This is a genomic window from Methylorubrum thiocyanatum (assembly GCA_014138645.1).
In the GTDB taxonomy this organism is placed as follows: Bacteria; Pseudomonadota; Alphaproteobacteria; order Rhizobiales; family Beijerinckiaceae; genus Methylobacterium; species Methylobacterium thiocyanatum.
In genome coordinates, this window is the sequence record JACJIB010000002.1 from 393,825 (window position 1) to 618,147 (window position 224,323).

Annotated in this window: 216 protein-coding genes, 1 tRNA gene and 1 pseudogene (1 of these 218 running past the window's edge); 123 read left to right on the forward strand and 95 right to left on the reverse strand. The window is 68.8% G+C overall.

Features of this window, described 5'->3' with window-relative positions; genetic code table 11:
- A protein-coding gene (locus tag HNR51_RS05585; RefSeq protein ID WP_239681450.1) for an XRE family transcriptional regulator crosses the window boundary here: on the reverse strand, positions 1-680 show its 5' portion. Its footprint begins 130 nt before the window's first position; 680 of the gene's 810 nt are visible here — the first part of the coding sequence; the start codon lies at positions 678-680; its stop codon lies off the left edge, out of view.
- On the opposite strand from HNR51_RS05585, the gene HNR51_RS05590 reads away from it, so the two are divergent.
- From HNR51_RS05590 to HNR51_RS05680, 19 genes are all read left to right on the forward strand, one after another.
- Positions 670-891, forward strand: coding sequence for a hypothetical protein (locus HNR51_RS05590; protein WP_182554246.1), 222 nt, complete (start codon positions 670-672; stop codon positions 889-891). The two genes, HNR51_RS05585 and HNR51_RS05590, sit on opposite strands and share 11 nt — an antisense overlap.
- On the forward strand, positions 888-1,121 hold the full coding sequence (locus HNR51_RS05595; RefSeq protein WP_182554247.1) for a hypothetical protein: 234 nt from the start codon (positions 888-890) through the stop codon (positions 1,119-1,121). Before HNR51_RS05590 ends, HNR51_RS05595 begins: the two co-directional genes overlap by 4 nt.
- Position 1,122: 1 nt before the next feature.
- The gene (locus tag HNR51_RS05600) at positions 1,123-1,290 is read left to right on the forward strand and encodes a hypothetical protein (protein ID WP_182554248.1); all 168 of its coding nucleotides are present in this window, start codon (positions 1,123-1,125) and stop codon (positions 1,288-1,290) included.
- A gap of 1 nt (position 1,291) precedes the next feature.
- Positions 1,292-1,441 (forward strand): hypothetical protein, encoded by a 150-nt coding sequence (locus HNR51_RS05605; protein WP_182554249.1) that lies wholly within the window; start codon positions 1,292-1,294, stop codon positions 1,439-1,441.
- Positions 1,442-1,835: 394 nt separating this feature from the next.
- Positions 1,836-2,330: a hypothetical protein gene (locus HNR51_RS05610; RefSeq protein ID WP_182554250.1), complete on the forward strand. Its 495-nt coding sequence runs from the start codon at positions 1,836-1,838 to the stop codon at positions 2,328-2,330.
- Positions 2,331-2,352: 22 nt separating this feature from the next.
- Positions 2,353-2,949 (forward strand): Gp49 family protein, encoded by a 597-nt coding sequence (locus tag HNR51_RS05615; protein ID WP_239681449.1) that lies wholly within the window; start codon positions 2,353-2,355, stop codon positions 2,947-2,949.
- A 2-nt stretch (positions 2,950-2,951) separates the two neighbouring features.
- Positions 2,952-3,227: a hypothetical protein gene (locus tag HNR51_RS05620; RefSeq protein WP_182554251.1), complete on the forward strand. Its 276-nt coding sequence runs from the start codon at positions 2,952-2,954 to the stop codon at positions 3,225-3,227.
- 68 nt (positions 3,228-3,295) lie between these two features.
- Positions 3,296-3,946 carry a DUF2312 domain-containing protein gene (locus HNR51_RS05625; RefSeq protein ID WP_182554252.1) on the forward strand — a complete coding sequence of 217 codons (651 nt, stop codon included), beginning with the start codon at positions 3,296-3,298 and terminating at the stop codon, positions 3,944-3,946.
- Between the two features lie 14 nt (positions 3,947-3,960).
- Complete coding sequence (locus HNR51_RS05630; protein WP_182554253.1) at positions 3,961-4,317, forward strand: AAA family ATPase; 357 nt, start codon at positions 3,961-3,963, stop codon at positions 4,315-4,317.
- Between the two features lie 8 nt (positions 4,318-4,325).
- Positions 4,326-4,679: a hypothetical protein gene (locus HNR51_RS05635; RefSeq protein ID WP_182554254.1), complete on the forward strand. Its 354-nt coding sequence runs from the start codon at positions 4,326-4,328 to the stop codon at positions 4,677-4,679.
- Positions 4,680-4,751: 72 nt separating this feature from the next.
- Positions 4,752-6,023, forward strand: coding sequence for a phage tail protein (locus HNR51_RS05640; protein WP_182554255.1), 1,272 nt, complete (start codon positions 4,752-4,754; stop codon positions 6,021-6,023).
- Positions 6,024-6,055: 32 nt separating this feature from the next.
- A complete protein-coding gene (locus HNR51_RS05645; protein WP_182554256.1) occupies positions 6,056-6,835 on the forward strand; it encodes a hypothetical protein in 780 nt (259 codons plus the stop codon).
- Complete coding sequence (locus tag HNR51_RS05650) at positions 6,835-8,646, forward strand: pectate lyase family protein (protein WP_182554257.1); 1,812 nt, start codon at positions 6,835-6,837, stop codon at positions 8,644-8,646. Before HNR51_RS05645 ends, HNR51_RS05650 begins: the two co-directional genes overlap by 1 nt.
- Before the next feature lie 84 nt (positions 8,647-8,730).
- The gene (locus tag HNR51_RS05655; RefSeq protein WP_182554258.1) at positions 8,731-9,069 is read left to right on the forward strand and encodes a septal ring lytic transglycosylase RlpA family protein; all 339 of its coding nucleotides are present in this window, start codon (positions 8,731-8,733) and stop codon (positions 9,067-9,069) included.
- A 23-nt stretch (positions 9,070-9,092) separates the two neighbouring features.
- Positions 9,093-9,584 (forward strand): sterol desaturase family protein, encoded by a 492-nt coding sequence (locus tag HNR51_RS05660; protein ID WP_182554259.1) that lies wholly within the window; start codon positions 9,093-9,095, stop codon positions 9,582-9,584.
- Between the two features lie 48 nt (positions 9,585-9,632).
- Positions 9,633-10,289 carry a lysozyme family protein gene (locus tag HNR51_RS05665; RefSeq protein WP_239681448.1) on the forward strand — a complete coding sequence of 219 codons (657 nt, stop codon included), beginning with the start codon at positions 9,633-9,635 and terminating at the stop codon, positions 10,287-10,289.
- Positions 10,289-10,555 carry a hypothetical protein gene (locus HNR51_RS05670; protein ID WP_182554260.1) on the forward strand — a complete coding sequence of 89 codons (267 nt, stop codon included), beginning with the start codon at positions 10,289-10,291 and terminating at the stop codon, positions 10,553-10,555. Before HNR51_RS05665 ends, HNR51_RS05670 begins: the two co-directional genes overlap by 1 nt.
- Complete coding sequence (locus tag HNR51_RS05675) at positions 10,555-10,968, forward strand: hypothetical protein (protein WP_182554261.1); 414 nt, start codon at positions 10,555-10,557, stop codon at positions 10,966-10,968. The genes HNR51_RS05670 and HNR51_RS05675 overlap by 1 nt, the downstream gene beginning before the upstream one ends.
- A 21-nt stretch (positions 10,969-10,989) precedes the next feature.
- Complete coding sequence (locus tag HNR51_RS05680; protein ID WP_182554262.1) at positions 10,990-11,346, forward strand: hypothetical protein; 357 nt, start codon at positions 10,990-10,992, stop codon at positions 11,344-11,346.
- Positions 11,347-11,354: 8 nt separating this feature from the next.
- On the opposite strand, the gene HNR51_RS05685 is transcribed toward HNR51_RS05680, so the two are convergent.
- The 8 genes from HNR51_RS05685 to HNR51_RS05720 all read right to left on the reverse strand — a co-directional run bounded on the left by HNR51_RS05685 (position 11,355) and on the right by HNR51_RS05720 (position 15,255).
- Positions 11,355-11,774: a hypothetical protein gene (locus tag HNR51_RS05685; RefSeq protein WP_182554263.1), complete on the reverse strand. Its 420-nt coding sequence runs from the start codon at positions 11,772-11,774 to the stop codon at positions 11,355-11,357.
- Positions 11,771-12,037 (reverse strand): hypothetical protein, encoded by a 267-nt coding sequence (locus HNR51_RS05690; RefSeq protein WP_182554264.1) that lies wholly within the window; start codon positions 12,035-12,037, stop codon positions 11,771-11,773. Before HNR51_RS05690 ends, HNR51_RS05685 begins: the two co-directional genes overlap by 4 nt.
- Before the next feature lie 409 nt (positions 12,038-12,446).
- Positions 12,447-12,821: a DUF4440 domain-containing protein gene (locus HNR51_RS05695; protein ID WP_182554265.1), complete on the reverse strand. Its 375-nt coding sequence runs from the start codon at positions 12,819-12,821 to the stop codon at positions 12,447-12,449.
- 110 nt (positions 12,822-12,931) lie between these two features.
- Entirely contained in the window at positions 12,932-13,174 is a 243-nt protein-coding gene (locus HNR51_RS05700) for a hypothetical protein (protein WP_012456932.1), read from the reverse strand.
- A gap of 26 nt (positions 13,175-13,200) precedes the next feature.
- Positions 13,201-13,476 carry a hypothetical protein gene (locus HNR51_RS05705; RefSeq protein WP_012456933.1) on the reverse strand — a complete coding sequence of 92 codons (276 nt, stop codon included), beginning with the start codon at positions 13,474-13,476 and terminating at the stop codon, positions 13,201-13,203.
- Between the two features lie 47 nt (positions 13,477-13,523).
- On the reverse strand, positions 13,524-13,778 hold the full coding sequence (locus HNR51_RS05710; protein WP_012456934.1) for a hypothetical protein: 255 nt from the start codon (positions 13,776-13,778) through the stop codon (positions 13,524-13,526).
- 331 nt (positions 13,779-14,109) lie between these two features.
- Complete coding sequence (locus tag HNR51_RS05715) at positions 14,110-14,277, reverse strand: hypothetical protein (RefSeq protein WP_182554266.1); 168 nt, start codon at positions 14,275-14,277, stop codon at positions 14,110-14,112.
- Between the two features lie 60 nt (positions 14,278-14,337).
- Entirely contained in the window at positions 14,338-15,255 is a 918-nt protein-coding gene (locus tag HNR51_RS05720) for an NAD(P)H-hydrate dehydratase (RefSeq protein WP_182554523.1), read from the reverse strand.
- A 345-nt stretch (positions 15,256-15,600) separates the two neighbouring features.
- On the opposite strand from HNR51_RS05720, the gene HNR51_RS05725 reads away from it, so the two are divergent.
- The 4 genes from HNR51_RS05725 to HNR51_RS05740 all read left to right on the forward strand — a co-directional run bounded on the left by HNR51_RS05725 (position 15,601) and on the right by HNR51_RS05740 (position 17,376).
- Complete coding sequence (locus HNR51_RS05725; RefSeq protein WP_182554267.1) at positions 15,601-15,963, forward strand: hypothetical protein; 363 nt, start codon at positions 15,601-15,603, stop codon at positions 15,961-15,963.
- A gap of 149 nt (positions 15,964-16,112) precedes the next feature.
- The gene (locus HNR51_RS05730; protein ID WP_182554268.1) at positions 16,113-16,364 is read left to right on the forward strand and encodes a PilZ domain-containing protein; all 252 of its coding nucleotides are present in this window, start codon (positions 16,113-16,115) and stop codon (positions 16,362-16,364) included.
- Positions 16,365-16,523: 159 nt separating this feature from the next.
- Positions 16,524-16,679, forward strand: coding sequence for a hypothetical protein (locus HNR51_RS05735; RefSeq protein ID WP_182554269.1), 156 nt, complete (start codon positions 16,524-16,526; stop codon positions 16,677-16,679).
- A gap of 490 nt (positions 16,680-17,169) precedes the next feature.
- Complete coding sequence (locus tag HNR51_RS05740) at positions 17,170-17,376, forward strand: hypothetical protein (protein ID WP_012456940.1); 207 nt, start codon at positions 17,170-17,172, stop codon at positions 17,374-17,376.
- 34 nt (positions 17,377-17,410) lie between these two features.
- Here HNR51_RS05740 and HNR51_RS05745 read toward each other — a convergent pair whose 3' ends face one another.
- On the reverse strand, positions 17,411-17,686 hold the full coding sequence (locus tag HNR51_RS05745; protein WP_182554270.1) for a hypothetical protein: 276 nt from the start codon (positions 17,684-17,686) through the stop codon (positions 17,411-17,413).
- A 298-nt stretch (positions 17,687-17,984) separates the two neighbouring features.
- On the opposite strand from HNR51_RS05745, the gene pstS reads away from it, so the two are divergent.
- The 6 genes from pstS (at position 17,985) to phoB (ending at position 23,546) form a co-directional block, all read left to right on the forward strand.
- Positions 17,985-19,025 carry a phosphate ABC transporter substrate-binding protein PstS gene (gene pstS, locus HNR51_RS05750; RefSeq protein ID WP_012456942.1) on the forward strand — a complete coding sequence of 347 codons (1,041 nt, stop codon included), beginning with the start codon at positions 17,985-17,987 and terminating at the stop codon, positions 19,023-19,025.
- Between the two features lie 114 nt (positions 19,026-19,139).
- Complete coding sequence (pstC, locus tag HNR51_RS05755; protein WP_012456943.1) at positions 19,140-20,114, forward strand: phosphate ABC transporter permease subunit PstC; 975 nt, start codon at positions 19,140-19,142, stop codon at positions 20,112-20,114.
- A gap of 46 nt (positions 20,115-20,160) precedes the next feature.
- The gene (gene pstA / locus HNR51_RS05760; protein ID WP_182554271.1) at positions 20,161-21,054 is read left to right on the forward strand and encodes a phosphate ABC transporter permease PstA; all 894 of its coding nucleotides are present in this window, start codon (positions 20,161-20,163) and stop codon (positions 21,052-21,054) included.
- 40 nt (positions 21,055-21,094) lie between these two features.
- Positions 21,095-21,910, forward strand: coding sequence for a phosphate ABC transporter ATP-binding protein PstB (gene pstB / locus HNR51_RS05765; RefSeq protein ID WP_012456945.1), 816 nt, complete (start codon positions 21,095-21,097; stop codon positions 21,908-21,910).
- Positions 21,911-22,036: 126 nt separating this feature from the next.
- On the forward strand, positions 22,037-22,750 hold the full coding sequence (gene phoU, locus HNR51_RS05770; protein ID WP_012456946.1) for a phosphate signaling complex protein PhoU: 714 nt from the start codon (positions 22,037-22,039) through the stop codon (positions 22,748-22,750).
- Positions 22,751-22,841: 91 nt separating this feature from the next.
- Positions 22,842-23,546, forward strand: coding sequence for a phosphate regulon transcriptional regulator PhoB (gene phoB, locus HNR51_RS05775; protein ID WP_012456947.1), 705 nt, complete (start codon positions 22,842-22,844; stop codon positions 23,544-23,546).
- 215 nt (positions 23,547-23,761) lie between these two features.
- Here phoB and HNR51_RS05780 read toward each other — a convergent pair whose 3' ends face one another.
- The gene (locus HNR51_RS05780) at positions 23,762-24,301 is read right to left on the reverse strand and encodes a GcrA family cell cycle regulator (protein ID WP_012456948.1); all 540 of its coding nucleotides are present in this window, start codon (positions 24,299-24,301) and stop codon (positions 23,762-23,764) included.
- A gap of 513 nt (positions 24,302-24,814) precedes the next feature.
- Here HNR51_RS05780 and HNR51_RS05785 point away from each other — a divergent pair.
- Entirely contained in the window at positions 24,815-25,696 is an 882-nt protein-coding gene (locus HNR51_RS05785) for a cell envelope integrity EipB family protein (protein WP_182554272.1), read from the forward strand.
- A 21-nt stretch (positions 25,697-25,717) separates the two neighbouring features.
- Here HNR51_RS05785 and HNR51_RS05790 read toward each other — a convergent pair whose 3' ends face one another.
- Positions 25,718-26,995 (reverse strand): DNA polymerase IV, encoded by a 1,278-nt coding sequence (locus tag HNR51_RS05790; RefSeq protein WP_182554273.1) that lies wholly within the window; start codon positions 26,993-26,995, stop codon positions 25,718-25,720.
- A 56-nt stretch (positions 26,996-27,051) separates the two neighbouring features.
- Here HNR51_RS05790 and HNR51_RS05795 point away from each other — a divergent pair, with 56 nt between their 5' ends.
- Together HNR51_RS05795 and HNR51_RS05800 are read left to right on the forward strand one after the other, a co-directional pair.
- Positions 27,052-27,867 carry a cobalt-precorrin-6A reductase gene (locus HNR51_RS05795; protein ID WP_182554274.1) on the forward strand — a complete coding sequence of 272 codons (816 nt, stop codon included), beginning with the start codon at positions 27,052-27,054 and terminating at the stop codon, positions 27,865-27,867.
- Positions 27,868-27,935: 68 nt separating this feature from the next.
- Positions 27,936-29,402, forward strand: a complete 1,467-nt coding sequence (locus HNR51_RS05800) for a cobyric acid synthase (protein ID WP_182554275.1) — start codon at positions 27,936-27,938, stop codon at positions 29,400-29,402.
- A 20-nt stretch (positions 29,403-29,422) separates the two neighbouring features.
- Here HNR51_RS05800 and cbiB read toward each other — a convergent pair whose 3' ends face one another.
- A complete protein-coding gene (gene cbiB / locus HNR51_RS05805; RefSeq protein ID WP_182554276.1) occupies positions 29,423-30,424 on the reverse strand; it encodes an adenosylcobinamide-phosphate synthase CbiB in 1,002 nt (333 codons plus the stop codon).
- Between the two features lie 17 nt (positions 30,425-30,441).
- Between cbiB and cobD the strand changes: the two genes are divergently transcribed.
- A complete protein-coding gene (cobD, locus tag HNR51_RS05810; protein WP_373325202.1) occupies positions 30,442-31,467 on the forward strand; it encodes a threonine-phosphate decarboxylase CobD in 1,026 nt (341 codons plus the stop codon).
- Positions 31,468-31,474: 7 nt separating this feature from the next.
- On the opposite strand, the gene HNR51_RS05815 is transcribed toward cobD, so the two are convergent.
- Positions 31,475-32,659, reverse strand: a complete 1,185-nt coding sequence (locus HNR51_RS05815) for an MFS transporter (protein ID WP_182554278.1) — start codon at positions 32,657-32,659, stop codon at positions 31,475-31,477.
- 328 nt (positions 32,660-32,987) lie between these two features.
- On the opposite strand from HNR51_RS05815, the gene HNR51_RS05820 reads away from it, so the two are divergent.
- From HNR51_RS05820 to HNR51_RS05830, 3 genes are all read left to right on the forward strand, one after another.
- Positions 32,988-33,191 carry a hypothetical protein gene (locus tag HNR51_RS05820; RefSeq protein ID WP_012456956.1) on the forward strand — a complete coding sequence of 68 codons (204 nt, stop codon included), beginning with the start codon at positions 32,988-32,990 and terminating at the stop codon, positions 33,189-33,191.
- Positions 33,192-33,397: 206 nt separating this feature from the next.
- Positions 33,398-34,807, forward strand: coding sequence for a malonyl-CoA decarboxylase (locus tag HNR51_RS05825; protein WP_182554279.1), 1,410 nt, complete (start codon positions 33,398-33,400; stop codon positions 34,805-34,807).
- 133 nt (positions 34,808-34,940) lie between these two features.
- The gene (locus tag HNR51_RS05830; protein ID WP_152278880.1) at positions 34,941-35,297 is read left to right on the forward strand and encodes a CsbD family protein; all 357 of its coding nucleotides are present in this window, start codon (positions 34,941-34,943) and stop codon (positions 35,295-35,297) included.
- 55 nt (positions 35,298-35,352) lie between these two features.
- On the opposite strand, the gene HNR51_RS05835 is transcribed toward HNR51_RS05830, so the two are convergent.
- On the reverse strand, positions 35,353-36,138 hold the full coding sequence (locus HNR51_RS05835) for a 3-hydroxybutyrate dehydrogenase (RefSeq protein WP_141954433.1): 786 nt from the start codon (positions 36,136-36,138) through the stop codon (positions 35,353-35,355).
- A 210-nt stretch (positions 36,139-36,348) separates the two neighbouring features.
- On the opposite strand from HNR51_RS05835, the gene HNR51_RS05840 reads away from it, so the two are divergent.
- The 6 genes from HNR51_RS05840 (at position 36,349) to HNR51_RS05865 (ending at position 41,095) form a co-directional block, all read left to right on the forward strand.
- On the forward strand, positions 36,349-37,302 hold the full coding sequence (locus HNR51_RS05840; protein ID WP_182554524.1) for an acetyl-CoA carboxylase carboxyltransferase subunit alpha: 954 nt from the start codon (positions 36,349-36,351) through the stop codon (positions 37,300-37,302).
- Positions 37,299-38,024, forward strand: a complete 726-nt coding sequence (locus tag HNR51_RS05845) for a DUF1796 family putative cysteine peptidase (protein WP_182554280.1) — start codon at positions 37,299-37,301, stop codon at positions 38,022-38,024. Before HNR51_RS05840 ends, HNR51_RS05845 begins: the two co-directional genes overlap by 4 nt.
- Before the next feature lie 148 nt (positions 38,025-38,172).
- Positions 38,173-39,600: a L,D-transpeptidase family protein gene (locus HNR51_RS05850; protein ID WP_182554281.1), complete on the forward strand. Its 1,428-nt coding sequence runs from the start codon at positions 38,173-38,175 to the stop codon at positions 39,598-39,600.
- A gap of 191 nt (positions 39,601-39,791) precedes the next feature.
- Complete coding sequence (gene rplS / locus HNR51_RS05855; protein WP_012456963.1) at positions 39,792-40,184, forward strand: 50S ribosomal protein L19; 393 nt, start codon at positions 39,792-39,794, stop codon at positions 40,182-40,184.
- 129 nt (positions 40,185-40,313) lie between these two features.
- Complete coding sequence (locus HNR51_RS05860) at positions 40,314-40,703, forward strand: nucleotidyltransferase domain-containing protein (protein WP_239681447.1); 390 nt, start codon at positions 40,314-40,316, stop codon at positions 40,701-40,703.
- Positions 40,700-41,095: a HEPN domain-containing protein gene (locus HNR51_RS05865; RefSeq protein ID WP_239681446.1), complete on the forward strand. Its 396-nt coding sequence runs from the start codon at positions 40,700-40,702 to the stop codon at positions 41,093-41,095. Before HNR51_RS05860 ends, HNR51_RS05865 begins: the two co-directional genes overlap by 4 nt.
- An 87-nt stretch (positions 41,096-41,182) precedes the next feature.
- On the opposite strand, the gene HNR51_RS05870 is transcribed toward HNR51_RS05865, so the two are convergent.
- On the reverse strand, positions 41,183-42,379 hold the full coding sequence (locus HNR51_RS05870; protein ID WP_012456966.1) for a lytic murein transglycosylase: 1,197 nt from the start codon (positions 42,377-42,379) through the stop codon (positions 41,183-41,185).
- 285 nt (positions 42,380-42,664) lie between these two features.
- On the opposite strand from HNR51_RS05870, the gene rpsD reads away from it, so the two are divergent.
- A complete protein-coding gene (gene rpsD / locus HNR51_RS05875; RefSeq protein ID WP_012456967.1) occupies positions 42,665-43,282 on the forward strand; it encodes a 30S ribosomal protein S4 in 618 nt (205 codons plus the stop codon).
- A gap of 68 nt (positions 43,283-43,350) precedes the next feature.
- On the opposite strand, the gene HNR51_RS05880 is transcribed toward rpsD, so the two are convergent.
- From HNR51_RS05880 to HNR51_RS05900, 5 genes are all read right to left on the reverse strand, one after another.
- On the reverse strand, positions 43,351-44,403 hold the full coding sequence (locus HNR51_RS05880; RefSeq protein ID WP_182554282.1) for an NAD(P)H-dependent flavin oxidoreductase: 1,053 nt from the start codon (positions 44,401-44,403) through the stop codon (positions 43,351-43,353).
- A gap of 100 nt (positions 44,404-44,503) precedes the next feature.
- Positions 44,504-45,343, reverse strand: a complete 840-nt coding sequence (locus HNR51_RS05885) for a CDP-alcohol phosphatidyltransferase family protein (protein WP_012456969.1) — start codon at positions 45,341-45,343, stop codon at positions 44,504-44,506.
- A 74-nt stretch (positions 45,344-45,417) separates the two neighbouring features.
- Positions 45,418-46,128, reverse strand: coding sequence for a phosphatidylserine decarboxylase (locus HNR51_RS05890; protein WP_012456970.1), 711 nt, complete (start codon positions 46,126-46,128; stop codon positions 45,418-45,420).
- A gap of 177 nt (positions 46,129-46,305) precedes the next feature.
- Positions 46,306-48,222: an ABCB family ABC transporter ATP-binding protein/permease gene (locus HNR51_RS05895; protein WP_182554283.1), complete on the reverse strand. Its 1,917-nt coding sequence runs from the start codon at positions 48,220-48,222 to the stop codon at positions 46,306-46,308.
- A 109-nt stretch (positions 48,223-48,331) separates the two neighbouring features.
- Positions 48,332-49,987, reverse strand: a complete 1,656-nt coding sequence (locus HNR51_RS05900) for a LysM peptidoglycan-binding domain-containing protein (RefSeq protein WP_182554284.1) — start codon at positions 49,985-49,987, stop codon at positions 48,332-48,334.
- A 216-nt stretch (positions 49,988-50,203) separates the two neighbouring features.
- Between HNR51_RS05900 and HNR51_RS05905 the strand changes: the two genes are divergently transcribed.
- Together HNR51_RS05905 and HNR51_RS05910 are read left to right on the forward strand one after the other, a co-directional pair.
- Positions 50,204-50,806, forward strand: a complete 603-nt coding sequence (locus HNR51_RS05905; protein WP_012456973.1) for an LOG family protein — start codon at positions 50,204-50,206, stop codon at positions 50,804-50,806.
- Complete coding sequence (locus HNR51_RS05910; protein WP_182554285.1) at positions 50,806-51,597, forward strand: class I SAM-dependent methyltransferase; 792 nt, start codon at positions 50,806-50,808, stop codon at positions 51,595-51,597. Before HNR51_RS05905 ends, HNR51_RS05910 begins: the two co-directional genes overlap by 1 nt.
- 58 nt (positions 51,598-51,655) lie before the next feature.
- On the opposite strand, the gene cysS is transcribed toward HNR51_RS05910, so the two are convergent.
- Complete coding sequence (cysS, locus tag HNR51_RS05915; protein WP_182554286.1) at positions 51,656-53,044, reverse strand: cysteine--tRNA ligase; 1,389 nt, start codon at positions 53,042-53,044, stop codon at positions 51,656-51,658.
- 328 nt (positions 53,045-53,372) lie between these two features.
- Here cysS and HNR51_RS05920 point away from each other — a divergent pair, with 328 nt between their 5' ends.
- Positions 53,373-53,702, forward strand: a complete 330-nt coding sequence (locus tag HNR51_RS05920; RefSeq protein WP_182554287.1) for a hypothetical protein — start codon at positions 53,373-53,375, stop codon at positions 53,700-53,702.
- A 13-nt stretch (positions 53,703-53,715) separates the two neighbouring features.
- Here the strand turns inward: HNR51_RS05920 and HNR51_RS05925 are convergent, their stop codons facing one another.
- On the reverse strand, positions 53,716-54,261 hold the full coding sequence (locus HNR51_RS05925; protein WP_182554288.1) for a CreA family protein: 546 nt from the start codon (positions 54,259-54,261) through the stop codon (positions 53,716-53,718).
- Positions 54,262-54,334: 73 nt separating this feature from the next.
- Between HNR51_RS05925 and HNR51_RS05930 the strand changes: the two genes are divergently transcribed.
- The 5 genes from HNR51_RS05930 to HNR51_RS05950 all read left to right on the forward strand — a co-directional run bounded on the left by HNR51_RS05930 (position 54,335) and on the right by HNR51_RS05950 (position 60,325).
- Positions 54,335-55,435, forward strand: coding sequence for a DUF2865 domain-containing protein (locus HNR51_RS05930; RefSeq protein WP_182554289.1), 1,101 nt, complete (start codon positions 54,335-54,337; stop codon positions 55,433-55,435).
- Positions 55,436-55,592: 157 nt separating this feature from the next.
- The gene (locus HNR51_RS05935) at positions 55,593-57,680 is read left to right on the forward strand and encodes an OmpA family protein (protein ID WP_182554527.1); all 2,088 of its coding nucleotides are present in this window, start codon (positions 55,593-55,595) and stop codon (positions 57,678-57,680) included.
- Between the two features lie 77 nt (positions 57,681-57,757).
- A complete protein-coding gene (locus tag HNR51_RS05940; protein WP_182554290.1) occupies positions 57,758-58,981 on the forward strand; it encodes an MFS transporter in 1,224 nt (407 codons plus the stop codon).
- A gap of 76 nt (positions 58,982-59,057) precedes the next feature.
- Positions 59,058-59,549 (forward strand): VOC family protein, encoded by a 492-nt coding sequence (locus HNR51_RS05945; protein ID WP_182554291.1) that lies wholly within the window; start codon positions 59,058-59,060, stop codon positions 59,547-59,549.
- Complete coding sequence (locus HNR51_RS05950; protein WP_182554292.1) at positions 59,546-60,325, forward strand: class I SAM-dependent methyltransferase; 780 nt, start codon at positions 59,546-59,548, stop codon at positions 60,323-60,325. The genes HNR51_RS05945 and HNR51_RS05950 overlap by 4 nt, the downstream gene beginning before the upstream one ends.
- On the opposite strand, the gene gltX is transcribed toward HNR51_RS05950, so the two are convergent.
- The 6 genes from gltX to HNR51_RS05980 all read right to left on the reverse strand — a co-directional run bounded on the left by gltX (position 60,322) and on the right by HNR51_RS05980 (position 65,917).
- The gene (gene gltX / locus HNR51_RS05955) at positions 60,322-61,671 is read right to left on the reverse strand and encodes a glutamate--tRNA ligase (protein ID WP_182554293.1); all 1,350 of its coding nucleotides are present in this window, start codon (positions 61,669-61,671) and stop codon (positions 60,322-60,324) included. The genes HNR51_RS05950 and gltX overlap by 4 nt on opposite strands.
- A gap of 56 nt (positions 61,672-61,727) precedes the next feature.
- Positions 61,728-62,804, reverse strand: coding sequence for an efflux RND transporter periplasmic adaptor subunit (locus HNR51_RS05960; protein ID WP_182554294.1), 1,077 nt, complete (start codon positions 62,802-62,804; stop codon positions 61,728-61,730).
- Positions 62,801-62,995: a DUF1656 domain-containing protein gene (locus tag HNR51_RS05965; RefSeq protein ID WP_012456986.1), complete on the reverse strand. Its 195-nt coding sequence runs from the start codon at positions 62,993-62,995 to the stop codon at positions 62,801-62,803. The genes HNR51_RS05960 and HNR51_RS05965 overlap by 4 nt, the downstream gene beginning before the upstream one ends.
- 23 nt (positions 62,996-63,018) lie before the next feature.
- Positions 63,019-65,055, reverse strand: coding sequence for an FUSC family protein (locus HNR51_RS05970; RefSeq protein ID WP_182554295.1), 2,037 nt, complete (start codon positions 65,053-65,055; stop codon positions 63,019-63,021).
- Positions 65,052-65,492, reverse strand: coding sequence for a DUF4345 domain-containing protein (locus HNR51_RS05975; protein WP_182554296.1), 441 nt, complete (start codon positions 65,490-65,492; stop codon positions 65,052-65,054). The genes HNR51_RS05970 and HNR51_RS05975 overlap by 4 nt, the downstream gene beginning before the upstream one ends.
- A gap of 170 nt (positions 65,493-65,662) precedes the next feature.
- Positions 65,663-65,917: a hypothetical protein gene (locus tag HNR51_RS05980; RefSeq protein ID WP_012456989.1), complete on the reverse strand. Its 255-nt coding sequence runs from the start codon at positions 65,915-65,917 to the stop codon at positions 65,663-65,665.
- A gap of 200 nt (positions 65,918-66,117) precedes the next feature.
- On the opposite strand from HNR51_RS05980, the gene HNR51_RS05985 reads away from it, so the two are divergent.
- The gene (locus tag HNR51_RS05985; RefSeq protein WP_182554297.1) at positions 66,118-66,753 is read left to right on the forward strand and encodes a glutathione S-transferase N-terminal domain-containing protein; all 636 of its coding nucleotides are present in this window, start codon (positions 66,118-66,120) and stop codon (positions 66,751-66,753) included.
- Positions 66,754-67,784: 1,031 nt separating this feature from the next.
- Here the strand turns inward: HNR51_RS05985 and tolB are convergent.
- From tolB to tolQ, 4 genes are all read right to left on the reverse strand, one after another.
- Positions 67,785-69,125 carry a Tol-Pal system beta propeller repeat protein TolB gene (tolB, locus tag HNR51_RS05990; RefSeq protein ID WP_012456991.1) on the reverse strand — a complete coding sequence of 447 codons (1,341 nt, stop codon included), beginning with the start codon at positions 69,123-69,125 and terminating at the stop codon, positions 67,785-67,787.
- Positions 69,126-69,202: 77 nt separating this feature from the next.
- Positions 69,203-70,579, reverse strand: coding sequence for a cell envelope integrity protein TolA (gene tolA / locus HNR51_RS05995; protein WP_182554298.1), 1,377 nt, complete (start codon positions 70,577-70,579; stop codon positions 69,203-69,205).
- Positions 70,580-70,593: 14 nt separating this feature from the next.
- Positions 70,594-71,043, reverse strand: a complete 450-nt coding sequence (locus tag HNR51_RS06000) for an ExbD/TolR family protein (RefSeq protein ID WP_012456993.1) — start codon at positions 71,041-71,043, stop codon at positions 70,594-70,596.
- A gap of 34 nt (positions 71,044-71,077) precedes the next feature.
- Entirely contained in the window at positions 71,078-71,794 is a 717-nt protein-coding gene (tolQ, locus tag HNR51_RS06005; RefSeq protein ID WP_012456994.1) for a protein TolQ, read from the reverse strand.
- A 428-nt stretch (positions 71,795-72,222) separates the two neighbouring features.
- Between tolQ and HNR51_RS06010 the strand changes: the two genes are divergently transcribed.
- On the forward strand, positions 72,223-73,479 hold the full coding sequence (locus HNR51_RS06010; RefSeq protein ID WP_182554299.1) for a methyl-accepting chemotaxis protein: 1,257 nt from the start codon (positions 72,223-72,225) through the stop codon (positions 73,477-73,479).
- Here the strand turns inward: HNR51_RS06010 and ybgC are convergent.
- The 4 genes from ybgC to ruvB all read right to left on the reverse strand — a co-directional run bounded on the left by ybgC (position 73,466) and on the right by ruvB (position 77,089).
- Positions 73,466-73,897: a tol-pal system-associated acyl-CoA thioesterase gene (gene ybgC, locus HNR51_RS06015; protein WP_182554300.1), complete on the reverse strand. Its 432-nt coding sequence runs from the start codon at positions 73,895-73,897 to the stop codon at positions 73,466-73,468. The two genes, HNR51_RS06010 and ybgC, sit on opposite strands and share 14 nt — an antisense overlap.
- A 157-nt stretch (positions 73,898-74,054) precedes the next feature.
- Positions 74,055-74,771 carry a DUF4142 domain-containing protein gene (locus tag HNR51_RS06020; RefSeq protein WP_182554301.1) on the reverse strand — a complete coding sequence of 239 codons (717 nt, stop codon included), beginning with the start codon at positions 74,769-74,771 and terminating at the stop codon, positions 74,055-74,057.
- 286 nt (positions 74,772-75,057) lie between these two features.
- A complete protein-coding gene (locus HNR51_RS06025; protein WP_182554302.1) occupies positions 75,058-76,026 on the reverse strand; it encodes a metallophosphoesterase in 969 nt (322 codons plus the stop codon).
- Positions 76,019-77,089 (reverse strand): Holliday junction branch migration DNA helicase RuvB, encoded by a 1,071-nt coding sequence (gene ruvB, locus HNR51_RS06030; RefSeq protein WP_041372204.1) that lies wholly within the window; start codon positions 77,087-77,089, stop codon positions 76,019-76,021. The genes HNR51_RS06025 and ruvB overlap by 8 nt, the downstream gene beginning before the upstream one ends.
- A gap of 173 nt (positions 77,090-77,262) precedes the next feature.
- Here ruvB and HNR51_RS06035 point away from each other — a divergent pair, with 173 nt between their 5' ends.
- Together HNR51_RS06035 and HNR51_RS06040 are read left to right on the forward strand one after the other, a co-directional pair.
- On the forward strand, positions 77,263-79,071 hold the full coding sequence (locus HNR51_RS06035; RefSeq protein ID WP_182554303.1) for a L,D-transpeptidase family protein: 1,809 nt from the start codon (positions 77,263-77,265) through the stop codon (positions 79,069-79,071).
- A gap of 146 nt (positions 79,072-79,217) precedes the next feature.
- The gene (locus tag HNR51_RS06040; protein WP_012457001.1) at positions 79,218-79,745 is read left to right on the forward strand and encodes a Dps family protein; all 528 of its coding nucleotides are present in this window, start codon (positions 79,218-79,220) and stop codon (positions 79,743-79,745) included.
- Between the two features lie 87 nt (positions 79,746-79,832).
- On the opposite strand, the gene HNR51_RS06045 is transcribed toward HNR51_RS06040, so the two are convergent.
- Complete coding sequence (locus HNR51_RS06045; RefSeq protein WP_182554304.1) at positions 79,833-82,535, reverse strand: bifunctional acetate--CoA ligase family protein/GNAT family N-acetyltransferase; 2,703 nt, start codon at positions 82,533-82,535, stop codon at positions 79,833-79,835.
- Between the two features lie 252 nt (positions 82,536-82,787).
- On the opposite strand from HNR51_RS06045, the gene HNR51_RS06050 reads away from it, so the two are divergent.
- The 3 genes from HNR51_RS06050 (at position 82,788) to HNR51_RS06060 (ending at position 85,605) form a co-directional block, all read left to right on the forward strand.
- A complete protein-coding gene (locus tag HNR51_RS06050) occupies positions 82,788-83,435 on the forward strand; it encodes a class II aldolase/adducin family protein (RefSeq protein ID WP_141954492.1) in 648 nt (215 codons plus the stop codon).
- Positions 83,436-84,114: 679 nt separating this feature from the next.
- Positions 84,115-84,630 carry a Ros/MucR family transcriptional regulator gene (locus HNR51_RS06055; RefSeq protein WP_012457004.1) on the forward strand — a complete coding sequence of 172 codons (516 nt, stop codon included), beginning with the start codon at positions 84,115-84,117 and terminating at the stop codon, positions 84,628-84,630.
- A 192-nt stretch (positions 84,631-84,822) separates the two neighbouring features.
- Positions 84,823-85,605, forward strand: coding sequence for a restriction endonuclease (locus HNR51_RS06060; protein WP_182554305.1), 783 nt, complete (start codon positions 84,823-84,825; stop codon positions 85,603-85,605).
- Positions 85,606-85,612: 7 nt separating this feature from the next.
- On the opposite strand, the gene HNR51_RS06065 is transcribed toward HNR51_RS06060, so the two are convergent.
- The gene (locus HNR51_RS06065; RefSeq protein WP_182554306.1) at positions 85,613-86,905 is read right to left on the reverse strand and encodes a PepSY-associated TM helix domain-containing protein; all 1,293 of its coding nucleotides are present in this window, start codon (positions 86,903-86,905) and stop codon (positions 85,613-85,615) included.
- Positions 86,906-87,364: 459 nt separating this feature from the next.
- Between HNR51_RS06065 and HNR51_RS06070 the strand changes: the two genes are divergently transcribed.
- Together HNR51_RS06070 and HNR51_RS06075 are read left to right on the forward strand one after the other, a co-directional pair.
- The gene (locus HNR51_RS06070; protein WP_063986946.1) at positions 87,365-89,551 is read left to right on the forward strand and encodes a transglycosylase domain-containing protein; all 2,187 of its coding nucleotides are present in this window, start codon (positions 87,365-87,367) and stop codon (positions 89,549-89,551) included.
- 294 nt (positions 89,552-89,845) lie between these two features.
- Complete coding sequence (locus HNR51_RS06075; RefSeq protein WP_182554307.1) at positions 89,846-90,913, forward strand: adenylate/guanylate cyclase domain-containing protein; 1,068 nt, start codon at positions 89,846-89,848, stop codon at positions 90,911-90,913.
- 9 nt (positions 90,914-90,922) lie between these two features.
- Here HNR51_RS06075 and HNR51_RS06080 read toward each other — a convergent pair whose 3' ends face one another.
- Positions 90,923-91,321, reverse strand: coding sequence for an MAPEG family protein (locus HNR51_RS06080; protein ID WP_141954503.1), 399 nt, complete (start codon positions 91,319-91,321; stop codon positions 90,923-90,925).
- A gap of 275 nt (positions 91,322-91,596) precedes the next feature.
- On the opposite strand from HNR51_RS06080, the gene HNR51_RS06085 reads away from it, so the two are divergent.
- The 3 genes from HNR51_RS06085 to HNR51_RS06095 all read left to right on the forward strand — a co-directional run bounded on the left by HNR51_RS06085 (position 91,597) and on the right by HNR51_RS06095 (position 93,561).
- Positions 91,597-92,502 (forward strand): ParA family protein, encoded by a 906-nt coding sequence (locus HNR51_RS06085; RefSeq protein WP_152278912.1) that lies wholly within the window; start codon positions 91,597-91,599, stop codon positions 92,500-92,502.
- Positions 92,492-93,025 (forward strand): hypothetical protein, encoded by a 534-nt coding sequence (locus HNR51_RS06090; RefSeq protein WP_182554308.1) that lies wholly within the window; start codon positions 92,492-92,494, stop codon positions 93,023-93,025. Before HNR51_RS06085 ends, HNR51_RS06090 begins: the two co-directional genes overlap by 11 nt.
- 134 nt (positions 93,026-93,159) lie before the next feature.
- On the forward strand, positions 93,160-93,561 hold the full coding sequence (locus HNR51_RS06095) for a RidA family protein (RefSeq protein ID WP_239681465.1): 402 nt from the start codon (positions 93,160-93,162) through the stop codon (positions 93,559-93,561).
- Between the two features lie 181 nt (positions 93,562-93,742).
- Here HNR51_RS06095 and HNR51_RS26645 read toward each other — a convergent pair whose 3' ends face one another.
- The 3 genes from HNR51_RS26645 to groES all read right to left on the reverse strand — a co-directional run bounded on the left by HNR51_RS26645 (position 93,743) and on the right by groES (position 96,245).
- Positions 93,743-93,916, reverse strand: a complete 174-nt coding sequence (locus HNR51_RS26645; protein ID WP_239681445.1) for a hypothetical protein — start codon at positions 93,914-93,916, stop codon at positions 93,743-93,745.
- A gap of 310 nt (positions 93,917-94,226) precedes the next feature.
- Positions 94,227-95,867, reverse strand: coding sequence for a chaperonin GroEL (gene groL, locus HNR51_RS06105; protein ID WP_012457014.1), 1,641 nt, complete (start codon positions 95,865-95,867; stop codon positions 94,227-94,229).
- An 87-nt stretch (positions 95,868-95,954) separates the two neighbouring features.
- Entirely contained in the window at positions 95,955-96,245 is a 291-nt protein-coding gene (gene groES / locus HNR51_RS06110; RefSeq protein ID WP_012457015.1) for a co-chaperone GroES, read from the reverse strand.
- 214 nt (positions 96,246-96,459) lie between these two features.
- Here groES and HNR51_RS06115 point away from each other — a divergent pair, with 214 nt between their 5' ends.
- Positions 96,460-97,464: a magnesium transporter CorA family protein gene (locus HNR51_RS06115; RefSeq protein WP_152279123.1), complete on the forward strand. Its 1,005-nt coding sequence runs from the start codon at positions 96,460-96,462 to the stop codon at positions 97,462-97,464.
- 263 nt (positions 97,465-97,727) lie between these two features.
- On the opposite strand, the gene HNR51_RS06120 is transcribed toward HNR51_RS06115, so the two are convergent.
- Positions 97,728-98,369 (reverse strand): MarC family protein, encoded by a 642-nt coding sequence (locus tag HNR51_RS06120; protein ID WP_012457017.1) that lies wholly within the window; start codon positions 98,367-98,369, stop codon positions 97,728-97,730.
- Between the two features lie 172 nt (positions 98,370-98,541).
- Here HNR51_RS06120 and HNR51_RS06125 point away from each other — a divergent pair, with 172 nt between their 5' ends.
- Positions 98,542-100,002, forward strand: a complete 1,461-nt coding sequence (locus HNR51_RS06125; protein ID WP_182554310.1) for a lipopolysaccharide biosynthesis protein — start codon at positions 98,542-98,544, stop codon at positions 100,000-100,002.
- Between the two features lie 82 nt (positions 100,003-100,084).
- Entirely contained in the window at positions 100,085-101,275 is a 1,191-nt protein-coding gene (gene glcE / locus HNR51_RS06130; RefSeq protein ID WP_182554311.1) for a glycolate oxidase subunit GlcE, read from the forward strand.
- A gap of 9 nt (positions 101,276-101,284) precedes the next feature.
- Here the strand turns inward: glcE and HNR51_RS06135 are convergent, their stop codons facing one another.
- On the reverse strand, positions 101,285-102,940 hold the full coding sequence (locus HNR51_RS06135) for an inorganic phosphate transporter (protein WP_182554312.1): 1,656 nt from the start codon (positions 102,938-102,940) through the stop codon (positions 101,285-101,287).
- Positions 102,941-103,291: 351 nt separating this feature from the next.
- Here HNR51_RS06135 and HNR51_RS06140 point away from each other — a divergent pair, with 351 nt between their 5' ends.
- The 4 genes from HNR51_RS06140 to glpD all read left to right on the forward strand — a co-directional run bounded on the left by HNR51_RS06140 (position 103,292) and on the right by glpD (position 105,668).
- Complete coding sequence (locus tag HNR51_RS06140; RefSeq protein WP_012457021.1) at positions 103,292-103,501, forward strand: hypothetical protein; 210 nt, start codon at positions 103,292-103,294, stop codon at positions 103,499-103,501.
- Between the two features lie 165 nt (positions 103,502-103,666).
- A complete protein-coding gene (locus HNR51_RS06145) occupies positions 103,667-103,852 on the forward strand; it encodes a hypothetical protein (protein WP_182554313.1) in 186 nt (61 codons plus the stop codon).
- Between the two features lie 8 nt (positions 103,853-103,860).
- Positions 103,861-104,157, forward strand: a complete 297-nt coding sequence (locus HNR51_RS06150; protein WP_182554314.1) for a hypothetical protein — start codon at positions 103,861-103,863, stop codon at positions 104,155-104,157.
- On the forward strand, positions 104,154-105,668 hold the full coding sequence (glpD, locus tag HNR51_RS06155) for a glycerol-3-phosphate dehydrogenase (RefSeq protein ID WP_182554315.1): 1,515 nt from the start codon (positions 104,154-104,156) through the stop codon (positions 105,666-105,668). The genes HNR51_RS06150 and glpD overlap by 4 nt, the downstream gene beginning before the upstream one ends.
- On the opposite strand, the gene HNR51_RS06160 is transcribed toward glpD, so the two are convergent.
- The 3 genes from HNR51_RS06160 to HNR51_RS06170 all read right to left on the reverse strand — a co-directional run bounded on the left by HNR51_RS06160 (position 105,656) and on the right by HNR51_RS06170 (position 110,038).
- Positions 105,656-107,089: a mannose-1-phosphate guanylyltransferase/mannose-6-phosphate isomerase gene (locus tag HNR51_RS06160; RefSeq protein WP_182554316.1), complete on the reverse strand. Its 1,434-nt coding sequence runs from the start codon at positions 107,087-107,089 to the stop codon at positions 105,656-105,658. The genes glpD and HNR51_RS06160 overlap by 13 nt on opposite strands.
- Positions 107,090-107,266: 177 nt before the next feature.
- Positions 107,267-109,432 carry a methylmalonyl-CoA mutase gene (gene scpA / locus HNR51_RS06165; RefSeq protein ID WP_141954524.1) on the reverse strand — a complete coding sequence of 722 codons (2,166 nt, stop codon included), beginning with the start codon at positions 109,430-109,432 and terminating at the stop codon, positions 107,267-107,269.
- Positions 109,433-109,537: 105 nt separating this feature from the next.
- Positions 109,538-110,038, reverse strand: a complete 501-nt coding sequence (locus HNR51_RS06170; RefSeq protein WP_182554317.1) for a hypothetical protein — start codon at positions 110,036-110,038, stop codon at positions 109,538-109,540.
- A 116-nt stretch (positions 110,039-110,154) separates the two neighbouring features.
- Between HNR51_RS06170 and HNR51_RS06175 the strand changes: the two are divergent.
- A pseudogene (locus HNR51_RS06175) lies at positions 110,155-111,081 on the forward strand (DUF817 domain-containing protein).
- A 21-nt stretch (positions 111,082-111,102) separates the two neighbouring features.
- Here HNR51_RS06175 and HNR51_RS06180 read toward each other — a convergent pair.
- Positions 111,103-111,318 (reverse strand): hypothetical protein, encoded by a 216-nt coding sequence (locus tag HNR51_RS06180; protein ID WP_012457029.1) that lies wholly within the window; start codon positions 111,316-111,318, stop codon positions 111,103-111,105.
- A gap of 507 nt (positions 111,319-111,825) precedes the next feature.
- Between HNR51_RS06180 and HNR51_RS06185 the strand changes: the two genes are divergently transcribed.
- Both HNR51_RS06185 and HNR51_RS06190 read left to right on the forward strand, forming a co-directional pair.
- The gene (locus tag HNR51_RS06185; protein ID WP_012457030.1) at positions 111,826-112,971 is read left to right on the forward strand and encodes a S1C family serine protease; all 1,146 of its coding nucleotides are present in this window, start codon (positions 111,826-111,828) and stop codon (positions 112,969-112,971) included.
- A gap of 69 nt (positions 112,972-113,040) precedes the next feature.
- The gene (locus tag HNR51_RS06190) at positions 113,041-113,736 is read left to right on the forward strand and encodes a J domain-containing protein (RefSeq protein WP_182554318.1); all 696 of its coding nucleotides are present in this window, start codon (positions 113,041-113,043) and stop codon (positions 113,734-113,736) included.
- A 128-nt stretch (positions 113,737-113,864) separates the two neighbouring features.
- On the opposite strand, the gene HNR51_RS06195 is transcribed toward HNR51_RS06190, so the two are convergent.
- The gene (locus HNR51_RS06195) at positions 113,865-115,349 is read right to left on the reverse strand and encodes a serine hydrolase (RefSeq protein WP_182554319.1); all 1,485 of its coding nucleotides are present in this window, start codon (positions 115,347-115,349) and stop codon (positions 113,865-113,867) included.
- A gap of 423 nt (positions 115,350-115,772) precedes the next feature.
- Here HNR51_RS06195 and clpS point away from each other — a divergent pair, with 423 nt between their 5' ends.
- From clpS to HNR51_RS06210, 3 genes are all read left to right on the forward strand, one after another.
- A complete protein-coding gene (clpS, locus tag HNR51_RS06200; protein WP_012457033.1) occupies positions 115,773-116,168 on the forward strand; it encodes an ATP-dependent Clp protease adapter ClpS in 396 nt (131 codons plus the stop codon).
- 22 nt (positions 116,169-116,190) lie between these two features.
- A complete protein-coding gene (clpA, locus tag HNR51_RS06205) occupies positions 116,191-118,689 on the forward strand; it encodes an ATP-dependent Clp protease ATP-binding subunit ClpA (RefSeq protein ID WP_012457034.1) in 2,499 nt (832 codons plus the stop codon).
- A gap of 135 nt (positions 118,690-118,824) precedes the next feature.
- Positions 118,825-119,097: a hypothetical protein gene (locus HNR51_RS06210; RefSeq protein ID WP_012457035.1), complete on the forward strand. Its 273-nt coding sequence runs from the start codon at positions 118,825-118,827 to the stop codon at positions 119,095-119,097.
- Positions 119,098-119,133: 36 nt separating this feature from the next.
- Here the strand turns inward: HNR51_RS06210 and HNR51_RS06215 are convergent, their stop codons facing one another.
- From HNR51_RS06215 to bchF, 16 genes are read right to left on the reverse strand one after another with little or no spacing between them, the layout of a single operon-like run.
- The gene (locus HNR51_RS06215) at positions 119,134-119,463 is read right to left on the reverse strand and encodes a type II toxin-antitoxin system HicB family antitoxin (RefSeq protein ID WP_012457036.1); all 330 of its coding nucleotides are present in this window, start codon (positions 119,461-119,463) and stop codon (positions 119,134-119,136) included.
- On the reverse strand, positions 119,460-119,720 hold the full coding sequence (locus tag HNR51_RS06220; RefSeq protein WP_182554320.1) for a type II toxin-antitoxin system HicA family toxin: 261 nt from the start codon (positions 119,718-119,720) through the stop codon (positions 119,460-119,462). The genes HNR51_RS06215 and HNR51_RS06220 overlap by 4 nt, the downstream gene beginning before the upstream one ends.
- A 53-nt stretch (positions 119,721-119,773) precedes the next feature.
- Positions 119,774-120,991, reverse strand: coding sequence for a 5-aminolevulinate synthase (gene hemA / locus HNR51_RS06225; protein ID WP_182554321.1), 1,218 nt, complete (start codon positions 120,989-120,991; stop codon positions 119,774-119,776).
- A 57-nt stretch (positions 120,992-121,048) separates the two neighbouring features.
- Positions 121,049-121,852 (reverse strand): putative photosynthetic complex assembly protein PuhE, encoded by an 804-nt coding sequence (gene puhE / locus HNR51_RS06230; RefSeq protein WP_182554322.1) that lies wholly within the window; start codon positions 121,850-121,852, stop codon positions 121,049-121,051.
- A gap of 1 nt (position 121,853) precedes the next feature.
- Entirely contained in the window at positions 121,854-122,948 is a 1,095-nt protein-coding gene (gene acsF / locus HNR51_RS06235) for a magnesium-protoporphyrin IX monomethyl ester (oxidative) cyclase (RefSeq protein WP_182554323.1), read from the reverse strand.
- Positions 122,945-123,271: a hypothetical protein gene (locus tag HNR51_RS06240; protein WP_239681645.1), complete on the reverse strand. Its 327-nt coding sequence runs from the start codon at positions 123,269-123,271 to the stop codon at positions 122,945-122,947. The genes acsF and HNR51_RS06240 overlap by 4 nt, the downstream gene beginning before the upstream one ends.
- Positions 123,271-123,741: a photosynthetic complex assembly protein PuhC gene (puhC, locus tag HNR51_RS06245; protein ID WP_182554324.1), complete on the reverse strand. Its 471-nt coding sequence runs from the start codon at positions 123,739-123,741 to the stop codon at positions 123,271-123,273. The genes HNR51_RS06240 and puhC overlap by 1 nt, the downstream gene beginning before the upstream one ends.
- Positions 123,742-123,754: 13 nt before the next feature.
- Complete coding sequence (puhB, locus tag HNR51_RS06250; RefSeq protein ID WP_182554325.1) at positions 123,755-124,438, reverse strand: photosynthetic complex putative assembly protein PuhB; 684 nt, start codon at positions 124,436-124,438, stop codon at positions 123,755-123,757.
- Positions 124,439-124,449: 11 nt separating this feature from the next.
- Positions 124,450-125,223 carry a photosynthetic reaction center subunit H gene (puhA, locus tag HNR51_RS06255; protein ID WP_012457043.1) on the reverse strand — a complete coding sequence of 258 codons (774 nt, stop codon included), beginning with the start codon at positions 125,221-125,223 and terminating at the stop codon, positions 124,450-124,452.
- Between the two features lie 14 nt (positions 125,224-125,237).
- The gene (locus HNR51_RS06260) at positions 125,238-126,683 is read right to left on the reverse strand and encodes a BCD family MFS transporter (RefSeq protein WP_182554326.1); all 1,446 of its coding nucleotides are present in this window, start codon (positions 126,681-126,683) and stop codon (positions 125,238-125,240) included.
- The gene (bchM, locus tag HNR51_RS06265) at positions 126,680-127,411 is read right to left on the reverse strand and encodes a magnesium protoporphyrin IX methyltransferase (RefSeq protein ID WP_182554327.1); all 732 of its coding nucleotides are present in this window, start codon (positions 127,409-127,411) and stop codon (positions 126,680-126,682) included. Before bchM ends, HNR51_RS06260 begins: the two co-directional genes overlap by 4 nt.
- Positions 127,411-128,304: a ferredoxin:protochlorophyllide reductase (ATP-dependent) iron-sulfur ATP-binding protein gene (gene bchL, locus HNR51_RS06270; protein ID WP_012457046.1), complete on the reverse strand. Its 894-nt coding sequence runs from the start codon at positions 128,302-128,304 to the stop codon at positions 127,411-127,413. Before bchL ends, bchM begins: the two co-directional genes overlap by 1 nt.
- Complete coding sequence (locus tag HNR51_RS06275) at positions 128,301-132,029, reverse strand: magnesium chelatase subunit H (protein WP_182554328.1); 3,729 nt, start codon at positions 132,027-132,029, stop codon at positions 128,301-128,303. The genes bchL and HNR51_RS06275 overlap by 4 nt, the downstream gene beginning before the upstream one ends.
- On the reverse strand, positions 132,004-133,596 hold the full coding sequence (bchB, locus tag HNR51_RS06280; RefSeq protein WP_182554329.1) for a ferredoxin:protochlorophyllide reductase (ATP-dependent) subunit B: 1,593 nt from the start codon (positions 133,594-133,596) through the stop codon (positions 132,004-132,006). Before bchB ends, HNR51_RS06275 begins: the two co-directional genes overlap by 26 nt.
- Positions 133,597-133,600: 4 nt before the next feature.
- A complete protein-coding gene (locus HNR51_RS06285) occupies positions 133,601-134,869 on the reverse strand; it encodes a ferredoxin:protochlorophyllide reductase (ATP-dependent) subunit N (RefSeq protein ID WP_182554330.1) in 1,269 nt (422 codons plus the stop codon).
- Complete coding sequence (gene bchF, locus HNR51_RS06290; protein WP_182554331.1) at positions 134,866-135,369, reverse strand: 2-vinyl bacteriochlorophyllide hydratase; 504 nt, start codon at positions 135,367-135,369, stop codon at positions 134,866-134,868. Before bchF ends, HNR51_RS06285 begins: the two co-directional genes overlap by 4 nt.
- Positions 135,370-135,626: 257 nt before the next feature.
- On the opposite strand from bchF, the gene HNR51_RS06295 reads away from it, so the two are divergent.
- The 11 genes from HNR51_RS06295 to HNR51_RS06345 all read left to right on the forward strand — a co-directional run bounded on the left by HNR51_RS06295 (position 135,627) and on the right by HNR51_RS06345 (position 146,616).
- Positions 135,627-136,514, forward strand: coding sequence for a cobalamin B12-binding domain-containing protein (locus HNR51_RS06295; protein WP_182554332.1), 888 nt, complete (start codon positions 135,627-135,629; stop codon positions 136,512-136,514).
- Positions 136,515-136,541: 27 nt separating this feature from the next.
- A complete protein-coding gene (ppsR, locus tag HNR51_RS06300; protein ID WP_182554333.1) occupies positions 136,542-138,002 on the forward strand; it encodes a transcriptional regulator PpsR in 1,461 nt (486 codons plus the stop codon).
- A gap of 122 nt (positions 138,003-138,124) precedes the next feature.
- A complete protein-coding gene (chlG, locus tag HNR51_RS06305; RefSeq protein WP_182554334.1) occupies positions 138,125-139,012 on the forward strand; it encodes a chlorophyll synthase ChlG in 888 nt (295 codons plus the stop codon).
- The gene (locus HNR51_RS06310) at positions 139,009-140,376 is read left to right on the forward strand and encodes a BCD family MFS transporter (protein ID WP_182554335.1); all 1,368 of its coding nucleotides are present in this window, start codon (positions 139,009-139,011) and stop codon (positions 140,374-140,376) included. The genes chlG and HNR51_RS06310 overlap by 4 nt, the downstream gene beginning before the upstream one ends.
- 4 nt (positions 140,377-140,380) lie before the next feature.
- The gene (locus HNR51_RS06315; protein ID WP_182554336.1) at positions 140,381-141,574 is read left to right on the forward strand and encodes a geranylgeranyl diphosphate reductase; all 1,194 of its coding nucleotides are present in this window, start codon (positions 140,381-140,383) and stop codon (positions 141,572-141,574) included.
- Positions 141,571-142,068, forward strand: a complete 498-nt coding sequence (locus HNR51_RS06320; protein ID WP_182554337.1) for a TspO/MBR family protein — start codon at positions 141,571-141,573, stop codon at positions 142,066-142,068. Before HNR51_RS06315 ends, HNR51_RS06320 begins: the two co-directional genes overlap by 4 nt.
- Before the next feature lie 3 nt (positions 142,069-142,071).
- Positions 142,072-142,407, forward strand: coding sequence for a hypothetical protein (locus HNR51_RS06325; RefSeq protein ID WP_182554338.1), 336 nt, complete (start codon positions 142,072-142,074; stop codon positions 142,405-142,407).
- Positions 142,408-142,480: 73 nt separating this feature from the next.
- Positions 142,481-144,076: a c-type cytochrome gene (locus HNR51_RS06330; RefSeq protein WP_182554339.1), complete on the forward strand. Its 1,596-nt coding sequence runs from the start codon at positions 142,481-142,483 to the stop codon at positions 144,074-144,076.
- Positions 144,077-144,192: 116 nt separating this feature from the next.
- Positions 144,193-145,185, forward strand: coding sequence for a phosphogluconate dehydrogenase (NAD(+)-dependent, decarboxylating) (gnd, locus tag HNR51_RS06335; RefSeq protein ID WP_182554340.1), 993 nt, complete (start codon positions 144,193-144,195; stop codon positions 145,183-145,185).
- Positions 145,182-145,913, forward strand: coding sequence for a 6-phosphogluconolactonase (gene pgl, locus HNR51_RS06340; protein ID WP_182554341.1), 732 nt, complete (start codon positions 145,182-145,184; stop codon positions 145,911-145,913). The genes gnd and pgl overlap by 4 nt, the downstream gene beginning before the upstream one ends.
- Positions 145,914-146,100: 187 nt before the next feature.
- Entirely contained in the window at positions 146,101-146,616 is a 516-nt protein-coding gene (locus tag HNR51_RS06345) for a superantigen-like protein SSL4 (RefSeq protein WP_239681646.1), read from the forward strand.
- A gap of 120 nt (positions 146,617-146,736) precedes the next feature.
- On the opposite strand, the gene HNR51_RS06350 is transcribed toward HNR51_RS06345, so the two are convergent.
- Positions 146,737-148,509: a glucan ABC transporter ATP-binding protein/ permease gene (locus HNR51_RS06350; RefSeq protein ID WP_141954580.1), complete on the reverse strand. Its 1,773-nt coding sequence runs from the start codon at positions 148,507-148,509 to the stop codon at positions 146,737-146,739.
- Between the two features lie 270 nt (positions 148,510-148,779).
- On the opposite strand from HNR51_RS06350, the gene HNR51_RS06355 reads away from it, so the two are divergent.
- Complete coding sequence (locus HNR51_RS06355) at positions 148,780-149,553, forward strand: motility protein A (protein ID WP_012457063.1); 774 nt, start codon at positions 148,780-148,782, stop codon at positions 149,551-149,553.
- A gap of 14 nt (positions 149,554-149,567) precedes the next feature.
- Positions 149,568-150,401: an OmpA/MotB family protein gene (locus tag HNR51_RS06360; RefSeq protein WP_012457064.1), complete on the forward strand. Its 834-nt coding sequence runs from the start codon at positions 149,568-149,570 to the stop codon at positions 150,399-150,401.
- 19 nt (positions 150,402-150,420) lie between these two features.
- Here HNR51_RS06360 and HNR51_RS06365 read toward each other — a convergent pair whose 3' ends face one another.
- Entirely contained in the window at positions 150,421-150,927 is a 507-nt protein-coding gene (locus HNR51_RS06365; protein ID WP_182554343.1) for a CAP domain-containing protein, read from the reverse strand.
- Between the two features lie 124 nt (positions 150,928-151,051).
- Entirely contained in the window at positions 151,052-153,781 is a 2,730-nt protein-coding gene (locus HNR51_RS06370; protein WP_182554344.1) for a DUF3772 domain-containing protein, read from the reverse strand.
- Positions 153,782-154,506: 725 nt separating this feature from the next.
- On the opposite strand from HNR51_RS06370, the gene HNR51_RS06375 reads away from it, so the two are divergent.
- Entirely contained in the window at positions 154,507-155,055 is a 549-nt protein-coding gene (locus HNR51_RS06375) for an HNH endonuclease (RefSeq protein WP_012457067.1), read from the forward strand.
- 146 nt (positions 155,056-155,201) lie between these two features.
- Here the strand turns inward: HNR51_RS06375 and HNR51_RS06380 are convergent, their stop codons facing one another.
- Entirely contained in the window at positions 155,202-155,516 is a 315-nt protein-coding gene (locus tag HNR51_RS06380; protein WP_182554345.1) for a hypothetical protein, read from the reverse strand.
- Between the two features lie 851 nt (positions 155,517-156,367).
- Between HNR51_RS06380 and HNR51_RS06385 the strand changes: the two genes are divergently transcribed.
- Genes HNR51_RS06385 through HNR51_RS06400 form a run of 4 tightly spaced genes read left to right on the forward strand, consistent with a single transcriptional unit; the run spans position 156,368 to position 162,039 of the window.
- Positions 156,368-157,051 carry a hypothetical protein gene (locus HNR51_RS06385; protein ID WP_182554346.1) on the forward strand — a complete coding sequence of 228 codons (684 nt, stop codon included), beginning with the start codon at positions 156,368-156,370 and terminating at the stop codon, positions 157,049-157,051.
- A 9-nt stretch (positions 157,052-157,060) separates the two neighbouring features.
- Positions 157,061-159,361, forward strand: coding sequence for a TnsB C-terminal domain-containing protein (locus HNR51_RS06390; protein ID WP_182554347.1), 2,301 nt, complete (start codon positions 157,061-157,063; stop codon positions 159,359-159,361).
- Between the two features lie 33 nt (positions 159,362-159,394).
- Positions 159,395-160,474, forward strand: a complete 1,080-nt coding sequence (locus HNR51_RS06395; protein WP_182554348.1) for an ATP-binding protein — start codon at positions 159,395-159,397, stop codon at positions 160,472-160,474.
- Positions 160,471-162,039, forward strand: a complete 1,569-nt coding sequence (locus HNR51_RS06400) for a TniQ family protein (protein ID WP_182554349.1) — start codon at positions 160,471-160,473, stop codon at positions 162,037-162,039. Before HNR51_RS06395 ends, HNR51_RS06400 begins: the two co-directional genes overlap by 4 nt.
- Here the strand turns inward: HNR51_RS06400 and HNR51_RS06405 are convergent.
- From HNR51_RS06405 to HNR51_RS06415, 3 genes are read right to left on the reverse strand one after another with little or no spacing between them, the layout of a single operon-like run.
- Positions 162,027-162,653, reverse strand: coding sequence for a Fic family protein (locus tag HNR51_RS06405; protein WP_182554350.1), 627 nt, complete (start codon positions 162,651-162,653; stop codon positions 162,027-162,029). The two genes, HNR51_RS06400 and HNR51_RS06405, sit on opposite strands and share 13 nt — an antisense overlap.
- A complete protein-coding gene (locus HNR51_RS06410; protein ID WP_182554351.1) occupies positions 162,653-163,600 on the reverse strand; it encodes a toll/interleukin-1 receptor domain-containing protein in 948 nt (315 codons plus the stop codon). Before HNR51_RS06410 ends, HNR51_RS06405 begins: the two co-directional genes overlap by 1 nt.
- Positions 163,601-163,656: 56 nt before the next feature.
- Positions 163,657-164,010: a hypothetical protein gene (locus HNR51_RS06415; protein WP_182554352.1), complete on the reverse strand. Its 354-nt coding sequence runs from the start codon at positions 164,008-164,010 to the stop codon at positions 163,657-163,659.
- Between the two features lie 246 nt (positions 164,011-164,256).
- On the opposite strand from HNR51_RS06415, the gene HNR51_RS06420 reads away from it, so the two are divergent.
- Positions 164,257-165,387, forward strand: a complete 1,131-nt coding sequence (locus HNR51_RS06420) for a DUF8359 domain-containing protein (RefSeq protein WP_182554353.1) — start codon at positions 164,257-164,259, stop codon at positions 165,385-165,387.
- 119 nt (positions 165,388-165,506) lie between these two features.
- On the opposite strand, the gene HNR51_RS06425 is transcribed toward HNR51_RS06420, so the two are convergent.
- The 11 genes from HNR51_RS06425 to HNR51_RS06475 form a co-directional block, all read right to left on the reverse strand.
- Positions 165,507-165,800: a hypothetical protein gene (locus tag HNR51_RS06425; RefSeq protein WP_182554354.1), complete on the reverse strand. Its 294-nt coding sequence runs from the start codon at positions 165,798-165,800 to the stop codon at positions 165,507-165,509.
- Between the two features lie 26 nt (positions 165,801-165,826).
- Complete coding sequence (locus tag HNR51_RS06430) at positions 165,827-166,726, reverse strand: outer membrane protein (protein WP_012457069.1); 900 nt, start codon at positions 166,724-166,726, stop codon at positions 165,827-165,829.
- Between the two features lie 203 nt (positions 166,727-166,929).
- Complete coding sequence (locus HNR51_RS06435) at positions 166,930-167,790, reverse strand: outer membrane protein (protein ID WP_182554355.1); 861 nt, start codon at positions 167,788-167,790, stop codon at positions 166,930-166,932.
- Between the two features lie 177 nt (positions 167,791-167,967).
- Positions 167,968-168,834, reverse strand: a complete 867-nt coding sequence (locus tag HNR51_RS06440; protein ID WP_182554356.1) for an outer membrane protein — start codon at positions 168,832-168,834, stop codon at positions 167,968-167,970.
- Between the two features lie 230 nt (positions 168,835-169,064).
- Entirely contained in the window at positions 169,065-170,405 is a 1,341-nt protein-coding gene (glmM, locus tag HNR51_RS06445; protein WP_182554357.1) for a phosphoglucosamine mutase, read from the reverse strand.
- A gap of 144 nt (positions 170,406-170,549) precedes the next feature.
- A complete protein-coding gene (locus HNR51_RS06450) occupies positions 170,550-171,299 on the reverse strand; it encodes a sulfite exporter TauE/SafE family protein (protein ID WP_182554358.1) in 750 nt (249 codons plus the stop codon).
- Between the two features lie 117 nt (positions 171,300-171,416).
- Positions 171,417-173,345 (reverse strand): ATP-dependent zinc metalloprotease FtsH, encoded by a 1,929-nt coding sequence (gene ftsH / locus HNR51_RS06455; RefSeq protein WP_012457074.1) that lies wholly within the window; start codon positions 173,343-173,345, stop codon positions 171,417-171,419.
- A gap of 137 nt (positions 173,346-173,482) precedes the next feature.
- A complete protein-coding gene (gene tilS, locus HNR51_RS06460; RefSeq protein ID WP_182554359.1) occupies positions 173,483-174,511 on the reverse strand; it encodes a tRNA lysidine(34) synthetase TilS in 1,029 nt (342 codons plus the stop codon).
- Entirely contained in the window at positions 174,508-175,527 is a 1,020-nt protein-coding gene (ybgF, locus tag HNR51_RS06465; RefSeq protein WP_182554360.1) for a tol-pal system protein YbgF, read from the reverse strand. Before ybgF ends, tilS begins: the two co-directional genes overlap by 4 nt.
- A 174-nt stretch (positions 175,528-175,701) precedes the next feature.
- Positions 175,702-176,214 (reverse strand): peptidoglycan-associated lipoprotein Pal, encoded by a 513-nt coding sequence (gene pal, locus HNR51_RS06470; protein ID WP_012457077.1) that lies wholly within the window; start codon positions 176,212-176,214, stop codon positions 175,702-175,704.
- 377 nt (positions 176,215-176,591) lie between these two features.
- The gene (locus tag HNR51_RS06475; protein ID WP_012457078.1) at positions 176,592-176,951 is read right to left on the reverse strand and encodes an Hpt domain-containing protein; all 360 of its coding nucleotides are present in this window, start codon (positions 176,949-176,951) and stop codon (positions 176,592-176,594) included.
- Between the two features lie 102 nt (positions 176,952-177,053).
- Here HNR51_RS06475 and HNR51_RS06480 point away from each other — a divergent pair, with 102 nt between their 5' ends.
- Complete coding sequence (locus HNR51_RS06480) at positions 177,054-177,467, forward strand: response regulator (RefSeq protein WP_182554361.1); 414 nt, start codon at positions 177,054-177,056, stop codon at positions 177,465-177,467.
- A 21-nt stretch (positions 177,468-177,488) separates the two neighbouring features.
- Here HNR51_RS06480 and HNR51_RS06485 read toward each other — a convergent pair whose 3' ends face one another.
- The gene (locus tag HNR51_RS06485) at positions 177,489-178,514 is read right to left on the reverse strand and encodes a WcbI family polysaccharide biosynthesis putative acetyltransferase (protein WP_182554362.1); all 1,026 of its coding nucleotides are present in this window, start codon (positions 178,512-178,514) and stop codon (positions 177,489-177,491) included.
- Positions 178,515-178,559: 45 nt separating this feature from the next.
- Between HNR51_RS06485 and HNR51_RS06490 the strand changes: the two genes are divergently transcribed.
- Entirely contained in the window at positions 178,560-179,621 is a 1,062-nt protein-coding gene (locus tag HNR51_RS06490; protein ID WP_182554363.1) for a GSCFA domain-containing protein, read from the forward strand.
- Positions 179,622-179,643: 22 nt separating this feature from the next.
- On the opposite strand, the gene hemC is transcribed toward HNR51_RS06490, so the two are convergent.
- Entirely contained in the window at positions 179,644-180,573 is a 930-nt protein-coding gene (gene hemC / locus HNR51_RS06495; protein ID WP_182554364.1) for a hydroxymethylbilane synthase, read from the reverse strand.
- 210 nt (positions 180,574-180,783) lie between these two features.
- Here hemC and HNR51_RS06500 point away from each other — a divergent pair.
- The 3 genes from HNR51_RS06500 to HNR51_RS06510 all read left to right on the forward strand — a co-directional run bounded on the left by HNR51_RS06500 (position 180,784) and on the right by HNR51_RS06510 (position 184,300).
- Positions 180,784-180,859, forward strand: a tRNA-Lys gene (locus HNR51_RS06500).
- Between the two features lie 444 nt (positions 180,860-181,303).
- Positions 181,304-181,522 (forward strand): hypothetical protein, encoded by a 219-nt coding sequence (locus tag HNR51_RS06505; RefSeq protein WP_182554365.1) that lies wholly within the window; start codon positions 181,304-181,306, stop codon positions 181,520-181,522.
- A 1,716-nt stretch (positions 181,523-183,238) separates the two neighbouring features.
- On the forward strand, positions 183,239-184,300 hold the full coding sequence (locus tag HNR51_RS06510; RefSeq protein WP_239681525.1) for a Hint domain-containing protein: 1,062 nt from the start codon (positions 183,239-183,241) through the stop codon (positions 184,298-184,300).
- 698 nt (positions 184,301-184,998) lie between these two features.
- Here the strand turns inward: HNR51_RS06510 and HNR51_RS06515 are convergent.
- Both HNR51_RS06515 and HNR51_RS06520 read right to left on the reverse strand, forming a co-directional pair.
- On the reverse strand, positions 184,999-186,015 hold the full coding sequence (locus HNR51_RS06515; RefSeq protein ID WP_182554367.1) for a PAS domain-containing protein: 1,017 nt from the start codon (positions 186,013-186,015) through the stop codon (positions 184,999-185,001).
- A gap of 474 nt (positions 186,016-186,489) precedes the next feature.
- Positions 186,490-187,782, reverse strand: coding sequence for an MFS transporter (locus HNR51_RS06520; protein ID WP_182554368.1), 1,293 nt, complete (start codon positions 187,780-187,782; stop codon positions 186,490-186,492).
- A gap of 345 nt (positions 187,783-188,127) precedes the next feature.
- Here HNR51_RS06520 and HNR51_RS06525 point away from each other — a divergent pair, with 345 nt between their 5' ends.
- The 4 genes from HNR51_RS06525 (at position 188,128) to HNR51_RS06540 (ending at position 194,383) form a co-directional block, all read left to right on the forward strand.
- Positions 188,128-188,631 (forward strand): YciE/YciF ferroxidase family protein, encoded by a 504-nt coding sequence (locus HNR51_RS06525; protein ID WP_012457089.1) that lies wholly within the window; start codon positions 188,128-188,130, stop codon positions 188,629-188,631.
- A 315-nt stretch (positions 188,632-188,946) separates the two neighbouring features.
- A complete protein-coding gene (locus tag HNR51_RS06530) occupies positions 188,947-190,443 on the forward strand; it encodes a protein adenylyltransferase SelO (protein ID WP_182554369.1) in 1,497 nt (498 codons plus the stop codon).
- Between the two features lie 178 nt (positions 190,444-190,621).
- Positions 190,622-192,274 carry a methyl-accepting chemotaxis protein gene (locus tag HNR51_RS06535; RefSeq protein WP_373325207.1) on the forward strand — a complete coding sequence of 551 codons (1,653 nt, stop codon included), beginning with the start codon at positions 190,622-190,624 and terminating at the stop codon, positions 192,272-192,274.
- Positions 192,275-192,607: 333 nt separating this feature from the next.
- Complete coding sequence (locus HNR51_RS06540; protein ID WP_012457092.1) at positions 192,608-194,383, forward strand: acetolactate synthase 3 large subunit; 1,776 nt, start codon at positions 192,608-192,610, stop codon at positions 194,381-194,383.
- A gap of 59 nt (positions 194,384-194,442) precedes the next feature.
- Here HNR51_RS06540 and HNR51_RS06545 read toward each other — a convergent pair whose 3' ends face one another.
- Positions 194,443-195,354, reverse strand: a complete 912-nt coding sequence (locus HNR51_RS06545) for a methyltransferase domain-containing protein (RefSeq protein ID WP_182554370.1) — start codon at positions 195,352-195,354, stop codon at positions 194,443-194,445.
- A gap of 106 nt (positions 195,355-195,460) precedes the next feature.
- On the opposite strand from HNR51_RS06545, the gene ilvN reads away from it, so the two are divergent.
- The 6 genes from ilvN to HNR51_RS06575 all read left to right on the forward strand — a co-directional run bounded on the left by ilvN (position 195,461) and on the right by HNR51_RS06575 (position 200,266).
- Positions 195,461-196,003, forward strand: coding sequence for an acetolactate synthase small subunit (gene ilvN / locus HNR51_RS06550; RefSeq protein ID WP_012457094.1), 543 nt, complete (start codon positions 195,461-195,463; stop codon positions 196,001-196,003).
- 61 nt (positions 196,004-196,064) lie between these two features.
- Positions 196,065-196,304, forward strand: coding sequence for an AbrB/MazE/SpoVT family DNA-binding domain-containing protein (locus tag HNR51_RS06555; RefSeq protein WP_182554371.1), 240 nt, complete (start codon positions 196,065-196,067; stop codon positions 196,302-196,304).
- Entirely contained in the window at positions 196,285-196,644 is a 360-nt protein-coding gene (locus HNR51_RS06560) for a type II toxin-antitoxin system PemK/MazF family toxin (protein ID WP_182554372.1), read from the forward strand. Before HNR51_RS06555 ends, HNR51_RS06560 begins: the two co-directional genes overlap by 20 nt.
- A gap of 11 nt (positions 196,645-196,655) precedes the next feature.
- The gene (locus HNR51_RS06565; protein ID WP_182554373.1) at positions 196,656-197,300 is read left to right on the forward strand and encodes a glutathione S-transferase family protein; all 645 of its coding nucleotides are present in this window, start codon (positions 196,656-196,658) and stop codon (positions 197,298-197,300) included.
- A gap of 213 nt (positions 197,301-197,513) precedes the next feature.
- Positions 197,514-199,283: an N-acetylglutaminylglutamine amidotransferase gene (locus tag HNR51_RS06570; RefSeq protein ID WP_182554374.1), complete on the forward strand. Its 1,770-nt coding sequence runs from the start codon at positions 197,514-197,516 to the stop codon at positions 199,281-199,283.
- A 143-nt stretch (positions 199,284-199,426) separates the two neighbouring features.
- Positions 199,427-200,266: a class II glutamine amidotransferase gene (locus HNR51_RS06575; protein ID WP_012457099.1), complete on the forward strand. Its 840-nt coding sequence runs from the start codon at positions 199,427-199,429 to the stop codon at positions 200,264-200,266.
- A gap of 50 nt (positions 200,267-200,316) precedes the next feature.
- Here the strand turns inward: HNR51_RS06575 and HNR51_RS06580 are convergent, their stop codons facing one another.
- On the reverse strand, positions 200,317-201,063 hold the full coding sequence (locus HNR51_RS06580; RefSeq protein ID WP_012457100.1) for a sigma-70 family RNA polymerase sigma factor: 747 nt from the start codon (positions 201,061-201,063) through the stop codon (positions 200,317-200,319).
- Between the two features lie 503 nt (positions 201,064-201,566).
- Here HNR51_RS06580 and HNR51_RS06585 point away from each other — a divergent pair.
- Entirely contained in the window at positions 201,567-201,827 is a 261-nt protein-coding gene (locus HNR51_RS06585) for a hypothetical protein (RefSeq protein WP_182554375.1), read from the forward strand.
- Positions 201,828-202,069: 242 nt separating this feature from the next.
- Here the strand turns inward: HNR51_RS06585 and HNR51_RS06590 are convergent, their stop codons facing one another.
- The 3 genes from HNR51_RS06590 to HNR51_RS06600 are packed head-to-tail and all read right to left on the reverse strand — an operon-like array spanning position 202,070 to position 205,460.
- The gene (locus HNR51_RS06590) at positions 202,070-203,116 is read right to left on the reverse strand and encodes a response regulator (RefSeq protein ID WP_182554376.1); all 1,047 of its coding nucleotides are present in this window, start codon (positions 203,114-203,116) and stop codon (positions 202,070-202,072) included.
- Positions 203,113-203,559 carry a response regulator gene (locus HNR51_RS06595; protein ID WP_012457103.1) on the reverse strand — a complete coding sequence of 149 codons (447 nt, stop codon included), beginning with the start codon at positions 203,557-203,559 and terminating at the stop codon, positions 203,113-203,115. Before HNR51_RS06595 ends, HNR51_RS06590 begins: the two co-directional genes overlap by 4 nt.
- Before the next feature lie 2 nt (positions 203,560-203,561).
- Positions 203,562-205,460, reverse strand: a complete 1,899-nt coding sequence (locus HNR51_RS06600; protein WP_182554377.1) for a sensor histidine kinase — start codon at positions 205,458-205,460, stop codon at positions 203,562-203,564.
- Between the two features lie 316 nt (positions 205,461-205,776).
- On the opposite strand from HNR51_RS06600, the gene HNR51_RS06605 reads away from it, so the two are divergent.
- Positions 205,777-206,670, forward strand: a complete 894-nt coding sequence (locus HNR51_RS06605) for a Crp/Fnr family transcriptional regulator (RefSeq protein ID WP_182554378.1) — start codon at positions 205,777-205,779, stop codon at positions 206,668-206,670.
- A 163-nt stretch (positions 206,671-206,833) separates the two neighbouring features.
- Here HNR51_RS06605 and HNR51_RS06610 read toward each other — a convergent pair whose 3' ends face one another.
- Positions 206,834-209,158 carry a PAS domain-containing protein gene (locus HNR51_RS06610; protein ID WP_182554379.1) on the reverse strand — a complete coding sequence of 775 codons (2,325 nt, stop codon included), beginning with the start codon at positions 209,156-209,158 and terminating at the stop codon, positions 206,834-206,836.
- Positions 209,159-210,221: 1,063 nt separating this feature from the next.
- The gene (locus tag HNR51_RS06615) at positions 210,222-210,452 is read right to left on the reverse strand and encodes a hypothetical protein (protein ID WP_182554380.1); all 231 of its coding nucleotides are present in this window, start codon (positions 210,450-210,452) and stop codon (positions 210,222-210,224) included.
- Positions 210,453-210,584: 132 nt separating this feature from the next.
- On the opposite strand from HNR51_RS06615, the gene HNR51_RS06620 reads away from it, so the two are divergent.
- The 11 genes from HNR51_RS06620 (at position 210,585) to HNR51_RS06670 (ending at position 223,885) form a co-directional block, all read left to right on the forward strand.
- Entirely contained in the window at positions 210,585-211,775 is a 1,191-nt protein-coding gene (locus HNR51_RS06620) for a tyrosine-type recombinase/integrase (RefSeq protein WP_182554381.1), read from the forward strand.
- Between the two features lie 235 nt (positions 211,776-212,010).
- The gene (locus HNR51_RS06625; RefSeq protein WP_182554382.1) at positions 212,011-212,271 is read left to right on the forward strand and encodes a helix-turn-helix transcriptional regulator; all 261 of its coding nucleotides are present in this window, start codon (positions 212,011-212,013) and stop codon (positions 212,269-212,271) included.
- Positions 212,258-212,587 (forward strand): hypothetical protein, encoded by a 330-nt coding sequence (locus HNR51_RS06630; protein WP_182554383.1) that lies wholly within the window; start codon positions 212,258-212,260, stop codon positions 212,585-212,587. Before HNR51_RS06625 ends, HNR51_RS06630 begins: the two co-directional genes overlap by 14 nt.
- An 82-nt stretch (positions 212,588-212,669) precedes the next feature.
- A complete protein-coding gene (locus HNR51_RS06635) occupies positions 212,670-215,150 on the forward strand; it encodes a primase-helicase family protein (RefSeq protein ID WP_182554384.1) in 2,481 nt (826 codons plus the stop codon).
- 127 nt (positions 215,151-215,277) lie between these two features.
- Positions 215,278-215,772 carry a hypothetical protein gene (locus tag HNR51_RS06640; RefSeq protein ID WP_182554385.1) on the forward strand — a complete coding sequence of 165 codons (495 nt, stop codon included), beginning with the start codon at positions 215,278-215,280 and terminating at the stop codon, positions 215,770-215,772.
- A gap of 218 nt (positions 215,773-215,990) precedes the next feature.
- Positions 215,991-216,707, forward strand: a complete 717-nt coding sequence (locus tag HNR51_RS06645) for a recombinase family protein (protein ID WP_182554386.1) — start codon at positions 215,991-215,993, stop codon at positions 216,705-216,707.
- 69 nt (positions 216,708-216,776) lie between these two features.
- Entirely contained in the window at positions 216,777-217,466 is a 690-nt protein-coding gene (locus HNR51_RS06650) for a hypothetical protein (RefSeq protein WP_182554387.1), read from the forward strand.
- A 497-nt stretch (positions 217,467-217,963) separates the two neighbouring features.
- Positions 217,964-218,371 (forward strand): hypothetical protein, encoded by a 408-nt coding sequence (locus HNR51_RS06655; RefSeq protein ID WP_182554388.1) that lies wholly within the window; start codon positions 217,964-217,966, stop codon positions 218,369-218,371.
- A gap of 71 nt (positions 218,372-218,442) precedes the next feature.
- Positions 218,443-218,610, forward strand: coding sequence for a hypothetical protein (locus HNR51_RS06660; protein ID WP_182554389.1), 168 nt, complete (start codon positions 218,443-218,445; stop codon positions 218,608-218,610).
- On the forward strand, positions 218,603-219,010 hold the full coding sequence (locus tag HNR51_RS06665; RefSeq protein WP_182554390.1) for a hypothetical protein: 408 nt from the start codon (positions 218,603-218,605) through the stop codon (positions 219,008-219,010). The genes HNR51_RS06660 and HNR51_RS06665 overlap by 8 nt, the downstream gene beginning before the upstream one ends.
- 93 nt (positions 219,011-219,103) lie before the next feature.
- A complete protein-coding gene (locus tag HNR51_RS06670; protein WP_182554391.1) occupies positions 219,104-223,885 on the forward strand; it encodes a phage tail tape measure protein in 4,782 nt (1,593 codons plus the stop codon).
- The last annotated feature ends 438 nt before the right edge of the window (positions 223,886-224,323 follow it).

Here is a 224,323-nt window from a genome sequence, read left to right on the forward strand (position 1 = left end):
AGGCGCTTCACAAAAGCAGGACCCGGTTCCCCCTCCCGTTCACCACGCAATTCGACGACAACATAGTCGCGGGGAAGCGGTCGGCGGTGGGGATCGACGTAAATGGTCGTACCGTCCTCATAGGCGGGCTCGATGCTGTCTCCCACCAGATAGATTGCGTAGACGTCTTTGCGATTGGCGATGCCCGGCGGTCGTGGCACGTGATCGATCAACTGGCCATTGAAGCTGAAATCGCCGCCGATGCCACCCGAGCCCGTTCCGTAAACTGGAACGTTACGCGGCCCTTTGAAGGCGCTTGTGTCTACTGCGTCGTCGGCGTTGAGGAATTGGACGTTTGTCTGTGGGGCCGCAACAGGTTGAGCATCGCTCTTCGGGAAGGCTTCGGTTGGCGGCGCCTCTCCGATAATTCGGCTTGGGGGCACTCCAAACGCTTTAGCAGCTAAGCCGATGGTACGCTCAACGAGTCCGCGCTCGCCCCGCTCCAGTTTGATGAACTGTCCACGAGAGACCCCCATCGCGGCGGCCGCCTCATCGTGCGTCCAACCACGCTCCAATCGCAGTTCTCTAAGCGCATTCCCCATGAGGGGAGAAATGACCCACAATTTACGTGCGCGTCCTTCCCCTTGTAGGGGTTGACGATCTTCCCCTTTTGGGGAAAGTTCTGGGCCCATGAGGCTCATCGACTACATGCGCTCCAAAAATCTCGACGATGCGGCGATGGCAGAGCGCGTCGGCGGCATCACCGCGCACGGTATCCGCAAGCTTAAGTACGGCGAGCGCGGACCCTCGATCGAAACGGCGATCCGCATCAATGAGGCGACGAACGCTGAGGTCGGTCTCACAGACTGGGCACCACGAGCGACGCCGATCGAGTCGCGGAGCGACGCATGATGCGCGCCCTCGCCTCCCAGCCGCTCGGCTCCGCACCGTGTTCCGGCGTTGGCCCGCGCCCCGATCTCCGCGGGCGACCTGCCCGCCTGCGGGTCCGCGTCCGGTTCAAGGACGATGGCTCGACGCTGGTCGCGCTGTTCGGAGCCTGCGCCGTCATCGAGGACGAGCGGCTCGCGAGCCACCGCGGCGTGATGGCGTTGTGGCTCCTCCCTATCGTCGGGAGCGCCTGACATGGCCGCGCTCCTCCTAGACATCGGCGCGCTCGACTGCGCGGTGCTCGCGGCCGGTGTCGCCCAGCGCGCCCATGCGGTGCGGGTCCAGAGCCGGTTCACGGCGCTGATCCCGTGCGCCCTGCTCGCCATCGGCGCCGGCCTGCTCGTCCTGGCGAGGGCCGCCTGAGATGACCGGCCTCATCGCCCTCACCCTCGCCGTCTGCGCTGTCGCCGGCTTCGCTCGCGCTGCGTTGCGCGGGTCGCCCTCGGCGCTCGCTGTCGGCGTGGTCGATGCGGCGGCAGGCGCCGTGTGCTGGCTCGCGTGGTGGCTGCCATGAGCGCCGCCCTTCCCTTTCCCAGATCGCGCGGACTCACCCGCGTGATCGCCCGGCCGACCTTCCCCCTCAAGGTCACTGTTTTGGACGACAGCGCCGGGCGTCCCCATTCGTGCCGTTCCCGCGGCACGCTCGTGGTCCGCCGCTGCCCCGCGGCCGACACACCCCTCGTGGGTGTTTCTCCCAAGGACTTGGCCGCTCCCGTCCCCACGGGAGCGGTCCTTTCCTCGGGACGTCTCTTCTACCAGCACAGCCGCCTTCGCCGCCAAGCACAGAGCGGCTGTGCACTTGCGTATGCGTTCCTGTTCTTCCTGCCGAAGCACTTCGATCAACCCTCCACGAGAATTGTCTCGCACGTAGGGCTGACCGAATGCGGTCAAAATTGGAGGGCGGTCGCGTGACGATGACGGCCGAACAAGCCGCGGAATGGATCAGGCCCGATCTCGCTCGGGTGGTCGCCGCGAAGGAAGAGCGCCTCGGCTCGCGGATGCGCGCCTACGAGGCTCTCGGCTCGAAGCTCGGGCGGTCCCCGACCTGGATCCGGAAGGTGCTCGGACGCGCCCCGGACGTGACGGTCGGGCTGCACGACGCGCTGAACATCCGCGCCGCCTACGAGCGCCTCTGCAAGCACATCGCCGACGGCACCGACGCCATCGAGGCCGAAAACCAAAAACTCCGGAGTGAACTGGATGCGGCTCTTCGTGGAGATCGCCCTGCGTCTGCTCGCCTGGGCGGAGCGCCGTCGGCTGCGGAAGCGCCTGCGGTCAGTCAGCGAGACGCGCCCGCATCGGCACCTGTCGCGCCGCCTGCTGCAGCGCCTCGCCTCCGCAAGAAGGCCTCGGGTGAACTGACCGAGCTGCCCCTGTTCGGGGCGATGGAGCCGCGGCCGTAGCCGCTGAGCGAGAGGAGAGCGCATGTCCCCCTTCAACCCGACCCACGTCAGCCACAAGCAGGTTGAGGCCTATCCGATTGCGGCGGCTGAGTTCCAGGCCGACGGCTCGGGCAAAGTCGGCGTGAACCATCCGGAGCACGGCTACCTCGTCGTCCCGGTCCCTGCCGGCTTCCTGCGCCGCCCCGGTGCCGTGACCGAGGGCGACATGCTGGTGCGGTACGCGCCGACGGCAGAGGAGCCGCACGGCTACCTCTCGCACTCGCCGCGCGCGGTGTTCGAAGCGGGCTATGCAGCGATCGGCGGGCAGGCTGAGCCTGCCTCCGGCGCGAAGCGGCTGTCGATGGCGGATATCCAGTCCGTCATCGTGAGCGAGAACTATCACCGCGTTCCGGGCAGCACCTTCATGGTGTGCTTCCTGACGCTCCGGAACGGCTTCATCGTCACGGGCGAGAGCGCTTGCGCCGACCCAGATGCCTACGATCGGGCGACGGGCGAGAAGTACGCCCGCGCGAACGCCGTCGAGAAGATCTGTACCCTCGAGGGCTACCTCCTCCGTGAGCGGCTTGCCGACGAAGCGGCTGCCGCGCGCGGCCAGCACGACGCTGTGCAGGTCGCCTGACGATGAGCGCCCTCGCCGATCTGAGCGACGCCAGCCTCGCCGACCTGATCGACACCGTGCGCGACGAGATCGTGCGCCGGAACGAGCTGCTGCGGAGCAACGCGTCGCCGTCGGCGAGGAGCCTCGTGCAGTGCCGGCGGTATGCGCTGCTCGCGCTCGGGCAGGCGGAGGAGCGGCTTCGGGCCGGCGCGGCGACGGATCTGCCGGCGGTGGCTCTCCCCGCGATCGACGAGCCCCGCGTGCCGCGGCGCCTGCCGGGCGGTCGCTACCACCCCTGAAACGCGAACCGCCCGGCCTGCTGGGGAGCGGGTGCCGGGCGGTCTGAAGTCTTCCGTTGGAGAACGTCATGGGAAACACAAGTCGCCGTCGCGCGCAACCCAACTCGTCCGCCGCCGATATGCTTCGATCCTTCGCGGAGCGAATTGTTCGGCTGAAAGAAGAGATCAAAGTTTTTCAGGCGGACATCAAGGACATCAGGAACGAGGCGGGAGCGCAGGGCTACGACAAGAAGGCCCTGATGCTCGTCGTCGCTCGGATGATGGAGGATTCGGCGGATAAGGCGGCGCGTCAGGAAACGGCCGCCCTTGCCGACGTCTATCTCGCCAGCTTGGGGATGCTTGACGGAACGCCGCTCGGCGATGCTGCCCGCCGCCGCTTCGACCCGATAGACGATCCTGCCGACGGCATGGCTGAGACGGACGAGGGCGCGGACCGTGACGACGACGGTTCGCTTGGTGGGGAGCATGAGGATGCGTCCCCGCCGTCCGGAGCGATGAGCGAGGAGACGATCGCGGCAGCGCGCGAGGAAGGCTCTGCCGCGGCCGAGGCCGGCGAGCGCGTGTTCGCGAATCCCTACGTCGCCGGCGATCCGCGGCGCGCCGCCTGGGACGAGGGCTGGTGCGTCCGCAAGGGCTCCGACGGCATGGAAATCCCGGACGCCTTCCGCCGGAAGAAGAAGTCGGCGGCGGATGACGCGGGCGATGAGGCCTCGGCATGAGGCCCGTCCGCGAGATGACCCCGACCCGTATTTCGCGCGGCCGCGCTGCTGCGGAAGAGGCGAGCGCCGCCCAGCGATTGCGCACGGAACTCGGCCCCCTGGCAGATGTGCGCGAGTCGAAGGACGCGGAAGAGCCGATCCTCGGCGTTCGGGTGCGCGCCGCCATCCTCGGGTGGCTGGCTGAGATCCACGCTGCCGACGACCTAGCGGCGGTCGGTGTGAAACCGCGCAGCACGGCCCTGCTGTACGGGCCGCCCGGCTGCGGGAAGACGACGCTGGCCCACCATCTCGCTGCGCGCCTCGGCCGGGACTCTACGATCGCAGCGACGCCGGAAATGGCGGTGCGCCGGGTACGGTGGCCGACAAGGTGAACGGTCAGATGGCCGGACATCGCGCCAAGGCTTCGGCCTTCCTCGGCGGCGACGCGGCGATGACGATGCCGGCCGAGACCGCGACGGCGGCGCCGGTCGCCTCCGGTCGCTTCGGCTTCTCCGGCATCGAGCCCTCGGCCGCGCCGGCGCCGACGATGGCGACGCCCGACCCGAAGAAAGACGACGGGCTCGACGCGGCCTCCATCCTCAAGATGCTCGCGGGCGAGAAAGACCTCGGGTCGCTGGCGGCGCCGGCAGCGGGCGGCGCCACCGCCGCCCCAGCGCCGCCTCCCATGGTGCCGATCCAGCGACGAGCCGCCCCCTTCGACCGCGACGCCTTCCTCGCGCTGCTGCGCCGCTGACCTGACCCGATTCCGCTGAAGGCCTGACCGACCTGCACGCTGCCAGCGCTGCGGGAACGGACGGTCGCGCGCTTGGAGCCCGAGATGACCGGCCTTATCGACTTCTCGATCTTCGCCGCGGAGAACGAAACCGCCGCCCCGCCAGTCAACTGGAAGGAGGGCATGCCGGCGAACGCGGTCAACAACTCCGCCCGCGAGATGATGGCGGCGCTGGCGCGGTGGCGGGCCGATGACAGCGGCATCCTCGGCGCGACCATCTCCGGCAACGCGGTCTCGGTCGCGACCCTACAGGGCTTCACGGCCAAGCACTTCAATGATGCCTTTCGCCTCTCGTTCGCGCTGCCTTTGGAGAATACCGGTCCCGTCACCCTCAACGTCGACAACACCGGGCCGCGCCCCTGGGGGCGCCCGCGGGGCTTCGAGTTCGCGCCGGGCGACCTTCAGATCCTCGTCACGCACGACGTGATCTGGGTGCCGGTCATCGGCGCCTTCATCTCGCGCGCGCCCTCGATCGACACGCCGGGCCAGATCGGTATCTTCGCAACGCCCAACGCGATCCCGCCCGGCTGGGTCGAATGTGATGGCCGAGAGCTTTCGCGCGTCTCCTACGCCGCATTGTTCTCGGTAATCGGCACGGCCTACGGCGCCGGCAACGGCTCGACCACGTTCAACGTCCCGGATGCGAGCGGGCGCACGATCTTCGGCCGCGACAACGGCCGGGGACGGCTGACCGGCGCTGGCGGGCTCGGCGGCAATGTCGGCAATGCGGGCGGCTCCGAGACCGTGACGTTGAGCGAGGCGCAAATGCCCTCACACGGGCACGCCGGCTCCACGGGTGGCGCCGGCGGACACGATCACGGCGGCGGTACCGGGCTGGCCGGCCAGCACAGTCATGGCGGCGCGACGGGGAACGCGGGCGGTCACAATCACACCGGCACGACCGGCGGCGCGGGCGCGCACAGCCATGGCGGCACCACCGGCAACGCCGGCAACCACGTGCACAACCAGAACTATGAGCGGCTGAGCATCTACGGCGGCGGCGGGCAACTGTCCGCCGTGAGCCAGCTCTTCCCGCCGGGAACGAACTCAGCGGCGACCAGTGAAGCCGCGGGCGTGCATCAGCACAGCTTCACGACCGACCCGGTTGGCGACCACACCCACAACTTCACGACCGCGGGCGTCGGCGACCACGCGCACACAATCGGCGCTGACGGCAACCACGCCCACACGATCACGGGCGTTGGCGACCACACCCACGCGGTGAGCATCTCGAATGCCGGCGGCGGTCAGGCGCACCCGAACATGCCGCCCGGCCTCGTCGGCGTCATCGCCATCAAGGGCTGACCTGCCCTCCTCCTGACAATCGGACATCTCGCATGAGCGTCACCGACTGGTCCCCCCAGCCGAGCGGCAACGCCGCGGCCGATCGCACCATCCCCGCGCGCGACGGCATGGCCGGTCGTGAGTTTCCGGAGGCGATCCGCGGTCTGATGGCCAAGGCGGCCGCCCTCGCTCTCGACCAGGGCGGCGCGCTGATCTCGGGCGGCGTCGGGAATTTCTACACCGTCGCCACGAACTCCAGCTTCGGCGAGATGAAGCCGGGGGTCGCTGTGTCGTTCACAGCAAACCGCACGAACACGGCCGGCCCCGTCCTGTCCGTGGACGGGAGTGAGCCGCGGCAATGGATCGACGCCGATGGCGCCGTCTTCGCCGCGGGCGACGTCAAGCCGGGACAGATTTACTCCGTGGCCTGGATTGCTTCCGGGCCCGGCGGACTTCCGGCCTGGAAGACGTTCGGCACCGCCCCAGCATCCGTGGGCAAGGCCGTCGCGGCAGCAGTGCAGCGCGGGCACACTGTGGTTCTCGATAAGAACTATCAGGTTCTCCCGACAGACGTTCAGGTCGGCATGGCCGTGCTGACGGCACCGCGAGTCGTTTCCCTAGCTGACGTGGATACATTCCCGCTTGGCCAGGATCTCGTGATTGCGGATGAGAGCGGCGCCTGTTCCGAGACGCTGACGATAACGATCCAGCCCGGCCCCGGCACGGGCGACATCATCGGCGGCCCCGAAGGCGCCACTACGATCGTCCTTTCCTCCGCCTACCAAGCCGTTCGCTTCCGCCGCGGCGCCGCCAACCTGTGGATTCGCCTGTGATGAAGCGCTTCCTCGTCTCTCTCTTCGCCCTCGTCGCTCTGACGGCGCCTGCGCTCGCCCAGACCCGCGCCCTGCCGCCCGGCGAGATCCGCGCCAACGGCGACATCACCTTCGGCAACGCACTGAAGCTCGGTAAGCGCGACGCCGGCAAGACGATCATCACGCCCGACACGCTGCAGATCCTGGGCTCCGGCTCGACCGGCCCCGTGGATGGCATGAACGTCACCGCGCCCGGCACGGCGACGGCCCGGTCGCTCGCGGAGCGGGCCGGTGACCGCCGCAGCGCCAGGGACTTCGGCGCCAAGGGCGACGGCGTGAACGATACGTCGGCGCTGTCGAACTATTTTGTGGGGGTCTCGGACGGTCAAGCGGTGCGCTTCACGGCCGGTGTCTATCCGACTTCTGCCACGCAAACGGTCAGCAGCAAGACCTTCATCGCGACGGGCGAGGGCAGCCGCCTGACGCGCCTGCGCAAGATCGGGAACGGCGACGGACTGACCGTCGTCCTCGATGACGGCAAGCAGTCCGCAGACCTGCGCGGCGTGACAATCGACACGACCGGGTACAACTCCGGCACCGGCTACACCGCGGGCTATTACAAGCTCGGCTTCGATGATCGCGCCAGCACCCGCGCCGTGTGGGATGACGTCGAGTTCACCGGGGCCAACTCCAGGACGCAGGGCTGGGGTACGCTCGCGCACCTCCTCAACATCAACGGACTGACCTCGTCCAAGCTTCAGCTCAACGGCATCGCCCCGCAGAGCACTGGCAGCATCGACGAGGCGCAGCACAACATCACGAAGACTGGGGTTCTCTGGGACGGCACCGTCTATCCGACGGACGGCCTGTTCTCGCAGACCCGCGCTTACAGCCTCGGAACGGTGTTCAAGGTTGCGGGCGCGGCCGAGGGGATGAGCTGGCATCAGTTCACCTCGGTTTATGTCGGCACCTTCCTGGATTGGACGCCCGACTCCGGCTTCGGCGGTCGACCGCACCTCAGCCTCCAGAATGGCCATGCCGCGGTTTACGAGAGCGTCGCCAAGATCGGAGCGGTGCAGAACGTCTGGATCAAGGACATTCTCGGCTATCACATCGGCACACGCGACGGCGTACTGCTCAACCTGACCGATGTTGCCGATACCGTGATCGACGGCAACCAATTGCTCAAGTTTGCTACTGGAACGGCAAAATCAACCGGACTTGTTCTGGCTGGAACGAACACCCGCAATGTCAGGGTGTCGAAAAATCACTTCGGTGGAACGGCCAATCCGCTCGACGTTTGTGCCTACATCGCCGCAGGAACGCCGGGCGTCACCATCGCCAACGACAACTATTGGAACTGCGCGACCGACATCGACGACAGAACCAATGGTCTCGTCCAGTACGGCGGCCGACGCGATGTCTTTCAGATGGCGGCCAGCGCCGGCCAGTCCCTCCCGAACGACGTCGAGACGGTCATCAAGTACGACGCCGCGAACGGCGACAACTTCCTCGGCATGATCCGTAACGCGGACGGTTCGTTCACTGTCCCGCCGGGCAAGGGGATCCGCCGGATCACCGTCACCCCGATGACCTTCTTCGGGAACAGCGCGGTGGGCTCGCGGGCCATCCGGGTGACCAAGAACAACGGCGCCGTGCCGTGGCTGCACGACATCCGGTCGGCCAATGGCAACGATGCATCCACCCTGTCGTCCATGGTCATCCCGGTCGTTCCGGGTGACGTGATCCGCGTGACGGCCCGCCAAAACTCGGGGGGCGCGCTGCCGCTTGCGGGGCTTGGCTACACTCAGGTGACGATCACCGAAAACTGAGGCGGGGCCGGGCGTCGATCCGGCCCGTCTCCGCTCGCCGCGCCACCCGGCCAAAGCCTTCATCCCACGACAATCGGACCCGCCATGTTCCTGCAACGCCTCTCGGTGCGGGCCGCTCTCGCTTGCCTCGTGCTCAGCGTGATGCCGGCCCGCGCCGAAATCGCCTCATGGTACGGCCCCGGCTTTCACGGTCGGCTCACGGCCAACGGCGAGCGCTTCGATCAGAACGCGCTCACCGCCGCGCACCGGAGTCTGCGCTTCGGCACGCGCGTGCGGGTCACGAACACCGCCACCGGCCGCTCGGTGGTCGTGCGCATCAACGACCGCGGCCCGTTCGTCGCCGGCCGCTCCATCGACCTCGCCCGCGGCGCTGCCCGCGTCATCGGCTGCGGCACATGCCGCGTCGCGCTTCAGCCCCTCTGACCCGCACCGCGCCAGGAGCACCGATGTCCCGCCTCGCCTACTATTTCGACTTCGTGTCGATGCCGGTGCTCGCGCTGGCGCTGATCCTGTTCGGCGGCGCCACGCTGCCGGGCATCGTCGTCGGCCTCGCCGCCTGGACGTTGGCCGAGTACGCGATCCACCGCGTGCTGTTCCACCGCCTGCCGCTATTCAAGGCGGGCCACGACGAGCACCACGCCAAGCCGTCGGGGCGAACCGGCGTCACGTCCTGGCACTCGCTTCTCGTGTTCGGGGCGCTGTTCCTGCTGCTGCCGGCGGGCACGCTTGCGGGCCTCGCCCTCGGCTACCTCGCCTACATCGCGGCCCACCACGCCATCCATCACTGGCGGATCGCGCCGGGGCACGTGCTCTATGCCCTGAAGATCCGGCACGCGATGCATCACCGCGGTGACGAGGTGAACTTCGGCGTCGTCACCACCCTGTGGGACCGCACCTTCGGGACGTACCGGCCGCCCGCCGCTCGATCTGCTCAATAGCCGCGCCACCGCTGCGCCGCCGCCCCCCTCGACAATCTGGAGAACCCGATGGCCGCGAGCCTGAACCGCGCCGCCTTCTATGCGGCCGTGCGCGCATCCCTGTTCGACGGGCGCCTGAAGTCCTCGCAGGTCACCGGCATGGACGCGATCCTCGACGCTGCGCCCTCACTGCTCGGCACCACGTCCCTCGGTTACTCGCTGGCGACCACGTTCCACGAGACGGCGCGCACCATGCAGCCGATTGAGGAATACGGCCGGGGCAAGGGCCGCGCCTACGGTCCCACCGGCTTCTGGGGCCGCGGCTTCGTGCAACTCACCTGGGAGGTGAACTACGCCAAGGCGACCGCGCGACTGCGGCAGCTTGGCATCCTGCGAGCGGACGAGGATCTGGTGACGACGCCTAAGCTCGCGATGCGGCTCGATGTGGCGGCGGCCATCCTCTTCTACGGCATGGTCGAGGGCTGGTTCACCGGCAAGAAGCTTGCCGACTATTTCGGGGGCGGTCGCTACGAGCCGGTCGGAGCCCGCCGCATCATCAACGGCACCGACAAGGACGACCTGATCGCCGGCCAGTGCGGTCACATGGTCGATGCGCTGCGCGCCGCCGGGCATTCGGTGATCCCGACCGTAGTGAGCCCGCCCGCCACCCCCAAGCCGGGCTTCCTCGCGCGGCTCGCTGCCACCTTCACCGGAAAGGCCGCCTGATGTTCCCCGCCCTTCGCCGCCGGGCTCGGCGCTGCATGGCCGCGATGCGCGGCTACAAGGTCTATGCGGCGTCGGCCGCGCTCGCCTCCATCGATCTCGTGCCCGACCTGCTCAACGCGACGGCCGGCGTGGATTGGACGCCGCTGCTGCCGGAGGGATGGGGCGTGCGCGCGGCCGGCTGGCTGGCTGTCGCGCGCCTCGTCGCGCCCATCGTGAAGGCGCGCCTGCGGAAGCCGCCGGCCGATTCGATGGGCGGGCCCCGCTGATGTGGTCCCTCATCCTCTCGGTTCTGCCGGGGCTGGCCAGCAAGCTGCTCGATTTCGCGAACAAGCGGGCCGACTCGGATCTCGCGCGGCATCAGGCGGACGTGGGCGCCGACGTCGCGACCAACACGCAGACGTTTCAGGCCTGGATCGTCGCCCAGCAGCAGGTCGCCGCCGCCCGCAATGCGGACCGCGCTTCCCTCCTCACGGCGTGGATGATGCCGCTCGCGTTCGGGATCGCCATCACCCACTTCGGCGCCGTCACCTTCGACTGCTTCCCGTGGCCGGGGCACGAGGTCGGCTCCTGGCGGATCGCGGCGATGCCGGGGCCGTACCTCGAAATCCAGAAGACGATCATCTGGGCCGGCGTCGGGCTGGTCGGGCTGCTCGGTGTGAAGAAGACGTTCGCGCGGTAGCGCCGCGCCAAGGATACCGCCATGGACACCTCGTTCCTCGCCACCGGCCCGATCGCATGGGTGCAGGTGTTCGCGCTCGCGATCTTCCTCGTCAGCCTGGGGAAGCTCGCCGATTGGGTTGTCGGAAAGGTGAAGGGCGGGACCGCTGCCGCCGTCTCGCCGCTCACGATCGACATGGCGGCGGTGAAGATCCAGGTCGCGGCGCAGAACGAGGCCCTGCACAACTTCAAGGTCGAGGTCGCCCGAACCTACGTCACCGGCGACGTCATCACCCGGATGGAGCGCCGCATCGACGACCTCGTGACCTCGATGCGCGAGGAAATGGCCGCGACACGCCGGGAGATGCTTCAGGCCATCACAGGGCGCCGGCCCGACTGACCTCCCCGCTATCCACATCCGTCCACACACCGCCCCGGGGCTTCGGCCTCGGGGCTTTTTTCGTGCGTGCTGCCGGCCGGGCGCTCGTATCCCTCCCACGCGACCATGGCGACCCAATACGTCATGCCGCCATTGTCGTGGGCGGTGAGCTTGCGCATCTCCGCGCGCCAGTCCCGCTCCAGTGCCCAGGCCGCGCGCAGCGCCTCGATCGCCTCCTCCTTCGTGTGGCAGAAGCCCGAATCCGTCTTGCTCGGCTTCAGCATGCCGACGAACTGGCGAACGCAGGTGATCGTCCAGTACCAGCGCGGCGGAGCAGGGATGCTGTCGTTGCGGTAGATCCGGCCGACCACGATGCTGCGGACCTCGAGCGTGAAGTCGGGGCCGGGCTCGAAGGTGTGGCTCCAGACCTCGGCGTCGGGATCGCTCACGCCTTCTCCGCCCGGGCGAGCAGGATCGCAGTGCGGACCGCCGCGCGCTTCAGGTTCTCGCTCGACTCGGTGTTGGCGACGACCTGGCTCGCCCAGGCGTGCCCGGCGACGGCCGCGCCGAGGTCGAGGCTGTAGCCGTCGGCGATCGGGTGGGCGGTGGTGCCAGGATCGGCGTGGTAAGCATCAACGGCCGCGTTCACCTGCTCGTCGGTGACAGCCTTGGCCTTAAACAACTCGCCGACGGTGGGGTTTGGATCAGCCATCCCGCGAGCCTATCCCGCCGCTCAAGCGCAGGCGAGGCGGCCGGTCACCGCGAGGAGGTGTTCACCGGAGCGAAACACCCTCCCCGCGGTAACGACATCGAATAAAATCAATGACATCACCCCGACTGTTAATCGCTTTGTCGCAGGTTCGAGTCCTGCTCGGGGAGCCAAATCTTTCCAACATCCTGAAAAGTCTGCGGTTTCCGCGGCCGTAGCTGCGTGGCGCCGGATGCCGTGCCCGGCGTCCGAGACACGTCATCGGCAGGATCGGCCGGACGCGCATCGTCAACCGTCGACGGCTTCGGCCTTCGGGCGGCCGAGGCCGCCGGAAGGCTTACATCGCGGGGGCGGAGCCGCCCTGTTTCGCCGGATGAGGCGGCGGATCCCCCCTGCGCGAGAGAAAAACCCGTCAGTGGGCGTCGTCGACGGAGGGGGCCAGGATGCGCGGCGTCTGCTGGTGCTGCACCACCCGCCATTCCTCGTGCGACAGACGGCGATAGGTCGAGGTGCAGTGCGCCTCGTAGGTTTCGTCGCCGCGCGTCGCCTTCACGGTGTAGGCGATGACGATCAGGCCCTCCTGAGGGCGCGCGATCCGGCCGTCCTCGAACGCGACGTCGGACCAGCGCGGCGTGTCGGCCACCGCCTCGATCGCCTGCGCACCGCCGAAGACGTAGGGTGGTTGCGGGAGCGCCATCAGGCACTCGTCATCGACCAGTTCGCGGTAATGATCCGCGTCGCCGGTCCAAAGGCTTTTCTCGAACGACCAGACCCGATCATCGTCCACGCGGTCCTCCTCAGGCTCTCGAAGTGCCGGGACAAGCGCCACGCGGGACGATCGTTCCGGCGCCCCTTCGACCACCGGCGGACGCACCTCGTTCCGCCCGACGCGTTGCCTTAGAACGGCCAAGGCTCGCTCTCCTCCTCGACCGGCAACCGTTCGCCCGGCGAGATCAGCGGCACGATCTCGTCGAGGGGCTGCGGCACGCGGATCGTACGGCCGGCGGCGGTGATGAAGGTCTCGTTGCGCATCAGATCGGTGTCGCTCACCGCCTGAACGCTGGAGACGCGCAGCAAATGGCGGCAGCCGTCGCCGTCCTGCACCTGCAGATAGGCGCCGACTCGGCGCACGGCTTCCATGCGAGCGGCTCCGCGCTGATGCGGTCTCAGGCGTCGGCGACCGTGAATTCCATGCCGCGCCCCGGTCCCTGGTCGGCGTAATCGACGAGGGTCAGCCCGCGCTCGGTCAGCGTTTCCTCAAGGATGTCGCGGTGCTTGCGTACCATCTGCCCGATCGCCAGCGGCGTCAGGCGCGGGCTCGCTCGCCGCAGGGCGTCCACGCCGACATGGGCCGGCATGCCCTCGCTCTCGGCGAGCCGGGCGAGCGCCAGGCCCAGATCGCGCGCCTTCGTCTCCGCGGCTGATTTCGGCTTGAAAGCCATGGGATCCCTCTCGATTCCTCTTCTCGCGATGTCGCGTGATGCGTGCCTCAGGCGGCCTGCAGGCTGTCGGCGAAATCCTCGGGCACCTCGCCGAAGCGGCCGAGGATCGTCGCGCTCTCCAGTTCGCCGGTCTCGTCGTCGGCGACGATCTGGAGGGCGGCCGTGCCCGGCAGCCGCGTCGCCATCGCCTCGGCCCGTTTCAGGGCGCCGCTCACCGTCGGCGAGACCTGCTGATCGCCCGGGCACAGGCGTTTGCGTTTCAGCACGAAGGTTTGCACGAGGTAGGTGGTTCGCATCGTCACCGTCGTTCTCCCGCATCAGGGCCGGCTGGCCGTCATCCGCGCCGTCGGCAGGGTGCCTTGGACGTTGGTGCCGAACGGGGCGGTGCCTGCATGTTCTTTTTTCGTTCTAGCACGGATCGGCGCGTTCGGTGAGCCTGATTCGACGCGGTGCGTTGAGGAGAAGCAGGCCGTTCCGTTCCAGGTCTGCGCCGGCCGTGCCGGCGCTCCCTCTGGTCGGATCGCACGATGCTGGAGCGCGTGCGTGGTGCGCGCCGCATGGCGAAAGACCGCCGGCCGGGGCCGGCAGCCTTGAACCTCTCTGTCTTGCCGAGTGACGGCGCGGTGGTCGTGGTCAGCCGCCGCCGATGCCGGAGATGACCTTGCCGGTGCCGTTGCAGTCGGGGCAGCTCTTTGCCTCGATCTGACCGCTTCCCCCGCAGCGGGGGCACAGGTTCTCGCCGGTTCCGGGCGTTCCGGGCGGCGCTTCATCGCCGGGTTTCGCGGGCTCCGATGACGTCATGACGGCCCTCTCTTCTGTGAGGTAGAGCAGAACCCTCGCGCTTTCGGCCGTGTTCCCGGCCTATCCGGACGCGCCGGACCCTGTCCCGGCCGCGCGCAGGATGGCGGGGATCACATCGGCGATCTCGCGGGCGAGAAACCCGACCGGCCCGACGCGGTCGGCCAGCGTCCGCCCGGCCTGCCCGTGCAGATAGACGCCCCACGCTGCCGCGGTCGCCGCCTCGGCGCCTCGTGCGAGAAGGCCCGCGACGATCCCCGCCAGGACATCGCCGGAGCCGGACGTGGCGAGCCCGACCCCACCACCGCCGTAGAGCCACGGCTCCCCGGCGGGATCGACGATCCAGCTCCGTGCGCCCTTCATGATCACGACGCATCCGAGCCGATCCGCGGCACGGCGCGCCGCAGCGAGCGGATCCGCCTCGACCGCGCTTCGCTCGATGTCCAGGAGCCGGGCCATCTCGCCGGCATGCGGCGTGATCACCGCGCGCCCGCCGCAGGATCGGACCGCATCGGCATGCGCGCCGAGACCGGCGATCACGCCGGCATCGAGCACCAGGGCAGGTGTTTCCCGAGCCGCTGCCCCCGGTCCCGGCAAGAGCGCGCGTGACACGGCCTCGGCGGTTTCGCCGGCACTCAGGCCTGGACCGATCAGCGCCGCCTTGCAGCGTTCGGCCAGCGCCGGCAGGCGCGCCTCGGCCGCGTCCGGGGCGATGTCGCCCTCATCGGTCTCGGCGAGTCCGACGACCCGTGCCTCGGGCACCGCGAGCGCCATGGCCGACGCAGCGCTGGCGACGGTCGCGATCCTGAGACGCCCCGCACCGGCTCGGAGAGTGGCGATGCCGGCCAGGAAGGCGGCGCCCGGAACCTCGGCGGATCCGCCGACCACGAGGACCGTTCCGCGCTGCTCCTTGCTGCCCTCCTCCGGTATCGGAAGCGGCCGGTCTCGCAGGCGATCGAGCGTGAGGCGGTTCTCGGTCATGGGCGGCTGCATGCGCGTCCGGGCGGGTCGGGAGCGGAACGTCCGGCGCGGATCCCGGACGACGCTGGAGCGTAAAGCCTCCGGGTGAGCGGCCGTATCCCGGCACGCGGTCGAAGAAGGCGTGAGGGGACAGGATACAACGTGTCGATCCCGGGTTTCCCGGAAGGACATTCCCGGACGCGCCATCAAGACCCATCGCACGCGGCACGACCGGGGCTCGCACGATCGACCGAAATTTCGCGGCCGGCGGCAGCGCGAGCGGCGGTGCCGGCGCCCAGTAATGCCCGCCTCGTCGCGAAGGGCGACGGGTGCGGCTGTGGTCGATGCGAAGGAGACATGTGATCGATGGCCCTCCGTTCCGAGACCCCGCCGCCTCCCGCCGACCGTGTGCCCGACGCGCCCGCCGCTTCGGCGCGGCCGACCAGCGCGCAGCTGAAGGCCGAGATCGATTCCGGGCGTACCGGCGACAAGATGCCCGCCCACGATCCCGGCCTGTCGCCCCTCGGCACCGATGACGAGGCGGCGGGCTCTCCCGCCGACGCCTCCCGCGTCGCGCTGGCACGGGACGAAGAGACCCGTCCTCGCCGCCAGAGAGCGGCTCGGATGGCAACGGGTCACGGCGCCAACCGGTGGGTGATGCCGGCCTATTACGGGCTCGTCGTGGCCGCAGCCGTGGCGGTCGGGCTCATCGTGTGGCTGCTGCGCTGATCCGGCGACTCCGTCGGCATGAACGAGCCCGATTCGTCTTCCTCCGAACGGCCGTCCGTCTCCCGGGTGCGATGGATCCAACTTTAGGAAATCACGCAACGGCCTCTTATCGCCTCGCTGCCACGCTTCGAGTGCGAGTGAGGACATCGATGTCCAGTGATGCGGAATGCCGGTTCGACACGACCTCTGCGGCTGGTGAGGCCGGGCTGATCGCCGTCGACGAACACACCTCGATCGGATGCTGGGTGCGCGGCATCTCTGCGCAGGATGTCGAGATCATCGTTCTGGATACGTCGGTCGTCCCGGACGTGTTCATGCTGACATCCTCGCCCCTGGAGACCGTCGCGGTCTGCCGCACCCTGTGGCGGACCGACGAGGTGATCGGGGCGCGGTATCGCTGAAGCCGCGTCGCAGGGACGGGCGCCGGCGCCGGCGGGCGGCTCGGGTCTCTCCCGTAATAAAGCCTTCGCGACTTCTCGCGACGATCCTGCTGCGATGATCCGTCCGCGATGACCGAACCCGGCCACGGCCCGCCGGGTTGATCGTGTCGGAGGTGCCTCATGGCAGAGACGAAGAAGACAGCCGACGTCGAAGCGCCGGACCGGCCCCGCCTGACGCCTCAAGGCCACAGCAGCGGGACGTCGTCCGAGGAGGACAGCACCGATCCGCGCGGCGGCGCGAAAGAGGGCCAGAGCGACAAAGCCGAAGGCGAGTGACCGGTCGCAGAGCGCCGATACGCGTGTCCTGACCACCGCGCGTGGAACGCAATGGCGGCCTCGTGGCGGGCCGGCTTCTCTGGAGAAAGCCGACCCGCCTGTCGCCTGCGTACCGCATGGGGGCGGGCAGCCCAACGACATGGAAGCAAACGCGGCCCCCTGGGCCGTTCATCCCAGGCGCGGCACACCACCGAGCCGGCCTCGGACGGCTCAAAGTGCTGTCAAAGTTGACGTTTCCTGCGCCACTGGCGCCCGGAAGGGTGAAATTTTCTTTTGCACGATGTGTGGCAGCGCACACTATTCGTCTCTTTAAGCAGAGTGACGCAGAAGAATCTGCCCGCGCGGCCTCCGGGGAAGACACCTTGCGATATCGAGGCGGATCGGCCCCGCAACGGTAAGTCTTCGTTAACCATCTTCATGCAATCTAGGCCACCATCGCTCCGTGTTGCCGGGTGCGATAGGGTTCCTTCAGTTTCGGCCTGGTCGATTGATGGCACATCTCGCGACGGACTACCCCGGTGGATCGCTCGTCGAAGCCGCCGTGCCGGCCCTAAGCGGCGAGAGCCGCCACAGGATCGGGCAGGGCCTGCGTGACGCTTACGTCGAGCGCTGCGACGCGCAGCCGATCACCGATGCGCAGGTCGAACTGCTGCTGCGTCTGCGGCAGAAGGAGCGTGACCGCCGCCGCCGCGCCTGACGGGCGCCGATACCGCGGCCCGCCGGCCCTCACCCTACTGCCAGCGCCGGGCCTTCGGCTGCTGGCGCCGGACCTCGGCCGCGCGGATCAGGGTCAGGACGCGATCGAGATCCTTGAGGAGCGAGGCTTCGGCGGCATGAGCCGAGGCGATTTCCTGCTCATCGTTGCCGAAGCGCTGGCGCTGCTGCTGCAGCGTCAGTTCTTCCTCCAGAGACGCGCGCTCCGCATGAAGGGCGAGATAGGCCGCCTCCTGCGGGTCCGTCGGATCGAGGCGAGGATTCTCCTCGCGGGATGGATGCGGCTCCGTCACGCCGACGGCCTCCTTGGGATGTCAACGCTCCGGCTCTCTCGTTCCAAGATCTCACGGGACGAGTCTCGTGACCGGATCTCACGGAACAAGGCGTCCGAGCACCTCCGATAACGCCGGAGGCGGTCAAGCAGTGCCATCCGCAGCGAAATTCCGCTCCCGTAAGCGCTGTCACGTCACCGTCATGTGGGCGTCATAGAGCCGGCGCGTCGGTGCACTAGATGGCAGCAGCGTCGCAGCGAGACCGGATCTAGAACAGGCCCGGCCCCGACAATGCGCCCGACACCTTACGGAGATGCTCGTGAAACCTTTCACTTACGCTCTGGCCGTCGGCCTTGCGGCCGCCCAGCTTGCGACCTCGGCCCTGGCCGCCGACATCACCGGCGCCGGCGCCACCTTCCCCTTCCCGGTCTATTCGAAGTGGGCGGAAGCCTATCGCAAGGAAACCGGCACGGGCCTGAACTACCAGTCCATCGGCTCGGGCGGCGGCATCAAGCAGATCCAGGCCAAGACCGTTGATTTCGGCGCCACCGACGCGCCGCTGAAGCCCGCCCAGCTCGAGAAGGACGGCCTCGTCCAGTTCCCGACCGTCATGGGCGGCGTGGTCCCGGTGATCAACGTCGCGGGCGTCGAAGCCGGCAAGGTCAAGCTGACCGGAGAACTCCTGGCCGACATCTACGCCGGCAAGATCCTGAAGTGGTCCGACCCGAAGATCGCGGCACTGAACGAGGGCGTGAAGCTCCCCGACGCCAACATCACGCCGGTCTACCGCTCGGATGCCTCCGGCACGACCAACATCTTCACCACCTATCTCTCCTCGGTCTCCGAGCCGTGGAAGAAGGAATTCGGCGCCGCCACCACGGTGAGCTGGCCGGTCGGCCAGGGCGGCAAGGGCAACGAGGGCGTGACCGCCACCGTCAAGCAGGTTCCGAACTCGATCGGCTACGTCGAGTCGGCCTACGCCAAGCAGAACAAGCTTGCCTACGCGCTGATCCAGAACAAGGCCGGCAAGTACCCGCAGCCCGACGACAAGGCGTTCCAGGCCGCTGCCGCCAGCGCCGATTGGAAGTCGACCCCCGGCTTCGGCATCACGCTGACCAACCAGGCCGGCGAGGACGCTTGGCCGATCACGGCCGCCACCTTCATCCTGGTCCACAAGGAAGCGGCTGACGCGGCCAAGGCCGGCGACGTGCTGAAGTTCTTCGACTGGGCCTACAAGAACGGCGACAAGCTCGCGACCGAACTCGACTACGTCCCGCTGCCGGACAACGTCGTCGGCCTGATCCACGACGCGTGGAAGGGCATCAAGGGCAAGGACGGGAAGCCCGTTTTCGGAATGTAAGGTTTGAGTCTCCGGCCCTCTCCCGCCACGGGAGAGGGTCTTTCTCCGACCGTCCGGCTCGCCTCGCGCGCCACGGCGCGCTAAACGCCCCCCGTTCGAAGAGCCCTTCCGCGGATGACCGCCTTGACCCAGTCCATCGCCCTGGCCCGCGAGAGCGATACGGCTCGCACGGCCCCGAGCAAGACCGCCGACCGCCTGTTCCAGGGCGCGGCCTACGCCTCGGCCCTGCTCGTGCTGGCGGTGCTCGCCGGCATCCTCGGCTCGATCATCTACGGCGCGGTGCCGGCCTTCTCCGAGTTCGGCTTCGGCTTCATCACCTCGACGGCCTGGAACATCGGCACCGAGCAGTTCGGTGCGCTCCCGGCCGTCGTCGGCACCGTCGCCGCCGCGCTCCTGGCGCTGATCATCGGCGTCCCGGTCTCCCTCGGCATCGCGATCTACCTGACGCAGCTCTGCCCCGGCTGGGCGCGCAAGCCCGTCGCCATGACGATCGAGCTGCTCGCCTCGGTCCCGAGCATCATCTACGGCATGTGGGGCCTGTTCGTCTTCGCGCCGCTCTTCGCCCGCTTCGTGCAGGTGCCGGTCTCGAACCTCGTCGAGGGCATGCCGGTGCTCGGCACCATCCTCTACGCCCGCATCCCCTCGGGCGTCGGCGTGCTCACCGCCGGCATCATCCTCGCGATCATGATCGTGCCCTTCGTCGCCTCGATCACCCGCGACATGCTCGACCAGATCCCGACCGTCCTGCGCGAGAGCGCCTACGGCATCGGATGCACCACCTGGGAGGTCGTGCGCCACGTCCTCGTCCCGCAGGCCTCGGTCTCGATCATCGGCGCGATCATGCTCGGCCTGGGCCGGGCGCTCGGCGAGACCATGGCGGTCACCTTCGTGATCGGCAACGCCAACCGTCTCTCCGCCTCGATCTTCGATCCGGGTTCGACCATCGCCTCGCGCATCGCCAACGAGTTCAACGAGGCCGACGGCCTCCAGCTTTCCTCGCTGATGGCGCTCGGCTGCCTGCTCTTCATCATCACCTTCTTCGTGCTGATCATCGCGCGCCTGCTGGTGCGGCGCGCCAAGGTCGCCTGAAGCCGTCGCCTGAGACGACCGTCGCCAGCCTCGGAAAGATCGAGCCATGGACGCCACAAACCCTCTCGCGACGACCGCTCCGCCTCTCGCCGCAAGCCGCGTGCGCCCTGGCCGCCGGATCGCCGACCGGGTCCTGATCCTGGCCAGCACCCTGGCGACGCTTCTCGGCATCGTCGTGCTCGGCTCGATCCTGCTGATGCTGATCGTCGAGGGCGTGAAGGGCTTCACCCCTGCCCTGTTCACGGCCCCGACCCCGGGGCCGGGCTCCGAGGGCGGCGGCATCGCCAACGCCATCCTCGGCAGCCTCTTGATGACCTTCATCGGCATCGTGATCGCCACGCCGATCGGGCTGATGGCCGGCACCTTCCTCGCCGAGTACGGCCGCACCTCGAAGATCGCGGACGTGATCCGCTTCCTCAACGACGTGCTGCTCTCCGCGCCCTCGATCCTGATCGGCCTGTTCGTCTACACGCTGATGGTCCGGCCGATGGGCACCTATTCCGGCTGGGCCGGCGCGGTGGCGCTGGCCATCATCGCCACCCCCGTGATCGTGCGCACCACCGAGGATATGCTGCGCCTCGTCCCCGGCCCGATGCGCGAGGCCGGGGCGGCGCTGGGCGCCCCCCGTTCCCTCGTCATCCGCGCGATCACGTGGCGGGCGGCGAGCGCGGGCGTCGTCACCGGCATCATCCTGGCGCTCGCGCGCATCGCCGGCGAGACCGCCCCGCTGCTGTTCACCGCGCTGAACAACAACAGCTGGTTCAACGCCAACCTGCTCGGCGGCGTGCCGAACCTGCCGGTGATGATCTACCAGTTCGCGCTCTCGCCCTACCCGAACTGGCAGAGCCTCGCCTGGGCCGGCGCCCTGCTCATTACCGTCACCATCCTCGCTCTGTCGGTGGTGGCCCGCCTCGTCATCAAGGACCAGCGGGCGCGCTGAGGCCGCCCCCGGACAGACCTCCTACCTGCGAGAACATCCGATGAGCGCCTCCCCCGCGATCCGCAGCCAGTTCGAAGGCCGCAGCCCGGCCGACGTCAAGGCGCCGGTGCGCATCGCCTGCAAGGACCTCAACTTCTATTACGGCAGCTTCCACGGCCTGAAGGACATCAACCTCGATTTCCGCGACCGGCAGGTCACGGCGCTGATCGGGCCGTCGGGCTGCGGGAAGTCGACGCTGCTGCGCACCTTCAACCGCATCTACAGCCTCTATCCGGAGCAGCGCGCCGAGGGAGAGATCCTGCTCGACGGACGCAACATCCTCGATCCGCGGATCGATCTGAACGAGCTGCGCTCGCGGGTCGGCATGGTGTTCCAGAAGCCGACGCCCTTCCCGATGTCGATCTACGACAACGTCGCCTTCGGCCTGCGCCTCTACGAGAAGCTGCCGAAGGCCGAACTCGACGTGCGGGTGGAGGAATCCCTGCGCAAGGCCGCCCTGTGGGACGAGGTGAAGGACAAGCTCAAGCAGTCCGGCACCGGCCTCTCGGGCGGCCAGCAGCAGCGCCTGTGCATCGCCCGGACGGTGGCCCAGCGCCCGGAGGTGATCCTGTTCGACGAGCCGACCTCGGCCCTCGACCCGATCTCCACCGGCCGGATCGAGGAGCTGATCGAGCAGCTGCGCGCCGACTTCACGATCGTCATCGTGACCCACAACATGCAGCAGGCCGCGCGCATCTCGCAATTCACCGCGTTCATGTATCTCGGCGAACTGATCGAGTTCGACGCGACGACGAAGATCTTCATGAACCCGGCCAAGCGGCAGACCCAGGACTACATCACCGGCCGCTTCGGCTAAGATTGGTGGCCCGCGGCAGCCGCGGGCCACCCCGCGCCTTCGTTTCGAGGCGCCCTCCCGCTGAGCCGGCAACCCCGTCAGCCCGAGGGCGCCCATGTCCGACCGCCTGATCGGGAAATCCGCGACATGGCCCAGCACATCGTCTCCTCCTACGACACCGACCTCGAGAACCTGCGCCGCTCGATCGCCGAGATGGGCGGCGTGGCCGAGAAGATGATGACGGATGCCACCGACGCCCTCGTGCGCCGTGACACCACGCTCGCCCAGGCGGTGATCGTGGCCGACAAGCGCCTCGACCTGCTGCAGCGGGAGATCGAGGAGCGCTCCGTCCTTCTCATCGCCCGGCGCCAGCCGCTCGCCATCGACCTGCGCGAGACGATCTCCGGCATCCGCGTCTCGGGCGATCTGGAGCGGATCGGCGATCTGGCCAAGAACATCGCCAAGCGGGTCGTGGCGATCAGCGATCAGGCGCAGCCGCAGAAGATCGTGCTCGGCGTCCAGCACATGAGCGACCTCGTGCAGGAACAGCTCAAGGACGTGCTCGACGCCTATGCCAGCCGCGACATCACCGCCGCCCGCGAGGTGTGGGAGCGCGACAGCGCGATCGACGCGCTCTACAATTCACTGTTCCGCGAACTCCTGACCTACATGATGGAGGATCCGCGCAACATCTCGTTCTGTACGCATCTGTTGTTCTGCGCCAAGAACGTGGAACGCATCGGCGATCACACCACCAATGTCGCCGAGACGATCGAGTACCTCGTCACCGGCGAGACGCCGACCGGCGAGCGGCCGAAGAACGATGCGTCGAACTACGCGACGGTGACGCCGGGCGCCTGACGTCGAAGGTCGGGACGCGAGGCGTTGAAGAGGCGTCTCCGGCCTGCCCTCCGACGGATCCGGCCGGGCGCATGGGATGGAAAGACGGGTGATGACGAGTGCGCGCATCCTGATCGTCGAGGACGAGGAATCGCTGACGACGCTTCTGCGCTACAACCTCGAAGCGGAGGGCTTCCTGGTCGACGTGGCGATCCGCGGCGAGGAGGCGGACCTGCGCCTGCATGAGACGACGCCCGATCTCGTGCTGCTCGACTGGATGGTGCCGGGGCTCTCGGGCATCGAGCTATGCCGCCGCATCCGGGCGCGGCGCGAGACCGAGCGGCTGCCCGTCATCATGCTGACCGCCCGCGGCGAGGAGGCCGACCGGGTGCGCGGCCTCTCGACGGGGGCCGACGATTACGTGGTCAAGCCGTTCTCGGTGCCGGAGCTGCTGGCCCGGGTCCGGGCGCTCCTGCGCCGGGCCAAGCCCGCCCATGTCGCCGACCTGCTGGTGGCCGGCGATATCGAACTCGACCGCGTCAGCCACCGCATCCGCCGCCAGGGCCGCGAGATCCATCTCGGACCGACGGAATTCAAGCTGCTCGAATATCTGATGCAGAGCCCCGGCCGCGTCTTCTCGCGCGAGCAGCTCCTCGACGGCGTGTGGGGGCACGACGTCTACATCGACGAGCGCACCGTCGACGTCCATGTCGGCCGCCTTCGCAAGGCGATCAACCGCCCGCGCCAGAGCGACCCGATCCGCACGGTGCGCGGCTCCGGCTACTCGTTCGACGAAATGTTCGCAGGCGCGGAGTAACTGACACTTGGCGCTGCCGGCGCCCTCTGACCCGACGCGATCGGCGGAATGCCGGGCGCGCGACGGACGGGTGTCGCGCCGTCGAACGGCATCGCCCTTCGAGGGCAGCGCGGATCGGCCCGACCCGTCACAGCGCGCGCCGGGATGACGTCCGAACGTGCGGGTGTGATTCAGGCTGGCGGCGACCGGAGTCACCGCGCCACTGTTCCAAAGAATCAGCGAAAGCCGGCGACGCGGCGGTCGCGCTTGCGCTCGGCGGCCGGCTGGTAGGCGACCTGCGCGTGCTGGGTGCAGTAGGGCAGACCCGTGATCGCGCGGGCACCGCAGAAGCGGAATTCCGGCGAGGTCGGATCGCCCATGGGCCAGCGGCACATGGAGTCCCGCAGGTCCATGATGGTGACCCGCTCGGAGACGGCGAGCGCCACCGGTTCCGGGGCGGGCGTCGGCGGCAGCGGGAAGTCCGGTGCGGGACGGTGCGCCACGATCGCGGGCGGTTCCGGCAAGGTCGGCTCCTCGACGATCGCCGTCTCCATCTCGATCTCGACGATCGCCCCGTCCTTGCGACGCCCTTGAGCTGCCGGTCCGATCGGCTTGACGCGTCCGGCGAGCCCGAGGCGATGCACCTTGCCGATCACCGCGTTACGCGAAACGCCACCGATCTGAAGGGCGATCTGGCTGGCGCTGAGGCCGTCGTCCCACAGGCGACGAAGCAGCTCGACGCGCTCATCCGTCCAGCTCGGGACCGCTTCCGTCATTGCCCCCTCCACGTCGAAACGTCCTTGAACGCGAGACCAGCCGACAGCACGGCGCGGCCGCCGCGCATGGCGACGACAGGCATCGCCGGGGCCCGCAATCCGGCCCCGCACATGTCGGTTAACAGACGCCAAAGATCCTTTCGGCGACGCTGTGGAGACTACAGGACAGCTCGACCGCGGAGCAAGGGTCAGCGTGTTTCACGCGCTGGTTTCCACCGACAATCGGTCTCGCCGAACGCTCGCACCGTCGCGGCTCGATGAGGGCGGGGCCGAGTGGGTCGTGATCCGTTAAGGCGTTGCGTAAAATTGCTCTTTCTCGAAAGCCGAGGGCGAACGCGGAGGGACGGCGCGCCTACTTCCGGCAGGACGTCAGATCACAGAAGCGGCGGCTGGGGTGGCCCGGACGCCCTCGAAAAAGATTGTCCGGGCCACGGGGATGACTATGTGACGGGCGGCATCCGCCGGCCCATCGCCTGTGGACAACGCTTCTCGAGCGGATCTTTGGGAGATCGCATGCGACTGCGCCTCGCGCCGGCCCTGTTCCTTCTCGCCGCGCTGCCCGGCAGCGCCGGGGCCGCGGGGCCCGCCGCACCGGTCCCGACCGAGGCCGCGACCCGCCTCGCCGGCCACCGCGCGGTCTACGACCTGTCGCTGGCCCGCTCCGAGGGCACGCGGGCCGTCGAGGGCGTGCGCGGGCGCATCGTCATCGATTTCTCGGGCGATGCCTGCCGCGGCTACACCATGCAGACGCGGCAGGTGACGATGCTCGATTCCGGCGAGTCCGGGGATCGGACCTCGGACCTGCGCAGCAGCACCTTCGAGAACGGCGACGGCAAGAGCTTTCGTTTCCGCACCACGACCATCCTCAACAACGCGCCCTCCCCGGCCGTGGACGGGACGGCGGAGGCCGCGGCCGGCGCGCTCAAGGTCAAGCTCAAGGAGCCCAAGCGGGATCAGTTTCAGGCGGACGGGGAAGTGCTGTTCCCGATCCACCACATGATCCGCTTGATCGAAGCGGCCAAGGCCGGCGAGACCACGGTATCGGCCAAGGTGTTCGACGGCTCGGACGACGGGCGCAAGGTCTACGACACGCTGGCCGTCATCGGCCGCCCGAGCGCGGCGCCCGCCGCCGACACCGAGCGCGACAAGCCGCTGCGCGAGGGCGACCACGCCGCCATGCGGCGCTGGCCCGTGACCTTGAGCTATTTCACCCCCGGCGAGGGCGAGCGCACGCCGATCTACACCCTCACCTTCGATCTCTACGAGGATGGCGTCAGCGGCCGCCTGCACCTCAACTACGGCGACTTCGCCATCGACGGCAACATGAGCCGGCTGGATCTCGCCAAGGTCGATCCGAAGGGGGACCCGAAGGCCTTGGCCGATTGCAAGAAGTGACCTCGGCCATCGATCGCGGGGTCAGGGGCGCCGCCGCTCCGGCTCCCCGGTGAAGACGAGGCCACGCTGGATCGCGCCGCTGCCGAATTTCTCCCGCAGCCGGTCGAGCGCGGCCTCTCGAGCGGCGACGCGCTCGATGCCCTGATCCGCGAGGTCGCCGCGATCCGCATGGATCGCGCCGCAGAGATCGCCGCCGCCGATGCCGATCAGCCGGAAGGCGGTGCCGTCGCAGGCGGCCCGCAGCATCGGCTCGCCCTCGTGGAAGAGCCGGTCGGCGAGCTGGGTGGGTTTGAGGCCGCCGCGGGTCCGGGTGCGCAGACGGAACTTCGCATCCTTCAGCTTCAGCGTGACGCTGCCGGCCGCCAGTTCGGCCCGCTTCAGCCGTGACGAGACCTTCTCGCACAGCCGCCACAGGATCGGCCGCAGATCCTCGAACCGGACGAGATCGGTGGCGAAGGTGGTCTCGGCCGAGACGCTCTTGGCCTCCCGGCTCGGGCGGACCGGCCGCCGGTCGCGGCCCGCGGCAAGATCGATGAGGCGCAGGGCGTCCCGGCCGAGGGAGGCTTGCAGCCGCACCGGATCGGCGCGCGACAGATCGCCGACGCGGTGGATGTTGAGGGCGGCGAGGCGGTTGCGGGCGCTCTCGCCGATGCCGGGCAGGATGCCGACGGGCCGGTCAGCAAGGAACGCGGCCGCCTCGTCGCCCGCGATGATCGAGAAGCCGCGGGGCTTGTCGAGGTCGGAGGCGATCTTGGCCAGGAACTTGTTGGCGGAAAGCCCCACCGAGACGGTGATGCCGACCTCCGTCTCGACCCGCGCAGCGAAGCGGGCGAGCGTGAGCGCCGGACTCGCCCCATGCACGCGCTCGGTACCGGAGAGATCGAGGAACGCCTCGTCGATGGAGACGGGTTCGACCAGCGGAGTCAGTGCCAGCATCATCTCTCGCACCTCGCGGCCGACGCGGGCATACTTCTCCATGTCGGGCCGCAGCACCGTGGCGTCGGGGCAGCGCTTCAGCGCCTCGAACATCGGCATGGCCGAGCGCACGCCGGAGATCCGGGCGAGGTAGCAGGCGGTGGAGACGACGCCGCGCTTGCCGCCGCCGATGATCAGCGGCTTGTCGCGGAGCGAGGGGTCGTCGCGCTTCTCGATCGCCGCGTAGAAGGCGTCGCAATCGACATGGGCGATGCTGAGGGCGTCCCGGGCCGGATGCGCGAGCAGGCGCGGCGAGCCGCATCCGCGGCACCGCAGGGCGCCCTCGGCTTGCATCGTCAGGCAATCGCGGCAGAAGGGTCTCACGTCGAAAACCTCGCCCGGCCGGTGCCGGGCTTGTCCGGGCAAGTCAGGTTGTACGAATGTCTGGAACCGTCGGCCAGGGCTCACGCGCGCGCCATCCCAAGCCGAATGCCGCGACGGATCCGATGCCGGTCCTCGTGCTCGGCGGAACCACCGAGGCCAGCGCGCTGGTTGCCCGCCTGGCGGCCGAGCCGGAGATCGCGGCGACCTTGTCGCTCGCCGGCCGCACCACCGCACCGCGGCCCGAGCCGGTCGCGACCCGCATCGGCGGGTTCGGCGGCGCCGGGGGACTGGCGCAGTGGCTTGCCGAGAACGGCATCGCCGCGGTGATCGACGCAACCCATCCCTTTGCTGCGCGGATCTCGGCCAACGCTGCCGAAGCCTGCCGACTTGGCGCCGTGCCGCTTCTGGCGGTGCGCCGCCCGGCCTGGGCGCGGCAACCCCGTGACGATTGGCGCGAGGTGCCGACCGTCGCGGCCTGCGTCACGGCGCTTGGGTTCGCGCCGCGGCGGGTGTTCCTCACCATCGGCCGGCAGGAAGTCTCCGCCTTCGCAAGCGCCCCGCAGCACGCCTATGTCGTGCGCACGATCGAGCCGGTCGGCGATGCCTTGCCGGTGCCGAACCTCGTCACCGTCAGTGCCCGCGGCCCCTTCACTCTGGAGGACGAGACCCGCTTCATGCGCGAGGCCGGGATCGAGGTCTTGGTCACAAAAAATTCGGGCGGCGCGGCGACCTACCCGAAGATCGAGGCGGCGCGTCGGCTCGGGCTTCCGGTGGTGATCGTCGCCCGCCCTGCCCTGCCGGACGTGCCCGCGGTTCCGGATGCCGCCGGCGCGCTGCTCTGGCTGAAGGCTCGCCTGACCCGTCCTCGGTGAATCGGGCTCGACGCCCGCCCTCCCCGGTGCCATGGCAGGGTCATGCCGCTTGGAAGGACACCCTGCCGATGACCCGCGCCCTGATGATCCAGGGGACCGGGTCCGATGTCGGCAAGTCGCTGCTGGTGGCGGGGCTTGCCCGCGCCTTCACCCGGCGCGGGCTGAGGGTGCGTCCGTTCAAGCCGCAGAACATGTCGAACAACGCTGCCGTCACCGCCGATGGCGGCGAGATCGGGCGCGCCCAGGCCCTCCAGGCTCGCGCCGCGCGGGTCGCGCCCTCCGTCCACATGAACCCGGTGCTGCTCAAGCCCCAGAGCGAGATCGGCGCGCAGGTGGTGGTGCAAGGGCGGATGATCGGCACGGCCCGGGCGCGGGATTATCAGGCCTGGAAGCCGCGCCTGATGGAATCCGTCCTCGATAGTTTCGAGCGCCTGCGCGCGGACTCCGACCTCGTGCTCGTGGAGGGCGCCGGCTCGCCGGCCGAGGTGAACCTGCGCAAGGGCGACATCGCCAATATGGGGTTTGCCCGCGCGACGAACACGCCCGTGGTGATCGTCGGCGACATCGACCGCGGCGGCGTCATCGCCAGCCTCGTCGGCACGCAGGCCGTGCTGGAGCCCGCCGACGCGGCGATGATCCGCGGCTTCATCGTCAACCGCTTCCGCGGCGACCCGACCCTGTTCGCCGACGGCATGGCCCTGATCGCCGAGCGGACTGGCTGGACGCCGTTCGGCCTCGTGCCGTTCTTCCCCGAGGCCGGTCGCCTGCCGCCGGAGGATGCGGTGGCGCTCGACGTAGCCGGCGCTGGCCGCGACGGATCGGTGCCGTTGATCGCGGTCCTGCGCTTCCCCCACATCGCCAATTTCGACGACCTCGACCCGCTGCGGCAGGAGCCCGGCGTCGCCGTCGCCTTCGTCCCCCCCGGCGAGCCGATCCCGGCCGAGGCCGACCTGATCGTCCTTCCGGGTTCGAAGACCACGATCGACGACCTCGATTTCCTGCGGGCGCAGGGCTGGGACATCGACATCCGCGCGCATCTGCGCCGCGGCCGGCGGGTGCTCGGCCTGTGCGGCGGCTATCAGATGCTCGGGCGCGCCATCGCCGATCCGCAGGGGATCGAGGGTGCGCCGCGCGCGCTCCCGGGCCTCGGCCTGCTCGATATCGAGACGGTGATGACGGCCGAGAAACGCCTCGTCGCCGTCACCGGCACGACGCTGGCCGATGACGAGCCCTTCTCCGGCTACGAGATGCATGTCGGCGACACGACCGGCCCGGACGCTGCCCGCCCCTTCCTGCGCTTCGCCGATGGCCGGGCTGACGGAGCGGTCTCGGCTGACGGGCTCGTGGCCGGCACCTATGTCCACGGCCTGTTCGCGAACGACCGACAGCGCGCGGCCTGGCTCGCCCGGCTCGGCGCGGCGCCGGGGCTGACCAACTACGAGGCCGGGATCGAGGCGGTGCTCGACCGATTCGCCGACCACCTCGAAGCGCATCTGGATTGCGACGGGCTGCTCCGCCTCTGCCGGCCTCTCTGAAGTCGCGCGCGAAAAGCGTTTCAACGGCCGAAGGTGAGCCAGAGCCCGGCGCCGGAGGCGCTCAGGGTGAACAGAAGCGCGCAGGCCGTGCGATAGAGCTTGAGCGCCCGCACGATGTCGTCGGGTGTGGCCTCGGCCCGCCCATCGCCCATCCAGGCGTCCTCGACGCGAGTCTCACCGTAGATGCGCGGGCCCGCGAGGCGCAGGCCCAGCGCACCCGCCATCGCCGCCTCGGGCCAGCCGGCATTGGGCGAGCGGTGGCGGCCGGCATCGCGCCGGATCGCCCGCCACGCGCCGGTGGCCGAGACGTCCCGGCTGAGCGCCGCCGACACGATCAGCAGCCCGGCGGTGAGCCGCGAGGCCGGCAGGTTGACGAGGTCGTCGAGCCGGGCCGAGGCCCAGCCATAGGCCTCGTAGCGCGGGGTGCGGTGGCCGACCATGCTGTCGGCGGTGTTGATCGCCTTGTAGAGCGCCCCGCCGGTGAGCCCGCCGGCACCGATCCAGAAGGCGGGGGCGACGATGCCGTCGGAGAAGTTTTCGGCCAAGCTCTCGATCGCCGCCCGGCAAACGGCCGCCTCGTCCAGGCTCTCCGGATTGCGGCCGACGATCATCGAGACCGCCGCCCGGCCGCCGCTCACTCCCTCCGTCCGCAGGGCGGCGGAGACGCGCCGAACATGGACGAACAGGCTGCGCTGCGCCGGCAGGCTCGCGGCGAGCAGCGCCAGGAGCACCAGACCGGCCCCGTGGCCGGCGAGCGCGGCGAGCGCGGTCAGGCCGAGGGAAAGAGCGGCGGTCACGGCAAGCAGCAGCCCCAGCCCCAGGATCCCGCCGAGCCGGCGCGCGGTGCCGCTGCCCCGGTTCAGACGCCGTTCCAGTGCGGCGATCAACCGGCCGATCCAGGTGACAGGGTGACCGAGCGCCCTGTACAGGCCGTCCGGATAGCCCGCCACGGCCTCGATCAGCAGGGCGAGCGCCAGGATGCCGAGAGCGTCGGGCGGATGGGTCAGGGCGATCCAGGGCATCGTCGGTCAGGGTCGGGATGGAAGGGCGCGGGGTGCGGGCGGACGGTTCGGAGGGCGCGATGGCCGATGGCGGGATCACCCATGACACCATCGTGCATGGAGGCGATCTCGACGCGGCCCGCCGGCTGTTTCCGGGCGCGCCCGAGCCGTGGATCGACCTCTCGACCGGCATCAACCCGGTGCCCTATCCGCTGCCGCCGCTCATAGCCAGTGCCTTGCACCGCCTGCCCTCCCCCGGCGACCTCGCCCGGCTCAAGGCTGCGGCGGCTGCGGCCTACGGCGCGCCGGGACCGGACCATGTCGCCGCCGCGCCCGGCACCCAGATCCTGATCGAAACCCTGCCGCGGCTCCTGCCGCGCTCCCGCGTCGCGGTGGTCGGTCCGACCTATGCCGAGCACGCCGCCGCCTGGACCCGCTCCGGCCACGCGGTGCGGATGGTGGCCGATCCGGCCGAGGCCGAGGGCGCCGAGGTTCTGGTCGCGGTGAGCCCCAACAATCCCGACGGGCGCGTGTTCTCGCCCGCCGCGCTGGCGCGCGCCGCCGGCGGCGGCCTCGTCGTCCTCGATCAAGCCTTCGCCGATCTGGAGCCCGTGGAGGCCGCGACACCGGGACCTGCCTTCGTGATCCTGCGCTCCTTCGGCAAGACCTACGGTCTCGCGGGGCTGCGGCTCGGTTTCGCGCTCGCCGAGCCGGCGCTGGCGCGTCGCCTCGAATCCGCGCTCGGCCCGTGGGCGGTCTCGGGTCCGGCCATCGCCGCGGGCTGCGCCGCGCTGCCCGACGCGGAATGGCGCCGCGAGGCTGCCGCCGCGCGGGGGCAGGATGCGGCGCGCCTCGACCGCATGATCGCCCGGGCCGGGGGACGGGTCGTCGGCGGCACGGCCCTGTTCCGCACGGCGGATTTCCCCGACGCACCGGGTCTCTACCGGGCGCTTGGCGAGGCCGGGATCTATGTGCGGCGCTTCCCCGGGGCGCCGGAGCGGCTGCGCTTCGGCCTGCCGCCCGACAAGGCGGCGTGGTGCCGTCTCTCGCGGGTGCTGCGGTAGGCTGCGGTCAGGCCGGCCTGGCCCTGCCGCCGAGCCAGGACACTGCGAGCGCGGCCAGCGCGAAGACGCCGCCGACGGCACAGACGCCGGGCCAGCCCGCGAGGAGGAAGGCCCGCGAGCCGAGGAAGGCGCCCGCCGCCCCGCCGATGAAGATGGCGGTGAACAGCACGGTGTTGATCCGCCCGCGGGCGCCGGGCGCGAGGGCGTAGGCGCGGGTCTGGTTGGCGATCAGCGCGCCGTTGATGCCGATATCGAGGAGCAGGACGCCGACGGCGATGGCGATGAGCGAGACCTGCCCGGCGAGCGCCAGCACCGCGAAGGCCGCCGCGACCAGGACGCTTCCGAGGATCACCACCGGGCGGGCGCCGCGCCGGTCGCTGTAGCGGCCGGAATACGGGGCGATCAGGGCGCCCGCGACCCCGATGACGCCGAACAGCCCCGCCCCCGCCGCAGTGAGGTCGAAGGGCGGAGCCTCGACGAGGAGCGCCAGGGTCGCCCAGAACGCGTTGAAGCTCGCGAACAGCAGCGCCTGCGACAGGCTGGCATTGCGTAAGATGGGCTGACTGCGCACCAGATGCAGCAGCGAGAGCATCAGGGCGCGATAGCGCAGGCGCTGCTTCGGCGCGCTGCGCGGCAGGGTGCGCCAGGCCACCCCGGCCATGGCGAGGGCGAGGCCTGCGGCGGCGAAGAACACCGCGCGCCAGCCATATTGCGCACCGACGAACCCGCTGGCGGTGCGGGCGAGCAGGATGCCGGACAGCAATCCGGTCATCACGCCGCCGACGATCCGCCCCCGGCTCGCATCGGGCGCGAGTTCGGCGGCGAAGGGCACCGCCTGCTGCGCGGCGCAGGCGAGCACGCCGATGACGAGGCTTGCGGCGGCAAGCACGGTCAGGTTGGGGCTGAGCGCCGCGGCCACCAGGGCGACGGCGAGCCCGAGCAACTGCCAGACGATCAGGTCGCGCCGCGGCAGGGCATCGCCCAGGGGCACGAGGAACAGGATGCCGAGGCCGTAGCCGACGAGGCTGGCCGTCGGTACCAGCAGCGCCGCCCGCTCGCCGAACTCTGCGACCAAGACCGCGAGCAGCGGCTGGTTGTAGTAGATGTTCGCGACCGCCCCACCTGCGATCAGCGTGAGCCCGATGCGCGTCGCCGGGGCAAGGGCGCGGTGGCCGCTGATATCGCCGCTCATGCCCGCGTAGCCCGGGGCTCGCAGGATCGGCACGGCGGGGCGCTGAGGGGCGGAATCGACGGCATGGATCGCCCCTTACGGCAGGCCGCGGCTCGGACGCCAGCCCCCGGCACGGCGGGTGCGGTCCGCAACTGTCGCGCGGCGGAGTGTCCACGGCCGTTCCCACGGCCGGCGGTAGCATGCGCGTCCAGGATCCCCATATGATGGTTTGCACGAAAAAAGGCACAGCCTTTGCAGCGGCTTGGCCGGACGGCCGTTGCGGATGCGCGTTTTCTGGCGCACATCTTCTGCGAGCGTCCGGCGGCCGCTTCAGGATAAGGAGTCGTGTATGCCGAACTACCGCGTCCAGTTTGCGAAGCAGATCCTCGGCGTTCCCTTTCCGGTTGGGTCCGTCGAAATCGCCCGCGCCCGCGATCCGGAGCGCGCCCTCCGGGCGGCGGAGATCCGATTCGCCCGGTCCCGCGGCGTGACCGATTGGCGCGAGCGGGCCGACACGGCGGATCTCGCCCCGCACGGGGAAGCGGAACTCTGAGCCCTGCCGGCCGTCGATGGCCGGCGGCCGAGGGGCACGTGGCCCGATCCGCACGTGGAAGCGTGTCGCCGGAATGCCGTGATCCCGGCTCGAGGCTGACGTGCCACGCGCCGCATCTCTGGCGCCGACGCGGCGCTGGCCCTAGGTTCGGGTAACGGCCGAGCCTCCCATGCGTCGGCCCGGTGGATCCAAGGGCTTGTTCGGTCATGGCGGCGATCTCGTTCCTCGGCGATCTCATCCAGACCATCAGCGACCGCGGCCGCGATCTCATCGGTCTCGCCCGCACCGATCTGGCGCGGACGGCAAGCGCGACGGATCTCGCTCGCCTCTGCGAGGATCTGATCTCCCGGCGCGGCGAGGCCTCCGGGGTGGCGCTGGCCCGGCTGATCCTCGATCGCTACGCCAGCTTCCCCGAGGGCGAGCGCCTCGCCTTCCTCGAACTCGTCGCGACCGAGTTCGGTGCCGACCACGACGCGGTCGATGCGGCGATCGCGGCCTACCGGGCCGAGCCGACTCGCGCCCGCCTCGGCCGGCTGCACGATGCGGCCGAGCCCCGCTCTCAGGAACTGATCCGCCGCCTCAACCTCGCCCGCGGCGGTACCCTGGCGCTGGTGCGGATGCGCGAGGACCTGTTCGCCCTGCGCAAGCACCTGAAGGACCGGGGCGCCGCCCCCGAGACGATCGACGCCGCGGTGAGCCTCGACAGCGATTTCGAGCACCTGTTCGCCTCGTGGTTCAACCGGGGCTTCTTGGTGCTGCGCCACATCGACTGGTCCACGCCGGCCCACATCCTCGAGAAGATCATCCGCTACGAGGCGGTCCACGAGATCGCCGATTGGGACGAACTGCGCCGCCGCATCGAGCCGACGGATCGGCGCTGCTTCGCCTTCTTCCACCCCGCCCTGCTCGACGAGCCGCTGATCTTCGTCGAGGTGGCGCTCACGAACGCCATCGCTCCGGCAATCCAGCCAATTCTCGCCGACGGGCGCCAGCCGGTGCCGGCACGGACCGCCACCACCGCGATCTTCTACTCGATCTCGAACTGCCAGAAGGGTCTGGCCGGCGTCACCTTCGGCAACTTCCTCATCAAGCAGGTCGTGGAGGATCTCGCCCGCGAAATCCCCTCGCTCAAGACCTTCGTCACCCTCTCGCCCGTGCCCGGCTTCCGCACCTGGCTCGACCGGGAGCGCGGCGCCGACGCGCCGCAGGGCCTGACGCGGGAGGACGTCGAGACCCTGCGCCTGCTCGAATCCGACGATTGGCGCAGCGACAAGGCCAAGTGCGAGGCCGTGCGGCGCGCCATGCTGCCGGCGGCGGCCGCCTACTTCCTGCGCGCCAAGAACGAGCGGGGCCGCCCACTCGACCCGGTCGCCCGCTTCCATCTCGGCAACGGCGCCCGGCTGGAGCGGATGAACTTCCTCGGCGACACCTCGAAGAAGGGCCTGAAGCAGTCCTACGGCCTGATGGTGAACTACCTCTACGACCTCTCGGCGATCGAGAAGAACCACGAGACCTACGTCAATCTCGGCACGGTCGCGACCTCCTCGGCGGTCAGCCGCGAGTTGCGTTCCAACCTGCCGCCGCCGCGGGCGGTGGTGCTGGCCGAGGCGGGTTGAGCCTCCGTTTCCAGCAGCTCGAATGCCGGTTTTTCGCTGCGGCGCGGGACCGATCCCGTCCTCGCACGTTCTCCTGTCCGACGCCCGCCCGAACTCTCAAGGTGGCGGGCTTGGGAAGAACAGGAGTTCCGCCATGGTTGATACGGATCGCATCGTCGGCACCGCGAAGGATCTCGGCGGACGGGCGCAGGGCACGATCGGCGATGCCGTCGGTTCTGACCGTGATTCGCTCGAAGGCCGCTACCGGGAGGCCGAGGGCCGGGCGCAGCGCCTCTACGGCCAGGCGAAGGATACCGTGCGCGATATCGCCGACGACGTCGGCGGCTACGCCGAGGACGCCTATGACCGCGTCAGCCGCCACGGCGGCACCTATCTGCGCGACGGACGCGAGCGGGTCGAGACGCAGGTCGGCGAGAACCCGTTCCTCGCCCTGCTGATCGCCGGCGCCGTCGGCTACGGCCTCGCCCTGCTGCTGCATTCGCGCCGCTGAGCGGAAGGGAGCGGAGCGCCGCGGGACCGCCGCGCTCCGCGCATCGCGGGTGGCGCTACTGCGCCGTCCAGCCGCCATCCATGGCGATGTTGGCGCCGGTGATCTGGCTGGCGCTGTCCGAGCTCAGGAACACGGCGAGCGCGGCGACCTGATCGACGGTGACGAATTCCTTGGTCGGCTGCGCCTTGAGCAGCACGTCCTCGATCACCTGCTCCTTGGTCATCCCGCGCGCCTTCATCGTGTCCGGGATCTGGTTCTCGACGAGGGGGGTCCAGACATAGCCGGGCGAGATGCAGTTCACGGTGATGCCGTGGGTGGCGAGTTCCAGCGCCGCGGTCTTGGTCAGTCCGACGATCCCGTGCTTGGCGGCGACATAGGCCGACTTGTAGGGCGAGGCGACCATCGAGTGCGCCGAGGCGGTGTTGATGACCCGGCCCCAGCCCTTCGCCTTCATGTGCGGCACGGCGGCGCGCAGGGTGTGGAAGGCCGAGGAGAGGTTCAGCGCGATGATCTGGTCCCACTTCTCGACCGGGAACTCCTCGATCGGCGCGACGTACTGCACGCCCGCATTGTTCACGAGGATGTCGACGCTGCCGAACGTCTCGACCGAGAGCGCGATCAGGCCACCGATCGCGTCGGACTTGGTGAGGTCGGCGGGCGAGTAGGCCGCCTTGACGCCGAACTCGCTCTCGATGGCGCTGCGGGTCCGCTCGATCTCCTCGGGCTTGCCGAAGCCGTTGAGGACGACGTTCGCGCCCTCCTTGGCAAAGCCCCGGGCGATGGCGAGGCCGATGCCGCTCGTCGATCCGGTGACGACGGCGGCTTTCCCTTTCAGGCTCATGAATTCCCTCCGGTTCGCGGGCCGCGCGGACCCTCTCGCCTCAGGGCTTGCCCCAACCCTGCCGCGAAGTCGATCTTGCTGCGCCGCACGCTCTGACGCAAAGCGGCGGTTGACACCCATGCCCGCTTCCCCGAACACCTCGCCCGGCCGCCGGGCCGGGCAAGGGATCGGCTGCCGAACAGGAAGTTGGACCGACGATCGATGGCGGTGATGCGCTCCTATCTCGACTTCGAGAAGCCCGTGGCGGAACTCGAAGCGAAGCTCGAGGAACTCAAGGCCCTGGGCCAGCGTGACGGCGCCGTCTCGATCAGCGAGGAGGTCGGGCGCCTCGAAGGCAAGGCCGCCCAGGCCCTCGCCGAGATCTACGCCGCCCTGACCCCGTGGCAGAAGACGCAGGTCGCCCGCCACCCGCAGCGGCCGCATTTCGTCGATTACTGCGCGGGCCTCATCGAAGAATTCACGCCGCTGGCCGGTGACCGCAGCTTCGGCGAGGACGAGGCGATCCTGGGTGGTTTCGGGCGCTTCCGCGGCCGCCCGGTCTGCGTGCTCGGCCAGGAGAAGGGGGCCACGACCGAGGCCCGGCTGCGGCACAATTTCGGGATGGCGCGGCCGGAGGGCTACCGCAAGGCCGTGCGCCTGATGGAGACCGCCGATCGCTTCGGCCTGCCGGTCCTCGCCTTCGTCGACACCGCCGGCGCCTTCCCCGGTATCGAAGCGGAGGAGCGCGGCCAGGCCGAGGCCATCGCCCGCTCGACGGAAGCCTGCCTCGCGCTCGGCGTCCCCAACGTCGCCCTCGTCATCGGCGAGGGCGGCTCGGGCGGCGCCATCGCGATCGCCACCGCCAACACCGTGCTGATGATGGAGCACGCGATCTACAGCGTGATCTCGCCGGAGGGGGCCGCCTCGATCCTGTGGCGCGACCAGGGCCGCGCCCACGACGCCGCCACCGCCATGAAGATCACCGCGCAGGATCTGCTGCGGCTCGGCATCATCGATGCCATCGTGCCGGAGGCCACCGGCGGCGCGCACCGCGACCGACAGGCGGCGCTCGACGCGGCCGGCGACGCCATCGCCCGCGCGCTGGCCGAGTTCGAGGGTCTCGGCCGCGACGAGATCCGCGACCGCCGCGCGCAAAAGTTCCTCGAGATCGGCCGGAAGCTGTGACGCGGGGCTTCGGCGCGGGCCTGCTCGACGGCCTGCGCCGCCTCGGCCGGCGCGACACCCGCGAGCCCGGCCCCGTCAATCACATCTCGCTCGGCAGCCACTGCCACACCGCGCAGATCCTGAAGGGGCTCGGCCTGCGTACGTGGTCGGCGCCCTTCGACTGGATCTTCTCCTCGCCGGGAATGGTGCGCGACTGTCTCGCCGACGATTTCTCGGCGCTGCTCGACCGGCGCCAGTACGAGAGCACGCCGCTCTCCGAGCGGCGGGTGCCCGACGAGACCCGCTGCCGCCACCTGCTCTATCGTGAACGCCACGCGATCCCGTTCGTGTTCAACCACCACGATCCGGCGACCAGCGACGAGGATTACCGCTTCCTCGCAGCCGGCGTGCGGCGGCTGCGTGCAGCGCTGGACCGGCCCGGCACCCGCAACCGCTTCTACCTGATGACGGCGCTCCCCACCGAGGCGGCGACGGTCGAGGCCATCCGCGACGCGCTGACGGCACGGGGCGCGGCGCGCGGTGCCGACAACCACCTGACGATGCTCCACCTGGATCAGAGCGAGCAGCGGGCCGCGACCGTCATCGCCCGCGAGCCGCATCTCGACTGGCTCAAGCTGGAGATTTGCTCGTCCTCGATCGGCCTGCGCTTCGCCGACCCGGCCGATGACGCCTTCGTGAAGGACCGGGTGCGGGAATGCGGACGATTTCCCGCGGAACCGTGACCGCCCTGCAACGCCTGTCCACAAAGTGGATGAATGGATTGCGGTAAGCTCCGGGTAAGCTTAGCGAGGCTATTGGGTTTGGGGAGTGACGTCCGCAAAAGGGCCGCCAGGTGCCCTGCGGGCGAGGACACGTAAGGACGGGTTCCCCATGGCTGTGCGTCCGTTTGTGGCGGCTGCTGCCGTTGCTCTGGCGATGACACTCGGTGCCTGCCAGGACAGTGCGATGCTGGGCGGCGCTTCGACCCGCAGCCTCACCCCGATTCCGCCTCAGACGCTCGCGCTCATGCAGACCAAGGGCATGAGCCAGTCGGACCCGATCCTGATCCGCGCCTTCAAGAAGGAAGCGGAGATGGAGGTGTGGAAGCGCGGCTCGAACGGCCAGTACGCGCTGCTGAAGACCTTCCCGATCTGCCGCTGGTCGGGCCAGCTCGGCCCCAAGCTCAAGCAGGGCGACCGGCAGGCGCCGGAGGGCTTCTATGCGATCACGCCGGGTCAGATGAACCCGAATTCCAGCTACTACCTGTCCTTCGACGTCGGCTACCCGAACGCGATCGACCGGGCCAAGGGCGGCACCGGCAACTACATCATGGTGCACGGCACCTGCTCGTCCTCGGGCTGCTTCGCGATGACCGACGCGTCGATGTCGGAGATCTACGCCATCGCCCGCGAGGCCTTCAACGGCGGTCAGCGCGCCTTCCAGTTCCAGTCCTACCCGTTCCGGATGACGGCTTCGAACATCGCCAAGTTCCGCAACGACCCCAATGCGCCGTTCTGGAAGAACCTCAAGGAGGGCTCGGACTATTTCGAGGCCCTCAAGGAGGAGCCGCGGGTCGCGGCCTGCGGCACGAAATACGTCTTCGGCGGCGCCGACGTCGCGGCGGGCAACTGCACCCCGCGGGTCGATCCGCTGGTCGCCGAGAAGCGCGACCGCGATGCCCACGAAGTGGCCGAGCTGATCGCCAAGGGCACGCCCGCCACCCGCGTCGTCTATGACGACGGCGGCCAGAATCCGGTCTTCCGCCCGCAGAAGCCCGAGGGGCCGACCTTCGCCAGCCTGATCGAGGATGACAAGGACAAGGGCAAGGAACTGGCCTACACCGCCAAGGAGTACGGCCGCTATCACCTCGGCGACGTCAGCCGGCCGGAGAGCCTCGCCCTGGGGCCGAACGAGTTCGAGGTCGATGCCAAGGGCAAGCCCGTCCTCGTCGCCGCGGCGCCTGCCGACGCGCCGGGCCCGACCAAGGCCGCGGCCGCCCGCAAGGAACAGGCGAAGCCGACGACGGTGGTCGCCGTGCAGGAGCCGGCCAAATCCGGTGACGGCAAGTCCGGTGACGGCAAGTCCGGCGCGGGCGCGGCCAAGCCGCACCGCATCGCCGTGGCCGACGCGGACGGCGACGTGAGCGCCTTCAGCAAGGTCCTGGGCAAGAAGCCGGGCAAGGACGACAAGCCGGGCAAGGACGAGAAGGCCACTGAGGCCGCCAAGCCGAAGCCCACGGGCAAGGATGCAGCGAAGGAGACGGCCTCCGCCGCGAAGCCGCACGCATCCGTGGCGACCACCGGTTCCCTTCGGAACTGAGGCACTTCAAGCGGGTCTGCCCCTAGGGCCAAGGGACAGGGCGGTCGCCGTCGCGCGATCGCCCTGAGCCGTGCGGACCCCATCGACAAAGCTCCGCACATCCTGTACAGCCCCGCCCAACTCACAACAGGATGCCGAAATCCTGACGCCCGGACCTCACCGGACGGGCGCTAACGGCCGGAGCTTTTCCAATGAACATCATCGAGCAGCTCGAGCGGGAAGAGATCGCCCGCCTCGCCAAGACCATTCCGGATTTCGAGCCGGGCGACACGGTCATCGTGAACGTCCGCGTCAAGGAAGGCGAGCGCACCCGCGTCCAGGCCTACGAGGGCGTCTGCATCGCCCGCAACGGCGGCGGCCTCAACGAGAGCTTCACCGTCCGCAAGATTTCCTACGGCGAGGGCGTGGAGCGTGTCTTCCCCGTGCACTCCCCGATGATCGATTCGATCAAGGTGGTCCGCCGCGGTAAGGTCCGTCGCGCCAAGCTGTACTACCTGCGCGACCGCCGCGGTAAGTCGGCCCGTATCGTCGAGCGCAACGACCGCCCGGCCAAGGCCGAGAAGGCGCCCGCCGCCGCCGAGTGATCCCGTCATGGAGCGGCTCTGCGGAGCCGCTTTTCGCCGTTGCGCCCGTCCCGAGATGCTCGGGGCGGGTTTTTTGTTTCTCGCGTTCATGCACATATGAGACGAGCCGGTGTGCGAGCCCGGCGCCTGATGCGTCACAGTCCGATGTCCGATCCAAAACCGATGCGGAAAGCGCGTGGGTCGCCGTTCCCGGACGACCTGACGGAGCGCGGCGTGCGCGCGTTTTTGGATCGGATCGGCGGCCATTATCCCATCCGCGAGGTCTTCCTCTTCGGAAGCCGGGCCCGGGGAACGCATCAAGCTGATAGCGATGCCGATCTTGCCATCGTGTTGGATGGTGATAGCGCCGACCGCAGCCGCGTTTCGGGTGAGATGGCGGAGATCGCCTTCGACATCCTGATGGAAACCGGTCTGCTCGTTCAGGCTCTGCCGCTTTGGGAGAGCGAGTGGCGGGACACCGAGCGGTTTCCGAACCCGCTTCTGATTGAGAGCATCCGACGCGACGGTGCTCGGCTGTGACGCACGCGACGGCTCTCGCCTTTATCGGCAAGGCAGAGCGAGCGCTAACGGCCGCTCGGATCCTCCTTAGAACCGAAGATACCGAAGGTGCTTGCAGCCGCGCCTATTATGCCATGTTCGATGCAGCCAGAGCCTCACTGATAGCGACCGGTCATCTTCACGAGGGGATGAACATCAAGACCCATGCGGGAGTAATCGCTGCCTTCGGCCAAGCGCTGGTGCAGACCGGTCAGATCGATGCCGCCTTCGGTCGCGCTTTCAATCGGCTTCAGGACGTACGCGTCCGCGCCGACTACATGGCTGGCTCACCCTCTGCCGAGGAGGCTGCATGGGCTGTCACACAGGCCGAGGCGTTCGTGGCGACGATGCGAGCCCAATTCTTTCGAGCCTGAGGCGCGCCCCTATCAAGAAGAGCGAGCCTCATGTTCGCATGCCGGTGATATGGCGCCTGACGGCGGTGCTGCGTGGCTGACCGCTCGCTACCCCCGCCGCAGCGCCTCCAGCACCTTGCCACCCGGCCGGCCCGTGGCCGGCATGCCGAGCTGGCGCTCGACGTCCTTGATCGCCTCGCGGGTCTTGGAGCCGACCTTGCCGTCCGGCTCGCCGACATCGTAGCCGCGGGCGATCAGGCGGCTCTGGAGGTCGCGGCGCTCGGCGCGCGACAGCGGCGGGTCGTCGGTCGGCCAGTCGGCCTGGACGCCGGGGCGCCCGCGCAGGCGGTCGGATAGGACGGCGATGGCCAGCCCGTAGGATTCGGCGGCGTTGTAGGAGTAGATCGCGTCGAAGTTCTTGGTGACGAGGAAGGCCGGGCCGTTGACGCCAGCCGGCACGAGGATACCGGCGGGCCCCTCCCCCGTCAGCGGCTTGCCGTCGACGCGGGTGACGCCGAGCGAGGCCCAGTGGCCGACGGCGTGCTTGTTCTTGCGGCCGGCGGCCCCGGCGTTGAAGCCGCGCGGCAGCCGCACCTCGTAGCCCCAGGGATGTCCGTTCGACCACTTGGCGACGCGCAGGAAGTTGGCGGTGGAGGCGACCGCGTCGGCCACCGAATCGACCACGTCGCGCCGTCCGTCGCCGTCGCCGTCCACCGCGAGGCGCTGGTAGGTCGTCGGCATGAACTGCGTCTGGCCGAAGGCGCCGGCCCAGGAGCCGGTCAGCCGCGAGGCCTCGATGTCGCCGCGCTCGATGATCTTGAGCGTCGCGATGAGCTCGGTGCGGAAGAACTCCCGGCGGCGGTGGCCGGAGCAGGCGAGCGTCGCCAGAGACTGCACCAGCGGCATCTTGCCGAGGTTCTTGCCGAAGTTCGACTCGACGCCCCACACCGCGGCGATGGTGTAGCGATCGACGCCGTAGCGGGCCTCGGCGTTGGCCAGCGCCTGGGCGTGCTGGCGCATGGCCGCGCGCCCGTCCTCGACCCGCTCGTCGTCGACCAGCGCCGACATGTAGTCCCAGATCGGCGTCTTGAACTCGGGCTGGGCCTGGGAGAGTTCGATCACCTTGTCGTCGTAGGCGATGTTGGCCGTCGCCGCCCGGAAGGTCTGGGCCGAGACACCGGCACTCGCGGCCTGCGCCTGGATGCCGGCGAGGCAGGACTGGAAATCGGCGCGGGCAGAGCCGGTGATGAGGCTGCCGGTCAGCGCAAGGCCGATGAGGCTGGCGCGGGTGGTTGGCGTCGGCATGGGTCGGCGCTCCGTCGAAGTTCGGGGATCTTCTTGCGCGATTCAGGCGATACGAGGGTTAATGAAGGATGACGACCGGGTGCGGCCGAGCGCGACACCGGGCGCGGCATTGACGATGCGGGCGTTCTCGTCTAGGCACCCGCTCGTGTACGGGGCTCCGGTTTGGGGCCCCGTCGCATTTCATGCGCACCCGTGGGCGGTAACAGCCGCCCTGTCGCCCTCGCCGCTCCGGCGAAGAGGGAGAGGAGGGCGCGTTCCTCAAAAAATTGTTCCAGAGGAACAGCGATGTCAAAACGCGTCCAGGCGAAGCACAAGCTCGATCGCCGCATGGGCCAGAACATCTGGGGCCGCCCGAAGAGCCCCGTGAACCGCCGCGAATACGGCCCCGGCCAGCACGGCCAGCGCCGCAAGGGCAAGATGAGCGACTTCGGCACGCAGCTGCGCGCCAAGCAGAAGCTCAAGGGCTACTACGGCAACATCACCGAGAAGCAGTTCCGCCGCTACTACGCCGAGGCGATCCGCCTGCGCGGTGACTCCGGCGAGAACCTGATCGGTCTGCTCGAGCGCCGCCTCGACGCCGTGGTGTACCGCTCGAAGTTCGTCGCGACCCCGTTCGCCGCGCGCCAGTTCGTCAACCACGGGCACATCAAGGTCAACGGCCGCCGGGTCAACATCCCGAGCTACCAGGTCAAGGCCGGCGACGTGATCGAGGTGAAGGAAGCCTCTCGCCAGCTCGAGATCGTGGTCGTGGCCTCGCAGCTCGCCGAGCGCGACGTGCCGGACTACATCGAGGTCGATCATCAGAAGATGTCCGCCCGCGTCACCCGGATCCCGGGCCTCTCCGAGGTGCCCTACCCGGTGCAGATGGAGCCGAACCTCGTCATCGAGTTCTACTCGCGCTGATCGGTTTCGAGATCTTTCTCAGAGATCAGAAGGGCCGCCCCTCGGGGCGGCCCTTTCTCGTTTGCGGCTCAAGCCGGAACGCCGCCCGCCAGCAGGCGGGTCAGTTCGGCCGCCGGCCGCTCCCGCGAGAGGCCGACCGCCTGCCCCGACCAGAGCGGCGAGAAATCGCCCGAGCCTCGCGCCTCGGCGGCCGTGCGCAGGGGCTGGAGCGCGACAGCGGCACCGGGGAAGGCCGGCGCGATCGCACTGATCGGCCCAAGTTCCCGCACCGCGCGGGTGAGCAGGCCGCGGGCCGGGCGGCCGGTCAGCACGTTGGTGAGCGCCGTGTCCTCGTCTCGCGCCGTGCTCAGGGCGGCGCGGTAGGGCGCAGAGAGGCCGGCCTCGGGGCAGCGCAGATAGGCGGTGCCGACCTGCACCGCGCTGGCGCCCAGCGCGAACGCCGCCGCCACGCCGCGGGCATCGCCGATGCCGCCCGCGGCGATCACCGGCACCGCCACCGCGTCGGCGATCTGCGGCACCAGGGCGATGGTGCCGACCTGTGAGGCGGCCGCCTCGGTGACGAACATGCCGCGATGGCCGCCGGCCTCCGCGCCCTGGGCGATCACCGCATCGACCCCGCGCTCGGCGAGCCAGCGCGCCTCGCGCACGGTGGTGGCCGAGGACAGGATCAGGCAGCCGGCCTCCCGCATCCGCCGCAGCAGCGGCTCCGCCGGCAGACCGAAATGGAAGCTGACGACGCGCGGGCGCAGCTCTTCCACCACCTCGGCCATCGCGGCGTCGAAGGGCGCGCGGTTGGCCATCGCCACCGGTGCCGTCGGATCGAGCCCGAACTCTGCGTAATAGGGTGCGAGGGCGTCCCGCCACGCCGCCTCGCGCGCCGGATCGGGGGCGGCCGGCTCGTGGCAGAAGAAGTTCAGGTTGAAGGGCGCCGCCGTCACGGCCCTGATCGCGCCCACCTCGGCGCGGATCTGATCGGGCGTGAGGGCGGCGCAGCCGAGGGAGCCGAGCCCGCCGGCCGCACTGACGGCAGCCGCGAGCGGCGCCTTCGGCCCGACCATCGGAGCCTGGATGATCGGATGCACGATCCCGATCCGCCGGACGAAACCCGTCTCACCTGTCATGGCTGTCTCCTCGCTCGCCCCGATGCCGGTGACGGAGCGGGCCGAACGGGGCGCGGTGCCGGATCCCGGTCAGCGGAGGGGTCGTTGCAGGGGTAGAGCGTTATGCCCCCGGCGCCGGATGCTCCACCGGAGCGGAAGCGGTCGTGCGCGCGGCCTCCTGCTTCAGGCGCTTGCGGTACTGCGCGGCGCCGAAGGGAAGGCCCACAAGATAGGCCAGGCTCACCGCCGCCATCGCCTCGAACGGGAAGCTGATTACGAGGCCGAAGCCGACCACGACGACGAGGAAGATCGGCACCACGAGGTCGCGCGGCACGCGCTTGCCCCAGGTCTTTCCGGAGAAGGTCGGCACGGTGGAGACGACGAGGAGCGCGATGGCCAGGACGTAGACGAGGATAACGGGCCGGCCCCAGGCGCTGAAATCGAGGCCGAGGAAGTGGAGGTAGAGCGGCAGCATCCCGGTGATGGCGCCCGCCGGCGCCGGCATGCCGACGAAGTAGTCCTTCTTCCATTCGGGGCGGTTGGGATCGTCGAGCATCGCGTTGAAGCGCGCGAGCCGCAGGCACATGGCGATGGCGAAGACGAGCGCCACGATCCAGCCGACGGATTTCAGGTTGTGCAGGGTGAAGCTGTAGAGGATCAGCGCCGGGGCGCAGCCGAAATTGACGAAGTCGGCGAGCGAATCGAGTTCGGCCCCGAACCGCGACGTGCCCTTGAGCAGGCGCGCCACGCGCCCATCGATCCCATCGAGCCCGGCCGCGACGATCACCGCGATCACCGCCGGCTCGAACCGGCCCTCGAAGGCGAGCCGGATCGCGGTCAGCCCGAGGCAGAGCGCGAGCAGGGTGATCATGTTCGGCGCGATCATCCGGAACGGCACCGGCCGGAACCGGCGCGGCCGATCGTTCGCGTCCGGCGCGAAGGGCGGGAAGAGATCGTCCATGTCGTCCCTCGACTCGTCTCTCGACGTGTCTGTCGGCTCATCGCTTCTCGGCATGTCGCCCTTCTGCAAAGAGATCAGATGCGGCGGAAGGCCCGCTCGGGGCCGCCGCCGAGATCGGCCAGCACGGTCTCGCCGGCCACGGCCTTCTGGCCGAGCCCGACCATCACGCGGGTGCCGACCGGCAGGTAGACATCGACCCGCGAGCCGAACCGGATCAGGCCGAACCGCTCTCCGACCTGCTTGCTGTCGCCCGCGGAGACGAACCCGACGATGCGGCGCGCCACCAGCCCGGCGATCTGCACCACGCCGATGCGCAGCGGCTGGCCGCGATGGGTCGTCTCCATGACGAGGCCGTTGCGCTCGTTGTCCTCGCTCGCCTTGTCGAGTTCGGCGTTGAGGAACAGGCCCGGCGTGTAGTGGATCTGGCCGATCTTGCCGGAGACCGGCACGCGGTTCACGTGGCAGTCGAACACGTTCATGAAGACGGAGATCCGCAGCATCGGCTCGTGCGAGAGGTCGAGTTCCGGCGGCGGCAGCACGGTGGAGATCAGGTTCACCCGCCCGTCGGCGGGTGAGACGACGAGACCGTCGCCCACCGGCACCACGCGCTCGGGATCGCGGAAGAAGTAGCAGACCCAGAGCGTGAGGATCAGGAAGATCCAGCCGAAGAACTGCGAGAAGTAGCCGAGCACCACGGTCAGCACGATGCCGATCAGGATGAAGGGGTAGCCCTCCTTGTGGATCGGCACGAGCGTCCGGCGGATCGTCTCGATGAGGTCGGTCATGGGCTCCCGTTGGACTCCGGCGGGGCGAATCTGCCCCCGCCGGATGGCAGGGGGGCGCGGTTCCGTCAACCGCGGGTTAGAGCGCTCTCCGCCGAACTGGAGGCCGGTTCGGCGCAAGAGAGCGCGTCAAACGAAGGCTGAGAGCCGCCTCCGATTGCGGCGCGATCGGACGCGGCTCTATTCCACCGGCTCCGGCCGGACGGCCTCGGCGAGGGAGCGCTCGTCCTCGGCGCGCTTGAGCGCTTCGCGGGCGGCATCCGCCTCGCGCTGGCGGTTCCACAAAGCGGCGTAGACTCCGCCGCGGGCGAGCAGGCCCGCATGGTCGCCGCGCTCGACGACGCGGCCCTGGTCGAGCACGAGGATCTCGTCGGCGTTGATCACCGTCGAGAGGCGATGGGCGATCACCAGCGTGGTGCGGCCCTGGCTGACCCGGTCGAGGGCCGCCTGGATCTCGCGCTCGGTGAAGGAATCGAGCGCCGAGGTCGCCTCGTCGAGGACGAGGATCGGCGGCCCCTTCAGGATGGTGCGGGCGATCGCCACCCGCTGCTTCTCGCCGCCCGAGAGCTTGAGGCCGCGCTCGCCCACCGGCGTGTCGTAACCCTCCGGCAGGCTCTCGATGAAGCGGTCGATCTGGGCGAGGCGGGCGGCCTCGCGCACCTCCGCCTCGCTGGCCTCCCAGCGGCCGTAGCGGATGTTGTAGCCGATGGTGTCGTTGAACAGCACCGTGTCCTGCGGGACCATGCCGATGGCCGCGCGCAGGGAATCCTGACGCACCGCCGCGATGTCCTGGCCGTCGATGGTGATGCGGCCGGACTGCGGCTCGTAGAAGCGGAACAGCAGCCGCGAGAGCGTCGATTTGCCAGCCCCGGAGGGACCGACGATGGCGACCGTGCGGCCCGCCGGGACCTCGAAGGAGACGCCGCGCAGGATCGGCCGGTCCGGATTGTAGGCGAAGCGCACATCCTCGAAGCGGACCGTGCCCGTCTCCACCTTGAGTGCGGGCGCGCCCGGGCGATCGGCGATCTCGGGATTGCGCTGGAGGATCAGGAACATGTCGTCGATGTCGATCAGCGCCTGTTTGATCTCGCGGTAGATCATCCCCATGAAGTTGAGCGGCATCGAGAGCTGCACCAGCATCGTGTTGACGAGCACGAAGCCGCCGATGGTGGTGCGCCCGGCCATGATGTCGCGGGCGGCGAGCCACATCACCGCGGTCATGCCGAGTGTGAAAATCACCGCCTGGCCGGCGTTCAGCACCGCGAGCGACACGTAGGTCTGGGTCGAGGCTTTCTCGTAGCGCTCCATCGACGCGTCGTAGCGGGCGGTCTCGCGCCGCTCGGCGCCGAAATACTTCACCGTCTCGAAGTTCAGCAGCGAGTCGACCGCCTTGGTGTTGGCCTCGGTGTCGGAGTTGTTCATCCGGCGGCGGATGCCGATGCGCCACTCGGTCGCCTTCCAGGTGAAGCCGAGATAGGCGGCGATCATCGTCGCCACGACCACCGAGTAGAGCCAGTCGAATTCGTAGGCGAGAATGCCGAGCACGAGCACCAGCTCGACGATGGTCGGCACAAGCGTCAGCACCATCAGGCGCGACAGTTCCTCGATGCCGGAGCGACCGCGCTCCAGCACGCGGGTCAGGCCGCCGGTCTTGCGCTCGAGGTGGAACCGGAGCGACAGCCGGTGCATGTGCTCGAAGGTCTGGAGCGCGAGCTTGCGCACGGCGTGCATCGCGACCTTGGCGAACAGCCCGTCGCGCACCTGCGTCAGTCCGGCCATGGCGATGCGCGACAGGCCGTAGAGGGCGATCAGGAGGAAGGGCGCGGAGACCAGCCCCGCCGGTACGGCGGCCGCGGCCTCCTTCTCGCCGATGGCCGCGACCAGCGCGTCGGTGGCCCATCCGAAGGTGAACGGCATCACCATCGTCGCCGCCTTGGCAACGAAGAGCAGGCCGAAGGCGATGAACACCCGCCGCTGGAGGTCGGCCCGGCCGTGGGGCCAGAGATAGGGCCAGAGCCGGCGATAGGTCGTCAGGAGACCGGGGCGTTCGAGGGGCGCGGGCGCGCCCTCCCCCGCCGGCACGGGTGCTTTTGCCATTGTGAGGTTCGGAAGGATCTTTCGGCGCGAGGCGGCCGTCGCGAGGCGCATATAGGCCCTCGCGCGGCTTCGCGCACCCTGTCCCCTTCCGCGGCGTCTGACGGTCCGGTCAGGTCCGGCGGTCCGAACCGCTCCTGGCCGAGGGCGTCGACGGCGTGCCCGGCGCGGATCCCTCCTTCGGCAGCACGAACATCTGACCCGGATAGATCCGGTTCGGGTCGCGGATCTGGTCCTGGTTGGCGTCGTAGATCACGGTGTAGCGATTGCCGCGGCCGTAGGTGCGCCGGCTGATCTGCCACAGGCTGTCGCCGCGGGTGATCCGGGCGGTGCTGACCTCCGGAACGAAGACGGTCCCGGCCTCGCCGGGCGCGGCACCGCCGCCCGGAGGGTTCGGCGGGAGCGCGGCGGTAGCCCTCCGATCCGCGCCCGGCGCCGCATCCGACGAGGCGGCCGGTGACGGCGTCCCGGACGCGGCGGGGCGATCCGCTCCGGAAGTCGCGGCATTCGCGTCGGGCGGGGGCGCCGCGAGGCTCGGTGCGCCGCGCGTCTCGGCCGGCTTGGTCTCCGCCGGTGCGGTCCTGGCCGCCATCTGCCCGGTGCGGCCCGCCTCGGACGGGCCCGGCGGGGTGGCGCGCGGCTCGGCCGCAGACCGATCCCTGGCCGTCCCGGCGGGCTTCGTCGCCTCACCCGATCCGGCTTTCCCGGCCGCGGCGTCGGCGTAGCGCGTCGGCGGCACGCTGTCGGGATAGGCGAAGGCGACCTCGGCGCGCGCCCTCACCTTGCCGGCCGCCGGATCGACGGAATCCACGCGGATGCGATAGGCGCCCGGCTTCACCCCGCGCCCGATCGTGAAGGCCACGCGGCCGTCGGCGCCGGATTGCCCCGAAGCCACCATGGTGTCGTTGAGGTAGAGGCGCAGGCTGCTCCACGCCGTCGCCTGACCGGTGACGTGCAGGCGCCCGCCCTCCTGCGCGTCCACGCTGACGATGCGGATCGCGCCCGCCTCACCCTTGCCGGCCGGCTTCTCCGCATCCCGGCCCGGCTTGGCCGCCGCCGGCCGGTTCCCCTCGCCCGGTGCGGGCGCGCCAGGCGTCCCGGCCATGGCGGTCGTCGGCGCCTTGCCGGCGGTGCCGGGCGCGTCGGGCTGGGACAGCACCCGGGTCGGCAGGTCGGGGGCAGTCAGGGCGATCAGCGGCTTGGCGTCCCGCTTCTCGGCGACCACGACGGTCACGCTCTCGCGTCCCGGCAGCGGCTTGCCGTCGGGTCCGGTGGCGCGCAGGGCGATCTCGCTCGTGCCCGGCGGCAGGTCCGGCGGCGTCAGGGCGAACTGACCGGCGGCGTCGGCCGTGGCGGTGGCGAAGGGCTTGCCGTCGCGCAGCAGGTCGATGCGGCTGTTCGGCGCCGCACGGCCGGCGATCACGCTCGCCCCGTCGGGCTCGACGCGCACGATGTCGAAGCTCGGCGTGCCGTCGTCCGCGCGCGGCTTCGCCTCGGGCGTGGACGGCGTAGCCTGTCCGGTTTCCCCTTGCGATAGGGCCTGGAGGGCGGCATGAGGAGAGTCCGTCGAGGGCGCCCCGCCTGCACGGTCGCCGGTCTCCGCCCCGGCCGAAGGCTTGTCTGGCGCGGCCGGTGTTTCGGCAGAAGGGTTGACCGCCGCGTTGCGCTTGAGAAGCTCCCCGGTCCCGAACAGCGCGACCACCATGGCGAAGCCGCCGAGCAGTCCCGCTGCCGCGAGGACGAGGCTACGCCGCACCTCAGCCGTCATGGCCGCCCACTCCTCCGCGCTCCGGGTCGCCGAGGGCGCGCTGATTGCGCCGCCGCGTGTCGACAACCCGTCTCAAACCGGTGACATATTAACGAACATGAGAAGAACACCAAATCTCGAACCGGCGCGCGGCGCCATTTCCTCCGTGAACTCAGCATTCTTCGGCCTGGATGGGCGCTTGAGCGTCTCCCGCCGTCGCGGCCGGGGAGGCGCATAATGGCGCAGCTCTCCTCCGTCTGCGTCTATTGCGGCTCCGGCTTCGGCGGCGATCCGGCCTTCGCCGACGCGGCGCGCCGGCTCGGCACTTCGCTGGCCCGCGCGGGGGTCAAGCTCGTCTACGGCGGCGGCAATGTCGGCCTGATGGGCACCGTCGCGAGCGCGACGCTCGAGGCCGGCGGCTACGTCACCGGCATCATCCCGGACTTCCTCAAGTCGCGCGAGCGCATGCTCGACGCGGTGCAGGAGACCATCGTCGTCTCCGACATGCACACCCGCAAGCAGCTCATGTTCGATCGTGCCGACGCCTTCGTCGCCCTGCCCGGCGGCATCGGCACGCTCGAAGAACTCGTCGAACAGCTCACCTGGGCCCAGCTCGGCCAGCACCGCAAGCCGATCATGCTGCTCTCGGTGAACGGCTTCTGGGATCCGCTGATCACCCTGATCGACCACATGCGCGCCCACGGCTTCATCCGCGAGGGGCTCGACCTGAACTACCTGGTCGGCCAGGATCCCGACCGCGTGGTGGAGACGCTGAGCGAGGTTCTGGCGCGGTCCGAACCGGCTCCGCTGGCGGATGAGCTGATCGAGAAGCGTTTCTGATGACGGTCACGAGCGAGCCCGGACACACCATCGCCGGCGAGCACCGGGGCGAGCATTATGGGAAGGTGCTGGCGCGCCTCTCCCGCAACGCCGCCGTCCGGCGCTACCTGGAGATCGGCGTCGCCTTCGGCGACATCTTCGCGGGCATCGCCTGTCGGCACGGCGTCGCCGTCGATCCGGAGTTCCAGCTCAAGACCAATGTCGCGGCCAACAAGGTCCGGGTCTCGCTGTTTCAGACGATGAGCGACGTCTTTTTCGCGAACCTGAACCTGCGCCGCCATATCGGCGGCCGGGTCGATCTCGCCTTCCTCGACGGCATGCACCTGTTCGAGTTCCTGTTGCGGGACTTCTTCAACACGGAGGCGATCTGCCGGCAGGATTCGATCATCGCGATGCACGACTGCCTGCCGGTGGCCGAGGCGATGGCCGACCGCGACCCGATGCAGGCCGGCATCCGCGGACGCGGCACCCCCTACGAGAACTGGTGGACCGGCGACGTCTGGAAGATCGTGCCGATCCTGAAGCGCTACCGGCCCGATCTCGACGTGATGCTGGTGGATGCCGCACCCACCGGCCTCGTCATCGTCACCGGCCTCGATCCGTCCTCGCGCACGCTCAAGACCCACTACGACGCGATCGTCGAGGAGTTCTCCCGGCTGCCCAACACCGCGGCCGAGATCGCGCAGGTCTATGCCGAGCACCCGATCGTGCCGGCGGAGGAGGCGCTGCGCCGCCTCGGCGGGCGCTCCTACGCCCATGGCGGCGGCTGGCTGCAACGCCTGACGGGCTGATCGGCGTCCGCCCGATCGCGGCGGACACGGAGCGATGCGCTGAAGCGCCGGCGGGTTCTCAGCCCGCGACCGTCCAGGTCGTCGTGCCGTCCTTGTTGTCCTTCACGCTGACGCCCAGGGCGGTGAGCGCGTCGCGCACCCGGTCGGAGGCGGCCCAGTCCTTGGCGGCGCGCGCCGCCTTGCGCTCGGCGATGAGAGCCTCCACCCGCGCCACGTCGATCCCGGCGGCGCCGACCCGCTCCGCCTCGCGCTGCGCCTTCGTCGTCGGCAGGAAGCCCATCAGCCCCGCGCCGGCCTTGAGCGCCCCGGCATCGCTGCCGGCGAGCCGGTGCAACTCGCCGATGGCGGCCGGCGTGTTCAGGTCGTCGCCGAGCGCCTCGACCACGCCGCCGGGCACCGCCGCGTCGGGCGCCGCCTCGCCGGCCGCCTCGTACCAGCGGTCGAGCATCCGGCTCGATTCCTCCAGGCCGCGCAGGGTCCAGTCGATCGGCTGGCGGTAGTGGGTCTTGAGCATGTTGAGGCGCACCACCTCGCCCGGCCAGTCGTCGAGCACCTGCCGGATGGTGATGAAGTTGCCGAGCGACTTCGACATCTTCTCCCCCTCGACCTGCAGGAAGCCGTTGTGGAGCCAGACGTTGGCCATCACGTCGGTGCCGAAGCAGCAGCGCGACTGGGCCACCTCGTTCTCGTGATGGGGGAAGATCAGGTCGATGCCGCCGGCATGGATGTCGAAGGTTTTCCCGAGATGCTTCCACGACATGGCCGAGCACTCGATGTGCCAGCCGGGCCGCCCCGGCGCGTCGATCCCGCAGGGTGAGGGCCAGGACGGTTCGCCGGCTTTCGACGGCTTCCACAGCACGAAGTCGAGGGGCGAGCGCTTGTAGGGCGCGACCTCGACCCGGGCGCCGGCCTCCATCTCGTCGAGCGGGCGCTTCGAGAGGGCGCCGTAATCGGGCATGGAGGGCACGTCGAACAGCACGTGCCCCTCGGCCACGTAGGCGTGGCCGGCCGCGACCAGACCTTCGATCAGCCGGTGCATCTCTCCGATGTGGTCGGTCGCCCGCGGCTCGATGAAGCGCACCGGCGCGCCGGCCCGGTTCACGTCCTCGGCCATGAGCACGCCGAGGTCGCGGATATCCTTGTGGAATTGCGCCAGGGTGCCGTCGGTCAGCGCGCGGATGGTGATGCCGCGCTCGAGGGCGCGGGCGTTGATCTTGTCGTCCACGTCCGTGACGTTGCGGGCATAGGTGACGTGCTCCGGCCCGTAGAGGTGGCGCAGCAGCCGGAACAGCAGATCGAAGACGATGATCGGCCGGGCATTGCCGATATGCGCGGCGTCGTAGACCGTCGGGCCGCAGGCATACATCCGCACGTTCGTCGGATCGATCGGAGCGAAGGCCGCCTTCTCGCGAGTCAGCGTGTTGTAGAGGCGCAACATCGGCGTCATCGACTGCGTTCCTGCCGGGCTCGCCCGGCCTCCCCTGCGGCCTGTGCCGCCCTCGTCGTTTGTCGTGGCTGCGCAGCGTCTTCCGCCGGCCGCCGCACGGTTGCGGACGGTCCCGCTGCCACAGTGTCGCCGGAGCCGCCGGCCGCCGCTGTTGCGCCGCCGCGACGGTCGCCGCACCGGGGTTGGGCTAACCCAAAACGGTGATGAATTCGAGAAGGGCGGCGCACCCGCCGTTCCTCGCCCGACCGTGAGCGGACCGGCAAGGGTTTGTTTACCGCGCCGTCCGAACACTCCGCACTCGAACGAACCCGTTCACAAGGTCTTCACCATGCGCCGATCGGCTGCCGTTCTTCTTGCCCTCGCTCTCGCCGCCACCGCCCTCCCGGCCCGTGCCGGAAGTGAGCCTGCCGCGACGCGCAAGCCCGTCGAGAAGACGTTCCTGATCCCGGCCGAGGACGGCTACGGCGTCGGCGAGTGCCTGAGCGGCGGCCCGAGCGAGTGCGGTCAGGTCGTCGCCAACGCGTGGTGCGAATCGCAAGGGTTCGCCAGCGCCAGCAATTACGGCGTCGCCGCGCAGGACGAATATACCGGTGCCATCGACGGCGCCGCCCCGGTGAAGAGCGCGCCGCGCCCGCTGCGCATCACCTGCCAGGACTGAGACGGCAAAGGCGCTACTTCACGAAATCCGCGCATTTCGGTGGGGGCTCCGTCCCCCACGGGGCGAGCGGCACGGCGGAGGTGGAATTCTTGGGCGAGCCCTGGACCACCTTGTCGGAATAGACCATGTAGATCAGCGTGTTACGCTTGACATCGCAGCCGCGCACGATCTGCATCGACTTGAAGATCAACGAGCGCCGCTCGCTGAACACCACCTCGCCCTGCTTCATCTTGTCCTTGAACTGGACCGGGCCGACCTGCCGGCAGGCGAGCGAGATGTCCGAGACGTCCTCGGCCAGTCCGAGCGTGCCCTTGATGCCGCCCTTCTCGGGCTGGGTGTACCAGCAGGCCACGCCGGCCACGGCCGGATCGTCGATGCCGTAGACGACGAGCTTGTCGTTGGGCGTCAACGGGCGCCAGACGGTCGACTTGTCGAAGATCCGGTCGGGCTCCTGCGCACGGGCCGGAGCAACGGCGGCGAGGCAGAGGGCGACACCCGCCGCGAGTCGTGCCGCCGCGCGGCGCCGGCCGCTCCCATTGGTGCCCATGAGCCACATCATCGACGCAATCCCCTCAAAGCTTGGCCGCAGAGACATGGTGTCTCTGTCCCGAAAGGGCGAGGGGCTTTAACACATGTCGGTGATCGCTCGTGCCGCTTCGCGGCGCCGCGGTCTCGCCATGCCTCCTCGCGACCTCCTGCCCGAGATCCCCAGCATCCGCACCATGCCGATGATCGGACTGCAGTTTCGCCGCACCTTCGCTGCCGTGCTCGCCCTCGCCGGTGCAGTCCTGGCCGGCGCGCCGCCGGCCGCCGCCGCGCCGGATGTCTGGGCCTGCCAGCGCTACCGCTCGGAACTCGCCAACCTCAACGCCAGCGCCTCGACCGCCTCCGCCCTGCAGAGCGAGGTCGCGCGGCTCCAGACCTATTACCGCAGCCTCAACTGTGAGGGCGGCAAGTTCCTGTTCTTCGACACGCGGCCCCCGCAATGCGGCGCCGTGGAGGCGCGGATCCGTGCGCTCAACGCCACCTATGGCGGGGGCGACGGCGAGGTGGTCGCCGCCCGTCGGCGGCAACTCGTCGCCGCGGTGTCGAGCGCCTGCACCGGCCTGATTCCCGGCGAGGGGCAGGAGGGCCAGACGGCGGCCGGCAACCAGACCGCCCGTGGCGGCGCGCAGGTAATCTGCGTGAAGACCTGCGACGGCTCCTATTTCCCGATGGCCAACCTGCCCGACGGCCGCGGCGGCGCCGACGAGATGTGCCAGGCGCTGTGTCCCGGCACGGAGGCGGTGGCCTACTCGATGCCGCACGGCGACGAGGCGCTGAAATACGCCGCCACCCTCAAAGGCAGCCGCGCCTACACGGCGCTGCCCGCCGCCTTCAAATTCCGCAAGAGCTTCACCCCGGACTGCTCCTGCAAGCAGGCGGGCCAGAGCTGGGCGCAATCGCTCGCCAAGGCCGAGAGCATGCTCGTGCGGCACAAGGGCGATATCTTCGTCACGCCGATGACGGCGGAACGGCTCTCGCGCGCTCCGAAGGTGCGCCTGACCCTGGTCGGCCGTGCCGACCGGACCGCTGCGGGCCTCGCCGCCGACGTGGCCAGCCGCGAGGGTGTGACGATGCCGGCATCGAAGGAGGCCGCCGACCAGACCGGTTCGACGGTCGAGAGCCGCAGCGCCATCCGCGTCATCGTTCCGAGCCTGCTCCCGCCCCCGGCCCTGACGCCCGCACCATAAGCGAACGGCCCGGACGCACCGCGTTCAGCGGCCGTTCGACCGGCGAAGACGCCGCCGCCTCGGTCCGTCTCCGGCGCATCCCGACGCGAGACGATGGGGAACCAATCCGGCCCGACCGTGTTCGGAACCGCCGATTGTGTTCTACGAGGCTGACTTCATGCGGATCACCCGCTCCCTGCTTCTGGCCGGCACGATGCTGCCGGCGCTTGTTCTGTCCGACCTGTCGATGGCGCGGTCCCTCGGCGACGGGGGGCGGTTCGAGCTGGCACAGCGGGAGGAGCCCGGCGAGGGACCGCGCGGCGGACGCGGGCCGGGTGGCCCCGGCGGTCCCGGCGGCCCCGGTCCGGCCGAGCGCGGCGGGGTCGAGCGGGGTGGCCCGCCGGCGCGGGAGCGTCCGGATCGGCCCGAGCGTCCGGAGCGGCCCGAGCCGCGCCAAGCCCCGGCCGCTCGCGAACGGCCCGACCCGGCCGAACGCCCGGCCCGTCCCGAGCGTCCGGCGCCGCAGGAGCGTCCTGATCGGCAGGAGCGTCCCGAACGGCAAGAGCGTCCCGAACGGCAAGAGCGGCCTGAGCGTCCCGAGCGGGCGCCGGCCCCGGCGCAGCGGCCGGACCGGTCCGAGGAGCGTCCCACCCCGCCCGCTGCCCGCGAGCGCACGCCGGATCGCGAGGCGCCCGCCCGCCGCGAGACGCCCGAGCGCGAGGCGCCGGCCCGCCGTGAGGCGCCGGATCGTCCCGACCGTGACGGGCAGACTCGTCCCGCCCGCCCCGCCGACCGCGACGGCGAGCGTCCCGATGGGGCACCGGCCCAGCGCCGTGCCCCGGAGGCACCGACGCCGCCCGCCGCGGAGCGCCCGGAGCGTCCGACGCCGCCCTCCGTGCCGAACCCGGCCCAGCCCGGCACGCCGCCGAACCAGCGCCCGGGTGTTCCCGGCCGCCCGGTCGCACCGAATCCGCAGCAGCCCACCCGTCCGGATCAGCCGGCGGCGCCGTCCGCGGCCCAGCCCGATGCCACGCGCGAGGCACCCGGCGGCCGGACGCCGCCGAACCAGCAGCCGGGCGTTCCCGGCCGGCCGGTTCAGCCCCCAGGTACGCCGCCCGATGCGGTCGCGCCCGGTCAGCCCGGCTACCAGCCCGGCGGCCGTCCGGATTCGCGCGGCGTCGACGACCGCCGCAACGACGATCGCCGCGACGATGATCGCCGGGGCGACCGGTACGACCGCCGTGACGACGACCGGCGCGGGGACCGCTCCGACCGCCGCGACCGCTTCAACATCCCCGGCACGCCGGCCTACATTCCCGGAGGCTTCCGCGACGACGACTATCGCGTGCGCGACTACGACACGATCCGCCGCGACCGTCGCGAATACGACGTTGATGGCCGGACCTATTACCGCGAGCCCGGCCGCATCATCGTGCGCGACCGCGACACGACCTTCATCCGCCACGACGAGAACGAACGCTTCCGCACCATCTACGGCGATCGCGGCTATCGCAGCGAGCGGCGCGGGGGTGAGATCTACAGCTACGTCGACAGCCCGGCGGGCGGTCAGATCATCACCGTCGTCGACGATGACGGCCGGCTCCTGCGCCGGTCCCGCCGCTATCGCGACGGGCGCGAGGTGGTGCTCATCAACAACGTCTATGGCGGCGCGCCCCGGCCGATCTACGAGGACGTGGTGGAGCTGCCGCCGCCGGACATCCGCATCCCCCGCGACCGCTACGTGGTCGATTACGAGCAGGCGGACGAGCGCGCCGTCTACGAGGCGCTCTCCGCCCCGCCGGTCCAGAAGCTGGATCGGCGCTACACCCTCGATCAGGTGCGCTATAGCCCGCAGCTGCGGGCGCGGATGCCGTCGGTGGACATCAACACGATCACCTTCGACACCGGCTCGTTCACGGTCACGCCCGATCAGGCCAAGCGCCTCTCGACCATTGCCGAGGCGATCAACCGGACGATCAAGGACAATCCGCAGGAGGTGTTCCTGATCGAGGGCTATACCGACGCGGTCGGCTCGGACATCGACAACCTCTCGCTCTCCGACCGCCGGGCGCAGTCGGTCGCTGCGGTGCTGACGCAGAACTTCCAGGTGCCGCCGGAGAACCTCACCACGCAGGGCTACGGCGAGCAGTACCTGAAGGTGAACACGCAGGAGGCCAACCGCGAGAACCGCCGCGTGACCGTCCGCCGGATCACCCCGCTGCTCCAGCAGCAGGCGGAAGGGCAACAGCCCCCCGCCCCCCGTTAACCAGGGCCACTTGACCCTCCCCCCGCTGCGGCGCAGTGGGGGGACGTTACGCGTGAGCTTGAGAGCACGGGACGGCGATGGCGGACGACAGCGACCGGTTCATCGAGGCCGGGACGCCGACCTTCCGCCGGGCGACCCTCGCGCTGTTTGCGGCGGGCTTCTCCACCTTCGCCGTGCTCTACGGCGTCCAGCCGCTGCTTCCGGTCTTCCACGACACCTTCGCGGTCTCGCCGGCCGAGAGCAGCCTCGCGCTGTCCCTGCCCTGCGCCACGCTGGCCGTCTCGCTGCTGATCGTCAGCCCGCTCTCGGAGGTCTGGGGGCGCAAGCGGGTGATGGCGGCTTCGCTCTTCGCCTCGGCGCTGCTCACCATCGGCGCCGTGCTGATGCCGAGCTGGCACGGCTTCCTCGTGCTGCGGGCGCTGACCGGCATCGCCGCGAGCGGCCTGCCCGCCGTTGCCATGGCCTATCTCAGCGAGGAGATGCATGGGCGCGCCATCGGCCTGTCGATGGGGCTGCTGATCGGCGGCAACGCGCTCGGCGGCATGGTCGGACGGCTGCTCGCGGGCGTGATCGCGGATCACGCCTCCTGGCGCTGGGGCCTCGGCATCATCGGCGTGCTGGCGCTGTTCGCGGCGCTGGCCTTCCAATTCGCCCTGCCGGCCTCGCGCCACTTCATGGCCCACCGGATGCGCTGGCGCGAGGTGCCCGGCACCTTCACCCACCATTTCCGCGACGCCGGCCTGCCCTGGCTGTTCCTCGAACCGTTCCTGCTGATGGGCGGCTTCGTCTGCGTCTACAACTATATCGGCTTCCGCCTGCTCGACCCGCCCTTCTCCCTGAGCCAGACGGAGATCGGCCTGATCTTCGTCGTCTATCTGGCGGGCACGGCGAGTTCCGCCATCACCGGGCACGTCGCCGGGGTGTTGGGGCGGCGCAAGGTGCTGTGGCTGGCGATCCTGCTCGGCATCGGCGGCATCGCCCTGACGCTTGCCGACAACCTCGTTCTCATCATCGGCGGCATCGTCGTCGTCACCGTGAGCTTCTTCGGCGCCCATTCGGTGGCGTCGAGCTGGGTCGGGCGCCGGGCGTCGAGCGACCGGGCACAGGCCTCCGCGATCTATCTCTGTATGTACTATCTCGGCTCATCGCTGCTCGGCACCGCGGGGGGCTGGTTCTTTCTGCATTACGGCTGGCCCGGCGTGGCGGGCTTCTTCGGAAGCCTCTACGTGGCGGCCCTGCTCGTCGCCCTGCGCCTGACACGCCTTGCGCCGCTGCCGCCGGTGGTCGGGCCGGCGCCCTGACGTCCGGCGGTCCCGGAGCCGGTTGAATGCCCGCGGCCCCCGTCGTTATCCTGGTGGCGGAGATGGAGGGCATCGCATGGCGCGCGTCAGCACCTGCCTCTGGTTCGGCAAGGAGGCGGAGGCGGCCGTCCGCTTCTACGTCTCGCTCATTCCCGATTCGCGGATCGACTACGTGCAACGGGCGCCGGGCCCCTGGCCGGGGGGCGAGGCCGGCGAGCCGATCCTGATCGTCTTCACCCTCGGTGGACAGAGCTTCCAGGCGCTGAACGGCGGCCTGCCGGCCGATTATGGAACGGCAGCCTCGGTCTCGGTCCCGTGCCGGGATCAGGCCGAGGTCGATCGCCTCTGGTCCGCGCTCACGGCCGAAGGCGGCGCGGAGATCGCCTGCGGCTGGCTGCGCGACCGCTGGGGCGTGCCCTGGCAGATCGTGCCGGAGATCCTGCCGCGCCTCCTCGCCGATCCCGATCCGGGCGTGGCCGCGCGCATCTTCACCGCCATGCAGAGCATGGTGAAACTCGACATCGCGGCCCTCGAACGCGCCGCGGCCGGAGGAGAGTCGACCCCATGAGCGAGGCGAAGAGCCACGACGCCCACACCGCGCGCCAGTTCGGCGCCCGCGCCGCCGACTACGTCGTGAGCGCCGTTCACGCCGCGGGCGAGGATCTGACGGCGCTGGCCGGCCTCGCGGACCTGCCCCACGCCGCCGTGCTCGATCTCGGCTGCGGCGGCGGTCATGTCACTTACGCGGTGGCGCCGCAGGTCCGCGCGGTCACGGCTTTGGACCTGTCGCAGGCCATGCTCGACGCAGTGGCGGCGGAGGCGCGGCGCCGCGGCTTGGCGAATGTCGCCACGCGGCAGGCCAGCGTCGAGGCGCTGCCCTTCGCGGATGCGAGCTTCGCCCGCGTGCTGTCGCGGTACAGCGCCCATCATTGGGGCGACGTGCCCGCCGCCTTGCGCGAGGCGCACCGGGTGCTCACGCCCGACGGACGCCTCGGCATCGTCGACATCGTGCATCCCGGTCCGCCGCTTCTCGACACCCATCTCCAGGCCTGGGAACTGCTGCGCGATCCCTCGCACGTGCGCGATTACGGCGAGGCGGAGTGGCGCGCGATGCTGGCGGAGGCCGGCTTCGTGCCCGGCGCCGTCCGGCGCTGGCGCGTGCGCATGGACTTCCCGTCATGGGTCGCCCGCATGGGCACGCCGGAGGCGAGCCGCACGGCGATCCGGGCGCTCCAGGCCGGCGCGCCCGAGCCGGTGCGGACCCATTTCGCGATCGAGGCCGACGGCAGCTTCACCCTCGACGTGATGATGATCGAGGCCGAGCCCGACGGGGTCTCCGATTAGGCGGTCTCGCCCGCGAGCCGCCGCGCGGCCCGCTCGCGCCCGATCAACGGCAGCAGCGCCGAGAGATCCGGCCCGTGGTCGAGGCCGGTCAGCGCGAGGCGCAGGGGCATGAACAGAGCCCGGCCCTTGGCGCCGGTCTCGGCCTTCACCGCGTCGGTCCAGGCCTTCCACGTACCGGCATTGAACGGCGCCTCCGGCAGCAGGCGGGCGGCCCGGGCGATGAAGTCCGGCTCCGACACGACCGGCGTGACCGGCCCCGCTACCACCCGCCACCAGTCGGCGGCCTCGGCGACGCGGCCGAGATTGGCCCTCACCGCGGCCCAGAAGGCGTCCGCCGCCTCAGCCGGGACACCGAGGGCGGCGAGCCGCTCGCGCACGGCGTCGAGGGGCATCTCGTGGACGAGCCGGGCGTTCATCCCGTCGAGTTCGGCCGGGTCGAACCGGGCCGGCGCCCGCGACAGGTGGGCGAGATCGACGAGGCTCGCCAATTCGTCGAGAGAGGCGACCGGGCGCACCGCCTCGGCCGATCCGGTCAGCACCGCGAGCGAGCGCACCGCGGCGGGCTCGTAGCCGGCCTCCCGCAGGGAGCGCAGCGAGAGGTGGCCGAGGCGCTTCGACAGCCCCTCCCCGTCCGCCGTCGTCAGCAGGTTGTGGTGGCCGAAGGCGGGGATCGCGGCGCCGAGCGCCTCGAACAACTGCACCTGCACGCCGGTATTCGTCACATGGTCCTCGCCGCGGATCACATCGGTGACCCCGACCTCCGCGTCGTCCACCACCGACGGCAATGTGTAGAGGTAGCTCCCGTCGGCGCGCACCAGAACCGGGTCCGAGAGCGAGGCGCAATCGACGTGGCTCTCGCCGCGGACGAGGTCGTTCCAGGCCACCACCCGGTGATCGAGCTTGAACCGCCAGTGCGGGCGGCGACCCTCAGCCTCCAGGGCGGCCCGGTCGGCCTCGGAGAGGGCGAGTGCCGCGCGGTCGTAGATCGGCGGCAGGCCGCGCCCGAGCTGGCGCTTGCGGCGCCGGTCGAGCTCCTCCGGCGTCTCGTAGCAGGGATAGAGCCGGCCCGCCGCCTTAAGCCGCTCGGCCGCCGTGTCGTAGAGCGCGGTGCGTTCGCTCTGGCGGAAGAACAGGTCCGGCGTGATGCCGAGCCAGCCGAGATCCTCGGCCACGGCGGACGCGAATTCCTCCGTCGAACGCTCCCGGTCGGTGTCGTCGAGGCGCAGCAGGAAGCGCCCGCCCGCGCGGCGCGCGAACAGCGCGTTCAGCAGCGCCGGCCGGGCATTGCCGATATGCAGGAAGCCGGTCGGCGAAGGGGCGAAGCGGACGAGAGGTGAGGCGGCCATGCCGCCCCTCTACCGAATTTTCGTGAGTGTCGCACCGTCCGCGGGCGGGCGCCGCGTCAGTTCTTCCCGTTCGAGCCGGACTGGCTCGGTTCGGGATTTCCGAGGACCCAGTCGCGCACCGACTTCACCCAGTGCGGCTGCCCCTCACGGCCGTCGCCGACGACGACGGTCGCGGTCATGCCCGCCACGAGCGTCACCTCCGGCGGCACGTGGTCGATGCGGATCCGCACCGGCACCCGCTGGGCGAGCCGCACCCAGGTATAGACCGGATCGACGTTCGGCAGGCCTTGCGTGCTCGTCGCGGCGTTGGCCGTGGAGATACCGAGCGTCAGGCTCTCCACCGTGCCCCGCAGGGCTGTGCCGTAGCCCATCAGCGCCATCTCGGCGGGTGCGCCGACGCGGATATGCGCCATCTTTGTCTCTTCGAAATAGCCGTCGACCCAGAAGGAATCGGTGTCGATCACACGTATGTTGGCAGTGCCGGTCTGGGCGTAATCGCCGACCCGCAGGAGCAGGTTGGTCACCCGGCCGTTGACGGTCGAGCGGACCTGGGTGCGCTCCAGATTCTTCCTGGCCTGCGAGAGCTGCGACCGGGCGGTCTCCAGCGCCGCCTCGGCGATCTTGGCGGTGCCGGCATATTGCTGCTTTTCCTCGACCGAGGTCGAGACGGTGGAGAGCGCCGCCCGCCTCGCGGCCTGCGCCTGCTTCACCGAGAGATCGGCCTCGCGGTTCTTGATCTCGGCCTCGGCCGAGACGACCGCCTCCTGATAGTCGAACGGGTCGATGACGTAGAGGACGTCACCCCGCTTCACCTCCTGGTTGTCGGCGACCCGCAGCTCGACGACGGTGCCGGCTACCTGCGGGGCGAGGTTGACGACCTGCACCCGCACCCGTCCGTCGCGGGTCCAGGGGGCGGTCACGTAGAATTGCCAGACCACGTAGGCCGCCACCGTCGCGCAGGCGAGGACGAGGCCGGTCGCCGCGAGCCGCAGAAGGCGACTCCAGTGCCGCCGCCGTCCGGCCGCGGGCTTCGTGTCCGCCCGCCGCTTCGGGCGCGGCTCGTCGGAGGCGGCCTCGTCGGAGGTTGGGCGGTTCCGGTGCCGGTCGTCGGCGGTCGCGTCGTCCTCCTTCACAGCAGCACCACCACGATCGCGAGAAGACAGATGTAGATCCCGGCTTCCGCCAACGGCGGGTTGGCGACGAAGCGGCCGAAGCGCACCCAGCGGAACACCACCCGCAGGGCCACCAGCGCCAGGAAGGCGATCAGGGCGTAGGCGATGAAGGGCGAGACCAGGATCCCGCCAATGGTGAGGTCATGCTGCATCGGCACAGTCGCAATGGGCAGGGTCAGGAACTCGGGAGTGACAGGCGCCGGAAGAAACGTCCGTGGCGCCGGATAACGTGCGAGGCGGTGGCGAGGTCGGTGGCGGTGCGCGCGAGTTGCATGCGCACGGTCCGGTCCTGCGCCCTCGCCTCTCCGATCAGCGCGCGCGCCGCCCGGTCGAGGTCGGCGGAGCGGGCGGAGGCGAGCGCCTCGCGCGCCCGCGTGACCAGCGGGACGAGGCCGCTCAGTTCGCTCAGCGGGCGCAGTTGCGCGTGGGCCCGTGCGGCGGCGGCTTCGAGCTGCGCCACGGCGAAGGCATGGTGCAGGCTCGCGCGGCGCACCGCGCCGCTGCCGGAATTCCAGGCCGAGAACTGGAACAGCCGGTCGGCATTGAGGCTGGTGCGGGTGGTGGCGTCGCCGCCCTCCCCCACGAGCGCCTCGGCGAGGTCGCGGCGGGCCTCTTCGAGGGCGAAGGCACGGTGCTGCGAGGCCGAGATCGGCAGGACGAGACGGATTGTCAGGAACAGGATCACCGCCGCCACGACGACGAGGAGCCCGTTCATGAGGAAGGCCTGCGGATCGTAGGATTGCGGGTTCTCCGGGGCGAGCAGCACCGGCGTGAACACCAGAGTGATGAAGCCGATGGTGAAGGTCGGCGGGTTCAGCGAGAGGAGGCAGCCGAAGGCGACCGGCGGAGCCATGGCGATGGCGAGCAGGGGAAAGCCCTGGTTGCCGTTGAGCATCACGAACAGGATGAACCCGGCGCAGAGGGCGGCCAGAGGCATCCCGATCAGAACGCCCTGCGCGAACTTGCGCGGATCGGGTGTGACCGAGGAAAGGGAGCAGGTCGCCGCGACCTGCACCAGGGCGAAGGAGGATTGCGGCAGCCCCAGCAGGATGAAGAGGCCGGCGGCGAGGCCGAAGGCGATCATCACCCGCAGGGCGGCCCGCACGGCGACCTGGAAGTCACGATGGGTCGGCAGGGCGATGTCGCGCAGGGGCTCGTGGCCGTCGCCGAGGGCGCGCACGCCGTCCTCGGCGAAGGTCGCGGCGTTGGTAACGTCCAGCGCGCGCTGGAGCGCCATGATCTCGTCGAGGGAGGCGTTGGCCTCGCACAACCCGGCATCGACGAGGTCGCGCAGCCGCTCGCCGTCGCGGGCCAGCGTCTGGGAGCTCGCGTCCGCTCCGTCCGAGACTGCGCGCAGGGCGAGCGTGTGCGCCTCCCGCACCCGCGGGCCCGGCTCGGGGATGCGGTCCATCGCGGCCGCGAGCGCCCGGCTTGCCGCCGCCAGGACGTAGAGTGCGGCGATGGCGCTGCGGGCGCCCGCGGCCCGGTGCACCCCGTCGTCGAGTTCGCCCGCGATGGCGCTCGCATCCGCCCGCATCGGCGCGACCTGCCGGATCAGGGCGGCGGTGCGCTCCGGGCCGGGATCCCCTTGCGTCAGGCTCTCGCGGGCGAAGGCCTTGGCCGCCGCGTGGGCCCCAGCGAGGCGGGGGAGCAGGGATCGCCACGTGCTCGGCGAGGCGAGTGCGTCGTTGATGAAGGTGATCGCGACGATGCCGACGGCGATGGCGGCGACGCGGCCGATGGCGGCGTCGAACACCGTCTGCGGCGCGTCGATATGGGCGACCGCGATGATCGCCACCGTGTAGCCGGAGAGCATCGCCCCGTAGGCGCGGGTATCCTGCAGGAACTGCGCGATGAAGACACAGGCGCCGAGCCAGCAGGCGAAGCTGACGAGGAGGAGCACCCGGTCCTGCCCGAACAGCGCGATCAGCAGGATGCCGACGATGCCGCCGACCACCGTGCCGAGGAAGCGGTATCCGGCCTTCGACAGGGCTTGGCCGCGCTTGGGCTGGGCGAGGATCGCGACGCAGACCGCCGCCGAGGAGGCACTGTCGAGCTGGAGCCAGAACGCAGCGTAGAGTGCCAGCATCATGGCGAGCCAGATCCGCAGGGCGAAGGCCCAGGCGGCGGGCTTCGGCACCCAGCGGTCCAGGGCATCGAGCAGGCGCTCGCCGAGCCCCGCCCGGTCCGCCGGCTGCGCCGCTCCGCTCACCGCTGCGTTCCGGACCCGGTCAGGCCCTGCCGCCCGTCGCGGGCGAGGCGCGCCACGCGCATCTGCCACAGGCAGAGCAGCGGCGTGACGACGAGTTCGAGGGCCAGCGCGGCGAGCATCGTCAGCGACGGCACGCCGGTCAGGGCGAGCCCGAGCAGGCGCGCGAGCCCGCCGAGCCCCACGACGAGGGTGAGGAAGCGGAACAGCCGCGACTTGTCCTCGATGCCCGGCACGCAGGTGAAGAACAGGATGCCGATACCGGTCAGCAGGCCCGACAGGTAGCGGAAGTGGCTGTCGGCCGAGATGTTGACCGGCGTGCCGCCGCCCAGACCGCCGATGCCGTGGATGCCGAACAGCACGCCGTAGAGTCCCGCCAGAACCGGGACGATCGCGGCGACCGCCACCGTCCGCTGCAGGATACGGCGTTCTCGCTCCATATCGGTGAGGCTCTCGGTCTTCGAGTGGATGCGCTCGCGCGCGGAGCCGGCATCGGTCCGGCGCGACAGCCCGTGGGGGCGGGTCGGCGGGGCAACACGGCCGACGCCGTACGGTTCACGCAGGGGTGTCTACCCCGAAACGGGACGGCCGCCCGTCGCTCGCGTCCGGGTCAGGCCTTCTGCTCCTTCAGGCGTTTCACGCACTTGCTGTAGTACTGAGGCCATTTCGGCCCCTGGGCCGTCTTCTCGGTGGCCGAGAGGGCGCGCCACTCGGCGCCGCACTTCTTCTGCCGCTCACGGGCGGCGGATTGGGCCACGCTCGGCTCCTTCGCCGTCGGCTCTTTCGTTGCCTCCCGGGCCGTCGCGGCCTGAGCGAGGAGGAGCGGCGCGGCCAGCACGACCGCGGCGAGGAGACGAGAGAGCATCGGGCGACTCCGGTAGGGCGGATTCGGCAGCGTGGCCGTCCGCACCGCATCACAGCCGCATCGGCCGCAAAAGAGCAAGCGCCCTCTACAACTTGCGCACGATCGCGCGTGAGCTTGGCCGTCGGCTTGAGCCGCCGGGCCGTTCCGCGCTACCTCGTTGACCGAGGACGGGCGCGGGCCCGCTTTTCCGGGATGCCAGCATGGCGGTCACGACGGCGCAGCCCATCGAACTCTACACTTGGAGCACGCCGAACGGGTGGAAGATCCCGATCATGCTCGAGGAGTGCGGGCTGCCCTACCGGGTCGTGCCGGTGAATATCGGCAAGGGCGAGCAGATGGCGCCGGATTTCCTCGCCATCTCCCCCAACAACAAGATCCCGGCCATCGTCGATCCGGACGGGCCGGGCGGCGCGCCGATCTCGGTGTTCGAGTCGGGGGCGATTCTGCAATATCTCGGGCGCAAGACCGGCTGCCTCTATCCGAGCGACGAGCGCGCCCGCACGGCGGTGGACGAGTGGCTGTTCTGGCAGGTCGGAGGGCTCGGCCCGATGCTGGGGCAGGCTCATCATTTCCGCATCTACGCGCAGGACAAGATCCCCTACGCCATCGACCGGTTCACGGAGGAGGCCAAGCGTCTCTACGGCGTCCTCGACCGGCGGCTCGCCGACCACGAATACCTCGCCGACGCGTACTCGATCGCCGACATCGCCGCCCTGACCTGGGCGAAGTTCCACGGGAAGCAGGGCGTCGAGCTGGAAAGCCTGCCGAACGTGCGTCGCTGGCTCGACGCGCTCCTCGCCCGGCCCGCGGTTCAGCGCGGCCTCGCCGCAATCTGAGGCGGATCCGCGCTGCGGCCCGGCTTCGACCGCGGGTCGGCCTATCGGCCGGGGAGCTTCGCGCCGACCCGCGGGCCCGTCCTGTCGCTGGGGGGTGAAGGCGAGGACAGGCGCCTCATCCTTGCGGAGGATTGATGCTGCTTTGTGTCGGCGCCCGGCCGCGAACCTGCGAAATCGGTCCGCCTTCCGTCCGGCCGCGTGGAGCTGAACAGGTCGCCGTCTTCGCTTCCCGGTTCTCCGCGCGACGCCCTCACGCTGTCTTCTGCCCGCCTCGCGGTCGAAGCGGACAGGACTTTTCCCCTCGTGCCGCGTAAGCCGTTGCCGGCGAACGAGTTTGCTGATCAAGCATTCGTGGGGGCGAAAAACAGACGGCTTGGCGGCAAATTCCCGCTTGACGACCTGCCAATACGGACGCAGTCTCTATCCGTGCTTCGCAGCCGCAAGCACATCGGCCAAGAAACCGCGTGGTCCGCGCACGGTTTGTTGGTGAAAGCTGGAGGAGACAGGGATGACTCCACCGCAGCATGAAGCCGCAACGATAGGCTGAGAACCCGTTCGGTCTCGGACTTAGCGGCCCGCCACGAACACCGGACGGAAGCGGATCCCTAGGGGCGCAGAAGCGGCCGACACGGCGCGACTTCGAACACGCATCAGCCCCACCTGTGGACCGCTTCCGCCGCGGTTTCTATCGCAAGCGAGAGGCTTTTGACCGTTCCGGCCCGTCGAGGCCCGCGCGGATTTCGCCGTTGGCGCGCGGCTGGCGTCCTATCGCTGAAGGCGTTCTCGAGATCCTCCAGCCGATCCGTTCCGGCGATCGTAACGATCCTCAGGCTGAGGTGCTGCGTCGGCAGCCTCGACGCACGCCGCAACACCTGTCTCAGCCGTGAGGGCGGCGGGACCGGCCGTTCGGGCGTGTTTCGGGGCCGAGCTTGCGCCCGGCGCCTCCGCATGAGGGCGCGATAAGACGGCCAAGACGGCGCGGCGGCACGCGGAGGACAAGCGCGCTCGACGACGTCTGGCTTCGTCCGCGACTACTTCCCCGACAGCAGCGGCGACCAGGTCGGATCGGAGGCGAAGGACGGGGTCGGCACCGGCTGCTCCACCTTGCCGGTGATGTCGACCATGTAGAGCTTGCCGCCGCCCTGCCCGCCGGGATCGCGGAAGAACATGACGTATTGGCCGTTCGGCGCGAAAGTCGGGCTCTCGTTGTGGAAGCCTTCGGTCAGCACCCGCTCGCCCGAGCCGTCGGGCTTCATCACGCAGATGGCGAAGCCCCCCTTGCGCTGGCGGGTGAAGGCGATGAGGTCGCCGCGGGGCGACCAAGCCGGCTGCGAGGCCGAGCCCTCGCCGAAGGAGAGGCGGCGGGGGTTCGAGCCGTCGGCGCCCATGACGTAGATCTGCTGCGAGCCGCCGCGGTCGGATTCGAACACGATCTGGCTGCCATCGGGCGAGTAGCTCGGCGAGGTGTCGATCGCGAGCCCCTGCGTCACCGGCGTCTGCGCCTTCGATCCGAGATCGACGGTGACGATGTCGGCGTTGCCGCCCTGCTGCACGCTCATCACGAGGCGGCGCCCGTCCGGCGAGAAGCGCGGGCTCGCACTCATGGAGGCGAAGTTGCCCACCGTCTGGCGCTTGCCGGTCTCCAGATCGATCATCTGCACCTTCGGCTGCTGGCCCGGCGCCTGGGTCATGAAGGCGATGTCCTGTCCCGCCGGCGAGTAGCGCGGCGCCACCACAGAGACGTCGCCGCCGCCGGTGAGCGCGCGGACATTGGCGCCGTCCTGATCCATCACCATCAGGCGCTTGCGGCGGTTCTCCTTCGGGCCGGACTCGTCGACAAAGGCGACGCGGCTGTCGAACCAGGGCCCGAGGCCGGTGACCTTGGTATAGACCGCGTCCGACACGAGGTGCCCGGTGCGGCGCGCATTGGCGACGTCGGTGCCGTATTGCTGACCCGTGATCTGCTGGCCCGAGGCGACGTCCCACAGGCGGAAGGCGACGGTGAGCCGGCCCGAGGCATCGCGTCCGACCCGGCCGGTCACCAGGGCCTGAACGCCCGCTCCCTTCCACGCCTCGAAGTTCGGTGCCGCGTCGAAGCTCGGATTCTCGGGGAATCGCCCCTTCTCCAGCGGCGTGAAATAGCCGGAGCGGCGCAGGTTGTTGGTGATGACGCTGGAGACCAACGTGCCGAGGCTGGCGTCACCGGCGAAGTCGGCGACGGCGATCGGCATCGGCTGGAAGGCGCCGCTGCCGATGCGGAGCTGGAGCTGCGCCCGCGCCGGCGTCGCGGCGGGAAGCGTCAGGGCGAGGACGCCGAGCGCGGCCGTGAGCGCCGGCAGGAGAGTGCGCCGGGTGAAGGCTGTTCCAGGCATGGGAAAAGTCCAGGTCGGTCAGGGAATGCGAGGGGGAAAGGCCGTCGGGCGGTGGATCGGCTGGTCGAGCCGGCGGATCACACGGGCGAGAACTCGAACTCGGCGTTGATGGCCTTCCAGTCGTTGTAATACGGCGCGTACTGGGCCGGGATCTTGTAGGGCGCGCAGCGCCGCACCGCCCGGAGCGCCGCCTGGGCGATCGATTGATCGACCGAGTTGTTTCCGGCACGCATCACCCGCGGCTCGGCAGTGAGGGATCCGTCCGGGTTGAGGCGGATATCGAGCATCGGCAGCACGACGCCCTGCGTCGCGCCGGGCGGGGCCGAGTAGCACCGCTCGATCTGCTGCTGCAGCATGCCGACGAGGGCGTCGCGCAGGGAGGGCGAGAGGCGCTGGGCGTTGCCCGTCGCCGCGCCGAGGGAGGCCGTGCGCTGAACCTCGCGGCCGGTCGAGCCGGTCGATTGCGAGGCGGCCTTCGAGGCGAGCGTCTGGCGAATGTCGCCGGGGCTGAACTTGTTGGCGAGTTCCGCCTGCTGGCGCGCCTTCGCCTCGGCATCGGCCTTCGCCTTGGCCTCGGCCACCGCCTTCGCCTTGGCTTTCGCGGCGGCCTCGGCCTTGGCCTTCGCCTCGGCTTCCGCCTTTGCCTTCGCCTCGGCGACCTGCTTGCGGTGCTCGGCCTCCGCCTCGGCTTTCGCGGCGGCCTCGGCCTTGGCCTTGGCTTCGGCTTCCGCCTTGGCGTGAGCCTCGGCCTCCGCCTTCGCTTTGGCATCGGCCTTGGCTTTCGCCTCGGCGCGTGCCTTGGCCTTGGCTTCGGCCGCCTTCGCGGCGGCTTCGGCGTCCGCCTGCTCGCGCTCGATCAGCTTCTGGAGTTCCTCGCGCTTCTCGGCTTCCGCCTTCGCGGCGGCGGCCTTGGCCTCGGCCGCCTTGGCAGCCTCGGCCTTGGCGGCTTCCGCTTTCGCCGCGGCATCCGCCTTCGCCTTGGCGTCGGCTTTGGCCTTCGCGTCGGCGGCCTTGGCGGCAGCCGCCTTCTCGGCCTCGGCCTTCGCGGCCTCCGCCTTGGCCGCGGCGGCCTCCGCCTCCTCCTTCACCGGATCGGCGGTGTCGGCGCGCAGCGGCATCGCATCGACGGCCGCGAGCTTGGTCTCGGCGGTGCGGGTGGGCGCGGCGGGCGCGTCGGTCTTGGCGTTCTCCGGCTCGCGCTGCTCCATCGTCTCGGAGATGCGGTCGGCGCGGTTCGGATTGTTCTCCGGCTTCTCCGCGTTGCGCTCGCCGCGGGTCAGCTCAGAGAATTGCTGCTCGGTCAGCACCTCGACCGGCACGCCCTCCTGCGCGTCGGGAAGCGCCGGGGCAGCGACCGCGAACAGCGCGAGTCCCAGCACGGCGGCATGCGCCGCAGCGGAGATCCAGACGCCGGGTTCACGGTTCCTGATCGACTCGGGCCAGCGCAGAGCCACTTTGTCCCGCTCCGCTAATTCGATTCCGGCTCGGTCACGAGGGCGACCTTCTTGAAGCCGCCGCCGGTCACGATCGCCATCACCTGGGCCACGCGCCCGTAATCGACCCGCTTGTCGCCGCGCACGAAGACGCGCTCCTCGGTGCCGGTCTTGGCCGTCTGCATGAGCTGGGGCACGATATCGTCGTCCTTCAGCTCGACCTCGCCGAGATAAACCTCGCCGGTGCGGCGGATCGACAGCGTGATCGGCTTGACGTCGGAATTGAGCGGACTCGCCTTCGATTGCGGCAGATCGAGCGGTACGCCCACCGTCATCATCGGCGCGGCCACCATGAACACGATCAGCAGCACCAGCACGACGTCGATGAACGGCGTCATGTTGATCTCGTTGATGGCGCCGTGTCCGCGCCGTCCGCGGCGGCGGCGCTTGCCGCCGCCCTGTGCCGCGCCGTGCGTCATGCCCATCGATCCGGCTCCCGCTTCCGTTCAGCTGCGATGATCAGGCGGCGACCGAGAGGCGCTCGTCGATCTGCCGCGAGAGGATTGCCGAGAACTCGTCGGCGAAGCCCTCCAGCCGGGACTGCGACTTGGCGACCGAGGCCTGGAGCTTGTTGTAGGCGAGCACCGCGGGAATCGCCGCGAACAGGCCGATGGCGGTGGCGAACAGCGCCTCGGCGATGCCGGGCGCGACGACCGCGAGGGAGGTGTTCTTCGAGGCCGCGATCGAGGTGAAGGCGGTCATGATGCCCCACACCGTGCCGAACAGGCCGATATACGGGCCGGCCGAGCCGATCGAGGCGAGGAAGAGGAGGCGCGAGTCGAGCCGCTCGACCTCGCGCTGGATCGTCACGTCGAGCACCTTGTCGATGCGCTGCGACAGCGAGTGGATTTGCCGGCCCGAGCCCTCGAAGGAGCGCTTCCACTCCCGCATGGCGGCGACGAACAGGGCGCCGAGGCCGGTCGGCTGGCGGTCGTTGAAGGAGCGGTAGAGTTCCTCCAGCGACCGGCCGGACCAGAACGCCTCCTCGAAGGCGTCCATCTCGGCTTCCGTGCGGCGGAACAGCAGCGTCTTGTCGACGATGATCGACCAGCACCAGATCGATGCGCCGAGCAGCCCCATCATCACGATCTTCACGACGAAGTGGGCCTGCCAGAACAGGCCGAACAGGCTCATGTCTGCGACGGGCGCGGCCTGCATGGCGTCGGCTGGAGTCATCGAACGATCCTCGCGTCGTCAGGGCTGCGCCGATGCGCGCCGGACTGCCGACTGATCCTTTGAGCGATGAGACCTGAGATCACTCGCGAATCTGTCGAAAGTATGGGTCGCAGGAGGCGCTTGTCCGGACTGTCTCGGGCTGCCGTGCGGACCGGCACGCGCATGACTCTTAGCCCGTCTTAAGGTTAAGGATTCGTTGCTGCGACCCGCGTGAGGAAGCGAGCTGGAAAAAACTGTCCTTCAGGCAACACTAAGTTGCTCCCGGACTGACTTGTTTCTACTAGGACTGCATTCGTGCGGGCCGCGAAGGGAATTTGACCCAAATACTTGTCAAATCAACTGATTTTTACCAGTCATAAACCAACATATGATGGGGTCGGTTCAACCGACGGAGCAGGTCGTTCCGTCATCCCGAAAGCGTCCCAGTCATGACTTTTCGTAGAGGCGCGGCCCGCTCAGCCGACGTCAGTCGCTATAAGCCGGAGGCACATGACGCCCTCTCCGCGGATTTCAAGTCGGTCCTCGACGCCTTGCCGGTCAACGTGCTCGTGCTGCATCCGATCGAGGCGACGATCACCTTCGCCAACCGGCGCAGCGTCGAGACGCTTCACACCCTCCGGACCTACCTGCCCCCCTCCGTGAATCCCGACGCCATGGTCGGCCTCTCGATGGACGTGTTTCACAAGAACCCGGCCCACCAGCGCTCCATCGTCGCCGATCCGTCGCGCCTGCCCTGGCGCACCAAGATCCGCCTCGGACCCAAGACCCTCGACCTCCATGTCTCGCCGGTGCGTGACGACGATGGCCGCTACATCGCCGCGGTTCTGACGTGGTCCGACATGACGCCGCTGACCGACTCGATCGCCAGCTTCGACGGGCTCATCAGCGCGGCACTGCGCGAGGCGGCGGAGGCGACGGGCCTCATGCGGTCGGCGGCAGAGCGGGTGCTTTCGGCGACCGACGCGACCTCCCGCTCCGCGGACAGCGCCGCGTCCGGCGCGGCGGAGACGACGACGAACGTCCAGTCCGTCGCCGCTGCGGTGGAGGAACTCACCGCCTCGAACGGCGAGATCACCCGGCAGGTCAACCGCACCAGTACGGCGACCGGGCAGGCGGTGACCGAGGCCGGCGCGGCCTTGGAGAGCGTGCGGTTGCTGGCGCAGACGTCCCAGCGGATCGGCGAAGTCGTCGGCCTGATCAACTCCATCGCCAACCAGACCAACCTGCTGGCGCTCAACGCCACCATCGAGGCGGCCCGTGCGGGCGCCGCGGGCCGGGGCTTCGCCGTGGTCGCGACGGAGGTGAAGGCGCTGGCCGGGCAGACCGCCCGGGCCACGGGCGAGATCGCGCAGCATGTCGGGCAGATCCAATCCGCGACCGCGCGATCGGTCGCGGCGATCGAGCGGATCGCCGGCATGATCCATGGCCTGGACGAGAGCGCCACCACGATCGCCGCGGCGGTCGAGGAGCAGGCGGCGACAGCAAACGAGATCAGCCGGAGCGCCCGCGAGGCGGCGGTGCGCACCGATGGTGTCGGAACCAGTATCGCCGAGGTCGCCGGGACCGCGGACACCTCTGCCGGCTCCGCCCGCTCGGTCCTGTCCGCGACGACCACGTTCGATCAGCAGATGGAGCAGGTCACCAAGGCGGTTCAGGACTTCCTGATCGAAGTCAGGCGGATCTGACGACCGGTGGCGTCAGGGCCCAGCGCAGGGCATCGGGCAGGCGGATCGCCCGCCCGTTCTTGACGCAGGCGACCACGACTTCGGCCCGAACCAGGATGTCGTCGCCGCGGCGCACCTCCTGCGTCAGATGCATCGAGGCCCCCCGCAACTCGCTCGACCAGGTCAGCACGTCGATCCAGTCGTCCATGCGGGCAGGCTTGAGGAAATCGAGGCTCATCTTCCGCACGACGAAGACGAGGCCGGCGCCCTCGGCGTGCATCTCGGACTGGTCGCCCGCGAGCGCGCGCAGCAACTCGGTGCGCCCCCGTTCCATGAAGCGCAGGTAGCTCGCGTGATAGACGAAGCCCGAGAAGTCGGTGTCCTCGTAATAGATCCGCACCGGGAGCCGGTGCGCGTTCTCTGGGGGCGCTGACGTCATGGAGATCCGGTTCCGAAGAGGCACCGGTGTCTAGCGGTTCGCTCCCTGCGTGGCGAGACGACAAGCCTACCCGCGGCGCAGCGGCGGCGGGTTCCGGAGCAACGAGGGCCGCCCCCTCCTCGGGAACGGCCCTCTTCGAACGTCGGATGGGAGTGGATCAGCCGCCGATGCGGTTGGCGAGGCTCGCCGAGTGGGCGTGCTCGTCGGCGATGTAGGGCAGCGCCTCGTTGGCGAAGGCCCGGCCGGCGGCGCTGTCGCCGTTGCGGGCGTAGCTGCTGTAGAGGGCGAGCGTGCGGGCATCCGAGCGGGCCTGCCCGTCGATATAGGCGCGATCGAACGCACGGGCGGAGCGGGCCGAGCGCAGGCGCTCGAGGCGCTGCTGGCCGTTCGGGCCGAGGGCGACGCGGCGGCCCGGCTCGCCCGGGCTGTTGTCCACGAGGCCGATGCCGCCGAGCACGCCGCCGACGATGCCGGTGCCGATGTTGGCCGCCAGCGTCACCGGGGCGAGGACAACGCCGACCGGGTTGTCGAGGCGGGTCGGAATGCCTTGGCTGTCGGAGACGACACGGCCGGTGGCGGTGAGCGAGGTACCCTCGGGCAGCAGCGCCTTGGTGGTGGCCTCGCGCTCGACCAGCACGCGGTTGGCGTAGTTGCGGACGCGCGGGTTGCGGGAGCGCTCAAGGGCGATCCGGCTCGCCTCGATACTGGTGGCATCCGAGCGCAGCGCCTCGGCGCGGAAGTCGCGGGTATCGGTGGCAGCACGCCCGATCGGCGCGTCGGCGCCGATGCGCAGCGGCAGGGCGTCCTGGGCCAAAGCGGGCGTGGCGAGGGCGGCGACGGACAGGCCGAGGGCGGCCAGGACGGTCGTCTTCATGGTGGATGTTTCCTTGAAGGTCGTGCTGGAATCGTTCGTTGGGCCGGCGCTCGCACGGAGCGGGGTCGCGCTTCCAACCGGTGCAGCACATTCCTGTTCCGCATGCGCACAAGGCTGTGATCACAGGATCCAGAGCGTGAGCAGCGCAGGCAGCATGCCAACGCACCGTCAGAAAATCATCCGATAAGACAATCGGTTGGCGGCTAGCGCTCTACCTTGCTGTCGACGGGTCCCAGCCTCCGCCGACGGGAGGTGAGACCATCATTCGACACTCTGCTCTATTCTGCTATGCAAAAAATGCATGCTCGGCGGCGGCGTTTCCCGCGTCGCCGAGATCGACGACGACGATCTCCGGCGGCACGCCGAGGCGGACCGGGGCGATGCTGTTGCCGAGGCCACCCGAGACGATGAGATCGGTCTGCTCGCGGACGTGTCCGTAGGCGAAGCGGTTGCCGTAGCGCGAGGGCACCACGGGGGAGCGGCCGAACAGGCGCACCTGCCCGCCATGGGTATGGCCGGACAGGGTGAGCGCGATCCGGGGCGGCACCTGCGGGAAGATGTCGGGCTCGTGCGCCATCAGGATCGCCGGAGCGCCGTCCGGGATCTTCGCCAGCGTTCCGGGCAGGTCGTCGATGCCGATGCGCGGGTGGCCGTGGCGCTTTCGGCCCGGCAGGAAGGCGAGCTGATCGCCGAGCCCGGCGAGCCAGACCGCATGCCCTCCGATCGCAAGGGGCACGGCGTCGTTCTCCAGCACCCGGATGCCGGCCCGCTTCAACGCCTCACCGGCGATGGTCGGGCCCGTGCCGCGGGCCTGCGCCGTCTTGTCCTCCCACCAATCGTGGTTGCCGAGAATGGCGTGTGTGCCCAGCGGCGCCGACAGTCTCCCGAGAACCGGCGCCCATTCGGCGGCGTCGACATAGCGCGTGACGAGGCGCATGCCGGAGACATAATCGCCGAGCAGCACGATCACGTCGCCCCGAAGCGCGTTGGCCGCCGCGACGATGCCCTCGATGCGCGCAAGCGACATCCACGGCTCGCAGGCATGGATGTCGGCAAGCGCGACGATCCGCAGGCGCAGGCCCGAAGGCCAGGGGCCGGACGGCCGCAGGCGGTAGCGCGTCACGGTGAGCCGCATCGGCTCGACGCCGACGGCGTAGGCGCCCGTACCGGCGCCGGTCAGGGCCGTCGCGCCGAGCCCGATCAGCACCGTCCGGCGGGTGATGGAGACCGGACTTCGGCGGCCGTTCTCAGGCATCCGGGTCGTCGCTGGCGCCGAACAGGCCGAACTGCGTGCCCGGATCGCGCCGGGGCTCGGCGAAGCCCATGTGCCGGAAGGCGTGGGGAGTCAGCACCCGCCCGCGGGGCGTGCGCTGCACGAAGCCCTTCTGGATCAGGTAGGGCTCGATGATGTCCTCGATGGCGTCGCGCGGCTCGGAGAGCGCCGCGGCGATCGTCTCGATGCCGACCGGGCCGCCGCCGAAGGAGGCGGCGATCAGGGTCAGGTACTTGCGGTCCATCACGTCGAGGCCGACGGGATCGACGTCGAGCATCTGCAAGGCCCGGTCGGCGATGGCGCGGCTGACGGTCTGCGCATCTTCGACGATGGCGAAGTCGCGCACCCGGCGCAGCAGGCGGCCGGCGATGCGCGGTGTGCCGCGGGCGCGTTTGGCGATTTCGTTGGCGCCCTCCTCCGACATGCCGAGGCCGAGCACCCGCGCCCCGCGGCGGACGATGAGTTCGAGCTCGTCGATCTCGTAGAATTCGAGACGGATCGGGATCCCGAAGCGGTCGCGCAGCGGCGTGGTGAGCAGACCGGCGCGGGTGGTGGCGCCGACGAGGGTGAATTTCGGCAGTTCGATCTTCACCGAGCGGGCGGCCGGGCCTTCGCCGATGATGAGGTCGAGCTGGTAATCCTCCATCGCCGGATAGAGGATTTCCTCCACCGCCGGATTGAGGCGGTGGATCTCGTCGATGAACAGGACGTCACGCTCTTCCAGGTTCGTAAGCTGCGCCGCGAGGTCGCCGGCCTTGGCGATGACCGGACCGGAGGTCGAGCGGAAGTTCACCCCGAGTTCGCGGGCGACGATCTGCGCCAGCGTGGTCTTGCCCAGGCCGGGTGGGCCGACGAACAGGACGTGGTCGAGGGCTTGGCCGGTCTTTTTGGCCGCCTCGATGAAGATCTGCATGTTGGCGCGCGCCGCCCGCTGCCCGATGAACTCGGCGAGGCTCAAGGGACGGATCGACTGATCGACGTCGTCCGCTCTGCGCTCGGGATTCAACAGGGTCTTGCCCGGCTTCGAGGGTCTGTCTTCGCTCACGGGGGTCTCGCGGGGCGGCGTCTTCGCCAGCGTTTTGCACATCCCGCGCGCCCACACCACCGCGGCGAAAGCGACCCCGGCGGCGTGCTTCGGCACACCCCGCCTCGGCCCCTCGAAGCGACTTGGTAACCAACCGCGTCGATGATCGCGCCGTGCACCCGACGAGATCCGCGATGCGACACGTTCTCTCCGCCCCGCGCGGCCCCCGCCGCGCCCGGCTCATCGGCGGCACCGGCGCCGCGCTCGCCCTGTTGCTCGCCGCTCCGCTGCAGGCCGAGCCTGCCCCTGAGCCCGATTCCCGCATCAACCTGCGGATCGAGCCGAAGGCCGAGGGCGCGCCCGAACCGAAGCGCGAGTTGCGGGCCGATCCGAAGCCCGAGCCGCGGCCGGAGAAGGCGGAGGCCCGATCCGAGCCGAAACCGGACCCGAAAGCCGATCCGAAGACGGAGCGCCCGACCGCCGACACGGTGGCCGTTCCGACCGACGCGCCGCCGGCCAAGAAGGCATCGCGGGAACTCCCGCCGGTCGTCTATGCCCGCGTTTCCGAGGATCCGCTGCCGACCTACACGGCGCAGACCTTCGTCGATACGATGCGCGCGGCCGAGCGCTATCAGGTCTATGCCGAGGCCGGCGGCTGGAAGACGCTGCCCGCCGACTTTGCGCCGAAGCCCGGCGACAGCCACCCGGCGATCCCGTCCTTACGCCACCACCTGACGCTCACCGGCGACCTCCCCGCCGACGCGCCGCCCTCCGACCGCTACGACCCGCCGCTGGTGGCCGCGGTGAAAGCCTTCCAGGCCCGGCACGGCCTGCCCGATGCCGGCATCCTCGGCCGGCTGACGCTGAACGCCCTCAACGTGCCGGCGGACACCCGCCAGCGGCAGTTGCGCGCCTCGGCGCAGCGGCTGATGGGCTCGAATTTCGGTTTCGGCGAGCGCTACGTCACCGTGAACATCCCATCCGCTACGGTCGAGGCGGTGGAGAACGGCACCGTCACGCGCCGCTACGTCGCCGTTGTCGGCTCGCCCGACAAGCAGACGCCCGCGGTCGAGACCCGCATCACCGACGTGAACCTCAACCCGACCTGGACCGTGCCCGTCTCGGTGATCCGCAACGAGATCATCCCGACGATGCGCAAGAACCCCGGCTATCTCGCCAAGAACCGCATCCGCATCCTCGGCCCCGGTGGCGTCGAAGTCGATCCGACGACGATCGACTGGAACACGCAGAAGGCGGTCAACTACACGCTGCGCCAGGATTCCGGCCTCGACAACTCGCTCGGGCAGATCCGCATCGACATGCCGAACCGGCACGCGATCTACATGCACGACACGCCCTCGAAATCGCTGTTCGCGGGTTCGGTGCGGTTCCACTCGCACGGCTGCGTCCGCGTGGGCCAAGTGAAGGAATTCGCCGCATGGCTGCTCCAGGGCACCGAGGGGCCGAACGGCGCCGGCTCGACCTGGGGGCCGATCGAGATCGAGACGGCCATCGCCGCGGGCGAGCGGCGCGACGTGAAACTGGTGAAGCCGACGCCGGTCGCCTTCGTCTATCTCACCGGCTACGCGACCTCGGACGGCCGGGTTCATTTCCGCGACGACATCTACGGTCTCGATACGCCCCCGGCCCCGGCGGCAGCCACGCCGAATGCGCCCGATGTGACGACGACGGGTGCCATCACGCCCCGCGCGACCGCACCGAGCCCGGTGCCGCGCCCCGCGCCTCCCGCGACGCAGGGCGCGCCCGCCAAGCCGGCTTCCGCCGATCCCGGTTCCGCCAAGCTCGGCCCGAGCAGGCCCAGCCCGAACAAGCCCATCACGGGCCGGCCGGCACCGATCGGGGCCGCGCCCGCCGCGGCGCCGGCCGCCACCGGCCTCCCGGCTCCGCCGAAGCCGCAGGCGCGAAAGGCCGTGCCCCCCGCCCGCGCGCCCGAGGGCGACCCGGTCCCGCTTCCGCCCGGACTCGTCGGCGGGCGCGGCTGACGTTTAATCCGGTGCCTGCGTCCCATCCACAGCAGCGCTGCCATGCGAGGCGGAACAAAGCCTCTCGCTTCCTCATTCTGCCGATCGAGTGCCGGTGCGGTTGTCGCCGGCGGATATACGATTGCAGAGTGTGAGGATTGTTCCCTATGGCCAAGGCTAAGCTGCGTGTTGCCAGCGATCGGCTCAACACCCCGACCGATCTCGACCCGAACGACGTCGCGAAGATCTCCGAGGGCCTGACCGTCCTCCTGTCGGATCTCTTCGCGCTCTACATCAAGACCAAGAACTTCCATTGGCATGTCAGCGGTCCGAATTTCCGCGACTACCACCTGCTGCTCGACGAGCAGTCGCAGCAGATCTTCGCGATCATCGACGCGGTGGGCGAACGCGCCCGCAAGATCGGCGGCACCACCCTGCGCTCGCTCGGTCAGGCCGAGCAGCTCAAGCGCGTTCCGGACAACAACGCCGACTACGTGAGCCCGCTGGAGATGCTCAAGGAGCTGCGCGACGACAACAAGGCGCTGACCGCCAACATGCGCGAGCTGCACGGTGTCACCGACGACGCCAAGGACGTCTCGACCACCAGCCTGCTGGAGGAGTGGATCGATCAGTCCGAGGAGCGCACGTGGTTCCTCTACGAGGCGACCCGCGAGGCCACCGATAGCGGCCACTGACCGCTCCTTGCGATCGAACTGAAAAGGGCTGCCGATCCGGCGAGGGTCGGCAGCCCTTTCGTTTCGCGGGGTCGTCCGGCGTCTCGCCTATTCCACGACCTTGAGCGTGGCCTTCACCAGGGTCGGATCGTCCGGCATCGGTTCCTCCGTGAAGCCGAGATGGCGGCAGACCGCCCGCATCGGCCGGTTCTCGGCCAGCACGCTGCCCTCGACCACGGCGATGCCCTCGGCCCGAGCCCAGTCGATCATCATCCGCATCAGGGCGACGCCGAGGCCCGTCCCCTTGATGTCGGAGCGCACGAGGATCGCGAACTCGCCCGTATCGTGGTTGGCGTTGGCGTGAAGGCGCACCGCGCCGAGCATGCGCCGATCCTCCTCCGCCGCCTCGTCGATGGCGACGAAGGCGATGGCGCGAGAATAGTCGAGCTGGGTCAGCCGGGCGAGGAAGGCGTGGTTGAAGTCGCGCACCGGCGCGAAGAACCGCAGCCGCACATCCTCCGGGTCCACCTGTGCGAAGAAATCCCGGAACATGTCCTCGTCGTCGGGCCGCACCGGCCGAACTTGGACGCAGCGCTCGCCCACATCGAGCCGTCGCTCCCAGTCGGACGGATAGGGCCGGATCGCGAAGCGCGGATGCCAGTTGCCGCGGCGGCGCTCCGAGGGGATCGGCTCCGGCGCGATGCGCACGCGTGCGTCGAGGGCGATCGCGCCGTCGGCATCGGCGAGCAGGGGGTTGATGTCGAGTTCGCGCACCGCCGGCAGGTCGGCGGCGAGCTGGGCGAGCTTCACCAGCAACAGGGCGATCGCCGGCAGGTCGGCCGCCGGCACGTCGCGATAGGCTTCGAGCCGCCGCGCCACGCGGGTTCGGCCGATCAACTCGCTGGCGAGCGCAAGATCGAGGGGCGGCAGCGCCAGCGCCCGGTCGTCGATGACCTCGACCGCGGTGCCGCCGCGGCCGAACACCACGACGGGGCCGAAGACCGGATCCTCGGCCAGCCCCGCGATCAGCTCCCGCCCCTGCGGCCGGCGCAGCATCGGCTGCACGGCGAAGCCCGCCACCCGCGCGTCGGGCCGCAGCTCCCTGACCCGCGCGATCATGGCATGCGCCGCCTCGCGCACGTCGGCCTCCGAGGTGAGGCCGAGGCGCACGCCGCCGACCTCCGACTTGTGCACCACGTCCGGCGAGACGAGCTTGAGCACGACGGTGCCGCCGCCCGCGATCAGCGGCCACGCCGCCGCCGCCGCACCGTCGGGATCGGGCGCCAGGGTGACCGGCACCGAGACGATGCGATAGGCCGTCAGCAGCTCGGTCACCGCGTGGGGGTCGAGCCAGGTGCGGCCCTCGACCAGCGCTTCGTCCACGATGCGGCGGGCGACGGCGACGTCCGGCGAGAAATCGCGCGGCAGGGCGTCGGGGGTGCGCATCAGGTCAGTCTGCGCCTCGCGGTAGCGCACGAGGTGCAGGAAACCCTCCACCGCGTCGGCATCCGTGGCGAAGAGCGGGATCTTGGCTTCCGCGTAGATCGCGCGGATCGCCGCATCCTCTCCGATCGAGACGGCGAAGACCGGCTTGCGGCGCCCGGCCGACCGGCCCCTGGCGACGGTGCCGGCCACGGCCTCCGCGACTTCGCGGCTGCCCGCCCGCGCCGTCGGCACATGGACCGAGACGACGGCGTCGCTGTCGCGGCCGGCGAGCAGCGGCTCCAGGGCGCGGACGTAATCCTCCGGCACCGCGTCGATGCCGAGATCGAGGGGATTGTTCAGCCGGCCGTGCCGCACCGGCGCGAGGCGTTCCAGCGTCTCGCGGGAAGGCTCCGCCAGCGTGCCGCCGAGATCGGCCAGCCGGTCGGCGGCCAAGGCGCCGATGCCGCGGCCGTTGGAGACGATCATCAACCGATTGCCGGGGAAGGGCCGCTGGCGCCCCAGTGTCTCGACGGCGGAGAACATCGCGTCGAGCCCGTCGACCGCGAGCAGGCCGGCCCGCCGGAACGCCGCCTCGTAGACCGCACCGGGCCGGGCGAGCGCGCCGGTATGGGTCTCCGGCCGGCGGCCCGGCGCCTCGTGGCGGCCGGTGCGCAGCACCACGACCGGCTTGGCGCGCGCCGCGGCCCGGGCCGCCGTGAGGAATTTGCGCGCATCCGCCACGTGGTGCAGCGAGAGGATGATCGCGCGGGTGTGATAGTCCTCGGCGAAGTGGTCGAGGCAATCGGCGATGTCGACATCGGCGGAGCGGCCGAGCGTCATCACCGCCGAGAAGCCGACGCCGTGCCGCCATCCCCACTCGGCGATGGCCGAGGCGACGGTCCCCGATTGCGAGATCAGGGCGAGATCTCCCGGCTTCGGCGGCCGGGCAAGCAGGGTCGCGTTGAGGCCGCGGGCCGGCACGCTCAGGCCGATGCTGTCGGGCCCGATCAGCCGCAGGCCGTACCGCCGTGCCGCCGCCTGGGCCGCGCCGACCGGAGCCGCCTCGCCGTCGCCGAGATGGGCGGAGAGGATCACCGCCGCGGCGGCACCGATCCGTCCGGCTTCCTCGACGATGTCCGGCACCGCCGCCGGGGGCGTGGCGACCATCACCAGATCGGGAGGCTGCGGAATGTCGGCGAGGCGCGGGCTGCAGGGCAGCCCGTCGACGCTGGTCTCGCGCGGATGGACCGGAACGATCTCGCCGGCGAACCCGCCTGCGCGCAGGCCGTCGATGATCGCCCGCCCGACGGAGCCGGGCCGGTCCCCCGCTCCGACCACGGCGATGCGGCGCGGGGCGAGCAGAGCCTCGAATCGATAGGTGCTCATGGGCCGCCTATACCATCCCGCGGCGTGAGGCCGAGCGTCAAACTGCCCCGCGAATGGATTACGGACGGCCATGCCTCCGCGGCGGAAGCGCGAACGACGCGTTCTGCTCGAACCTCAACGGTCGATGCGCGCTCTCGGCGAGGGGCCTATCGGCCGGTTTCGCCGACACGCCGCTGCGGATAGGGTCGTGTCCGGTCGGGGCACCTGTGGGTTTGCTCGCGCCCGACCGGTCCCCGTCCGAAGGAGTTGCCCGTGCCGTCTTTCGCGATGCGCCAAGGGATGGTCGAGGCCATGCGCCGCATGCTCGATCTCGGCCTCAGTCAGGGGACCTCGGGCAATCTCTCGGTCCGGTCGGGCGCGGGCTTCCTCGTCACCCCCTCCGGGATCCCGGCGGAGCAGCTCAGCCCCGACGACCTCGTCCTCATGGATTTCGACGGAAGCTGGGACCACCCGCTGGCGCCCTCCTCCGAGTGGCGCTTCCACCGCGACATCCTCGCGGCCCGGCCGGAGATCGGAGCGGTCGTCCACGCCCATCCGCCCTATGCCACGGGTTTCGCGATCTGCGGGCGTGAGATCCCCGCGGTGCATTACATGATCGCCATGGCCGGCGGGCCGACCATCCGCTGCGCCCCTTACGCCCCCTATGGCACCCAGCGCCTTTCCGACTTCGCCCTCGATGCCCTTGAGGGCCGCAGCGCCTGCCTGCTCGCCAACCACGGCATGATCGCCACGGGTCCGAACCTGTCGAAGGCGATGTGGCTCGCCGTCGAGGTCGAGGCCCTGTGCCGCCAATACGCCATCGCGCTGCAGGTCGGCACGCCGGTGGTGCTGACCGATGCGGAGGTGGCCGAGACGGTCGAGCGTTTCCGATCCTATGGCCCGCGGGAAAAATCCGCTTGATGCGGCCGAGGTCGCGGAAGGCGCTTCTCCCTCGGCCGCAACGGCCGCAATTCGTGGCGTCGCATTCGGCTGCGCAGGTCTCGATCGGCGTTCCGCGACATCTTGTCCGACGTCGGGCGTTGCTTCTCCGCGCAATGCGGCGACGCCGAATTGCCACCGCAGCATCTCGCTGTGTCACATATTTCCTGTGTCCTGCCTGGATCACGGCGTCTGGCGAAATCGACGGGCGACCGCGGCGAATCCGGACCTAGATTTCTTCTAGGTTGTGTTGATGCGGCTTTTTGCCGCCTAACTCATCTTAAGGTTGCGTTCTCGACCGCGCGTTCCGCGAAGAGGCGAGGTTCAGCTATCCGGGTTGCGGCCGAGAGCGGCGTTCCAATGCCGTGAATGGTGAGACCCGGCACACTACGCAGTTGCACTCCCGTGCAAGCGCAGACTCCGCTGCTTTCGCGGCAGCTATGTGGAGTTCTGCATACGTGGTTTGCCGCAATAGCTCCGTTCGTTGGGCAAAAGTCCAATTGTTTTTTTACAAGCGTTAAAAACCGTCTTGCGGCCGGATGCATCAAAGGTTAAATCCTGCGTCATTCAGCGCAGACACTCGGTGCTCGGCAATGAAGGCGTCGTCCACGCGACGCGTATTGATGTTCGTCGTTTGCACATATCGGAAGGGATATTGAGGATGTCGCTTGAGGATGACTCCGCTGGCGATCACGTGGGCTTGGTTGTCGATATCGTGTCGGCCTACGTCGGGAATAACTCCCTGGCGGTCGGGGAATTGCCCGGACTGATCACAGCGGTCCACGGCGCTCTTGCGCAATTGTCGAACAAGCCCGCCGAACCTGAAGAGCCGCCTCTGGTTCCGGCCGTATCGATCCGCCGCTCGATTCAGCAGGACTTTCTGATCTGCCTTGAGGATGGCAAGAAGTTCAAGTCGCTCAAGCGGCATCTTCGGACGCGTTACAACCTCTCGCCCGATGAGTATCGTGCGCGCTGGAACCTGCCGGACGATTATCCGATGGTGGCGCCAAGCTACGCCGCGACGCGATCGGAACTGGCGCGGACCATGGGACTCGGCCAACAGCGCCGGAAATGGCCCGCCAAGGTCGCGCCGGAAGCCTCCTCGGAGCCGGTTCAGGAGAACAGGGCGGCTGCGCCCCGCCGCAGCGGCCGGGCCCGTTCCGGCGACGCGGCCTGAGCCCGTCTCAGACATCGGTCGCCTACGCGCCGGGCGGCGGGTCCGCTCGGACGAGGCTTATCCACACGCGATGCGTTCCGGCCCCTTAGGGGCCGGCCGGACGCAGCCTCGCCGTTAGAGGTCGGGCAACGCCTGGGCCGGACAGTGCCCCGTGAATTCCGGGCGTGGTCCCGGCCTCTCGCGGGAAACATGATGTCCGGCCGGTCTCCCACCGTCACGCGTCTGTTCTGGACCCTGGTCCTCGGGGGCGCCGCCGGTTTCCGCTACGGGGCCCCGGCCTTGGCCGCCACGGGGGCGGCCTGCCTCGCGATCCTCCTTCACCGCCTCGACCGCCCGCGCCGGTTCCGCTCCCTCGTGCGCCGCATCGCCCGGCGCCACGCGGCGACGCTGGCCCTGCGGCGATGGCAGGAGCGCTTCCTCGATGCCTATGGCAACACGATCGAGGATGGCTGGCTGCGCGAGCGCGCGTATTTCGTCGAGCGCACCATCCTGCCGCTCGTGGAGGCACGCGGCTTTTCCGACTACGTCGACCCGCGTTTCGATCAGATGGAGGCGATCGTCGAGCGGGTGGCCAGCGGCTACGCCCTTCCCGACGCGATCGACACGCCGGAGGATGGCGTCGCCTACGAGCGCTACTGCGCCGAGCTTCTGGGCGAAGCGGGCTGGGACGCCCGGCCGACGGGAGCCAGCGGCGACCAGGGCTGCGACGTGATCGCCGAGAAGGCGGGCGTGCGGCTCGTCGTGCAGTGCAAGCGCTACGCCCGACCGGTCGGCAATGCGGCTGTGCAGGAGGTGGCGGCGGCCGCCCTGCACTGGTCCGGCGACATGGCGGCCGTCGTCTCGAATGCCGGCTTCACGCCCGCCGCCCGCAAGCTCGCTGGCACCACCGGCGTGCTCCTTCTGCACCACGACGACCTGTCGGGCCTCGCGCCCGCGCGGCGGGCGGGCCGCCGGACGGTGACGGCCGGACGCTGAGCGGCGCCTACTCCGCCGGAACCGGCCGGCCGGACGGCAGCGCGACGGCCTTCCGGCGCACGGACAGGCGCGCGGCGCGCTTGCGCCACCAGATCACGACGCCGGTGACCGAGAGCATCGCCACGACGAGGCCCATGAGCGAGATCAGGATGCGCCCCGGCAGGCCGAGGATGCGGCCGGAATGGATCGGGAACTGCGCCTGCACGAAGATGTCGGCGGCGGTGCCGACCCAGGGCTGGCGGTCGCCGATCACCCGTCCGTCCCCTCCGTCGAAGTAGATCGCCGCCGGGCCGACGCCCGCCGCGCCGTGATCGTCGCCGGGCTCGAAGTAACGGGCGGTGTAGAAGCCCTGCATCGGCGTGTAGGCGAGCGCGCCGACCGGCTCCTTCCAGCCGCGGCGCTGCCCCTCTGCCTGCGCCGCGTCGAGGATTCGGGCGTAATCCACCCCCGGCTCGATCGGCTTGAGCGGCGAGACGAAGGGTCGGGTGTTCGACGGCTCGGGCGTCACCTGCGAGACGCTCGACATCAGCGGCAGGAACACCTCGCGGTAGAGATTGAGCGAGAACGCCGTGAAGGCGAGCAGGAACAGCAGGGCGAAGGTCCAAAGGCTGAAGGCGCGGTGCAGGTCGAACGTCATGCGGTAGGCGCTGCCCGAGGTCTTCACCTTCCAGGCGGGCTTCCAGCGCGACCACCAGCCCCGGCCGAGCTGCCGCTCCACCGGCGCCGGTCGCGCGGGATTGGCGCCCTTGCGCACCGGCAGCGTGAGATAGAAGCCGACGAACGAGTCGAGGGTCCAGACCACGGCGATGATGCCGAGCAGCCAGATGCCCCAGCGCTCCTCGCCCCACATCTCCGGCAGGTGCAGGGAGAAGTGCAGCTTGTACAGGAAGGAGATCAGCGTCTCACGGGTGATCGGCCAGACCTGGCCCCATTCCCGCCGGCCGAGTTCGGCCCCCGTGACGGGGTCGAGGAAGACCTGATTGTAGCCGAGCGTGTGCAGCCTGCCCGTCGCCGCATCGACCCGCGGCACCACGAACAGCGACAGCGAGTCGCCCGGTTCGGCCGCCAGCGGGACATAGGCGACGCGGGCACCCGGCTCGCGGGCCTCGAACCGCCGCGCGAGATCGAGGGCGGGGATCGCCGCGCCGCGGCTTTCGACCGTGTGGAGATGCGGATTGAGCCAGTCGTCGAGCTCGTGATCCCACGAGATCACCGCGCCGGTGAGACCCGCCACCAGCAGGAAGGCGGCGATGGCGAGACCGGCCCAGCGGTGCAGCAGAACGAAAACGGAGCGCGCCATCCAACCCTCGAGCCTCGTTCGGCGACGGCTTCGCGCCATCGGCCAAGGATAGGGCCATCCGGTCCCTGGACGAGCGGCCCCGGTCCGGTTCAGTCCGGCTCCCGACGCGGCAGCCATGCGGGCGCTGCGGGAGCGGACCTTCGATAAGGGCAGTCACGCCGATGCGCCAGCCCTTGCTCGATCCTTTGGCCAGCCGTTGGATCGTGCGCCAGCCGATCACGCGTGAAGATCCGGTAAAGGCAGGGCGGGCCTGATCGGGCTGGCTTAACAACCCTTAAACCCGCCGCATTTACTGTCTCTGTCGAGAAGGGGCGAAGGGCCGTGCCGCGGTGCGAGCCGGCAGTCCCGTTCAAGGGAATCGATCCGGCGGGGCGTGCCTGCGCGCGGATCCCGAGAGGGAGCACGGTCGCGGAAGGCTCAGATCCTTCGAGGATCGGCGGCCCCGGACGCATGGAACGCATGGCGCAGTCTCGCGGACGCAAACCACGCAGCGAACCCACCTTCGACATCCCGGAGGGGAGCGAGCCGGGCCGCCTCGACGTGCGCCTGTCGCGCAATGACCGCTCCGCGGGCGGGCAGCGGGCGTCAGCCGGTCGCTCCGCGCCGGCACCGAAGGCGCGTGCCCGCAAGGCGTCCGGTGGCGGCAGTGGTCGGCGCCCGCCGCGGCGGCGCTCCTGGCTCGGCCGTCTGGTCTATGCCGGCGTGGTTCTCGGCATCTGGGCGGCGATCGGGCTCGCCGGCCTCATCGCCTACCATGCCTCGCAGTTGCCGCCGATCGACCAGCTCGCCGTTCCGAAGCGCCCGCCCAACATTGCGATCCTCGCCAGCGACGGCAGCCTGCTCGCCAATCGCGGCGAGACCGGCGGCCGGGTGGTCTCCATCAAGGAATTGCCGCCCTATCTGCCGCGCGCCTTCGTCGCCATCGAGGACCGGCGCTTCTACGACCATTTCGGCATCGACCCGATCGGCGTCGCCCGCGCCATCGCGCAGAACCTGACCCGGCGCGGCGTCGCCCAGGGCGGTTCGACCCTGACCCAGCAGCTCGCCAAGAACCTGTTCCTGACGCCCGAACGCTCCGCCTCGCGAAAGATCCAGGAGGCGATCCTGGCGCTGTGGCTGGAGCACAAATACACCAAGGACGAGATCCTCGAACTCTATCTGAACCGGGTCTATTTCGGGGCCGGCGCCTACGGCGTCGAGGCGGCGGCGCAGCGCTATTTCGGCAAGCCCGCCAAGAACGTGACCCTGGCCGAGGCGGCCATGCTCGGCGGCCTCGTGCAGGCGCCCTCGCGGCTCGCGCCCAACCGCAACCTGAAGGCGGCCCAGGCCCGTGCGGCCCAGGTGCTTGCGGCGATGGAGGAACTGGGCTTCGCCAAGGGCGCCGATGCCAAGGTCGCGCTGGCCCAGCCCGCTCGACCGGCCTCGACCCGCGGCGGCGGCTCGCCGAACTACGTCGCCGACCTCGTGATGGACGTGCTCGACGACTTCCTGCCGAAGTTCGACGACGACATCGTCGTCGCCACCACCGTGGATGCGAGCCTGCAGACGGCGGGCGAGAAGGCGCTCACCGACGAACTCAACAGCAAGGGCGCCCGCTACAACGTCGCCCAGGGCGCCCTCGTCTCGATGCGGCCGGACGGGGCGATCCGCGCCCTCGTCGGCGGGCGGGACTACGCGCAGAGCCAGTTCAACCGCGCCACCACGGCGCGGCGCCAGCCGGGCTCGGCCTTCAAGCCCTTCGTCTACCTCGCCGCCGTCGAGCGTGGCCTGACACCGGACACGATCCGCGAGGATGGACCGGTGCGGATCGGCAACTGGGCGCCGGAGAACTACTCGCACAATTACCGCGGCCCGGTCTCCTTACGCGAGGCGCTGGCGCTGTCGCTCAACACCGTGGCGGTGAAACTCGGCCAGGAGGTCGGGCCGAAGGCGGTGGTGCAGACCGCGCAGCGCCTCGGCATCTCCTCGCCGCTTCAGGCGAACGGCTCGATCGCGCTCGGCACCTCCGAGGTGACGCCGCTCGAACTGGTGGGCGCCTATTGTGCCTTCGCCAATGGCGGGACCGGGGTGATCCCCTACGTCATCGCCAACATCAAGAGCGCGACCGGCAAGGTGCTGTACAAGCGCGGCGAGGGCGGGCTCGGCCGCGTCATCGATCCCAACGCCGTCGGCATGATGAACGCCATGATGCACGACGTCTTCACCATGGGCACCGCGAAGAAGGCCGACATCCCCGGCTGGGAACTGGCCGGCAAGACCGGCACCAGCCAGGAATTCCGCGATGCGTGGTTCGTCGGCTACTCCGCCACGCTGGTGACCGGCGTCTGGCTCGGCAACGACGACGGCGAGCCGACCAAGCGGGCCTCGGGCGGCAGCCTGCCGGTGGACATCTGGAAGGCCTACATGACGACGGCCCTCAAGGGCGAGAAGCCGGTGGGCCTGCCGGGCCTGAACCGCTGGCGCGCGCCGCGGCCAGAGGCGCCGCAGCCTGAGCGCGAGTCCGGCCCCGGCGGCCTGATCGGCGCCCTGCTCGGCGAGCCGGAGCAGACCGCCTCCGCCCTCCCCCCGCGCTCTGTCGGCCGGGAACGAGGCCCGAGCCGGGATGACCGCAACTTCCTCGAGAAGCTGTTCGGGGTCGGCGAATAGGCTTTGCTCAAACTTCCCGGAGGGTGCGGTTAATCCCTCCCGCTCCCCTGCGGGAGAGAAAAAATTCGGGTGCCGTTCGGAGACGGCCTGTGACCGTGCGCCACATTCGCGCCACGTTGCAGGCATGACCCTTCGGCGGTCTGGAGAGGGCCGGGGTTGCGCCGGCCTCTCCGGATTGCCGACAGAAGGAGCCCCCGTGTCGACCCGTCTGCCCGACCGTTGCCCGCATGGCCCCAGGGCCGCCGCGAACGGGCCGGGCGCTTCCTTCTCCGTCGGCCGCCGGAGCCCGATCTGATGCTGCCGCACCATCGCTGGTTCTGGCTCCTGATCTTGCTCGCCGCGGGCGGTGCGGGGCTGCTCTACAACGTCATCTTCGCCGGCGGCGCCTCCCCGGCGGCGGGCTTCACCTACGGCCTGTGCGTCGGCATCTCGGCGCTGGCCTTCGACCGGGGTGTGTTGCTAGCGGGCGTCCAGTCGCGCATCCGCCGCCTGCCCGCCGGGCTCTACGTCGTTGCGGCGGAACTCTCCTACGTGGCGATGATCGTCGTCGGCAACGCGCTCGGCGGCTTCGTCGTCTGGCTGCTCGGGCTGACCGGCGACAGCCTGGAAGAGGCGGTGCGCACCACGCCGCGGGTGCTGGCCTACGCGCTCGCCGTCTCCGCGCTCCTCGTCTTCGTGATCCGCATGCGCGACCTGATCGGCGGCGAGGTCTTCATCAACTTCCTCGTCGGCCGCTACCATCGCCCGGTGGAGGAGGAACGCATCTTCCTGTTCCTCGACGTGGTCGGCTCCACCGCCTTCGCCGAAACCCATGGCGACCTGCGCGCGCAGGAATATCTCAGCGCCGTCTTCGCGACGCTCGCCGAGCCGGTGCGCCGCTTCTACGGCTCGACCGACGACTATATCGGCGATCTGGCCATGATCACGTGGCCGATGGAGCGGGGCCTGAAGGATGCGCGCTGCGTCGAGTGCCTGTTCGCGGTGCGCGAGCGCATCGAGGCGGAGGCGGAAGCCTGGGAGGCGCGCTTCGGCACCGTGCCGCGGCTCCGGGCGGGCCTGCATGGCGGCCCGGTGGTGACGGCGGAAGTTGGGGTGGACCGGCACAAGATCGCCTATTTCGGCGACGCCGTGAACGTCGTCGCCCGGGTCGAGGCCCTGTGCCGCCCGCTCGGCGTCGATACGCTAATCTCGGAGGATCTGCTGGCCCGCCTGCCGCGGCTACCCGAGGGCGTCGTCGTGCGCCCCCTCGGCACCCACGCCCTGCGCGGCCGCGGCCAGCCGCTCTCGGTCGCGACGCTCGAACGCGACGGGGCGCGTCCGCTCACCGAGGATCCGGCGCCGCGGATCGCCGCCGCGCCGTAGGGTCCGCTCTCAGCCGGCGCGCAGCAGCAGCAGAAGCGCCGCGACGGTCATGACGGCGAGCGTCGCCAGGATGCCGCCGCCGCGGCAGGCGAACTGGCGCGGCGAATTCGTCGGCGCGAACATGCCGATCGGGTGCAGGATGCGCGCGATCACCAGCACGATCAGCAGGCCCTGGACCCAGGCATGGGAGCCGCCGCCGGCTTCGTAGAGCGCGATCAGCAGCAGGGTCAGGGGCACGTATTCCTGGAAGTTGCCGTGCGAGCGGATGCGCCGCTGAAGCGCGTCCTGCCCGCCGTCGCCGAACAGGACATTGCCGGTGACCCGTCCGCCGATCACCCAGCCCGACAGGCCGGCATAGATCAGGCCCAGGATCGCGGCATAGAAGGCGGTGGTGGTCGGATAAATCACGGCGAAGAACCTCGGACCGGCGATCCGCCGGGATGGCGGATGTCGCACGTGGTTCGCGAAATAGGCTTATCGGTGCCGTGTTCCGCCCGCGGCCGCGATCACGATGCCGTATCGGGCAAGTGCCCATGCCCATGCCCTTGCGCGTCGCCGGGATGGTGCCTGGGGACATTCAGCAGTCTGCCGGTCGGTCGCGCTGGTCTTCGGCACGAACCGATGGGCTAGAATGCCGTGCTGCGGACGCGGCCTGTCGAGGGCGCGGGGGCGGTTCTTGGGGGATGTCGGTGCGCGGCAAGCTGATCGCTGTGGCGAACATGAAGGGTGGGGTCGGCAAGACCACCACCGTGGTCATGCTCGCCGAGGCGCTGGCCGCCGACGGGGCGCGGGTGCTCGTGGTCGATCTCGATCCGCAGGCGAGCGTGTCGGTGTGCCTCGCGGGCGATGCGCTGCTCAGCCAAATGATCACCCGCGGGCGTACGCTCGAGGCCTATCTCGCCCTCAAGCTCATCACCCGCCACAAGCCGGACCTGTCGGCCCGCATCCAGTCCGGCGTCAGCCTGACCGTCCACAAGAACGCGCCGCTCTCGCTCTCGCTGCTCCCGTCCGGTCCGCATCTGCGGCTGGTGGAGCGGGAGATCCTCTACGAGCTGACGGAGCGGAAGTTCTCGATGCACGCCATCGACGAGCGGCTGTGGAAGATTTTCCACGAAGACTTCGCACCGCTGGCCGCCGCGTACGACTACGTCTTCTTCGACTGCGCGCCGGGCATCTCGCCGATGACCGAGGTCGCGGTGCGCGCCGCCGACCTCGTCCTCGTCGCCTCGATCCCCGACTTCCTCTCGACCTACGGGCTCAACGCCTTCGTCGAGACGATCTGGCGCCGCTCCGGCCGGCAGGCGAACCACATCAAGCCCAAGAGCGCGCCCTACGTCGTCGTGACCCGCTTCCAGGCCCAGGTGCGCCAGCATCAGCAGACCCTGGCCCGGCTCCAGGCGGAGGCGAGGGCCGAGGATGCCGGCTTCCATCTGCTCGAAACCCGGATTCCCCAGGCGGCGGCGCTGGCCGAGGCGCTGGTCCCCACCGACGGCGCGCTCCCGACCTTCTCGGCCAAGTATGGCGCCCATGTTCCCAACGTGCTGATTCCGCTGGTCGCGGAAGTGAAGGAAATCCTCCATGGCCCTTGATGTCGACGGCTACGCGGTGCTGCAGGCGATGGCCGCCGCTCCGGACGCGTTTCCCGACATCCGCACCGAGATCCCCAGGGCCGCCCGCGCCCTCGTCGTGAAGCAGCTCAAGGCGCGGGGCCTGCGGGTCACGTCGCTGCGCCTGATCCGCGAGGTGCTGGGCAGTGAGCCCTTCGCCCTGATCGCCGACGGCCTGTCGGAAGCGGAGGTGAAGGGGCTCGTGACCCGCCTCGACCCGCACCACCCCTCGCTCAAGACCGCGACGCCGGGCTGGCACCGGCACCGCTTGGCGGCCCTGGCCGCCGGCGAGGCGCCGTTCCGCAAGGGAGAGACCAGGGCGGTGGCCGCAACGGCCAAGGCGTCTGTCCAGGCGCCGGCGGAGCGCGCGCTCGGCAGCCGCCCCTTCGCCGCGGTCTGGGACGGGCAGGACCACGACGCGCCCGCCGGCAGGGCGGCCGGCAAGGCTGCTGACAAGGAGGGCCGCGATAAGAAGGACAAGAAGAGTAAGAAGAAGAAGGGCTGAGCCCCTTACGCGCCGCTCGACACGTATCCTAAGGTCGAGGTCCCATGAGCTTGACTGTGCGCATGGCGGGGTCGGGACGTCAGTAGCCGTCGCCGGAGACGGTCGACGGGCCCAGCCGAGGATGGCACGTGGAGATGAAGATGCCGCGTCAGCTTGTGTCCTCGGGATCGCCCTTGGAGCCCGAAATCGGCTTCTCCCGAGCCGTTCGTGTGGGGCCTTATCTCGCCGTCGCGGGAACGGCTCCGATCGGCCCTGATGGGCGCGCGCTCCATCCCGGCAACGTCTACGAACAGACCAAGGCCTGCTTTTCCATTGCCAAAAAGGCGATCGAGGATGCGGGCGGCTGCTTGGAGAATGCCATCCGTACCCGCGTGATGCTGGTCGACATCGAGCAGTGGCGCGATGCGGCGAAGGCCCATGGCGAGGTGTTCGGCCTGGTTCGTCCCGCCTGCACGTTCGTTGGCGTTCGCCGCTTCATCGATCCCGAATGGCTCGTCGAGATCGAGGTGGACTGCTTCGCCGATAGCCCCGAGTAAGGGCGCCTTCAGAAAAGCCCGGTCACACCGGCCGCATCTCGTCTGCCGTGGTGGCGAAGCGGGAGTTGGTGAGAGACACGAGGGTCGCATCCGGCCTGCCTGCCTCAAGCCGGCGCCTTCAAGTCTTTGTTTCAACGCGCATTTCTTCGGCAAACCGGTAACCGCCTCGTCGGAACGCGCGCTAAGCCTCGTCCGGAAACAGGATCGCGTAGCGCGCTTCGAGGGCGGCGAGCCGGCCCTGCCCCTCCAGCACCGCGACCCGGTGCTGCCGCGTCACGTCGAGGAGTCCGTCCGCCATCTCGTCTTCGTTGCTGAGGCGGGCGCGCTCTGAGATCTGAGAAAGCTGATCGGCCATCAGGCTATCGATCCGTATTCCATCCGCCAGGGCTTGCATCAGGCCCAGCATCTTTTCACGGACATAGGAATACGGTGTCAAAGGGGCGGGCGTATGTTCCGTCACGGTACTCGCAGACATCAGACCGAAAACCCGACAAAGCTGCCGAGGCGCCCTCCCGATCGCCATCGCATAGGATGCATTTTGCCTGCATTTCTCGGGATCAAGGCATGCTCCCTGATCTTGAGCCTTCGCCGTGCGTCGAAGCCGCAACGAAAAAGGGGCCGCCTCTCGGCGACCCCCTTTCCGGACTTCGACGGGGTGCGTGGACTTAGAAGTCCATGCCGCCCATGCCGCCGCCGGGCATCGCCGGGGCCGGGCTGTCCTTCTTCGGCGCGTCGGCGACCATGGCTTCCGTGGTCACCAGCAGGCCGGCGACGGAGGCCGCGTCCTGGAGGGCGGTGCGCACGACCTTGGCCGGGTCGACGATGCCCGACTGGATCATGTCGACGTACTCTTCGGTCTGGGCGTTGAAGCCGTAGGTCTCGGAGCCGGTGTTGTCGGTGATCTTGCCGACGACGATCGAACCCTCGACGCCCGCGTTCTGGGCGATCTGGCGGATCGGGGCCTCAAGCGCCTTGAGCACGATCTTGATGCCGGCCTGGACGTCCGGAACGTCGGACTTCAGCTCGGCGACCGCCTTCTTGGCGCGGAGCAGAGCCGTGCCGCCGCCGGGGACGATGCCCTCTTCCACCGCAGCGCGGGTGGCGTTGAGCGCGTCGTCCACGCGGTCCTTCTTCTCCTTGACCTCGACCTCGGTCGCGCCGCCGACGCGGATCACCGCGACGCCGCCCGCGAGCTTGGCCAGACGCTCCTGGAGCTTCTCACGGTCGTAGTCCGAGGTGGTCTCCTCGATCTGCGCCTTGATCTGGCCGACGCGGGCCTCGATGTCGGCCTTCTCGCCGAGACCGTCGATGATCGTGGTGTTCTCCTTCTCGATGCGGACGCGCTTGGCGCGGCCGAGCATCGGCAGGGCGACGTTCTCGAGCTTGATGCCGAGATCCTCGGAGATGGTCTGGCCCTTGGTGAGGATCGCGATGTCCTCGAGCATCGCCTTGCGGCGATCGCCGAAGCCCGGAGCCTTCACCGCCGCGACCTTCAGGCCGCCGCGCAGCTTGTTCACGACGAGGGTCGCGAGCGCCTCGCCCTCGATGTCCTCGGCGATGATGAGCAGCGGCTTGCCGGTCTGCACCACGGCCTCGAGCACCGGCAGCATCGGCTGCAGCGAGGAGAGCTTCTTCTCGTGGATGAGGATGTAAGGATCCTCGAGCTCGGCGACCATCTTCTCCGCGTTCGTCACGAAGTACGGGGAGAGGTAGCCGCGGTCGAACTGCATGCCCTCGACGACGTCGAGTTCGGTCTCGGCGGTCTTGGCCTCCTCGACGGTGATGACGCCCTCGTTGCCCACCTTCTGCATGGCGTGGGCGATCATCTCACCGATCTCCTTGTCGCCGTTGGCGGAGATCGTGCCGACCTGGGCGACTTCCTCGGAGGAAGCGACCTTCTTGGCGCGGGCGGTGATGTCCTTCACGGCGGCCTGGGTGGCGAGGTCGATGCCGCGCTTCAGGTCCATCGGGTTGATGCCGGCGGCGACGAACTTGGCGCCCTCGCGGACGATGGCCTGGGCCAGCACGGTCGCGGTGGTGGTGCCGTCACCGGCGATGTCGTTGGTCTTCGAGGCCACTTCGCGCACCATCTGGGCGCCCATGTTCTCGAACTTGTCGGCGAGCTCGATCTCCTTGGCGACCGTCACACCGTCCTTGGTGATGCGGGGCGCGCCGAAGCTCTTCTCGATGACGACGTTGCGGCCCTTCGGGCCGAGGGTGACCTTGACGGCATCCGCGAGGATGTCGACGCCGCGCAGCATCTTGTCGCGAGCGTCGGCGGAGAAACGAACGTCTTTCGCTGCCATGTGAGTACCTGCCTCAAATGAGAGTGTCGGAAAGCCCTGAAGCCTGCGGGAGCGGCCTCGAAGGGCGGTGGATAAGGGCGGCGGCCTTTAGGCGGCGACGACGCCCATGATGTCGGATTCCTTCATGATGAGGAGATCCTGGCCGTCGATCTTGACCTCGGTGCCGGACCACTTGCCGAACAGCACGCGATCGCCGACCTTGACGTCGAGGGCGTTGACACGGCCCTGCTCGTCACGGGCGCCGGGGCCGACGGCGACGATCTCGCCCTCTTGCGGCTTCTCCTTGGCGGTATCCGGGATGATGATGCCGCCCTTCGTCTTCTCTTCGCTCTCGATGCGACGGACGACGACGCGGTCGTGCAGCGGACGGAACTTCATGAGCTGCCCTCTTGCTTCGAATTGGCGGTTGGTCTTCATGCGGCCGGGGACGACCGCGCTCCACCTGTTTGTTAGCACTCGAAACAAGTGAGTGCTAACGACGGTCGCGAGATAGGCGCCGGCCGATTTTGAGTCAAGGCGCAGCTTTTTCCCGGCGGCGGTCGTTTCGCATGATTCTTTCGTGCGCTTCGCACAGCGGGGACAGTTTCTCTCGATGATGAGCCTGCATGGGGCGAACGGCGCGGTCGAGCACGACGGCGTGGAGGGCGGCGCGAGCCTGCCCGATCATGCTCTCTGGATCGACCTGAACGATCCGACGGCGGAAGAGGCGGCGCAGGTCGAGCGGAAGACCGGCATCCGCATTCCGTCGCGCGCGGCACTGAGCGAGGTCGAGTCGTCGAGCCGCCTGCGCCGCAACCGCGACGGCCTCTCCCTCTCGACGCCGATGGTGACCTTCGACCGCTCGGACTTCACTCTGAAACCGCTGGGCTTCCTGCTGACCCCCGATCACCTCGTCACCGTGCGCTTCCACGACATGCGGGCCATCGAGGCCGTGCGGAAGCGCGTGGAAGAGCGGGACGGCGACGGCAGCACGAGCACGCGGATGTTCCTGCTCGTCGTCGAGGAGTTGGTCGACAATCTCGCCGACCTCCTTGAGGAGATGTCGGGCGATCTCGACAGCCTCTCCACCCGCATCTTCGATTTCGATGCCGGAGCCCGGCCCGGCGCCCGCAAGGGCGACAACACCGCGCCGAAGCGGCGCGACCTCGCGCTGCGCCGCCTGCTCCGTTCGGTGGGCCGCCACGGCAAGTCGCTGGCGAAGGTCCGCGCCAGCCTGCTCGGTCTCGGGCGCATCACCGCCTTCACCAAGAGCGAGTGCGGGCAGATCCTGACGGAGGGCGACGAGCCGCGCTTCGACACGCTGGCGCAGGACATCGCCTCGCTGGACGAGTTCGAGACGCGGCTCTCCGAGACCGTCCAGTTCCTGCTCGACGCAACGCTGGGGCTGATCAACATCGAGCAGAACAACGCCTTCCGGGTGCTCACCGTGGTGTCGGTGGTCGGCGTGCCGCCGACGCTCGTCGCCTCGATCTACGGCATGAACTTCAAGCACATGCCCGAACTCGACTGGGTGTACGGCTATCCCTACGGGCTCGCGCTGATCGTGATTTCGGCGATCGCGCCGCTGCTGTACTTCCGCAAGCGGGGCTGGCTGTAGCGCCGTCTCGCAGGGTGCTCGCGCTCTCAGGGCTTCCTGCGTTTCGCACCATCGTCGATCGATCCTGTCGGTCCCGCCTCCCCCGTCATCTCAGGGCCGCATCGCGGAACCCGGGATCCACCCGCGATGCGAGGCGAACGGCCACGTCGAGGGCTCTCATGGATTGCACGCCTCCGGCGCGCCCCTTCGCGTCCGGGTTCGCTTGCCGGCGACCCCGAATGACGGGCGTGGCGCTGCACCAAACGTAACGGCCGGACACCGCCTCAGTGGCTGAGGCCGGGAAATAGCGCTCGCAGGCTCGCCACGATCATCTCCATCGCAACCGCGGCCAGGATCATCCCCATCAGGCGGCGCGTGATCGCGGTGGCGGTGGCGGACAGGTGGCGGCCGAGCCAGGGGGCGGAGAGCAGCGCGGCCGACAGAAGGGCGAGGAAGGCACCGACGCCGATCGCGAGTTCGAGCCATTTGAACTGCGCCCGGGCGGTCTGGCCGAAGACGATGAGCGTCGCGATCGTGCCCGGGCCGACGAGCAGGGGAATGGTGAGCGGATAGATGGCGACGCTCTCGGCCTCGACCGCGTCTTCCTTCTCCTTGGGGCTGCGGCCGTGCGTCGGGCTCGACGAGCCCTGCAGCATGGAGAGCGCGATCGTCAGCACGATGAGCCCGCCGGCAAGACGGAAGTCGTCGACGCTGAGCCCGAAGGCATCCAGGACGGCCTGTCCGCCCAGGATCGAGACGAGGCACCCGATCGTCGTTCCGATCGCGGCCGTGACGGCGACGCGCCGCCGCACGGCGTCGGACGCCCCTTCGGTCAGGGAGAGGAACACCGGCACGTTCGCGATCGGATTCATGATCGCGAACAGGGCAGCGAAAACCTTCGTGACGAAGGGCAGATCGACGGACATCGCGAGCCTCGGCCTTGAATCCTGGGCTCATAGCATGGGTCCGGCTCCGGCCTGTTGGAACCGCGCAGGCGTGAACCCGCCGCGGGCGTCCCACAATTCAGGCTTTGTTGGCAGCTAGCTGCGAGGTTCCCCTTCGATGCTCGCGGCCCCGCGAGCCATGCATCCCTGACCCATGGCCGTCATCGCCGCCTTCGTCCTCAATGCCGGGCTAAATTTCGTCCTCGGCATCGCCATCGCCCGGATGCTCGGTCCGGCCGATTTCGGCCGCTTCGCCCTGGCGACGGCGGGGGCGGTGGTGCTCAACACCCTACTGTTCGAGTGGCTGCGACTCTCGGCGACGCGGTTCTACTCGGCGCGGGTGCGCGAAGCCGAGCCCTGGATCCGCCGGGGGCTCGACCGGGCCTATGCCTGCATCGCGCTGGCGCTGTTCGCCGCCGCCGCCGTCTGCGCCGGGCTCGGAATCGTGGTGAACCCGACGCCGGAGGGCCGCCTGGTGATGACGGCCGGCACCATGGTTGCGGGCATCGGTATCGGACTGTTCGACTATCACGCCGCGCTCGCGCGCGCCCGCTTCATCGGCGGCGCCTATCTCCGGCTCGTGGTGTGGAAGAATGCGCTGGCCTTCGTGCTGATGGCGGGCACCGCGTGGCTGTTTCCCCAGCCGGTCTGGGTGCTCATCGCCGGGGGCGTGAGCCAGTTCCTGGCGGTGCTGCCGATGCGCAAGGTTCTCGGCGATCGGGACCTGGGGCACGTATCCCTCTTGCCCCCCGGCCAAGTGCAAAAAACCCTGCGCCTGTTCGCGGTCTACGGGCTGCCCCTGATCGCGGCCAATGCCGTCTACCAGATCATGCCCTTCCTCAACCGTGCCGTCATCGCCGGCACCGCGGGCTTTGCCGAGGCCGGCTACTTCGCGCTCGCCGCCGATCTCGGCTCGCGCGCCTTCTCGACCCTCGGTGCCGCCCTCGACCTGCTGCTGTTCCAGATCGCGGTGCAGGCGGAGGAACATCACGGCCGCGAGGCCGCCGAGACGCAGGTCTCGCGCAATCTCGCCATCGTGGTGGCGCTGCTCCTGCCCTGCGCCGCCGGCTACTGGGCGGTGACACCGGCTCTCCAGGCGCTGATCGTGCCGGAGGAGTTCCGCGGTCCCTTCGCCGGCTATACCGACCTGCTGATCCCGGGCCTGCTCTGCCTCTCGATCATGAACTTCGCCCTCAATCCGGTCTTTCAGATCCGGCGCCGAACGAGCCCGGTGGTCGCCGCGGCGCTTCTCGGGCTCGCCGTGAACGGGATCGGGCTCGTCCTCCTGCCGCGCCTGATGGGGCCGCAGGGCGTCGCCGTCGCCCAGACCCTCGGCCTCGCCACGGCGGTCGTCGTGCTCGGCCTTCGGGCGCTGACCGGGTCCGCGCGCCTGCGCCTGCCCGGCCGCGACCTCGCGTTCACCGCTGGCGCCTGCCTGATCATGGTTTTGGCGGTGCTGCCGTTCCGCGGCCTCGAACCGGCACTGGCCCTGCCGACCTGCGTCGCAGCCGGTGTCCTCGTCTATGGCACGCTCGTGTGGTTCCTCGACATTGCCGGCCTGCGCAGCATCGCCCGCGAGCGTTTTCCGAAGAGGATGCCGGCGACCGCGCGGTAGAGCCGGCTTGCCACCTTCGTCCAAACGAGGTTTGAGTCCGGCAGCTTTCGAAGCGTCAAAAGAATCCCACGGGACGGAAACGATGACCTCATACGCGCCGGCCAGCGAGCAGGACGCGGCCGCCATCGTCACGCAGGCTGCCGCCCGCTCGGAGCCCCTGCGGCTCGTCGGCGGCGGGACCAAGGCGGCGTTCGGCCGCCCGCCGCAGGACGAGGCGACGCTCTCCGCAACGGGGCTCACCGGCATCACCCTCTACGAGCCGGCCGAGATGGTGGTCGCCGCCCGCGCCGGCACGCCGCTCGCCGAAGTCGAGGCGCTGCTCGCCGGGCGCGGCCAGATGCTGCCCTTCGAGCCGATGGATCACCGCCCCCTCCTCGGCTCCTCCGGCGAGCCGACCTTCGGCGCGGTGGCGGCGGCCAACAATTCCGGCCCCCGCCGGATCAATGCGGGGGCGGCCCGCGACAGCCTGATCGGCGTGCGCTTCGTCAACGGCCGCGGCCAGCCGATCAAGTCGGGGGGCCGGGTGATGAAGAACGTCACCGGCCTCGACCTCGTGAAGCTGATGGCCGGCTCCTGGGGCACCCTCGGCCTGCTGACCGAGGTCACGTTCAAGGTGCTGCCGGTGCAGGAGCACGTCGCCACCCTCGTCCTGCCGGGTCTCGACGACGCGGCGGCGATCGAGGCGCTCGCCACCGCCCTCGGCTCGCCGTTCGAACTGACCGGCGCCGCCCATCTGCCCGCCGGCATCGCCGGAGCCGAGCCGCGCACGCTGATGCGCGTCGAGGGTTTTTCGAAGTCGGTCGGCTATCGCCTCGGCGAGTTGCGCCGCCTGCTGCGCCGCTACGGCGAGGCTCGGACCGTCGAGGGCGAGGAGAGCGCCGCGCTCTGGCGCGCCGTACGCGACGCCACCCCGCTGGCGGAGCCGCGTGAGGCCGCAGTCTGGCGCATCTCGACCGCTCCGACCCGCGGGCCCGCCGTCACCGCGGCGATCGCGGCGCAGCGCCCCGCGCGCTGGTTCTACGACTGGGGCGGCGGTCTGATCTGGCTCGCCACCGACGCCGCGGACGATGCCGGAGCCGCCGTGATCCGCGCCGCGGTGAAGGCGGCGGGCAGCGGCCACGCGACGCTGGTGCGTGCGCCCGAAACCCTGCGTGCGGCCGTGCCGGTCTTCGAACCGCTGCCGGAGCCGCTGATGCGGGTCACGACCGGCATCAAGGCCGCGCACGATCCGGCCGGGATCTTCAATCCCGGCCGGATGTATGCGGGCGTGTGACCCCGCGCGTCAGAACACGAACCGCAGGCCGGCATAGAGCAGCCCGGCCAGGGTGATCGCCGCCGGCAGGGTCAGCAGCCACGCGGCGGCGAGGTTGCGCACGGTGGCCCATTGCAGGCCCGAGCCGTTGGCGGCCATGGTGCCGGCGACGCCGCTCGACAGGATGTGGGTGGTCGAGACCGGCAGGCCGTAGGCCTCCGCCAGCCCGATGGTGCCCGCCGCCGTGATCTCGGCGGACGCTCCTTGCGCGTAGGTCAGGTGCTTCTTGCCGATTCGGCTGCCGACGGTGACGACGATGCGCTTCCAGCCGACCATGGTGCCGAGGCCGAGCGCGAGGGCGACGGAGACCTTCACCCAGACCGGGATGTAGCGGGTGCCGTCGTTCAGGCTCGTCTCGTAGGCCTTCAGCACCTCCGCCTCTTCGCCGACGAACAGGTTCTCCCGCTTCTTTAAGCTGTGGATGGCGTCTGAGGCCAGGAACATGTCGTTGCGCAGGTTCGGCGTCGCCGCCGCGGGAACGTGGCGGATCGCCCCGTATTCCTTCACCTTCGTGGCCACGTCGTCGGCAAGGGCCGCCAGGGCCGCGTAGGTCTCCGGCCGGTCGAGATCCTTCTTGCCCAAAGCTGCGGTGATCTGCGTCCGTGCCTCGGCGGCGCTCGGCAGCGGGCTCTGGTCCGCCCGGTTCCGGAACACGGTCCGGGCCTGTTCCGAGATCTGAACGAAGTGCGGCGTCGCCGATTCCGCCATGGTGCGGTTGAGGGCGTAGGCGGTCGGAGCGGCACCGATCAGGATCAGCATGATCAGGCCCATGCCCTTCTGGCCGTCATTGCCGCCATGGGCGAAGGAGACGCCGCCGCAGGTGAGGATCAGCAGGCCACGGATCCAGGCCGGAGGCGGCGAGTCGCCCTCGGGCTCCTGGTAGAGTGCCCGGTTCCGGATGACGAAGCGCATGGCCAGCAGCAGCAGGCCGGCCATGACGAAGCCGAGGACCGGGCTGAACAGCAGCGCCCGCAGAACGCTCCAGGCCTGATCCCACTGCACGCCGGAGGTATTCGACCCCTCGGTGGCGAGAAACTGGTTGGCGAGGCCGACGCCGAGGACCGAGCCGATCAGCGCGTGCGAGGACGAGTTCGGCAGACCGAGCGCCCAGGTGCCCAGGTTCCACACGATGGCGGCGATGAGCAGCGCGAAGATCATCGCGTAACCGGCGCTCGAACCGGTCTTCAGCACCAGTTCGACGGGCAGCAACGTCACGACGCTGTAGGCGACGGCGCCGGTCGAGAACAGCACGCCGAGGAAGTTGAGGACGCCGGAATAGACGACGGCGACGCCCGGCGTCAGGCTGTGGGTGTAGATCACCGTGGCCACGGCATTGGCGGTGTCGTGAAACCCGTTCACGAACTCGAAGCCGAGCGCGATGAGCAGTGCGAGGCCGAGCAGCGCGAAGGCGCCGATGGCGAGCGGCGGCTGGCCGGCGGCCTGCATGTCTGCGATCAGATTGTAGAGCGCGTAGCCGAGCCCGCCGACGAGAACGAGCAGGAAGACGGTGATGCCGGCCGGATGCATCCGCCCGTCGAGTTTGGGGCCCCGCGCCGACCGGGCCTGGGACGCGTCCGATGGAGGAATGGCGGAACCGGTGTCCCTCAGGCTGAAGGCGTCTGACATCTGATCCTCGAAGGATGGGCCGAGTCGGCCGACCGGCCTCACGGGGCGGCCGGGCTCTCGTCCTCGGATGCGCTGATGGTGAATCGCCCGTGAGGAGGAAGGCATTCGCCCCCGGGCGGCCGGCTTAACCGTCACGCTTACAAATGTCGCAGGGGCGACCGGTTCCGTGAATTTTCAATGACAGCGCGGCTGCACAGTCCTGGGCAGCAACTGTGTTCCGTTTGTCTTTCGTAAAAAAGGGTCTCGTCTGGAAATGGACTGACAACGGGCCGCGGTGCGATCGCCTCGGCTGCCACGGCGGGAGCGCGGGGCGCCGCGACGCGGCCCGCCGATCATCGTAGAAGGGGCCCCATGCTGACGCTCGCCCTCTCGCTCGCTCTCCTCGCCGTGATCGTCCTCATCGTCGTGCGACGGCGCCATCTCACCCTGCTGATGAGTCTGGGCAGCCTGATCGCCGCGCTTCTGGCCATGCTCTGGCTTCAGGATCTCGGGCTCCTGCCCGGCACGCAGGGCCCGCTGACCCACACGCGGCCGCAGACCCTGGACGATGCCCGCCGCTGACGATGGCTGCAGCGCAAGCCGAGGAACCGGGCCAAGGAACCGGACCATGAAAACGGGCCATAACACCCCGCCGTCAAACCGGGCCGTGGAACTCTGCCGGCCTTCGCGCGTCTGCCGCGAGGATGCCGGCCCTCCCGCCGGGGCTCGTCGGATCGGAGACTTTCGTTGCGCAACCTTCTGCTTCTGCTGATCCTGATTGCCGGCGGCTTCGTGCTGACGGCCATGTACGTCGCGCCGAAGCAGCCTGAGCTGCGCGGCTGGTACGAGACCAACGCCTGCCCGCATCTCGACCGGATCAGCCCGAAGATCTGCGAGCCGATCCGATCCGCCCGCGGCTCGGACGCGATCTGAGGCGTCGCTTGCGCCGGGTCTTCGACTGGTTCTTCCGTGACCGGCGCACCGGCGCCGTGGTGATCGGCCAATGGCCGAACCTGCCGCTGTGGATCTTCGGCGCGGCGGCGGCCCTGGAATGGTTGCTCGAGGCTCTGGCGCCCGGCCTGCCGGCCCCGGTCTTTGTCGGCCTTCGCCTCGTCGCGCTCCTGAGCCTCACCGTCTGGGCGCTCGATGAGATCCTCCGCGGGGTCAATCCGTGGCGGCGCTGCCTCGGCGGCGTCGTGCTGATCGGGATCGTCGTCAGTCTCCTGGGCCGCCTGTGAGCGAGCCTTTCGATCTCCTCGTCATCGGCGGCGGCATCAACGGTGTCGGCATCGCCCGCGACGCCGCCGGCCGCGGACTGCGTGTGCTCCTGTGCGAGCGGGGGGATCTGGCCGAACACACCTCGTCGGCTTCGACGAAGTTGATCCATGGCGGCCTGCGCTACCTCGAACATTACGAGTTCCGGCTCGTGCGCGAGGCGCTGGCCGAGCGCGAGCGGCTGATGCGGCTCGCGCCGCACATCATCTGGCCGCTGCGCTTCGTCCTGCCGCACGATGCCGGCCTGCGCCCGGCCTGGATGCTGCGGATCGGGCTGTTCCTCTACGACCATCTCGCGCGGCTGAAGGCCTTGCCGCGGTCGGACGCGCTGCGGCTCACCCGCGAGGGCGTCGGCGCGCCGCTTCAGAGCCGGCTCACGCGGGGCTTCGCCTATTCCGATTGCTGGGTCGAGGACAGCCGCCTCGTCGTGCTGAACGCGGTGGATGCCGCCGAGCGCGGCGCACAGATCCGCACCCGCACCACCGTCGAATCGGCCCGCCGCGAGGCCGGAGGCTGGACCGTGACCCTCCACGATGCCGCCACGCGGCGGCGGAAAAGCGTCCGGGCCCACATCGTCGTCAACGCGGCCGGCCCTTGGGTCGGCGAGACGCTGCTGCGCACGCTCCGTGTCGAGGCCCGCCCGAAGGTGCGCCTCGTCAAGGGCAGCCACATCGTCGTGCGGCGGCTCTACGAGGGCGACCAGGCCTATATCTTGCAGCAGCCGGACCGCCGCATCGTCTTCGCCATCCCCTACGAGCGCGACTTCACCCTGATCGGCACCACCGACGTGGCGCATGAGGGCGGCCCCGGCCCGGTCCGCATCTCGCAGGAGGAGACCCGCTATCTCTGCGCCTGCATCAACCGCTCGTTCGCGCGGTCGATCGGACCCGACGACGTGGTGTGGAGCTTCTCGGGGCTACGCCCGCTCTACGACGATGCGGCCGCGAATGCTTCCGCGGTGACCCGCGACTACGTGCTCGACCTCGACACCGATGGTCCGCCGGTCCTCTCGGTGTTCGGCGGCAAGATCACGACCTACCGGCGGCTCGCCGAGCACGCGCTGGAGAGGCTGCGGCCACACCTGTCCGGCCTGAAGCCCGGCTGGACCGGACAGGCGCCCCTGCCCGGCGGCGACATGCAGGATGCGGATTTCGACCGGTTCGCGGAGAGGTTCGCGGCTGAGCACTCCTTCCTCCCGAACGCGACGGCCCGCCGGCTCGCCCGCGCCTACGGCACCCGCGCGGAACGCCTGCTCGGCGACGCGCGGGCCCTGTCGGACCTCGGCGAAACCTTCGGTGGCGATCTCAGCGCCCACGAGGTTGATTATCTCGTGCGGCACGAATGGGCGCGCACGCCCGACGACATCCTCTGGCGCCGCTCGAAGCTCGGCCTGAGGACGGGCCGTACGGATGTGGCCCGGCTCGGGCGCTATCTTGCGACCGCGTCGGCCGCCCCGAGCGCTCAGCGGCCGTAGACATCCTCGACGCGGATGATGTCGTCCTCGCCGGTATAGGAGCCGACCTGCACCTCGATCAGCTCCAGCGGGATCTTCCCCGGATTGGTGAGCCGGTGCATCGAGCCGATCGGCAGGTAGACCGCCTCGTTCTCGTGGACCAGCACCACCCGCTCGTCGACCGTCACCTCGGCGGTGCCCTTCACCACTACCCAGTGCTCGGCCCGGTGGAAGTGCTTCTGCAGCGAGAGACGGCCACCCGGCGTCACCATGATCCGCTTTACCTGGAAGCGCTCGCCGATGTCGATGCGCTGATACCAGCCCCAGGGGCGGTACATCCGGCGGTGAGCGTCCGCCTCCGGATGCGCCTTCTCGCGCAGGACGCTGACGAGATCCTTCACCCGGCCCGACTGCGCCTTGGAGGCGACCAGCACCGCGTCGGGGGTCGTCACCACCACCACGTCTTCCAGGCCGACCACCGTGGTCAGACCCTCACCCTCGCTGTGCACGAGGCTGTTACGCGTGCCGATCAGCTCGACGCGGCCCCGCAACGCGTTGCCCTGCGCATCGCGCTCCAGAACGCCCCAGACCGCGTCCCAGGTGCCGACATCCGACCACGCGAAGGAGACCGGCAGCACACCGGCCCGGGCCGTCCGCTCCATCACCGCATAGTCGATCGAGGTTTTGGGCGCCCGCGCGAAGGCGTCGGCCTCAAGCCGCACGAAGTCCAGATCGGTGATGGCGTTCGCGAGTGCCGCGCGGGCGGCTTCCAGCACCTCGGGCGCATGCGCCTCCATTTCGGCCAGCATCACATCGGCGCGGAACAGGAAGTAGCCGGAGTTCCACAGCGCCCCCTCCCCGATCAGCCGCTCGGCACCGGCGGCGTCCGGCTTCTCGACGAAGCGCTCGACCCGGAACAGGCCCGGCGCGTCGGGAAGCGCGCCGCCGGTGCGGATATAGCCGTACTCGGTCGCGGGCCGGGTCGGGGTGATGCCGAGCGTCATGATCTGGCCGAGCCGGGCACCGAGCGCGGCCTCCCGCGCGGCGCGGGCGAAGGCGGAGGCGTCCTCGATCACGTGGTCGGCAGCCATCACCAGCACCACCGTCTCCGGCCCTCGCCGCGCGCCGTGGAGCGCAGCCACCGCCACGGCGGCAGCGGAGTCGCGTCGCTCGGGTTCGAGAAGGATGTCGGCGGCGATCCCCGTCTGCGCGAGCTGTTCGGCGACGATGAAGCGGGATTCGGCCGAGGCGATCACCGTCGGCCGGGCAAAGACCGCCGGATCGGCGACGCGGCGGATGGTGGCCTGGAAGGTCGAGGTCGTGGGATCGACCAGCGGCGTGAATTGCTTGGGCATGCTCTCGCGCGAGGCCGGCCACAGCCGCGTCCCCGAGCCGCCGCACAGGATCACGGGCAGAATCGTTTCCCGGTCCGCCTCGGCCATCGCCCAACACCTTCGAAGAACGGGGGCGCCGCCGTCGAGAGAAGGCGGGCGCAAGAGAAGCCCCGCCGTCTTAGCCGATCCTGCCAAGCCGCACCACGCGCGGCGCGATGCGGTCCGGATTCCCGGTGCCCCGGGATGGAAGGCGGGGCGTGCCCCCGCCTTGATGCGATCGGCCGGCTACTCGGCCGCCTGACGCTCGCCGTAGCCGAGGCGCCCGTTGAGTTCGCCGAGCAGCTTCACCGCCGCCTCCGCGATCACGGTGCCCGGCGGGAAGATCGCCGAGGCGCCCGCGGCGTAGAGCGCGTCGTAATCGCCCGGCGGGATCACGCCGCCGACCACAATCATCACGTCGTCGCGGCCCTCCGCCTTCAGCGCGGCCTTCAGTTCCGGCACGAGGGTCAGGTGGCCCGCCGCGAGCGAGGAGACGCCGACGATGTGCACGTCGTTCTCCACCGCTTGTCGTGCCGCCTCGTCGGGCGTGGCGAAGAGCGGTCCGATATCGACGTCGAAGCCGAGGTCGGCGAAGGCCGAGGCGATCACCTTCTGGCCGCGGTCGTGCCCGTCCTGGCCCATCTTGGCGACCAGGATGCGCGGGCGGCGCCCGTCGTTCTCCTCGAAGGCCTCGACGAGGCCGCGGACCTTCTCCACCACCGGCGACATGCCGCCCACCTCCCGCTTGTAGACGCCCGAGATCGAGCGGATCTCGGCGCGGTGACGGCCCCAGGCCTTCTCCAGCGCCTCCGAGATCTCGCCGACCGTGGCCTTGGCCCGCGCCGCGTTCACCGCCAGTTCGAGCAGGTTGCCCTCGCCGTCGGCGGCCTTCGTCAGGGCGGCCAGCGCCGCATCGACGTCGGCTTGATTGCGCTCGGCGCGCAGGCGCTTGAGCTTGTCGATCTGCTTGGCGCGCACGTCGGCGTTGTCGACGCGCAGCAGGTCGATCTTCATCTCGTCGTCGGGCTTGTACTTGTTGATGCCAACGATGGTCTGCCGGCCGGAATCGATCCGCGCCTGGGCGCGTGCCGCGGCCTCCTCGATGCGCAGCTTCGGGATGCCCGCCTCGATGGCTTTCGCCATGCCGCCGAGCGCCTCGACCTCGCGGATATGCTCCCAGGCCCGCGCGGCGATGTCGTGGGTCAGGCGCTCGACGTAGTAGGAGCCGCCCCACGGATCGATGATGCGCGTGGTGCCGCTCTCCTGCTGCAGGAAGAGCTGGGTGTTGCGGGCGATGCGGGCCGAGAAGTCGGTCGGCAGGGCCAGAGCCTCGTCGAGCGCGTTGGTGTGGAGCGATTGCGTCCCGCCCTGGGTCGCCGCCATCGCCTCAATGCAGGTGCGGGTGACGTTGTTGAACACGTCCTGCGCGGTCAGCGACCAGCCGGACGTCTGCGAGTGGGTGCGCAGCGGCAGCGACTTGTCGGATTTCGGCTCGAACTCCTTGACGAGCTTGGCCCAGATCAGGCGCGCGGCCCGCATCTTGGCGATCTCCATGAAGAAGTTCATCCCGATCGCCCAGAAAAACGACAGGCGCGGGGCGAACTGGTCGATGGTCAGACCGGCCGCGAGACCCGCCTTGATGTATTCGACGCCATCCGCGAGCGTGTAGGCGAGTTCGAGATCCTGTGTCGCCCCGGCTTCCTGCATGTGGTAGCCGGAGATGGAGATCGAGTTGAACTTCGGCATGTTCTTCGAGGTGTAGCCGAAGATGTCCGAGATGATTCGCATCGATCCCTTGGGGGGATAGATGTAGGTGTTGCGGACCATGAACTCTTTCAGGATGTCGTTCTGGATCGTGCCGGCGAGTTTTTCCGGCGGCACGCCCTGCTCCTCGGCGGCGACGATGTAGAGGGCGAGCACGGGCAGCACCGCGCCGTTCATCGTCATCGACACGGTCATCTGGTCGAGGGGAATCCCCGAGAACAGCGTGCGCATGTCGTAGATCGAGTCGATCGCGACACCCGCCATGCCGACATCGCCCGAGACGCGCGGATGGTCCGAATCGTAGCCGCGGTGGGTCGCGAGGTCGAAGGCGACCGAGAGGCCCTTCTGGCCCGCCGCGAGGTTGCGCCGGTAGAAGGCGTTCGAATCTTCCGCCGTGGAGAAGCCGGCATATTGCCGGATGGTCCAGGGCTGGGTGACGTACATCGCCGGATAGGGCCCGCGCAGGTAGGGCGGCAGGCCGGGGAACGAGTCGATCCCCTCGCAGCCCTCGCGATCCTCGGGGCCGTAGAAGCCCTTCACCGGAATGCCCTCGGGCGTCATCCACGGCTCCCCGGCCGGCGGAGGCGGCGCCTTGAAGCCGTCGGCCGCGTAGGCGACGGAGGCGAAATCGGGGATCCGGGAGCTCATCGTGCGGCTGTTCCTGGCGTCAGTCTCGGCATCGGCAGAGACGATGAATTTTTTTGAGCATTATAGGCAAGCCACCAAACGCGGCTACTGTCCATAAGGCGGGGCTCACCGGCCGCGCTTGCGCCGGCTTCCTGCCACGTGGTGACGGCCCCGCGCGTCCCACCGCACGCTCGGCGCCGGTCCCGACGGCGCGGCGAGCCACGCCCGGCGCTGCGCGATCAGCGTTTTGAGCCGCTTCGCCCGTTTCTCCCGGCCGGCACAGTCGCAGGGCCAGTCGCAATCGAAATGGTGCGGGCCGCTCTCGCCGGAAAACAGGCTGACGACGGCCAGCACGATCCCGATGAGGCCGACCACACCGATGACCAGGGCCGGCCATGCGAGGCCGAGGCCGACGAGGACGGCGACGGCGGCCTTGCCCGCGAGCGTTCCCACCAGCTTCACTTTCAGGAGAGTGCCGAAGGTCGCCGCGGCGCCGGCCGTTCCGCGGAGCGCTCGCAGGCTCCGCCGCCGGACGCGCTTGCGCCCTGCCAATGCCTCGAGCCGGCCCAGCTCGCGCTGAACCCGATGCTGGGCGTTCGCCCGATCCTCAACCGTCCCCGCCTGCACGCCCCCTCCCCGTCGCCCTTGCCGGGCCGAGTGTGGGACGAGGCGAGCGGGACCGTCAAACCGCCGCTTTCCGCGGTTCGGGTCGCCGAATTCGTGCGGAGGAACGGGAAGACGGGATGACAACAGGGCGGATGGCGCCGAGCGCGGCGCGGACCTGGCCGTTCCTGGCGGGCTTCGTCGCGGCCGAGCGCCGGCTCGGCGAACGAGCCCGCGCCGCCGGACGGCTCCCGGCATTCGCCTACGAGTTCCTGCGCTTCGGGATGAAGCAGGGCTGGGCCTGCCTGTTCGGTGGGCTGATCTGCGCCCTCCTGATCGGAACGCATCTGTTCTACCCGGCCGACGCGCCGCTGACCCGCTACGATTTCCTGACGCTCGCGGCGATCCTGATCCAGGTCGCGCTGCTCGCGCTCGGCATGGAGAGCTGGGAGGAGGCGAAGGTCATCCCGCTCTATCACGTCGTCGGAACGGCGATGGAGATCTTCAAGACCGGAATCGGCTCGTGGATCTATCCGGAGGCGAGCTGGCTCCGCATCATGGGCGTGCCGCTGTTCACCGGCTTCATGTATGCCAGCATCGGCTCCTACATCGCCCGCGTCTGGCGCCTGTTCGACTTCCGCTTCACGCGGCATCCGCCGCTCGTGTTCACGCTACCGCTGGCGGGCGCGATCTACGTCAACTTCTTCAGCCACCACTCCATGGCGGACCTGCGCGCTGGACTATTCATCGCCACCGGCGTGCTGTTCGGCGGCACGATCGTGCACTTCCAAGTCTGGCGGGTGCACCGCCGGATGCCGCTCCTGCTCGGCTTCGTGCTCGTCGCAGGGTTCATCTGGCTCGCCGAGAACATCGGCACGGCAAGCCGCGTCTAGCTCTACCCAAACCAAGCGGCCGGCTGGTCGCCGGTCTCGGCGGCCAAGCTCGGCTCGTGGCTGCTCCTGATGATCGTCTCCTACGTGCTGGTCACATTGGTGAACCGGCCGGAGGCGATGCCTTGGGAGGAGGCGGCGGCCGGAGCCGCCGAGGCCGTCGCGTCCCGTGCCTGAGGGCGGACGCGGTCGGGCGTGTCAGTTGACGTAGGTGCGGATCCAGTTCGGAGAGAGGATCTCGCCCTCCTCGGTGATGATCCAGGGCTGCTGCGAGGGATCGCCGAGGGCGCCCTTCGCGGCAAGGAGCGCCTCGCGCAGGGTGTCGTAGCGCTCGGGCTGGGCCAGGGGCGACGAGGCCGGCAGGGTGCGCCAGATCGTCAGGTCGGCAGGACGTTCGAGAGCTTCCGTTTCCATCTCTTGTTCTTCCTGTTCGAACCGGCACCGTCCGTGAGAGGACCGAGGCGACGACTGAGGTCGCTGGGCCGGTATGCTCAAAGGTCTAGGGCGATCGAAGCATCTCTGGGGCGGCTTTGCGATCAATTCGAGTGCTCGATGGCCGATCGGTCACCGTTTCGTCGCAGTTCCTCGCCCGAACCTTGCCTTGGTTTCGCCAAGAATTGGTCCAGGCCCACCCACCGATGCTTTTTCATCAGTAGGAGGACACTGCGTATGAAACAGTATGCAATTGGTTACTCTGCGAGGGGCCTGTCCTCGGTGCGGTGCCGCACCCGGCTTCCCTGTGCGGGAAAGCGGGGATTTGTTGACCGGAAGCCACACCGGACACAGCTAAGTCTCATTCGCTGAATTCCCGCTGCCGTTGATGCCACGGATCGGATGGATGGGAGTTTGGTGGAGACTGTCTGAACGTAGCCCGTACCGCCGACGCGGCGCGGGTTGCCCCGTTGATGTCTGAGGTTGTCGGTGCCGGATCGTTTCGTGCGGGTCGCCTTGGGCGTGACGCTGGGCCTGCTGATCGCCTTCGTGGCGCAGCCCTACATCCTCGCCTTCCTCTATTCGGCGGACGCGCCCCGGTCGGTGGCGGCGCGCGGCGACCTCTCCGCGGCGGAGAAGACGACCGTCGATCTCTTCGCCCGCGCCTCGCCCTCCGTCGTCCACGTCTTCGCCCAGTCCGCCGCGCAGGGCCGGGGCCTGATGGAGCCGGACGACGAGTTCGGACAGGGCGAGCAGCAACAGGGCTCCGGCACGCAGACCGGCACCGGCTTCGTCTGGGACGCGGCCGGCCACGTCGTGACCAACAACCACGTCGTCGAGGCCGCGACCAAGGGCGGCGGCTCGATCTCGGTGCGGCTCGCCTCCGGGGAGGTGGTCGGCGCGCGGGTCGTCGGCACCGCGCCGAGCTACGATCTCGCCGTGCTTCAGCTCGGCCGCGTGGCCAAGATGCCCCCACCGCTCGCCGTCGGCACCTCGGCCGATCTCAAGGTGGGGCAATCGGCCTTCGCCATCGGCAACCCGTTCGGCCTCGACCACACCTTGACGACCGGCGTCATCAGCGCGCTCCAGCGGCGCCTGCCGACGCAGGAGGGCCGCGAGTTGTCGGGCGTCATTCAGACCGATGCGGCGATCAACCCCGGCAATTCCGGCGGACCCCTGCTCGATTCCGCGGGCCGGCTGATCGGCGTCAACACGGCGATCTTCTCCCCCTCGGGCGCCAGCGCTGGCATCGGCTTCGCCGTGCCGGTCGATGTGGTGAACCGGGTGGTGCCCGACCTCATCAAGAACGGCCGGGTGCGCAATCCCGGCATCGGCATCATCGCCGGCCAGGAGGCGACCGCCGCACGGCTCGGCATCGACGGCGTCGTCGTGCTGCGGGTGCTGCCCGGCTCGCCCGCGGCGCAGGCCGGCCTGCGCGGCGTCGATCCCCGCACCGGGGACATCGGCGACGTCATCGTCGGTGCGGGCGGACGGCCGGTCCACCGTCTGTCGGACCTCACCGCCGTGGTCGAGGAGGCCGGGCTCGACCGTCCGGTCACGCTGCTGGTGGAGCGCGATGGCCGGGTGCGGACGGTTCGGCTGAACACGGCGGATGTGGCGCAGACGCGGTTGTAATCCCGCTCCTCAGTGCGGCGCACCGGATGAGCGCTTTACCCGCGCGCCGAACCGGCCGATGAGCGAGGCATGCTCCTCGCCCTCGGCCTTCTGGCGCTCATCGGATTCTGGTGGCTCGGCCGCCGCAACGGGCGCCTGCCCTTCGGCCTGACGCCCCGGTTGCTCGGCGGCTACGCCCTTCTGGCGATGGCCTTCGTGCTGTCGCTGCGCGGCAGCTTCATCCCTGCCCTTCTGCTCGGCGCGGGAGGGGTATGGCTGACGGAGGGCGAGGCGGGCGTGATCCGGCGCGTGCGAGCGTGGCGCGGGCAGCGGGCGCCGCAGCTCGTGCGGACGGCCTCCCTCGAACTCGACATCCGCCCCGACGGCATCCCGCTGGACGGCACGCTCTTCGTCGGGCCCTTCGCCGGGCGCCGCCTGTCGGCGGTGCCGCCGGAGGCATTGGTCGAACTGACCGCGCTACTGCGCACCAACGATCCCGAGGGCGCGCGGCTGCTAGAGGCGTATCTCGACCGCCGGCAGCCCGGCTGGCGTGTAGACGCTGATGGCGATGGAGACCCGCGGCCGGGCGGCGCGGCGAAGCCAGGGACGATGACGGAGGAGGAGGCCTATCAGGTCCTGGGGCTTGAGCGCGGGGCGTCCCTGGAGGACGTCCGCGCGGCTCATCGGGCGCTGATGAAGCGGCTGCATCCCGACCAGGGCGGCAGCGTCGAGCGGGCGGCGCGCGTGAACGCGGCGCGTGACAGGCTGGTGAACCGACATCGCTAGAACTCCACGCGCGTTGTCAGGGTCGATGATGTGAACGTCGGCACGGCCGCTGGCCGCGGCTCTTGTCGCATCGGGCAGCCGCCGGCCGAACGCGCCGGCCGCTGCACCGCGGAGGGTTGGAAGGGGGATCAGCTCCGGGTGGCGAAGCAGTTGAAGCCGTTCTTCTTGAGCGCAGTGCAGGCATCCTGCGCGGCGCCCTGCTCGGCGAAGCCCGAGAAGCGGGCGCGGAAGAGCGTGGTGCCGCCGTGCGTCACGCGCACCGTGTAGGGGGCGGCCTTCGACAACATGCCGGTACGGCTGCGGGCGTCGGCGAGGATCGACTTCGCCTTGTCCTCGTCATCCATGGCGCCGAGCTGGATCACCCACGGCGTCGGTGTGACGGACTTGGCGCCGTCGCTGCGGGCGTCCTTCGGCGGGCCTTCCGCGCGGGATGCGACGCCCTCGACGGCGGGCAGGCGCGCGGTCGACTTGCCGCCGGTGCCCGGGAACGGCGCCTGGCTCGCCGGGCCGGCATAGGCCTGGGCTGCGCTCGGCAGCGCCTGGAGGCCGGCGCGGCGCGATCCCGGGGTCGTCGTGGCCGGGCGGATGTCGAGGGGCGCGGTGCTGGTGGAATTGGTGGTCTCGACCGCATCGTCGTCCGCCGAGGCGAGGACGGTGCGGGTGCGGGAATCGGCCTCGGCGACGACCGCCGGCCGGCCGCGCTCGGCCACCTCCACCACGGGCGCCGTCTGGCGGGCGCCGGCATAGGCGCGGGGCAGGTTGGCGCGCACGAGATCGGCCATGATCCGGTCGCGGCTGGCGCCCGACTTGCCGCCGAGGACGATCGCCACGATCTGGCGGTCGCCGAGCTTGGCCGCGGTCATCAGGTTGAAGCCTGAATCGCGAGTGTAGCCGGTCTTGATCCCGTCCACGCCCTCGACATTGCCGAGCAGGCGGTTGTGGTTGCCGATGGTGCGGCCGCGGAAGGCGAAGGAGCGGGTCTGGAAGTAGCGGTAGTAGCGCGGAAACCGGTCCTGGATCGCGCGGGCCAGGATGGTGAGGTCGTGGGCGGTGGTGATCTGATCAGGGTCGGGCAGGCCGGAGGCGTTGGCGTAGTGCGTGCGGCTCATGCCGAGCGCCTTGGCCTTGCGGGTCATCATCTCGGCAAACCGCGGCTCGGAGCCGGCGATGTTCTCGCCGATGGCGCAGGCCACGTCGTTGGCCGACTTGGTCACGAGGGCCTTGATCGCCTCCTCGACGGTGACGGTCGAGCCGGGGCGCAGGCCGAGCTTCGACGGCGCCTGGGCGGCGGCGTTGGCGGAGATGGAGAGCGGCGAGTCGAGGTCGTAGCGGCCCTTCTCCAGCTGCTCGAACAGCATGTAGAGGGTCATCACCTTGGTGATCGAGGCCGGGTGACGCAGCGCGTCCTCGTTGACCGCGTGCAGGGTCCGGCCCGACTTCACGTCCACCACCATGGCCGCGTAGGGCGGGTTGTAGCCGCTCACCGCCTTGCGGGCGTGGCCTCGGCGCTTGGCCTCGGCGGGATCGGCCACCGCGACGAGGAAACTCGTCGCCAGGAGCAGCACGGCGACAGCGCGGGACCCCGTGGCGGGCCGGCCTTCTACGCGACGCATCTCGGAACCTTCGCCTCGACAGCCGGACCTTTGCGCCCGGCTGGCACCCTTCACGGAGGCCGCCAACCGGCTCCGCAATCTCTGTTGAGGACGGTAGGATGAACGCGGTTACGCGGCCGTTAATGCCGCGCGCTCAAGGGACGAGATCGTCCTTTCGCCACAGGGGTTAAGCCGATCTTGACGAACCCTGCCCGCAATCCCCCGCACCATCCCGCAGAGCGGGCCGGATGCGGTACCGGCTCGCTCTGCGGGGCGGTCTGTCACGATCATGCGGCGGCAAAGTGAGGACGCGGAGGGGACGGACAGTTTCACGCACCTCACTGGCGCAGTCGCCACGCGGCCTATAGATTGCCTGTCGAGCGATGCGCTCTCTCCCGGGGCGCAGGCGCCGAAGGCTGCCAGACCAGGGTCGCTTCGATTCAGATGTCTTCCAAGCTGATCCAGAACGAGGTGCAGGAGGCGGTTCGGGGGCGGGTTCCGGTGCGTGCGGCCTCGACCCCGCGCAATCCGGGCGACGACGACCGTTCGGGCACCGCCATCATCACCCGCACCAAGCCGCGGGCGAAGCGGCCGAGCCTGTACCGTGTGCTGCTGCTCAACGACGATTACACGCCGATGGAATTCGTCGTGCACGTCGTCGAGCGCTTCTTCAACAAAAGTCACGAAGACGCCTACCAGATCATGATGCATGTCCACCACAACGGCGTGGGGGAATGCGGCGTGTTCACCTACGAAGTCGCGGAAACGAAAGTGACGCAGGTGATGGATTTCGCCCGCAAGCACCAACATCCGCTTCAGTGCGTTATGGAAAAGAAATAGGCATCCAGCGAAGGCCAGAGCATTGCCCAGCTTCTCACGCAGCCTCGAGCAAGCCCTCCACCGCGCCCTGGCCTTGGCCGGAGAGCGCCGCCACGAATACGCAACCCTCGAACATCTCCTGCTCGCCCTCGTCGACGATCAGGATGCCGCCGCCGTGATGCGGGCCTGCAACGTCGAGATCGACGTGCTGCGCCGCAATCTCGTCGAGTATGTCGACACCGAACTCTCGAACCTGACGAGCGACGGGCGCCAGGACGCCAAGCCGACCGCCGGCTTCCAGCGCGTGATCCAGCGCGCCGTCATCCATGTGCAGTCTTCGGGCCGCGAGGAGGTGACGGGGGCCAACGTGCTCGTCGCGATTTTCGCCGAGCGCGAGAGCCACGCCGCCTACTTCCTGCAAGAGCAGGACATGACCCGCTACGACGCGGTGAACTACATCAGCCACGGCATCGCCAAGCGCCCCGGCGCCTCCGAGGCCAAGCCCGTGCGCGGTGCCGAGGAGGAGAGCGCGGCCGAGCGCCCCGGCGGCGAGGACAACGAGGCGCGCCCGAAGAAGAAGGGCGATGCGCTGGAAGCCTACTGCGTCAACCTCAACAAGAAGGCGCGCGACGGCAAGATCGATCCGCTGATCGGCCGCCATTCCGAGGTCGAGCGCACGATCCAGGTGCTCTGCCGCCGCCAGAAGAACAACCCGCTGCTGGTGGGCGATCCCGGCGTCGGCAAGACCGCCATCGCCGAGGGCCTCGCGCGGAAGATCATCCAGCACGAGGTGCCGGAGGTTCTCGCCGACGCGACGGTCTTCTCCCTCGACATGGGCACGCTTCTCGCCGGTACGCGGTATCGCGGCGACTTCGAGGAGCGCCTCAAGCAGGTGATGAAGGAGATCGAGGCGCATCCCAACGCCATCATGTTCATCGACGAGATCCACACCGTGATCGGTGCGGGCGCCACGTCGGGCGGCGCGATGGACGCCTCGAACCTGTTGAAGCCCGCGCTCGCTTCCGGCGCGCTCCGCTGCATCGGCTCGACCACCTACAAGGAGTACCGCCAGTACTTCGAGAAGGATCGCGCCCTGGTGCGCCGGTTCCAGAAGATCGACGTCAACGAGCCGTCGATCCCGGACACGATCGAGATCCTCAAGGGCTTGAAGCCCTACTTCGAGGAGTTCCACAAGCTGAAGTACACCACCGATGCCGTGAAGGCGGCGGTGGAGCTGTCGGCGCGCTACATCAACGACCGCAAGCTGCCCGACAAGGCGATCGATGTGATCGACGAGACCGGCGCCTCGCAGATGCTGGTGCCGGAGGCGCGCCGCAAGCGCACCATCGGCGTCAAGGAGATCGAGACCACCATCGCCACGATGGCGCGCATCCCGCCCAAGACCGTGTCGAAGGACGATGCGGTGGTGCTCAAGAACCTGACCGAGAACCTGAAGCGGGTCGTCTATGGCCAGACCAACGCCATCGAGGCGCTGACCTCGGCGATCAAGCTGGCGCGTGCCGGCCTGCGCGATCCCGACAAGCCGATCGGCTCCTACCTGTTCGCCGGCCCCACCGGCGTCGGCAAGACCGAGGCTGCCAAGCAGCTCGCGGCCTCCCTCGGCGTCGAGATGCTGCGCTTCGACATGTCGGAATACATGGAGCGCCACACCGTCTCGCGGCTGATCGGAGCGCCGCCCGGCTATGTCGGCTTCGACCAGGGGGGGCTGCTCACGGACGGAATCGACCAGCACCCGCACTGCGTGCTCCTGCTCGACGAGATCGAGAAGGCGCATCCGGACCTGTTCAACATCCTCCTGCAGGTGATGGACCACGGCAAGCTGACCGACCACAACGGCAAGCAGGTCGATTTCCGCAACGTCATCATCATCATGACCTCGAATGCGGGCGCGTCCGATCTGGCGAAGTCGGCCTACGGCTTCACGCAGTCGAAGCGCACGGGTGACGACGTGGAGGCGATCAACCGCCTGTTCGCACCGGAATTCCGCAACCGCCTCGATGCGATCATCTCGTTCGGCCACCTGCCGAAGGAGGTCGTGGCCAAGGTCGTCGACAAGTTCGTGCTCCAGCTCGAAGCGCAGCTCGCCGACCGCAACGTCACGATCGAGCTTTCGGACGAGGCCCGCGACTGGCTCGTGGAGAACGGCTACGACGATGCGATGGGCGCCCGGCCCATGGCCCGTCTGATCCAGTCCACGATCAAGACGCCGCTCGCCGACGAGGTGCTGTTCGGCCGCCTCAAGGACGGCGGTGCGGTCCGGGTGGTGCTGAAGAAGCCGGAGGGCGAGGACGGCAAGGTCGAGACCGGAAAGGGCAAGGGCGAACTCGGTTTCGAGTTCCCCGCCGGCCCGGTGACGCCGAAGCCGGAGACGGATGTCGCCAACGCGGCCAAGCGCAAGCGCTCGAAGCCCCGCTCGGCACCGCGCAAGAAGGCGGCGAAGCGCGATGGCGGGCCGTCCGGCGGCGGATCCTCCGGCGGCGGTTCGGTCCGCACCGTGCCGAAGGTGCCGCTCAAGGTGTGAGTATACGGGGACGCTCCCTCGGAAGAGTGAGCGTCCTTCGTGGCCGGCGCGGGTTGCGTTCCTGCGCCGGCTCCCGGATATGGGCGGCGCCGCCCTCCGCGAGAGGGTCCGGCATCGGCCAGCAATGGGGGTAGCATGACGAGCGACGCGCAGGAGGAGAGCCTCACGCCTGTCGCGCCACAGCCGGCTCCGGTGCGGCCGACGCCGCTGACGTCCCGCGAGAGACGCCGCCGTCGCCGCAAATCCCGCCATCGCGGCGAGGAAATCCTGGGCTGGATCCTGGTTCCGGTGATCCTGTTCGGCCTGTTCTGGGGCGTGAACGCAGTGTTGGAGGCGATGGGCACCAGCCCCGGCGTGGTGTGGGATCAGCTCATGCAGGTGAAGGCCGCGCTCGAGAAGAAGATGTAAGGCCGCTCTCGGTTGCGCTGCCTTTGCTTCGGACGGTCACCCCGCTGCCTTTTCGAGCGTTCGCGCGACCCATTTGTTCAGGCTGAGGCCGGCACGGCGGGCTGCCGACGCTGCTGCTCGATGCAGTCCGGGATCGACCCGAACAACGAATTGCCCGGAAAACGGTTTTTCCGGCTCTTCGCCACGTTCGGCGCAGAATGCCAGATAGTCCGCGATGCTGTCGGCCAGCGCCTGCTTCAGCTCGTCCACTGAGCGACCCTGGAAGGTGATCACGTCGCGGAGGTTGAGCACCTCACCATGGAACAGCTCGGCCTCCTCGTCGTACTCGACGAGTGCCTCGTAGCCATGGTGGTGCATGACGGTCATGGTCGCAGTCCCGCCTCGGTCAGGAAGCGCCTGACGGATTTCACCGCACCCTTGTCTGTTTCCTTCTTCGGATGCGGTCGGTGAAACACCGCACGCACACCGTTGAGGGCGACCCGGATACGAGATCCCCGACCTTCTTCGACCGTCGCACCACAAGCCGCGAACAGGCTCTCGATGTCGGTCCAGACGATGCCGGAACGGACGGGATCGGCGAAAACCGCTTCGAACGTTGCTCGATGCTTCCCACTCAGCTTCATTTAGTATCAATTTTTGATACTGCTAGCCAGCGGGTGCCATCCCTTCACTGCCCCTACTCCGCCGCGGCCTTGTTCAGACCGATCCTCCGCCAGATCGTGCTCAGGGCGTCCACGAGGTGGTCGATATCGGCGTTGGAATGCAGCGGCGAGGGCGTGATGCGCAAACGCTCCGTCCCTCGCGGTACCGTGGGATAGTTGATCGGCTGCACGTAGATCCCGAACTCGTCGAGGAGCGAGTCGCTGATCGCCTTGCACAGCACGGGATCGCACACCATCACCGGCACGATATGGCTGTGGTTGGCGAGCGTTGGAATGGCCGCCGCATCCAGCGCCTGCCGCACGCGGGCCACACGCTCCTGATGGCGCGCGCGCTCGGCGCTGCTCGCCTTGAGATGGCGGATGCTCGCCGCCGCGCCCGCCGCGACGGCCGGCGGCAGCGAGGTGGTGAAGATGAAGCCCGAGGCGAAGCTGCGCACGAAGTCGCAGAGCTGCTCCGAGCCCGTGATGTAGCCGCCATGGACGGCAAAGGCCTTGCCGAGCGTCCCCTCGATCACGTTGAGCCGGTGCGCGATCCCCATGCGCTCGGAGATGCCGCCACCCCGCGCGCCGTAGAGCCCGACCGCGTGCACCTCGTCGAGGTAGGTCAGTGCCCCGTGCGCCTCGGCTACGTCGCAGATCTCGTCGATCGGCGCGATGTCGCCGTCCATGGAATAGACCGACTCGAAGGCGACGAGCTTGGCCCGGCCGGGCTCGATCAGGCCGAGTTTGCGGTTCAGATCCTCCGGATCGTTGTGGCGAAAGATCTGGCGCTCGGCCCGGCTCGAACGGATGCCCTCGATCATCGAGGCGTGGTTGCCCTCGTCGGAGAAGACGACGCAGCCCGGGAGCTTGGAGGCGAGCGTGCCGAGCGCGGCCCAGTTCGAGACGTAGCCGGAGGAGAAGATCAGCGCCGCCTCCTTGTCGTGGAGGTCGGCGAGTTCCTGCTCCAGGAGTACGTGGTAATGGTTGGTGCCGGAGATGTTGCGGGTGCCGCCCGCCCCGGCACCGCAGCGGTCGATTGCCTCGTGCATTGCCCGCAGCACGGAGGGGTGCTGGCCCATGCCGAGATAATCGTTGGAGCACCAGACGGTGACCTCGCGCACGCCACCGGGGCTGTGATGCGTCGCGTAGGGAAAGCGGCCGGCCTGCCGCTCCAGATCGGTGAAGACGCGGTAGCGCCCCTCCCGATGGAGCCCGGTGAGCGCGCTGCCGAAGAACGCTTCGTAGTCCATGCCCGTCCTCCCCTCTGAAGTTCGTGATCTGCGGGCGGATCTCGCGTCCGCTTCGACTCATTCGCGCGGTACCCCAGTCTCCCGCACCTCGGCGACGGGGGCCGTGCGGCCCGGCAGGCTCCAGTTCCACAGGGCTGCCGAGGGCAGCGGCAGCATCAGGAACCAGTGTTCCAGGGTGGCGAGCGCCGCGAGGGCTGCGAGAAGGCTCAGGCCCGTCGCCGTCTCTGGCATGGCCTCGGCCCCGAGCGCAGCGCAGGCGATCTGGACCGTCACGGCGGTGCCGAGCGTCACCGAGACCGGAAACAGCGGATTCATCGGCCGCCGGCTGAGGTAGCAGGCGAGATAGCCCAGATGCGGCGGCAGGAACTCGGCGTGGAGATTGCGCACCCCGAGGAACAGGTTGAGCCGCGCCGAGGCGTTCATCAGCGCGAGCAGGGCGTAGGTCCACAGGGCCACCCGGTTCCCCTGCCCCCACGTCAGGCAGAGGATGGCGAGCCCCCCGACGAGGATCGCGAATTCGTGCCAGAGACTGGTGGCGAGCGCGGCGAGGAAGCGGTCGACCCCGCGCAGGTTCGGTGCGCAGGCGGCGGGCTTCGGGCCGGAGACGAAGCCCATATAGTAGCTCATCTCCTGCCAGCCCCAGACGATCACCGCCGCGGTGAAGCCGATATAGGCCCCCGTCTCGGTCTCGTCGTCCGCGACCGCGCCGATCGCCCAGAGCGCCGCCGCCAGCGCGGCGGTCGCCGCGACCATGCTGCGGGGATGCGTCGGCCGCGGCAGGTGCTGGAGCACCAGCACGAGCCCGGTGGCCGACCACCACAGCAGGACGGCGTAGAGCGCCGGGGCGGCGTAGGCGCCCATGCTACCAGACCGGCCGCAGGCGGATGTCGGCGGGCATGGCGTTCTGCTTGACCGGCAACAGGTAGAGCCGCGCGAAGGTCGCCGCCGCGACGAGGGCCTGCGCCCCGTGCTTGAAGCGGCCCGCGACACCGCCCTGCGCCTTGGCCGCGGCGATCTTGTCGGCGCAGACGAGCAGCCGGTCGAGGCCGGCCTTGAAGCGCGGATCGTCGAGATCGAGGGTGATCGGAAACGTCTGCTTCGAGATTTCGGAGGTGATCCGGAAGACCTTGAAGTCGTAGTCGGTCGGATCGACCCCGAGCGCCTTGTGGAAGGCTGGGCGGCAATGGTCGCGGACATACATCGTCGCGAACACCGCCAGCAGGAAGAAGCGGATCCAGTAGCGGTTCACGCCCTCCGTCAACTTCGGATTGGCGCGCATCAGCAGCGCAAAGGCCTCGCCGTGGCGGAACTCGTCGTTGCACCACTTCTCGAACCATTTGAAGATCGGGTGGATGCGCCGCTCCGGATGCCGCTCCAGCTCGCGAAAAATGGTGATATAGCGCGCGTAGCCGATCTTCTCCGAGAGGTAGGTCGCGTAGAAGATGAACTTCGGCTTGAAGAAGGTGTACTTCTTCGTCTTCGTCAGAAAGCCGAGATCGACGGCGACGCCGAAATCCTTCAGCGTGTCGTTAATGAATCCGGCATGCCGAGCCTCATCGCGGCTCATGAAGCCGAACAGCTCCTTGATGTCCTTGTTCTTGGCGCGTTTCCGCATCTCCGCGTAGAGCACGCAGCCGGAGAACTCGGCGGTGATCGAGGAGACGAGGAAGTCGAGGAACTCTTTGCGCAGGTCCGGGTCCATCGCGGCGAGGTCGCAGTCGAACTCCTCGTTGCGCACGAAGTGGCGCTTGTTCGGGTCCGAGCGTAGCTCATCGATCAGGATGTCCCACTCGCGCCGCACCGGCTCGACATCGGTGCGGTCGAGCTCCTCGAAATCGGTGGTGTAGAAGCGCGGGCTCAGGAAGGTCGTCTGCTGCGCGCTCTTGGTCGATTCATTGAGCGGCTGGCGCGGGAACGGCACTCCCGCAGCGGCTTGGGGCTGGACGTTGGCGTTCACAGCTTCCTCCGTTCGGAAAAGCTCACCTCGTAGAGCTCGGTCAGCTCGAGATGGGCGATCAGCTTGGTCCAGGCGCGCTCCAGGCGGCCGGCGCGGGTCACGGTGGCGGTGCGGCGCACGGTGAGGCGCTCGCCGTAGGGGATCTCCGTCGGCGCGTCGTGGACCTGAACCTCGTCGCCGGGCTCGATCTCGAACCCGGCATCGAGCGTCACATGCGCGTGAAGGCTCTCCGGGGTCTGCTCGATCTCGACGGTGCAGGGCACCTCGACGACCGTCTTGCCGATCCAGGCCATGTCCGCCCCCCTTATGTTCGCTGCGGCCATCACCGCAGCTCCGTGCCGGGCAGCAGGCGGGCGAAGGCCTTCGCGTTCGAAGGGCCGAAGGCCAGCAGCGGCACGTGCCGCCCGGTGGCTCCATCCTCCAACGACAACGTGCCGTTGTCGAATCGCGTGAGGGTGAAGGGCGGCTCGCGGCTCAGACCCTCCCTCTGCCGGGCCTGGGCGAGCCCGCGCAGGGTGCCGCGGATGAAACCGTCCTGTCCCGGCTCGATCCGGGCGACCAATGTCCCGTCGCCGGCCTCGCGCAGGTCGATGGCGCCGTCCGGCAGATCCTCCGCGTGGAAGGCCAGGGTTTGGACCGGCCGAGCCGTCTGTTCCTCCGGCTCCGCCTCCTGGCCGCGACCGAGGGCAACGGCAAGGAGTGCCACCGCCAGCAGACCGGCGACGGCGAGAAGTGCCGGCCGCTGAGATGGCGGCTTTTCCTGCGGTCGGCGGAAGTTCAGCTCGACGGGCATGATCGGCCCCTTCCTAGCGCGCCGCGGCGGGCGCGAGCCGGCCGGGGGCGGCGCCTGTGCGTCCGGTCAGGATCGCCGGTTCGCTGGCGCGGGCCGGCCTGTCGATGGTCCCCTTCACTTGCGCCGCGAGCGCTGGCGCGAGCAGGGCCGCGACGCTGCGAGCCTCGGGGATCGAGCGCAGCATCGGCTCCGGGCGGCTGACCCGCCAGGGCCGGGCATGCGGCCAGAGATGGAGGTAGGCCACCCGCTCCCCCGGCGGCAGACGCAGCGGGATGTCGCCGCTGCCGTCGGCGAAAAGGCGCAGATCCGCCGACACGATCTGCACCAGCGGCAGGTTGAGGGTGATCGGCAGGGCGATGCCGACATGCAGCACCATCCGTCGGTCGGTGAGGGTGTAGACCGTGGTGCGGTGGACGAGCCAAGCAAGGAAGGTCAGGAGGCCGAGCGCGCCGAGGCCGATCAGCAGGGTCGGGCCGGCGACGGCGAGCGCCTGCATCGGACCGCCGCTGGCCGCGGCGCCGAGGGCCAGCACCGTTGCGGTGGCGGCAAACCACAGCATGACAAGCCGGGCATGGAAGGCCCGCAACAATACGCCGGACAGGGTCGGGGCGCCGCGCCACAGGATCCGCTCTCCCGCCGGCAGCGGCCCGGGCATTCCCCGCAAGGTCCCTTCGGGCAGGAATTCCGACTCGCTCATGGGATCGGCCCTCAGAGAATGGGTTCTTGGCGGGCCGGCGAGGCGTAGAGCGTGCCGGCGCCGAAATACGACATGATCCGCTCCTCCTCGAGGAGGGTGACCGAGTCCGGATCCTTGATTCCGGGGATGTCGGCGAACTGCGCCGCCAGCAGCGCCTCGGTCTTCACGGTGCGCGAGAAGCGGCCGGTGGTGCAGAAGGTCACCGGCATCAGCACCCGGCGTCCGCCGGCACCGAGTTCGACCTCGTAGTAGCGCACGAACGACTCGCCGCGATCGACCCAGAGATCGACGACCGTGCCGGCCACCTGCCGGTCGGCGCCGAGCACCGCCATGCCGATAGGGTTCGGGCCGTCCTCGTGGACGACGAAGGCATCGGCGACGCGCAGCGGCACGATGCGGTACTGGTTGTCCCAGGTCCGATCGTGCTCATCGTGCCGAGGCACCCAGGAGCCGGGTCCGACGCCCGCCTGAAGCGACGTGTCGGTGCGGAAATAGGGTGCGCCGGGGAAGACCTCGCGGCGCCGGCTCGGCACGTTGGTGTCGTAGGCGATGTTGGTTTGCGGCGCATACATCGTGTGGCCGCTCGACAGGTGGAAGGCCTTCGGCGTCGGGATCAGGATCGGATCCGGGCTCTTGAGGCGGCCGGCGGCCTCGTTCTCCAGCGGGTAGCCCTCGCGGCGATCCTCGCGGCGGAGATAGAAGACGAGGCCCGCGAAGAAGATCCAGAACGCGTAGAGCGTCACCTGCGCGACGTCGATGTAACCGGTGATCTCGCCTCTGGGCATGGCAGGCCTCCCGATCAGGTGGGACGGTTGACGAGGGGATGGAATGGGCCGGGCTGTCCCTCGTCCGGGCGGCCGGCCTCAGGGGTCTCGGCGCGCACGAGCGGTCCGATGGCGACGAGCGTCGCGAACAGGAGCGCGATCTCGACGTGGTAGACGATGAGGTAGCCGATGGCGGGCTCGTTCATGCCTTCGCCGAGCGCGCCCGACTGGGCGACCGCTGCGCCGACATCGCGCAGGATGCCGCTCGCGGCGATGGCCGTGCCGGCGGCGGTGGCCTGTGCCGCGCCCCAGGCACCGAGCGCGAGGCCTGTATCCTCCGGCCCGGCCTTGGCCATCGAGGCGGTCAGCGTGCCGTGCGCGAACAGGCCGCCGCCGATGCCGATCAGCGTGACGCCCGCGGCGAACAGCCGGGCGGAGGCGAGCGGCGCGGCGAAGATCACCGCTGAGAACGCGGCGATGCCGATCACCGTGCCCACCGCCGCCACGCGGTAGGGATCGCCGCCGCGGTTGAGCCAGCGCGCCGCCGCGATCAGTCCGAGCCCGCCGCCAGCCGCGAGCATCGCGGTGAGTGCCGTGGTCTGCGCGACCGTGAGGCCGAGGATCTGGCCGCCATAGGGTTCGAGCAGGATGTCCTGCATCGAGAACGCGGCGGTGCCGAGCGCGATCGCCGCGAGCCGCCGCCGCGCGGTGCCCTCCCTGGCATAGCCGCGCCAGGATTGCGAGAAACGCGGCCGCGGCTGCGCCCGGTCGGTACGGTGCGGGTCGCGGGGCTCCTGCTTCCACAGGGCGATGCCGTTGAGCACGAGGGTGACGAGGGCCGCGCCCTGGATCACCTGGATCAGGCGGACCGCCGAGAAATGGGCGAGCGCCAGACCGAACAGCACGGCGCTGCCCATCATGCCGGCGAGCAGCATAGCGCAGAGCAGCGCGACCACCTTCGGCCGGGCATGGGCGGGGGCGAGATCGGTGGCGAGCGCCAGACCCACCGTCTGCGTCGTGTGAAGCCCGGCACCGACGAGCAGGAAGGCGAGCGCGGCGGCCGCATGGCCGACCCAGAGCGGGCCGGTGGTGTCGCCCGACAGGATCAGCAGGGCGAACGGCATGATCGCCAGCCCGCCGAACTGAAGCAGCGTGCCGAACCAGATATAGGGCACGCGCCGCCAGCCCAGCACCGAGCGGTGCGTATCCGAGCGGAAGCCGACCAGCGCCCGCAAGGGTGCGAACAGCAGCGGCAGCGACAGCATCACCGCAACGATCCAGGCCGGCACCGCAAGTTCGACGATCATGACCCGGTTGAGCGTGCCGATCAGCAGCACCGCGGCCATGCCGACGGTGACCTGGAACAGCGACAGCCGCATCAGCCGCCCGAGCGGCAGCTCCTTCGTCGCCGCGTCGGCGAAGGGAAGGATCGCCGGGCCGAGGCGCAGCAGCGCCTGGGTGATGGCAAGGCCGGACCTCATCGCGACGCTGCGCCCGCCGTCGGAGGCGACGCCTGCTTGCGCAACTCGATGGCGTTCGAGAGATAGAACCCGCTATTGACCCGCCGTGTGCGGCCGATGGCGAAGCGCCCCAGCGCCGGCTCGCGCAAGATGCGGCGCCGCAGGCCGCCCTCCGTCACCGGCACGATCGCGGGCGCCCGGTCGGCTTTCGGAAACAGCTTGCCGGCCGCGTGCATCAGCGTCAGCAGAGCTGTCCGCGGGGCGACCGTAAACAGAAGGCTGCCATCGGTGCGCAAGGAGAGTTCGGCGAGCGCCCGGACGATATCCGGCGCCTGGTAGTGGATCAGCGAATCCATCGCGACGACATGATCGAAGCGGCCGAGCCAGGGGTCGAGCATGTCGCCGACCCGGAAATCCACGGAGCCGGGTCCCGGGATCGCCGGCAGGCGCTCGCGGGCCAGACCGATCAGCGTCGGCGAGACGTCGATCGCCACCACCTCGGCGCCGCGGCGCGCGGCCTCGACGGCGAGCGCGCCGGTGCCGCAGCCGGCGTCCAGCAGGCGCAGACCCGTCAGATCCTCCGGCAGCCAGCCGAGGAGGTTTGTGCGCATGGCGTCGCGCCCGGCCCGCACCGTGGCGCGGATCTTCGAGACCGGCGCGTCGGAGGTAAGACGCGACCACGCCTCGACCGCGGTGCGGTCGAAATAGGTCTCGAGTTGCGAGCGGCGGGTGAGATAGGGCGTGCTCATCAATCGAACCCGAGAAACTCGAAGAGGTCGCGGTCCTTCATCGGCACCGCCTCGCAGGGGTCGGCGCCGGCCCAGAGGGTCTCGGCGAGCTGCATGTACTCGTCGGTGACGGCCTTCAGCTCCGGCGAAGGCTCCATCTCGAACAAGGTCGATTTCTTCAGGCGCGAGCGGCGCACCACGTCGAGGTCGGGGAAATGCGCCAACCGGCGCAGGCCCACCGCCGCGTTGAAGCGGTCGATCTCATCGGTCTTGGCGGAGCGGTTGGCGATGACGCCGCCGAGACGCACGCCGTAGTTCTTCGACTTGGAATGGATCGCCGCGACGATCCGGTTCATGGCGAAGATCGAGTCGAAATCGTTGGCGGTGACGATCAAGGCCCGGTCGGCGTGCTGAAGCGGCGAGGCGAACCCGCCGCACACCACATCGCCCAGCACGTCGAACACGACGACGTCGGTGTCTTCCAGGAGATGATGCTCCTTGAGGAGCTTCACCGTCTGGCCGACGACATAGCCGCCGCAGCCGGTGCCGGCGGGCGGCCCGCCCGCCTCGACGCATTTCACGCCGTTGAAGCCCTCGACCACGAAGTCTTCTGGCCGCAACTCCTCCGAGTGGAAGTTCACGGATTCGAGCGCGTCGATCACGGTGGGCGCGAGGCGCTTTGTGAGCGTGAAGGTCGAATCGTGCTTCGGGTCGCAGCCGATCTGGAGGACGCGCTTGCCCAGCTTCGAGAAGGCGACCGAGAGGTTCGAGGACGTCGTCGACTTGCCGATGCCGCCCTTGCCGTAGACCGCGAAGACCTTGGCGGTCTCGATACGGTCTGCGGGGTCGAGGGCGACCTGAAGGCTTCCCTCCTCGCGGCGGATCGGGACCGGGTTCCGGATGGCGATATTCATGCCGCGACTCCTGCGGTGATGCCGGGCAAGGCGCCGGGCGTGACGCCTTCGAGGCGGTCCTCCAGCTCCTCCTCGGCACGGTCGAGCGCGTCGCGCATCGCCCGGTCGGGGGTCCAGAAGCCGCGGCGGTGAGCCTCGATCAGGCGGCTCGCGACCTTGGCGCAGGCGGTGGGGTTGAGCGTCGCCATGCGGTCGCGCATGGCCGCATCGAGCACGAAAGTCTCGGTGATGCGCTCGTAGATCCAGGGCTGCACCGCACCGGCGGTGGCCGACCAGCCGACGGTGTTGGTCAGCGTCGCCTCGATCTGGCGCACGCCCTCGTAGCCGTGGCCGAGCAGGCCCTCGTACCATTTCGGGTTGAGCATGCGGGTGCGGGTTTCCAGCGCCACCTGCTCGTCGAGCGAGCGCACGCGGCCCTCCCCGCGGGTCTGGTCGCTGATGTAGATCGGCACGCTCGCGCCCTTGGCGCGGGCCACCGCCCGGCCCATGCCGCCGAGCCCGTCGAAGTAGTGATCGACGCTCGTAACGCCGAGTTCGACCGAGTCGAGGTTCTGGTAGGCGAGATCGACCCGGGCCAGCACCGCCTTCATCAGGTCGCGCTGCGGCGCCGGGCGGCCGGTGCGGCCGTAGGCGAAGCTCTTGCGCCGCGAAAACGTCTCGCAGAGTTCGTCCTCGTCGTCCCAGCGGCCGGATTCGACCAGATGGTTGACGTTGGCGCCGTAGGCGCCCTCGGCGTTGGAGAAGACGCGCAGGGCCGCCGTCTCGAAGTCGCATCCCTGCTCGGCCTGGATCGCCAGGGCATGCTTGCGCACGAAGTTGTCGTCGGCCGGCTCGTCCGCGCTGGCGGCGAGAAAGCTCGCTTCCGCCAGCAGCTTGGTTTGGAGCGGGAGCAGGTCGCGAAAGATGCCCGAGAGCGTCACCACCGCATCGATGCGCGGGCGGCCGAGGCGTTCGAGCGGGATCAGTTCGGCTCCGGCGAGCCGGCCGTAACCGTCGAAGCGGGGCGCCGCGCCGATCAGTGCCAGCGCCTGGGCGATGGGGCCGCCCTCGCTCTTCAGATTGTCGGTGCCCCACAGGACGAGGGCGACGCTCTCCGGCAGCGCCCGACCCTCGGAGAGGTGCCGCTCCAGCACTCGCGCCACCTGCTTGGCGCCATCGGCGATCGCGAAAGCCGAGGGCAGGCGATAGGGGTCGAAGCCGTGCAGGTTGCGCCCTGTCGGCAGGATACCGGGGTTGCGCAGCAGATCGCCGCCCGCAACGGGCGCCACGAACCGCCCATCCAGTGCTCGCATCAGCGCGGGAAGCTCGCTGTCGCGGGCGAGTTCGCGGTCGATCCGGGCAAGGTCGGCGAAGGCGCTCCGGTGCGTTTCGTCGGCGGGCAGCCCCGCGGCGGTGAGCGCTTCCCCGAGGCTCGCGCCTTCGACCAGTCTGTCGATCCCGGCGCGGGCGGGCTTGAGCCCGTGCGAGGCGTCCGCCAGGGCGAGCAGGAGATCGACCCGTTCCTCGCGCACCATCCCCTCGCCGACGACGTGGAGACCGTGCGGGATCAGCGTCTGTTCGAGTTCCGTGAGCGCGGCAGCGAGCGCGGCCACATGCGGACCCGGATTGCCGTCCCAGGCCGGCTCGGCGGCGACGAGATCGACCGCCGCGCCCTGCGCCTGGATGATCGCGGCGAGCGCCGTCCGCTCGGCCGCCGCCTCCGGTTCCAGGCCGCGCCAGCGCTCGACCGAGACCTTGAGATCGCTCAGGCCGCGGTAGAGGCCGGCCGCGGCGAGGCTCGGGGTGAGATAGCTCACCAGCGTCGCGGCGGAGCGGCGCTTGGCGAGCGTGCCCTCCGACGGGTTGTTGGCGGCATAGAGGTAGATGTTGGGCACCGCGCCGATCAGACGCTCGGGCCAGCAGGCCGCCGAGAGCCCGGTCTGCTTGCCGGGCATGAATTCGAGTGCGCCGTGGGTGCCGAAATGCAGCACCGCGTCGGCGGAGAAATCCTCGCGCAGCCAGCGGTAGAAGGTGCTGAAGGCGTGGGTCGGTGCGAACCCCTGCTCGAACAGCAGCCGCATCGGGTCGCCCTCGTAGCCGAAGGCGGGCTGCACCCCGACGAAGACGTTGCCGAACTGCGCGCCGAGCACGAGGATGTCGGCGCCGTTGCTCTGGTGGCGGCCCGGTGCCGGCCCCCACTGCGCCTCGATCTCCGGCAGGTACGTCTCGCGGCGGACGTGATCCTCGGCGGACACGCGGGCATGGACATTGGCCGGCGTGCCGTAGCGCGCAGCGTTGCCGCCGAGAATTCTGTCGCGCAGTGCATCGACGCTGGCGGGAATCTCGACCGTGTAACCGTCGGCTGCGAGCCCGCGCAGGGTGTTGAGCAGCGAGGCGTAGACCGAGAGGAAAGCGGCCGAGCCGGTGGCGCCGGCATTGGGCGGAAAGTTGAACAGCACGACGGCAAGGTGCCGCTCGTGCTTCGGCTTGCGCCGCAGAGAGACGAGGCGCTCGATCCGGGCGGCAAGCCGCTCGGCCCGCTCGGGATGCACGCGCATGTCGCGGGCATTGCCGCTGCCGGATGCCGAGGAGCGGCCACCGAACACCGTCGGCGCGGTAGCGCCGTCGAGTTCGGGGATCGCGACCATCATGGTCGCCTCAACCGGAGAAAGGCCGCGGGAACCCGCCTCCCATTGCTCGATCGTCTGAAATTCGAGCGCGTGGGCTGCGAGATAGGGCACGTCGAGCCGCGTGAGCGTCGCCTCGGCCGCCGCCGCGTCGTTGTAGGCCGGGCCGCCGACCAGCGAGAAGCCGGTGAGCGAGACCAGCGCGTCGATCGCCGGGCGGCCGTTCTCCGTGAAGAAGGCGTCCACCGCCGGGCGGTTGTCGAGCCCGGCGGCGAAGGCCGGTACCACCGACAGGCCCCGCGCTTCGAGGGCGGCGATGACGCCGTCGTAATGCGCCGTATTGCCGGCGAGCACGTAGGAGCGCATCAGCAGCAGGCCGACGCGGCCGCGGGCGCCGGGCACGATGGGCACGGCGGACAGGGTCTCGCCGACACGGCCCGGCAGGCGCGGATGGTACAGGCCTGTCTCGGGGTAATGCTGCGGCGCCGGCGCGGCGGCGATCTCCCGCCATGCCGCGCGCGGACCGGCGGCGTAGCGCTGTACGAGGAAGCGCACGAGGCTCGCCACGTTCTCGTCCGAGCCCGCGAGCCAATATTGAAGGGTGAGAAAGTAGGCCCGCACGTCCTGCGCCGAGCCGGGGATGAATCGCAGGATCTTCGGCAGCTTGCGCACCAATGCCATCTGCCGCGCGGCATTGCCCTCCGCGCCCGGCTTGCCGCGCAGCCGCTTCAGGAAGTCGAGGGCCGAGCGCTTGGCCCCGCTCATGTCGAAGCGGTTGAGCCGCGTCGTGCGCACGATTTCCGCGGCCGAAAGGCAGCCGACCATCGCATCGCAGGACGCGCGCCGGGCGAGCAGCGCCGGCAGGATCGCCCGCACGTGCTCGTCGAGGAACAGCATCGCCGAGACGACGATGTCGGCGCGCGCGATCTCCGCCTCGCAGGCCCGGAGCGCCGCCCCGTCGGTCTCCCACTCGGCGGCCGCGTGGAAGCTCAGCGACAGGCCCGGCATCTCCGTGGCCAGCCGCAGCCGCGCCCGTTCCACCGCGCTCGCCAAGTGATTGTCGAGCGTGACGATGACGACGCGGAACGGGGGCCTAGCGGCCGAAATGCGCCTTGGCATCGTAGAGGATCTCGAGGGTGATGAGCGGCAGGTGCCGCTCGCGGGCGAAGCGCTCGGTGTTGGCGCGGGCCTTGCCGCGCACGAAGAACGGGATCTTCTTCAGCTCCTTCTCGGCCTCGGGCGCCCATGGCGCGGTGCGAACCGCGTCGGCCCCCTGGACGGTGATGGCTGGAACGGGCGCCGGAGCGAGGGGGGGAGCCTCCGGCACCCGTTCCAAGGCGTCCGCTTTCCGGTTCGGCCCGTGGCCGAGATGAGACGGGGCGGCGCCATCGTGAAATTCGGGATCGTCGCGGAACATCCCGAGGAGATGCTCCTCCAGCCCCATCATCAGGGGGTGCACGAGCGTATCGAACAGGACGTTGGCGCCCTCGAACCCCATCTGCGGCGAGTGGCGGGCGGGAAAATCCTGCACGTGGATCGGCGCCGAGATCACCGCGCAGGGGATGCCCAGCCGCTTGGCGATGTGGCGCTCCATCTGGGTGCCGAGCACCAGTTCGGGCGCCGCCGCCTGGATCGCGGCCTCGACGTCGAGGTAGTCGTCGGTGATCGTCGCCTCGATGCCGTGGAGAGCGGCCTCCGCCCGGACCTCGCGGGCGAATTCGCGGATATAGGTGCCCAGCCCGACGAGCCGGAAGCCGAGTTCCTGCGTGGTCACCCGGGCAATGGCGAGGGCGTGGGTGGCGTCTCCGAAGACGAAGACGCGCTTGCCCGTGAGGTAGGTCGAGTCGACCGAGCGGGAGTACCAGGGCAGCCGCGACGCGACGTCGGCGAGGACAGGCGCGGGATCGACCTCGGCGAGCGCCGCAACGGCCTCGATAAAACGGCGGGTCGCCCCGACGCCGATCGGCACCACGTCGACGAGGGGTTGGCGGAACGTCTTTTCGAGGTACAGCGCGGCGCTGCGCGCCACCTCGGGATAAAGCACGAGGTTGAAGTCGGCCTCGCCGAGGCGGGTCAGATCGGCCGGACTGGCGCCGAGGGGCGCCACCACGTTCACCGCGATCCCGAGGCGGTCGAGGAGCCGGCGGATCTCGATCAGATCGTCGCGGTGGCGGAATCCCAGCGCGGTCGGGCCGAGGATGTTGCAGGACGGCCGGCGCGTCCCCTGCGGAGGCCGCTCCGCCGGGGCGCCGGCAAGGGCGCGCACCAACCGATAGAAGGTCTCGGAGGCGCCCCAGTTCTCCTTCTTCTGGTAGGCCGGCAGCTCCAGCGGGATCACCGGGACCGGCAGGTCGAGCGCCCTGGCGAGACCGCCGGGATCGTCCTGGATCAGCTCCGCCGTACAGGAGGCGCCGACGATCATCGCCTGCGGCTGGAACCGCGCGTAGGCGGCGGCGACCGCGTCCTTGAAGATCGCCGCGGTGTCGCGGCCGAGATCCTGCGCCTGGAACGTCGTGTAGGTGACCGGCGGGCGCTCGGCGCGCCGCTCGATCATCGTGAACAGCAGGTCGGCATAGGTGTCGCCCTGCGGCGCGTGCAGCACGTAGTGCAGGCCCTCCATCGCGGTCGCGACCCGCATGGCCCCGATATGCGGCGGTCCCTCATAGGTCCAGACGGTGAGCTGCACGGTGCTACACCTCCAGCCGGGCGCGCCGGTCGAGCGGACGCGCGAAGAGTTCGGCGAGGTCGCCCGCCTGCTCGTAGCCCTGGATCGGCGTGAACAGCAGCTCGATTGACCATTTCGTGGTCAGCCCCTCCGCCTCCAGCGGGTTGGCGAGGCCGAGGCCGCAGACGGTCAGGTCCGGTCGTGCTGCCCGGCAGCGGTCGAGCCCGTCGTCCAGGCTCTGGCCCTCGACCACGGGCGTGCCGTCGGGCAGGCGCTCGATCTCGGCGGCGAGGTGGCCGCGATGCAGGTAGGGCGTGCCGACCTCGATCAGTTCGACGCCCATCTCCCGCGACAGGAAGCGGGCGAGCGGCACTTCGAGCTGAGAATCGGGGAAGAAGAACACCCGCTTGCCCGCGAGCTTTTCCGAATGCGCGGACAGGGCTTGTCGGGCGCGGCGCAGGCCCGGGGCCGTCGCCGCCGCGAAGCGGGCGGGATCGACGGCGAAGCTGTCGGCTGCCGCGCGCAGCCAGTCCGTGGTGCCCTCGGCGCCGAGCGGGAACGGGGCGGCGATGCGCCGGGCGCCGCGCTGTTCCAGGGCGCGGGCGGTGTCCGCGAGGAAGGGCTGGGCGAGGAGATAGCGCGTGCCGCGCCCGACGGCGGGCATCTGGCTCGTCCGCCGCGCCGGCAGGAAGCGGGCGGCGATGCCGAGATCGGAAAACAGCCGGGCGAACTGGTCCTCGACCACGTCGGCGAGCGCGCCGACGACGAGGAGTTCGTCCGTCGACACCGCCTCCGGCAGATCCGGCACCAGGGCGGCGAGGCAGGCATCCTCCCCTTGCGTGAAGGTCGTCTCGATGCCCGAGCCCGAATAGTTCAGCACCCGCACGCTCGGCGCCATCCGCTGCGACAACCGCAGCGCCGCCCGCGACAGGTCGAGCTTGATCACCTCCGAGGGGCAGGAGCCGACGAGGAACAGCAGCCGGATGTCGGGCCGCCGCTCGATCAGCCGGGTGACGACGCGATCGAGTTCCTCGTTCATGTCTGCGAGGCCGGCGAGATCGCGCTCGTCGATGATGGCGGTGGCAAAGCGCGGCTCGGCGAAGATCATCACGCCCGCGGCCGACTGGATCAGGTGGGCGCAGGTGCGCGAACCGACGACGAGGAAGAACGCGTCCTGGATCTTCCGGTGCAGCCAAACGATGCCGGTGAGCCCGCAGAACACCGCCCGCTGGCCGCGCTCGATGCGGATCGAAGGCCCGCAGGTGCCTGAGGGAAGGGGGGCGTGCGCGTTCATCGACCGACCTCCCCCGCGAGTGCGAGGGGGGCGGGTGCTTCGAGCCGCGCCGTGCGCAGCTTCAGCAGGAACTGTCCGGCATTGACGAGGTAGGCGGCGTAGGCCGCGAGCGCCAGCACGAGCAATCCGTGCGTGTCGAGCCAGCCGAATCCGAGGGCGGTAAGGTAGGCCGTGTGCAGCGCCAGCACGAGCATGCTGAACACGTCCTCCCAGAAGAAGGCCGGTGCGAACAGGTAGCGGCCGAACACGACCTTCTCCCAGATCGAGCCCGTCACCATGATCGCGTAGAGAACGAGCGTCTTGACGACGACGGAGGCGTTGGCGGCCGCGGCGCCCTCACCGCTGGCCAGCGTCCGTACGACGAGGCCGAGACTGACAAGGAAGACGAGGAACTGCAGCGGAGCGAGCACGCCCTGCACCAGGGTCCAGGGCGAGCCGTCACGCCTCTGACGCTCGGCGCTCGAATAGAGCGGTTGGTGCCGGCCCTGGCGCTGACGCATGGCGTCCGCCCTCGCTCGCGTTCCAGTCCCATCCGTGCGGGACCTCGATTGACCCGAGCCTAGGCCTGGACGTCGGAAAGTGTCAATCCAGCTTGACGATCAACAAGGATTACATTTCCCTCAGGTCAGAGAAGCGGCGGGGATTGCCAAACGTGAGAGTGAGCGTATCGTTGGCCTACACGCTTCCGTTGCTTCGGGCTCGTGCAGTGCAATAAAGTGCACTTAGCCGGCCGGTCTGCATCCTCAGGGAGACGCCCATGGGTGAGTGGAGGCATTTCGGCGAGCGTCTGGAACTCCCTGCCCTGGCACCGGACTGCGGCGTGGTAACGGAGGCGCCGGCGTGCTCGGCCTTCGAGCATCCGCGTGAGGGCGCGGGGATGCGCAGCCAGCTGGCCAGCGTGGTCGAGGCCGAGATCCTGCCCCGTCTCATGCTGGCGCACCGTCAGCGGCTGCAGCCGCGAGGGCTGGGATCGGCGCGCCGTCCAACCCCCGACGAGGTCCAGCGCCTCAGCGAATTGCTGCTGGCGCGCACGGACACCGATCTCGCCCTTCACCTCCTGCAGTTCCTCGATGAAGGGCTGACGCTTGAAGCGGTGCTGGTCGAACTCCTTGCGCCCGTGGCCCGGCATCTCGGCCATCTATGGGAGGAGGACGCCTGTGACTTCGTGGATGTGACCGTCGCCCTCGGGCGGCTCCAGGCCGCCACACGCGATCTCTGCGCGCGCGTCGAGGACGAATCGGCCGATGCATCCGGGCGCAGCATCCTCCTGCTGCCGTGCCCGGGGGAGACCCACGTCTTCTGCCTGTCCCTGGTGGCGACCATTTTCCGCGAGTCGGGATGGGATGTGACGACGACCGGCGCCCATTCGAACCTCGACCCCGTCGAGCTGATCGGCGCGGAATGGTTCGATGTCCTCGGCCTGACCCTGGCCTGCGATGTCCTGGTCCCGGCCCTTCCGGAGGCGATCCGCGCCTTGCGCGCGGCTTCCCTCAATCCCAGGGTCAAGGTGCTGGTCGGCGGTCCCTATTTCGCCAGAAATCCGAACCAAGCGCGCCTCGTCGGCGCAGACGGCACCGCAGAAGATGGGCGGCTTGCACCGCTCATCGCTGAAAGCTTGCTTGAAATGCGGACGCGAGCCTGTTGATAAGGGCGCTTTCCGCGCCATCACGAAGTGTTGACCTTGAGCAGCTTGGCGAGCCCCTCTCCCCGGCGCCCTTCCCCGGCGCTGCATCAGGCGGCCGGTCTCCTCGACGGTGAGGCGGCCGGCCTGCTGATTGCTGCGACCTCCGATCTGTCCCTCGTGGTCGATGATCACGGCATCATCCGCGATACCGCGGCCGGGCAGGCCGATCTCGATGGCCACGGCATCGAATCCTGGCTCGGGCGGCCATGGATCGACACGGTGACCGTCGAGAGCCGCCCGAAGATCGATGCGTTGCTGCGCGACGCGGCGCCCGGCACCATGACCCGCTGGCGGCAGGTCAATCACCCCTCCCCCACCGGTACGGATCTGCCGATCCGTTACGCCACACTCCGCCCCCGCAAGGAGGGGCCGATCATCGTGATCGGCCAGGATCTCCGGACCGTTGCCGCGCTCCAGCGGCGTCTGGCCGAAACCCAGCAGGCGCTGGAGCGGGATTACGACCGCCTGCGGAGCGCCGAGACCCGCTACAAGCTCCTGTTCCAGCTCTCCGGCGAGCCGGTGCTGGTGGTCGATGCCGGCACGCGGCGGGTCACGGAGATCAATCCGGCGGCGATGCGGCTGCTCGGCCGGCCGCAGAAGCGCGTCCTCGGCCAGGATGCGGCCGAGCTTTTCGACGCGGGAAGCCTGCGCGAACTGCAGACGCTGTTCGCCGGCCTGCGCGTCACCGGCCAAGCGACGGACCTCGTCGCGCCCTTGGCTGGTGGACGGGGCGAGGTCCGCGTCTCCGCCTCCCTGTTCCGCGGCGACGGTGCGACCTCGGTGCTGCTGCGCCTCACACCGCTGACCCGCGTGGCGCCGGAGCGCGCCGAGTTCGGCGGCGGCGCGCTCGACATCATCCAGCGGATGCCGGAGGGGTTCGTCGTCACCGACGCCTCGCGCCGCATTCTCACAGCCAACACCGCCTTTCTCGATCTCACGCAGCACGCCACCGAGGAGCAGGTGCGCGGACAGTCACTCGACGGCTGGCTCGGCCGTGAGGAGACCGACACGCTCGCGCTGTTCGCGATGCTGCGCGACCACGGATCGGTCCGCCATTTCCCGACGGTCATGAGAGGCCAGTACGGCTCGGTGGAGGAGGTGGAGGTTGCCGCGGTGTCCGCCTCCCATGCCGACCAGCCCTGCTTCGGCCTGACGATCCGGGCGACGCCCCGGCGGACCGCGCCCGTCCATGCGGGCGGCAGCCACGACCTGCCGCGTTCGGTCGAGCAGATGACCGAACTCGTCGGCCGTGTCTCGATGAAGGCCCTGGTGCGCGAGACCACCGATCTCATCGAGAAGCTGTGCATCGAGGCGGCTCTGCGAATCACCCGGGACAACCGGGCTTCGGCGGCCGAGATGCTCGGCCTCAGCCGGCAGGGTCTCTACGCGAAGATGCGCCGCTACGGCATCGGCGATCTCGATGGAAACGACCCAGAGTTGACACCCTGAGGCGGAGGCTCCGCGCCTGCAGGATAATTCATGATCGCAGGGCGTAAGGCTGTCTCATCTTATTTTAGACCATGTGTAAAGCTTGCTTGACACAAGCCGAGGGGCGTCGGTAGCTTGCCTGCATGGCAACGCCTGCTCCGAGCGCCGTCGTCGAACTTCTCAAGCCGATCACATGGTTCGCACCCATGTGGGCCTTCGGCTGCGGGGTCATCTCCTCCGGTCAGGCCCCCTCGGGACAATGGCCCGTCATCGCCGCGGGCGTCGTGCTGGCCGGGCCGCTCGTCTGCGCGACGAGCCAAGCGGCCAATGACTGGTTCGACCGCCATGTCGATGCCATCAACGAGCCGGACCGGCCGATCCCGTCGGGGCGCATTCCTGGCCGCTGGGGGCTCTATCTCGCCGCCGGCTGGACGATGCTGTCGCTGCTCGTCGCCGGGATGCTCGGACCCTGGATCCTGGGAGCCGCGCTGTTCGGCCTCGTGCTCGCCTGGATCTACTCCGCACCGCCGCTCCGGCTGAAGCGCAATGGCTGGTGGGGCAACTCCGCGGTCGCGCTCTGCTACGAGGGCTTGCCGTGGTTCACCGGCGCGGCGGTGATGGCCGCGTCGATGCCCGACCGGCGGGTGCTCCTCGTCGCCCTGCTCTACTCGGTCGGCGCCCACGGCATCATGACCCTCAACGACTTCAAGTCGGTGGAGGGGGACCGGGCCATGGGGCTGCGTTCGCTGCCGGTGCAGCTCGGCTCCGATCGCGCCGCGCGCTTCGCCTGCCTCGTCATGGCGCTTCCGCAGGTCGCGGTGGTGGGGCTTCTCATCGGTTGGGAGCGGCCCTGGCAGGCCGCACTGGTCGGCGCTCTGCTCGCGGGGCAGCTCGCGCTGATGACGCATTTCCTGAAGGCGCCCCGCGCCCGCGCCGCCTGGTACAACGGCACCGGCACGACACTCTACGTCCTCGGCATGCTGGCCTCGGCTTTCGCCCTGCGCCCTCTCGTGCAAGGGCTAGCGTCATGACAAGCGCGCCGCTCCCCTCGTTCCCCGCCTTCTCCTGGCTCCAGATCGTCCGGCTCGGCCTCGTCCAGACCGCACTCGGGGCGGTCGTGGTTCTCATGACCTCGACCATCAACCGGGTGATGGTGGTGGAGCTGGCGCTGCCCGCGATCGTGCCGGGGGGACTCGTCGCCCTGCATTACGCCACGCAGGTGCTGCGGCCGCGCTGGGGCTACGGCTCCGATGTCGGCGGTCGGCGCACGCCCTGGATCGTCGGCGGGATGGCGGCGCTCTGCCTCGGCGGTTTCGGTGCCGCGGCCGCCACGGCGCTCGCCGCCAGTCATCTCACCGCTGGCTTGGCGCTCGCCATCCTCTCCTTCCTGCTCGTCGGCATGGGCGCGGGGGCGGCGGGGACCTCGCTCCTCGTCCTGCTTGCGACCGGGGTCGAGGCCGGGCGTCGGGGCGCGGCGGCGACCATCGTCTGGGTGATGATGATCGCGGGCTTCGCCGTCACCGCCCCGCTCGCCGGCCACTTCCTCGATCCGTTCTCCGGCGCGCGGCTCATGGCCGTGTCGGGGACCGTTTCGCTGATCGCCTTCGCCGTGGCTGTGCTCGCGGTCACCCGCATCGAGCCGCGACGGGGCGCATCGGCCACGGCCCGGGCGGAGAAGAAGCCGCCCTTCCGCGCGGTGCTGGCGCAGGTGCTGGCCGAACCGGCGGCACGGCGCTTCACCCTGTTTATCTTCGTCTCGATGCTCGCCTACAGCGCGCAGGAGCTGATCCTTGAACCCTATGCCGGCCTCGTCTTCGCGATGACGCCGGGGGCGACCACCAAGCTGGCCGGGCTTCAGCACGGCGGCGTGCTGGCCGGCATGCTGTTCGTCGCCGGCGTCACCGTCTTCGTCGGCGGCCCGTGGCTCGGTTCGCTGAAGCTGTGGACCGCAGTCGGCTGCGCGCTCTCGGCTCTGGCCCTTGCGGCGATCTCCGTCGGCGGGCCGATCGGACCGGATTTTCCCCTGCGGGCGGCGGTGGCGGGGCTCGGTTTCGGCAACGGCGTCTACGCGGTGGCGGCGATCGGTTCGATGATGGCGCTCGCCGGCCGCGGCGGCGAGACCGAACGCGGCACACGCATGGGCGTTTGGGGCGCGGCTCAGGGCGTCGCATTCGGAGCCGGCGGTTTCCTCGGAACGCTGGCGGTCGATCTCGCCCGCCTCGCCGCCTCCGAGCCCGTCTACGCCTACGCCACGGTGTTCGCGGCCGAGGGCGTGCTGTTCCTCGTCGCGCTGCTCATCAGCCTGAGCGTCGAGCACGTCACCGTCGGGCGGCGGCGCAATCCGCTGACCGAGACGGCCTCCTTCCAGCTCAATCCCGGCTTCGAGGCGAGGTAGCCCAATGGCACACCACGGCGCTTGCGAAACGTTCGACGTCGTGGTGGTGGGCGGTGGCCCGGCCGGCGCAACCGCAGCCGCGGATCTCGCGGCCTCCGGCCATCGGGTGCTGCTCCTCGACAAGGCCGGGCGGATCAAGCCCTGCGGCGGCGCGATCCCGCCGCGGCTGATCCGCGACTTCGCGATCCCCGATTCCCTCCTCGTCGCGCGTATCCGCAGCGCCCGGATGGTGGCGCCGAGTGCCCGCCACGTCGACATGCCGGTCGGTGAGGGATTCGTCGGCATGGTCGATCGCGAGCATTTCGATCCCTACCTGCGCGAGCGGGCGGCGCTCGCCGGGGCGGACCTGCGCGACGGCCTGTTCGAGCGCATCACCCGCGATCACGCCGGTCTCGCGACGGTGCATTACCGGCAGGGCAAGGCGGGTGAGGCGCGGCAGGTGCAGACCCGCCTCGTGATCGGAGCCGACGGGGCCACGTCGGCCGTCGGACGCGCCGAGATCCCGGGCCATGCACGGATGCGGCAGGTGTTCGCCTATCACGAGATCGTCCGGCGCCCGGAGGGGCCTCAGCATGACGGTGCGCGCTGCGACGTCTACTACCAGGGCCGCCTCTCGCCGGATTTCTACGCCTGGATCTTCCCGCACGGCGAGACCGTGAGCGTCGGCACGGGAAGCGCCCGCAAGGGCTTCTCCTTGCGCGGCGCAATTCGCGAGCTGCGCGCCGGTACCGGTCTGGAAGCCTGCGAGACGATTCGTCGGGAGGGTGCGCCGATCCCGCTCAAGCCCCTGCGGCGCTGGGACAACGGCCGCGACGTGCTGCTTGCCGGCGATGCGGCCGGCGTCGTCGCGCCGGCCTCGGGGGAAGGAATCTACTACGCGATGCTCGGCGGGCGCCTCGCGGCGGAGGCCGCCGGCGCGTTCCTCGTGGCGGGCGACGCCCGCGCGCTGGCCGGCGCGCGCAAGAAATTCATGCGTCTGCACGGGCGGGTCTTCTGGATCCTCGGAATGATGCAGTGGGTCTGGTACCGCAGCGACGGCCTGCGGGAGCGCTTCGTCGCCATCTGCAAGGACAAGGACGTCCAGCAGCTCACCTGGGACGCCTACATGAACAAGGAGCTGGTGCGCGCGAAGCCCGCCGCCCATGCGCGGATCTTCTTCAAGGATCTCGCGCACCTGTTCCGCTGGGTCTCGCCGTGAACGGGGTGCTGGCCGGCGGCTGGGAGCCGCCCGCCCTCGCCGCCTTGCTGGCGCTCATGGTCGCCGTGGCCGGCGGGGTCGCGACCCGGACCGACGCTTGGTATCATCGCCTGCGCGTGCCCGGATGGAAGCCGCCGGACTGGGCCTTCGGCCCGGTCTGGACCGTCATCTTCATCCTCACCACGGCCTCGGCGATCATCGCCTGGAACGCCGATTCCGATCCGGCGGCCCGAACCCGGCTGATTGCGGTCTTTGCCGTCAACGGCGTGCTCAACATTGCCTGGAGCGTGATCTTCTTCCGCCTGCGCCGGCCCGACTGGGCTTTCGCGGAGGTGTTGCTGCTGTGGTTCTCCATCCTCGCGGTGGTGTTCACCCTCGGCCGGGTGTCCGTGGCGGCGGCGCTGCTCAACCTTCCCTATCTCGCCTGGGTGAGCGTCGCCGCCTGCCTGAACCGTACCATCGTCCGGCTCAACCCGCGCTTCGGGGGCGCGTGAGCCATGGACGCCTTCTTCGCCCCCCTCTTCGCGTCAGGGCGGATCGTCGATGCGATCCTCGTGCTGGTGGCCCTGGAGGCGCTGGTGCTGATCGGTCTGCGGGCGCGCATGGGCCGGGGGCCGGCGCCGGGCGCACTCCTGAGTAACCTCGCCTCCGGGGCCGCGCTGATGCTGGCCGTGCGGGCGGCGCTCACCGGCGCGTCGTGGTCCGCCGTCGCCGCCTGGCTGAGCGCGGCGCTTGCCGCCCACCTTACCGAGATGGCGCTCCGTTTCCGCCGCGACGGTGGAACACTTTCAACGAGCTGTGACAAGCCGCCGTGGAACAACCGAGGGTGGTGAGCGTTCGGTGCGCGTCCACCGCCGATTTTGAACGATTCTTGGCCGGGATTCCTCGCATCTGGAGATCGGGTTCATGACACGCCTCACTGCCCTGGGCTCCGGTTGGCTGGCTATCGCCGCGCTGCTCTCCGTCGGAACGGCCCATGCGCAGGAGGCGGACGCCGATCTGATCAAGCGTGGCGCGTATCTCGCGACGGCGGGCGATTGCACCGCCTGCCACACCAAGGCCGGCGGCAAGTTCATGGCCGGCAACTTCAAGCTCGACACGCCGATCGGGGCGATCAAGACGCCCAATCTCACACCCGACGACGAGACCGGCATCGGCAAGTGGAGCTACGAGACTTTCGAGAAGGCCTTCCGCCACGGCATCGGCGACGAGGGCGAGTATCTCTACCCGGCCTTTCCGTTCGGCTGGTACACCAAGGTGTCCGACGAGGACACGAAGGCGATCTTCGCCTACCTCAAGTCGCTGCCGCCGGTGAAGGAGAAGCGGGAGGAGAACGAGATCCCGTTCCCCTTCAATGTCCGCACCGCCCTGATCACGTGGCGCACCGCCTTCTTCACCGCCGAACGCTTCAAGCCCGATCCGAATGCCAGCGCCGAGGTGAACCGCGGCGGGTATCTCGTCGAGGGTCTCGGCCATTGCGGCATGTGCCACAACGAGCGCAAGCTCGTCGGCAATTCGAGCCTCGCCGGCCGGTTCGGCGGCGGCGTCATCGACGGCTGGTACGCGCCCAACATCACCCCGGACGGGCACCAGGGCATCGGCGCCTGGAGCGACGAGGAGGTGGTGGCTTACCTCAAGACCGGTACGGCGCCGGGCAACCGGCCCGGCGTGGCGGCGGGCCCGATGCGCCAGACCATCGAGGAGTCGCTGTCGAAGATGACCGACGCCGATTTGAGGGCGATGGTCGCCTACCTGCGGACGATCCCCGCCAAGCAGACCTACAAGGAGAAGGATCTCCAGGCCTTCAACCAGCCGGGCGCGCCGGGGGCGGACACCTACCTCACCTACTGCTCCTCCTGTCACCGGCCGGACGGAAAGGGTGTCGAGGGCGCCATCCCGGCGCTCGCCGGCAACACCTCGATCCAGTCCCGCGGTCCCGAGACCATCATCAACGTCATCGTCGGCGGCCTCGCCGCGCAGAGCGGCTACGCGCCGATGCCGGCCATCGGCCAGGAGATGACCGACGAGCAGATCAAGAACGTCACCGACTACATCCGCAATTCCTGGGGCAACAAGGCGCCCGTCGTCTCCGAGACCGGCGTCGTCGCGTCCGCGCGGCAGAAGATCAAGACGATGATGGCCGGCAATGCGCCGTGCTCGACCATCGACGACGACAAGCTCAAGGCGAGCGTCGAGCAAGCCACCGGCGGCGATGCGTTGAAGGGGCTGAAGCCGAACGACTTCGTTCCGGTTCTCTCCCGCGTGGCGCCGCAGGTGAAGGCTGCCGCGCCCGAGGCCGGGGACGACGCCGTGGTCAACGGGCTGCTCTCGGCCTTCTGCAAGGCGAACCGCAGCGACCGCGACGCGGAGCCGTTGCCTTGGTCGGCCACCATCGGTTCGTTCGGCAACGTCGCCTACAGTCAGGTGAAGAACCCGGAGAAGCGGGTCGATGCGGCTCCGGGTCAGCCGCCGTCCTCGGGAGCCTCATCGCCGAAGCCTTGATTCCGGTTTTTGCGCCCTACCATTGCCGGGTGCAGCCGCCGCCCCGAAACGCCCGACGGTGAATCGCGAGCGATCGCGCGGCGGCTTCTGATGGCCCCCAATGGGAGTGCGAGCGTATGCAACTCGGCATGATCGGCCTCGGCCGGATGGGCGGCAATATCGTCCGCCGCCTCCTGCGCGACGGCCATACGGCCGTGGTCTACGACCGCGATCCGAAGGCTGTGGAGGCTCTGGCGTCGGAAGGCGCGACGGCGGCATCCAGCCTCGAGGATTTCGCGGCGAAGCTGGAGGCGCCGCGCACCGCCTGGGTCATGCTGCCGGCCGGCCAGATCACCGAGGAGACGGTGACGGCACTCGGCGGCCTCCTGAGCGCCGACGATTGCATCATCGACGGTGGGAACTCGTTCTATCAGGACGACGTCCGTCGCGCCCGCGATCTCGACGTCAAGGGCATCCACTACGTCGATGTCGGAACTTCCGGCGGCGTCTGGGGGCTCGAACGGGGCTACTGCATGATGATCGGCGGCCATAAGGAGGCCGTCGATCGGCTGGACCCGATCTTCCGCACCCTCGCACCGGGCATCGGTGAGATCCCGCGCACCCCCGGCCGCGACGGGCGGGATCCGCGGGCCGAGCAGGGCTACATCCATGCCGGGCCGAGCGGGGCCGGCCATTTCGTGAAGATGATCCACAACGGCATCGAGTACGGCCTGATGCAGGCCTATGCCGAAGGCTTCGACATCCTGCGCCACGCCAACGCGCCTGACATCCCGGAGGCGCGCCGCTTCGATCTCAATCTCGGCGACATCGCCGAAGTCTGGCGGCGGGGCAGCGTGGTCTCGTCCTGGCTCCTCGATCTCACCGCCTCGGCGCTCGCGGGCGACGAGCGCCTCGAAGGTTTCTCGGGCTATGTCGAGGATTCCGGCGAGGGCCGCTGGACCATCAACGCGGCGATCGAGGAGGCCGTGCCAGCCACCGTCCTTTCCAGCGCCCTCTATCGCCGCTTCCGCTCCCGCGAGGACGAGAGCTACGCCGACAAGCTGCTCTCCGCGATGCGCCAGGGCTTCGGCGGCCACAAGGAGCCGCCGCGCCGCGGGCCGGCTCCGTGATTCCGCTTCCCCCCAACACCGAATTGACGGCGGATGCCGAGGCGACGGCCCGGGCGGCGGCCGAACATCTTCTGACAATCGCCGGAAGCGCGCCGGGGGATCGTGTCGCGATCTGCCTGTCCGGCGGCTCGACGCCGAAGCGGCTCTACGCGCTGCTGGCGTCGCCCGGCTTCGTCGAGCGGGTGCCGTGGGCGCGCATCCACTGGTTCTTCGGCGACGACCGGGTCGTGCCGTGGGGCGATCCCTTGAGCAACGTGCGGATGGTGCGCGAGGCCTTCGGCCATGCCGCACCGGTGCCGGCGACGCACCTGCACTTCATCCCCTCCGACAAAGGCGCCGAGGCCGGGGCCCGGGCCTATGAGCGGGTGCTGCAGGATTTCTACGGCGCCGACCGGCTCGACCCGAACCGGCCGCTCTTCGACCTCGTGCTGCTGGGCCTCGGCAGCGATGGGCACACGGCCTCGCTGTTCCCGGGCAAGCCGGCGCTCGCCGAGCGAGAGGCCTGGGTCGCGCCGGTGCCGGAGGCGGGGATGGAGCCGTTCGTGCCGCGCATCACCCTGACCTTCCCGGCCTTGGCCTCCTCCCGCTCGGTGCTGTTCCTCGTCAACGGCGCGGGCAAGCGGGAGCCGCTGCAGCGACTGGCCGATGGCGAGGATCTGCCGGCGCGGCACGTCGAGAGTGCGGGGCGGGTGACGTGGTACGTCGATCGCGAGGCAGCCGCGGCCTGACGCCGTCGTCGAAGGACGCGGTCGGCCGGTGCCCGGCTCGATCCCACCCTCGCTCGCGGCATGCGCCCCCGCCTTATTTTCGACGAGGGTGTTACCCGTGTATGAACGGCCGATGATCGACGATGAAGATCGACCACGCCGGAGGACGCCGATGGTAGGAGCCGAACGCGCAGCCGCGGGGAACCCCTTGCCGCGGGTTCGGCAGCCGCGCTTCCCCCTCCGGCGGAGGCGCATCCTGCCCGGACCGCTCAAGCCGATCGATGCGCGCAGCCGCCGCAACCCGGCATGGGTCGCGAGCGTCGGCGTGGTCGGGCTTTCGCTCGTCGCCACATGGGCGATCGCCGCACAGATTCGTGCGGGCGGCGAGGTCTCGCCGCGGTCCGCTCCCGTCGAGACGGCCGCATCCGCTCCCGAGGCGATGGCTCCCGTGCGGGTCGTCGGTGCCGTGCAGGCGCCGCAGGCCGCGCCGGTGGAGGAACCGACCGCCCCGGTCGAGGCCCCCCTCGCGGCCGCGGAGCCGCAGCCGGCCACGCCCATCGCGCCCGCGCCGACGCTTCCGGCCTCGAAGCCGGTTGCCGCGCTTCCGAACGACCTCGGAGCCTTGCCGGTTCTGGAACTCGACGAGACCGCCTTCGACGCGGTCCGGCCTCCAGTTGCGGAGGAGGCTCCCCGCCCCAACCCGCGGGCTCTCAATCGGCATTGATTCAAACGTGAAAGCCGCCCCGGTCGCGTCGCGATCACGGGGCGGCTCGACGTTCTGATCCAGACCTCATCGGGCGCCCGGAGCGAAGCCTCGCCCGGGAACGCGGTCCTGTTCGGCGCCTCAGGCGGCGAGCGGTAGATCTTCGTCCGCCTCGGCCGCCATGAACTGGGCCCGGGCGAGCGCCGCGAAGCGCTGGTTGAGGGCGACCAGCTCGTCGAAATTGCCGGCCTCGACGATCTTGCCGTTCTCGAACACGAGGATCCGGTCGGCGTTGCGGATCGTGGCGAGGCGGTGGGCGATTACGAAAGTGGTGCGGCCCTCCATCACGGTCTCCAAGGCCTGCTGCAGCTTGCGCTCGGTCGCGGCGTCGAGGGCACTGGTCGCCTCGTCGAGGATCAGCATCGGCGGGTTCTTCAGCAGCGCGCGGGCGATCGAGAGCCGCTGGCGCTCGCCGCCGGAGAGCGAGCGGCCGCGCTCGCCGATGATGGTGTCGAGTCCGTCGGGCTGGCGAGCCATGAACTCGCTGGCCTGGGCACGCTCCAGCGCGTCGAGCATCTCGGCATCGGTCGCGTCGGGGCGGCCGACCTGAAGGTTCTCGCGGATCGAGCGGTTGAACAGCATCGGCTCCTGGAACACCACGCCGATGTTGTGGCGCAGCGACGAGAGGCCGATGTCGCGGATGTCGAGGCCGTCGATGCGGATCGCGCCGGCATCCGGATCGAAGGTCCGGTGCAACAGGCCCAGCGTCGTGGACTTGCCCGAGCCGGTGGTGCCGACCAGCGCCACGGTCTCGCCGGGGCGGGCCGTGAAGGACACGCCGTCGAGCGCGTTGCGGCGACCGTCGTAGGAGAAGGCGACGTCCTCGAAGCTCACCTCGCCCTCGAACCGAGCGACCTGCTTGGCGTGCGGCCGGTCACGGACGGTCGGCACCGTGTCGACCACCTCGAAGAACTCGCGCATCTTCGGCGCCTGCATGAACACGCCGTTCACGAAGGTCACGACGTGATCGAGCTTGGTCACCAGCATGGTGGCGAGGCTCATGAAGGCGACGATCTCGCCGACCGTCGCCGCACCCTTCTGGTGAAGGGCGATGCCGGTGATGAAGATCGCGGTCATGGTCAGCGTGCCGGAGGCGCGGGTGGCGACGTTCGCCAGCGCCCACCACGACAGGACCGGGATCTGCACGCGGAGCAGGTCGTGGATGATGTCGCGCATCGCCTCCTTCTCGGCGCGCGCGCGGGTGAAGGACTGGATCACGGCGACGTTGCCGAGGGCGTCGGAGGCGTGAGCGGCGAGCCCCGACTGGAACTGCTCGACCTCGCCCTGGAGCGTCTCGGTGCGGCGCAGGACGTAGCTCGCCAGCGCGGTGAAGACGAGGACCAGCACGACGAGGATCGCGCCGAGCCGCCAGTTCACGAACAGCGTCAGCGGCAGCAGCACGCCGACCGAGAGAAGGGCGGAGAAATGCTCGCGGAAGAAGTTGAGCCAGACCCAGGCCATGGCGTTGGTGCCTTCCAGCATCGCCTTCAGCACGCGGCCCGAATGGTTGGACGAGTGGAACGCGATCGGCAGTTCGAGCACGTGCTCGAAGAAATTCGCCATCGTCGAAAGCCGGTTGCGGTGGGCGAGCCTGTCGGAATGCAGGGCGATCGCTACGCCCGCGCCGATGGTGAACAGACCGAACACCACCCAGGCGACGATCCAGGGCAGCAGGGTCGTCGCCGGCGTATCTTTGGAGAGATGGGTCAGGCCGTCGATGATACGGCCCATGATCAGAGGTTCGGCGAAGGCCGCTACCGCGAGTGCGACGTTGGCCACGATCAGACCGATGGCCAGCCGCTTCTCCGCTCCGAGCAGGCCCAGCACCCGCGCATAGAGTCGAATCATCGACATCGTGCTTTCGCTCCCCGCCCCGTCCGGCCGCGGCCGTGGGGATCTCGTCGTTGGAACCGGATCGCTCCGGTGCCGGCCGACCGTGAGGCTGCGGTTCTTCCGCAAGACGCCACTCGGGCAACCGGCACGGGAACTTATGGCGGCCCGCCCCTGAACGGCACATGACGGGGAACGGGCGGTTCCTCCAAGTCCCTTTACGGTTCCTTCAGCCTGTTTTTTTACATCTCGGGGACGGCCGGCAGGATCGGTCGGGCTTCGGGCGTCGGCGTCATGGATCTCGCAACCGGTATCGGGCTGCTCGGCGGCGTCGGCGTGGTGTTCACGCTGATCATGATCGACGGTGGCAACTTCGCCGCCTATTTCGACAAGCACGCCGTGATCGTGATCTTCGGCGGCGCCATCGCCGCGACGATGATCCGCTTCCCGTTCTCGACCATGCTGCACGGCCTGCCGATGGGCCTGCGCTACGCCTTCACCATGCGCTCGGTGAAGCCGCACGAGCTGATCGAGGAGATCACCAAGATCGCCGACGTCGTGCGCAAGTCGGGGCCCATCGCCCTGGAGAGCATGGAGATCTCCGACCCGTTCCTGGCCCAGGGGGCGCGCTACATCGCCGATGGCTACGACCGCGACTTCATCCGCGACACGATGGAGCGCGACCGCGACAACTTTCTGATGCATCTCGACGAGGGCTCGAAGATCTATCGCGCCTTCGGCGATTGCGCCCCGGCCTGGGGCATGATCGGCACCATCCTCGGCATGGTGACGATGTTCGCCAACATGTCCGACCCCTCGAAGCTCGGACCCGCCATGGCGACCGCGCTGCTCGCGACGCTCTACGGCGCGCTGATCGCCAACATGGTCACCCTGCCGATCGCCGACAAATTGCACGTCAAGCTCGAAGAAGAGGACGTGTCGCGCTCGCTCATCATCGACGGCATCCTGCTGATCCGCGACCAGAAGAGCCCCTCGCTGGTGCGCGAGATGCTGATTGCCTACCTGCCCGCCAACCACCGCGAGGATCTCGCCGCGGAAGCGGCGTGACGGGAGTGTAGGCGGTGGCCAAGAAGAAGCGCGGCGGCGCCCATGGCGGTCACGGCTGGTTCGTGACCTTCGCCGACCTGATGGCGCTCCTGATGAGCTTCTTCGTCATGATCGCCGCTTACTCGACCCAGGACCAGAAGAAGCTTCAGGTGGTCGCCGGCTCGATGCGCGATGCCTTCGGCGTGAACAAGGAATCGAAGTTCGCCGGCATCCTGGAGAGCGAGGGCATTCCGACCGCGGACAAGTTCAAGCACCTGCGCGACGTGCCGCCGGAACGCGCCACCGACCGCACGACGCCGCCGCAGATCGACAGCGGCCTCGACGACGGCATCCCCGACCGCGGCTACCCGGATGCGTTCGGCCAGGCCGCCGCCTCCCTGCGGCAGGCGATGCAGGACATGCCGGAAGTGGCGGAGCTGTCGAAGAACGTCATCATCGCACCGAGCCGGAAAGGGCTCGACGTGTCGATCGTCGATCAGGATGGCCGCTCGATGTTCCCGGAAGGGTCGAGCCGGCCCAACGACCGCACCCGCCGCCTGCTGGAGCGGCTGGCGCCGACGTTGATGAAGCTGTCGAACCGCATTGCCGTGACCGGCTTCACAGCGACCGCCCGTCCCGGCACTCGCGACACCGCCCCGCCCTGGGAGCTCTCCGCCAACCGGGCGCTGAGCGTACGGGACGTCCTGGCCAATGCCGGGCTGCCGGATGATCGCTTCGCCTCCGTCGCCGGAAAGGCCGACACCGAGCCGATGTTTCCCGACAACCCCTATCTGGCGGCCAACCGGCGGGTGACGGTGACGCTTCTCTCCGAACCGCCGCCGACGCCCAGCGGCAAGGTCATACCCTGAAGGCGACGTTCCCGAGCCCCTATTTGGCGACCAGGAGCGCCCAGTAGACCTTGTATTTTGAGCCCGGCGCGTAGGCCGTGGCGATGCCCATCCGCGTCGCCTCGGGTGCGAGCATGACGGCCCGGTGCGGGGGGCTGTCGCGCCAGCCCGAAAACGCTTCGGCCAGCGTGTGATAGCCCGCCGAGAGGTTCGCATCCGCCCCGTCGTAGCCGAGCCGGGTCACCGCGGCGCGCACCGTCTGGCTCTTGCTCGGCCGGTCGGAGGCGGCCATGGCGGCGGCCTCGGTCTCGGCGAGCCGCTGCAATTCCGGATCGATGACCAGCGGCGCGGCGCCGTTGTTGCGGCGATAGGCCGAGATCATGTCCCGGGCCGCGGCCGTATCGACCGTGGTGCTGCCGGTGGTGAGCGGCAGGTACATGGTGGGCAGGCCGGTGGCGTCGGGCGTCATTGTCCCGGCGCAGCCCTGGAGCAAGGCGACGAGGGCGAGGGCCGCAGGTGCGGCGAGCAGGGTCTGGCGTCCGGACACGACGGCGTTCTTCCCGTAAGCAGACCGTCGAGGTGGGCCCTGCGGGCGGTAAACTCAAGTGTAGCGGCGGCACCGGCCCCGATATCCTCAGGGCCAGCGCCTGCTCACCCGATATCCGCTCGCCCTATCCCAGGCGCCGGCGAGCCGCCTCCTGCGAGACCCCTGGGGCCCGGCGCAATTCCTCGCGTGTGGTAGAGGACGACGCGGCCTCCTCCGCCATCTCCGGCTCCTTCTCCCCGCTGTTCGATCCCGAGGCGGCTGCCGGCGCGACGACCTGTGTTCCCGACTGGCCGACCGCGTAAGCGATCTGTCCGAGCGCATCGCGCACCGGCTCCAGGCCCTGCACGGTGATGAAGCTCGAAGCCGGCCCCATCGGCGGGATGAACTCGGCATCGGCCAGGGTCTTGAACACCGAGAAGTTCAGGTCGCTCTGCACCTTCTGGCCGAGATTGACGTCGATCACCATGGCGACCAGCTCGAACTCGAGGAAGGGGTCGCCGATCTTCTTGAACACCACCCGCGGCGGCGGCTCCTTGAGCACGTCGGGATGGGCCTTGGCGCAGGCGACCATCATCTCGGCCGCCTGTACGGGATCCTTGCTGCGCAGCACGTTGACCGAGATGATGACGCGGCCCGTGCGGTCGCCGCGCACGCGGTTCTTCACGATCCCTGAGATCAGGTTCGAGTTCGGCACGATGACCGCCGAGCGGTCGAAGGTCTGGATCTCGGTGGAGCGCACGGAGATGCGCTTCACGATGCCCTCGCTGTCGCCGATCAGAACCTGATCGCCGACGCGGATCGGGCGCTCCCACAGCAGCAGCAGGCCCGAGACGAAGTTGTTGACGATCGACTGGAGGCCGAAACCGATACCGACCGACAGCGCGCCGGCGACGATGGTCAGCTTCTCCAGGCTCAGGCCCAGATACGAGAAGGCGAGCGCCAGGGCGAGGAGGAAGCCGACATAGCCGGCCACCGTCGAGATCGAGTTGCGCAGGCCCGCATCGAGATCGGTTGCCGGCAGGTATGTGTTCTCCAGCCAGCGCTGGATCCCGCGGGTGATGAACACCCCGAGCACGAGGATGCTGACGCCGAAGGCGATCGCCGAGAGCGAGATCGTGACGTCGCCGACCTTGAAGCCGAAGAAGGCCGTGCGGACCGACGAGAAGATGTCCGTCGAATCGAGTCCCCAGGGCGCGAGCGCCAGGAGCGCGGCGACAGCGATCAGCAGGACACGGGCGAAGCCCGTCGCCAGCACCGCGATCTGGTTGAGCGAGCGCTTGCGCAGGCCGGTATTGGCCTGGAGCGTCGTGGCGATGCGGGTGTCTTCGCACAGGGAGCCGCCGATCAGCACGTCGGCGCTGACGATCAGGAGCCAGAGCAGGACGAGGATGCTCGCGGTCCAGATCAACTGATCGACGAGGAAGGCCGAGAGGGCGACGTAGCCGATGAGCGGTGCCACCGCGATCACGGCGACCGCGACCCAGCCGAGCAGCCGCAGCGGCCCGCCGATATTGGACGAGGTCTCGGTTCCGACATAGGGGCCGAAGCACTCCTCCTCCTTTTCCGCCGTGTCGGCGAAGCGGTGGAGGCCGATGGCGAGCAGCAAGGCCGCCGTCACGGCGCCGACGCCGCGGGTCGCGATCGAGATCGGCAGCGCGGCGTAGATCGCCGAGTTCAGTGCCTCGGTCGACTTCGACACCGTGATGACGACGGCGATGCTGACGGCAAGCGCGTTGATCCGCCACGCGGCGGCGTCCGAGACCGGTGCGGGGCGCCAGGCCGGCTTGTTTACCGCGAGCAGCGCGTCGCCGGTCGCCTCGACGAAGGCGATGAAGGCGATGCCGCCGAGGATGGTGCTGGCCACCGGCAGGAAGCGGGCGGGCAGCAGTTCGGTGACGTCGAGGGCGTAGTAGACCGCGTAGCTGCCTGCGAGGGCCGGTAGCGTTCCAAGCAGGAGCACCCGCCACGCACCCAGGAGCTTGGCGCGCTTCGAGGGCGAGGTGACGTTGATATCCCGGCGCCCGAGCGCGGGAGCGATGTTGCGGCGCCCGAAATACAGGGCGAAGGACAGGCCGAAGGCAAGGCCGAGCACCAACAGGTTCCACAGGCTGCCGTTGCGGCGAAACAGCGAGACCGTGTCGTCGAAGCCGCTCCTCAGGGAGCTGAGATCCCGCGGGATGTCGGCGCCGACCCGCATCCACAGGTCTGGGCTCAGCAGCGAGGTGCTGCGCTCGAACAGGCCGCGGGTGAAGGCGGCGCGGCGTCGATTCGAGATCTGGTCGACGATCTGGTCGCTCTGCACCAGCAGCGACTTGGCCAGCCGCTGGGTGCCGTCGATGTCGTTGACCGCCTGCTCGCGCTCCGCGCGCTCGCGGGCGACCTCCTCGCTCTCCTCGCCCTCCTTCGGCTTCGGCCCGATCTGTGTCAGGCGCTCGCGCGCCGCATCCAGCCGAGGGCCGAGCAACTCGATCGCCGACCGCAGCCGGTCGGCGAGGGGATCGAGCCCGTCGCGGGCGCGGGTCAGGTCGCCCGCGCCGACATTGGGCCCGGTAATCGCCTTCTCCCGGGCTTCGAGATCCGCCTTGATGGTGTCGAGGCGGTCACGGAGGGTTTGCAGCGCCTCCGAGACCGGCGCCTTCGGCGCTGCCGGCTTGGCGGCCGGCGCGGCCTGCCCGTTCGCCGCCGGTGGGGCCGCGTCCGGCTTCGCAGTCGGCGCTTGCGCAGCCGGGGCTGCCGGCGGACTCCCCTGCCCCGCCGCCGCATTCGGCAGCACACTCGTCGCGGTGAGCGCCGCGACCAGCGCGGCGCCGCGAACGACGTGGCGGAAACGGGTGAGGAGTACGTCTCGTAGCATCGTCATCCTTCGCGGGGGGATCGGGCGCGGGGATCGGGAACGCGTCGGTTTCCGGCGCCAGGGCAGCCTCGCCGGCCACTGCGTCCGTTGGGTCGCACGCGACCGGTGCCGTCGGCGCGGTACAGACCTGTCGGCCCGCGTCGCCCCGGAGCTAGGGCTTGAGTCCCGCTTGCCGAGGGGCGAGCCGGCAATCTTTTCCGCAACGCACAAGAGGGCTCTGGCGGGGCCTGTCTGAACTCGTAATGGGGCGAAACCGTGCGGATCGACTCCGTGACAGTCCCTTTTTCTGGAGAAAATCAGGACCCGCGACGTCGCGGACCGCCTGCTCGCCTTCACAAGCTTGTCACGCTGATATTACACTAAGCGGCGATGGACTTGGCCATATCCTCACGCAGCGAGGAGGCGGCGCTGATCGTCCGCCCTGCCCCGCTTCGGCCCGAACCGGCACGACTCGCCGGTCGGGGAAGCTGTCGCCGTCAGGATTCCTTCCTCCCCAATCCGATCCGCCACCCGGCCGGAGTGCGCTGCGCTCAGGCTTCGGGCACGGCGCGAGAGAGCGCGACAGGCCGGAGACTCGCGGCCGTGCCGGGGCGTCATGCCCACCGGCACGGTTCCGAGGCGCCCCCTGGGCTCCGGCTGTCGCGGGCACGGCATGGCCCTTCGGACTGTCCACGTCCGAGGCCGAGGCGCCCGAAGGGCGCCGTCACGAGCAGTGAGTGGCGTCGATGATCGATCTTCAGACCCTGGTGCTCAACGCGGATTACCGGCCGCTTTCCTACAATCCGCTGTCGTTGTGGTCCTGGAAGGACGCGTTTACGGCCCTGTTTCTCGATCGCGTCACCCTGGTCGCCAATTACGATATCGAGGCGCACAGTCCCAGCCGGTCCCTCAAGGTGCCGAGCGTGGTCGCCCTCAAGAGCTACGTGGCGCTGGCGCGCAGCCCGGCCTTCACCCGCTACAACATCTACCTGCGCGACACCTTCACCTGCCAGTATTGCGGCCTGCGTCTCCCCTCCGGCGGCCTGACCTTCGACCACGTCGTGCCCCGCTCCCGCGGTGGCCTCTCCACCTGGGAGAACGTCGTGGCGGCCTGCTCACCCTGCAACCTGCGCAAGGCCAACCGCACCCCGGACGAGGCGGAGATGCCCCTCCTCAACGAGCCGCACCGGCCGACGCGCCACGAATTGCACCGCCGCCAGCCGGAATTCGACCACCGCCAGTATCACCACACCTGGCTCGACTATCTGTACTGGGACAGCGAACTCGACAGCTGAGCGGATGTCAGCGCATGTGATGCACCCCATAAGGGCGTCAAATACAGCATAAGTCCGTGCTGTTATATCCCATAAGCACGTAACGTCCTAGGGGCGGCGCCGGATCTCTGGTGCCGCCCTTTTGCTGCCCGTCGCCGAACCACCCGCTACTTGACCCCCGGTGGCATCAGTCCCTTCCAGGCCCGGATCAAAGCGGGTGCCTTGCGGTGGAAGGCATGCCCGGCGGCAGTGAGCGCCCCGGACCGCCTGACCCGCGCGTCGAAGAAGTCCTGATCGCCGACCGCAGCCTCGACCCTGTCGATTGCGGCCATCACCACGGCGCGCCGAACGCCGAACGCGACCGCAGTCCTCTCCAGCGCGCCTCGACCGGCGCCGGCGGCCTCATCGACCGCACGCCACGTCATCTCAAGATCGGCAAGGGAGATCCGGACGCCCATACCGACAGCCTGGACGAGCATCATCGCCAAACTGACAATGGCCCGAGGAACCGGCCGACCGTCCGGGCCGGCCGTGCGAGGGCAGCCTCATGGCTCACCCATGGGGTTTGTTGGCGAATGCCGAACAAACTTCCGGGGTCAAACTACCGAAAGGTGTTTCTCCGCAATGGCTTCGCTGAAGCCGGCGCCGCAGGGTAGGTAGGAGCGAGTTTGTTCGGAGTTCGCCAACAAACTCGCCATGGCTTTGTTGGCGAACTCCGAACAAAGTGCTGGCTGTGATGACCGGTGCGACCCGCATGGGAAAGGCTGTCCGGGCAGGGCTCGCCCTCGTTCCGGCCGGCAGGGTCGAGGGACGCAGGCCCGTCACACTGGCACCAGATAGCGGCTGCCACGGCGTGCTGGCCTCGTGCCGCGCGTTAAGCACGATCAAGCAATTCGATTGGCCCCACTTCATACCAATGGTATAATTTGCGTTCGTGCCGGGAAATCTACGCCATGGCCGCCTCGCACTTCCTCTCGTCAGCCACCCGCGTTTCCTGGGCCGTCTGCTGACCGCGCCCTGACCCCCGCATCGACCCTGGCCGAGCGCCTGGGTCTGCGATTCGGGGGGTCGAAAAGCCCCGAAATCCGGGTGCGGCGCCATGTCTCAATTTGTGACGTGAGATCGGGTCGGTTCGGGCCAACCGATTCGACCGGCTGCCCTTTTTCCGCTTGAGCCACCCGGCCCAGGCGAGTCATCCTAAGGTGGATCGCTCGGGCCGACGGGTGAGGAGGCGTCCCAGGCGCCCCGTCGATCCGCCGACATTCCTGAAGTACCCGGCCGGGAACTCCGGCGGCAACCGAGGCGCGCCCGCGCCGCGACGGAGGGATCTCGTATGCCTCGAAGGGGCCACCAGGTCGGACGCCGCAAGCCGACGCGGACGGTCGTGCCGTTCGCCGGCCGCGATGGCTACCGCATGGAGGTGCCGGTCTACCGGGTCGGCGGGCAGGTCGTGGATTGCGAGAGCCTGCTGGAAGGGGACTTCGTCACCATCGTCGACGCCTACGACCGGGACCTCGTCGAGATCCTCGAACAGCCGCTCGCGCTTCGGATTTGGTTCGCCGGCCGGTTCCGGAAGTGGACGCCGGACTTCATGCTGCGCCTCGGCGCCAGGAAGCCCGAGCTCGTCGAGGTCAAGACGCTTGAGGCGCTCTACCCGGAGGATGAGGCCGAGGCCGCGAAGGTCGAGGGGTGGTGGGAAGCCGTTGGCGAAGCCGCCATGCGCCAGGGCTTCGCGTTCAGCCTCCAGACCGAGGACGAGATCCGCATCCAGCCGCTGCTCTGGAACGCGAAGCTACTCTCACGCTACGCGGACGACCTCTATCCGGAGGGCCTGGTGCGACGCGGGCGCGAGGCCCTGCTTGCCTTGCCGCTGGAGACCTCCGTGGCCGATCTGCAGGGGCTGACCGGCGGGGACGTCGACGCCTTCGCATTGGCCCTCCGCCTCGATTGGCTCGGCCACGTCGAGATCGACCGGACGGCGAAGTTCTGCCGCTCCTCCCTCATGCGCGTGCTCTGAGGCGCTCTCATGGGTATGCCCGACGTCGCCCTGCGCATCCGCGCCAACCAGCCCGTCCGGATCGAGGGGCGTGCCTTCGTGGCCGGCGAGATCGGCCCGCACGGGCGCATCTTCACCGATAAGGCCACGGGCCACCAACTGCCGTTGTCGAACACGGCGCAGTTGCGGATGGCGCGCACCTTCCGCCTGACGGACGAAGGCTCGTTCCAGGCCCTGAACGGGAACGTCCGCGAGGCGCTTGAGACCGACTGGGGCACCTTCTCGATCACCGACCGTGCGACGGCCGAGGAGAAGGCCCGCTACGTCTCGGCCCTGGAGGACGTGTTCCTGCGGGACCGGCACAAGAAGGCGACGATCCAGGGCGTCATCGACAAGGTCGGTGACGAGAACGAGATCCCGCCGGCTCGCCGACCGTCTCCCCGCATGGTCCGGGACTGGGACCGTCTTTGGCTCGCAGCTGGCAAGGACATCCGCGCGCTCGTGCCCTTCACTTGGAAGAAGGGCAACCGCACGCCGAAGCTGCCCCGCTGGATGGTCGAGGAGATCGACCGGGCCATCGACGAGGTCTACGCGACGCGACCGGCAGGTTCGGAGGCGCAGGCGCGCCGGCGTGCGGTCACGCTCATCCGCGAGCGCGCCGCCCGGGAGGGTCGCAGAATCCCGGACCTCGGGCAGAAGGACGTCATCGGCAAGAACGTGATCGCGCGGGCCCTCAAGCACCGCGAGCAGTACGAACTGATCGAGAAGCGCCTCGGCAAGGACGAGGCGGACAGGATGCTGGCGACGTTGGGGGTCGGCCCGCAAGGCGACTGGCCGCTCGGCGAGGTCGAGGCCGACCACACGCTGCTGGACATCATCGTGGTCGACCCGGTCACCAAGGCGGTGCTCGGTCGTCCCTGGCTGACGGCGCTGATCGACCGATACAGCCGCTGCATCGTCGGCTTCAGCGTCGGCTTCCATCCGCCGTCCTGGACCAGCGTCATGGAGGCGATGCAGCATGCCGTGATGCCGAAGGCGGACTTCCTCGCGGCGTTGGGCGGCATCCACCAGGCATGGCCGTGCCATGGCGTGCCCGAGAAGCTGTTCACCGATGGCGGCCGGGAACTCCTGTCCACCTCGATGCGGGCGCTGGAAGCGGCCCTGAACATGAAGCTGGTGCCGCTTCCTCGGAGGCGCGGCGACCTGAAGGGCAAGATCGAGCGCTGGTTCCGGACCCTGCAGGAGGAGGTGGTCCACGTCATCCCCGGGACGACCCTGTCCAACGTGGTGATGAAGAAGGACTACGACCCGGAGGGCTGCGCGGTGATGAGCCTGGCGCAACTGCGCTGGGTGATCGCGAAGTGGGTCGTCGACGTCTACCACCAGGAGAACCACTCGGCGACGGGCGAGGCCCCAGCTGAGCGCTGGATGCGCGGGCTTGTCCTGTGCGGCGAGAGGTTGCCTCCGCCCAAGGAGCTCCTTGCGCCGCTGACGGGCCTCGCTGCCCGCAGGGTGCTGACCCGCGAGGGCATCCGCTTCAAGGGTCTGCGCTGGAACTCGAACGCCTTCTCGGCGCTGCGCAACCGGATCGGGCTGGACGCCGAGGTCGACATCCGGATCGACCCGCTCGACCTCGCGCATGCCCAGGTCTTCGATCAGCAGCGCCGTAAGTGGGTGCAGGGCGACCTGATGACGGAGGACGTCGAGGTCGGGGAGACGCTGCACCAGTACGAGGTCATCAGAAAGCGCGGCCGCGAGACGCGCGAACCCGACGAGAGCAAGAGGGCAGCGGTCGCCAGGGCGCGGGGCGAGCTCTTCGAGTTCGTCCGCGCCATCGTGGAGGAGAACACCCGCTCGAAGGCCCCGCGGCGCTTCGCTCGTTTTGCCGAGGATGGGCGCAAGCCGATGGAGCACGTGGCTCCCGAGCGCTCCTCGCCGGGCGAGAGCGGAGGTCGACGGCCGGGCCACCGGCACGATCCGGACAGAGCCCCGCGCGCCCGCCATACGGCTGCCGGTCCCTACCGGAAGGCGGAGCCCTCGCCGGACCCGCAAGGGGCCGTCCCTGGGGCCGCCTGGGGCGGGTCCGGCGATCCGCCAGCCGGCATCGGCGTCCCGGATGAGGCCGCAGCGGGCATCGGCGCCTCGTCGGTGCCGAGCGACGTGCCGCGACCGACGCCGGTAGCCCCGGAATTTGGTCCCGAGGCCGGACTGATTGAGCCAGGGCCGGCGCGGCAAACGCCCCAGGCCCTCCCGAATCGGTCGTCGCCGACCTCGCCACGTGACCCGCCGGCCCCCGGCGTGAGCCCGACCCTGCGCCGTCGGGAAATCTGACGGCGCAGGGCCACCAACATGTGGGGATAGACCATGGCGTACAGGGACATGCCGCGCCGCGAACGGCTGCGGGAAATCGGCTCCTTCCACTCCGACACCCCCGCCTTCCTGGAGGCGAAGGGGATCATCGCGAACCTGCATGCCGACTGGCAGACGTCGGCCGAGGGCTCCTGTGTCTTCATCGTCGGCGATAACGGTGCCGGCAAGAGCACGGTCGCCGACGACTTCCTGGAGGACATCGCCGGGAAGACGGGTGGCACGGCCTGCCGCGGCAACGTCGAGGTGCTGCCGTCAGGCGAGAAGATGCCCCCGAGCTGGGGCGTGCGGGTCCGAACGAGCCAGGGGTTCGAGCGGCCGGTCATCAAAATCGAGATCGGGCCGAAGCCGCGCTTCAACGCCCTGATGGCCGATTACCTGCTGCAACTCGGCATACGGCCCCGGGCGAATGCCACCTACGGCGAGCTGACCACGCTATGCGTCCACCACAGCATCCTGCAGCGGGTGCGGACGGTCATCTTCGACGAGAGCCAGGAGGTGGTCGAGCACGCCTCCTCCTGGGAGGCTGCGAACGTGTTCCGGCACCTCGTCAACACCGCCCGGGTGCAGGTTCTGCTCATGGGCATGCCGCATGCCCTCGACATCGCCGACATCAACCCCGCGGTCCGGCGCCGCACGCGGGAGAGGCATACCATCCAGCCGTTCGAGTGCACGCCGGACGACCCTGAGAGCGCCTACATGCGGTTCTGTCGGGACGCGGAGGCCATCCTGCCCTTCGACCGGCCCTCGGGGCTGGACGCGCCCCTGACCGCGCTGAGGATGCACCTCGCGTGCGGCGGGTTCCCCGGCGTCTACGTGCCCTTCCTGCACGCCGCCGCCGGGAACGCGATCTCGCAGGACCTGGACAGCATCACCGGCAAGGTCCTGGCGGAGACCTATCGCAAGGCGAGGGGTGCGTCCGACCACGAGAACCCGTTCGTGATCGAGGACCCGGACCCCGAGCGGTTCAAGCTGGTCGCCGCGCGCATGAAGGCGCGAGAGGCACGCGAGCAGTCGCGCTTGGCCGAGCGCCGGCCGTTGGCGGCCCGTGCGGGCGTCCCGGATTTCACCAAATGAGTGTCGACTTTCCCGCGCTCGGCATCCCGCGCTGGGACCAGCCCCTGGCGGAGGAGCACCCGGCCGGGCTGATGCTGCGCCTCGCGGAGATCAACCGGCTCCGGTCCGTGGCGACCGTGGAGCGGGAGACCGGCATCGCGATGTCCGAGGTGAAGGTCGGCCGGAGCCTGGACCGATTGGCGGGCTTCGTCGATTCCGACGAGGATCGGATCGCGGCGGACGCGTTCCTCCACGGCACCGGGGCCAAGGTCATGGTCCGCGGCCAGCAGGTCTCCATCAAGCGCGACCTGGAGCGCAGGAGCCGTCGCGTCTGTCCGGCCTGCCTCGCCGAGAGCCCGCATGCCCGTTTCTGGTGGGACTTGGCCTTCGTGGCCTCGTGCCCGCGCCACGGCTGCCTGCTCGAAGACCGCTGCTGCTGCGCCGGCCGGACGCCCCTGACCTGGCGCGACGGGCGGATCGGCGGCTGTAGGGCCTGCGACACGGGCGACCTGGCCGGCGCGCGGCCCGAGCCGGCCTCGGCATCCCTCCGTGACGTCGACGCCTACCTGCTCGGCCGGCTGGGCGTCGTGTCCGTCGGCAATCTGCCGCTGCTCGACGCGCTGCCGCTGTCCGAGGCGGTCGACGTCCTCGAACGCGTCGGGGCGCTGTCTAGGGGCGGCTACACGAAGCGCTGGCCGGACGCACGTTCGCTCGGCCTGACTTGGAACGACCTGCTCGCGGAAGGCTACGGCGTGCTCGCCAAGGGCCGACTGCCTGCCGCCCTCGACGGGGCTTTCGACGCCGGCGCGGCGGCGGGGGCGGGCCCGACCCTGACCACGGCCTACGGCTGGTTCTACCACTGGCTCAATGGCAAGGGCGGCCGATCCTTCTCCGAGGACCTCTTCCGGATCGTGCTGGACCATGCCGAGGGCCGGTTCGTGGTCGACAAGCGCGCCCGGGCCGCCATGCTGCCCCCGACCGAGACCTGCACGCTGGTCGAGGCCGCGGCCCGATGCGGGGTCACGCAGGGCGTGATGCGCGACATCCTGGAGCAGAAGGGCCTGCTCGACCGCCCGAAGGAGCGCGGTCGGCCGTTCCGCATCCCCGACGCCGAGATCCTGGCGATTGCGGCGGTGCTGAGGGACTCGGTGGATGCCAGGGGTGCCGCCGCCCTGCTCGGCACGACGGTGCGGGTCGTGGCGGACTTGGGCGCCCTGGGCCTCATCAAGCCCTACGTGACCGGCGGCCGGCGCACGAAGCACGCGCACGTCTACCTGCGGGCGGAGGTACAGGCGGTGCTGGAGCGGCTTGCCACCGGGCTGCCGTCCCGTGTCTGCACGGAGGAGGACGAGACCACCCTGACGGCTGCAGCCCACGCCTACGCGGTGCCGCTGGCGGCCCTCTGCCGCGAGGCGTTGGAGGGCCGGCTCGGCCTATATGGCTGCCTTGCCACCGGCGTGAACCTGCAGGCGCTGATCGTCCGGCGCGAAGAGATGCTCGTTACCCGTCGCCGATTGCGTGATGCCGATCTTCGGTGGCCGTCACCTATTGCGCAATCGGCGTCCAGCGCCGCTCACACGACGTAGGTTGCCAACACCGCGGCAATCGCCGTGTCATCGTTGTTCGCGAGCGCCACGCCCATCTCGATGTCGTAAGGTCGAGGATGGACGAAGGGCTGGCGAAGCTTGAGACCCCATCGCTCCACCATGCCCTGGAACATCACCCGTTGAACGTGCCCATTTCCATCGAGAAACGGGTGAGTCCGACCAAACAGGCGAAAAACGGTCGCGAACGCGTCGGCTGCTGACTGTCCGTCGGTCACAGGACGTCTAAAGCGGAGACCGATCAAAGATGCCAGCATCGACATCGTACGTTCGACCGCATCCGGCTCAGAGAATGAAAGTGACGGACCGACAAGTGCGGAAATAGCGGGGTTAACTCCTAGCCGTCGGTACTGCAACGAGGGATATGAGCTGCCACGGAAATTTCCTGCATATTCAGGAAAGCCTTCTGGGGTAAGATCTTTGAATAGCTGACGATGGATATCGCGTGGATCAGAAAGGGAGACAATAAACTGCTCATCGCTGAGGCCGGCGAGATTTGTTAGAAGTTCCGGGCACCTTTGTTGCAACAGGGCATCGCTTCCGGGTACCGCTGATATCTCCCATGAGGGATAAGGGGCGGGGGGCAACGTCGTCATCACCGCTGCAGGCGCTCGATCAACATGACCCAATAGAGCTCTGCACCCCCCTCCGGCGTCAGCTTCCGCTCGTCGTTGTTGCGCATGCTCGACATGCCGAGGGACCGCAAGAAGAGGCCTTGGTCGTCGGCCTCGACCCGCAGGTTCTCGTTCAACGAGTTGGTTTCGGCGCGGTCGTTGGCCGAGTAGGAGATGCCGCTCCCAAGCATGCCGCCAAGAACGACGCTGCAGCGTGAGACGGCGGTTCCGTTCCGGTACACCACGGCGGTGAAACGGTTGGCATCGAGTCGGCGGAAGTTCGTCTCGATGCCATCGTTGCGAGCCTGCAGCTCCGTGAGGGACCCCTCGAAGAAGCGCGCGATGAACTCGAACGCGTCCGTCAGGAAACGGTCGCGGTCCGCCTCGGAGAAGGTCTTCTTCAGGCGGAGGTTGCTCGACCGGGGGCCGTTGGCGGCCGCGGCCGGCGCACCGGCCGTCGACGGTGCGAGCCGCGCCTGGGCAGGAGCCGCCACGGGCTTGGGCAGGGCCGCCAGTATCCGCTGCGCAACGTCGAGGAACGCCTCGTCCAGATCGGGCCAGCGCGTGATGGCGAGACCATCGCGCGGGATGCCGAGCAGCTTCCCGAAAGGCATCGGGTGCCACATGCACGGGCGCAGGATCACGGGGATGACCCGGGCCTCGCCGCGTTCGTGACGCTCCATCGCCCGAGCCATCTCGACGTCGTGGCAATAGTCCGAGGCGATGAAGTCTGGCGAGACCAGCAGCAGGATGACGTCCGCCCGTTCGAGCTCAGCCTTAAAGCCCTTGTCGAAGTCGTCGCCGGCGCGCAGCCGACGGTCGTGCCACGCCTCGATGAGGCCCTGGCGCTTCATCGTCGTCAGCGCGACCTCCAGCCGGTCGCGAAGCTCCTCGTCCTTGTGCGAGTATGAGAAGAATACCGTGGCCATGCGCCCTCCCGAGCCACCATGTGGGTCTTCGGCGGCCAGGGTTCCAGCGGCGCCAATCAGTACAGGTCCGGCTCGTCCTTCGCCCAGGCGATGGTGATCACCCCGTTCCCTTCCGAGACCGGCAAGCCCGTCATCTCCCGCAAGGTCTCCACGATGCCGGTTAGGGCTGCCTTGCCGACTTTGCCGGGCCTCAGCGTGAGCGCGTTCCGCTTCGCCTCAGCGGCCTGGACGGCCTCGCGGGCGATAGACCCGATGACCGACTGGATCAGGTCCACGCCGGCCTCCCTGCCGAACACCGTGATGCCGTCGAAGATGCGGTTGTGTTCGTCGTGGTGGGTCCAAGAGTTCCTGTTGGCGATCGCCTTCTTGTAGGCGGTCTGGACATCGGACTTGAACTTCTCGGGGGTCATCGGGCCGTCATCCCAACCGTTGGCGTGACGGTCATATGGGGTGCAGCATCAGGAACATAACCCGCTTATGGGATGTGGCCGCTTCCGACGTGACGTATTTATGGGGGGCGGCGCCGAATTACGTTGCGCTGTTATGGGGTGCGCCCGTCGTCCGCCCGGACAGCGGTTCTCCTTGTGGCAAGCCCGGGGGAGCTGCAATCTTGCGGGAATGCGCTCGCCTGCGGGGAGCGCCGCCGGAGCCGTCCCATGTCGGTCGTGAAGGACGTCGAGGTCCCGTACCCGTACACGGCCGAGGTCCGTCGACATGGCGGGCGGGTCCATCGGCTACCCGTCTATGGGTGGACGAGCGCCAGGATACCCGTGGTGCTCGTCTCCGATGCCCCGGTCGTCCTGCGGGCCGAGGGTGTCAGGGTGGCTCGGGACGGGGAGCCGCAGGACATGGCGTGGCGCGCTTGGCGCGGCCTGAATTGGCGTCCCGTCCTCGACGACAAGGGCGCACCGCAGCGCGTCGACGCTGAGGAGTTCTTCGCCGAGCCTCCGATGTCGCCCAGAACCCGTCGGTGGATCGACCACCCGTATGGTCGCCGGCTCGGTGCCCGATACGTCGAGGGGCCTGATGCCTTGGGATGGTGGCCGCCCGAAACCCCGGAATTCCTGCCGCGGCACGACCGCGTCGTGGGTGGGAACCGGGAGGAGGCAGGGGCGGCCGTGGTCGCCCTCGCAGCGGCGGAGTTGGCGGAGATAGGCGGGGTGCTGCACAAGCGTGCCGCCCTCCCGATGTGGGCGCTCGGCTGGAGCCCTCGGCTCGACGGGTACGACGGCGGGATCGCGCTCGTAGTGCCGGACTTCGGCGGACGCGCACCGCCGTCCCTGGGGCTCGTGCCCGCGATGCACCTCGATGTCGCCCAGGAGCTGGCGGCTCGGCTCGTTCGACGGGGGCGTGCGAACCGTCCTTCGCGTTGGACCGCTAGCGCGGACGAGGATGGGGAGCCGAAAGCCCCCGAGGGTAGCGTCGAGGCGTTCGGGAACGTCCCGTCGGGCGACGAGGCCTGCCACACGCTTCTTCATGCCTACGAGATGTTCACGGCGGTCGTGGATGCCGCGCCCTACAGGCCGAAACCCGCGACCGGGCATGCCTTGGACCAGCTTCTCGAACGCCTGAGCCAACTCAACGATGCCCCTTTGGGCATGCATCACTTCGCTCGCGAACTCGCCGATGCGGCCCTCGGCCGGGCGTTCGACCTGATGCAGGACGAGCCTCGCCCGCGTCACGACCTCTTGGCCGTCCTCTCAGTCCCCCTCGCCGTTGGCGAACGATGCCGGGACTACGAGTGGGACGCCAGCGAGGAATGGGAGGCCGTTCGCCTCGGCAGGTGACGTGCCACGGCCTTTCACAGGGTTCGCACGCTTATGCGGTGCGGAGCCCTGGACTTCGCGGCCTTATGGGATGTGACGGCTCGCCGATATGCGGTGCGCGCCAGCCCTGGACCAACGACTTAGCAGCCGCTCGGTACGCCCTTATCAGGGGCGCCACACCGCAGCGGCTGAGGCGGCTCGTTGAACATCGGCTGGTTGGTGGGGCGCGGGACGTAGGCCCGGACGGCGAACCGCGCCACTGGTGGCGGCGCGCGGAAACGCGGGCTCGGATCGCGGTAGGGCATCTCCGGCGGCAGCGCCGTGACGGCATGACGTGCGACGGGGCGCCGGCCATACTCGCCCGCCTGCGCCTGCGAGCCCGCAGCGGCGAGGCCGGTCAGTGCCGCAAGGGCGAACGAGAGCAGGCGGCGCATGGTGAACCTCAGGCTTCAGAGCTGCGTCAGAACTTGATCGCGGCGCCGCCGCGCACGGTGTTCAGCTCGGCCTTATGACCCTGGAAATCGTTGAAGAGGACGTATTGATATTCGCCACGCAGGAGGAAGTTCGGCGTGATGGCGTATTCGAGGCCGCCGCCGAGAGCGACGCCAGTCACGGTTACTTTCTTTGTTATCCCATGAACTGTAGGGTAGTCGGGAATGCTGCCGGGAGGGCTCTTCTGATCGAAAATTTGATAGCCAAAATGATTGACATAGGTCGTCGGTCCACCAGTTTGATTGGCTTTGTAGGCTGCTTCGTCGTACGCGTAATTCTGGATGGCGACGGTATCGTTGACGACCGCTCGGCCAACGGCGAGGCCGCCGGTGACAAAGGGTAGAAAATTTCCAAATCCATATCCGATCCGACCTCGGATCGTCCCGTAATCCTCGATTTCTGTACTCGCTTCGCCAGCCAGTGCGACTGTATTACGATAGCCGTTCGCAGTAGTCATGACGCGAGTAATCTGATCGAAGGCCGCGCCAGTTTTTCCGAAATATGTGTAATCAGCCTCAAGGCCCACCACGACGTCATCGAACTGGTAGTTGACGCCAGCGTAGACGCCGTAGCTGGTGCCGCTGGCGTGGATTCCACGTGCTGCGAGAAACTGAGATGCTTTCATCTCTTCTTCTGCGGCCGTGTACCGAAGTGCATTCGCGACGATTGACTGAAACGCATTGCCGAACCCGAGCGCCGCCGACGAATAGCCGCCATGCCCGCCGACATAGAAGCCGCTCCAATCGACCACCGGCGCCGGAGGAAGATAATCGTCGTCCGAGCCGCGCAGCACGCCGTAATCGAGATCGGCTGCGAGGACGGGCGTTGCCAGAACGGAAGTCAGGAGAGCCAGGGTCGCGAAACGCATCGTCGTCGTCCTCAAGCACCGGGCCGGAATTGCGCCGGGCTGACCCTTTCGTCTTACTTCGGTAACCTTAATTTTCCGTACAGATCCAAGATGGGGACTGGTCTCGCGCTCACATCCGGCGAACCGGAGGTGCACGAACGAAAAAAGCGGCGCCCGGGCAGAGCCTGGACGCCGCGGCGATGCGAAGGGAAGGTGTGATCAGATCAGTTGCCGTAGCCCCGGGCGACGGCCGGCAGCAGGCCGTCGGCGAAGCGGTAGCGCAGGCCGACGCGGAATTCGTTGGCCGCGAGATCCTTCAGGCGAGTTGCGCCGCCATACTCGTCGAAGCCGCTGCGGACCTTGCCGAGATTGATGTAGCGATAGGCGGCATCGAGGCTGAAGCCGGCGCCGATATCGTAGGACAGACCGGCCGTCAGGGCCCAGGCGAAGGTTGTTACCGAGTGGTTGGCGCGGAAGGCGGCGTTGCGCGGCCCCGTGCCCTCGAGCCCGTCGCAGCCGTCGATGAGGCAGGTGGTCTGGGTGTAGTTGCGGCTCATGCGCTTGTCGGCGAAGCCGACGCCAGCGCCGACATAGGGCGTGAAGCCGTACCACGTGCCGATATCGGCGTAGACGTTGACGAGACCGGTCAGGACATCGACCTTGCCGGCCTCGAGGTTGTAGCCGGTCTCGAATACCGAGCGCGAGGAGTAGCCGCGGAAGGACGAGGCGCCGCGCTGGTCGATGGTGGCGTCGACACGCAGCCACGGATTGATCTGGTAGCCGATGCCGCCGCCATAGCCGGATTCCGAACTCAGCCGCAGGCCGACCAGCGGCGGCATGCCCGGATCAGACGGGTCCGGAATGGCGTCGTCGCGCGGGTGGTCGTACCAGCTCTGGGTGAAGTCGCCGCGCAGGTACCAGCCGCTGCCGATGGCCACCGGTGCGGCCTCCACCGGCGGGGGCGGCGGCGGAGGCAGATCCGCTGCGGCCGCACGGCCCGGGAGCACGCAGCTGCCGGCCAGGAGCCCGAGGAGCGTGCCGGTCGCGAGCGTGGCCGCGAGCGCCGAACGATGCGATGCGATCATGGGAAGCCTCATCGGAGATGCGGCGACACGATGCCCGCCTCTCGTTTGACCGGTATTCTTTCCGATAAAGGTTATGAACGGCTTAACCTTAACCGGCCGAGATCGTGCGGCGTCGAAAAACAGGAACGGCGCGGAGAATGTCCGCGCCGTCGAGGTGTATCGGGAGTTCTCGAGCAATCAGTACTTGCGTACCAGCGGAGGCGGCGGCGCGTAATCGACCGCCGCTACGGCCACCGGGGCGCCGAACAGGTAGCGCAGGCCGACCTTGACGTCGTGCGCTTCGAGATCCTTCACGCGGTAGACGGTCTTGGGGCAGTCGGGGGCGCAGGTGACGACGCCGGTCGTGGCCTCGCCCATATTCAGGTAGCGGTAGGCGGCTTCGAACCGGACGTTCTCCGTCACAGCGTAGCCGAGACCGGCGTGGAGCGCCCAGGCGAAGTTCGTCCGCTCGTTGCGGCGGCCGATCCCGTATCCGCCCTCATAGGCGCCGAACCCGCTGTCGGTCACGCCGCCGAAGCTGTGGTGGGCGACACCGACACCGGCGCCGACGAACGGCGTCACGCCGTACCACGTGCCGAGATCGACATAGCCGTTGGCGAGGCCGACGATGGAGTCGAACTTGCCGCTGGTGACGTTGTAGCCGCCGGTGTCGCCGAAGGTCTTGTCCTCGGCCACGAAGCTCCACTTGCTGCGGAAGCGGTACTCGCCGGTCGCATCGACACGCAGCCAGGGATTGATCTGATAACCGACACCGCCGCCGATGAAGTACTGGTTCGACACCTTGTCCTGAACCACGGCGTAATCGTACGGCTTGGGCGGGTGCGAGACGTCCTCGGCGATGCTCTTGCGCAGGTCGAGCGAGCCGTAGCCGCCATCGACGCGCAGATACCAGCCGCCCGCGAACACGTCCGGTTCGGGCAGCGGCGCGGGCATGGGGGGCGGAGGCGGCAGAAGGTCGGCGGCCTGTGCAAGGCAGGGGATCCCGACGCCCGCGAGGAGCGTGAGGGAACGCGCCAGTGCGGGAATTCTGGAGCGGCGGCGCATTAAGATATCCTTCACCCATCGAGCGCGCCGAAAGGTCAGGCTGGCCCGAGATGCGAGTGCAAGGATGATCGAGGAAGGTTAAGTCGAACTTAACGGTAACAATTAGTCTTGCCGATCCCTTGCGGAGACCGGGAAAGCTGCCGGGAAGTCAGTACCATCGCCGATTGTGCGGTTGTATCGAGAGGTGGTGCCGGGGCGGCCTGCCCCGACGCGGCACCGGAAAAGATGCCTCAGGCCGCCGCGCGGGTGACGGCGTCCACCACCTCGTCCACCACCTCGGCGACGAGAGCGTGGTCGTCGCCCTCGGCCATCACCCGGATGACCGGCTCGGTGCCGGAGGGGCGGATCACGAGGCGGCCCGACTGGCCGAGGCGATCCTTGGCGTGGGCGATGGCGGTGACGACGGATTCGGCGCGCAGCGGCTCGCCGGAGCGGAAGCGCACGTTCTTGAGGATCTGCGGCAGCGGCTCGAAGCAGTGGCAGACCTCGCTCACCGGCAGGTTGCGGCGCTTCACGACGCTGAGGAGCTGCAGGGCGGCCACGAGCCCGTCGCCCGTGGTCGCGTAGTCCGACATGATGATGTGACCGGACTGCTCGCCGCCGAGGTTGTAGCCGTGCTCGCGCATGTGTTCGAGCACGTAGCGGTCGCCGACGGCGGTGCGGGCGAGCGTGAGCCCGAGGCCGTTGATGAAGCGCTCGAGGCCGAGATTCGACATGATCGTCGCGACGAGGCCGGGCTGGGTGAGGCGCTCGTCCTCCTTCCAGGAGCGGGCGACGGCCGCCATGAGCTGGTCGCCGTCGACCTTTTGGCCCTTCTCGTCCACGATGAGCACGCGGTCGGCGTCGCCGTCCAGCGCGATCCCGACATCGGCGCGCAGTTCCCGCACCTTCTGCACGAGGCTCTCCGGGGCCGTCGAGCCGACATCCCGGTTGATGTTGAACCCGTCCGGCTCGACGCCGATGGCGATCACCTCGGCACCGAGTTCCCAGAGGGTTTCCGGGGCGACGCGGTAGGCGGCGCCGTTGGCGCAGTCCACGACGACGCGCAGGCCGTCCAGGGTGACGTGGCGCGGGAGCGTGCGTTTGGCGAACTCGATATAGCGAGCATGCACGCTCTCGATCCGCTTGGCGCGGCCGAGATCGCGCGATCCGGCGAGGCGGCGGCGCATGTCGCCGTCGATCAGGCTCTCGATCTCCAGTTCCAGCTCGTCGTTGAGCTTGAACCCATCGGGACCGAACAGCTTGATGCCGTTATCCTCGAACGGGTTGTGCGAGGCCGAGATCATCACGCCGATATCGGCGCGCATCGAGCGGGTCAGCATGGCGACGGCGGGGGTCGGCATCGGACCGAGCAGCAGCACATCCATGCCGACGGAGGTGAATCCGGCCACCAGCGCCGTCTCGATCATGTAGCCCGAGAGCCGGGTGTCCTTGCCGATCACGACCCGATGGCGATGGTCGCCGCGCTGGAAGATCACGCCCGCGGCCTGCCCGACCTTCAGGGCGAGTTCCGGCGTGATGACGCCGTTGGCCCGTCCGCGGATGCCGTCGGTCCCGAAGTGTTTGCGCAACGTCGCTTCTCCGCGCTCGGCGTGGCTCGCAGGGGCCATCTTACCAGATCGAGACCCAGCCGGCGGAGCGGATCTCGGATATCGTGAATCGGTTGCTCCGCGACAAAGGCGGTCGAAATGGGGCGGCCCCCGCGGGCTCGGCGGCTAACCGAGCAGTTCCGGCACGGCCGAGACCAGCAGGGCGACACCGGAGGCGGTGAGAAGCCCGAGCACGAGTGTGCGGAAGCCGGCCTCGCTCAGTCCGACATAGGCGCGGCTGCCGAGGAGGGCGGGGACCAGCATGGCGGGCAGCACCACGAGGATCATCGGCACCATGCTCCGGGTGACGAGACCGGAGGCGATGTAGATGACAAGCGTGACGGCGAGCATGGACAGATTGAAGTTCTGGATCACCGCCCGCTGAACGTCCCTGTCGTAGCCGCGCAGCGTGCACCAGAGCGTAGGCAGCGTTCCCGTGAACCCGCCGAGACCGCCGAGCACGCCGCCGCCGAGGCCGATCGCGGCGTCGGCGATACGGCCGCCGACGGTGATCCGCGGCAGATCCTTCGACAGCAGCATCACAGGACACCACAGGACGAGGACGCCGCCGAGGATCGTCTTGAACCAGTGCATGTCGAGATGCGGCAGCAGAAGAACTCCGAGCGGCACGCCGGCGAGTCCGCCGAGCACGAACGGCGCGAGCAGGCCGGCGTCGAAGCCGCGACGCACGGTAACGGCGGCGATGACCTGCCCGGCCAGGGCGCCGGTGACGGCGAGCGCCGCCGCCAGCTGCGGATCGATCACCCATGCCCAGATCGACATGGCGACGAGGCCGAAGGCGAAACCCGACAATCCCTGAACGAAACCGGCCAAGGCAGCCCCGAGACCGACGATCACGTAGACCGAACCCGTCATGATCGGCAGTTCCATCGGCAGGTTTGAGGGAGCGTGGGCCGGAACCTCGCCGCGAGCCCGCTTCCATGAAAAAGGGGCGCCTTGCGGCGCCCCTCTTTTCGTTCGGTCGATGATGTCTCAGCCCTGCGGCTGCGGGCTCGGCTCGAGGCCGCCGTCGCTGCCGCGGGGACGGCCGCGGCCGGTCGAGGGCACGGGCGAACCGCGGGCCGGGGTCGGCGGCACGTCGCCCGAGTCGCGCACCGGCGGCTCGCCCTGGAGCAGCTTGCGGATCTCGTCGCCGGAGAGGGTCTCGTATTCGAGGAGTCCCTGCGCCAGCGCCTCGAGATCGTCCTTGTGCTCGGCAAGGATGCGGCGTGCCTCCTCCAGGCCGGCCTCGACGAGGCGGCGCACCTCCGCGTCGATCTTCTGCGCGGTCGCCTCCGAGACCGTCTGCTGACGGCCCATCGACATGCCGAGGAAGACCTCGTCGTTGTTGTCGCCGTAGGCCACCGTGCCGAGTTCCGGCGAGAAGCCCCAGCGGGTGACCATCATCTTGGCCAGCCGCGTCGCCTGCTCGATGTCGGACTGCGCACCCGACGTCACCTTCTCGGGTCCGAAGATCATCTCCTCGGCGATGCGCCCGCCCATCATGATCGCGAGACGCGAGGTCATCTGCTCGAACGACATCGACAGCTTGTCGCGCTCGGGCAGCTGCATGACCATGCCGAGCGCCCGGCCACGGGGGATGATCGTCGCCTTGTGGACCGGGTCGGTCGCGGGGACGTTCAGGGCCACGATGGCGTGGCCGCCCTCGTGGTAGGCGGTCAGGCGCTTCTCGTCCTCGGTCATGACCAGGGTGCGCCGCTCGGCGCCCATCATCACCTTGTCCTTGGCGTCTTCGAACTCATGCATCGTCACGATCCGCTTGCCGCGGCGTGCCGCCAGCAGGGCCGATTCGTTGACGAGGTTCATCAAGTCCGCGCCCGAGAAGCCGGGGGTGCCGCGGGCGATGGTCTTGAGGTCGACGTCCGGCGCCAGCGGCACCTTGCGGACATGGACGCGCAGGATGCGCTCGCGGCCGGTCACGTCCGGGTTCGGCACCATGATCTGGCGGTCGAAGCGGCCGGGACGCAGCAGCGCCGGGTCGAGCACGTCGGGGCGGTTCGTCGCCGCGATGATGATGACGCCTTCGTTGGCCTCGAACCCGTCCATCTCCACGAGGAGCTGGTTGAGGGTCTGCTCGCGCTCGTCGTTGCCACCGCCGAGGCCGGCACCGCGGTGGCGACCCACCGCGTCGATCTCGTCGATGAAGATGATGCAGGGCGCGTTCTTCTTGGCCTGTTCGAACATGTCGCGCACGCGGCTCGCGCCGACGCCAACGAACATCTCGACGAAGTCCGAGCCGGAGATCGTGAAGAACGGCACGTTGGCCTCGCCGGCCACCGCGCGGGCGATCAGGGTCTTACCCGTGCCGGGCGGGCCGACGAGCAGCACGCCGCGGGGAATGCGTCCGCCGAGCCGCTGGAACTTCTGGGGATCGCGCAGGAATTCGACGATCTCCTGCAGATCCTCCTTGGCCTCCTCGACGCCGGCCACGTCCTCGAAGGAGACGCGACCATGCGCCTCGTTCAGGAGCTTGGCCTTCGACTTGCCGAAGCCCATGGCGCGGCCTGCGCCGGACTGCATCTGGCGCGAGAGGAAGATCCAGGCGCCGATGAAGACCAGGATCGGCAGCCAGCTCACGAGAAGCTGGATGAACCAGGGGGTGTTGTCGGAGGGGGGGCGGGCCGTGATCTGCACGCCCTTGCTCTGGAGCTTCGAGACGAGGCTCGGATCGTTCGGCGCGTAGCTCGAGAAGTTGCCGCCGCCCACATAGGTGCCGCTGACATCCTGACCGGAGATCGTGACGGACTGGATCTTGCCGGCATCGGCGTCGTTCAGGAGCTGGCTGTAGGCGATCTCGCTGCCGCCGCCGCGGTGACCCGGGTTCTGGAACAGGGTCACAAGGGCGAGCACCAGCAGGAAGATGACGACCCACAGGGCGAAATTGCGGAAATTCGGGTTCATCGATCGGTCCTGGGAGGCGTGCGAGCGTCGTCCCGCAAAGTCGCGGCATACCCCACGCGCTCCGGGCCAATGTAGGCGGCGGTCCCTCGGTTGCCAAGTAAATCGGCGGTGCCTGCGGCGAGGGCGACCCTATAGCGTTAGCGGCGGCGCCCGCCTGCCCCGCGCGGCGGGGCGGCGGCGAGGCGGATCCTGCCCTGCGCGTCGGTCTCGATCAGCACGCCGCGCAGGGTGCGGCGCAGCGCCCTCCCCTCGGCCAAAGCCGGCAGCAGCGCTTCGAAGGCCAGGGCTTCGAGCCGTTCCAGACGCTCCGGAACGGGCTCGGCAAAGCCCGACACGATGCGATCGAGGGCCGTACCCAGGACGCGGAGGACGATCGCCTCCGGTTCGCGGCACAGCCTGCGGCCGTCGAGTCGAAGCCGGTCGCCGTCGGGTTCGGACATCTCGGACAGCACGATTGCGGCGCGCTGCGTCAGGGCAGCGTCGTCCCGCGCGGTGCGGGCGGCGAGGCGTCCGAGCCGCGCCGCGCTCAGGCCTTCCTCCGCCAGCAGCGGCAGGAGGCGGCGCAGCCGGGAACGGGCGAAGCGCTCGTCCGCGTTGGACGGGTCGCGCAGGAACGGCAGCCGGTGCGCCTCGCAATAGGCGACGAGATCGGCCTTCGGGAGATCGAGAAAGGGCCGTACCAGCCGTATGCCCGGCGCCAGGGGGCGCTCGACCCGCATCCCGGCAAGGCCGGAGGGTCCGCTGCCGGCGATGAGCCGCATCAGGACGGTCTCGGCCTGATCGTCGAGGGTGTGGGCGGTGAGGACGAGGCCGGCGCCGATCCGGGCAGCATGATCGGCGAGAAGCTGGTAGCGGGCGGCACGGGCCTCCGACTGGATCCGGCTGCCGCGCCGCGGTACGTCCCAGGTCAGGGTCGCGTGAGGGAGGCCCAGCCGCGCGGCGAGGCGCCCGACCTCGGCCGCCTCTTCGGCCGAATCCGGTCGAAGGGCATGGTCCACGGTGGCGACACGGAGCCCGGTGCGCCCTGAGCGGGCGGCTGCATGCATGAGCGCGGTGGAATCGGGCCCGCCGGAGACGGCGAGCAGGGCCGTCACCGCGGGCCGGTCGAGAATCGGGGCGAGGGCGTGGGCGAGCCGTTCGTCGAGGGACGCGGATCTTTCGCTCAAGCGGCGCAGCGGGCGCGCTTCTGCTCCCGCTCGACGCCCTGGCGGACGCTCGTGCCGGCGCTCGGAAACTTCCGCTCGACCTCGGCCAGGGTGGCGCAGGCCTGAGCCTTGGCGCCGAGCGCGTGCAGCGAGGCGCCGAGCTTCAGCATCGCCTCGGGGGCCACCGGCGAGTTGGCGAAGTCGGTGGACACCTTCAGGAATTGCTCGGCCGCCTCGCGCGAGCGATTGCGCTGGAGGTAGCTTTCACCGAGCCAGAAGGTCGCCTTCGGCACCAGCCGGTCGCGGGGATGCGACTGGATGAACTGGCGCAGGCTCATCTCGGCCTGCTCGTACTGGCGCTCGCGGATCAGCGCATAGGCCGCCTCGAAATCCGCTTGCGCATCGCCGCTGCCGGTGGCGGCGATGCTGGCGCCGGCGGCGGGCGTCTCGACCAGCCCGATCGAGCCGGTGCGCGCTGGGGGCGGCGAGAGGTCCACCGGTCCGCCGAGGCCGGGCGGCGGCAGCTCCATGTCGTCGGACGTGCCCGCATCGGCCTCCGCCACCGTCGGAGGAACGGAGCGGCGCAGCGGCGTCTCGGCCTCGGCAAGGGCGCCGGTCGGCAGGGGCAGCGACGGCTGCGTCGTGCCGAGCGGCTTCGGCGCGCCGGGCGCGGTCGGGTTCTGCTCGGGGTCGAACGCGTCGCTGCGCTTGCCGGGCCGCCCCTCGCCGGGATTGGTACCGTAAGGCGCGGCCGAGGGTGGCGAGGCGGCGGGAGCCGGCGCCTTCCGAGCGGGCGCCGCCGCGCTCCCCTTCCCTTCCTGGAAGCGGAACTCGACATCCTCCTGGAACTTCCGAAGCTGTTCCTTGAGCTGCCGGTTCTCGTATTGCAGCGTCTCGATCTGTCCGGACAGCTGCCGAGAGACGTTTTCGAGGCGGTTGAGCCGTACCACCAGTTCGGATGCGTCCTGCGCCTGCGCGGTGCAGAACGCGGCCGACGAGACCGAGAGGGCGAGGCTCAGGAGGAGGCGGCGAAGCATGGTCGCTGGCACCGATCAGTCGTTTGGTTCGCGGCCGTCTGCGTGACCGTCACGCGACCCCCGCGGTGCCGGCGTCGCCGAACGGCAACGCGCGGCGGCCGGAAGCCCCGTGCGGCACGCCTACCCGTTAGCAGATGGCCCGGCCGGCCGCAAAACCGGACGGACCCGCGGATCTCAGGAGCCGGCGCCGCCGTCCAGCACGCTGACGGCGCGGCGGTTCTGCGACCAGCAGGAGATGTCGTTGCACACCGCAACCGGACGCTCCTTGCCGTAGGACACGGTCCGCATCCGCGAGGCGGAGATGCCGCGGGAGGCGAGATAGTCCTGCACGGTCTGGGCGCGGCGCGCACCCAGGGAATAGTTGTACTCGCGGGTGCCGCGCTCGTCGGCATGCCCCTCGATGAGGAAGCTGTAGCGCGGGTAGCGTTGGAGCCACGACGCCTGCTTGTCGAGGGTGGCGGTCGCGGTCGGGGTCAGGTCGGTCGAGTCGGATTCGAAGAACACCCGGTCGCCCACATTCACCACGAAGTCCTGGGCGCTGCCGGGACGTGCCACGCCCCCGGCGCCGTTGGCGCCGAAGCCGGATGCGTCGGCGAGATCGCTGTCCTTGCTGCAGGCGCCGAGTCCGAGTGCGGCGCAGAGGGCCAGGGTCAGGGATAGCCCACGGAAGCGCGCGGGTGTCGACATCGTCTCTCTCCTCACGGCCGGGCCGTGCCGGTTGTCCTGCCGGCGCCCACTCCGATCGTCTGGCGATCGCGGGCGGTTCCGACGTCCTGTTGGATGCGCCCCGATCACCGCATGCGGATCCGCGGCGGCCGAAGGCGTACTGGTTCCGAATGGTCTAATCGCGGATGGTTAAGTGTCTCTCACGAAAGCGCCCGCACCACTGTCCGTTCGCGAAACGGAGCGGCAGCGCCCTGCCGCGAGTGAGGCGACCGGCCTCGGCGCAAGCTCGACCGCTTCGTGATGGCAGTGTTCTGCCGAAGAATGCGGCGCGTCGGCGGCGCCGGCCGAGACGGCACCGCTTTGCTCTTCGATGTTGCCCTAGCGCAACAGGTGCTGCGTCAGACGCCGCGCAGGGTCGCGATCGCGAGGCGCGCATGGCGGGCGGCGTGAACGGCGGTCCCGAGCTGCGCCGCGATGTCCCCTCCCCGCAGGCACGCCTGCTCAAGCGCCGAACAGGCACTCGACAGATCGCCGAAGGCGAGCGCGCCGCTGGACGAGACGAGCACGTGGGCGTCGCGGGCGAGCTGCGCCGATTCGTCGGCGGGCGGATCGAGACGAAGCACGATCTCCCGGTCGAGGACCCCGAGCAAATCCATGAGGCGGGGGCGTCCGAACAGCCCCTCCAGCTCGGTCAGGGCGTCGGCATCGAAGACGGCCGACGGGGTGAAGCCGGGTTCAGCGGCAGCCAGCTCATTCATTCCGTTGCCCAGCTTTGTGAAAGCTTGCTATGCCGTCTTCGAGTTAATGTATCATTAACCGTTCGGCCGTGTGATGCGCGCACGCTCAACTGGATAAGGGCCATGCTCTCCGCCCCGACCGTGCTCATCGTCGAAGACAATTACCTGTTGTTGGAGATGCTGACGCGGCTGTGCGAGCGGGAGGGCATGCGCGTGCTGACAGCCTCCAGCGGCGAGGCCGCGCTGACGACGCTGCGGGACGGGGGCGAGGCCATCGATTGGCTTTTGACCGATATCCTCCTGCCGGGCCTGATCGACGGCTGGGTCGTGGCCGCCGCCTTTCGCGACCGTCATCCGCGGCGTCCCGTCATCTATGCCTCGACGGTGGCGCAGATCGAGGGCCGGTCGGTTCCGGGCAGCCTCTTCATCCGCAAGCCCTTTCACGCGCGGGAGATCGCGGAACTGGCGAGCGCGATCGTCGCCTCCCACGCCAAGGCGTCCCTCGCCGCGGATGGCGGGCATCGCGTCACCGGCTGACGCGGCTGACACCGGATCGCCCTACGCCGCCCCGTCGAAGAGGGCGCGGATCCCGGGTATCGCCTCCCAGCTCTCGACCCGGGTGCAGGTGAGATCCGCGGGCCGGTGCCGGGCGTACAGGGCAAAACTCTCGGCCACGAAGTCGGCCAGATCGAGCAGGCGCGGCGGGGTGCGGCGGCCATCCCCCTTGAACAGGGTCGAGCCCGCCACCCCGTACCGCTCGGCGATCCCCGGCAGGACCGGCCAGACCGGCTCGGCGGCCAGCGTGTCGGGCGCGTAGCGCTCGACCGGGAGGTCGAGCGGCGTGCAGCCCGCCTCGCGGGCGAGGCGGCGGGCGATGTCGCCCAGCACGGGAAGCCGCGGGTGGTTGATGACATGCATGAAGACGCCGCCGCGGCACCACAGCGCGAATTCCCACTCGAGGCCGAAGCCGACGTCGCGGGCAGTGCGCAGCAGGTAGTCGGCGCTCGCCTGCCACAGATCGAAATAGCCGAGCTGTTCGAAGACGGGGCCGGTATAGAGCCGCAGGGTCGCCTCGACGCTCAAGCCGCGACGGAAGCCCGCGAGCGCGACCGCCGAATGATACGGGCCGATCGGCGAGGCGACGAGCCGCGACAGCCGGAGGCTCGCCTCGTCGCCGACATGGACGAGATCGGGATGGAAGCCGGAGAACAGGATCGTCGGAAACAGCCGGAGGCCGGGGACGCGCTCGGCCAGGCCGTGGACGTTGCCCCCCGCGATAAAGCCCTCGGGGAAGAAGTGCGAGAAGACATGGTCGGCGCCGCTCAGATGGCGCGCGAGCCGGTCGATATGCCCGAACCGACGGTCGAGGCCGGCGACGAGGATCGTCTCGACCTCGGCGCCGGGCAGCAGCAGGCGTAGGGCCTGCGCCACGCCGGTCGCCTGGCAGTTGCCGATGACGGCGATGCGCGGGTGCCCGGCGGAGCGCCGCCACGGTCTCGCCCAGGATCGGGCGGAGAACGCCCGCGCCGTGACGGCCTGGACGGCCGGGGCGATCGGCTTGAAAAGGGCGGGGAGCGGGGCCAAACGGCGCGGCCTCTCGCGGGCGGGCGTGCAGGATCGGATCAGGCGATGAACCCTTACCGCGATCTACCGGCCGAGCAGTTCTGGCGCAAGGCAGTGGCGGGTGTGCCGCCTTTCGCCGTCGATCCCGGCCCACGCGACGCCTTCCGCATCGCCCGCACCGACCGGGTCGCCACCGCCGGCTCCTGCTTCGCGCAGCGGGTCTCGCAGGCGCTGGCGCGCGGCGGCTTCCGCTATCACGTCACGGAGGGGGCGCCCGAGGGGATGGGCGAGGCCGAGGCATCCGCGCGCCAGTACGGCACCTTTTCGGCGCGCTACGGCAATCTCTACGGCCCGCGCCAGTTCGTGCAGCTTTTCGATCGGGCGTTCGGCGCCTTCGATCCGCAGCTCAAGGCTTGGCAGCGGGAAGACGGTCGCTTCGTCGATCCGTTCCGTCCGACCATCGAGCCGGACGGTTTCGCCGACGCGGCGGCGGTGATCGAGGCGCGTGAGGGACATCTCGCCCGGGTGCGGACGCTGTTCGAGAGCCTCGACGTGCTGGTCGTGACGCTCGGCCTCACCGAGGGCTGGCGCTGCCGCGCCGACGGGGCGGCGCTCTCCCTCGCCCCGGGTGTCGCCGGCGGCCAATTCGACCCGCACGAGGTCGCCTTCGTCAATGCCGGCACCGCCGAGGTGATCGCCGACATGACCGGCTTCCTCGACCGGCTCTGGAGCGTGAATGCCGGCGCCCGGGTGATCCTCACGGTCTCGCCGGTGCCGCTGATCGCGACCTATCGCAATCAGCACGTGCTCGTCGCCAATGCCCATTCGAAAGCGGTGCTGCGGGCCGCGGCCGGAGAGCTGTGCGAGGGCGGTGACCCGCGGCTCGTCTACTTCCCCTCCTACGAAATCATCACCAGTCACACCAATGGCGGACGCTACTACGAGGAGGACCAGCGCAGCATCGCCGAGGCCGGGGTCGCCCACGTGATGCGCGCGTTCATGGCGAGCTTCTCGCCCGCTTCGGCGGAGACACCCGTGTCGCACGCGGTCCAGGCCAGCGAGGCGGAATTCGCCGGCACCGCGGGGGTCGTCTGCGACGAGGAGACGATCGAGCGCAGCCTCGTCTGAGGGACGGCCGTTCGAGGCGAGGCTATTTGAGGTGGGCGAAGTAGACGTCGCCCGCCGACCGCTTCAACTCGGCTCCGGCATCGCGGCCGATCGCGTCGGCTTCCGCCGCCGGCCCCTCGCGATGCACGGCCCAGTGGCGGCTGCCGTCGGGCAGGAACAGCAGGCCGTCGAGGGCGATGCGGTCGCCGTTCACCTGCGCGAGGGCGGCGATCGGCGTGCGGCAGGAGCCGTCGAGCTCGGCGAGAAGGCCGCGCTCGGCGTCGAGGGCCGTCGTCGTCGTGGCGCAGGCGACCGGGGCCAGCAGCGCCCGGATCGCGTCGTCGCCGGCCCGGCACTCGATGCCGAGCGCGCCCTGCGCGACGGCGGGGAGCATCTCCTCCACTGGAAGCACGCTGCGCGCGACATCCTCCATGCCGAGCCGCTGCAGGCCCGCGAGCGCCAGCAGCGTGGCATCGCATTCGCCCGCTTCCAGCTTGCGCATGCGAGTGTTGGCGTTGCCGCGCAGGGGGACGATCCTGAGATCGGGCCGATGCATCAGCACCTGCGCCCCCCGCCGCAGCGACGAGGTGCCGACCCGAGCCCCGGGCGGCAGATCGGCGAGGCCGTTGGCGGCACCGGCGCTGAGAAAGGCGTCGCGCGGGTCGTCCCGCTCCAGGATGCAGGCGATGGCGAGGCCGTCGGGCAGCCAGGTCTCCACGTCCTTCATGGAGTGGACGGCCACGTCGATCGTGTCGGCGAACAGGGCCTGTTCCAGCTCCTTCGTGAACAGGCCCTTGCCGCCGATCTCGGAGAGCGGCCGGTCGAGCACCCGATCGGCCACCGTCGAGACGACGACGATCTCCGTCTCCAGTCCCGGATTCGCCGCGACGATCCGGTCGCGGACCATGCCGGTCTGGGCGAGCGCCATCGGGCTGCCACGGGTTCCGATTCTCAAGGGGCGCGAGAGGCTCATCCCTGCGCTGTAGCCGAGACGGCGCCGCCCGTCACGCACCCGCGCGCAAGTGCGAGAGCGTGTGGGGAGTGGAGCGGGGCCTAGGCTCCGATCCGACGCTTTGTCGGAAAACTTTTCGAAAGGGGCTGGACACACCGGCCGGCCATTGCTAATTCGCCACCACCGCACGGGACTGGTGGCCCGGCGGTCCGGCCTCCCTAAAGAGGCTGAGGGCGCATAGCTCAGTTGGTAGAGCAGCTGACTCTTAATCAGCGGGTCCTAGGTTCGAACCCTAGTGCGCCCACCAAACATCTCACACACTTAGCAGCCAACGCCTTCGAGGCGTTGTCGACTTGCCGGAGCCGGGTTTCCCGCGGCTTTGCGGCTTGGGCTGATCTCCCCTAATTCGGTCGACTGTCTTCGCTTCGTGAGCGCGTCGCGCTCGTGATCCTGTTGGTGTGCATCGCGGCCTTGCTTCCGGGCGCGCGGTCTGTGCTGGCGCTCGGCCCTTCCGTGCTTCCGCCCGCCTGCGTCCATGCGCCCGACCGTGTCCGGCATGTCGGCGAGTTCGGCGGCGATCCGATCCTCGTGCGGGCAGTGCGGCTTAGGGACGTTCTCGACTGACGGTCCATAGCGTCTCAGCCACGTCCTCGGGTGGTGGTCCAAGTGCATGGTGGTGCGGCGGGCGACTTCATCGGAACCTGTCTTACGCGTAAGGATGCGCCTCGGCGTTTCGTCCGGAGATCGTGCCATGGCCCAACCCGCGGTAAGCCTCTACCAAGCCGGCGTCTTCGTATTCGGCTGCATGGTGATCCACGGCCTGCGCGCCTACGCCAGGTGGCTGACCCCGGTTCTGGTCGGTGTGGCGATGGTCCTGGCTGGCATCCTGGCCGTGGACTGGCTCTCGACCGTTCCCAACACGCTCGACTCTGACGCGCCGGAGGTACGAGCGATCACCGGATTTGAGTGACGACGCGTTGCGGGCCGGCGTTTGTTCGAGCGCGGTCTGCGGTGCAGGGAGCCGCCCCCGACCGCGTTTGCCGATGATGCCCGGTACAGCCGTGGTCCGGCCGGCAAAGCGGATGATGACCGCCTCGCATTAGATGGCGGCGCGCGTCTGCCACGCTCCAGCCTCGCTGTGGACCTCCATGAGTTTCCGACGGTGGATCGTCATGGTCCGGTGGCTGCGAGACCTCAGCCCTCTCTCACAATCGTGAGCCTTACCAGACCGGGCTTTCGCTCTGCGGCTTCGGAATCCGCGGGGGAGCAACGAATCCCGCAGTCGGCGGCATCGCGGAATGGGTGTTGTAGGGGATCGGTTCGCGCGGACTTTTCAGCTCTGCGGTCTGTGCAAGCGCGGCCAGACCCGCCGCAAACACGTTCAGAGACAAGAATCCGAAGCTGAAGAACCTCGAAGCGCCCCAACTGTGCAGCACCGCGGCTCCCGCAGCTCCAACAGCCACGAACCCGACGACTTGATACACCTCCCAGTCACCTCACTTTCATGCACGCGATAGTGCATAAATGATATATGGTGTGTGGTCTGTGCCGTCGCCGCGATCCGGCGCACCGACATCTCGGCTGCGTCAGGTCCAAGCTCGGAGGGGCTCGCTGAGATGCCATGCCCGCTCCGATCCGGTGATCGTCAGCGCCCCGGGAACTGCCGAGATACGACGCGTGGTCCAGTGCCTCTTTGCTACCCAGCGCAGGTCGGGACGCGCATGCAACGCTTCGCTGCTGTTTGTGCTTACTTGATGATTTTGGGTTTTACAGTCTTGAAGACGTGCGCCTGCACGGCTGTTCCGGCTCTCGGATGAAATCGGGGCACGGTTCGAACAGCACTGATGTCTTAGCCAGAGGCGAAGGCCGCGAATCGACGAGCGACTGTGAGCTGCGGCGTCCTGCACGTGCTGAAGATTGGTTGACGCTGACGGGACCGGCGTCTGCCTGGGGGCGGCGAGGTCGATCGACGACCACGACAACATGGGGTCGCGGTGTGGAGCCCGAAAGTGTCTGTCCGCCGAAGAAGCGGCGGCGGGAGACCAAACCCTTCGTCCTCATCGTTGCTTAACCGGCAGCGCCGCACGTTTCGCCGCAACGGCCTTTCATTCCAGCTGGTGCCGAACGCGCCGGTCCTCAGCACGAATCGGCGAGCCGCCGTTAAGTGATATGTAACTTGGAAAATTCATTTCGATGGAAATATGCAGACTTTGCGATCTGCGATGTGTCGATTGAGCAACGATCAAGAAACTCTCAAAAATTGACACGCAAAAACTGCTTTCAAAACGCTTAACTGCTCAGGCCGGTAATTTCGTGGTTGCTTTGCTCCGTCAGCAGCGGAGGACGCGACATGGCCGAAACATTCGACAATCAAACGTTCGGAGTTGGCAACTCAACGACTGGTGTTCTGCTTGGTGTTCCGCTGACGAACACGACGACGTTTACCGGAACCAATGCGGTGAGCGGGCTTACCGGCGTAACGATTGACGGTGCAGTCGATCAGCCGGGCTCTTCTGTTCAGGTCGCTCTCAACGTCGGTGGCGTTGCGCAAGCCAGCGTGGCGGGAACTTACCGCGGCTTCAGTCAATCCAGCCCAACCGCGGAGCCGATCTACTATTTCGATACGACCGTGGCTGGCGTTGGAACGCCGGTGACCGTCGCTGTCAGCGCGGGGCCCGTTCCTCTATTGAGTGCAGCCGCCCCGATCGACACCTCGAACGTGACGGCGCCCGACAGCCCGCTCATCGTCTGCTTCGTGACCGGCACACGGATCCGCACGGAGCGCGGCGAGGTCGCCGTCGAGGATCTGCAGATCGGCGATCTCGCCGTGACGGCCTCCGGCGCGCACAAGCCCATCCGCTGGATCGGCCACCGCCTCGTCGAGGCGGCCGATCACGCCGACCCGCAGGACGTCTGGCCCGTGCGCATCACCGCCGGCGCCCTCGCCATGGGCGTGCCGGTCCGCGACCTGCTCGTCTCGCCCGACCACTGCCTCGTGTTCGACGACGTCCTCGTCCCCGCCAAGCATCTCATCAACGGCGCGACCATCCGCCAGGAGGCGGTCGAGGCGGTCGGCTACTGGCACATCGAACTCGACAGCCACGAGGCTCTGCTCGCCGAAGGCGCGCCGGCCGAGAGCTACCGCGACTGCGGCATGCACGCCTTCTTCGAGGGGGCCGAAGGCTGGGGCCACCGCGTCGGCGACAAGGCGCCCGTCGCCCTGCTCGCGCCGCACGCCCTGTCCGGCCCGCGCCTGCACGGCGTCAAGGCGATCCTCATCGCCCGCGCCAAGCATCTGGGCGCGCGCCGTGTCGAGGATCCGGGCCTGCAGGTCGTGGCCGATGGCCAGGTGCTGACCCCGGCCTCGATCGACAACCGCCGCTTCACCTTCGCGGTGCCCGAGGGCACGCAGACGCTGGTTCTGCGCTCGCGCAGCTCGGTGCCGGCGCACTGGATCGCCGAGAACGAGGATCGCCGGACGCTCGGCGTGCGGGTGTCCGAGCTGTGCGCCGACGGCACCGCCGTGGCGATGGCGGACGCGCAGCTGGCGCAAGGCTGGAACGCGGTCGAGCCCAACGGCCAGGAGCGCTGGACCGAGGGCGAGGCGCATCTGCCGGTCTGCCGCGAGCTGTCGTTCCAGGCCGACTGGTTCCTGGGCTACCCGGTCGAGACCGTGTCGGAGCCGATGCCGGTGAACGCCGCCGTCTCGTTTGCAGCCCCGGTTCTGCGGCTCGTCGCCAACGGCTGATCGCAAGCACTTGAACGTCGCACGTCCTCGACAGCCCCGCCTCGGTCCGCCGAGGCGGGGTCTCTCGCGTCCGGCCGCCAATCCGTCGATGACGGTTCTGGAGGCTTATCGTCGAACACACGAGTCTGAGGGGCTGCGGGTGCCGGGGGGCGTTCACACGTCCAAGCGACGCACGAGGCTCATCCATCAAATGAGACGGATCCCGTGCACGTCGCCGCAACCGAGGCATCGTAGCCTCCGGGGATGAGTTCGCCTCACTCCGACCTGCGAATCCTGGGTGCGGCCGCTGCGCTCGGCGGTTTGATCCTGATGATGTGCGAACCCCAGCCCTCGCTCGCCTCGCTGGGCTGGGGGATCGCCGGTCTGCTGATCTTCGGAATTTCCCGGCTGGTGCCGGTGCGATCGGACAAGCCGGAGCCGGTCCAGCGAGGGGCTGAGGCGAACGGGTCGTCCCAGGATGCCGCGAGAACGACGCCGGGGGCCGAGCTGAGCCATCCGATCGATGCCACGCCCGCGGGTCTGCACGCCGCACTCGAGCGGCGCATGCGCGTGGGACGCCCGGCCCACCCATCGATGCGATCCTCGGTCCTGCCGCCGTCGCGGGCTTTGCGATGACCGTCGGCCGAGTCGAACCTGTCAGAGATCTCTCGGACGTTTGAACGCACCGATGAGGGCGCGAGAGGTGATCAAGACGGCGCTCAGGTTTTCCCGAGCGCGAGCGTTCCATCGTCCATGAACGAGAAGACGATGCCGTGGCTTCGCAGCGCCCTGACTGCCGCTTGGCAGGCGCGCCGCGAGGCGCTCTCGTCCTCGTCTTCGAGCCGGCGGACGGTCGAGAACGACAGGCCGGCCGCTTCGGCGAGTTGCTGCATCGACCAGCCGAGCAGCGCGCGGCCGGCGCGCAGATGCATCCCGCGGACGAGCTGCTCTAGGCTCTGCCGCATCGCATCGGGCGCCATCCCCGTGAGATGAAGGGGCGCGATGTAGTTCACCCAGCCGTCGGCATCGCCCGCGGTGTTCCGCATCGGCACCATCACCATGCGATAGGGCTTGATCTCGCCGTTGGCCAGGATGAGGCGGGGGCGTGTGTGGACGACCTTTCGCGCGAGGTAGAGTTCGCGGCCATGGTCGCGCCAGCGCGTGCGCTCCTCTTTCAGAACCGGAAGCGTCGGCTCCTCAAGCAGTTCCTGCCTCGGCAATCCGACGAGTTCCAGCCACTCCGGCGAGAAGTCGATATAGGGATAGACGGGAGTCACGGAGGTGAATGCGCCCGTCTGCTCGAAGAGGGTCCTCTTGCGCCGACGCTCAGCCGCCTGCGCACGCGCCAGCATTTCACGGTCGCTCACATCGATCAGCACGCCCATGGCCTGCAGCGGACGCCCGCTGGGCGCCACGATCACCTCGCCGCGGCTCATCACGGTGCGCAGGGTCCCGTCCGGACGGATGATCCGGAAGGTCTGCTGCGTCATCTGGCCGGTCTGGAGCAGTTCCGACGTCGAGGTGACCTTGTCCCGATCCTCCGGGTGAACGAGGGCGAGCAGAAGGCCGTATTCCGCCCGGGCCGTACTCGGCTCGAGACCGAGGATCCGAAAGAGGCCCGGTGACCAGACGTGCTCGTCCGTGGTGAAGCTCCAGGACCACGTCCCTGTCAGACCGAAGCCTTCGACCAAGCGCAGAACATCGTCGGATATGAGCGAGGACACGGCCGCGGACATGCGATGTTTTTATTACAAATGATTGTTTGTGTGGACGATTGCCGAGTGTCGCCGATACACAGCGTTCCCAGGTGTCTACTTGATGTCAATCGGATCGACGCTCTGCGTTGGGATTCCGACAATTCACCTTTTCGGTAATGAAACTGCGACGACGCTGTTGCGGGACAAGACATGCCCTCCGGCGGGCTCGACCTGCCTGACGGGAATTCGTGTCGAGCCGTTCAAGATCCCTGCCGTCGATCCGTGATCGCCTCCGCGCCGATCGGCCGATCTGGCGAGCGGGAACAGACCGAGCCTGCGGCTACGACGGTCGCCGGGACCGGAATGGATAGCGGCGCGCCCTCATCCTGCCCTGTGCCGGGCTTCGGCGGCGATCGGACTCCGAGGGAGGCGGATCCGGTCGCATGTTGCATCACCCTCCGCCGTGGCGATGGCGGCTTCCGCGACACGTCCGGTCCCTCCTTGGGACGCGCTTCACGCGTCGCCGACTTGCGTGGTCCTGGCGGGAGCGGGCGCGGTGTCCCTGCCGAGGCGAAGCACTGACAGGCCCGCCATGATCAGCAGGGCGGCGACGGCGGCGAGTGCGTGGTCGAAGCGGCCGGTCGCGTCGCGGATCCAGCCCATGAGAGCCGGTCCGGCAAAACCGCCGACGCTGCCCAGCGCGTTGATCAGCGCGATGCCGCCGGCGGCCGCGCTGCCGGTGAGGAGACGAGTGGGCAGCGTCCAGAAGGTCGGCAGGGCCGCGAAGACCCCCAGCGCCGCCGCGCTCAGCGCCACGATGGTGAGGAGCGGTGTTCCGACTTGGCTCGCGGCCAGAAGGGCGAGGCCGGCGGCCACGGTGGGAAGGGCCACGTGCCGGGTCCGCTCCCCCGTGCGGTCGGAGTGTCGGGTCCAGGCCAGCATCCCGGCCGCCGACACGAGGTACGGCACGGCCGTCACGAACCCCGTCGCCGTCGTCGTGAAGCCGAAGGCGCTCACGATCTGCGGCAGCCACAGGCCGATGGCGTAGAGGCCGGTGCTGAGCCCGAAATAGACCAGCCCCAGGCCGAGCACCCGCGGGTCGAGCAGGGCGCCGCCGAGATGCGCCGTCCGGTGCGGCCGCGAACGGTGATCCTCCGCCATCCGCGCGATGAGGTCCCTGCGCTCGTCGGCGGTCAGCCACGAGGCGTTCTCGGGCCGGTCCGTGAGCACGAACAGGGTGGCGAGGCCGAGAAGCAGGCTCGGGGCCGCCTCGAGCAGGTAGAGCCATTGCCACCCGGCGAGGCCGTGCCAGCCATCGGTGAAGCTCATCATGAGACCGGACAGGGGGGAACCGATGGCGGCCGAGAGCGGCACGGCCATCATGAAGGTGCCGACGATGCCGGCGCGCTGGCGGGCGGGAAACCAGTAGGTGAGATAGAGGATGATGCCCGGAAAGAAGCCGGCCTCGGCCAAGCCCAGCAGAACCCGCACGAGGTAGAACGACCACTCGCCGGTCACGAACGCGGTCGAGGCCGAAACCAGCGACCACGTCACCATGATCCGCGCGATCCAGAGCCGCGCTCCGACGCGTTCGAGGATCAGGTTGCTCGGAACCTCGAAAGCGACGTAGCCGAGGAAGAACAGGCCGGCCCCGAGCCCGTAGGCGGTCGCCGACAGGCCGAGATCGCGGTTCATGGTCAGCGCGGCGAAGCCGACATTCACTCTGTCGAGATAGGCGAAGAAGTAGCACAGCATCAGGAAGGGCAGCAGGCGCCGCGCCACCTTGCCCGTCAGCGCATCCGCCATCCCGTCGTCCTGTCCGCTCGCTTGCGCGGCCGCGCCGGCCCGTACGGCGCCCCGTCATGATCCTCGAAGCATCGCCGGATGCCGTGCATGGGACGCCCTCGTAACGAACTTGCCGGCGGCCGGATAGAAGCCGGCTCGCGCGCTCCGGGTGGGTCGTCGGCCGTCGCGAGCCCGGCGCCCGGAGGATCGGACAAACTATGTTATCCGGAACGTGAAGCGAGGCTATTCGCAGGTGATCCTGCCGCCGTGCCACGTCCCGTAACGGAACTGGCGCCGCGCGGCAGGGCTTTCCTTGTCACAGGACCGTGCTCCGGCAGGTTCCGAAGACGGTGACAGGAGGACGCCATGGGTTTGTTCACGAAGGACATCAAGTCGTTGGACGACCTCTTCGTGCACACGTTGCAGGATATTTATTACGCCGAGAACCAGATCACCAAGGCGCTTCCGACGATGATCGGAAAAGCGACGAATGCGGGCCTGCGCCAAGGCTTCGAGACGCATCTGCGCGAGACGGAAGGGCAGATCAAACGCCTGGAGCAGGTGTTCGAGATGCACGGTCACAAGCCGAAGGCGGTCAACTGCCCCGCCATCGACGGCATCATCAAGGAAGCCAATGAGACCGCGGGCGAAGTCGCCGACAAGGAGGTGCTCGACGCCGCCCTGCTCGCAGCGGCGCAGGCGGTCGAGCACTACGAGATCGCCCGCTACGGCACCCTCGTCGCCTGGGCCAAGCGGCTCGGACGCGACGATTGCGCCGCGCTGCTTCAGCAGACGCTCGACGAGGAGAAGGCGACGGACCAGAAGCTCACGGCACTGGCCGAGAGCCGGGTGAACCAGAAGGCGGCCTGACCGTGTCCGAGGATCATCCTCTGCCGCCGGCTCAGGGGCCCGTCCCGGATCGGGAGCGGCCGCGCGCCGAACCAACGCCCGGCCCCCACTCTCCACCCCCGCCGACCGAGGAGGGAACGCGGCCGCCGGACAAGGAGAAGGGCGGCTGAGCCGCCCCCTCTTCGGCTGGCCTCATCGCCGCCCCGGTACGCCTCAGCGCGGCATCCGCGTGCAGGCAGGGATCCTTGCATGCGAGGATCCCGGCACGTGGACGCTTGCGTCCGCTCACGCGACTGCCTCTGATCCGTTCGTACGCCCTCCACGCCGGTACTGCCGATGACCGCCCTCTTCCCCTTCGACAACAGCTTCGCGCGCCTGCCGGACCGCTTTTTTGCGCGGGTGGTGCCCACGGCGGTCGAGGCGCCGCGGCTCGTGCGGCTGAACCGGACACTTGCCCTCGATCTCGGCCTTGATCCGGATCGGCTCGAAAGCCCTGAGGGCTTCGACGTCCTGTCCGGGCGGCGCGTTGCGGAAGGCGCGGAGCCACTGGCTGCGGCCTATGCCGGCCATCAGTTCGGGCAGTTCGTGCCGCAACTCGGCGACGGGCGGGCCATTCTGCTCGGCGAGGTCGTCGGCCGTGACGGGCGCCGCCGCGACATCCAGCTCAAGGGCTCCGGTCCGACCCCGTTTTCCCGCCGGGGCGACGGGCGCGCCGCCCTTGGGCCGGTGCTGCGCGAATACCTCGTCAGCGAGGCGATGCATGCGCTCGGCATCCCCACCACCCGCGCACTCGCCGCCGTGACGACCGGCGAGCCGGTGATCCGCGAAACCGTGCTGCCCGGCGCCGTGCTGACCCGGGTCGCGTCGAGCCACATCCGGGTCGGCTCGTTCCAGTTCTTCGCCGCCCGCGGCGACGTCGAAGGGCTGCGTGCCCTCGCCGACCACGCGATCGCCCGGCACGATCCGGAGGCGGCGGAAGCCGAAAACCCCTATCGCGCGCTGCTCGAAGGCGTGACCCGCCGCCAAGCCGAGCTGGTGGCCCGCTGGCTCGGCGTCGGCTTCATCCACGGAGTGATGAACACCGACAACATGTCGATTGCCGGCGAGACCATCGATTACGGCCCCTGCGCCTTCCTCGATGCTTACGACCCGGCGACCGCCTTCAGCTCCATCGACCGGCATGGGCGCTACGCCTACGGCAACCAGCCGCGCATCGCGCTGTGGAATCTGACGCGGCTCGCGGAAGCCCTGCTGCCGCTCCTGTCGGAGGACGAGACCAAGGCCGTCGCGGAGGCCGAGGCAGCCCTGACCGGTTTCGCCGGGCTGTTCGAGGCGGCCTATCACGGTCTCCTCAATCGCAAGCTCGGCCTCACCACCATGCGCGACGGCGACCCGGCCCTGGCCGGCGACCTCCTGAAAACCATGGCCGAGAACGGGGCCGACTTCACCCTCACCTTCCGCCGTCTGAGCGCGGCCGCGCCGGGGGCCGGGCCTGCGCCGGAGCCCGAAGCGGTCGAGGCCGTGCGAAGCCTGTTTATCGATCCGACCAGCTTCGATGCCTGGGCCGAACGCTGGCGGCGCCGGCTCGACGAGGAGCCCGGTTCAGTCGCCGGGCGACAGGCGCTGATGCGGTCGGTCAATCCCGCCTTCATTCCGCGCAATCACCGCGTCGAGGCGATGATCGAGGCCGCCGTCGAGCGGCAGGACTTCGTGCCGTTCGAAACGCTTCTGACCGTCCTCTCCCACCCCTACGACGACCAGCCCGACTTCGCCCAGTTTGCCGAAGCGCCGGAAGGCGGCGGCCGCGGTTACCGCACCTTCTGCGGAACATAAGAATGAATACTTTCCTTGAAAAGCTCCATCGAGAACGGGTCAGGGATAGTTTAGTTCAATAACATGCGTAACATTTTCGACAAAATTTGGATATCTTGAAGTCAATCCTTCGGTAAGGATGCGTGCCTCATCCCCGTTCCGTCCTCTCGTCTTCTAGGATGTGTTCGGGGTTGTCGTTATGGCTGAAACCGTCCGCTTGAATCAGGCGGTTCGACTGTCGCTGGCCGGTCGCGTGGCGCTCCTCGGCAGCTTCTTCGTGCTGCTCGCGAGCCTGACCGTCGGCGGCTATCTGCTGTTCGAGGCGCGCGCCGTCATGCACGCCCGTGCCGCCGATGCGCTCGACAGCAGCATGCGGTTGCTCCGAGCCGGCATCGAGCAGGAGGCCGCGGGCGCGGATCTCACGCGCGCCGTCGATCGGGTCGAGAGCGTCACGGGCGGCACCGCAACGGTCTTCACCGGCGAGGTTCGCTCCGCCACCACCGTTCGCAAGCCCGACGGCGGCCGCGCCGTCGGTACCCGGCTCGCGCCCGGCCCCGTCCACGACACGGTGCTCGGCCTCGGCAAGACGTATCGCGGTGAGGCCGACATCCTCGGCACGTCCTACCTCACGCTCTACGAGCCGCTCCTGGGCACGGACGGGCACGCCACCGGCATCGTCTATGTCGGATTGAAGCGGGCCGACGTCCTCGCCGGGCTCGACCGGATGATGTGGCAGGCGGCTCTGGTCGGCGGCGGGATGATCCTCGCCGCGATGGTTCTCCTCCGCCTCGCGATCCGACGGACGCTGCGCCCGCTCGACGGGCTCGGCACCGCGATGACGCGGCTTGCCGACGGTGACGTGACGGTGGCGGTGCCCGGCCTGGACCGGCGCGATGAGGTCGGCCGCATGGCCGCCGCCGTGCAGGTGTTCAAGAACAGCCTGATCCGAAACCGGCACTTGGAACAGGAGGGGGCCGGCGCCCGCGCCGCTGCCGAGATCGAGCGCCGACACGCGCTCGACGCGATGGCCGAGGGATTCGAGCATGCGGTCGGCGGCATCGTCGGCATGGTGGCGTCCTCGGCCACCGAGTTGCAAGTCACCGCCGAAGCCATGGCGGCGACCGCGCGGCAGACGGCGAGCCGCTCCGGTCATGTCGCCGAGGCCGCCGAGGAAGCCGCCGCAAATGTCGGAACCGTGGCGGCGGCGGCCGAGCAGCTCGGCGCTTCGGTGCAGGAGATCGGCCGCCAAGTGTCGAACTCGTCCGATCTCGCCGCGATCGCCGTCTCCGAGGCGGATCGCACCGGGATCCTGGTCTACGAACTCGATGCGGTCGTCAGCCGGATCGGCGACGTGGTCGGCCTGATCGCGACCATTGCCGGTCAGACCAACCTGTTGGCACTCAACGCCACCATCGAGGCGGCGCGGGCGGGTGAGGCGGGCCGCGGCTTCGCCGTGGTCGCGGCGGAGGTGAAGGAACTCGCCAACCAGACAGCCCGGGCGACCGAGGAGATCTCCGGGCAGATCGGCCGGGTTCAGGGCGCGACCGGACAGGCGGTCGCGGCGATCGGCGGCATCACCGCCCGCATCCGCGAGATCAGCGGCGTCGCCACCGGCATCGCGGCGGCGGTCGAGCAGCAGGGTGCGGCGACCCAGGAGATCGTGCGCAACGTCGCCCGGGCCGCGACCGGCACCGGTGCGGTGACGTCGAACATCGTCGGCGTGGCGCGCGCCTCCGACGAGACCGGGGCGGCGGCCGCCCAGGTGCTTGCTTCGGCCTCGGAGCTGTCGCGGCAATCCGAGCATCTGAGCGCGGAAGTGGCCCGCTTCCTCGGCACGGTGCGAGCGGCCTGAAGCAGAAGGGTGTTGAGGCGGCGGATTATCTCAAGCTTTGCCGCCTCAAACACGTTGATCGCGGATTGACGGGCGGGTGCGCATCGCTTAATCCCCGCCCCTCACTTGCTGAGTGTCACTTGCCGAAGGTCGGCGAGGTCTCGGCGGACGGATCGACGATGCGCACGGTTCTTATCGTAGTGGAAGCGCCACGGACGGGGCGGGCTTGATCTCAAGCCCGACAGGCCCGGTCGGTGGCGCATGCAGGGTCCCTCGGGGCCCTTTTTTATTGCGCGAAATCCAGCGGGCCGGCATGCGGATCGGAACACGAAGAACGGATTGATGGAGGAGTCGATGAGCGGCGAGGTCATGACCGGGGCCCAGATGGTCATCCGGGCGTTCCAGGATCAGGGTGTGGACACCCTGTTCGGCTATCCGGGCGGCGCCGTGCTGCCGATCTACGATGCGCTCTTCGACGAGACCACCATTCAGCACGTGCTGGTGCGCCACGAGCAGGGCGCGGTCCATGCGGCCGAGGGCTATGCCCGTTCGAGCGGAAAGGTCGGCGTCGTCCTCGTGACCTCCGGCCCGGGCGCCACCAACATCGTCACCGGCTTGACCGACGCGATGCTGGATTCGATCCCGCTCGTCGCGGTCACCGGCCAGGTTCCGACGCACCTGATCGGCTCCGATGCGTTCCAGGAATGCGACACGGTCGGCATCACCCGGCACTGCACGAAGCACAACTACCTCGTCAAATCGATCGAGGATCTGCCGCGCATCCTGCACGAGGCGTTCTACGTCGCGAGCCACGGGCGTCCCGGTCCGGTCGTCATCGACCTGCCGAAGGACGTGCAGTTCGCTACCGGCGTCTACCAGCGCCCGAGCCACAACGGCCACAAGACCTACAACCCGCCGGTCCAGGGCGACGCGGAGAAGATCCGCGCCGCGGTCGAGCTGATGGCGGGCGCCCGCCGGCCCGTCTTCTACACCGGCGGCGGCGTCATCAATTCGGGGCCGGAAGCCTCCCGCCTGCTGCGTGAGCTGGTCGCCGAGACCGGCTTCCCGGTCACGTCCACGCTGATGGGGCTCGGCGCCTTCCCCGCCTCCGACGACAAGTTCCTCGGGATGCTGGGCATGCACGGCACCTACGAGGCCAACCTCGCGATGCACGATTGCGACGTGATGATCTGCATCGGTGCGCGCTTCGATGACCGGATCACCGGCCGCCTCGACGCCTTCTCGCCGTACTCGAAGAAGATCCACGTCGATGTCGACGCCTCGTCGATCAACAAGGTCGTCAAGGTCGATGTCGGCATCCTCGGCGATTGCGCCGCGGTGCTGGAGGAAATGCTCGCCCAGTGGCGTGCCCTGCCGAAGCAGCCTGACAAGGCGCGGATGGAGGACTGGTTCAACAAGATCAGCCGCTGGAAATCGCGCGACTGCCTCGCCTACTGGCCCTCGGGCACGATCATCAAGCCGCAATACGCGGTCCAGCGCCTCTACGAGGCCTGCAAGAACCGCAAGACCTTCGTCACCACGGAGGTCGGGCAGCACCAGATGTGGGCGGCGCAGTACTTCAAGTTCGATGAGCCGAACCGCTGGATGACTTCGGGCGGCCTCGGCACCATGGGCTATGGCCTGCCGGCGGCGATCGGCACGCAGCTCGCCAACCCGGACGGCCTCGTCATCGACATCGCGGGCGAAGCCTCGATCCTGATGAACATGCAGGAGCTCTCGACGGCGGTGCAGTACCGCCTGCCGGTCAAGATCTTCATCCTGAACAACGAGTACATGGGCATGGTGCGCCAGTGGCAGGAGCTGCTGCACGGCTCGCGCTACTCGCAGAGCTACTCGGAGAGCCTGCCGGACTTCGTGAAGCTCGCTGAGGCCTACGGCGCCAAGGGCATCCGCTGCGAGAAGCCGGGCGAGCTCGACGGCGCGATCCAGGAGATGCTGGCCTATGACGGGCCGGTGATCTTCGACTGCGTCGTCGACAAGACCGAGAACTGCTTCCCGATGATCCCGTCGGGCAAGGCGCACAACGAGATGCTGCTGTCCGACTATCTCGGCGAGACCGGGGTGGAGCTCGGCGATGTCATCTCGGCCGAGGGCAAGATGCTGGTCTGACCGGCCGGCATCGCGCGAACGCCCGGACGGCCATGCCCAGCGTCGCCCGTCTCACGGCGTCAGGACCTCCGTCCTCGGAGGCGCCTGACCCATCGGCGCGCCGCCAAACGGGTCCGTTTCGGCCAACCCGCGGGCGGCGGCAGGGCATCGTGCCGGGCCGGGTCGAGGCGGGGCACCGTCGCGGCCCGTGCGGCGGCGCTGAGATCGCTGCGCTTGCGCAGGAGCACGAAGAACTCGGACTCGCACGGGCGGGTCGGCTCCAGGGCCGCGCATTCGAACGGGAGCAGGTCGAGGGCGAGGAGTTCGGTGAGCACGCGGCCGAAGCTGTACGGGGTGAAGACCGTGCAGTGGACGTCGATGTGCCGCCCGCTGGCGACGGCGGTGGCGGTGGCGTCGAGCGCCGCGGGCGGACCGCCGACGATCGGCCTGTCGGGAACCGGCTGGCCGCGCCAGGTGGCGGGCACGTCGACCTCGCAGGCTCTCGCGAAATGTTCGTAGACGGCCTCCGGCGGCGGCGTCCGCAGCCGCAGCAGGTGGGCCGCGACGAGCGCTCCGACGCTCGTGGGCGTGCGGAAATGGTCGAAGGTGAAGCGCTTGTCCGGCACCATCAGGCAGAACACGCCGCCCTCGTTCAGGGCCTCGCCGCATTCCCGCAGCCAGCCGATGGCGTCGGGAACGTGCTCGACGACGTGCGAGGCGACGATGTAATCGACCGGGCCGCGCGAACCGAGCGCCCGCGGCAGGCCGCCTTCGCCGAGCACGACGTCGACGGGAACGATCCCCTCGATGCCGTCGGGGCCGAGGGTGGGATGGTCGCGGTACTGGTGCCGCAATCCCTCGGTCGAGAGATGGTCCGCGTAGAGGACGTTGCCGTCGCTCTTGAGGACGATCGGGCGCGAGAGGGGCCCAAGCTCGACACCGGTTCGGCCGTGCGGCACGACGAAATTCAAGACACGCTGACGCCGATCCATGGCGCGGCCGGTATCACGCCACCGGCAGGCGGGTCCAGCACGCCGGGGCCGACTTCAGGTGGCGAAAGCGGGATCAAGCAGGGACACAGTTGAGGGACGCCAGACGATGAACGCCATGAACACCCACTACCCCGAGCCGACGCGCATCGAGACCGTCAACCGCCATACCCTGGCGGTGATCGTCGACAACGAGCCCGGTGCGCTCGCCCGGATCGCCGGCCTGTTCTCCGGCCGCGGCTACAACATCGAGAGCCTGACCGTCTCCGAGACGGAGGAGGCGCGCCACCTCTCGCGCATCACCATCGTCACCACCGGCACCAACGCGGTGATCGACCAGATCAAGGCGCAACTCGACCGCCTCGTGCCGGTCCACCGCGTCGTCGATCTGACCCTTCAGGGGCAGGCGCTCGAGCGCGAACTGTGCCTCGTGAAGGTGGCCGGCACCGGCGAGCACCGGAGCGAGGCCCTGCGCCTCGCAGCCGCCTTCGGCGCCCGCACCCTCGACGCCACGCTGAACTCCTTCGTGTTCGAGCTGACCGGTTCGACCGAGGAGATCGACCGCTTCATCCGTCTGCTGACGGTGATCGGCCTCGTCGAGATCTCCCGCACCGGCATCGCCGCCATGGGGCGTGGCGCGGAGCCGCTGTAGCTGGGTTTTTCAATCGGGCGGCGCTATCCTTCGATAGCTGCCGTTCGGTTGAGGGAATGCCATGGAAGCGAAGCTGGTGCGCTGGGGCGACGGCCTCGCCGTGACGTTGCCCGCCGAGCAGGTACGAAGACTGGGAATGCGCGAGGGGCAGGTCGTCGAGATCGTCCCAAAAACTCCCCGCATGACGCTCGCTGAAATGATTGCGGAAATGCGTCGTCTCGGCCCCGCTTACGAGCCGGAAGCGGTGGATTGGGGGCCGGATGTCGGCTCCGAGATCATCGATGACGACGACCCACGCTGAGCGCGCGATCGAACCGGGTGATCTCGTCTTGGTCGATCTCGGTCCGGTGCGGGAAACCGAGCAGGACGGAAGGCGGCCGGCGCTGGTAGTCTCGTTTGCCGAGATGCACACGCTCACAAGGCGGGCTGTTGTCTGTCCTGTCACGGGCAACACGGATCCTTGGCCAACCAAAGTCTTCCTTCCCGAAGGGCTCGCCGTCAAAGGAGCCGTTCTGACGGATCAGGTTCGGTCGATTGATCGACGCAACCGCATCCTTCGTCACCTGGGTTCGGTGACGGATCACGTACTTGCCGACGTTCGGCATCAACTCGCCCTTATCCTTGGCCTGTGGATCGAGTGAGTCCCGCCATCATGACCACCCGCACCCTCTACTACGCCCCCGGCGCCTGCTCGCTGGCCTCACACATCGTGCTGGAGGAGATCGGCGCGCCCTATGAGACGGTCCGCCTCGACCTCGCCAAGGGTGACCAGCGAGCCCCGGAATATCTCGCGGTCAACGAGCGCGGGCGCGTGCCGGCCCTCTACGAGGACGGCTGGGTGCTCACCGAGAACGCGGCGATCCTGCGCCATCTCGCCCGCTCGCATCCGCAGGCCGCGTTGCTGCCCGAGGATCCGCGCGGGCAGGCGGTCGCCGACGAGTGGATGGCGTGGCTCTCCACCGGGCACCACATCGCCTATGCCCATGTCCGCCGGCCCGAGCGCTACAGCGCCGACGAGGCGGCCTTTCCCGACATCCGCGCCAAGGGCGCCGACACCTTCGGCGATCTCTGCACCATGACCGAGGTACGGCTCTCGGACGGCGGCTGGGCGCTCGGCGAGCGCTACAGCGTCGTCGATCCCTATCTCCTCGTGTTCTGGATCTGGGCGCGCGGACCGTTCATCGGTTTCGACATGCCCAACCAGTTTCCTGCCTGGACGGCGCATGCCCGCCGGATGGCCGCGCGACCGGCGGTGCAGTCGGTCTTCGCCCGTGAGGGTCTGGCCCTTCCGGCCTGACGCGTCCGAAAGCCTTCGATCATGGAGCGAAATGCTGCGCCCGGCACAGCCGGACGTGGCTTGGAAATCGCTTGGCCGTGAGACCGTCGCACCTCGCCGTGCGGAATCCGACGAAGGTGAAGCTTTCGCGGGCAGGATGGAACGCGCCGGGCGCGAACCGGTTCTGCCGCTCAAGTTCGGGCAACGAGGACGAGACGAGGACGACCGGCGACGATGTGCGGAATCTGCGGAGAGATCAATTTCGGCGGCGCGGCCGACCCGAATGCGGTGCGGGCGATGATGGAAGTCCTGCGACCCCGCGGGCCCGATGCCGGCGGCATCCACGGCCAGGGCAGGGTCGTGTTCGGGCATTGCCGCCTGAAGATCATCGATCTGTCGGAGGCCGGTCAGCAGCCGATGGTCGATGCGGAACTCGGTCTCTCGATCGTCTTCAACGGCTGCATCTACAACTACAAGGATTTGCGCCAGGACCTGGAAGCCAAGGGCTACCGCTTCTTTTCCACGAGCGACACCGAGGTCGTGCTCAAGGCGTTCCACGCCTGGGGCCGGGACTGCGTGAAGCGCTTCCTCGGCATGTTCGCCTTCGCGGCCCACGAACGCGACTCGGGCCGCGTGACGCTCGCCCGCGACCGGCTCGGCATCAAGCCGCTCTACTACGCCGAGACGGGAAGGCGCTTCCGCTTCGCCTCGTCGCTGCCGGCCCTGCTCGCCGCCGGCGACATCGACACGACGATCGATAAGGTCGCGCTCCACCACTACATGAGCTGGCATGCGGGGGTGCCGGCGCCGCTGACGATCCTCAAGGGCGTGCGGAAGGTCCACCCGGCCACCACTCTGACCTTCGAGCCAGACGGCACGCGCCGGGAGGAAACCTACTGGTCCCTCGTGGTCGGCCCGCGCGAGGAGGACCGCCACATGACCGAGGCGGATTGGCGCGCGGCGGTGCTGGATTCCCTCGGCACGGCGGTATCCCGCCGCCAGATCGCCGACGTGCCGACCGGCGTCCTGCTCTCGGGCGGCCTCGATTCGTCGGTCATTGTCGCGCTTCTGGCCAAGAATGGGCAGAGCGGCCTGAAGACCTTCTCGGTCGGCTTCGATGCGGTGAACGGCGTCGAGGGTGACGAGTTCAAGTATTCCGACATCATCGCAGAGCGGTTCGAGACCGATCACGCCAAGCTCGTCGTGGACGGCTCGCGCACCCTGGAGGCCCTGCCGGCGGCGATCCACGCCATGGCCGAGCCGCAGATGAGCCACGACGCGGTGGCCTTCCTCCTGCTCTCGCAGGAGGTCGCCAAGCACGTGAAGGTGATCCAGAGCGGCCAGGGCGCCGACGAGGTGTTCGGCGGCTACCACTGGTATCCGAAGCTCATGGGCTCGACCGATCCGACCGCGGATTACGCCCGAGCCTATTTCGACCGCGACCATGCGGAGATGCGCGAGGCGCTGACCCCGGATTACGTCGATGAGGATTACAGCCGCGACTACATCGCCCGCTTCTTCGCCGAATCGCGGAGCCAGAGCGCTATCGACAAGACCCTCGACCTCGACCAGCGGATCATGCTGGTGGACGATCCCGTAAAGCGGGTCGACAACATGACCATGGCCTGCGGGCTGGAGGCGCGGGTTCCCTTTCTCGATCACGAACTGGTCGAACTCGCCGGCCGCATCCCCGCCGAGCTGAAGGTGCGGGACGGAGGCAAGTACATCCTCAAGGAGGCCGCCCGCGCCGTCGTGCCGGCCGAGGTGATCGACCGGCCGAAGGGCTATTTCCCGGTGCCGGCGCTGAAGCACATCCGTGGGCCGTTCATGGAATTCGTGCGCGACGTCCTCGACCGTCCGGCGGCGCGCGAGCGCGGCATCTTCAACCGCTCTTACGTCGATCACCTGCTCGCCGATCCCGACGGGACGCTGACACCGAAGGGCAATTCCAAGCTCTGGCAGGTCGCCCTGCTCGAAGCGTGGCTGCAGTCGCACAGCATCTGATCGGCCTCTCCTGCGTTGCCCGCATGACCCTCCGCGCCGATACGGCGTCGGCGCATGCGGCTGTGCTCAAGGTGACGCGGATTCTCCACGATCATCCCCGATGCGCGGTGGCTTGGAATGCAAGGCTGGGGAGACCCGATAAGATGTGTCGCTGGATCGCTTACCGAGGCCGCACGATCCCGCTTGAGCATTACGTGACCGAGCCGGCGCATTCACTGGTCTCGCAGAGCATCAAGGCGCTCGAATCGACGGCGAGCACCAATGGCGACGGGTTCGGCCTCGGCTGGTACGGCGACCATCCCGAGCCCGGCCGCTTTCGCGAGGTGCAGCCGGCCTGGTCCGACGAGAACCTGCGCTACATCTGCCGCCACCTGCACTCGCACTTGTTCTTCGCCCATGTGCGGGCGGCGACCGGGACGCCGATCACCCGGCCGAACTGCCATCCCTTTGCCTGCGGGCCCTGGCTGTTCATGCATAATGGTTATGTCGGCGACTGGGCGCGGCTGCGCCGGCCGATCGAGGCGCTCATCCCTGACGAACTCTACCCCTCGCGCAACGGGACGACGGATTCGGAGGCGCTGTTCCTCGCGATCCTGGGCCAGGGCCTGATGGCGAGCGAGACCCCGCGCGACCCCATCACCGCGACGGCCCTTGCGCTCGCCAAGGTGACGGAACTCGTCGGCGGCATCGAGGGCGGGCACCCGTTCCGCTTCACCGCGGCGCTCGCCGACGGGCGCGACCTCTACGCCTTCCGCTACGCGGCCAACGACGCGGCCAACAGCATGTACTACCGGCAGTCGGCGGACGGGGTCGTCGTGGTCTCGGAGCCGCTCGACAAGGAGCACGCCACATGGACGGCGGTTCCGGACAACAGCGTCGTCATCGCCCGCAAGGACGCGCTGGTGGAGGTCGTTTCGCTGAAGGAATTCGGGCTCGCCCGCAACTCACGCCTGCCGCAGTTGCAACTGCAGCTGAGTGCGTGAGGGAAAAGTAGTGCCGGGCGCGACGCTCGGCACCGCGAAGACGCAGGCTTCTAAGCCATCCAGGTCGAGCCGCCGACGGCCGAGAGCGTCATGCCGTCGGAGCCGACATCGGCGGCGCTGTAGCCGAGGATCTGCGCGAGCTGTTCCCGGGCGCGCCAGACCCGGCTCTTCACCGTGCCGATGCGGCAGTTCATGACGGTGGCCGCTTCCTCGTAGCTGAGGTTCTCGATCGCCACGAGGATCAAGGCCTGCCGCATCGGCAGAGGCAGCTTGGCCAGTGCCGTCTGCGCATCCATCAGATCGACATGGCCCGATTGCTCGGGAGCGGCGGCAAGGCGCTCGGCGTAATCGCCGTCGCTGTCGGCCACCTCGCGCACCTCCTTGCGGTGGCGCGAGTAGAAGGCATTGCGCATGATCGTGAACAGCCAAGCGCCCAGATTGGTGCCGACCGTGAAGCGGGAACGGCTGCGCCAGGCCCGCAGGAACGTGTCCTGCACGAGGTCGTCAGCGGCCGAAGGGTTCTTGGTCAGCGACATCGCGAAGTTGTAGAGGCGCGGCGTCATCTCAATGATGGCCGCACGGAACGTCTCCTCGTCCTTTCCCTCCTGGGCGACGAGAACGGTCTCCAGCCGTGCAAGCAGAGCGTCGAAGCGGCCGGCTTCGGCGTTCGGGCTGCCCGGCATCTGCGCGTAGGCTTCGGCGAGAAGGGCTCCGAGGCGTTGCTGAACGTCGGGAGGGAGCGTCGGCGCCTCGTCCTCGAGAGGCAAGGCAATGTCGTCGAGGGCAGTCTTTGGCATCAGGTCCTGTGGCAGATCACGGACTCGGGCAGGGGTTCGTGCCCCAGCCCCGGACTTGTCTCGCGATTTGGTTTTCCCCGCGCCAACATAGATTATCAGCGTTCGAAAGAGCCTTTCCTCCTCCGGAGGGAGGAGAAGGACCAGCAACCGTCTTCACGCCGAGGATGTGCTGGCCAAAAACAACCTAGCCTAAGTTATACCGAGTTACATCGGGACGTGCCGACCGGTTACGGTTGCTTCGGTGCGATCTTCGACCGCACTGTGAATGACATCAAGCCGCCCCACGCGCAGACTGTTGCGCAAGGCGATCGTTTCGCCTGTGATGGCCGGAGACAGGTCCAACGTCGGCGTTCCTGGACCCCAGCCAACCGGTTCGGTTCAGCCTTGGCCTGCGACGCATCGCCTTTCCGTCGGTGTCACGGTGACCGGACACCGCCGCGGGGGTTAACGTCGCGACGGCTGGCCTCACCGGCCCGCATCGCCACCGCGAATGAGTGCGAACCATGAGCGCCTGGGACGTCCTCCCGCTCCTGGCCTTCCTGGCACCTCTGCCGCCGATCCGGCCGGAGCCGCCGCCACGGATGCCGGAATGGTTTCCCGCCTTCATCATGGGCATGACCGTGTTCCTCATGGTCGCGCCGATGATCGCCATATGGGGCTTCCACCGCTCCGAAAAGTCGTTCCGCTCCGTCTGCGAAGCTGCGGGCGGACGTGTCGTGCACGCCTCGCTCGCCGACGACTCGGCCCGCTGCCGCCGCTTTTGACCGCGCCCGTCGGCCAAGCCCCGGTCAGGCCGAGGTGTTGGCCCCTTCCCCTTGATCCAGGGGGCCTCGACAAAAAGAAGCCCGCGTCGGCAAGGCCGGGCGGGTCGAAGTCTTGGGAGAAACAGCAAGCAGACTTGCTGCCCGGGTAACCTGCTTTCGCCAGGGCAGTTCATCGCTCCGCCCTGGAAAATGCGATCCGAAGCCAAGCTTCGTCCCGGGGGCGGCGTTTCGAGCGATGGGGCTCAGGTCTGAAACGACAGCACGGCCCGGGTCCCGATCCGGTCGGGAGCGTAGGTCAGCGCGGAGCGCAGGTTCGAGGCCATGGCGCGTATGATGCGCGAGCCGAGCCCGGTGCCCCGCGCCTCCCCGTCCCCCGTCCAGCCGATGCCGTCATCCTCCACCGTGAGCAACAGCGTGCCGGGCTCCTGGCACAGCACCTGAACCCGGATCTCGCCCTGGGTCTCGGATGGATAGGCGTATTTGTAGGCGTTGGTGACGAGTTCGGTGACGACGACACCGAGGGAGACGGCCTTGTCCGTGGCGAGCCGGATCGGCGCGGCCTGAAGTCGGATGGCGTGGTCGCGGCCCGAGGCCTTCATGGCGAGCTGCAATTCCTCGACGAGGCCGGCGAGGTAGGCGTCGAGTTCCACGGCCTCGACATCCTGCGAGGTGTAGAGCCGGCGATGGATGCCGGCGATGGCCGAGATGCGGGCCTGCATCTCCTCCAGCGCCTGTTTGGCGGCCGGGTCCGCCACCGCGTTGGTCTGCATGCGGGCGAGTGCCGCGACGAGCGTCAGCGAATTGGCGACCCGGTGGTTCACCTCCCGGAGCAGTAGCTCCGCCCGATCGCGCGCCTCGCGGACCGCGGCCTCCGCGCGTTCCTTGTCACGCCGCAACGCCTCCTGGCGCAGGGCGGTGTCGACCGCTTCGCCGAGCAGCTCGCGGAACTGACCCTGCACGTCCTTCCAGACGTAGTCGACCGCACCCGCCTTGAGGGCGGCCACCGCCACCCGGCTGTCCTCCGAACCGGTCACGTAGATGACCGGCGGCGCCTCCGGTAGGCTGCGGAGTTCCGGCAGCAGGTCGAGGCCGGTCTGTCCCGGCATGTGATGGTCGAGGGCGATGAGGTCGAAGCCGCCGGTCTGCGCCCGCGCCAGCCCCTCCTCGCCGCTCGCGGCGAGTTCGACGGAGAGGCCCCGCGCCTGGAGCGAGCGCTGCACGAGGCGCCCGAGGCCGGGATCGTCGTCGATGTAGAGAATGCGGGCCGGGGCCGGGCTCTCGTCGCTCATGAGTTCTCGGGAACCTGTATGACCGAGAAGAACAATCCGAGCTGACGGATGGCGTTGGAGAAGCCTTCGTAGTTCACCGGCTTGGTGATGTAGACGTTCGCTCCGAGGTCGTAGCAGCGCTGGATCTCGCGGCTGTCGTCGGTGGTCGTCAGGACGACGACCGGCGAACGCTTGGTGTGCGGGTTGGCCTTGATCCGCTCCAGGATGTCGATCCCGGTCATGTCCGGCAGGTTGAGGTCGAGCAGGATCAGGAGGTGGCGCCGCCCGCTCACCTCGCCGCTCCCGTCCGCGCCGAACAGGAATTCCAGCGCCGAGGTGCCGTCGCGGAAGGGCAGGATCTCGTTGTTCACCCCCGCGCGGCGGATGTTGCGCTCGATGAGCCGGGCATGGCCCTCGTCATCCTCGATCATCACGATGCTGACGGCGTGGAAGGGAGGCTGCATGGTTACTCCGCGGCCAGGGGCATCGTTTCGGGAGGATGGGATTTCGCGGCCTCGCCTCGGCCTGTAACCGGCTCGCGGGGCAACGTCACGACAAAGGTTGTGCCCGTCCCCGGCTGCGACGAGACCTCGATCCGCCCGCCGAGCGCGCGCACCAGGGTCTTCACGCTGGCGAGCCCGATCCCCTCACCCGGCTGGTCCTGCGCCCCGGAGCGCCGGAACAGCTCGAAGATGCGGTCGTGATCCTGAGGCGCGATGCCCCGCCCGTTATCGGACACGGCGAAGCGGATCCGGTCGCCCGGCGCGGGCGCTGCCGTGACCTCGACCCGGCCGGGCCGGGCCGGATCGAGATATTTGAGGGCGTTGTCGATGAGGTTGCCGAAGATCTGCTCGATGGCGAGACGGTCGGCAATGATCGCGGGAAGATCCGCCGCCACCCTCACCGTTGCGCCCTTGCGGTCGGCTTGATGACGCTGCGCATCGGCAATGCCGCGGATGAGGGGCGTCATCGCGATCGCTTCAGGAGCAAATTGGCGCCGGCCCTCCCGCGACAGCTTCAGGATGGCCGCGATCAGACGCTCCATCTTGACGATGGCCGCCTGGATGAAGCTCAGCGCTTCCGTGATGTCGTCATCGATCCGCGCGCCCTGCGGATGGTCCCGCAGCAGCGTGTTCAACTCCTGGCGCACGGCTTCCAGCTCGCTGGTGAAGCCCATCACGTTGACGAGCGGCGCGCGCAGGTCGTGGCTGACGATATAGGCGTAGCGCTGGATCTCATCGTTCGATTCCCGCAGTTCGGCCTCGGCCTCGCGCTGATCGGTGATGTCGGTATGCACGCCGACCCATTCGCGGATGGCGCCCTGCGCGTCGAGCACCGGGATCGCGCGGATCGAGAAATGCCGCCACAGCCCGTCCCGGGCCCGCACCCTGTGCTCGTGGACGAAGGTGCTGCGGGCGGCCACCGTCGCGTTCCAGGTCTCGATGCTCGCCTGGCGGTCGTCCGGGTGCACGGCCTCGGCCCAGCCGAAGCCCTCGTACTCAGCCCGGCTCTGTCCGGTGAGCGCGGCCCAGCCCGGTTGCTCGCCGGCCATCCGGCCCTGCGGATCGTTGGTCCACAGGACGCCGCGCACCGCCTGCACGGCGGCCCGGAATCGTTCCTCGCTCGCCTGCAGTTCGCCCTGGATCCGCTGCTGGTCGAAGGCGGAGGCGAGCATGGCAAGGAACAGGATCACGAAGGTGATGCCTGCGATGTAGAGGGCGAGGTTCTGCTGATCCACGCTCGTGGCGGCAAAATGCGCGGAATGCGCGCCTGCCTCCTCCGCGGTGATCGTCGCTGCCGCCATGCCGGTATAGTGCATCCCGGCGACCGCCACGCCCATGATCAGCGCGGCGGCGAAGCGCTGCCAGATGCTGGTCGGCCGAAAGGTGAGCCACAGGGCTACGGTCGCGGCGGTGACGGCGATTCCGACGGAGAGCGCCACGATCGGCAGGCTGTAGGCGAGTTGGCCGGGCATCCGCATGGCCGCCATCCCGGTGTAATGCATCGCGGCCACGCCGATCCCCATCACCGGACCGGCGACGAGGACATCCCAGCGTCCGGCCCGGCTCCGGCCGAGCCAAGCCAGCGCCGCACCCGTCACGCCGATCGCGATCACCAGGGACAGGAGCGTGCGGCCGACATCGTAGGCGGCGGGCAGGCCCATCTCGACGGCCAGCATGCCGACGAAGTGCATCGACCAGATGCCGCCCCCCATCGCCAGGGCGGCCCCGAGGAGCCAAGCCCAGCGCAGCCGCGAGGTGGTCCCGCGCACACGCCCGCCGAGGTCGAGCGCCGTGTAGGAGGCGAGCACGGCGATGGCGAGGGACAGCGCCACCAGAGCCGGATTGTAGCCGGTGTGAACCATCGTCGTGTGCAGGCTCGGGAGATGTCGAAATACGTTCGCGCCGTGAGCACCGCCGATCGGCCTCGCGGGCCGTGACGGTGCGGGACGGGCGTGGCACCTCTGCCCGAGATTGGCTTAGGTTACATGGCCCGAACGCGCGACGCCATCGCCCTGCCGCGATGGAGGTAGCCCGGCAAATCCAGTTTCCGCAACGAGCCATCGGCTCCACAAGGGAGCGTACAACCCCTGGCCATGTGGGACTACCTAAGGTAAGTGACGGATGCGGCAGCGTACAAAGTGCCGCAGGATGAAAACGTCCTGAGCGATCGAGTATCGTATGCTTCCGAAAATTACGGACCGCCCCGCCTCGCTGCTCGTTTCCGCGCCCGCTCAAGCGCTTGCCGGTGCATCGGCGGACCTCGATCCGCTCGCCTTATCCACCGGCTCCGACGAAGCGACTCGGCGCTCGCCGGGGCACGAGGGGCGCGATCCGTTCTCGCGCAAGCTCTCAACCTGCGTGGATCTCACCGCCGGCGATCTTCGCGAATTGGAGCGGCTGGCCGCCACCGGCCGGCGCTTCCCGGCCCAGACGCCGCTCCTGCACCAGTCCGACGTTCCGGAGAACGCCATCCTCGTGCTCGACGGCTTCGCCTGCCGCTACAAGTACCTTACGAACGGCCGGCGCCAGATCACCGCCTACCTTGTTCCCGGCGACCTGTTCGAACTCGATCTGGAGTACCGCCTGCCCCTCGATTGCGCCCTCGGAACCCTGACCGCCTGCCGGCTCGCGGTGCTTCCGCGACCCGATTACGAGGATCTGCTCCGCCGCCGCCCGCGGATCGCCCGCGGTCTCCAGATGATGCGGCTGACCGAAGCCGCGATCTTGCGCGAGTGGATCACCAATCTCGGCTCCCGGTCCGGCCCCGAGCGTCTCGCGCACTTCCTCTGCGAGATGCTGCTTCGGCTACGGACGACCGGGCTCGCATCCGACAATCAGTACAGCTTCCCCATCACCCAGGCCGATCTGGCCGATACGCTCGGCATGTCGTGCGTGCACATCAACCGCGTCCTGCAGAAGCTGCGCCGTGACGGGCTGATCGAACTGTCCGGCCGCAGGCTCACGATCCTGAAGCCCGAGGGGCTCAGGACGCTGGCCGAATACGATGCGTCCTATCTGGAGCCCGCCGCGATCCCGCTGCGTCCCTGCGTCAGCGATCGGCCGGCCGCCTAGCGTCCCGTTCCGGGCGCCGGGGCCCGCTTCTGGGCTGTGTCCAGGGTCCTGTCCTGGCCCTGCTTTCCGGATCGGGCGGGAACGCAGCCGTTCCCCCGGGCAATCGACCGACGGATGCAGAGTGCGGCGCGCGGGCTTTGCGAAGCGTGGCGTTCAGCCTCGGTCAGAGGGCGCCGGTCGGCTGCACACCCGCCTTGGCAGCCATCAGCACCGCCTCCGGCAGAGTTCGAACCCCTAGCGTCTCCATCACATGGGCCCGGTGGATCTCGACGGTCCGGGGGCTGAGGCCGAGGGCTCGGCCGATCGACTTGTTCGTACCGCCCGCGAGCAGCCCCTCCAGCACCTCCCGTTCCCGCGCCGAGAGGGCGCCTATGCGTTGCTTGGCGTCGTCGCGCGCCTGGCTGCGCTCGTTGTCGGTGCGCAGCTCCGCCAGGGCGGCGGAGACGGCGGTCAGCAGCGCGGACGGCTGCCACGGCTTCTCGAGATAATCGACGGCGCCGGCCTTCATGGCGCGCACACCGAAGCCGACATCACCGTGGCTGCGCCCGACCACGAGCACCGGCAGGGCGAGCCGGCCGACCTTGAGAGCTCTCGCCACCGTGAGACCGTCCGGCTCGGCGGCCTCGAGGTCGAGGATGACGCAGCCCGGCTGCAATGATTCCGCAACCTCCGCCAGCGCCGCGGGGCTCTCGAAGAGTTGAACCTCGTAGCCTGCCGGATGCAGGAGGGCGAGCAGCGCCTGCCGCGACTCCGCATCCCGGTCCACCACGTAGATGCGGGCTCCGGTCCGTCCCGTCACGTCCGCGGCGATGCCGCCCACGTGGCGGATGCCGCCCTCCTCGCCGCGGATCGGGAAGAAGGTGTCCCGGATCCGCCGCACGATCCCATCCGAGGGACGCAGGATGCGATATTCCAGCACGACGACGTCTCCGTTGCCGACCCGCTCGACGGCGCGCTCGACGCTGTCGCGATCGTCCGGATGGATCGTGTCGAGCCAATTTTCGATGGAAGTCAGCCGCTCCGGCGGGACGCCCCAGACATGCCGCACGGCCGGGCTGAGATAGGTGAGGCGCCGGCTCTTGAGATTGGCGAGCCACAAGACGTTGGCGGAATGTTCGGCAAATTGTCGGAAGCGTTCCTCGCACGCGCGGCTCACGGCCTCGTCCCGCTTGCGCTCGGTGATGTCGAGCGCGACCCCGACGAACCGGGTGGGCCGGCCGTCCTCGAACTGGGTTCGACCATGGGTCGAGACCCAGCGCTCGACACCGTCTTCGATCCCGATCACGCAGTAATCGATCTTGTACACCCCGTCCCCCGCCGGGTCGCAGCAGCGGGCGACCGCCTCCTCGACCCGCGGACGATCCTCGGGATGGATCGCCGAAATCCAGACGGCCTGATCGACATGTGCGTCCGCGGGCAGTCCCCACATCGCCTTGAGACGTGCGTCCCACTCCAGCGCACCCGTCGCGGGATCCCAGCCATAGGGTGACAGGCCGACCAGTTCGACGGCCGCCTGCAAGCGGGCCTCGCTCCGTCGCAGGGCATGCTCGGTCCCGTTCGAGCCGTGCTCCGCCTCGACGAGAAGGAGCGCGGCCGGGGCCGACGCGATCCGCAGGCCGTCCCCGACGGCAGCAGCCGGAGCGGGCAACCCGGTGATCCGCAACCACTGTTCGGTTCCGTCATCGGACCGGCAGAGGAAGCGCGCGCCCGAGACGATGTCGCCCTGCAGGGCGCGCGGGAACGGATGGCGCTGGGGATCGAGGATTGCGCCGTCCGCCGCATAGCCGGTCCAGCCCGGTCCCTCGCCAGGAATGGATGACGGCGGCGTTCGTCGGACAAGGTTCCGGAGGGCCGGATTGACGAGGAGAACCTGACCGTCGCGTCCGAACAGGCCCGCGGCGACGGGCAGATGCTCGATCAGCGTCGCGAGTGGCCCACCTTGATCCGGCGCTGTGGTGCCGACTTTCTCCCGCCGATGATCGACACCCGCAGATCGCCGCCGGGCATCGAGGTGCGTTCCGATCAGGGCAGCGAACTGCCGGAAGATGTGCGCGATCTCCGGACTGTCCAGCCGGGCCGGCTGCACACCGATGGCGCAGAGCGTACCGAAGACCGCACCATCCGACGTCACGATCGGGAAGGAGATGTAACTGCGAAACCCGAACGGCCTCCCCGCAGAAGTGCTCCCGGACCGCCCGCCGGCACCGACGTCATTGATGACGACGGGTTCACCCTTCTGCCATGCGTCCCGGCAGGGCATCGTATCGGCGCGAAGCACATCGCCCGCCCGGATGCCAAGGCTTGCCTCGTCCCGGACCCGGCAGGCCAGCCAACGCTCTTCGGTCACCCGGACAACCGCTGCGAAGCCGACGCCGGTGGCGTGGCAGATGATGTCGAGTATCGCCGGAACCGCTGCGATCTCTCCCACAGCGAGGAGATCCGGCGAATGGGGCGGTGGTGCATCCAAGCTGATCGCAGGGACGTTCATCGAGCAAAGGCCTCCCGCCCTCCTCGTCTCGCGACGCGCGACGTCAAGCGAAGTCTGCGCAAAAACGCGGCTCTGAGGCAGCGCAGGGCCGCGATCCGAGCCGCATTGGTTTGAAACGGTGCGATGATGACCCTCTCAAATCGACGCCTAGTTGATATGCGACAATGCGCACACCTCCGGTGCCACAAAAATTGGGGAATGCTACGAAGATGCATTCCAACAGGCTGATAACTTGATGTTTTGATTGCAATCGGACACCAAAATATAAAATTATCTTAGAAAAAGAATTTTTATAATCCGATGACAAGCAGATAGATTTATTTGTAATCGGGGCGATTTCGGTTGTTAACGCGCCAGATAAAAGGTTGTGCCCGGACAGGTAGGTCGCCGATTTACGCATCCGAATCAAGCCAAAGCGCACGATCTCGATCGTTACCGTTGCTGAAAGCGTATTTCAAATCCGGATTGGCTATCCTGAACGCTGCTCCGCCGGGGACGATTTTCCTGTTTTCTCATCCCTCACGCGACTATCCTTTCGGATAGCTCGCACAAGCGCCGCAGCTTTTTGCGAAAAGCGATGGCGGTGCTTTACATGCCGGCGGGGTAGATCTTCGATGTGATCAAGCGTGCCGGCTGCTGGTGATCTCAGCCGCGTGTATCACTCTGCGTTCGAGCTGACCCGCAGCGGCCTGCTGTGCTGGTGCGGCATCGCAACTGGCACTTCAGCGGTGATGCGCTGAGCACCCGTGTGCCTGGCGACACCGAGGCCGCGGCATGAGCGGCCCCGCAACAGTCCCAACCTCGTCGCCGGCCATCGAGGTCGAGGTCACGATGAAGGCCTGCCGGCGGGGTGGCCGGTGCGTAACGCTCCAGACCATCCGACATTCCCGGACCGTGACGTGCTGGAGATGGCAGGGTTTCACATGTGGGGACGTCATCGCAGCAGCTCGCTGCGATTCTCGAGCACAGAGAGCCGCGTCTGTGCTTCATCGCCCTCAGCGCAGCCGATCTCAAAACATGCCGCCGCCAATGGGGCTGGCGGCGCCAGCGAAAGGCGCTGTCTTCACAGGCTCATCGGTGCCGGACCGGCCGCGACGCGTTCGCCGACGGTGGGGGAGCCGGGCATGTCGTGAACCGGCTCACGGGTTTGGGCTAAGGGCTCAGGTTCCTGAGAACCTTCGAGCACTCCACAAACGACAGCGAAGTCATTGAGAAGAATGGTGCTGCGAGAGAGGATTGAACTCTCGACCTCCTCATTACCAAAAGCAATGTCGATGGTTTCAGGGGGTGTCACGGGGTATCAATCAAGGCAATTTTGCTAGCAAAATCAGTGATGACATCCTCACTTTTGCTTCAGGCTGTGCCATAACAGATCGGGGTGTTTCGCTCGATTGCACCCCCAATGCACCCCAGATCCGAGTGAGCCGTGGCCCGTCGCGCATCATCCGCTAACCTCCTTAAACTCACCAAGACCGGGCTGGCCGCGATCACGCTGGAGCCAGGACAGGCCGAGCGGACGGTATGGGACAGCGAGGTACAGAGGCTCGGCTACCGACTTCGAGCGAGCGGTAAGGCAACGTGGGTGATCCGGCCGCCAAGGATGGGCGGCGCGTCGCGGATCTTCACGTTGGGCTCCGCCAACACCCTGACGCTGACCGAGGCTCGGACGGCGGCTCGTGAACGGCTGGCGATGGCCACGCTCGGCGACGATCCGCACGCCGTCAGACGTCAGGTGCGACAGCAAGCCGCAGTCACCGTAGGTGCTGTCGTCGGCCGGCACATCGCTGGCGCGGAGGGCCGTTTGCGCCCGACGACCGTCTACAACATGAAGAACCATCTCAACGTGCACTGGAAGCCGCTCCACGGCCATCCGTTGAGTGGGCTGAAACGAGCCGATGTGGCGGTGCGGCTCGGAGAGATTGCGGAGCAGTACGGACTACACGCCGCCAATCGCGCGCGAGCGGTGCTGTCCGGTTTCTTCTCTTGGGCCATCGGCGAGGGATTGGTCGAGACGAACCCGGTCGTCGGGACGAACAAGGCAACAGCCGAAACCGCGCGGGCGCGCGTCTTGTCGGACACCGAACTCGCGGCCGTGTGGAAAGCTTGCGGGGATGACGACTTCGGGCGCATCCTCAAGCTATTGATCCTGACCGGCCAGCGCCGCGATGAAGTTGGCGAGATGGGGTGGTCGGAACTCGATTTGGCCGGCGGTGTGTGGTCGCTGCCCGGTGAGCGGACGAAGAACCACCGGCCACACGATGTCCCTCTGTCAGCTACTGCGCTCGCCATCTTGGCCGACGTGCCTCGTTGGGACGGTCGGGAGTTCGTGTTCGGTCGCGGCACCGGGCCATTCTCTGGCTTCGGGCATGCCAAGTCCCGGCTCGACAAGCGGGCCGGTATCAGCGTGCCTTGGCGCATCCATGACTTGCGCCGCACGTTTGCGACGGGCGCTGCCCGGCTCGGTGTGACCATCGAGGTCGTGGAACGAGCGATCAATCACACGAGCGGCACCTTCGGCGGCATCGTTGGTGTCTACCAGCGTCACGACTACGCGCGAGAGAAACGGGACGCCATGGATCGGTGGGCGGCCCATGTCGAAAAGTTGGTAAAGGCATAGACTCCTGAGATCCATTTGATTTCCACATGGAAGCCAGATGAAAATCGCGGACGGACAAATCTGTTACGATCTGACCTTGTCCGGAACGTTCTGAGACATTATCTCTGCCTGCAGTTCCAGTTACATTTCATTTCTGACCCGCGACTGGGTGCGGGCGGCGAACAGGCTACGCGTCAGCGATAGCCGAACCCCAGCTTCTCAAAATCGAGAGTTGGAGGCTGTCGTGCATCAGAGCATGACCACGGGCGACGTGCGCCCGCAGAGCAACAACGTTCTTCCCTTCGATGCCGCGTGCAAGATCGCGGATCTGTCCCGCTCGACGATGTATCGGCTGATCAATGCCGGTCGCGGTCCCCGCGTGCTGAAGCTCAGTGAACGCCGCATCGGTATCCGGCGTAACGACCTCGACGCCTGGCTTGCCAGCCGCGATCGGCCCCTCATCCAACTGGTCGATGTGCAGAAGATCACCGGGGAGGCGAACAATGGCCGCGCGTAAGCCTGCCCCCGCCCCCGTCTGCATCGGCGACATGACGGAGCATACGCCCTTCGGTTCGATCACGGTCCCGATTGCGCCGACCATCCAGCGGTATCTGACCCGTAAGGGGGAGGAGATGTGGCGGGTTCGCTGCCCTCGGTGCGGACGCATCCATGAGCATGGTGTCAACCGTGTCCGCGAGGGCGGCCGTGGGGCTCACTGCGGCGCCGAGATCCAGGATCGCGGTGATTACTGGATCACCGATGGCAGTCATCTGCCTCTGATCCCGAATGTTCGCGAAGCGGATGCTGAGTTGCGGAGCCTTGGCTGGCTCTGAACCCAAAAAGAAAGGCTCAGGTCGCTGCCTACACGACCTGAGCCCAAACTTTTCGCCGCAACTCTTTGCTGGAACTGCTTGCATGTCGAATATGGATCATCACGTTGCTGATGGCAACGATGCACTCGACTTCCTGAAGCACTTTTTCGACGGGGCGACGGACGGCTACATCGTCGTCTGGGGCAAGAACGACAAGCGCACCCACTCCTTCCACATCTCCGACATGAAGGGGGCCGTCGCGAAGCTCGATGAGCTGAGCCCGGTCGGTGACACCTACGCGGCCCGCGGCCTCCAACAGAGCGCGGTTCGCGGCTTCGATCGCGGCGATGAAGAGGGCGTGCGCTTCGTCTCAGGCGTCTGGGCGGACATCGACACCCGCGAGGGGCCGCACGGCTCGCCGAAGAAGCCGGTCGATCCGATGACGCTGCCGGCCGACCTCAACGAGGCGCTGGCGCTAGTCCAGGCGGCTGGCCTGCCCGATCCCACCGTCATCATCCACACGGGCGGCGGCTGCCACCTCCACTGGACCTACGCCGTGCCGGTCATGCTGATGACGGAGGCCGAGCGCGTCGCCGAGAAGGCCTTGGCGGAGGCGTGGTTGGCGCGGCTGCGCGCCGTGTTCAAGGCCCGCGGCTACAAGCTGGACGGTGTGGCCGACCTGTGCCGTGTGGTGAAGATCCCCAACACATGGAACCACAAGACCAACCCGGCCAAGCCCGTGCGCCTAGTGACCATGGGCCAGCGGATCGAGCGCGACGACGTGCTCAACATCGTGGCCACCGAGCTGAAGGTGACCACCAAGGCGGCGGCCAAGATCGGCGGGGCCTCGGCCCTGCTGAACGACCAGGCGAAGCAGGCGGCCATCGCGAAGGCCAAGCCCGACAACCTGGCCTCGGTGCTGGCCGGCTGCGCGTGGATGGAGCACTGCGAGGCCGACGCTGCGAGCCTGCCGGAGCCCGAGTGGACCGGCATGCTCAGCATCTCCAGCCGGTGCGAGAACGGCCGGGTTCTGTCGCACAAGCTGTCCGAGCCCTACGCGGGCTACACCTTCGAGGAGACGGAGCAGAAGATCGACCACGTGCTGGAGGCTGCCGGCCCCATCCTCTGCAATCGGGTGGCCGGGGAGATCGGGTTCGAGGGCTGCGCCCGGTGCCCGTTCCGGGCCTCTATCAAGAGCCCGATAACCTTGGCAGGCCAGCCGCGCGCCGTGGTCAAGGTTCAGCGGGAGGCGGTCTACGTGGAGAAGGGTCGGACTTACTTCGACTTGCCGAGCGGCGAGAAGCTGGACCCGCAGGAGTTCGGCGACGGGGTGCGGGCGAAGATCGGCCCCAACCCGCACGACAAGCTGATGGCCTCCTCCACCATGCCTAAGGTGAAGCGGCGGGACTACCGGCCCGGCAACCCCGACCTGATCATCCAGGAGGAGGACGGCACGAAGGCGGTGAACCTCTGGCACCAGGGCGGCATCACCCCGGTGAAGGGCGACCCCAAGCCGATCCTGGACTACTTCGACCGCCTCATCCCCCTCGAGGACGAGCGCCGATTTCTCCTCCAGTTCCTCGCCCACCTGTACCGGCACCCGGAGGTGAAGATCGAGTTCGGGGCCATCATCGTGGGTGGCTTCGGCACCGGGAAGAGCACGTTCCACACCCGGATCGTGGGCCGCCTGTTCGGCGAGGGCAACGCGCGCAAGCTAGAGGGCGCCGAGCTGGCGTCCCCGTACAACGCCAGGTGGGTGGACTGCCAGGTGCTGATGATCGAGGAAGCCCACCACGGCGAGCGCCTGGAGGTGTTCAAGAGCACCCTGGAGCTGCTGGTCGCGGAGCGCATCACCGTCCACGACAAGTACATCCGCAGCTTCCAGGGCCGCACCCCGCGCGGGATCACCATGGTGTCGAACGACGACGCCCCGATTGTCCTGCCGCCCGGCGACCGCCGGTGGTTTCTCACCGCGACCCTGCCGACCCCCGAGACGGCGGAGGAGAAGCGGGAGCACAGGGCCTTCTTCGAGCGCCTGTACGAGGTGCTGGACCGGGATGACACGGTGCTGGCCGCCTTCGCCTACCACCTCCAGCATGAGGTGAGCCTGGAGGGCTTCAAGCCGAAGGGCGAGCCGCCCATGACGACGGCGAAGGAGACGGCCACGAAGGCCAGCCGCACCCCGGTGGCGCAGGTGCTGGGTGAGCTGATCACGGAGCGGATGGCCCCGTTCCACAAGGACATCGTGGAGGTGAAGGAGGTGGTCCACGCTCTGAAGGTGTCGGACTACGCTCATACCCTGGAGCGCATCAGCCCGCAGAAAATCGCGAACGTGATCCGGGCGGTGAGCGGCAAGCCGGTGAACGTGGAGGACGGGAAGCACCTGGAACTGGTCATCGGCCCCGGGAAGAAGCCCCGCCCGTGGGCCATCCGCAACACCGCTCGCTGGACCACGGCGACCCGTGAGGAGTTGAAGGAGGAGTTCCTGCGCCTCCCTGGCGACGCCGGGGACAACGTGACTGACATGCGGGACGCGGCGCTCCGGAAGGCGATGGAGGAGGCGGCGCGGCGGACCGGCGGCTAATCGCACAGTCGCGGATCGCAGTACCCATCACAAACTCTTGGGGGACTGTGTTGCCACCAGGGAGGAGGACCGGGCGGCAAGCGCCCGGCCCTCCTTCGGTAATCTGAAAGGTCTAGGAGTTTTTTCCATGTACTGCGATCTGCGATCTGAGACCGACCCCACGGTTATTATGAGGAAGCCGGCGACGCCCTTCAGGGCGCTCCCGCCGGCCTCCGAGGTGAGCTTTCCGGGGGTGTTCGCCTGGTCCCCGGTCACTTCCGCCGCCGTCACCACCGCCATCGGGGCGGACCCCGGCGCCTGGAACGTGTGGCGCAATCGGCGCCTGACGCCGGATCCGATGCCGGCAGCGTGGTTCCGGCGCAGCACCGGCTCGCCCCTGGTCTACAAGGTCTCCGATATTCTCACCTGGCTCGCTGCCAAGCGTGGGGAACGGCTCGACCCTCTCAACACCTGGAGGCGCAGCCTCCTCACCGGGTTCGACCAAGAGGTGACCGACCCGGACAAGGTGCGGGCGTTCGCGCGGATGTATGCGGAGGCAATCGGCCCCCGCCCCCCTGGTGGTGTGGCGTTCACCTCAGCCGGCTTCCGAGACTACCTCGCCTCTCTGTTATCATCAAAATAAAACTCGAAAATTCCGAAAGAATTTATGGCACATAGTGTTTATTGAGGTGAATTAATATCTGTAAAAAAGCACCCACCCATCCCAAGACAATGTGCTGTCAAGATATTTATTGTATTTGTTCATGAGATTGTTTGATTGACCAACAAGGTCTGGCTCATCCATGAAGTGTGTCGCTAGCCAGTACGTCCGTACTGGTCACCGACACCGAGGCATCGACCATGGCCGAAGGGCGCTTCGTCAGCTACCTGCGCGTCTCCACCAAGCGCCAGGGCGACAGCGGCCTCGGGCTGGAGGCTCAGCGCAAGGCGGTGACCGACTTCCTCAATGGGGGCCGGTGGTTACTGGTCACCGAGCTGGTGGAGGTGGAGAGCGGAAAGCGTGCGGACCGGCCGAAGCTCACCGAGGCCCTACGTCTGTGCCGCCTCCACAACGCCACCCTGGTGATTGCCAAGCTCGACCGGCTCAGCCGTGACGCTCACTTCCTGCTCGGGCTCCAGCGGGCTCGGGTGCGCTTCGTCGCGGCCGACATGCCGGAGGCCAACGAGATGGTCGTCGGGATCATGGCCGTCGTGGCGCAGGCCGAACGGAAGATGATCTCGGCCCGAACCAAGGCCGCTCTCGCCGCCGCGAAGGAGCGAGGCGTCAAGCTTGGTGGTCCGACGCACCACCTCCCGGCGCAGGCCGGTAGGGCGGCTGAAGCCTCTGCCTCGGCGCGGTCCTCAAAGGCTCAGGACCGAGCGTCAGACCTCGCGCGAGACATCGCCGAGTTGCGTTCGGAAGGGGCCTCATCGCTCCGCGACATCGCTGCTGGTCTCGGCCGGCGCGGCATCACCACGCCAAGGGGCGCCGCCTGGACTGCCACCGCTGTGAGGCGCGTCCTGGCTCGTACCGAGCCCCTTCCCTCACCGAGCGCGCGCAAATATAGGGTCGATTGATATCACCGATGATCCCCGCATCGTAGCCCTACTTGCGGACATCATAACCGCTTCACGATGAGTGTGCAGATGTTCAATGAGCATTCGCTGGACGCTGTTGCCGATATCGTCAAAAATGTCGTAGCGCGGAAGTGCAATGACTTCCGCGATGGAGATATCGTTGATGAAGATGATTTTTCGAGTGCGCTTGTTTCGTCCCTTAGAGATGGCTTGAATGATCTGAAGCTACAACATGAAGCCAGCTATATAACCGGCTACGGTGCAACCTCTTCCAGAGAATATACGGTTCATGCTCGCGCTACGAAGAGCCGACATGCCGCCTCAGAAGAAAATTATTCTGGCGCTGATATATTAATGGGATTTCGTGCGGAGATAGATGGCGAGCCTATACGCAAGGCGGCTCTTATACAAGCAAAACTGTACGATGGCGAGGGACAGTTTCTTAAAATGCCGAGCGGCACAAAAGATAAGGAGTATCTACTCAAACAATGCAGGAGAATGCGTCGAATTGCTGGGGATGCATCCTATGTTGTAATTTATTCTAAAGTTGGAATTAGGTTCTATTCGGGGACTGAATATATTGCAAATTTTCCGATTGATTTAAATTTCGAGAGCGGCAAAAGTTTCGAAGAATTCGTGCGAGGGATTTTTTCTTGCGCTATCGGCAATCGTGATTTGGATTATATGCCAAGAGGCGGGTTTAGCCGGTATTTAGATGCACTTGGGATAAGAAATGGCTTCGAAGCTGAATTGGATTGATTGCTTGTTGTGGTTGCTGTGAAGATATCAAATATTTGCATCGCGGGTCTTGTAATAAGAGCCAAGCAATAAGCGATCGCGCCGTGTGAGCGATCCTTGCTCAGCCATTTGCCGACGCCCACCTCTCATTCATGACCCACCACCTCCCCGCCCTGGCCCGCCAAGCGGCGCAGGCGTCGGCCGCGATCCGTTCCGGCCGGGCCCAGAGGCGGGCCGCTGACCTCGCGCCAGTCATCACCGAGTTGCGCACCAGAGGCGCTGCGTCCCTGCGAGCCCTGGCGGCTGGCCTGAACCGGGCCGGTATCGCACCACCTCAAGCCACCCTGTGGTCCGCCGTTGCGGTGAAGCGGGTGCTGGATCGCATCAAAGATCTTGCTTCCACTTGATATGCACGTGGAAAGCAGATGGATCGACAGGATTTGAACAGCCTCGACTTATTGCGTCGCCCGTAACAGTAACCACCTATCGCTTAGCGCCAATGCTCAAGCGAGAACAAGATGAACGCTGCTTCTCCCGTCCCGACCATCAACATCAAGATCGGTGATAAGCCGGTTGAGGTAACGATGTACTTCGGCCGACTTGATGAGCTGGCCAAGCTGGTCGGCAGTTTCGAACGCCTCCCCGACGTGGACTTCGACGCCGCCACCCGCCAGGCGGTCATGGACATCTGCCTGGCCCCCCGCGACGTGCGCGGCCGGCGGATCGAGGACGAGAGCGTGAACCTCCACCAGCTCTCCGTCGAGGACGGGGAGGCGGTCCTGGACTTCGTGAAGGATCACCTCTCGGATTTTTTTCTCGGGCGACTGGAGAAACACCTGCGCAGCCTCGCGGCGAACGGGGAGCGACTGAAGGATGTCGGGTCGTCGATGAATGGCTTGGCGGGCTCAGCTTCCGAGACACGGTAATCTTCACGCTCGGCGTCAAGCCGAGCGCACTGCCGGTCGTGTATTGGTCGTACACCTTCGAAGACCTCATCATGCTCACCGACCTGAAGGTTCAATTCGAGATGGTGAAGGCGATGTCCTTCACCGAGAGCCTCATTTACACGGCGGGCCAGATCTTCGGTGCGAAGCAATCCACGTCTGAGGAAACCCTTTCCAGTGTGGATGACATGCTGGCCTTCGCGAAGATGGTAAATGGCTAGCAGCGGCGACAACTCTCAGGTGGATGTCGATGTCGTCTTGGACGACACGGCCCTGAACACCGGCCTCCAGCGCGCGGCGCAGTACATCCGCGCGACGGTCCAAAGCGCTCGCGCGCTCCAGGACCAGTTCGCGGGCACGGTGCGAACCGTCGAACCGCTGCTAGCATCCGTCACCAAGCTCCGCACCGAGCTGGCCGCCTCCCGCACGGGCGGCGACCTCCAGGCCGGGCTCCGGGACCAGCTCCGCCAGGCCGAGACCGACCTTCGGGCCGCCACCACCGCCCTGACGGCGGCCCGGCAAGCCGCTTCGGCACCTCCGCCAGCCTCCGGGGGTGGTGCCGGTGGCACTCCGCCGGGCGGCTTCCCCGGCGGTATCCCACCCGGTGCCGATGGTGGCTAGGGTGGGGGTATCCCCCCCGGCGCGGGCGGCGGCCTGTTCGGGTTCCAGGCGCAGATCGCGGCCAACTACGCCACCATTGGTGCGGGCATTACGGTGCTCCGCACCGGGCTCCGGGACATCGCCGAGTTCGATGACCGTCTCCGGCAGTTCCAGGCGATCACTGAGACCACCAACACCGAGATGGCCGGCTTCCGGGACCAGCTCCTCGCCGTCGCCGCCACGTCGCGGTTCACCGTCACCGAGCTGGCGGGCGTCTCGATCCAGCTCGGTCAGATCGGTCTGTCCGCAAAGGGCGTCGGCCAGACGCTGAAGCCGGTGCTCGACCTCGCCGCAGCGTCCGGGTCCACCCTCCAGCAGTCGGTGGAGGCCATCACCGCTGTGCTCGGCGCCTACAACCTCGAAGCGTCGCGGTCGGGCGACGTGGCCGACGTGTTCGTGGGTGCGCTGAACCGCACCAAGCTAGGCATGGACCAGCTCCAGCTTGGCATCAGCTACGCCGCCAACGTGGCGCGCGACAGCGGAGTGAGTTTCACCGAGCTGACGGCGGCGCTCGGTGGAATGGCGCAAGCTGGCATCAAGTCGGGGTCCACGCTCGGCACCGGCCTCCGGCAGTTCTTCCAGGAGTTCACCGCCCCCACGGACAAGCTGAAGGACGGCCTGCGCCAGGTCGGCCTCAGCATGGCTGACGTGGACCTCCGGGCCAACGGCCTCATCGGGGTGATCGAGAACCTGCGCCGGGCGGGCTTCGGCACGTCCGAGGCCCTGCGCTCCCTGGACCTCCGAGCCGCCTCCGCCTTCTCGGCCATGCTCGGCCAGGTGGACGTAATCAAGCGGCTCGGTGGCGACCTCACCCTGTCGAACGCGGCGACGGAGGGCGCGGCAAAGGCAAACGAAAGTCTCACCGCGTCTCTGACGCGGTTCGGCAACGTCGCTTTCGGCCTGCTGGACAAGAGCCTCCGGCCGATGGTCACCGGGCTCACCAGCGCGGTGGACGGGGCGTCCGCGCTCACCACTGCCGCCGACAAGCTCGGGGTGGTGCTCCCCATCGTCGGCACCGGGCTCGGCACCATCGCGGTGGCCGCCGCCGGCCTCCGGCTCGGCTCGCTCGCGGCCAGCCTCGCCCCGCTCCTGGCCGGTCTCGCCAACCCGGCGGTGCTGGCCATCGCGGCGACCGGCGCGGCCATCGGTGGCGGTGCCTACCTCGCCCGCATCCTGTCGGACACCGAGCGTGCGAAGGAGGCCCTGGACCAGGTGCGGGCCGTCCGCAACGAGGTGCTGTCCCAGCAGCAGAGCACCGAGACCGGCATCAGCGGGCTGGACCAGCAGCTCGGGCTCCTGCTGGAGCGCCGGGAGAAGCTGAACGCCGACCCCGTGCTTCGCCGGAACACCATCCTGGAAGCTCAGAAAGCGTTCGGCGACCTCGGGCTTAGCATCTCGGCCAACGCCGCCTCCATTGACGAGCTGATCGCGGCCTACCGCCGGCTGCGCACCGAGCTTCAGTCCCAGAACACCGAGCTGCTACAGCGCCAGTTCGCCGTGACCGCGAAGGAGCTGGACGCTCTGGTCACCAAGGGCAACGTGGATCGGCGCTCGGCCGACCAGCGGATTGCCGATGCGCTCGGCAGCAACGCTCCCGAGTTCTCGGACCCGCGCTTCCCCACGGCGGCCACCCGCGGCCCGCGCTCGGACGATACCGGCCTGGCCCGCGCCGGCCTCACCGCCCTGAAGCCCCTGCTGGACGTGATCCGCAACCCGGCCTCGCTCGGCCAGGATGATCCGCTCGGGGTGTCCCGCTACCAGCAGCTCATCCTGGATGAGCGCCAGCGCCTGGAGCGCGAGGCCGCGCCGCTCCGGCTGGACGCATCGAACCCCCTCCGCCTGGCGGCCATCACCGACACACTGGACCGTCTGGACAAGATCGCGGCCCTGTTCGCGGACGCGGTGAAGACCAACGCCGGGGCCATCGCGGCGCAGGGCAAGCTCACCGAGCTGTCGGCCCGTGCCGACGTGTCCCGCCTCCAGCAGGCCCCCGAGTTCCAGGCGTTCTGGCAGCGTGCGGCCGACCTCCAGGCGGGGCTGGCCGAGCGCAGCCGGGCCGTGGACACCGACCGGAGCCTCACCGGCACCGAGAAGAAGGACCGGATCGTGGCCGCGATCCGGGAGACGCAAGCCGACGCCACCATCTTGGAGGCTCAGTTCGAGACCTACCTGGACAGCCTGAAGGCGGCAGGAGCCAGCGACAAGACGGTCACCGAGGCCGGCGCGCGGATCGCGGACCAGCTCAAGAGCCTCCGGCGCGGGGTGACGAAGGAGCTGGACGAAATCGCCTCCAGCATCCGGCCGGACCTGACGCGCGAGCTTCAGGCCGAGCGGAAGGCCACCGCGGCGCAGATCGACACGCTGATGAAGCGGGCCGGCATCACGCGCGACACGGCCGAGCCGGGCGAGATCGAGGCACAGGTGAAGGCGTTGATGGAGCGCCAGCGCGCCATCGCCCGGCAGCTCATTGAGGCCGAGACCGCCAACCCGGATGAGGTGGAGCGCCGGCCCGAGCTGCGCGAGCGGCTGGCCGCCGCGAATGAGGAGCTGGACGCGCGCCTGGCCGGCTACACCGACCGCGTGGCGGAGGCCCGCCGGCGGATTACGGAGAGCCTGCTGGCAAGCCAGGAACGGGCGCTCGGCCGGCAGAAGGCCGTGCTCGATGCCCAGGTGGCAGGGCTCGAAAAGCAAATCCGCGGCCCGGCCACCACGGTGGACAAGGCGGCCGAGCTGGCCGCCAAGGTGCGCGAGCTGCTTCAGCAGGCCATCGGCATCGTGGACCAGCAGGGCCAGCTCCGGCTGGCTCGGGAAGCGGTCACCGCGCCCACCGGCTTCAATCGGACACCGGCCCTATCCGCGGCCGGCAACGCGGTGGCCCGGCAGATCGCGGACGCGGCGGAGGGTGCCGGCCGGAACGACCGGCTGCGGACCCTGATGCGGTTCGGCGCTTTCGAGAGCGACTTCAACCCGGCGGCGGTCTCCTCCACCGGGGCGCGGGGCGTGTTCCAGTTCACCAGGGGGACGGCGGCGGACTTTGGCTTGTCCGATCCCACCGACGTGGCTCAGTCGGCCCTGGCCGCGATCCGCTACTTCGACCAGATCGACAAGACCCTCCAGGCCAAGGGCCTGAACCTCTCCGACGAGAACCGTTACGTCTTGTACAACCAAGGCGAGACGGGCGGATCGGCCCTGCTGGCCAACCCGAACCGCGGCGCGATCCAGGCGCTGATGGATGCCGGGGTGGAGGCGGGCCGGGCGCGGCAGGCCATCACCGCCAACGGTGGCCGGGAGGGCGACACTTCAGCCGAGTTCACGGCCCGGCTGCTGGCCGCCTTCAACGCCAAGGCCACCCGCGCCGACCGCCTGGTGACACCCACCGGGGACGCGCTCGATGAAAGCGAGGCCGCCGGCCGGAAGGCGCGGGCGGAGGCCGCGACGACGGATGAGGCCAACGCCAGGGCCATCCGCCAGAAGCGGATCGCGCTGGAGCAACGGCAGCTTGCCCGTGATGAGCAGGCGCTGTCCGACCGGCTCGCCCTGGACCGCCGGGCCGTGGGCCGCACGCCCGACCTCGCGCCGGCCACCCGGACCATTACCGACCTGGCCGCCCTCCGGGACAAAGACCTCCAGCGAGAGCGCACCAGCGACCGCTTCGCCTCCCTCGCCCCCGATGAGCAGGGTGACCAAGTGGCGCGGATCCAGCGCAGTTATGCCGACCGGGCCGCCAAGCTGGTGGAGGAGAACGCGCGGGCCATCGGTGAGGCCACGCTGAAGACCTACCGGGAGGAGGCCGAGCGCACCAAGGCGCGGGCCGACTTCCTGAAGGGCGAGGAGACGGCCGGGAAGGTAGGGGCCAGCGAGGTGCAGGCCGCCGACGCCGCGGCGCGCCAGGCCGCCGACCGGCTGAAGCTGGAGGGCCAGACCGCAGCCATCCGGGCGGAGGAGCTGGCCCTGGAACAGCAGCTCGAACAGCTCCGCGACAAGGGGCTGTTGAGCGAGACCGGGCGCGCGGCCATCCAGGAGCGGATCACCGAGCTGAAGAAGCGGGAGGCCGAATACGGCGCCAACGCGAACCTCCAGCGGGGGGTAGAGGCGCGCCGGGATGACATCGGGGCCGCGCTCAGTCGCGGATCCTTGGACTTCTTCACGTCGGCCGGGCTGGTGGACCGCAAAACCGGGGAGTTCAAGACAGCGGCGCAGGAGATGGCCAGCTACTGGCAGCAGTCCATGGCCAGTATGTCGGGCTCGATGGCGAACCTGTTCCAGGGCCTGGCCACCGGCACGGTGAGGGGGAAGGACGCCTTCAAGACCTTCGCCACTTCCCTCCTCACCGACATGGCGCAGATCGCGAGCAAGGCCGCGTCCAACGAGATCATGAAGGCCCTGTTCGGTGATTTCATCGGGGGTGGTAGCAGCGCCACCGCATCCGGTGCTGGTGGGGGGCTCGGTTCGATCCTCAGCAGCTTCTTCGGTGCGCCAGCCGCGCCCGGAATGGCGCTCGGCGGCATGGTCACGGGCGGGGTGCCGAACCGGGATAGCGTCCCCCGAACCCTCATGCCTGGTGAGTTCGTCCTGAAGCGGTCGGCGGTGGACGTGATCGGCCGGGAGACCCTAGACCGCATGAACACTATGGGCGCGGGCGTGATGGCGAAGGCTCCCCCGGTAGAGCCGACCCGGTTCGCTAGCTCGGCGAAGGCGGAGACCGCGGTCTATGTGGTGGACCGGGACCAGGTGCCCCCGCCCGGTCCCAATGAGATCGTCTATGCGATTGGCGACAACATCCAGAAGGGCGGCACCATTCGGCAGCTCATCAAGAGGGTAGCAGCCGGAGGCTGAAGGCACCAGGATGCGCGGCTGCGTCCGTCCCTTTGAATGCCGGAAGGAAGCCGAGCTTCACCTTGATCCTTTTAGGATCCGCACCAGATGCTCGCGCCACTGAAACAGGCTGCGAGAAAACGAGATGGCTGTACAACCGGCGGCGTTGGCTGAGGGCCTTTGCTACGTGACGAGCACGGGGCAGGTTCGGCACATAATCAGCCTTGGACCGAATGACCTAGTTTACGAGGCTCGGGGCAAGGAGCCTAAAGAGAAGCCTTGGGGTCCAAAAATTACTGTTAGCATCACTAAATTTTCACAGGATGTTGATAGGGAAGTTCCCTGCCACTACGCCGCAGACTGAAGTTTGAAATACATGGTCTCGGTGTGCTTACCACACCGAGACCATGTGGAAGCTCCCGGCAAGCGGTCCGCATCGTACCAAGTTCACGCGCAGTT

Excerpts from the sequence above, each read along its gene's own strand:
- HNR51_RS06660 (WP_182554389.1), top strand. The coding sequence starts at position 218,443 with ATGCTCACCGACCTGAAGGTTCAATTCGAGATGGTGAAGGCGATGTCC.
- HNR51_RS06475 (WP_012457078.1), bottom strand. The coding sequence starts at position 176,951 with ATGAATGAGCTGGCTGCCGCTGAACCCGGCTTCACCCCGTCGGCCGTC.
- HNR51_RS05985 (WP_182554297.1), top strand. The coding sequence starts at position 66,118 with ATGGCGGTCACGACGGCGCAGCCCATCGAACTCTACACTTGGAGCACG.
- HNR51_RS05935 (WP_182554527.1), top strand. The coding sequence starts at position 55,593 with ATGCGGATCACCCGCTCCCTGCTTCTGGCCGGCACGATGCTGCCGGCG.
- HNR51_RS05800 (WP_182554275.1), top strand. The coding sequence starts at position 27,936 with ATGACCCGCGCCCTGATGATCCAGGGGACCGGGTCCGATGTCGGCAAG.
- HNR51_RS05660 (WP_182554259.1), top strand. The coding sequence starts at position 9,093 with ATGTCCCGCCTCGCCTACTATTTCGACTTCGTGTCGATGCCGGTGCTC.
- HNR51_RS06035 (WP_182554303.1), top strand. The coding sequence starts at position 77,263 with ATGCGACACGTTCTCTCCGCCCCGCGCGGCCCCCGCCGCGCCCGGCTC.
- groL (WP_012457014.1), bottom strand. The coding sequence starts at position 95,867 with ATGGCAGCGAAAGACGTTCGTTTCTCCGCCGACGCTCGCGACAAGATG.
- HNR51_RS06075 (WP_182554307.1), top strand. The coding sequence starts at position 89,846 with ATGCTGCCGCACCATCGCTGGTTCTGGCTCCTGATCTTGCTCGCCGCG.
- HNR51_RS06215 (WP_012457036.1), bottom strand. The coding sequence starts at position 119,463 with ATGACCGTCATGCACCACCATGGCTACGAGGCACTCGTCGAGTACGAC.
- HNR51_RS05655 (WP_182554258.1), top strand. The coding sequence starts at position 8,731 with ATGTTCCTGCAACGCCTCTCGGTGCGGGCCGCTCTCGCTTGCCTCGTG.
- HNR51_RS06125 (WP_182554310.1), top strand. The coding sequence starts at position 98,542 with ATGGCCGTCATCGCCGCCTTCGTCCTCAATGCCGGGCTAAATTTCGTC.
- HNR51_RS05645 (WP_182554256.1), top strand. The coding sequence starts at position 6,056 with ATGAGCGTCACCGACTGGTCCCCCCAGCCGAGCGGCAACGCCGCGGCC.
- HNR51_RS05650 (WP_182554257.1), top strand. The coding sequence starts at position 6,835 with ATGAAGCGCTTCCTCGTCTCTCTCTTCGCCCTCGTCGCTCTGACGGCG.
- HNR51_RS05895 (WP_182554283.1), bottom strand. The coding sequence starts at position 48,222 with ATGGCAAAAGCACCCGTGCCGGCGGGGGAGGGCGCGCCCGCGCCCCTC.
- HNR51_RS06480 (WP_182554361.1), top strand. The coding sequence starts at position 177,054 with ATGCTCTCCGCCCCGACCGTGCTCATCGTCGAAGACAATTACCTGTTG.
- tolQ (WP_012456994.1), bottom strand. The coding sequence starts at position 71,794 with ATGACTCCAGCCGACGCCATGCAGGCCGCGCCCGTCGCAGACATGAGC.
- HNR51_RS05980 (WP_012456989.1), bottom strand. The coding sequence starts at position 65,917 with ATGCTCTCTCGTCTCCTCGCCGCGGTCGTGCTGGCCGCGCCGCTCCTC.
- HNR51_RS05675 (WP_182554261.1), top strand. The coding sequence starts at position 10,555 with ATGTGGTCCCTCATCCTCTCGGTTCTGCCGGGGCTGGCCAGCAAGCTG.
- HNR51_RS06295 (WP_182554332.1), top strand. The coding sequence starts at position 135,627 with ATGGGTGAGTGGAGGCATTTCGGCGAGCGTCTGGAACTCCCTGCCCTG.
- bchM (WP_182554327.1), bottom strand. The coding sequence starts at position 127,411 with ATGAGCACGCCCTATCTCACCCGCCGCTCGCAACTCGAGACCTATTTC.
- HNR51_RS06575 (WP_012457099.1), top strand. The coding sequence starts at position 199,427 with ATGTGTCGCTGGATCGCTTACCGAGGCCGCACGATCCCGCTTGAGCAT.
- HNR51_RS05930 (WP_182554289.1), top strand. The coding sequence starts at position 54,335 with ATGTCGGTGATCGCTCGTGCCGCTTCGCGGCGCCGCGGTCTCGCCATG.
- bchF (WP_182554331.1), bottom strand. The coding sequence starts at position 135,369 with ATGCGTCAGCGCCAGGGCCGGCACCAACCGCTCTATTCGAGCGCCGAG.
- HNR51_RS06580 (WP_012457100.1), bottom strand. The coding sequence starts at position 201,063 with ATGCCAAAGACTGCCCTCGACGACATTGCCTTGCCTCTCGAGGACGAG.
- hemA (WP_182554321.1), bottom strand. The coding sequence starts at position 120,991 with ATGGACTACGAAGCGTTCTTCGGCAGCGCGCTCACCGGGCTCCATCGG.
- cbiB (WP_182554276.1), bottom strand. The coding sequence starts at position 30,424 with ATGCCCTGGATCGCCCTGACCCATCCGCCCGACGCTCTCGGCATCCTG.
- HNR51_RS05705 (WP_012456933.1), bottom strand. The coding sequence starts at position 13,476 with ATGGCTTTCAAGCCGAAATCAGCCGCGGAGACGAAGGCGCGCGATCTG.
- HNR51_RS06070 (WP_063986946.1), top strand. The coding sequence starts at position 87,365 with ATGGCGCAGTCTCGCGGACGCAAACCACGCAGCGAACCCACCTTCGAC.
- HNR51_RS05740 (WP_012456940.1), top strand. The coding sequence starts at position 17,170 with ATGGCACATCTCGCGACGGACTACCCCGGTGGATCGCTCGTCGAAGCC.
- HNR51_RS05780 (WP_012456948.1), bottom strand. The coding sequence starts at position 24,301 with ATGACGGAAGCGGTCCCGAGCTGGACGGATGAGCGCGTCGAGCTGCTT.
- HNR51_RS05880 (WP_182554282.1), bottom strand. The coding sequence starts at position 44,403 with ATGACAGGTGAGACGGGTTTCGTCCGGCGGATCGGGATCGTGCATCCG.
- HNR51_RS05860 (WP_239681447.1), top strand. The coding sequence starts at position 40,314 with ATGCGTCACAGTCCGATGTCCGATCCAAAACCGATGCGGAAAGCGCGT.
- HNR51_RS06355 (WP_012457063.1), top strand. The coding sequence starts at position 148,780 with ATGGATCTCGCAACCGGTATCGGGCTGCTCGGCGGCGTCGGCGTGGTG.
- HNR51_RS06570 (WP_182554374.1), top strand. The coding sequence starts at position 197,514 with ATGTGCGGAATCTGCGGAGAGATCAATTTCGGCGGCGCGGCCGACCCG.
- HNR51_RS06565 (WP_182554373.1), top strand. The coding sequence starts at position 196,656 with ATGACCACCCGCACCCTCTACTACGCCCCCGGCGCCTGCTCGCTGGCC.
- HNR51_RS05690 (WP_182554264.1), bottom strand. The coding sequence starts at position 12,037 with ATGGCTGATCCAAACCCCACCGTCGGCGAGTTGTTTAAGGCCAAGGCT.
- HNR51_RS05665 (WP_239681448.1), top strand. The coding sequence starts at position 9,633 with ATGGCCGCGAGCCTGAACCGCGCCGCCTTCTATGCGGCCGTGCGCGCA.
- rpsD (WP_012456967.1), top strand. The coding sequence starts at position 42,665 with ATGTCAAAACGCGTCCAGGCGAAGCACAAGCTCGATCGCCGCATGGGC.
- HNR51_RS06635 (WP_182554384.1), top strand. The coding sequence starts at position 212,670 with ATGTCGAATATGGATCATCACGTTGCTGATGGCAACGATGCACTCGAC.
- gnd (WP_182554340.1), top strand. The coding sequence starts at position 144,193 with ATGCAACTCGGCATGATCGGCCTCGGCCGGATGGGCGGCAATATCGTC.
- HNR51_RS06055 (WP_012457004.1), top strand. The coding sequence starts at position 84,115 with ATGTCGCTTGAGGATGACTCCGCTGGCGATCACGTGGGCTTGGTTGTC.
- HNR51_RS06140 (WP_012457021.1), top strand. The coding sequence starts at position 103,292 with ATGCTGACGCTCGCCCTCTCGCTCGCTCTCCTCGCCGTGATCGTCCTC.
- HNR51_RS06665 (WP_182554390.1), top strand. The coding sequence starts at position 218,603 with ATGGCTAGCAGCGGCGACAACTCTCAGGTGGATGTCGATGTCGTCTTG.
- HNR51_RS06600 (WP_182554377.1), bottom strand. The coding sequence starts at position 205,460 with ATGGTTCACACCGGCTACAATCCGGCTCTGGTGGCGCTGTCCCTCGCC.
- HNR51_RS06435 (WP_182554355.1), bottom strand. The coding sequence starts at position 167,790 with ATGATCGCATCGCATCGTTCGGCGCTCGCGGCCACGCTCGCGACCGGC.
- HNR51_RS05900 (WP_182554284.1), bottom strand. The coding sequence starts at position 49,987 with ATGACGGCTGAGGTGCGGCGTAGCCTCGTCCTCGCGGCAGCGGGACTG.
- HNR51_RS05730 (WP_182554268.1), top strand. The coding sequence starts at position 16,113 with ATGTCCAGTGATGCGGAATGCCGGTTCGACACGACCTCTGCGGCTGGT.
- phoU (WP_012456946.1), top strand. The coding sequence starts at position 22,037 with ATGGCCCAGCACATCGTCTCCTCCTACGACACCGACCTCGAGAACCTG.
- puhC (WP_182554324.1), bottom strand. The coding sequence starts at position 123,741 with ATGCCCGTCGAGCTGAACTTCCGCCGACCGCAGGAAAAGCCGCCATCT.
- ftsH (WP_012457074.1), bottom strand. The coding sequence starts at position 173,345 with ATGAACCCGAATTTCCGCAATTTCGCCCTGTGGGTCGTCATCTTCCTG.
- HNR51_RS06085 (WP_152278912.1), top strand. The coding sequence starts at position 91,597 with ATGTCGGTGCGCGGCAAGCTGATCGCTGTGGCGAACATGAAGGGTGGG.
- HNR51_RS06430 (WP_012457069.1), bottom strand. The coding sequence starts at position 166,726 with ATGCGTTTCGCGACCCTGGCTCTCCTGACTTCCGTTCTGGCAACGCCC.
- HNR51_RS05820 (WP_012456956.1), top strand. The coding sequence starts at position 32,988 with ATGCCGAACTACCGCGTCCAGTTTGCGAAGCAGATCCTCGGCGTTCCC.
- pstB (WP_012456945.1), top strand. The coding sequence starts at position 21,095 with ATGAGCGCCTCCCCCGCGATCCGCAGCCAGTTCGAAGGCCGCAGCCCG.
- HNR51_RS05940 (WP_182554290.1), top strand. The coding sequence starts at position 57,758 with ATGGCGGACGACAGCGACCGGTTCATCGAGGCCGGGACGCCGACCTTC.
- HNR51_RS05885 (WP_012456969.1), bottom strand. The coding sequence starts at position 45,343 with ATGGACGATCTCTTCCCGCCCTTCGCGCCGGACGCGAACGATCGGCCG.
- HNR51_RS05850 (WP_182554281.1), top strand. The coding sequence starts at position 38,173 with ATGGCTGTGCGTCCGTTTGTGGCGGCTGCTGCCGTTGCTCTGGCGATG.
- HNR51_RS06195 (WP_182554319.1), bottom strand. The coding sequence starts at position 115,349 with ATGCGTCGCGTAGAAGGCCGGCCCGCCACGGGGTCCCGCGCTGTCGCC.
- HNR51_RS06370 (WP_182554344.1), bottom strand. The coding sequence starts at position 153,781 with ATGCTACGAGACGTACTCCTCACCCGTTTCCGCCACGTCGTTCGCGGC.
- HNR51_RS06380 (WP_182554345.1), bottom strand. The coding sequence starts at position 155,516 with ATGATGCTCGTCCAGGCTGTCGGTATGGGCGTCCGGATCTCCCTTGCC.
- HNR51_RS06450 (WP_182554358.1), bottom strand. The coding sequence starts at position 171,299 with ATGACGGGTTCGGTCTACGTGATCGTCGGTCTCGGGGCTGCCTTGGCC.
- ybgF (WP_182554360.1), bottom strand. The coding sequence starts at position 175,527 with ATGCTTCGCCGCCTCCTCCTGAGCCTCGCCCTCTCGGTCTCGTCGGCC.
- HNR51_RS06405 (WP_182554350.1), bottom strand. The coding sequence starts at position 162,653 with ATGACGACGTTGCCCCCCGCCCCTTATCCCTCATGGGAGATATCAGCG.
- rplS (WP_012456963.1), top strand. The coding sequence starts at position 39,792 with ATGAACATCATCGAGCAGCTCGAGCGGGAAGAGATCGCCCGCCTCGCC.
- HNR51_RS06555 (WP_182554371.1), top strand. The coding sequence starts at position 196,065 with ATGGAAGCGAAGCTGGTGCGCTGGGGCGACGGCCTCGCCGTGACGTTG.
- HNR51_RS06060 (WP_182554305.1), top strand. The coding sequence starts at position 84,823 with ATGTCCGGCCGGTCTCCCACCGTCACGCGTCTGTTCTGGACCCTGGTC.
- HNR51_RS06515 (WP_182554367.1), bottom strand. The coding sequence starts at position 186,015 with ATGTCCGCGGCCGTGTCCTCGCTCATATCCGACGATGTTCTGCGCTTG.
- HNR51_RS06520 (WP_182554368.1), bottom strand. The coding sequence starts at position 187,782 with ATGGCGGATGCGCTGACGGGCAAGGTGGCGCGGCGCCTGCTGCCCTTC.
- clpS (WP_012457033.1), top strand. The coding sequence starts at position 115,773 with ATGTCTTCCAAGCTGATCCAGAACGAGGTGCAGGAGGCGGTTCGGGGG.
- cysS (WP_182554286.1), bottom strand. The coding sequence starts at position 53,044 with ATGACGCCGATGTTGCGCCTCTACAACACGCTGACTCGCGAGAAGGCG.
- HNR51_RS06045 (WP_182554304.1), bottom strand. The coding sequence starts at position 82,535 with ATGAGCACCTATCGATTCGAGGCTCTGCTCGCCCCGCGCCGCATCGCC.
- HNR51_RS06385 (WP_182554346.1), top strand. The coding sequence starts at position 156,368 with ATGCCTCGAAGGGGCCACCAGGTCGGACGCCGCAAGCCGACGCGGACG.
- HNR51_RS06040 (WP_012457001.1), top strand. The coding sequence starts at position 79,218 with ATGGCCAAGGCTAAGCTGCGTGTTGCCAGCGATCGGCTCAACACCCCG.
- HNR51_RS05605 (WP_182554249.1), top strand. The coding sequence starts at position 1,292 with ATGACCGGCCTCATCGCCCTCACCCTCGCCGTCTGCGCTGTCGCCGGC.
- HNR51_RS05825 (WP_182554279.1), top strand. The coding sequence starts at position 33,398 with ATGGCGGCGATCTCGTTCCTCGGCGATCTCATCCAGACCATCAGCGAC.
- HNR51_RS06425 (WP_182554354.1), bottom strand. The coding sequence starts at position 165,800 with ATGCGCCGCCTGCTCTCGTTCGCCCTTGCGGCACTGACCGGCCTCGCC.
- HNR51_RS05725 (WP_182554267.1), top strand. The coding sequence starts at position 15,601 with ATGGCCCTCCGTTCCGAGACCCCGCCGCCTCCCGCCGACCGTGTGCCC.
- HNR51_RS05920 (WP_182554287.1), top strand. The coding sequence starts at position 53,373 with ATGCGCCGATCGGCTGCCGTTCTTCTTGCCCTCGCTCTCGCCGCCACC.
- phoB (WP_012456947.1), top strand. The coding sequence starts at position 22,842 with ATGACGAGTGCGCGCATCCTGATCGTCGAGGACGAGGAATCGCTGACG.
- HNR51_RS06420 (WP_182554353.1), top strand. The coding sequence starts at position 164,257 with ATGTCGGTCGTGAAGGACGTCGAGGTCCCGTACCCGTACACGGCCGAG.
- HNR51_RS06350 (WP_141954580.1), bottom strand. The coding sequence starts at position 148,509 with ATGTCGATGATTCGACTCTATGCGCGGGTGCTGGGCCTGCTCGGAGCG.
- HNR51_RS06605 (WP_182554378.1), top strand. The coding sequence starts at position 205,777 with ATGCTTCCGAAAATTACGGACCGCCCCGCCTCGCTGCTCGTTTCCGCG.
- HNR51_RS06585 (WP_182554375.1), top strand. The coding sequence starts at position 201,567 with ATGAGCGCCTGGGACGTCCTCCCGCTCCTGGCCTTCCTGGCACCTCTG.
- HNR51_RS06400 (WP_182554349.1), top strand. The coding sequence starts at position 160,471 with ATGAGTGTCGACTTTCCCGCGCTCGGCATCCCGCGCTGGGACCAGCCC.
- HNR51_RS06180 (WP_012457029.1), bottom strand. The coding sequence starts at position 111,318 with ATGGAAACGGAAGCTCTCGAACGTCCTGCCGACCTGACGATCTGGCGC.
- HNR51_RS06135 (WP_182554312.1), bottom strand. The coding sequence starts at position 102,940 with ATGTCAGACGCCTTCAGCCTGAGGGACACCGGTTCCGCCATTCCTCCA.
- groES (WP_012457015.1), bottom strand. The coding sequence starts at position 96,245 with ATGAAGTTCCGTCCGCTGCACGACCGCGTCGTCGTCCGTCGCATCGAG.
- HNR51_RS06630 (WP_182554383.1), top strand. The coding sequence starts at position 212,258 with ATGGCCGCGCGTAAGCCTGCCCCCGCCCCCGTCTGCATCGGCGACATG.
- HNR51_RS05905 (WP_012456973.1), top strand. The coding sequence starts at position 50,204 with ATGGCGCAGCTCTCCTCCGTCTGCGTCTATTGCGGCTCCGGCTTCGGC.
- HNR51_RS05630 (WP_182554253.1), top strand. The coding sequence starts at position 3,961 with ATGACCCCGACCCGTATTTCGCGCGGCCGCGCTGCTGCGGAAGAGGCG.
- HNR51_RS05595 (WP_182554247.1), top strand. The coding sequence starts at position 888 with ATGATGCGCGCCCTCGCCTCCCAGCCGCTCGGCTCCGCACCGTGTTCC.
- HNR51_RS05835 (WP_141954433.1), bottom strand. The coding sequence starts at position 36,138 with ATGAGCCTGAAAGGGAAAGCCGCCGTCGTCACCGGATCGACGAGCGGC.
- HNR51_RS06120 (WP_012457017.1), bottom strand. The coding sequence starts at position 98,369 with ATGTCCGTCGATCTGCCCTTCGTCACGAAGGTTTTCGCTGCCCTGTTC.
- HNR51_RS06655 (WP_182554388.1), top strand. The coding sequence starts at position 217,964 with ATGAACGCTGCTTCTCCCGTCCCGACCATCAACATCAAGATCGGTGAT.
- HNR51_RS06020 (WP_182554301.1), bottom strand. The coding sequence starts at position 74,771 with ATGAAGACGACCGTCCTGGCCGCCCTCGGCCTGTCCGTCGCCGCCCTC.
- HNR51_RS06540 (WP_012457092.1), top strand. The coding sequence starts at position 192,608 with ATGAGCGGCGAGGTCATGACCGGGGCCCAGATGGTCATCCGGGCGTTC.
- HNR51_RS05815 (WP_182554278.1), bottom strand. The coding sequence starts at position 32,659 with ATGAGCGGCGATATCAGCGGCCACCGCGCCCTTGCCCCGGCGACGCGC.
- puhA (WP_012457043.1), bottom strand. The coding sequence starts at position 125,223 with ATGCCCAGAGGCGAGATCACCGGTTACATCGACGTCGCGCAGGTGACG.
- HNR51_RS06115 (WP_152279123.1), top strand. The coding sequence starts at position 96,460 with ATGATGAGCCTGCATGGGGCGAACGGCGCGGTCGAGCACGACGGCGTG.
- HNR51_RS06650 (WP_182554387.1), top strand. The coding sequence starts at position 216,777 with ATGTTCAATGAGCATTCGCTGGACGCTGTTGCCGATATCGTCAAAAAT.
- HNR51_RS06160 (WP_182554316.1), bottom strand. The coding sequence starts at position 107,089 with ATGGCCGAGGCGGACCGGGAAACGATTCTGCCCGTGATCCTGTGCGGC.
- HNR51_RS05975 (WP_182554296.1), bottom strand. The coding sequence starts at position 65,492 with ATGGAGCGAGAACGCCGTATCCTGCAGCGGACGGTGGCGGTCGCCGCG.
- HNR51_RS05680 (WP_182554262.1), top strand. The coding sequence starts at position 10,990 with ATGGACACCTCGTTCCTCGCCACCGGCCCGATCGCATGGGTGCAGGTG.
- HNR51_RS06490 (WP_182554363.1), top strand. The coding sequence starts at position 178,560 with ATGAACCCTTACCGCGATCTACCGGCCGAGCAGTTCTGGCGCAAGGCA.
- bchL (WP_012457046.1), bottom strand. The coding sequence starts at position 128,304 with ATGAATATCGCCATCCGGAACCCGGTCCCGATCCGCCGCGAGGAGGGA.
- HNR51_RS05735 (WP_182554269.1), top strand. The coding sequence starts at position 16,524 with ATGGCAGAGACGAAGAAGACAGCCGACGTCGAAGCGCCGGACCGGCCC.
- HNR51_RS05715 (WP_182554266.1), bottom strand. The coding sequence starts at position 14,277 with ATGACGTCATCGGAGCCCGCGAAACCCGGCGATGAAGCGCCGCCCGGA.
- HNR51_RS06095 (WP_239681465.1), top strand. The coding sequence starts at position 93,160 with ATGAAGATGCCGCGTCAGCTTGTGTCCTCGGGATCGCCCTTGGAGCCC.
- HNR51_RS06375 (WP_012457067.1), top strand. The coding sequence starts at position 154,507 with ATGATCGATCTTCAGACCCTGGTGCTCAACGCGGATTACCGGCCGCTT.
- HNR51_RS05870 (WP_012456966.1), bottom strand. The coding sequence starts at position 42,379 with ATGCCGACGCCAACCACCCGCGCCAGCCTCATCGGCCTTGCGCTGACC.
- HNR51_RS06395 (WP_182554348.1), top strand. The coding sequence starts at position 159,395 with ATGGCGTACAGGGACATGCCGCGCCGCGAACGGCTGCGGGAAATCGGC.
- HNR51_RS05600 (WP_182554248.1), top strand. The coding sequence starts at position 1,123 with ATGGCCGCGCTCCTCCTAGACATCGGCGCGCTCGACTGCGCGGTGCTC.
- HNR51_RS06610 (WP_182554379.1), bottom strand. The coding sequence starts at position 209,158 with ATGAACGTCCCTGCGATCAGCTTGGATGCACCACCGCCCCATTCGCCG.
- HNR51_RS06310 (WP_182554335.1), top strand. The coding sequence starts at position 139,009 with ATGACAAGCGCGCCGCTCCCCTCGTTCCCCGCCTTCTCCTGGCTCCAG.
- HNR51_RS06640 (WP_182554385.1), top strand. The coding sequence starts at position 215,278 with ATGTACTGCGATCTGCGATCTGAGACCGACCCCACGGTTATTATGAGG.
- pal (WP_012457077.1), bottom strand. The coding sequence starts at position 176,214 with ATGTCGACACCCGCGCGCTTCCGTGGGCTATCCCTGACCCTGGCCCTC.
- HNR51_RS05720 (WP_182554523.1), bottom strand. The coding sequence starts at position 15,255 with ATGACCGAGAACCGCCTCACGCTCGATCGCCTGCGAGACCGGCCGCTT.
- HNR51_RS06415 (WP_182554352.1), bottom strand. The coding sequence starts at position 164,010 with ATGACCCCCGAGAAGTTCAAGTCCGATGTCCAGACCGCCTACAAGAAG.
- HNR51_RS06545 (WP_182554370.1), bottom strand. The coding sequence starts at position 195,354 with ATGGATCGGCGTCAGCGTGTCTTGAATTTCGTCGTGCCGCACGGCCGA.
- HNR51_RS05700 (WP_012456932.1), bottom strand. The coding sequence starts at position 13,174 with ATGGAAGCCGTGCGCCGAGTCGGCGCCTATCTGCAGGTGCAGGACGGC.
- ybgC (WP_182554300.1), bottom strand. The coding sequence starts at position 73,897 with ATGACGTCAGCGCCCCCAGAGAACGCGCACCGGCTCCCGGTGCGGATC.
- HNR51_RS05620 (WP_182554251.1), top strand. The coding sequence starts at position 2,952 with ATGAGCGCCCTCGCCGATCTGAGCGACGCCAGCCTCGCCGACCTGATC.
- HNR51_RS05625 (WP_182554252.1), top strand. The coding sequence starts at position 3,296 with ATGGGAAACACAAGTCGCCGTCGCGCGCAACCCAACTCGTCCGCCGCC.
- HNR51_RS06220 (WP_182554320.1), bottom strand. The coding sequence starts at position 119,720 with ATGAAGCTGAGTGGGAAGCATCGAGCAACGTTCGAAGCGGTTTTCGCC.
- HNR51_RS06595 (WP_012457103.1), bottom strand. The coding sequence starts at position 203,559 with ATGCAGCCTCCCTTCCACGCCGTCAGCATCGTGATGATCGAGGATGAC.
- gltX (WP_182554293.1), bottom strand. The coding sequence starts at position 61,671 with ATGGCCGCCTCACCTCTCGTCCGCTTCGCCCCTTCGCCGACCGGCTTC.
- HNR51_RS06285 (WP_182554330.1), bottom strand. The coding sequence starts at position 134,869 with ATGAACGCGCACGCCCCCCTTCCCTCAGGCACCTGCGGGCCTTCGATC.
- HNR51_RS06390 (WP_182554347.1), top strand. The coding sequence starts at position 157,061 with ATGGGTATGCCCGACGTCGCCCTGCGCATCCGCGCCAACCAGCCCGTC.
- HNR51_RS05670 (WP_182554260.1), top strand. The coding sequence starts at position 10,289 with ATGTTCCCCGCCCTTCGCCGCCGGGCTCGGCGCTGCATGGCCGCGATG.
- pstC (WP_012456943.1), top strand. The coding sequence starts at position 19,140 with ATGACCGCCTTGACCCAGTCCATCGCCCTGGCCCGCGAGAGCGATACG.
- HNR51_RS06090 (WP_182554308.1), top strand. The coding sequence starts at position 92,492 with ATGGCCCTTGATGTCGACGGCTACGCGGTGCTGCAGGCGATGGCCGCC.
- HNR51_RS06260 (WP_182554326.1), bottom strand. The coding sequence starts at position 126,683 with ATGAGGTCCGGCCTTGCCATCACCCAGGCGCTGCTGCGCCTCGGCCCG.
- HNR51_RS06525 (WP_012457089.1), top strand. The coding sequence starts at position 188,128 with ATGGGTTTGTTCACGAAGGACATCAAGTCGTTGGACGACCTCTTCGTG.
- HNR51_RS06535 (WP_373325207.1), top strand. The coding sequence starts at position 190,622 with ATGGCTGAAACCGTCCGCTTGAATCAGGCGGTTCGACTGTCGCTGGCC.
- glcE (WP_182554311.1), top strand. The coding sequence starts at position 100,085 with ATGACCTCATACGCGCCGGCCAGCGAGCAGGACGCGGCCGCCATCGTC.
- HNR51_RS05590 (WP_182554246.1), top strand. The coding sequence starts at position 670 with ATGAGGCTCATCGACTACATGCGCTCCAAAAATCTCGACGATGCGGCG.
- HNR51_RS06025 (WP_182554302.1), bottom strand. The coding sequence starts at position 76,026 with ATGCCTGAGAACGGCCGCCGAAGTCCGGTCTCCATCACCCGCCGGACG.
- hemC (WP_182554364.1), bottom strand. The coding sequence starts at position 180,573 with ATGAGCCTCTCGCGCCCCTTGAGAATCGGAACCCGTGGCAGCCCGATG.
- HNR51_RS05910 (WP_182554285.1), top strand. The coding sequence starts at position 50,806 with ATGACGGTCACGAGCGAGCCCGGACACACCATCGCCGGCGAGCACCGG.
- HNR51_RS06625 (WP_182554382.1), top strand. The coding sequence starts at position 212,011 with ATGACCACGGGCGACGTGCGCCCGCAGAGCAACAACGTTCTTCCCTTC.
- HNR51_RS05890 (WP_012456970.1), bottom strand. The coding sequence starts at position 46,128 with ATGACCGACCTCATCGAGACGATCCGCCGGACGCTCGTGCCGATCCAC.
- tolB (WP_012456991.1), bottom strand. The coding sequence starts at position 69,125 with ATGCCTGGAACAGCCTTCACCCGGCGCACTCTCCTGCCGGCGCTCACG.
- HNR51_RS06410 (WP_182554351.1), bottom strand. The coding sequence starts at position 163,600 with ATGGCCACGGTATTCTTCTCATACTCGCACAAGGACGAGGAGCTTCGC.
- HNR51_RS06560 (WP_182554372.1), top strand. The coding sequence starts at position 196,285 with ATGACGACGACCCACGCTGAGCGCGCGATCGAACCGGGTGATCTCGTC.
- HNR51_RS06440 (WP_182554356.1), bottom strand. The coding sequence starts at position 168,834 with ATGCGCCGCCGCTCCAGAATTCCCGCACTGGCGCGTTCCCTCACGCTC.
- HNR51_RS06315 (WP_182554336.1), top strand. The coding sequence starts at position 140,381 with ATGGCACACCACGGCGCTTGCGAAACGTTCGACGTCGTGGTGGTGGGC.
- HNR51_RS06275 (WP_182554328.1), bottom strand. The coding sequence starts at position 132,029 with ATGCCAAGGCGCATTTCGGCCGCTAGGCCCCCGTTCCGCGTCGTCATC.
- HNR51_RS06240 (WP_239681645.1), bottom strand. The coding sequence starts at position 123,271 with ATGGCCGCAGCGAACATAAGGGGGGCGGACATGGCCTGGATCGGCAAG.
- puhE (WP_182554322.1), bottom strand. The coding sequence starts at position 121,852 with ATGGGCGCCTACGCCGCCCCGGCGCTCTACGCCGTCCTGCTGTGGTGG.
- HNR51_RS06325 (WP_182554338.1), top strand. The coding sequence starts at position 142,072 with ATGGACGCCTTCTTCGCCCCCCTCTTCGCGTCAGGGCGGATCGTCGAT.
- HNR51_RS05635 (WP_182554254.1), top strand. The coding sequence starts at position 4,326 with ATGGCCGGACATCGCGCCAAGGCTTCGGCCTTCCTCGGCGGCGACGCG.
- HNR51_RS06010 (WP_182554299.1), top strand. The coding sequence starts at position 72,223 with ATGACTTTTCGTAGAGGCGCGGCCCGCTCAGCCGACGTCAGTCGCTAT.
- HNR51_RS05785 (WP_182554272.1), top strand. The coding sequence starts at position 24,815 with ATGCGACTGCGCCTCGCGCCGGCCCTGTTCCTTCTCGCCGCGCTGCCC.
- HNR51_RS05795 (WP_182554274.1), top strand. The coding sequence starts at position 27,052 with ATGTCTGGAACCGTCGGCCAGGGCTCACGCGCGCGCCATCCCAAGCCG.
- pstA (WP_182554271.1), top strand. The coding sequence starts at position 20,161 with ATGGACGCCACAAACCCTCTCGCGACGACCGCTCCGCCTCTCGCCGCA.
- HNR51_RS06065 (WP_182554306.1), bottom strand. The coding sequence starts at position 86,905 with ATGGCGCGCTCCGTTTTCGTTCTGCTGCACCGCTGGGCCGGTCTCGCC.
- ilvN (WP_012457094.1), top strand. The coding sequence starts at position 195,461 with ATGAACGCCATGAACACCCACTACCCCGAGCCGACGCGCATCGAGACC.
- HNR51_RS05950 (WP_182554292.1), top strand. The coding sequence starts at position 59,546 with ATGAGCGAGGCGAAGAGCCACGACGCCCACACCGCGCGCCAGTTCGGC.
- scpA (WP_141954524.1), bottom strand. The coding sequence starts at position 109,432 with ATGAGCTCCCGGATCCCCGATTTCGCCTCCGTCGCCTACGCGGCCGAC.
- HNR51_RS06190 (WP_182554318.1), top strand. The coding sequence starts at position 113,041 with ATGCTCCTCGCCCTCGGCCTTCTGGCGCTCATCGGATTCTGGTGGCTC.
- HNR51_RS06530 (WP_182554369.1), top strand. The coding sequence starts at position 188,947 with ATGACCGCCCTCTTCCCCTTCGACAACAGCTTCGCGCGCCTGCCGGAC.
- HNR51_RS26645 (WP_239681445.1), bottom strand. The coding sequence starts at position 93,916 with ATGGCCGATCAGCTTTCTCAGATCTCAGAGCGCGCCCGCCTCAGCAAC.
- chlG (WP_182554334.1), top strand. The coding sequence starts at position 138,125 with ATGGCAACGCCTGCTCCGAGCGCCGTCGTCGAACTTCTCAAGCCGATC.
- HNR51_RS05925 (WP_182554288.1), bottom strand. The coding sequence starts at position 54,261 with ATGATGTGGCTCATGGGCACCAATGGGAGCGGCCGGCGCCGCGCGGCG.
- HNR51_RS05615 (WP_239681449.1), top strand. The coding sequence starts at position 2,353 with ATGTCCCCCTTCAACCCGACCCACGTCAGCCACAAGCAGGTTGAGGCC.
- HNR51_RS06330 (WP_182554339.1), top strand. The coding sequence starts at position 142,481 with ATGACACGCCTCACTGCCCTGGGCTCCGGTTGGCTGGCTATCGCCGCG.
- HNR51_RS06210 (WP_012457035.1), top strand. The coding sequence starts at position 118,825 with ATGACGAGCGACGCGCAGGAGGAGAGCCTCACGCCTGTCGCGCCACAG.
- HNR51_RS05830 (WP_152278880.1), top strand. The coding sequence starts at position 34,941 with ATGGTTGATACGGATCGCATCGTCGGCACCGCGAAGGATCTCGGCGGA.
- HNR51_RS06000 (WP_012456993.1), bottom strand. The coding sequence starts at position 71,043 with ATGGGCATGACGCACGGCGCGGCACAGGGCGGCGGCAAGCGCCGCCGC.
- HNR51_RS06505 (WP_182554365.1), top strand. The coding sequence starts at position 181,304 with ATGGCCCAACCCGCGGTAAGCCTCTACCAAGCCGGCGTCTTCGTATTC.
- HNR51_RS05945 (WP_182554291.1), top strand. The coding sequence starts at position 59,058 with ATGGCGCGCGTCAGCACCTGCCTCTGGTTCGGCAAGGAGGCGGAGGCG.
- cobD (WP_373325202.1), top strand. The coding sequence starts at position 30,442 with ATGGAAGGGCGCGGGGTGCGGGCGGACGGTTCGGAGGGCGCGATGGCC.
- puhB (WP_182554325.1), bottom strand. The coding sequence starts at position 124,438 with ATGAGCGAGTCGGAATTCCTGCCCGAAGGGACCTTGCGGGGAATGCCC.
- HNR51_RS05965 (WP_012456986.1), bottom strand. The coding sequence starts at position 62,995 with ATGCAGCATGACCTCACCATTGGCGGGATCCTGGTCTCGCCCTTCATC.
- HNR51_RS06590 (WP_182554376.1), bottom strand. The coding sequence starts at position 203,116 with ATGAGCGACGAGAGCCCGGCCCCGGCCCGCATTCTCTACATCGACGAC.
- HNR51_RS05840 (WP_182554524.1), top strand. The coding sequence starts at position 36,349 with ATGCGCTCCTATCTCGACTTCGAGAAGCCCGTGGCGGAACTCGAAGCG.
- HNR51_RS06645 (WP_182554386.1), top strand. The coding sequence starts at position 215,991 with ATGGCCGAAGGGCGCTTCGTCAGCTACCTGCGCGTCTCCACCAAGCGC.